The organism is Kitasatospora sp. MMS16-BH015 (genome assembly GCF_002943525.1).
Classification (GTDB): Bacteria; Actinomycetota; Actinomycetes; order Streptomycetales; family Streptomycetaceae; genus Kitasatospora.
In genome coordinates, this window is the sequence record NZ_CP025394.1 from 284,516 (window position 1) to 515,201 (window position 230,686).

Annotated in this window: 196 protein-coding genes and 9 pseudogenes (2 of these 205 cut by a window edge); 97 read left to right on the forward strand and 108 right to left on the reverse strand. The window is 72.8% G+C overall.

Translation table 11 applies throughout. The annotated features are described in order from the left end of the window. The 4 genes from CFP65_RS01315 to CFP65_RS01330 form a co-directional block, all read right to left on the reverse strand. Positions 1–555, reverse strand: the beginning of a protein-coding gene (locus tag CFP65_RS01315; protein WP_104814357.1) for an acyl-CoA dehydrogenase family protein. It extends 609 nt beyond the left edge of the window; 555 of the gene's 1,164 nt are visible here — the first part of the coding sequence; the start codon lies at positions 553–555; its stop codon lies off the left edge, out of view. A 74-nt stretch (positions 556–629) separates the two neighbouring features. Next, positions 630–2,540, reverse strand: a complete 1,911-nt coding sequence (locus CFP65_RS01320) for a biotin carboxylase N-terminal domain-containing protein (protein ID WP_104814358.1) — start codon at positions 2,538–2,540, stop codon at positions 630–632. A gap of 120 nt (positions 2,541–2,660) precedes the next feature. Further along, positions 2,661–4,256 (reverse strand): acyl-CoA carboxylase subunit beta, encoded by a 1,596-nt coding sequence (locus CFP65_RS01325; protein WP_104814359.1) that lies wholly within the window; start codon positions 4,254–4,256, stop codon positions 2,661–2,663. After that, on the reverse strand, positions 4,253–6,025 hold the full coding sequence (locus CFP65_RS01330) for an acyclic terpene utilization AtuA family protein (RefSeq protein WP_371682513.1): 1,773 nt from the start codon (positions 6,023–6,025) through the stop codon (positions 4,253–4,255). Before CFP65_RS01330 ends, CFP65_RS01325 begins: the two co-directional genes overlap by 4 nt. Before the next feature lie 314 nt (positions 6,026–6,339). Here CFP65_RS01330 and CFP65_RS01335 point away from each other — a divergent pair, with 314 nt between their 5' ends. After that, positions 6,340–6,855 (forward strand): DUF3291 domain-containing protein, encoded by a 516-nt coding sequence (locus CFP65_RS01335; protein WP_104814361.1) that lies wholly within the window; start codon positions 6,340–6,342, stop codon positions 6,853–6,855. Between the two features lie 70 nt (positions 6,856–6,925). Here CFP65_RS01335 and CFP65_RS01340 read toward each other — a convergent pair whose 3' ends face one another. Further along, the gene (locus tag CFP65_RS01340; protein ID WP_217368119.1) at positions 6,926–7,420 is read right to left on the reverse strand and encodes a hypothetical protein; all 495 of its coding nucleotides are present in this window, start codon (positions 7,418–7,420) and stop codon (positions 6,926–6,928) included. 431 nt (positions 7,421–7,851) lie between these two features. Between CFP65_RS01340 and CFP65_RS01345 the strand changes: the two genes are divergently transcribed. Further along, positions 7,852–8,364 carry a hypothetical protein gene (locus CFP65_RS01345; RefSeq protein ID WP_104814363.1) on the forward strand — a complete coding sequence of 171 codons (513 nt, stop codon included), beginning with the start codon at positions 7,852–7,854 and terminating at the stop codon, positions 8,362–8,364. Here CFP65_RS01345 and CFP65_RS01350 read toward each other — a convergent pair. Next, complete coding sequence (locus CFP65_RS01350) at positions 8,357–9,226, reverse strand: IS5 family transposase (RefSeq protein WP_254552159.1); 870 nt, start codon at positions 9,224–9,226, stop codon at positions 8,357–8,359. The genes CFP65_RS01345 and CFP65_RS01350 overlap by 8 nt on opposite strands. Positions 9,227–9,643: 417 nt before the next feature. Between CFP65_RS01350 and CFP65_RS01355 the strand changes: the two are divergent. The 5 genes and pseudogenes from CFP65_RS01355 (at position 9,644) to CFP65_RS01375 (ending at position 13,493) form a co-directional block, all read left to right on the forward strand. Then, positions 9,644–10,647 (forward strand): annotated as a pseudogene (locus CFP65_RS01355) (IS5 family transposase). 10 nt (positions 10,648–10,657) lie between these two features. Continuing rightward, positions 10,658–11,454 (forward strand): annotated as a pseudogene (locus CFP65_RS01360) (IS5 family transposase). 219 nt (positions 11,455–11,673) lie between these two features. Beyond that, a pseudogene (locus CFP65_RS01365) lies at positions 11,674–12,072 on the forward strand (ABC transporter permease); the annotation flags it as partial. A gap of 70 nt (positions 12,073–12,142) precedes the next feature. Further along, positions 12,143–12,955, forward strand: coding sequence for an ABC transporter permease (locus CFP65_RS01370; RefSeq protein WP_104814366.1), 813 nt, complete (start codon positions 12,143–12,145; stop codon positions 12,953–12,955). A gap of 52 nt (positions 12,956–13,007) precedes the next feature. Then, complete coding sequence (locus CFP65_RS01375) at positions 13,008–13,493, forward strand: patatin-like phospholipase family protein (RefSeq protein ID WP_104814367.1); 486 nt, start codon at positions 13,008–13,010, stop codon at positions 13,491–13,493. A 25-nt stretch (positions 13,494–13,518) separates the two neighbouring features. On the opposite strand, the gene CFP65_RS01380 is transcribed toward CFP65_RS01375, so the two are convergent. Then, positions 13,519–15,081, reverse strand: coding sequence for an APC family permease (locus tag CFP65_RS01380; RefSeq protein ID WP_174805490.1), 1,563 nt, complete (start codon positions 15,079–15,081; stop codon positions 13,519–13,521). 278 nt (positions 15,082–15,359) lie between these two features. On the opposite strand from CFP65_RS01380, the gene CFP65_RS01385 reads away from it, so the two are divergent. From CFP65_RS01385 to CFP65_RS01400, 3 genes are all read left to right on the forward strand, one after another. Next, positions 15,360–15,599, forward strand: coding sequence for a chaplin (locus CFP65_RS01385; RefSeq protein WP_104814368.1), 240 nt, complete (start codon positions 15,360–15,362; stop codon positions 15,597–15,599). Positions 15,600–15,843: 244 nt separating this feature from the next. Next, positions 15,844–16,869: a phosphatase PAP2 family protein gene (locus CFP65_RS01390; RefSeq protein WP_158701960.1), complete on the forward strand. Its 1,026-nt coding sequence runs from the start codon at positions 15,844–15,846 to the stop codon at positions 16,867–16,869. 632 nt (positions 16,870–17,501) lie between these two features. Further along, the gene (locus tag CFP65_RS01400; protein ID WP_104814370.1) at positions 17,502–18,491 is read left to right on the forward strand and encodes a helix-turn-helix transcriptional regulator; all 990 of its coding nucleotides are present in this window, start codon (positions 17,502–17,504) and stop codon (positions 18,489–18,491) included. Positions 18,492–18,519: 28 nt separating this feature from the next. On the opposite strand, the gene CFP65_RS01405 is transcribed toward CFP65_RS01400, so the two are convergent. The 11 genes from CFP65_RS01405 to fabI form a co-directional block, all read right to left on the reverse strand. Next, positions 18,520–19,419, reverse strand: coding sequence for a Gfo/Idh/MocA family protein (locus CFP65_RS01405; protein WP_104820558.1), 900 nt, complete (start codon positions 19,417–19,419; stop codon positions 18,520–18,522). An 87-nt stretch (positions 19,420–19,506) separates the two neighbouring features. Next, positions 19,507–21,246 (reverse strand): arginine--tRNA ligase, encoded by a 1,740-nt coding sequence (gene argS, locus CFP65_RS01410; RefSeq protein WP_104814371.1) that lies wholly within the window; start codon positions 21,244–21,246, stop codon positions 19,507–19,509. A 3-nt stretch (positions 21,247–21,249) separates the two neighbouring features. Next, a complete protein-coding gene (locus tag CFP65_RS01415) occupies positions 21,250–21,720 on the reverse strand; it encodes a MaoC family dehydratase N-terminal domain-containing protein (RefSeq protein WP_254552160.1) in 471 nt (156 codons plus the stop codon). Then, entirely contained in the window at positions 21,717–22,439 is a 723-nt protein-coding gene (gene gntA / locus CFP65_RS01420) for a guanitoxin biosynthesis heme-dependent pre-guanitoxin N-hydroxylase GntA (protein WP_158701961.1), read from the reverse strand. The genes CFP65_RS01415 and gntA overlap by 4 nt, the downstream gene beginning before the upstream one ends. Before the next feature lie 93 nt (positions 22,440–22,532). Further along, entirely contained in the window at positions 22,533–22,781 is a 249-nt protein-coding gene (locus CFP65_RS01425; protein WP_104814373.1) for an acyl carrier protein, read from the reverse strand. Positions 22,782–22,839: 58 nt separating this feature from the next. Further along, positions 22,840–24,096 carry a beta-ketoacyl-ACP synthase II gene (gene fabF / locus CFP65_RS01430; protein WP_104814374.1) on the reverse strand — a complete coding sequence of 419 codons (1,257 nt, stop codon included), beginning with the start codon at positions 24,094–24,096 and terminating at the stop codon, positions 22,840–22,842. Beyond that, positions 24,093–25,853, reverse strand: coding sequence for a thiamine pyrophosphate-binding protein (locus tag CFP65_RS01435; RefSeq protein WP_217368120.1), 1,761 nt, complete (start codon positions 25,851–25,853; stop codon positions 24,093–24,095). Before CFP65_RS01435 ends, fabF begins: the two co-directional genes overlap by 4 nt. A 2-nt stretch (positions 25,854–25,855) precedes the next feature. Beyond that, positions 25,856–28,510 (reverse strand): aldehyde dehydrogenase family protein, encoded by a 2,655-nt coding sequence (locus CFP65_RS01440; protein WP_104814375.1) that lies wholly within the window; start codon positions 28,508–28,510, stop codon positions 25,856–25,858. 70 nt (positions 28,511–28,580) lie between these two features. Beyond that, complete coding sequence (locus CFP65_RS01445) at positions 28,581–30,746, reverse strand: MMPL family transporter (RefSeq protein ID WP_158701962.1); 2,166 nt, start codon at positions 30,744–30,746, stop codon at positions 28,581–28,583. Between the two features lie 42 nt (positions 30,747–30,788). Further along, positions 30,789–35,252, reverse strand: coding sequence for a type I polyketide synthase (locus CFP65_RS41985; RefSeq protein WP_217368121.1), 4,464 nt, complete (start codon positions 35,250–35,252; stop codon positions 30,789–30,791). Between the two features lie 150 nt (positions 35,253–35,402). Next, complete coding sequence (fabI, locus tag CFP65_RS01455) at positions 35,403–36,167, reverse strand: enoyl-ACP reductase FabI (RefSeq protein WP_104814378.1); 765 nt, start codon at positions 36,165–36,167, stop codon at positions 35,403–35,405. 434 nt (positions 36,168–36,601) lie between these two features. On the opposite strand from fabI, the gene CFP65_RS01460 reads away from it, so the two are divergent. Beyond that, positions 36,602–37,549: an acyl-ACP desaturase gene (locus tag CFP65_RS01460; protein WP_104814379.1), complete on the forward strand. Its 948-nt coding sequence runs from the start codon at positions 36,602–36,604 to the stop codon at positions 37,547–37,549. Between the two features lie 5 nt (positions 37,550–37,554). Continuing rightward, positions 37,555–38,256, forward strand: coding sequence for a 3-oxoacyl-ACP reductase FabG (gene fabG / locus CFP65_RS01465; RefSeq protein ID WP_104820561.1), 702 nt, complete (start codon positions 37,555–37,557; stop codon positions 38,254–38,256). A 33-nt stretch (positions 38,257–38,289) separates the two neighbouring features. On the opposite strand, the gene CFP65_RS01470 is transcribed toward fabG, so the two are convergent. Next, complete coding sequence (locus CFP65_RS01470) at positions 38,290–39,807, reverse strand: FMN-binding glutamate synthase family protein (protein ID WP_104814380.1); 1,518 nt, start codon at positions 39,805–39,807, stop codon at positions 38,290–38,292. A gap of 136 nt (positions 39,808–39,943) precedes the next feature. On the opposite strand from CFP65_RS01470, the gene CFP65_RS01475 reads away from it, so the two are divergent. Both CFP65_RS01475 and CFP65_RS01480 read left to right on the forward strand, forming a co-directional pair. Next, positions 39,944–41,908 (forward strand): lamin tail domain-containing protein, encoded by a 1,965-nt coding sequence (locus tag CFP65_RS01475; RefSeq protein WP_104814381.1) that lies wholly within the window; start codon positions 39,944–39,946, stop codon positions 41,906–41,908. Positions 41,909–42,105: 197 nt separating this feature from the next. After that, positions 42,106–44,634 (forward strand): collagenase, encoded by a 2,529-nt coding sequence (locus tag CFP65_RS01480; protein ID WP_104820562.1) that lies wholly within the window; start codon positions 42,106–42,108, stop codon positions 44,632–44,634. Positions 44,635–44,707: 73 nt separating this feature from the next. Here CFP65_RS01480 and CFP65_RS01485 read toward each other — a convergent pair whose 3' ends face one another. Then, positions 44,708–45,457: a DUF6159 family protein gene (locus CFP65_RS01485; protein WP_104814382.1), complete on the reverse strand. Its 750-nt coding sequence runs from the start codon at positions 45,455–45,457 to the stop codon at positions 44,708–44,710. Between the two features lie 187 nt (positions 45,458–45,644). On the opposite strand from CFP65_RS01485, the gene CFP65_RS01490 reads away from it, so the two are divergent. After that, positions 45,645–46,808: an NAD(P)/FAD-dependent oxidoreductase gene (locus CFP65_RS01490; RefSeq protein ID WP_104814383.1), complete on the forward strand. Its 1,164-nt coding sequence runs from the start codon at positions 45,645–45,647 to the stop codon at positions 46,806–46,808. A 12-nt stretch (positions 46,809–46,820) separates the two neighbouring features. Here CFP65_RS01490 and CFP65_RS01495 read toward each other — a convergent pair whose 3' ends face one another. From CFP65_RS01495 to tdh, 4 genes are all read right to left on the reverse strand, one after another. Next, positions 46,821–47,732, reverse strand: a complete 912-nt coding sequence (locus CFP65_RS01495) for a LysR family transcriptional regulator (RefSeq protein ID WP_104814384.1) — start codon at positions 47,730–47,732, stop codon at positions 46,821–46,823. 70 nt (positions 47,733–47,802) lie between these two features. Next, positions 47,803–48,024: a hypothetical protein gene (locus tag CFP65_RS01500; RefSeq protein WP_104820563.1), complete on the reverse strand. Its 222-nt coding sequence runs from the start codon at positions 48,022–48,024 to the stop codon at positions 47,803–47,805. Between the two features lie 189 nt (positions 48,025–48,213). Continuing rightward, entirely contained in the window at positions 48,214–49,407 is a 1,194-nt protein-coding gene (locus tag CFP65_RS01505; RefSeq protein ID WP_104814385.1) for a glycine C-acetyltransferase, read from the reverse strand. Positions 49,408–49,426: 19 nt separating this feature from the next. Next, positions 49,427–50,455 (reverse strand): L-threonine 3-dehydrogenase, encoded by a 1,029-nt coding sequence (gene tdh / locus CFP65_RS01510; RefSeq protein ID WP_104814386.1) that lies wholly within the window; start codon positions 50,453–50,455, stop codon positions 49,427–49,429. Between the two features lie 323 nt (positions 50,456–50,778). Between tdh and CFP65_RS01515 the strand changes: the two genes are divergently transcribed. Continuing rightward, positions 50,779–51,330, forward strand: a complete 552-nt coding sequence (locus CFP65_RS01515) for a GNAT family N-acetyltransferase (protein ID WP_158701963.1) — start codon at positions 50,779–50,781, stop codon at positions 51,328–51,330. A 7-nt stretch (positions 51,331–51,337) separates the two neighbouring features. Here the strand turns inward: CFP65_RS01515 and CFP65_RS01520 are convergent, their stop codons facing one another. Then, on the reverse strand, positions 51,338–52,402 hold the full coding sequence (locus CFP65_RS01520; protein WP_104814388.1) for an ATP-dependent DNA ligase: 1,065 nt from the start codon (positions 52,400–52,402) through the stop codon (positions 51,338–51,340). A gap of 69 nt (positions 52,403–52,471) precedes the next feature. Here CFP65_RS01520 and ligD point away from each other — a divergent pair, with 69 nt between their 5' ends. The 3 genes from ligD to CFP65_RS01535 all read left to right on the forward strand — a co-directional run bounded on the left by ligD (position 52,472) and on the right by CFP65_RS01535 (position 56,202). Then, complete coding sequence (ligD, locus tag CFP65_RS01525) at positions 52,472–53,479, forward strand: non-homologous end-joining DNA ligase (RefSeq protein ID WP_254552161.1); 1,008 nt, start codon at positions 52,472–52,474, stop codon at positions 53,477–53,479. 13 nt (positions 53,480–53,492) lie between these two features. Continuing rightward, entirely contained in the window at positions 53,493–54,551 is a 1,059-nt protein-coding gene (locus CFP65_RS01530; protein WP_104814389.1) for a PP2C family protein-serine/threonine phosphatase, read from the forward strand. Between the two features lie 172 nt (positions 54,552–54,723). Next, positions 54,724–56,202 (forward strand): FAD-binding oxidoreductase, encoded by a 1,479-nt coding sequence (locus CFP65_RS01535; protein WP_254552162.1) that lies wholly within the window; start codon positions 54,724–54,726, stop codon positions 56,200–56,202. Between the two features lie 201 nt (positions 56,203–56,403). Here the strand turns inward: CFP65_RS01535 and CFP65_RS01540 are convergent, their stop codons facing one another. Beyond that, positions 56,404–57,588 (reverse strand): 8-amino-7-oxononanoate synthase, encoded by a 1,185-nt coding sequence (locus CFP65_RS01540; RefSeq protein ID WP_104814390.1) that lies wholly within the window; start codon positions 57,586–57,588, stop codon positions 56,404–56,406. Between the two features lie 248 nt (positions 57,589–57,836). On the opposite strand from CFP65_RS01540, the gene CFP65_RS01545 reads away from it, so the two are divergent. Next, positions 57,837–58,613, forward strand: coding sequence for a ZIP family metal transporter (locus CFP65_RS01545; protein WP_104814391.1), 777 nt, complete (start codon positions 57,837–57,839; stop codon positions 58,611–58,613). Positions 58,614–58,631: 18 nt separating this feature from the next. Here the strand turns inward: CFP65_RS01545 and CFP65_RS01550 are convergent, their stop codons facing one another. Further along, positions 58,632–59,312 (reverse strand): hypothetical protein, encoded by a 681-nt coding sequence (locus CFP65_RS01550; protein WP_104814392.1) that lies wholly within the window; start codon positions 59,310–59,312, stop codon positions 58,632–58,634. Between the two features lie 291 nt (positions 59,313–59,603). Further along, positions 59,604–61,106 carry a hypothetical protein gene (locus tag CFP65_RS01555; RefSeq protein ID WP_104814393.1) on the reverse strand — a complete coding sequence of 501 codons (1,503 nt, stop codon included), beginning with the start codon at positions 61,104–61,106 and terminating at the stop codon, positions 59,604–59,606. A gap of 331 nt (positions 61,107–61,437) precedes the next feature. On the opposite strand from CFP65_RS01555, the gene CFP65_RS01560 reads away from it, so the two are divergent. Both CFP65_RS01560 and CFP65_RS01565 read left to right on the forward strand, forming a co-directional pair. Then, on the forward strand, positions 61,438–62,658 hold the full coding sequence (locus tag CFP65_RS01560; RefSeq protein WP_104814394.1) for an MFS transporter: 1,221 nt from the start codon (positions 61,438–61,440) through the stop codon (positions 62,656–62,658). A 95-nt stretch (positions 62,659–62,753) separates the two neighbouring features. Next, the gene (locus CFP65_RS01565; RefSeq protein WP_104814395.1) at positions 62,754–63,710 is read left to right on the forward strand and encodes an N-acetyltransferase; all 957 of its coding nucleotides are present in this window, start codon (positions 62,754–62,756) and stop codon (positions 63,708–63,710) included. Between the two features lie 22 nt (positions 63,711–63,732). Here the strand turns inward: CFP65_RS01565 and CFP65_RS01570 are convergent, their stop codons facing one another. After that, complete coding sequence (locus CFP65_RS01570) at positions 63,733–64,572, reverse strand: SDR family oxidoreductase (RefSeq protein WP_104814396.1); 840 nt, start codon at positions 64,570–64,572, stop codon at positions 63,733–63,735. Between the two features lie 92 nt (positions 64,573–64,664). Here CFP65_RS01570 and CFP65_RS01575 point away from each other — a divergent pair, with 92 nt between their 5' ends. Next, positions 64,665–65,057: a helix-turn-helix domain-containing protein gene (locus CFP65_RS01575; RefSeq protein WP_104814397.1), complete on the forward strand. Its 393-nt coding sequence runs from the start codon at positions 64,665–64,667 to the stop codon at positions 65,055–65,057. 120 nt (positions 65,058–65,177) lie between these two features. Here the strand turns inward: CFP65_RS01575 and CFP65_RS01580 are convergent, their stop codons facing one another. Beyond that, complete coding sequence (locus CFP65_RS01580; protein ID WP_217368122.1) at positions 65,178–65,915, reverse strand: TetR/AcrR family transcriptional regulator; 738 nt, start codon at positions 65,913–65,915, stop codon at positions 65,178–65,180. Positions 65,916–66,073: 158 nt separating this feature from the next. On the opposite strand from CFP65_RS01580, the gene CFP65_RS01590 reads away from it, so the two are divergent. Then, complete coding sequence (locus CFP65_RS01590) at positions 66,074–66,976, forward strand: triacylglycerol lipase (protein WP_158701964.1); 903 nt, start codon at positions 66,074–66,076, stop codon at positions 66,974–66,976. Positions 66,977–67,008: 32 nt separating this feature from the next. Next, positions 67,009–68,835, forward strand: coding sequence for an acyl-CoA synthetase (locus tag CFP65_RS01595; RefSeq protein WP_217368123.1), 1,827 nt, complete (start codon positions 67,009–67,011; stop codon positions 68,833–68,835). On the opposite strand, the gene CFP65_RS40090 is transcribed toward CFP65_RS01595, so the two are convergent. Genes CFP65_RS40090 through CFP65_RS41990 form a run of 3 tightly spaced genes read right to left on the reverse strand, consistent with a single transcriptional unit; the run spans position 68,792 to position 74,200 of the window. After that, entirely contained in the window at positions 68,792–71,485 is a 2,694-nt protein-coding gene (locus tag CFP65_RS40090; RefSeq protein ID WP_217368124.1) for a DUF6493 family protein, read from the reverse strand. The two genes, CFP65_RS01595 and CFP65_RS40090, sit on opposite strands and share 44 nt — an antisense overlap. Further along, positions 71,482–72,954 carry an SWIM zinc finger family protein gene (locus tag CFP65_RS01600; RefSeq protein WP_104814398.1) on the reverse strand — a complete coding sequence of 491 codons (1,473 nt, stop codon included), beginning with the start codon at positions 72,952–72,954 and terminating at the stop codon, positions 71,482–71,484. Before CFP65_RS01600 ends, CFP65_RS40090 begins: the two co-directional genes overlap by 4 nt. 10 nt (positions 72,955–72,964) lie before the next feature. Next, on the reverse strand, positions 72,965–74,200 hold the full coding sequence (locus tag CFP65_RS41990; protein ID WP_104820567.1) for an MFS transporter: 1,236 nt from the start codon (positions 74,198–74,200) through the stop codon (positions 72,965–72,967). Positions 74,201–74,321: 121 nt separating this feature from the next. Between CFP65_RS41990 and CFP65_RS01610 the strand changes: the two genes are divergently transcribed. Further along, entirely contained in the window at positions 74,322–74,837 is a 516-nt protein-coding gene (locus CFP65_RS01610) for a winged helix-turn-helix domain-containing protein (protein ID WP_104814399.1), read from the forward strand. A 104-nt stretch (positions 74,838–74,941) separates the two neighbouring features. Here CFP65_RS01610 and CFP65_RS01615 read toward each other — a convergent pair whose 3' ends face one another. From CFP65_RS01615 to CFP65_RS01630, 4 genes are all read right to left on the reverse strand, one after another. Then, the gene (locus CFP65_RS01615) at positions 74,942–75,955 is read right to left on the reverse strand and encodes a TIGR03842 family LLM class F420-dependent oxidoreductase (protein ID WP_104814400.1); all 1,014 of its coding nucleotides are present in this window, start codon (positions 75,953–75,955) and stop codon (positions 74,942–74,944) included. Positions 75,956–75,977: 22 nt separating this feature from the next. After that, a complete protein-coding gene (hydA, locus tag CFP65_RS01620) occupies positions 75,978–77,387 on the reverse strand; it encodes a dihydropyrimidinase (RefSeq protein ID WP_104814401.1) in 1,410 nt (469 codons plus the stop codon). A gap of 11 nt (positions 77,388–77,398) precedes the next feature. Next, a complete protein-coding gene (locus tag CFP65_RS01625; RefSeq protein ID WP_104814402.1) occupies positions 77,399–78,241 on the reverse strand; it encodes a nitrilase-related carbon-nitrogen hydrolase in 843 nt (280 codons plus the stop codon). Between the two features lie 132 nt (positions 78,242–78,373). Then, positions 78,374–79,186, reverse strand: coding sequence for a helix-turn-helix domain-containing protein (locus CFP65_RS01630; RefSeq protein ID WP_104814403.1), 813 nt, complete (start codon positions 79,184–79,186; stop codon positions 78,374–78,376). Positions 79,187–79,322: 136 nt separating this feature from the next. Here CFP65_RS01630 and CFP65_RS01635 point away from each other — a divergent pair, with 136 nt between their 5' ends. After that, positions 79,323–79,916, forward strand: a complete 594-nt coding sequence (locus CFP65_RS01635) for a TIGR03086 family metal-binding protein (protein WP_104814404.1) — start codon at positions 79,323–79,325, stop codon at positions 79,914–79,916. A 34-nt stretch (positions 79,917–79,950) separates the two neighbouring features. On the opposite strand, the gene CFP65_RS01640 is transcribed toward CFP65_RS01635, so the two are convergent. Further along, a complete protein-coding gene (locus CFP65_RS01640; protein WP_104820568.1) occupies positions 79,951–81,069 on the reverse strand; it encodes a sulfite oxidase in 1,119 nt (372 codons plus the stop codon). Between the two features lie 644 nt (positions 81,070–81,713). On the opposite strand from CFP65_RS01640, the gene CFP65_RS01645 reads away from it, so the two are divergent. The 6 genes from CFP65_RS01645 (at position 81,714) to CFP65_RS41995 (ending at position 92,635) form a co-directional block, all read left to right on the forward strand. Next, a complete protein-coding gene (locus tag CFP65_RS01645; RefSeq protein WP_104814405.1) occupies positions 81,714–82,901 on the forward strand; it encodes a calcium:proton antiporter in 1,188 nt (395 codons plus the stop codon). 99 nt (positions 82,902–83,000) lie between these two features. Then, complete coding sequence (locus CFP65_RS38610) at positions 83,001–83,177, forward strand: hypothetical protein (RefSeq protein ID WP_158701965.1); 177 nt, start codon at positions 83,001–83,003, stop codon at positions 83,175–83,177. 77 nt (positions 83,178–83,254) lie between these two features. Next, complete coding sequence (locus tag CFP65_RS01650; protein ID WP_174805614.1) at positions 83,255–85,759, forward strand: DEAD/DEAH box helicase; 2,505 nt, start codon at positions 83,255–83,257, stop codon at positions 85,757–85,759. A gap of 273 nt (positions 85,760–86,032) precedes the next feature. Further along, positions 86,033–86,242: a hypothetical protein gene (locus CFP65_RS38615; RefSeq protein ID WP_158701966.1), complete on the forward strand. Its 210-nt coding sequence runs from the start codon at positions 86,033–86,035 to the stop codon at positions 86,240–86,242. Positions 86,243–86,268: 26 nt separating this feature from the next. After that, positions 86,269–86,772, forward strand: coding sequence for a hypothetical protein (locus CFP65_RS01660; RefSeq protein WP_104814407.1), 504 nt, complete (start codon positions 86,269–86,271; stop codon positions 86,770–86,772). 103 nt (positions 86,773–86,875) lie between these two features. Continuing rightward, positions 86,876–92,635 (forward strand): DUF5979 domain-containing protein, encoded by a 5,760-nt coding sequence (locus CFP65_RS41995; protein ID WP_158701967.1) that lies wholly within the window; start codon positions 86,876–86,878, stop codon positions 92,633–92,635. A 28-nt stretch (positions 92,636–92,663) separates the two neighbouring features. Here CFP65_RS41995 and CFP65_RS01670 read toward each other — a convergent pair whose 3' ends face one another. Next, on the reverse strand, positions 92,664–93,686 hold the full coding sequence (locus tag CFP65_RS01670; protein WP_104814409.1) for a YdcF family protein: 1,023 nt from the start codon (positions 93,684–93,686) through the stop codon (positions 92,664–92,666). Then, positions 93,683–94,729 (reverse strand): YihY/virulence factor BrkB family protein, encoded by a 1,047-nt coding sequence (locus CFP65_RS01675; protein ID WP_158701968.1) that lies wholly within the window; start codon positions 94,727–94,729, stop codon positions 93,683–93,685. Before CFP65_RS01675 ends, CFP65_RS01670 begins: the two co-directional genes overlap by 4 nt. A 381-nt stretch (positions 94,730–95,110) precedes the next feature. Between CFP65_RS01675 and CFP65_RS42365 the strand changes: the two genes are divergently transcribed. After that, positions 95,111–95,521, forward strand: a complete 411-nt coding sequence (locus CFP65_RS42365) for a PP2C family protein-serine/threonine phosphatase (protein WP_371682343.1) — start codon at positions 95,111–95,113, stop codon at positions 95,519–95,521. Beyond that, positions 95,521–95,748 (forward strand): SpoIIE family protein phosphatase, encoded by a 228-nt coding sequence (locus CFP65_RS42370; protein ID WP_371682344.1) that lies wholly within the window; start codon positions 95,521–95,523, stop codon positions 95,746–95,748. Before CFP65_RS42365 ends, CFP65_RS42370 begins: the two co-directional genes overlap by 1 nt. Positions 95,749–95,765: 17 nt before the next feature. Here the strand turns inward: CFP65_RS42370 and CFP65_RS01685 are convergent, their stop codons facing one another. From CFP65_RS01685 to CFP65_RS01725, 9 genes are all read right to left on the reverse strand, one after another. Then, positions 95,766–96,116, reverse strand: coding sequence for an STAS domain-containing protein (locus CFP65_RS01685; RefSeq protein WP_158701969.1), 351 nt, complete (start codon positions 96,114–96,116; stop codon positions 95,766–95,768). A gap of 29 nt (positions 96,117–96,145) precedes the next feature. Next, the gene (locus CFP65_RS01690) at positions 96,146–97,789 is read right to left on the reverse strand and encodes a fused response regulator/phosphatase (protein ID WP_104814410.1); all 1,644 of its coding nucleotides are present in this window, start codon (positions 97,787–97,789) and stop codon (positions 96,146–96,148) included. Continuing rightward, positions 97,786–99,606: an ATP-binding protein gene (locus CFP65_RS01695; protein ID WP_254552163.1), complete on the reverse strand. Its 1,821-nt coding sequence runs from the start codon at positions 99,604–99,606 to the stop codon at positions 97,786–97,788. Before CFP65_RS01695 ends, CFP65_RS01690 begins: the two co-directional genes overlap by 4 nt. Beyond that, positions 99,603–100,814, reverse strand: a complete 1,212-nt coding sequence (locus CFP65_RS01700) for an ATP-binding SpoIIE family protein phosphatase (RefSeq protein ID WP_104814411.1) — start codon at positions 100,812–100,814, stop codon at positions 99,603–99,605. Before CFP65_RS01700 ends, CFP65_RS01695 begins: the two co-directional genes overlap by 4 nt. Further along, the gene (locus CFP65_RS01705; RefSeq protein ID WP_104814412.1) at positions 100,802–101,218 is read right to left on the reverse strand and encodes an anti-sigma regulatory factor; all 417 of its coding nucleotides are present in this window, start codon (positions 101,216–101,218) and stop codon (positions 100,802–100,804) included. Before CFP65_RS01705 ends, CFP65_RS01700 begins: the two co-directional genes overlap by 13 nt. After that, complete coding sequence (locus tag CFP65_RS01710) at positions 101,215–101,592, reverse strand: STAS domain-containing protein (RefSeq protein ID WP_104814413.1); 378 nt, start codon at positions 101,590–101,592, stop codon at positions 101,215–101,217. The genes CFP65_RS01705 and CFP65_RS01710 overlap by 4 nt, the downstream gene beginning before the upstream one ends. Then, positions 101,589–102,431, reverse strand: a complete 843-nt coding sequence (locus CFP65_RS01715) for an STAS domain-containing protein (protein ID WP_104814414.1) — start codon at positions 102,429–102,431, stop codon at positions 101,589–101,591. Before CFP65_RS01715 ends, CFP65_RS01710 begins: the two co-directional genes overlap by 4 nt. Before the next feature lie 200 nt (positions 102,432–102,631). Continuing rightward, entirely contained in the window at positions 102,632–103,027 is a 396-nt protein-coding gene (locus CFP65_RS01720; protein WP_104814415.1) for an ATP-binding protein, read from the reverse strand. 119 nt (positions 103,028–103,146) lie between these two features. Beyond that, positions 103,147–103,536: an STAS domain-containing protein gene (locus CFP65_RS01725; RefSeq protein ID WP_158701970.1), complete on the reverse strand. Its 390-nt coding sequence runs from the start codon at positions 103,534–103,536 to the stop codon at positions 103,147–103,149. Between the two features lie 221 nt (positions 103,537–103,757). Here CFP65_RS01725 and CFP65_RS01730 point away from each other — a divergent pair, with 221 nt between their 5' ends. From CFP65_RS01730 to CFP65_RS01740, 3 genes are read left to right on the forward strand one after another with little or no spacing between them, the layout of a single operon-like run. After that, entirely contained in the window at positions 103,758–105,416 is a 1,659-nt protein-coding gene (locus CFP65_RS01730; protein WP_104814417.1) for a PP2C family protein-serine/threonine phosphatase, read from the forward strand. Between the two features lie 23 nt (positions 105,417–105,439). Continuing rightward, positions 105,440–106,549 (forward strand): B12-binding domain-containing protein, encoded by a 1,110-nt coding sequence (locus tag CFP65_RS01735; RefSeq protein WP_104820572.1) that lies wholly within the window; start codon positions 105,440–105,442, stop codon positions 106,547–106,549. After that, the gene (locus CFP65_RS01740; protein WP_104814418.1) at positions 106,546–106,899 is read left to right on the forward strand and encodes an STAS domain-containing protein; all 354 of its coding nucleotides are present in this window, start codon (positions 106,546–106,548) and stop codon (positions 106,897–106,899) included. The genes CFP65_RS01735 and CFP65_RS01740 overlap by 4 nt, the downstream gene beginning before the upstream one ends. A gap of 244 nt (positions 106,900–107,143) precedes the next feature. Here CFP65_RS01740 and CFP65_RS01745 read toward each other — a convergent pair whose 3' ends face one another. Next, positions 107,144–107,878, reverse strand: coding sequence for a hypothetical protein (locus CFP65_RS01745; protein ID WP_158701971.1), 735 nt, complete (start codon positions 107,876–107,878; stop codon positions 107,144–107,146). Positions 107,879–108,034: 156 nt separating this feature from the next. On the opposite strand from CFP65_RS01745, the gene bioB reads away from it, so the two are divergent. From bioB to CFP65_RS01765, 4 genes are all read left to right on the forward strand, one after another. Beyond that, positions 108,035–109,237 (forward strand): biotin synthase BioB, encoded by a 1,203-nt coding sequence (bioB, locus tag CFP65_RS01750; protein WP_104814420.1) that lies wholly within the window; start codon positions 108,035–108,037, stop codon positions 109,235–109,237. 20 nt (positions 109,238–109,257) lie between these two features. Beyond that, positions 109,258–110,553, forward strand: a complete 1,296-nt coding sequence (locus tag CFP65_RS01755; protein WP_254552164.1) for an adenosylmethionine--8-amino-7-oxononanoate transaminase — start codon at positions 109,258–109,260, stop codon at positions 110,551–110,553. 108 nt (positions 110,554–110,661) lie between these two features. Beyond that, the gene (gene bioD, locus CFP65_RS01760) at positions 110,662–111,390 is read left to right on the forward strand and encodes a dethiobiotin synthase (protein ID WP_104814421.1); all 729 of its coding nucleotides are present in this window, start codon (positions 110,662–110,664) and stop codon (positions 111,388–111,390) included. 296 nt (positions 111,391–111,686) lie between these two features. Then, positions 111,687–113,387 (forward strand): CDP-glycerol glycerophosphotransferase family protein, encoded by a 1,701-nt coding sequence (locus CFP65_RS01765; protein ID WP_174805491.1) that lies wholly within the window; start codon positions 111,687–111,689, stop codon positions 113,385–113,387. Here CFP65_RS01765 and CFP65_RS01770 read toward each other — a convergent pair. From CFP65_RS01770 to CFP65_RS01785, 4 genes are all read right to left on the reverse strand, one after another. Next, the gene (locus CFP65_RS01770; protein WP_104814423.1) at positions 113,374–114,213 is read right to left on the reverse strand and encodes a hypothetical protein; all 840 of its coding nucleotides are present in this window, start codon (positions 114,211–114,213) and stop codon (positions 113,374–113,376) included. The genes CFP65_RS01765 and CFP65_RS01770 overlap by 14 nt on opposite strands. Before the next feature lie 26 nt (positions 114,214–114,239). After that, positions 114,240–116,366 (reverse strand): protein kinase, encoded by a 2,127-nt coding sequence (locus CFP65_RS01775; RefSeq protein ID WP_104814424.1) that lies wholly within the window; start codon positions 116,364–116,366, stop codon positions 114,240–114,242. Beyond that, positions 116,363–118,561, reverse strand: a complete 2,199-nt coding sequence (locus CFP65_RS01780) for a protein kinase (RefSeq protein WP_104814425.1) — start codon at positions 118,559–118,561, stop codon at positions 116,363–116,365. The genes CFP65_RS01775 and CFP65_RS01780 overlap by 4 nt, the downstream gene beginning before the upstream one ends. 198 nt (positions 118,562–118,759) lie before the next feature. Further along, the gene (locus tag CFP65_RS01785) at positions 118,760–121,015 is read right to left on the reverse strand and encodes an NB-ARC domain-containing protein (RefSeq protein WP_104814426.1); all 2,256 of its coding nucleotides are present in this window, start codon (positions 121,013–121,015) and stop codon (positions 118,760–118,762) included. 173 nt (positions 121,016–121,188) lie between these two features. Here CFP65_RS01785 and CFP65_RS01790 point away from each other — a divergent pair, with 173 nt between their 5' ends. Both CFP65_RS01790 and CFP65_RS01795 read left to right on the forward strand, forming a co-directional pair. Then, on the forward strand, positions 121,189–122,064 hold the full coding sequence (locus CFP65_RS01790) for an acyl-CoA thioester hydrolase/BAAT C-terminal domain-containing protein (protein ID WP_104814427.1): 876 nt from the start codon (positions 121,189–121,191) through the stop codon (positions 122,062–122,064). 29 nt (positions 122,065–122,093) lie between these two features. Continuing rightward, on the forward strand, positions 122,094–122,516 hold the full coding sequence (locus tag CFP65_RS01795; RefSeq protein WP_104814428.1) for a GNAT family N-acetyltransferase: 423 nt from the start codon (positions 122,094–122,096) through the stop codon (positions 122,514–122,516). Positions 122,517–122,569: 53 nt separating this feature from the next. Here CFP65_RS01795 and CFP65_RS01800 read toward each other — a convergent pair whose 3' ends face one another. Beyond that, a complete protein-coding gene (locus CFP65_RS01800; RefSeq protein WP_104814429.1) occupies positions 122,570–122,926 on the reverse strand; it encodes a hypothetical protein in 357 nt (118 codons plus the stop codon). 161 nt (positions 122,927–123,087) lie between these two features. After that, the gene (locus CFP65_RS38620; RefSeq protein WP_158701973.1) at positions 123,088–123,234 is read right to left on the reverse strand and encodes a hypothetical protein; all 147 of its coding nucleotides are present in this window, start codon (positions 123,232–123,234) and stop codon (positions 123,088–123,090) included. 265 nt (positions 123,235–123,499) lie between these two features. On the opposite strand from CFP65_RS38620, the gene CFP65_RS38625 reads away from it, so the two are divergent. Next, positions 123,500–124,654 carry a CopD family protein gene (locus CFP65_RS38625; protein ID WP_158701974.1) on the forward strand — a complete coding sequence of 385 codons (1,155 nt, stop codon included), beginning with the start codon at positions 123,500–123,502 and terminating at the stop codon, positions 124,652–124,654. Between the two features lie 4 nt (positions 124,655–124,658). Here the strand turns inward: CFP65_RS38625 and CFP65_RS01810 are convergent, their stop codons facing one another. The 3 genes from CFP65_RS01810 to CFP65_RS38630 form a co-directional block, all read right to left on the reverse strand. Continuing rightward, positions 124,659–125,381 carry a DUF998 domain-containing protein gene (locus CFP65_RS01810; protein WP_158701975.1) on the reverse strand — a complete coding sequence of 241 codons (723 nt, stop codon included), beginning with the start codon at positions 125,379–125,381 and terminating at the stop codon, positions 124,659–124,661. 76 nt (positions 125,382–125,457) lie between these two features. Continuing rightward, positions 125,458–126,294 (reverse strand): hypothetical protein, encoded by an 837-nt coding sequence (locus CFP65_RS01815; RefSeq protein ID WP_104814431.1) that lies wholly within the window; start codon positions 126,292–126,294, stop codon positions 125,458–125,460. 135 nt (positions 126,295–126,429) lie between these two features. Beyond that, positions 126,430–126,576, reverse strand: coding sequence for a hypothetical protein (locus CFP65_RS38630; protein WP_158701976.1), 147 nt, complete (start codon positions 126,574–126,576; stop codon positions 126,430–126,432). A gap of 239 nt (positions 126,577–126,815) precedes the next feature. Here CFP65_RS38630 and CFP65_RS38635 point away from each other — a divergent pair, with 239 nt between their 5' ends. After that, on the forward strand, positions 126,816–127,151 hold the full coding sequence (locus tag CFP65_RS38635; RefSeq protein ID WP_158701977.1) for a hypothetical protein: 336 nt from the start codon (positions 126,816–126,818) through the stop codon (positions 127,149–127,151). A 19-nt stretch (positions 127,152–127,170) separates the two neighbouring features. On the opposite strand, the gene CFP65_RS01825 is transcribed toward CFP65_RS38635, so the two are convergent. The 3 genes from CFP65_RS01825 to CFP65_RS01835 all read right to left on the reverse strand — a co-directional run bounded on the left by CFP65_RS01825 (position 127,171) and on the right by CFP65_RS01835 (position 129,562). Continuing rightward, positions 127,171–127,854, reverse strand: coding sequence for a methyltransferase (locus CFP65_RS01825; RefSeq protein WP_104820575.1), 684 nt, complete (start codon positions 127,852–127,854; stop codon positions 127,171–127,173). Between the two features lie 76 nt (positions 127,855–127,930). Continuing rightward, a complete protein-coding gene (locus tag CFP65_RS01830; protein WP_104814433.1) occupies positions 127,931–128,590 on the reverse strand; it encodes an NAD(P)-dependent oxidoreductase in 660 nt (219 codons plus the stop codon). 3 nt (positions 128,591–128,593) lie between these two features. Further along, positions 128,594–129,562 (reverse strand): EamA family transporter, encoded by a 969-nt coding sequence (locus CFP65_RS01835; protein WP_217368125.1) that lies wholly within the window; start codon positions 129,560–129,562, stop codon positions 128,594–128,596. A 46-nt stretch (positions 129,563–129,608) separates the two neighbouring features. On the opposite strand from CFP65_RS01835, the gene CFP65_RS01840 reads away from it, so the two are divergent. Both CFP65_RS01840 and CFP65_RS01845 read left to right on the forward strand, forming a co-directional pair. Next, on the forward strand, positions 129,609–130,121 hold the full coding sequence (locus CFP65_RS01840) for a MarR family winged helix-turn-helix transcriptional regulator (protein WP_104814435.1): 513 nt from the start codon (positions 129,609–129,611) through the stop codon (positions 130,119–130,121). Between the two features lie 289 nt (positions 130,122–130,410). Next, entirely contained in the window at positions 130,411–131,559 is a 1,149-nt protein-coding gene (locus tag CFP65_RS01845; protein WP_104814436.1) for an ROK family protein, read from the forward strand. Between the two features lie 58 nt (positions 131,560–131,617). Here CFP65_RS01845 and CFP65_RS01850 read toward each other — a convergent pair whose 3' ends face one another. After that, entirely contained in the window at positions 131,618–132,391 is a 774-nt protein-coding gene (locus tag CFP65_RS01850) for a GntR family transcriptional regulator (protein ID WP_104820576.1), read from the reverse strand. A gap of 312 nt (positions 132,392–132,703) precedes the next feature. On the opposite strand from CFP65_RS01850, the gene CFP65_RS01855 reads away from it, so the two are divergent. Continuing rightward, entirely contained in the window at positions 132,704–133,498 is a 795-nt protein-coding gene (locus tag CFP65_RS01855) for an exodeoxyribonuclease III (protein WP_104820577.1), read from the forward strand. A 1,039-nt stretch (positions 133,499–134,537) separates the two neighbouring features. Here CFP65_RS01855 and CFP65_RS01860 read toward each other — a convergent pair. Beyond that, on the reverse strand, positions 134,538–134,819 hold the full coding sequence (locus tag CFP65_RS01860) for a MerR family transcriptional regulator (protein WP_254552800.1): 282 nt from the start codon (positions 134,817–134,819) through the stop codon (positions 134,538–134,540). Between the two features lie 987 nt (positions 134,820–135,806). On the opposite strand from CFP65_RS01860, the gene CFP65_RS01865 reads away from it, so the two are divergent. From CFP65_RS01865 to CFP65_RS39590, 3 genes are all read left to right on the forward strand, one after another. Beyond that, a complete protein-coding gene (locus tag CFP65_RS01865; RefSeq protein ID WP_158701978.1) occupies positions 135,807–135,968 on the forward strand; it encodes a hypothetical protein in 162 nt (53 codons plus the stop codon). 383 nt (positions 135,969–136,351) lie between these two features. Next, positions 136,352–136,708, forward strand: a complete 357-nt coding sequence (locus CFP65_RS01870) for a PRC-barrel domain-containing protein (protein WP_104814439.1) — start codon at positions 136,352–136,354, stop codon at positions 136,706–136,708. 27 nt (positions 136,709–136,735) lie between these two features. Continuing rightward, the gene (locus tag CFP65_RS39590; protein ID WP_168219571.1) at positions 136,736–136,900 is read left to right on the forward strand and encodes a hypothetical protein; all 165 of its coding nucleotides are present in this window, start codon (positions 136,736–136,738) and stop codon (positions 136,898–136,900) included. Between the two features lie 466 nt (positions 136,901–137,366). On the opposite strand, the gene CFP65_RS01875 is transcribed toward CFP65_RS39590, so the two are convergent. Further along, positions 137,367–137,729, reverse strand: coding sequence for a hypothetical protein (locus tag CFP65_RS01875; protein ID WP_104814440.1), 363 nt, complete (start codon positions 137,727–137,729; stop codon positions 137,367–137,369). 562 nt (positions 137,730–138,291) lie between these two features. Then, positions 138,292–138,519 carry a hypothetical protein gene (locus tag CFP65_RS01880; RefSeq protein WP_104814441.1) on the reverse strand — a complete coding sequence of 76 codons (228 nt, stop codon included), beginning with the start codon at positions 138,517–138,519 and terminating at the stop codon, positions 138,292–138,294. 503 nt (positions 138,520–139,022) lie between these two features. Between CFP65_RS01880 and CFP65_RS01885 the strand changes: the two genes are divergently transcribed. The 11 genes and pseudogenes from CFP65_RS01885 (at position 139,023) to CFP65_RS01935 (ending at position 149,716) form a co-directional block, all read left to right on the forward strand. After that, complete coding sequence (locus tag CFP65_RS01885; protein WP_099897249.1) at positions 139,023–139,226, forward strand: cold-shock protein; 204 nt, start codon at positions 139,023–139,025, stop codon at positions 139,224–139,226. A 359-nt stretch (positions 139,227–139,585) separates the two neighbouring features. Next, the gene (locus CFP65_RS01890) at positions 139,586–141,109 is read left to right on the forward strand and encodes a DEAD/DEAH box helicase (protein ID WP_104814442.1); all 1,524 of its coding nucleotides are present in this window, start codon (positions 139,586–139,588) and stop codon (positions 141,107–141,109) included. 100 nt (positions 141,110–141,209) lie between these two features. Next, a complete protein-coding gene (locus CFP65_RS01895; RefSeq protein WP_104814443.1) occupies positions 141,210–141,590 on the forward strand; it encodes a CBS domain-containing protein in 381 nt (126 codons plus the stop codon). A 263-nt stretch (positions 141,591–141,853) separates the two neighbouring features. After that, positions 141,854–142,435, forward strand: coding sequence for a DUF5994 family protein (locus tag CFP65_RS40435; protein WP_254552165.1), 582 nt, complete (start codon positions 141,854–141,856; stop codon positions 142,433–142,435). Positions 142,436–142,553: 118 nt separating this feature from the next. Beyond that, positions 142,554–143,834 (forward strand): annotated as a pseudogene (locus CFP65_RS01905) (molybdopterin-dependent oxidoreductase). Positions 143,835–143,838: 4 nt separating this feature from the next. Further along, positions 143,839–144,444, forward strand: coding sequence for a hypothetical protein (locus CFP65_RS01910; protein WP_371682345.1), 606 nt, complete (start codon positions 143,839–143,841; stop codon positions 144,442–144,444). Then, positions 144,353–145,006, forward strand: coding sequence for an acyl-homoserine-lactone synthase (locus tag CFP65_RS01915; RefSeq protein WP_104814445.1), 654 nt, complete (start codon positions 144,353–144,355; stop codon positions 145,004–145,006). The genes CFP65_RS01910 and CFP65_RS01915 overlap by 92 nt, the downstream gene beginning before the upstream one ends. Before the next feature lie 310 nt (positions 145,007–145,316). Further along, positions 145,317–146,954, forward strand: a complete 1,638-nt coding sequence (locus CFP65_RS01920) for a DUF4331 domain-containing protein (RefSeq protein ID WP_104814446.1) — start codon at positions 145,317–145,319, stop codon at positions 146,952–146,954. Between the two features lie 65 nt (positions 146,955–147,019). Continuing rightward, positions 147,020–147,712, forward strand: a complete 693-nt coding sequence (locus CFP65_RS01925) for a class F sortase (protein ID WP_158701979.1) — start codon at positions 147,020–147,022, stop codon at positions 147,710–147,712. Positions 147,713–147,753: 41 nt separating this feature from the next. Further along, the gene (locus tag CFP65_RS01930; RefSeq protein ID WP_254552166.1) at positions 147,754–149,070 is read left to right on the forward strand and encodes a tetratricopeptide repeat protein; all 1,317 of its coding nucleotides are present in this window, start codon (positions 147,754–147,756) and stop codon (positions 149,068–149,070) included. A 133-nt stretch (positions 149,071–149,203) separates the two neighbouring features. Further along, positions 149,204–149,716: a DinB family protein gene (locus tag CFP65_RS01935; RefSeq protein ID WP_104814448.1), complete on the forward strand. Its 513-nt coding sequence runs from the start codon at positions 149,204–149,206 to the stop codon at positions 149,714–149,716. Positions 149,717–149,849: 133 nt separating this feature from the next. Here the strand turns inward: CFP65_RS01935 and CFP65_RS01940 are convergent, their stop codons facing one another. Together CFP65_RS01940 and CFP65_RS01945 are read right to left on the reverse strand one after the other, a co-directional pair. Beyond that, a complete protein-coding gene (locus CFP65_RS01940) occupies positions 149,850–150,194 on the reverse strand; it encodes a hypothetical protein (protein ID WP_158701980.1) in 345 nt (114 codons plus the stop codon). Positions 150,195–150,223: 29 nt separating this feature from the next. Then, entirely contained in the window at positions 150,224–151,927 is a 1,704-nt protein-coding gene (locus tag CFP65_RS01945) for a high frequency lysogenization protein HflD (RefSeq protein WP_254552167.1), read from the reverse strand. A 395-nt stretch (positions 151,928–152,322) separates the two neighbouring features. Here CFP65_RS01945 and CFP65_RS01950 point away from each other — a divergent pair, with 395 nt between their 5' ends. The 7 genes from CFP65_RS01950 (at position 152,323) to CFP65_RS01980 (ending at position 159,503) form a co-directional block, all read left to right on the forward strand. Next, positions 152,323–153,492 (forward strand): HoxN/HupN/NixA family nickel/cobalt transporter, encoded by a 1,170-nt coding sequence (locus tag CFP65_RS01950; RefSeq protein ID WP_174805492.1) that lies wholly within the window; start codon positions 152,323–152,325, stop codon positions 153,490–153,492. A 279-nt stretch (positions 153,493–153,771) separates the two neighbouring features. Beyond that, on the forward strand, positions 153,772–155,154 hold the full coding sequence (locus CFP65_RS01955; protein WP_254552168.1) for a DUF4331 domain-containing protein: 1,383 nt from the start codon (positions 153,772–153,774) through the stop codon (positions 155,152–155,154). Positions 155,155–155,239: 85 nt separating this feature from the next. Beyond that, entirely contained in the window at positions 155,240–156,556 is a 1,317-nt protein-coding gene (locus CFP65_RS01960; RefSeq protein ID WP_174805493.1) for a lipopolysaccharide assembly protein LapB, read from the forward strand. A gap of 324 nt (positions 156,557–156,880) precedes the next feature. Next, entirely contained in the window at positions 156,881–157,687 is an 807-nt protein-coding gene (locus CFP65_RS01965; RefSeq protein ID WP_104814452.1) for a ferritin-like domain-containing protein, read from the forward strand. Beyond that, entirely contained in the window at positions 157,684–158,496 is an 813-nt protein-coding gene (locus CFP65_RS01970) for a ferritin-like domain-containing protein (RefSeq protein ID WP_254552169.1), read from the forward strand. The genes CFP65_RS01965 and CFP65_RS01970 overlap by 4 nt, the downstream gene beginning before the upstream one ends. Positions 158,497–158,577: 81 nt before the next feature. Further along, positions 158,578–159,036 (forward strand): cupredoxin domain-containing protein, encoded by a 459-nt coding sequence (locus CFP65_RS01975; RefSeq protein WP_104814453.1) that lies wholly within the window; start codon positions 158,578–158,580, stop codon positions 159,034–159,036. Between the two features lie 89 nt (positions 159,037–159,125). Continuing rightward, positions 159,126–159,503, forward strand: a complete 378-nt coding sequence (locus CFP65_RS01980; RefSeq protein WP_254552170.1) for a hypothetical protein — start codon at positions 159,126–159,128, stop codon at positions 159,501–159,503. 42 nt (positions 159,504–159,545) lie between these two features. Here the strand turns inward: CFP65_RS01980 and CFP65_RS39595 are convergent, their stop codons facing one another. Continuing rightward, entirely contained in the window at positions 159,546–159,710 is a 165-nt protein-coding gene (locus CFP65_RS39595; RefSeq protein ID WP_168219572.1) for a hypothetical protein, read from the reverse strand. Between the two features lie 443 nt (positions 159,711–160,153). On the opposite strand from CFP65_RS39595, the gene CFP65_RS01985 reads away from it, so the two are divergent. From CFP65_RS01985 to CFP65_RS01995, 3 genes are read left to right on the forward strand one after another with little or no spacing between them, the layout of a single operon-like run. Next, complete coding sequence (locus CFP65_RS01985; protein ID WP_104814455.1) at positions 160,154–161,326, forward strand: anti-sigma factor antagonist; 1,173 nt, start codon at positions 160,154–160,156, stop codon at positions 161,324–161,326. A 5-nt stretch (positions 161,327–161,331) separates the two neighbouring features. Then, positions 161,332–162,072, forward strand: a complete 741-nt coding sequence (locus tag CFP65_RS01990) for a GAF and ANTAR domain-containing protein (protein ID WP_104814456.1) — start codon at positions 161,332–161,334, stop codon at positions 162,070–162,072. Between the two features lies 1 nt (position 162,073). Beyond that, positions 162,074–162,802 carry a class I SAM-dependent methyltransferase gene (locus tag CFP65_RS01995; RefSeq protein WP_158701981.1) on the forward strand — a complete coding sequence of 243 codons (729 nt, stop codon included), beginning with the start codon at positions 162,074–162,076 and terminating at the stop codon, positions 162,800–162,802. A gap of 46 nt (positions 162,803–162,848) precedes the next feature. On the opposite strand, the gene CFP65_RS02000 is transcribed toward CFP65_RS01995, so the two are convergent. The 4 genes from CFP65_RS02000 to CFP65_RS02015 form a co-directional block, all read right to left on the reverse strand. Next, positions 162,849–163,010: a YqaE/Pmp3 family membrane protein gene (locus CFP65_RS02000; protein ID WP_158701982.1), complete on the reverse strand. Its 162-nt coding sequence runs from the start codon at positions 163,008–163,010 to the stop codon at positions 162,849–162,851. Between the two features lie 105 nt (positions 163,011–163,115). Then, positions 163,116–163,466: a PRC domain containing protein gene (locus tag CFP65_RS02005; RefSeq protein WP_104814459.1), complete on the reverse strand. Its 351-nt coding sequence runs from the start codon at positions 163,464–163,466 to the stop codon at positions 163,116–163,118. A 74-nt stretch (positions 163,467–163,540) separates the two neighbouring features. Beyond that, complete coding sequence (locus tag CFP65_RS02010; protein WP_104814460.1) at positions 163,541–163,714, reverse strand: CsbD family protein; 174 nt, start codon at positions 163,712–163,714, stop codon at positions 163,541–163,543. A gap of 41 nt (positions 163,715–163,755) precedes the next feature. Beyond that, positions 163,756–164,337, reverse strand: a complete 582-nt coding sequence (locus tag CFP65_RS02015) for a hypothetical protein (RefSeq protein WP_104814461.1) — start codon at positions 164,335–164,337, stop codon at positions 163,756–163,758. Positions 164,338–164,480: 143 nt separating this feature from the next. On the opposite strand from CFP65_RS02015, the gene CFP65_RS02020 reads away from it, so the two are divergent. Together CFP65_RS02020 and CFP65_RS02025 are read left to right on the forward strand one after the other, a co-directional pair. Then, positions 164,481–165,185, forward strand: coding sequence for a TetR/AcrR family transcriptional regulator (locus tag CFP65_RS02020; RefSeq protein ID WP_104814462.1), 705 nt, complete (start codon positions 164,481–164,483; stop codon positions 165,183–165,185). A 137-nt stretch (positions 165,186–165,322) separates the two neighbouring features. Next, complete coding sequence (locus CFP65_RS02025; RefSeq protein ID WP_254552802.1) at positions 165,323–165,478, forward strand: DUF6131 family protein; 156 nt, start codon at positions 165,323–165,325, stop codon at positions 165,476–165,478. 206 nt (positions 165,479–165,684) lie between these two features. On the opposite strand, the gene CFP65_RS02030 is transcribed toward CFP65_RS02025, so the two are convergent. Continuing rightward, positions 165,685–165,933: a hypothetical protein gene (locus tag CFP65_RS02030; protein WP_104814464.1), complete on the reverse strand. Its 249-nt coding sequence runs from the start codon at positions 165,931–165,933 to the stop codon at positions 165,685–165,687. Positions 165,934–166,255: 322 nt separating this feature from the next. Beyond that, positions 166,256–166,600: a hypothetical protein gene (locus CFP65_RS02035; RefSeq protein ID WP_104814465.1), complete on the reverse strand. Its 345-nt coding sequence runs from the start codon at positions 166,598–166,600 to the stop codon at positions 166,256–166,258. A 274-nt stretch (positions 166,601–166,874) separates the two neighbouring features. Here CFP65_RS02035 and CFP65_RS02040 point away from each other — a divergent pair, with 274 nt between their 5' ends. Continuing rightward, positions 166,875–168,068 carry a YbdK family carboxylate-amine ligase gene (locus tag CFP65_RS02040; RefSeq protein ID WP_158701983.1) on the forward strand — a complete coding sequence of 398 codons (1,194 nt, stop codon included), beginning with the start codon at positions 166,875–166,877 and terminating at the stop codon, positions 168,066–168,068. A 44-nt stretch (positions 168,069–168,112) separates the two neighbouring features. Here CFP65_RS02040 and CFP65_RS02045 read toward each other — a convergent pair whose 3' ends face one another. Together CFP65_RS02045 and CFP65_RS02050 are read right to left on the reverse strand one after the other, a co-directional pair. Beyond that, on the reverse strand, positions 168,113–168,367 hold the full coding sequence (locus CFP65_RS02045; RefSeq protein ID WP_158701984.1) for a hypothetical protein: 255 nt from the start codon (positions 168,365–168,367) through the stop codon (positions 168,113–168,115). A 288-nt stretch (positions 168,368–168,655) separates the two neighbouring features. Next, the gene (locus tag CFP65_RS02050) at positions 168,656–169,672 is read right to left on the reverse strand and encodes an acyl-CoA desaturase (RefSeq protein WP_104814468.1); all 1,017 of its coding nucleotides are present in this window, start codon (positions 169,670–169,672) and stop codon (positions 168,656–168,658) included. Between the two features lie 379 nt (positions 169,673–170,051). Between CFP65_RS02050 and CFP65_RS02055 the strand changes: the two genes are divergently transcribed. Both CFP65_RS02055 and CFP65_RS38640 read left to right on the forward strand, forming a co-directional pair. Continuing rightward, positions 170,052–170,621, forward strand: a complete 570-nt coding sequence (locus CFP65_RS02055; RefSeq protein ID WP_104814469.1) for a DUF421 domain-containing protein — start codon at positions 170,052–170,054, stop codon at positions 170,619–170,621. A gap of 241 nt (positions 170,622–170,862) precedes the next feature. Beyond that, positions 170,863–171,258 (forward strand): STAS domain-containing protein, encoded by a 396-nt coding sequence (locus tag CFP65_RS38640; protein WP_158701985.1) that lies wholly within the window; start codon positions 170,863–170,865, stop codon positions 171,256–171,258. A gap of 23 nt (positions 171,259–171,281) precedes the next feature. On the opposite strand, the gene CFP65_RS02065 is transcribed toward CFP65_RS38640, so the two are convergent. Then, positions 171,282–172,022 (reverse strand): BBE domain-containing protein, encoded by a 741-nt coding sequence (locus CFP65_RS02065; RefSeq protein ID WP_104820581.1) that lies wholly within the window; start codon positions 172,020–172,022, stop codon positions 171,282–171,284. On the opposite strand from CFP65_RS02065, the gene CFP65_RS02070 reads away from it, so the two are divergent. Further along, complete coding sequence (locus tag CFP65_RS02070) at positions 171,937–172,482, forward strand: hypothetical protein (RefSeq protein WP_104814471.1); 546 nt, start codon at positions 171,937–171,939, stop codon at positions 172,480–172,482. The genes CFP65_RS02065 and CFP65_RS02070 overlap by 86 nt on opposite strands. Here CFP65_RS02070 and CFP65_RS02075 read toward each other — a convergent pair. Both CFP65_RS02075 and CFP65_RS02080 read right to left on the reverse strand, forming a co-directional pair. Further along, positions 172,439–173,230 (reverse strand): IS5 family transposase, encoded by a 792-nt coding sequence (locus CFP65_RS02075; RefSeq protein ID WP_104820582.1) that lies wholly within the window; start codon positions 173,228–173,230, stop codon positions 172,439–172,441. The two genes, CFP65_RS02070 and CFP65_RS02075, sit on opposite strands and share 44 nt — an antisense overlap. 269 nt (positions 173,231–173,499) lie before the next feature. Continuing rightward, complete coding sequence (locus tag CFP65_RS02080; RefSeq protein ID WP_158701986.1) at positions 173,500–175,047, reverse strand: recombinase family protein; 1,548 nt, start codon at positions 175,045–175,047, stop codon at positions 173,500–173,502. An 88-nt stretch (positions 175,048–175,135) separates the two neighbouring features. Between CFP65_RS02080 and CFP65_RS02085 the strand changes: the two are divergent. After that, a pseudogene (locus tag CFP65_RS02085) lies at positions 175,136–175,273 on the forward strand (exodeoxyribonuclease III); the annotation flags it as partial. Positions 175,274–175,432: 159 nt separating this feature from the next. Here CFP65_RS02085 and CFP65_RS02090 read toward each other — a convergent pair. From CFP65_RS02090 to CFP65_RS02110, 5 genes and pseudogenes are all read right to left on the reverse strand, one after another. Next, positions 175,433–176,075: pseudogene (locus CFP65_RS02090) on the reverse strand (LLM class flavin-dependent oxidoreductase); the annotation flags it as partial. A 107-nt stretch (positions 176,076–176,182) separates the two neighbouring features. Further along, on the reverse strand, positions 176,183–177,871 hold the full coding sequence (locus CFP65_RS02095; RefSeq protein WP_104814473.1) for an ABC transporter ATP-binding protein: 1,689 nt from the start codon (positions 177,869–177,871) through the stop codon (positions 176,183–176,185). Beyond that, positions 177,868–178,857, reverse strand: a complete 990-nt coding sequence (locus tag CFP65_RS02100; protein ID WP_104814474.1) for an ABC transporter permease — start codon at positions 178,855–178,857, stop codon at positions 177,868–177,870. The genes CFP65_RS02095 and CFP65_RS02100 overlap by 4 nt, the downstream gene beginning before the upstream one ends. Then, a complete protein-coding gene (locus CFP65_RS02105; protein WP_254552172.1) occupies positions 178,854–179,876 on the reverse strand; it encodes an ABC transporter permease in 1,023 nt (340 codons plus the stop codon). Before CFP65_RS02105 ends, CFP65_RS02100 begins: the two co-directional genes overlap by 4 nt. A 12-nt stretch (positions 179,877–179,888) precedes the next feature. Further along, a complete protein-coding gene (locus CFP65_RS02110; protein WP_104814475.1) occupies positions 179,889–181,598 on the reverse strand; it encodes an ABC transporter substrate-binding protein in 1,710 nt (569 codons plus the stop codon). Between the two features lie 722 nt (positions 181,599–182,320). On the opposite strand from CFP65_RS02110, the gene CFP65_RS02115 reads away from it, so the two are divergent. From CFP65_RS02115 to CFP65_RS02130, 4 genes and pseudogenes are all read left to right on the forward strand, one after another. Then, complete coding sequence (locus CFP65_RS02115; RefSeq protein ID WP_104814476.1) at positions 182,321–183,199, forward strand: ABC transporter substrate-binding protein; 879 nt, start codon at positions 182,321–182,323, stop codon at positions 183,197–183,199. Positions 183,200–183,263: 64 nt separating this feature from the next. Then, positions 183,264–184,058 (forward strand): amino acid ABC transporter permease, encoded by a 795-nt coding sequence (locus CFP65_RS02120; RefSeq protein WP_104814477.1) that lies wholly within the window; start codon positions 183,264–183,266, stop codon positions 184,056–184,058. Beyond that, positions 184,051–184,821: an amino acid ABC transporter ATP-binding protein gene (locus CFP65_RS02125; protein ID WP_104814478.1), complete on the forward strand. Its 771-nt coding sequence runs from the start codon at positions 184,051–184,053 to the stop codon at positions 184,819–184,821. The genes CFP65_RS02120 and CFP65_RS02125 overlap by 8 nt, the downstream gene beginning before the upstream one ends. Before the next feature lie 18 nt (positions 184,822–184,839). Then, positions 184,840–185,723: pseudogene (locus CFP65_RS02130) on the forward strand (isopenicillin N synthase family dioxygenase). Between the two features lie 270 nt (positions 185,724–185,993). On the opposite strand, the gene CFP65_RS02135 reads toward CFP65_RS02130, so the two are convergent. After that, complete coding sequence (locus tag CFP65_RS02135) at positions 185,994–186,335, reverse strand: hypothetical protein (RefSeq protein ID WP_104814480.1); 342 nt, start codon at positions 186,333–186,335, stop codon at positions 185,994–185,996. Between the two features lie 158 nt (positions 186,336–186,493). Between CFP65_RS02135 and CFP65_RS02140 the strand changes: the two genes are divergently transcribed. Next, the gene (locus tag CFP65_RS02140) at positions 186,494–187,411 is read left to right on the forward strand and encodes a glutaminase (protein WP_104814481.1); all 918 of its coding nucleotides are present in this window, start codon (positions 186,494–186,496) and stop codon (positions 187,409–187,411) included. A gap of 87 nt (positions 187,412–187,498) precedes the next feature. Here CFP65_RS02140 and CFP65_RS02145 read toward each other — a convergent pair whose 3' ends face one another. The 7 genes from CFP65_RS02145 to CFP65_RS02175 form a co-directional block, all read right to left on the reverse strand. Then, positions 187,499–188,626: a class I SAM-dependent methyltransferase gene (locus CFP65_RS02145; RefSeq protein WP_104814482.1), complete on the reverse strand. Its 1,128-nt coding sequence runs from the start codon at positions 188,624–188,626 to the stop codon at positions 187,499–187,501. Continuing rightward, a complete protein-coding gene (locus CFP65_RS02150) occupies positions 188,623–189,807 on the reverse strand; it encodes a glycosyltransferase (RefSeq protein WP_104814483.1) in 1,185 nt (394 codons plus the stop codon). The genes CFP65_RS02145 and CFP65_RS02150 overlap by 4 nt, the downstream gene beginning before the upstream one ends. Before the next feature lie 55 nt (positions 189,808–189,862). Then, a complete protein-coding gene (locus CFP65_RS02155) occupies positions 189,863–190,702 on the reverse strand; it encodes an alpha/beta fold hydrolase (protein WP_104814484.1) in 840 nt (279 codons plus the stop codon). Between the two features lies 1 nt (position 190,703). Beyond that, positions 190,704–190,958 carry a phosphopantetheine-binding protein gene (locus CFP65_RS02160; protein WP_254552805.1) on the reverse strand — a complete coding sequence of 85 codons (255 nt, stop codon included), beginning with the start codon at positions 190,956–190,958 and terminating at the stop codon, positions 190,704–190,706. A gap of 68 nt (positions 190,959–191,026) precedes the next feature. After that, positions 191,027–195,772: a type I polyketide synthase gene (locus tag CFP65_RS02165; protein ID WP_104820585.1), complete on the reverse strand. Its 4,746-nt coding sequence runs from the start codon at positions 195,770–195,772 to the stop codon at positions 191,027–191,029. Positions 195,773–195,780: 8 nt separating this feature from the next. Next, complete coding sequence (locus CFP65_RS02170; RefSeq protein WP_104814485.1) at positions 195,781–202,722, reverse strand: type I polyketide synthase; 6,942 nt, start codon at positions 202,720–202,722, stop codon at positions 195,781–195,783. 310 nt (positions 202,723–203,032) lie between these two features. Continuing rightward, on the reverse strand, positions 203,033–204,046 hold the full coding sequence (locus CFP65_RS02175) for a LacI family DNA-binding transcriptional regulator (RefSeq protein ID WP_104814486.1): 1,014 nt from the start codon (positions 204,044–204,046) through the stop codon (positions 203,033–203,035). A 210-nt stretch (positions 204,047–204,256) separates the two neighbouring features. On the opposite strand from CFP65_RS02175, the gene CFP65_RS02180 reads away from it, so the two are divergent. From CFP65_RS02180 to CFP65_RS40450, 3 genes are all read left to right on the forward strand, one after another. After that, on the forward strand, positions 204,257–205,234 hold the full coding sequence (locus CFP65_RS02180; RefSeq protein WP_104814487.1) for a glycoside hydrolase family 6 protein: 978 nt from the start codon (positions 204,257–204,259) through the stop codon (positions 205,232–205,234). Positions 205,235–205,309: 75 nt separating this feature from the next. Then, positions 205,310–206,017, forward strand: a complete 708-nt coding sequence (locus CFP65_RS40445) for a glycoside hydrolase family 6 protein (RefSeq protein ID WP_254552173.1) — start codon at positions 205,310–205,312, stop codon at positions 206,015–206,017. Continuing rightward, positions 205,915–206,601, forward strand: coding sequence for a glycoside hydrolase family 6 protein (locus CFP65_RS40450; protein ID WP_254552174.1), 687 nt, complete (start codon positions 205,915–205,917; stop codon positions 206,599–206,601). The genes CFP65_RS40445 and CFP65_RS40450 overlap by 103 nt, the downstream gene beginning before the upstream one ends. A 137-nt stretch (positions 206,602–206,738) precedes the next feature. Here CFP65_RS40450 and CFP65_RS02190 read toward each other — a convergent pair whose 3' ends face one another. The 7 genes from CFP65_RS02190 to CFP65_RS02220 form a co-directional block, all read right to left on the reverse strand. Further along, the gene (locus CFP65_RS02190; protein WP_104814488.1) at positions 206,739–207,704 is read right to left on the reverse strand and encodes a Gfo/Idh/MocA family oxidoreductase; all 966 of its coding nucleotides are present in this window, start codon (positions 207,702–207,704) and stop codon (positions 206,739–206,741) included. A gap of 1 nt (position 207,705) precedes the next feature. Beyond that, complete coding sequence (gene ligA / locus CFP65_RS02195) at positions 207,706–209,013, reverse strand: protocatechuate 4,5-dioxygenase subunit alpha (RefSeq protein WP_104814489.1); 1,308 nt, start codon at positions 209,011–209,013, stop codon at positions 207,706–207,708. Positions 209,014–209,040: 27 nt separating this feature from the next. Beyond that, entirely contained in the window at positions 209,041–209,961 is a 921-nt protein-coding gene (locus CFP65_RS02200; RefSeq protein WP_104814490.1) for an amidohydrolase family protein, read from the reverse strand. A 2-nt stretch (positions 209,962–209,963) separates the two neighbouring features. Next, entirely contained in the window at positions 209,964–210,653 is a 690-nt protein-coding gene (gene ligK / locus CFP65_RS02205) for a 4-carboxy-4-hydroxy-2-oxoadipate aldolase/oxaloacetate decarboxylase (RefSeq protein ID WP_104814491.1), read from the reverse strand. A gap of 18 nt (positions 210,654–210,671) precedes the next feature. Continuing rightward, on the reverse strand, positions 210,672–211,697 hold the full coding sequence (locus CFP65_RS02210; protein ID WP_104814492.1) for an amidohydrolase family protein: 1,026 nt from the start codon (positions 211,695–211,697) through the stop codon (positions 210,672–210,674). A gap of 35 nt (positions 211,698–211,732) precedes the next feature. Beyond that, positions 211,733–212,944 carry a 4-hydroxybenzoate 3-monooxygenase gene (locus tag CFP65_RS02215; RefSeq protein ID WP_104814493.1) on the reverse strand — a complete coding sequence of 404 codons (1,212 nt, stop codon included), beginning with the start codon at positions 212,942–212,944 and terminating at the stop codon, positions 211,733–211,735. 127 nt (positions 212,945–213,071) lie between these two features. Further along, the gene (locus tag CFP65_RS02220; RefSeq protein ID WP_104814494.1) at positions 213,072–213,839 is read right to left on the reverse strand and encodes an IclR family transcriptional regulator; all 768 of its coding nucleotides are present in this window, start codon (positions 213,837–213,839) and stop codon (positions 213,072–213,074) included. A gap of 75 nt (positions 213,840–213,914) precedes the next feature. On the opposite strand from CFP65_RS02220, the gene CFP65_RS02225 reads away from it, so the two are divergent. Beyond that, positions 213,915–214,619, forward strand: coding sequence for a substrate-binding domain-containing protein (locus CFP65_RS02225; RefSeq protein WP_104814495.1), 705 nt, complete (start codon positions 213,915–213,917; stop codon positions 214,617–214,619). Here the strand turns inward: CFP65_RS02225 and CFP65_RS02230 are convergent. Further along, positions 214,616–215,059: a MarR family winged helix-turn-helix transcriptional regulator gene (locus CFP65_RS02230; protein WP_104814496.1), complete on the reverse strand. Its 444-nt coding sequence runs from the start codon at positions 215,057–215,059 to the stop codon at positions 214,616–214,618. The two genes, CFP65_RS02225 and CFP65_RS02230, sit on opposite strands and share 4 nt — an antisense overlap. A gap of 93 nt (positions 215,060–215,152) precedes the next feature. Between CFP65_RS02230 and CFP65_RS02235 the strand changes: the two genes are divergently transcribed. The 4 genes from CFP65_RS02235 to CFP65_RS02250 are packed head-to-tail and all read left to right on the forward strand — an operon-like array spanning position 215,153 to position 219,718. After that, positions 215,153–216,001, forward strand: a complete 849-nt coding sequence (locus tag CFP65_RS02235; protein ID WP_254552175.1) for a crotonase/enoyl-CoA hydratase family protein — start codon at positions 215,153–215,155, stop codon at positions 215,999–216,001. Further along, complete coding sequence (locus CFP65_RS02240) at positions 215,998–217,968, forward strand: acetoacetate--CoA ligase (protein ID WP_104814498.1); 1,971 nt, start codon at positions 215,998–216,000, stop codon at positions 217,966–217,968. The genes CFP65_RS02235 and CFP65_RS02240 overlap by 4 nt, the downstream gene beginning before the upstream one ends. Then, positions 217,965–218,849 (forward strand): 3-hydroxyacyl-CoA dehydrogenase NAD-binding domain-containing protein, encoded by an 885-nt coding sequence (locus CFP65_RS02245; RefSeq protein WP_104814499.1) that lies wholly within the window; start codon positions 217,965–217,967, stop codon positions 218,847–218,849. Before CFP65_RS02240 ends, CFP65_RS02245 begins: the two co-directional genes overlap by 4 nt. 8 nt (positions 218,850–218,857) lie before the next feature. Then, the gene (locus CFP65_RS02250; RefSeq protein ID WP_104820586.1) at positions 218,858–219,718 is read left to right on the forward strand and encodes an amidohydrolase family protein; all 861 of its coding nucleotides are present in this window, start codon (positions 218,858–218,860) and stop codon (positions 219,716–219,718) included. Between the two features lie 81 nt (positions 219,719–219,799). On the opposite strand, the gene CFP65_RS02255 is transcribed toward CFP65_RS02250, so the two are convergent. The 3 genes from CFP65_RS02255 to CFP65_RS02265 form a co-directional block, all read right to left on the reverse strand. Further along, positions 219,800–220,387 carry an SMI1/KNR4 family protein gene (locus tag CFP65_RS02255; RefSeq protein ID WP_104814500.1) on the reverse strand — a complete coding sequence of 196 codons (588 nt, stop codon included), beginning with the start codon at positions 220,385–220,387 and terminating at the stop codon, positions 219,800–219,802. A gap of 81 nt (positions 220,388–220,468) precedes the next feature. After that, complete coding sequence (locus tag CFP65_RS02260; protein ID WP_104820587.1) at positions 220,469–221,299, reverse strand: barstar family protein; 831 nt, start codon at positions 221,297–221,299, stop codon at positions 220,469–220,471. Positions 221,300–221,417: 118 nt separating this feature from the next. Then, on the reverse strand, positions 221,418–222,635 hold the full coding sequence (locus CFP65_RS02265; protein ID WP_104814501.1) for a CdaR family transcriptional regulator: 1,218 nt from the start codon (positions 222,633–222,635) through the stop codon (positions 221,418–221,420). A gap of 153 nt (positions 222,636–222,788) precedes the next feature. On the opposite strand from CFP65_RS02265, the gene CFP65_RS02270 reads away from it, so the two are divergent. Then, a complete protein-coding gene (locus CFP65_RS02270; protein WP_104814502.1) occupies positions 222,789–224,318 on the forward strand; it encodes an NAD(P)/FAD-dependent oxidoreductase in 1,530 nt (509 codons plus the stop codon). A 128-nt stretch (positions 224,319–224,446) separates the two neighbouring features. Here CFP65_RS02270 and CFP65_RS02275 read toward each other — a convergent pair whose 3' ends face one another. Beyond that, positions 224,447–225,208, reverse strand: a complete 762-nt coding sequence (locus CFP65_RS02275) for a maleylpyruvate isomerase family mycothiol-dependent enzyme (protein ID WP_104814503.1) — start codon at positions 225,206–225,208, stop codon at positions 224,447–224,449. 69 nt (positions 225,209–225,277) lie between these two features. After that, the gene (locus CFP65_RS02280; RefSeq protein WP_104820588.1) at positions 225,278–226,009 is read right to left on the reverse strand and encodes an SDR family NAD(P)-dependent oxidoreductase; all 732 of its coding nucleotides are present in this window, start codon (positions 226,007–226,009) and stop codon (positions 225,278–225,280) included. A 95-nt stretch (positions 226,010–226,104) separates the two neighbouring features. On the opposite strand from CFP65_RS02280, the pseudogene CFP65_RS02285 reads away from it, so the two are divergent. Both CFP65_RS02285 and CFP65_RS02290 read left to right on the forward strand, forming a co-directional pair. Continuing rightward, a pseudogene (locus CFP65_RS02285) lies at positions 226,105–226,950 on the forward strand (LysR family transcriptional regulator); the annotation flags it as partial. Positions 226,951–227,142: 192 nt separating this feature from the next. Beyond that, the gene (locus CFP65_RS02290) at positions 227,143–228,198 is read left to right on the forward strand and encodes an NAD(P)-dependent oxidoreductase (protein ID WP_104814504.1); all 1,056 of its coding nucleotides are present in this window, start codon (positions 227,143–227,145) and stop codon (positions 228,196–228,198) included. Positions 228,199–228,252: 54 nt separating this feature from the next. On the opposite strand, the gene CFP65_RS02295 is transcribed toward CFP65_RS02290, so the two are convergent. Next, on the reverse strand, positions 228,253–229,401 hold the full coding sequence (locus CFP65_RS02295) for a sensor histidine kinase KdpD (protein ID WP_104820589.1): 1,149 nt from the start codon (positions 229,399–229,401) through the stop codon (positions 228,253–228,255). Then, entirely contained in the window at positions 229,398–230,150 is a 753-nt protein-coding gene (locus CFP65_RS02300; RefSeq protein WP_254552176.1) for a response regulator transcription factor, read from the reverse strand. Before CFP65_RS02300 ends, CFP65_RS02295 begins: the two co-directional genes overlap by 4 nt. A 296-nt stretch (positions 230,151–230,446) precedes the next feature. Here CFP65_RS02300 and CFP65_RS40455 point away from each other — a divergent pair. After that, positions 230,447–230,686 (forward strand): annotated as a pseudogene (locus tag CFP65_RS40455) (glycosyltransferase family 2 protein) (its annotated part continues 486 nt past the right edge of the window); the annotation flags it as partial.

A 230,686-nucleotide genomic window follows, 5' to 3' on the forward strand; every position in this document is an offset into this window, starting at 1 on the left:
CAGCGCGGGCTTGAGCTTGCCGGTGGCGGTGTCCGTGGTGCGGCCGACGAACAGGGTGGCGTCGGCCCGGTCCACGCCCGAGATGAACACCTTGCGGCCGTTCAGCACCCACTCCTCGCCCTCGCGGCGCGCGGTGGTGGTGATCTTGTGCGAGTTGGAGCCGGCGTCCGGCTCGGTGATGCCGAAGGCCATCCGACGGCTCCCGTCGGCCAGGCCCGGCAGCCAGGCCCGCTTCTGCTCCTCGGTGCCGAACCGGGCGATCACGGTGCCGCAGATCGCGGGCGAGACGATCATCATCAGCAGCGGGCAGCCGGCCGCACCGAGTTCCTCCAGCACGATGGCGAGTTCGGCTATCCCCGCCCCGCCACCGCCGTACTCGGCGGGGATGTTGACCCCGAGGTATCCCAACTTTCCTGCCTCCGACCAGAGTTCGTCGGTGGCCTCGCCGGTGCGGGCCTTGGCCTGGAAGTAGGCGGGGCCGTACCGGCGGGCGAGGTCACCGACGGCGCGGCGCAGGGCTTGACGTTCCGGGCTCTCGATCAGGGCTGCGGACATGCGCGTGATCCTTTCCGGGCGAGGGGTGCGGAAATGGCGGACGTACGGGTACGGACGTGCAGGAACGAGTGGGCTCAGGCAGGCTGGACGACGGCCAACACCGCGCCGAGGTCGACCTGTTGGCCGGGCTTGACGTGCAGATCGGTGAGGATGCCGTCGGCGGGGGCACAGACCTTGTGCTCCATCTTCATCGCCTCCAGCCAGAGCAGCGGCTGGCCGGCGGAGACGGTGTCGCCGGGGGCGGCGGCCGTCCGCACCACGGTGCCGGGCATCGGGGCGAGCAGGGCGCCGGGCTCGGTCTGCGCCGAGCGGTCGGGGAAGCGGTCCAGCGCGGTCAGGGTGACCGCGCCGAGCGGCGAGTCCACCTCCACCAGGCTGCCGTAGCGGGCGACTCGGAAGCTCCTGGCCAGGCCGGCCTCCCGCAGGGTGACCCGCTCGGCCTCGGCCGCGACCAGCTCCGCCTCGGGGAAGCCTTCGGCCCGCAGGCCGTCCCGGGTGAGCCGGTAGCGCACCTCGTGCTCGGCGCCCTCCGGCGTCCGGTAGCGCTTGACCTGCGACTGCGAGGGCAAGTTGCGCCACCCGGAGGGCAGTTCGGTCCGACGGCTCGCCGCATCGGCCAACGCGGCAGCCAGAGCGGCGAGTTCGATGCCGACCGGCGGCTCCTCCCGGGTGATCTCGGGCAGCAGTGCGGTGTGCACCTCCCCCGCCAGGAAGGCGGGGTGCCGCAGCGCCGCGACGAGTTGCGGCCGGTTGGTGACCAGGCCGTGGATCCGGGCCCGGCTCAGCGCGTCGGCCAGCCGGCGGGCGGCCTCGGCCCGGGTGGGAGCCCAGCTGATCACCTTGGCCAGCATCGCGTCGTAGTGGATGCCGACCGTGCTGCCCGCCGCCACCCCGGAGTCCAGCCGCAGCGTGCGGCCCGGGCTGCTGGTGAACTCCTCCTGCACGCCGGGGATCTCCAGCAGGTGCAGGGTGCCGGTCTGCGGCTGCCCTTGCCGGTCCTCGGCGTACAGCCGGGCCTCGATCGCGTGCCCGGTCAGCGCCGGCTGCTCGGCGGGCAGCGCGGCGCCCTCGGCGATCCGCACCTGCCAGGCGACCAGGTCGAGACCGGTCACGGCCTCGGTGACCGGGTGCTCCACCTGCAGGCGGGTGTTCATCTCCAGGAAGTAGAACCGGCCGTCCGACGCCAGCAGGAACTCGGCCGTCCCGGCGCCCACATAGCCGATCGCCTTGGCGGCGGCCACGGCGGCGGCGTGCAGCTCGGCCCGCACCCGCCCGTCCAGCCCGGGCGCCGGAGCCTCCTCCACCACCTTCTGGTGCCGCCGTTGCAGCGAGCAGTCCCGCTCGCCGAGCGCCCAGACCGTGCCGTGCTCGTCGGCCAGCAGCTGCACCTCGACGTGCCGCCCGGTCTCCAGGTACGGCTCGCAGAAGACCTCGTCCGAGCCGAAGGCCTTCGCCGCCTCGGCCCGCGCCGCCACCAACGCCCCCGGCAGCTCGGCGAGTTCGCGCACCACCCGCATACCGCGGCCGCCACCGCCGGCCGCCGCCTTGACCAGCAGCGGCAGGTCGGCCTCGGTGGGCTCGGCGGGGGCGCTCAGCACCGGCACCCCCGCCGCCGCCATCAGCCGCTTGGCCTCGGTCTTGGAGCCCATCGCGGCGATCGCGGCCGGCGGCGGCCCGACCCAGCGGAGCCCGGCCGCCTGCACGGCAGCGGCGAACTCGGCGTTCTCGGACAGGAATCCGTACCCGGGGTGCACGGCGTCGGCACCGGCCGCGAGCGCGGCGGCCACCAGCGCCTCCACCCGCAGATAGGTCTCGCCGGGCGCCGCCCCGGGCAGCCGGACGGCCGCGTCGGCCTCCCGGACGTACGGTGCGCCCTCGTCCGGGTCGGAGTGCACCGCCACGGTGGCGATGCCGAGTTCGCGACAACTGCGGAACACCCGGCGGGCGATCTCGCCCCGGTTGGCGACGAGCAGTGAGCTGATCATTTCTGGGCCCTTCCGAAATTCGACACTGCCCTACCTCCGCCGGAACCACCTCCGCCGGAACCACCTCCGCCGGAACCACCTCCGCCGGGACTACCTCCGTCGGCGCTACATCCGTCGGTGCTACATCCGGAAGACGCCGTAGCCGCGTGCGCCTTCGACCGGGCCGCTGTGGATCGCGGACAGGCACAGGCCCAGCACGGTACGGGTGTCCCGCGGATCGATCACACCGTCGTCGTAGAGCCGCCCGGAGAGGAAGACCGGCAGCGACTCCGCCTCGATCTGCTGCTCCACCATGGCCCGGATCGCGGCGTCCGCGTCCTCGTCGTACGGCTGCCCCTTGGCCGCCGCCGACTGCCGCGCCACGATCGAGAGCACCCCGGCCAGCTGCTGCGGCCCCATCACCGCCGACTTGGCGCTAGGCCAGGCGAACAGGAACCGCGGGTCGTAGGCCCGCCCGCACATCCCGTAGTGCCCGGCCCCGTAGGAGGCGCCCATCAGCACCGAGAGGTGCGGCACGGTGGAGTTGGCCACCGCGTTGATCATCATCGCGCCGTGCTTGATGATGCCGCCCTGCTCGTACGCCTGCCCCACCATGTAGCCCGTGGTGTTGTGCAGGAAGACCAACGGGATGTCCCGCTGGTTCGCCAACTGGATGAACTGGGCTGCCTTCTGCGACTCGGCGCTGAACAGCACGCCCTGCGCGTTGGCGAGGATCCCCACCGGGTACCCGTGCAGCCGGGCCCAGCCGGTCACCAGGCTCGCGCCGTACCGGGGCTTGAACTCGTCGAAGTCCGAGCCGTCCACCAGTCGGGCGATCACCTCGCGCGGGTCGAACGGCACCTTGAGGTCGCCCGGCACGATGCCGAGCAGCTCCTCCTCCGCGTACTTCGGCGGCTCCGAACTCCACGGCTCCGGGCCGGACTTGTGCCAGTTCAGCCGGTGCACCACCCGGCGGGCGATCCGCAGCGCATCCGGCTCGTCCTCGGCGAAGTGGTCGGCCAGACCGGAGACCCGGGCGTGCATCTCGGCGCCACCCAGCGATTCGTCGTCGGCCTCCTCGCCGGTGGCCATCTTCACCAGCGGCGGGCCGCCGAGGAAGACCTTGGCCCGGTCCTTCACCAGCACGGTGTGGTCCGACATGCCCGGCACGTACGCGCCGCCGGCCGTCGAATTGCCGAACACCACGGCCACGGTGGGGATCCCGGCGGCGGAGAGCCTGGTCAGGTCGCGGAACAGCGCCCCGCCGGGGATGAAGATCTCCTTCTGGCTGGGCAGGTCGGCCCCGCCCGACTCCACCAGGTTGACCAGCGGCAGCCGGTTGCGCAGCGCGATCTCGTTGGCCCGCAGCGCCTTGCGCAGCGTCCACGGGTTGCTCGCCCCGCCGCGCACGGTCGGGTCGTTGGCGGTGATCACACACTCGGTGCCCTCGATCACCCCGATCCCGGTCACCAGCGCGGCGCCCACCGGGTACTCGCTGCCCCAGGCCGCCAGCGGCGACAGCTCCAGGAACGGCGAGTCCTCGTCGATCAGCAGCTCGATCCGCTCACGGGCCAGCAACTTGCCCCGCTTGCGGTGCCGTTCCACGTACTTGGGCCCGCCGCCGGCCAGCGCCTTGGCGTGCTCGGTCTCCAACCCGGCGAGCTTGTCGAGCATCGCGGCCCGGTGCTCCCCGTACTCGGCCCCGCTCGGGTCGAGTTGGCTGGTCAGCCTGGTCACCGCGCCTCCTCCGGTGCTTGCGCGACGGCCTGCTCGGCCGCCGCGAGTACGGTCTCGGGAATCTCCACCTGCCGGGCGCGCAGCCACTCCCCCAGCGCCTTGGCCTGCGGGTCGAACCGCTCCTGCGCGGCCACGCCCCACCCGAGCAGGCCGTGCACGGTGAAGTTCACCGCCCGCAGGTGCGGCAGCAGCTGTCGCTCCACCGCCAACTCCGCTGCCTCCGGCAGCAGTTCCTTCACTCGTTCGACGGTCAGCTCGTGCGCCAACCACCGCCACCCGGTCTCGTTCCGGGCCCAGACCCCGAGGTTCGCGTCCCCGCCCTTGTCCCCGCTGCGCGCCCCGGCCACCAACCCGAGCGGCGCCCGCCGCCTCGGCCCCTCGGCCAACGGCTCGGGCAGCTCCGGCTGTTCGGCCGCCACCAACTCGCGGGTCACCGAAGCCTCCTGGATCACCTTCCGCGTCCCGTCCGGCAGCACCGCCGTATGCTCCACCGCACCGGCCGGCACGTAGGCGGCCTCGAACACCCCGTACGGCGTGCCCGGCCCCGGCAGCCCGGTCAGGTGGAAACCCGGGTAGCTCGCCAGCCCCAGCTCCACGGCGGCCGCGCTCACCGCCTTGCCGACTACCCGCTGGTCCGCGTCCCGCACCGCCAGGTGCAGCAGCGCCGAGGCGGTCTCCTCGGTGGCCGCGTCCGGATGGTCGGTGCGGGCCAGCGTCCACCGCAGCTCCGCCGGAGCCGGGTCCAACGCCGCCGCCACCTGCGTCCGCACCAGTTCGGCCTTGGCCTCGATCTCCAACCCCGTCAGCACGAAGGTCACTTCGTTGCGCCAGCCACCCAGCCGGTTGAGCCCCACCTTGAGCGTGGGCGGCGGGGCCTCGCCCCGCACCCCCGAGATCCGCACCCGGTCGGGCCCTTCCTGACGCAGCCTCACACTGTCCAGCCGCGCCGTGACGTCCGGCCCCGCGTACCGCGCGGGCCCGGTCTCGTACAGGAGTTGGGCCGTCACCGTCTCCGTGGTCACCGCGCCGCCGGTGCCCGGGTGCTTGGTGATCACGCTGCTGCCGTCGGCCTCGATCTCGGCGATCGGGAAGCCGGGCCGCCGCAGGTCGTGCTCGGCGAAGAACGCGTAGTTCCCGCCGGTCGCCTGCGCCCCGCACTCCAGCACGTGCCCGGCCACCACGGCGCCGGCCAGCGCGTCCAAGTCCTTTTCTCCCCAACCGAAGTGCGCGATCGCCGGCCCGACCACCAGCGCGGCATCCGTCACCCGCCCGGTCACCACCACCTGCGCACCACCGCGCAGGCACTCCGCGATCCCGAACGCCCCCAGGTACGCATGAGCCGCCAACAACCCACCCGGCAGGCCCAACTCCTCGGCCCGCCCCAGCAGATCGTCCCCGGCCACGTACCCCACCGGCACCGCGACCCCGGCCTTCGCCGCCAACTCCCCCACGGCCTCGGCCAACCGCCCCGGATTCAACCCCCCGGCATTGACCACCACCCGCAGCCCCCGGTCCACGACCTCCCCCAGGCACTCCTCCAACTGCCCGAGGAACGTCCGCGCATACCCGAGCCCCGGATCCTTCACCCGGTCCCTGGCCAGGATCAACATCGTCAACTCGGCCAGGTAGTCCCCGGTCACCACATCCAGCGGCCCCCCGGTCACCATCTCCCGGAACGCGGCCCGCCGATCCCCGTAGAACCCCGAAGCATTCCCAACCCGCAGCACCCGCCGGCCTCCTGGCCCACCCGTCCGCCCGCTCCGATCCAGCAGCCTGGCAGCGCCCGCCGAAGAAAGCAAGCACGCATGCTTGTTTTCTCGCCGGATGCGACCAGTCCCCATTCGAGACGTACACCTGGTCGCCCCCCAGTCACCGACATCGGGCCGGTCCAGCGGGCATCGAGCCGCTCCGCACAGGGACCACGCCTGCCGCCAGGCGCCTCGCAACGGCACCGGTCAGAACTGCACCGAAGGCCATATGACGAGCCAAAACACAAGATCGACAGTCCCCTCGCGAGTGACTATCGTCACCTGACGTCCGGCGACGCACACCGTCGCACCCGCGCTCCACGAGGGAGAGACGCTTGCCCCACCTTGCCCTGTACACCTTCGGCACATTGAAGGCCCCGCTCTCCGATCCCGCCCCTCTCGTACGGGAGTTCATCGACGGCGCCGGGGGCGTCTACGACCAGATCAGCGGGCACCCGGGGTACCTCGGGCATGCCGAGGCCGTCGACCCCGCTCCCGGTGGGCACTTCGACCTGGACTGGGGTGCCTGGGGCGAGTTCGCCGTCCCGACCTGGTACGAAGGCGGCCGTACGGCGCAGACCATCGCCCTGGCCACCACGCTCTCGCTCTGGACCGCCGCGCAACCCGCCTTCGAGGCCATCTACACCGGCCTGCACCGCACCGCCCTCAACCGCCGCCACGACTGGTTCGCCCGCACCGGCCACCCGAGCCACGTCTGCTGGTGGGTCGCCGAAGGCGCGGTGCCCACCTGGCAGGAGGGCACCGCCAAGCTGGAGCACCTCCACGCCCACGGCCCCACCCCGGCGGCCTTCACCTTCCACCGCTCCTTCGACCGAGCCGACCTCACCTGACGCCGCGCGGCGCATCAGGAGTAATTGTCAGCATCTGTGGACGGAGCCGACCCGGGTGAGGCCTGCCCCGTCAGTCGGCCGTGAGGGTGCTCGGCTTCTCCCCGCGATACGGTATCCATCGGTATCCGGGCTGGAACACGTCATAGTCGGCCTTCGGGTCAAGTTCTGCGTGCAGCTCATCACAGAGCACGAGCCCGTGGAGACGGCCGTCGTTCAGTTCGCCTGACCACTCGTTCCTGAGCTCAGCAGGGTCGAGAAGGCACTCCGGATCCCAGCCGACCCTGGCGGAGACGTATCCGCGAAACTGGGCGAGCAGTTCGTAGAGCTGGTGCCCCAGTTCGGTCAGCTCCGCTGCGGTGAGCTGAAATCTGGGGAGACTGCCGTCCAGGCCGCAACTCCAACTGACGGCCACGGACAGGATCGACAACTCAATGTACGAGCCCACCTTCGCCAGCATCGGCCGATGGAGAGGGATGCGGTGGGCGCCCGCGCGAAGTGCCCATGGCTTTGGGTCAACGAGTGCGGCAGCCTGCGCCGCCTCGGCGTCATCGCCGAAGTTCACCACGAGCTCGAAACAGATCGCCTCGGCCGGCTTCCTCCCTAACCGCACAGCCTCACGCGGCCCGTGCTCCATTACGTTCGCTGAGGGCGCCATTCTCGAACCTCGCGTCCGCGCGCACCAAGGGCACCAGGTGGGACTCCGTGCCCTTCGCCACCGCCTTGGGTCACTTCGTCCCGTAACTGATCGTTTCAGAATGTTGGTGGTGCTCGTGGGGGCCGAGCAGGTGAATCTTGCTGCTCAAGCGGGTGATGGCCGTGCTCACGCATGCATCCAATCCGCGCTGTTCGTGGACGACATGAGCCCTTGGGGCGCACGGCCGACAGGGCCCTCCTGGCATCAGGTCCAGGGGCCTGCAGCCGTCCCGGCACTTTCGCCCGGTGTGATCAGCTTTCACCGGATTCGGGCAACAAGCCCGAAGCACCGAAGGAGAACCGATGCGCCCCGCCCTCCCGACCAAGCGCACCCTCGCCCTCGTCCTGGCCGCCACGGCCGTCGGCACGGCCGTCGTGATCAGCGCGCCGGCCATGGCGACCGACACCCCGCAGAAGAGCAAGAACCGCTCCACCCGGGCTGCCCAGGTGCCGGACTTCACGGCCGACTACACCGGCTCCGAAGCCCTGTCCGGGCTTCCGGTACTCGGCGTCCCCTACGGCAGCCGCGCCAAGCTCAACGACCTCGGCGGCAACCAGTTCGGCACCGCCTACGGCAACTGCGTCAAGGACGAGATCGGCTCGACCCAGGACCAGGTGCTCTGCAGCACTGTGCTCAAGTTCAACGACGGCGCACAGATCGCCCTCACCAGCGTGCGGCCCATCGCCCACCCGGGCGCGGAGGCCCAGCCCTTCGACGCGATCGTCACCGGTGGCACCCTCAAGTACGAGGGCATCACCGGCAGTGCCCGCTTCACCCCCCAAGGCGCCAGCGTCTACGACGTCAGCTTCAGCTGACCCGCCCAGCGGCTGCGGTGGCCCCGACCCCTGGGATGTCCGGGCCACCGCTCGCCGGAGCCCTGCGAAGCCGTCGCAGGCAGATGATGACGCAGGCGAGTTCAAGCAAGCCCTGATGGAGATCAGCTCGACGTTCGTATCGGATGCGCAGGCGCTTGAACTGGTGGAGCCAGGCGAAAGTCCGCTCTACCACCCAGCGGGTTCGCCCCAAGCCAGAGCCGTGGGCGACGCCACGGCGGGCGATGAGCGGCTTGATGCCGCGCTTCCACAGCCGGCGGCGGTACTTGTCGTAGTCGTAGCCACGGTCGGCGAACAGGCGTCTGGGGCGGCTGCGCGGGCGCCCGCGCAGCCCCCGGATTGCTGGGATTGCATCCAGGAGGGGGAACAACTGCGTGACGTCGTGCCGGTTTCCACCGGTCAGCGAGACGGCCAGGGGTGTGCCGTGGCGGTCGACGATCACATGGTGCTTGGACCCGGGACGGCCACGGTCGACGGGTGAGGGTCCGACGTGAGCCCCTCCCCGGAGGGCCCTGATATGAGAACCGTCGATCGCCGCATCGTCCATGTCCAGACGGTCGGTCGCCCGCAACTCCGCGAGTAGCGCCTCGTGAAGGCGGGGCCAGACGCCGGCCTCGGTCCAGTCCCGCAGCCGGCGCCAGCTGGTCACTCCGGAGCAACCCACGACCTGTGCCGGGACATCGCGCCAAGCCACTCCTTTGCGTAGCACGTAGACGATTCCCGCTAGCGCAACCCGATCCGGGACCGGCAGCCGCCCGGCATGACGGCGGCGCCGGACAGGTCGAGGCGGGAGCAGCGGCGTGACGCGCTCCCAAAGGTCGTCAGGAACAAGGTCAGTGGGCATCCACAGACATTGCCAGGCGCGAGCCGAGGCGCAGGCGGATTCTGAAACGATCAGTAACTGGGCGTTTCGCCCGTAAACAGGCTGGTTGATACCAGTTCGGGGGCCGCCTGCTCTGCGGACGTTCCGTGACGGTTGGGGTTCTGGTAACAGGAGTGCCGCTGTTGCGCGAATGTCCGCCGGAATTGCGCAGTTCCTCCCGTCTCATCCCTGGAAGCCAGGACTGAGCGCTTTTGTCCCTCCGGAACCGCGCACCCTGGGCAGAGCGACGATCTCGCAGTATGCCGTCATCATGACGGATCGTCGACCGTATCCGAGCGACCTGTCCGACGCCCGCTGGGCCCTAGGGCACGTATCGGGTTGTGATCACTTTGTGGGTTTCGCCCTCGCGCTCGTGCCTGATCCGGTAGATCGTGTTGTGTGACGCGTGTGCAACTGACCGATGCCGAGTGGGAGTTCATCGAGCCGTACCTGCCGATCGGCGAGTACGGCCCGTACCCCGAGCGGCTGCGCCGCCAGTTCGAGGGCGTGATCTGGCGGTTTCGGACGGGCGGCCAGTGGCGGGAGATGCCGAGCGAGTTCGGCGCCTGGTCGACCGTCCACAACCGCTTCCGGCAGTGGAGGGACGCCAGGGTGTTCGAGGCCCTGCTGGAGGGCGCGATCACGGAAGCCGCCAGACGGGGCGAGGTGGACCTCTCGCTGGTCAGCGTGGATTCCACCACCATCCGGGCCCACCACGACGCCGCCGGGATGCACCTTGACCCCGACACGCTCGCCGACCTGGAGAAGGCCGCCGAGGAGGCGGAGAAGGCCCGGCAAAAAGGGGCGGCCCGCAGGGACAAGACGGACAGGACACCGCACACGACCCGGAACGGGACGAGCTCCGACGCGTCCGACGCAGGCGAAGGCTCCGCCTGAAGGCCGCCCTGCTCGGACGCTCCAGAGGCGGACAGACCAGCAAGGTCCACGTCGCCGGCGAGCGCAGGTGCCGCCCGCTGGCGTTCATTCTGACCGAGGGGCAGGCCGCCGACAGCCCGCAGTTCATCCCCGCCCTGGAGAAGGTGCGGGTCCGCGGGCCCGTCGGCCGCCCCCGCACCCGGCCCGACGCGGTCGCCGGGGACAAGGCCTACTCCTCCCGCGCCAACCGCGCCCACCTGCGCGGTCGCCGTATCAAGGCGGTCATCCCCGAGAAGAAGGACCAGGCCGCCAACCGGAAGAAGAAAGGCAGCAAGGGCGGCCGGCCCGTCAGCCACGACACCGACCTCTACAGGGAGCGGAACACCGTCGAGCGCCTGATCAACAAGCTGAAGGCCTGGCGAGGCATCGCCACGCGATACGACAAGACCCCCGGCAGCTACCTCGCCGGCCTCCACCTCCGCGGCGCGATGATCTGGATCAAAGACCTCACCAAAACCGCCCCGTGATCACAACCGAATACGTGCCCTAGTCGAGCCCACCCTCACCGCCTGGCGCCGGGCCCGGACCGAGCGGGCGCTCGCCTTCGGCCGGCCTCCCGAGCACGACCTTCGAGATCTGCTGGACGCGATCCTCTACGTCGACCGCACCGGCATCCCCTGGCGCTACCTCCCACACGACTACCCACCCTGGGAAACCGTCTATGCCTACTTCGCCCGCTGGCAGAAGGAGAGAGTGTTCGAGCAGCTCAACGGCCTTCTCCGACGCCTGGTCCGCGCCGCCGAAGGCCGCGATCCGGAGCCGACGGCGTGCATCATCGACTCCCAGAGCGTGAAAACCTCCACGAACGTTCCCGCCGCCACGCAGGGCGTCGACGTCGGGAAGAAGATCGTCGGCAGGAAACGCAACATCGTCACCGACACCATCGGCTTGCTGCTAGCGGTCCTGGTCACCGCCGCGAGCGTGCAGGACGGCACCGCCGGCCGACAGTTGCTGACCGCGGTCGCGGCCAAACACCCCGCGATCAGCAAGGCCTGGGCCGACATGGCTACAAGAACGCCGTGGTCGAACACGGAGCCGCAGTGGGCATCGACGTCGAAATTGTCCGCCGCGATCCCACCACCAGAGGCTTCGTCGTCCAGCCACGGCGCTGGGTTGTCGAGCGGACCTTCGGCTGGCTCATGCACCACAGGCGCCTCGCCCGCGACTACGAGGCCCTGCCAGCCCGCTCCGAAGCCATGATCCACGTCGCGATGATCGGCCTCATGACCCGTCGGCTCACCCGCGAGAGCACCCCGACCTGGCGCGGAACATAAACCTCCGAGTCAGGGATGAAACGCCCAGTAAGTCTTCGCGAACGCCTCGATCGCCTCGCGGCGTAGGCGCGATCCTCGGCGTTGTAGATCTCCCGCAGCGCCTTCGTCGCACCCGGCTACGCTGAATTCGGCAGGGCGTTCTAGACATTCCGGGCCTAGCGGCCCCGGCACGTTCGATGCCGGGCGACGGGGAGCACCTCCCGCAGGGCCTTCCACAGCCCGGGCTACGGCACCCCGGCGGTGATCGCCGTGCTCGCCTACCTCTGGCTGCCGTACATGATCCTGCCGATCCACGCCGGCCTGGAACAGCTGCCCGCCAACCTGCTCGACGCCTCGGCCGACCTCGGCGCCCGCTCGCTGCGGACCTTCCGCTCGGTGATCCTGCCGCTGGCGCTGCCCTCGGTCTTCGCCGGGTCGGTCTTCACCTTCTCGCTGAGCCTGGGCGACTACATCGCGGTGCGGATCGTCGGCGGCAAGACCCAGGTGCTCGGCACCGCGATCGCCGACAACGTGACCCTCGACCTGCCGCTGGCCGCCGCGCTCTCCTGCATCCCGGTGCTGCTGATCGTCGGCTACCTGCTCGCCGTCCGCCGCACCGGCGCCCTCGACTCGCTGTGACCCCCCTCTGCCCCCGGACACTGCCCGACACCCCAGCGCCCCAGCGCGCCCGACTCGCTGTGAGGCCCTCATGATCTTCTCCCGCCGCACCCGGATCGCCCTGCGGGTGGCCATGGCCGCCGGCCTGGCCGTCATCTACGTGCCGCTGCTGCTCGTGCTGCTCAACTCCTTCAACCGCGACCGCTCCTTCACCTGGCCGCCGACCGGGCTGACCACCGAGTGGTGGGCCCGGGCCTGGGAGTCCGAGGGCGCCCGCAGCGCGCTGCTCACCTCGCTCCAGGCGGGCGCGGGCGCCACCGCGGTCGCCCTGGTGCTCGGCACCATGGCGGCCTTCGCCGTCCAGCGCCACCGGTTCTTCGGGCGGCAGGCGGTCTCCTTCCTGGTCGTCCTGCCGCTCGCGCTGCCCGGCATCGTCACCGGCATCGCGCTCAACGCGGCCTTCCGCACCGTGCTCGGGCCGGCCGGCATCGGCTTCGGGCTGCTCACCGTGGTCATCGGCCACGCCACCTTCTGCATCGTGGTGGTCTTCAACAACGTGCTGGCCCGCCTGCGCCGCCTGGCCCCCTCCGCGGAGGAGGCCTCGGCGGACCTGGGTGCGCACAGCTTCCAGACCTTCCGGTACGTCACCTTCCCGGCCGTCCGCTCGGCGCTGCTGGCCGGCGCCCTGCTGGCCTTCGCGCTCTCCTTCGACGAGATCGTGGTGACCACGTTCACGGCCGGCCCGGGCGTGCAGACCCTCCCGCTCTGGATCTACACCAACCTCGCCCGTCCCAACCAGGCCCCGGTGGTCAACGTGGTCGCCGCGGTCCTCGTCCTGCTCTCCGTCATCCCGGTCTACCTGGCCCAGCGCCTCTCCGCCGACACCGCGACCAGCCGCCTCTAGAAGATCCACTCCGTGATAGGACTGAGACGTCGACGAGGCCGCCGAGCAGCGGGTGCTCGCCCGCCGGACCCGCCTGATCGGCGCCGACGACTGGCCCGAGGGGCGGCGCCTGCTGATCCCGGCGGTGGACGCGAGCACCGGCGAGCCGGTGGTCTGGGACGCCCGCAGCGGTGTGCCGTTCGTCCACGCGGTGGCGGCGAGCAGCGCCTTCCCCGGCGTCGAGCCCCCGGTCACCGTGCAGGGCCGCCCGCACTTCGACGGCGCGCTGCGGGCCGGTGTCAACGCCGACCTCGCCGCAGGTGCCCGCACCCTGGTGGTGGTCGCACCCCTGGCGCACCGTCACCAGCTCGACACCGGTCAACTCGCCGCGACCGGCGCCGAGTCCGTCATCACGATCACCCCGGACGAGGCCTCGGCCCGCGCCCTCGCCGAGGACCGGCCGACCCCGGCGGCCTGGGCCCTGGCCTACCGCGAGGGCCACCGCCAGGCCACCGAGGCCACCGCCGCCGAGCTCCGCCCCCACTGGCCGTCCACCTGACGGAGCCTCAGGCACGCCGGGAGCGCTACGGCGCGTCAGCCGGGTGCGCGGCGGCCACCGGCACGTCCGGATGCCTGAACCACGAGCCCTGGACGGCCTGTTGGACCAGCATCAGCACCAGGCCCAGCACCAGCGAGCCGATCCCGATCACGGTCACCCCGCCGGTCTCGCCGAAGACCGGCAGGTCGATCGAGGTCGCGCCGTAGTCGGGCTTGGCGTAGACGTCGAAGGCGGCGTAGCAGAAGAAGTAGAGCAGGCTGAGGCCGCCGAGCAGCGGCAGCACGCCCTTGGTGAGGAAGTCGCGCGGGCTGCGGGTGAGCACCTTGCGGTAGTACCAGACGCAGGCGAAGCCGGTCAGGCCGTAGTAGAAGGCGATGCCGAGGCCGACGGAGGCGATCGAGTCGGTGAGCACGTTGCCGCTGATCGCGGTGAGCAGCACGTAGAAGGCGATCGAGGCGATGCCCATCACCACGGTGGACCAGGTGGGGGTGAGGAAGCGGGGGTGGACCCGGCCGAACTGCTCGGGCAGCGCGCGGTGGGTGGCCATCGAGAAGGAGGTGCGGGCGGTCGGCAGGATGGTGGTCTGGGTGGAGGCGGCGGCCGAGGTGAGCACCATGAAGATCAGCAGCTTGGTGAGGAACCAGCCGAACCCGGCCGTGCCGAACACCGCGCCGCCGAGCCCGGAGAGCACGTCCCCGGAGTTGTCCGGGTTGGCCAGACCGATGCCCTCGGTGCCGACGCCGGCGAAGGCCTGGGCGGAGGTGGAGACCAGGGCGTAGATGACCAGGAGCAGCAGGGTGGAGATGACGGCGGCCCGGCCGGGGGTGCGGGCGCTGTCGGCCGTCTCCTCGTTGACCGAGACGGCGGTGTCCCAGCCCCAGTAGATGAAGACGGCGGCCAGGATGCCGGCCGTGAAGGCGCCGCTGGAGGAGACCGCGAAGGGGTTGTACCAGGAGGCGGCGAGGTGGATCGAGCCGGCCGGCGGATGGCTGCCGTAGGTCTTGACCAGGGCCGTCACAGAGAAGACCAGCAGCATGGCGACTTCCAGGCAGAGCAGCCAGCGCTGGAGCGCGGCGGAGATCTCGATGCCGATGTAGCAGATCACCGTCATCACGATGATCCAGACCACCCCGGCCAGCGTGGTCCAGGTCTTGTTGCCGGCCAGCGACTCCAGCCCGACCAGCCGGAAGCCGTAGACGCCGGCGATCTGGGCCAGGTTGGCCATCACGATGATGTCGGCGACGATGATGCCCCAGCCACCCATCCACCCGGTCCGCGGCCCGAAGGCCCGGGCGGCCCAGACGAAGGTGGTGCCGCAGTCCGGATCGGAGGCGTTGAGTTCCTTGTACGCGTAGGCGATCAGCAGCATCGGGATGAACGCCAGGATGGTGACGATCGGCGCCTGCAGCCCGACCCCGGCCACGATCAGGCCGAGGGTGGCGGCCAGGCTGTACGCGGGGGCGGTGGAGGCCAGCCCGATCGAGACCGAGGAGAACAGCCCGAGCGCGCCGGTCTTGAGGCCCTTCTCCCCCGCACCGGAGCTGATCACCGCCGGAGCGGCCGGGACTGACTTGCCGACAGGGGACACGAGACCCACCTCCCAGAGCACACGGGTACGCCCGGGGGCCCGGAGCACTCTCAGCCTACGACTCCCGGCCGCACCCGTCGCCGGTGACGACACCGGCCGCTCGGGTGACGCCGGGGGCGGGCCAGGGGGCCGGGCGGGTGAACCCGCGACATGCTCGGTGCGCCGCGGCGCGCCGAGGCGGTCGGCGTGCCGAGACTGGCGTCCGTGGTCACCTCGCCCTCGGGCGCCGGGTGACCGCCGTGTGATCAGGCACCATCCCCTCAGGAATGGAGAAGACCATGAAGGACATCCGCAAGGCCATTGCTCTCGCGGTGGCCGCCGGAGCCCTCGTCCTCGGCTCGGCCGGCGCCGCGAGCGCCGACTCGACCGCGGAGGCCGTCGTCGCCGGTTCGCCGGGAGTCCTCTCGGGCAACAACATCCAGATCCCGATCCACATCCCGATCAACGTGTGTGGCAACAGCATCGGCGTCATCAGCATCCTGAACCCGGCGTTCGGGAACACCTGCGTCAACGCGTGACGCAGAGGTGATCGGGAGGGGTCGGCGCGGCTGCGCCGGCCCCTCCTGCGTCGGCCGGTTCCCTTAGTTTTTCCTTGAACCCCTGTGCGGCTCGTGTGAAGAGCCGCTGGTCACAGGGGTTTTCGCCCGTTCCGGGCCGATTTCGGGCCGCACATTGCCAGGCATACAAGCAGCTTTTTCTTCGGCGACGTTGCTATCTTGACCCGCACCCCGAGCGTCGTTGCCCCACGAAGGAATCGCCAGCGTGAGCCGTCTGTTCCCCTCGGCCGAGGTCCGCCCCGTCGCGAGCCCTCCGGTGAACCCCGCCACCCGCCTTTCGCCCAGGCCGCCCCACCCGCTGAACCGGCTGCGGCTGCTGGCCTGGCCCGCGTACGCCGCCGCGCTCGTCTGGTACGTCCAGGAGAACGGGCTGCCGTACGCCAACGACGTGGTCTTCTGCTTCCTGATCGGCGCCCTGATCGCCATGGCCGTGCACAGCGGCCAGCGCGGCGGTGCCCTGCGGGTGCTCCGCGACTGGGTGCCGGTGATGGCCGCCGTCTGGACCTACTCGCTGCTGCGCGGCTACGGCGCGCACACCCCCTGGCCGGTCCGCTACCGCCCGCAGATCGCCTTCGACACCTGGCTCGGCGCCGGCCAGGTCTGGACCGTCCGGCTGCAGCACTGGCTCTGGCACCCCGGCTCGCCGCACTGGTACGACTACGCGGCCACCACCGTCTACATGTCGCACTTCTTCGTGGTCTTCGTGCTGCTGGCCGTCTACTGGAAGCGCCGGGACCGCCGCTTCCACCGCCTGCTCGCGCTCTACCTGGCCGTCACCTACCTCGGCTTCGCCACCTACGTGCTCTACCCGGCCGACCCGCCGTGGCTGGCCGCCCTCGACGGCCACCTGTCGCCGGTGGACCGGATCGTCCAGTCGGTCTTCGAGGCCGGCGGGGTGCCCCGGGCCGGCTCGGTCTTCGAGAACGGCAGCCGCTTCGACAACGACGTGGCCGCGATGCCCTCGCTGCACGCGGCCTACCCGATGCTGCTCTGCCGCTTCCTCTGGGCCGGGGCCGGCCCGCGCCTGCGGGTGCTGCTGGCGGCGTACCCGCTCGCGATGGCCTTCACCCTGGTCTACGGCGGCGAGCACTTCGTGATCGACATCCTGGTCGGCTGGCTCTACGCGATCGTGGTGCACCGGCTGCTGACCCGCTACCTGGACCGCCGGGCGGCCGGGCGCGGGCCGCGGCTGCTCGGAGCGGCCGAGCGCTGGCCCAGCAGGAAGTCGTAGACCGCCTGCCGCCCGTCCGCCGAGCGGGTCTGCACCGAGTGCGCGGCGCCGGGGATGACCAGGCCTTGCCCAGCGGGGCCAGCGCGGCCTCCCGGTGCAGGCACTCCAGCGGGGTGGAGAGGTCGCGGTCGCCGCCCAGCAGCAGCACCGGCACCCGGGGCAGCTCCCGGTCGGCGGGCGGCGCCGGCGGCACCGGCTCGCGCGGCCAGGAGAGGCAGCTCAGCAGGGTGCCGAGGCCGGTGGCCGTGGCGGCGTCGTAGGGCCAGGTCTGCTCCGGGGTCAGCCCGGCCTCGGTCCGGGCCACGCCGGACCGCTGCCTGCGGCCACTCCGGCCACCAGCACCGCCGCACCGAGCACCGCCGCGACGCGGCCACGCTTGCTCGCCATCCTGTACTCCTGATTCCCCGTGGGTCGTACGCAGCACGGACGTGGCGCGGCAGCACCCCCGTGCCCGCCGCACCACCGTGGGATCCCCCGCCACCTGCGGCGGCGGGCTCCGGCGAACAGTCTGCTCGGGGCGCTGGCGCGGCGCGAGGTTTCACGGCAGGATTCGAACACCTTCGAAGCCTCGGCCCCGCGCCCCGGCTCCGGGGCGCAGCGCACTGGCCGAGCTGACGAGGGGAACAGCCGCCGTGATCCGACTCCTGGTCGACTCCACCGGGCTCGCCCGCACCCGTTTCGTGGTCTCGCCGCTGCACGAGGCGATCGGCACCCTGATGCCCTCGGGGTTGCGGCCGCGCAGCGGGCCGGACGCCTGGATGGGCCGGGCCCGCCGGGTGCTGCGCCGGGAGGGCCTGGAGCTGCTGGCGGCCTTCGCCCTGGACCAGGCGGGCAGCTACCTGCCGGATTTCCTCACCCCACACCCGAGCGGCCCGGCCCCGGGCATCGCCGAGCAGGTGGAGGCCGTCCGCACCACCCCGCCCGAGCGGGTGCTGGCCGAGCTGGACGCCGTCCGCCACGGCCGCCCGGCGGCCAACCTGGCGGGGCGCGAGCTGCCCGAGGTGGTCGAGCGCACCCTGGCGCAGGGCCCGGCCGAGCTGGCCCGGCGGGCGGCCGAGGAGTTGGAGCGGTACTGGGAGCTGGCGATGGCGCCCTACTGGCCCGAGGCCCGTTCGGTGCTGGACGCCGAGGTGGACCGGCGCGGCCGGGTGCTGGCCCGGCACGGTGCCGCGGCGATGCTCAACTCGCTGACCCCGCAGCTGCGGTGGGCGGACGGACGGATCGAGCTGGAGAGCCGGTACGAGGTCTGCGTGCCCGCCCCCGAGGTGCTGCTGCTGCCCTCGCTGGTCAACCAGGAGACGCTGATCATCCTGGACCCGGTGCCCGGCCTCCAGCGCACCCCGGCCCTGCACTACCCGATCGAACGGCCCTCCGCCGTCTCGGAGTTGCCCGACCCCTCGGTGGCCCAGCTGCTCGGCCCGACCCGGGCCGCGCTGCTCGCCTCGCTCGGCCGGCCCGCCACCACCAGCGCGCTGGCGGCCCGGCACTTCCTCAGCGAGAGCACCGCCTCCTACCACCTGGGCGTGCTGCACCGCTCCGGTCTGGTCAGCCGCAACCGGAGCGGCCGGGAGGTGCTCTACCAGCGCACCGAACGCGCCGAGCACCTCACCCGACAGAGCTGACGAACGGCCGCCTCCGACTGACGGAGCGTCACTTCGCCTGCTGCTCCAGGCACTCGACCACGTACTCGCACAGCTCGTGGGTGCGCAGCGCGTCCCGGGCCGGGAGCACCCGGCCCGCCCGCACCGCGTCCAGGAAGTGCAGCACCACCTGCTCGATGCCGCGCTGGCGGGCCACCGAGACCCAGTCGCCGCGCCGCCGCACGGTGGGCTGGCCACGGTGGTCGATCACCTCGGACAGGTTGACCACCACCCGCTTGGAGTCGCCGCCGGAGACCTCCAGCACCTCCTCGGTCGACCCGCTCATCCGGTTCATCACCCCGATCGCGGTGAAGCCCTCCCCGGCCAGGGTCAGCACCACGTGCTCGACCAGGCCGTCCCGGCTCCGGGAGCGCACGTCGGTGTCGGTCACCTCTCCCGGCACCAGGTGCAGCAGGCTGTCGATCACGTGGATGAAGTCGTCGTAGACCAGGGTGCGGGCCGCCTCCGGCAGGCCCTCACGGTGCTTCTGCATCAGGATCAGGTCGCGCGGGCGCTCCTTGGCCAGCACGTACCCGGGCGCGTAACGGCGGTTGAAGCCGACCAGCAGGCTGCGCTGCGCCCGCTCGGCCAGCTCCACCAGCCGCCGGGAGCCGTCCAGCGTGTAGTCCAGCGGCTTGTCCACGTACACGTCCACCCCGGCGGCCAGCAGCCGCTCGACGATCGGCACGTGCTGGTCGGTCGAGGCGTGCACGAAGGCCGCCTTGATCCCGCTGTCGATCAGCTCGCCCAGATCGGTGTACCGCTCCGTCACCCGGTAGGCGTCGCCGATCCGGTCCAGCTTGGCCCGGTCCCGGGTCATCAGCCGCAGCTCCACCCTCGGCAGCGCGCCCAGCACCGGCAGGTACGCCTTCTGCGCGATGTCCCCGAGCCCGATCACCCCGACCGGCAGCAGGGCGTCGGAGGTGGTGGTCGAAGTCATCGCGGCACTCCAGGGCTCGGGGGTACGTGGCTCTCACCCTATCCGGAAGGAAACCTGCTAGATCTTCTCCGGCGTCTCGATCCCGAGCAGCGAGAGCCCGAGGGTGAGCACCCGCGAGGCGAGCGCCGCGAGCAGCAGCCGCGATGCGCGCAGCTCCGGGGCGCCGGCCGCCAGGATCGGGCAGGCGGCGTAGAAGGCGGAGAAGCTGCGGGCCGTCGCGTAGAGGTGGGTGCAGAGCTTGTGCGGGGCGTGGCCGCGGGTCGCGGCGGAGACGGCGGCGGGGAACTCCAGGACGCGCAGCAACAGGGCCCGCTCGCGCGGGTCGGTGAGCAGCACCGGGGTGCCGGCGGCCGGGGCGGCGCCAGCCGCGCGCAGCACGGAGCGGGCCCGGCAGTTGGCGTACTGGAGGTAGACGGCGGTGTTGCCGTCCATCGCGAGCATCCGGTCCCAGTCGAAGAGGTAGTCGCGGCGGCGGTCGTGGGCCAGGTCGGCATACTTGACCGCGCCGATGCCCACCGCCCGGGCCACCGCCGCCTGCTGCCCCGGCGGGAGCGCGCGGGGCTCGGCGATCTCGGCGGCCCGGTCCACCGCCTCCACCAGGAGGTCGACCAGCTTGACCGAGCCGCCCGCCCGGGTGCGCACGGCCCGGCCGTCGCTGCCCAGGACGGAGCCGAAGCCGATGTGCTCGGCGTGGTGCTCCGCCATCAGCCAGCCGGCCTCGCGCAGCACGGCGAAGACCAGCGCGAAGTGCTGGGCCTGAGGGCTGCCGACCACGTAGAGGAGGTCGGTGGCGCCGCGCTCCTCCAGCCAGTAGCGGGCGGCGGCCAGGTCGGTGGCGGCGTAGCCGTAGCCGCCGCCGCGCTTGCGGACGATCACCGCGAGCGGGTCGCCGTCGCGGTTGGTGAAGCCCTCGGGGAAGGTGCAGACGGCGCCGCCGCTGACCCGGGTGAGCCGCCGGGCGCCGAGCTCCTTGACCAGGTCGGCGAGGAAGGGGTTGTAGAAGCTCTCCCCATACACGTCGGCCGGGGTGAGCTCGATGCCGAGCAGCCGGTAGACCTGCTCGAAGTGGCCGGCCGACTCCTCGACCAGCCGGCGCCACCAGGTGAGGGTCTGGTCGTGGCCGCCCTGCAGCAGCACCACCCGGCGCCGGGCCCGGCTGGCGAACTCCGGCTCGGCGTCGAACTTCTTCCGGGCCTCCTGGTAGAAGCCGTTGAGGTCGCCGATCGAGCCGGCCCCGGCTGCCTCGGTCAGGCCCTCGTCCACCAGGTGCTCGATCAGCATGCCGAACGGCGTGCCCCAGTCGCCGATGTGGTTGTGCGGGATGACCTGGTGACCGGCGAACCGCAGCAGCCGCCCGATCGCGTCGCCCAGCACGGTGGAGCGCAGGTGGCCGACGTGCATCTCCTTGGCCACGTTGGGGCTGGAGTAGTCGAGCGCGATCCGGCGCGGGGCCTCGGTGAGCGGCACGCCGAGCCGCTCCTCGCCCGGCAGGGCGCTCGCCCGGGCGGCCAGCCAGTCGGCCCGGAGCACCAGGTTGAGGAAGCCCTTCCCGCTGACCTCCGGCGGCTCGACCAGGTCGGCCGCGTCCAGCGCGGCCGCGATCTCCTCGGCCACCTCCCGGGCCGCCCGGCCGAGCCGGGCGGCCAGCGCCATCGCCACCCCGGTCTGGTAGTCCACCCCCGCGCGCCGGGAGGGCCGGATCACCGCCTGCTCCGGGTCGAGCTCCAGGCCCAGGGCCTCCCCCACCGCCCGGGCCACCCGTCGGCCCAACTCCACGCTCACGTCCGTGTGCACCACGCCTCAGCCCTCCCGCTCCGCCGGCCCGGCCGTCCGGACCACCAGCGTCGACCACTCCGTCAGCACCTGCTCACCGTCGGCCCCGCAGACCTCGGTGCGCAGGGTGAGTGCGAGGTTGCCCGCCAGGCTCTTGGCCTCCTCGATCACCACCACGCAGCTCAGCCGGTCGCCGGCCCGGATCGGCCGCTGGTAGACGAAGCGCTGCGCGCCGTGCACCAGGTGGTCGAAGTCGATGCCCAACTCGGGGTCGCCGGTGACCTGTTCGGCGGCCTCCTGGGTGAAGACCACGGGGTAGGTGGGCGGGGCCAGCACGTCCGGGTGGCCCATCGCCCGGGCGGTGGCCACGTCCCGGTAGATCAGCGAGTCGTCGCCGATCGCCCGGGCGAAGCTGCGGATGTGCTCCCGCCCGACCTCGTACGGCGGGGTCGGCGGGTAGCTGCGGCCCACCGCCTTCAGGATGGCCGGCTCGCTCAACGCTCCGTCACCGCCCGGGGCGCGATGTGCACCGGGCACTTCCAGCCCTCCTCGGGGAGCCGGCCGGAGTACATCACCGTCTCGGGGTGGTCGCCGTCGAACAGCGCCAGCGCCGGGTTCTCGCTGCCCTGGAGCCTGCGGTCGCGGGCCCGGATGGTGGTGGTCATCCGGGTGATCGCGCCGGTCTCGCGCAGGATGTCGAACTGCTCGTGCGCGTTGAACACCAGGGTCGGGCGCTCCGGCCGCCGGGCCAGCCGGGAGGAGCCGGGGTGCATGCCGACGATGAAGAACGGCCGCCCGGCGAAGCTGAAGGAGAAGCCCTTGGTGTTGGGGTCGGTGCCCACCAGCGGGCTCCAGTCGTGGTGTTCGCGGTCCAGGTCGTGGAGCGACTGGAGCTGCTGCCACATCAGGTGCTCGAACTCCGCCTCGCTCAGCCCGGCCGGCCCGGCGAAGCTGGCCACGAAGGAGGCGAAGGCCTCCGCCCGGATCGGGTAGTCCTGGATGTACTGCCACAGCTCGGCGGCCAGCGCCCGCGCGCTCTCCGGCGAGCCCAACTCGCCGTAGCTGCGGAACCGGTAGTCGCCCCGGCGCAGCAGGCCCTTGCCCACCAGACAGGGGTACGGCTCGCTCATCACCATCGCCCGGAACGACTGGTGGGCCTCCTCCCCCGCCGGGCCGGGCTCGGCGGGCGGGAACGGGTTGTGCGCTGCTGCGTTCACTGCGATCCCCTGCGGCTGTGGCGGGTTGAGGGCTGGTACGGGGGTCGGGGGCATCCGGGGTGGTGCCCCCGACCGGTCTCGAGCCTCGGTGTGTCAGACGCCGGCGAGCACACCCTGGATGCTGCGCACCAGGTCGCCCACGGTGCTGTTCTCCTTCAGGTCGTCCTCGGAGATGCTGACGCCGAACCGCTCCTCGGCGGCGACCACGATCTCGACCAGCAGCAGCGAGTCGACGTCCAGGTCGTTGACGAAGGACTTGTCGAGCTCCACCTCGGCCGGGTCGGTGCCGGCCACCTCCTGGAGGATCGCGGTCAGGCCCTCGTGGATCATTTCCTCGGTCATGGCTGTTCCTCTCGATGCGGAGAATGAAGGGGTTGAACTAGCCTGTGAAAGAACGGACTTACGGCTTCCAGGCGCGGAGGACGGCTACCGCGTTGTGCCCGGCGAAGCCGAAGGAGTTGCTGACCGCGATGTCGACCTCGTGCTGCTGCGCGGTGTGCGGCACGTAGTTGACCTCGGTGTCCTCCGGGTCGAAGCAGTTGACGGTCGGCGGCACCACGTTGTCGCGGATGGCCTGCACCAGCGCGATCGCCTCCACCGCGCCGGCCGCGCCGATCATGTGGCCGGTCATCGACTTGGTGGAGCTGATCGGCATCCGCAGGGCGTGCTCGCCGAAGACCTGACGGATCGCCAGGGTCTCGATCTTGTCGTTCAGCTTGGTGCTGGTGCCGTGCGCGTTGACGTAGTCCACCTCCGTGGGGTCGATCCGGGCGTCGGCCAGCGCGGCACACAGCGCCTGCTGGGCGCCCGCGCCCTCGGGGTGCGGGGCGGTCGGGTGGTAAGCGTCGGTGGAGGCGCCGTAGCCGACCAGCTCGGCCAGGATCGGCGCGCCGCGCCGCATCGCCCGCTCGGCCTCCTCCAGCACCAGCACTCCGGCGCCGGAGGCCATGATGAAGCCGTCCCGCTCCTTGTCGAACGGGCGGCAGGCCTGCTCGGGGTCCTCGTTGCGGCGCGAGAGCGCCCGGGCCGAGCAGGCCGAGGCGATGTCCGAGCGGGTCACCGACTCGTCGGCGCCGCCGGCCAGCACCACGTCGCAGGCGCCGTACTGGATCCACCGCATCGCCTCGCCGATCGCCGAGGTGCCGCTGGCGCAGGCGGTGCTGATCGCCCCGGAGGGGCCCTTGGCGCCGAACCGGATGGCGATCTCGCCGGCCGCGTTGTCGATCGCCGAGGCGGCCGAGGTGAACGGGCCGATGCTGCGGGCGCCCTTCTCCTTGAGCCCGAGGGTGACCTGCGACTGGATGGTGCTGGGCCCGTAGCCGGAGCCGATCTGCACACCGACCCGGGGGGCCAGCTCCTCGTCGATCTCCAGCTTCGCCCCCTCCACCGCCTCCACGGCCGCCGCCAGCGCGTACTGGGCGAACGGGTCGATCCGGCGCCAGACCTTGCGCGGCATGTACTGCTCGGGGTCGAAGTCCCGTACCTGGGCGGCGATCCGGGTCGGCAGGTCGGCGACGTCGAAGGACTCGATCCGGCGGATGCCGCTGCGGCCCGCCAGCAGCGATTCCCAGAACGCCGCGGTGCTCAAGCCGATCGGCGAGATGACGCCGGTGCCGGTGACGACCACCCGGCGCGGCGATCCGTACGGACTGCTCATGCGTGCTGCTCCGTTCCAACGGGCGTGCTGACAGGGTTGGTTGCTTCCTGGGCGGCGCCGGGGAAGTCGCCGTCCAGCTCGGTGATCCCCGGCGGGGCGTCGTCGATGGTCACCGGTACTTCGAGGACGGCGACCCGTCCCTTGGCGCTCTCCCGCAGCGCCTCGCCGAGCAGCTCGCCCAGCGCGGCCTTCTCCCGCACCACCGCGTGCCAGGCCGCCGGGTGCACGGGCAGGCTGCTCTCCTGCCCCTCCTCCGGGCCCCGCTCGTCCAGGCCCCGCTCGTCCAAGAACCGGAACCGGCCGCCCGCCGTGCCGTGCTGGTCGAGCTGGCACTGCAGCCAGCCGTAGCCCCGGTTGCGCAGCACCACGTAGGTGACGCCGACGCCCTCCCGGGCCAGCGTGGACACGTCGTTGGCCACCATCGCGAAGGCGCCGTCGCCGACGAAGGCGACCACCGGCCGCTCGGGCGCGGCGAGCTTGACCCCGCCGGCCGCGGCGGCGCCGAAGCCCAGCGTGGTCTGCTCGGAGGGCACGATCGAACCGGCCTCGGCGCCGCAGACCCAGTGCGGGAAGAAGTAGGACCACATGTCCTGCAGGCCGTTCTCCTGCACCAGGATCCGGTCGGCGGGGGCGAGTCGCTCCAGGACGGCGAGCACCTCGGCCACGTGCAGGGTGGCCGAGCCGGCCATCTCGGCCAGCCGGGCCGTCACGGCCGCCCGGGCCTCGGCCCGACAGCGGGCCACGGTGGCCGTCCACTCCGGCTGGCCCGCGCCGCTGCCCAGCGCCTCCAGCCAGTGGGCCACCACGGCCCCGCCCTCGCCGAGCACGCTCGGGCCCGGGTACTCGGTGGAGAGACCGCCCGCGTCCAGGTTGACCTGGAGCACCGGCACGCCCTCGCCGACGAACCCGCTGTAGGTGGCGGTCTCCTCCAGCCGGCTGCCCAGGGTCACCAGCAGGTCGGCGCCCTCCCAGACCGGCTGCAGCTCGGCCGGGGAGTAGAGCCCGGCCAGCCCGCCGAAGGCCGGGTGGCGCTCGTCCACCACCCCGCGCCCGGAGGCGGTGGCGAACACCGCGGCGCCGATCCGCTCGGCCAGCGCCTCGATCCGGCCCTCCTCGTTCCGTCCGCGCATCCCGCCGCCGACCAGGACCACCGGCCGCCGCGCGCCGGCGAGCAGCTCCAGCGCCGCCGGGGCGGCCCCGGCCGCCCCGGCCAGGATCGGCTCCTGCGCCCAGGGGCGGGTGCGGACCACCTCCTGGTCGAGCAGGTCGTCCGGCAGCTCCACGTAGACCGGCCCGGGCGCGCCGGAGGCGGCCAGCAGGAAGGCCCGGTCAAGCACCGGCACCAGCCGGCTCGGGTGATCCACCCGGGCCGCCCACTTCACCAGCGGTCGCACCAGCGGGAGTTGGTCCAGCTCCTGGAAGGCGCCGGAGTCCCGCCGCTTGGCGGCGGTGCCGCCGGCCAGCACCACCAGCGGCACCCCGGAGCTCTGCGCCTCCAGCAGGCCGGTGACGGCGTTGGCCACCGCCGGGCCCTTGCCGACCACGCAGACGGCCGTCCGGCCGGCTTGCATCGCGTAGCCGGTGGCCATGAACAGCGCGCTACGCTGGTCGCGGCAGAGCAGCATCCGCACCGGTGCCTCCTGGAGCGCGTGCAGCGCGCCGAGGTCGTCGCCGGGCAGGCCGAACACGGTGCTCACCCCTCGGTGCACCAGGGCGTCCACCACGGCGTGCCAGGGAGTGGGGTAGCTGATCTCCACGGTCAGACTCCGATTCCGTACTGGGCGACGGCCTTGGAGAGCAGCAACGGCTCGGCGTTGCGCTTCCCTTGGTACGCCGCGTAGTTGGCCATCACGCCCCGGCCGCCGAACGCGTGGTTGCCGTTGTCCACGTCCAGCAGCGTGCGGTTGACGGCGACGGTGTGCCGCTCGCGCAGCTTGGCCACCAGGGCCTCCTCGCTGCCGTAGACCATCGCGCCCATCGACCGCTCGGCGAAGTACGGCGAGAACAGCAGCTTCTCCAGCTGCTCGGCGTCCTCGTAGACCACCACGTTGAACAGCGGGGAGAAGAACTCGCTGATGTCCAGCGGGTCGTCGATGTCGCGCAGGAACACGGTCGGGGTGACCAGACCGGTCCGGAAGTCCACCTCGCCGCCGTGCACCACGTACTCCCGGTTGCGCAGCAGGAACTCGGCGGTGGCGCGCAGCGCGGAGTCGTAGTGCAGGGCGCCGTAGTCGGCGTCCGGGTCGCGGTAGGCGCCGTGGCGCTGCTCGGCGAGGCGCTTGGTGAGGCCGTGGACGAAGCGGTCCTGGACGGCGGCGTGCACGAAGAACACGTCCGGGCCGAAGCAGTCCTGCCCGGAGTTGTGCAGCCGGATCCGGATCGCGTCCTCCACGGCCCGCTCGCCGTCGGCCTCGGGGCCGACCACGAAGGGGTTGATGCCCTGGCCGAAGAAGAGCATCAGCTGGTCGCGGCGGAGCTTGCGGCGCAGGTCCTCGGCGTTGTTGTACGCGCCGGTGAAGACCACCACGTCGGCCTCGGCGGCCGGGCCGCTGACGAACTGGCGCTGGTTGAGCGTGGAGAGCTCGATCGGCAGGCCGTGCACGGGGGCGAAGAGCTCGTGCAGCCGGTGGGTCTGGGCGGCGACCTGGCTGGAGGCGCGCAGTGAGATCCGCTCGGTGAAGAGCGCGGGCACCACGGCGTGCAGCACGTAGGTGTAGAGGATGATGTTGGAGGACATGAAGCCGGCCAGCCGGCCGACCCGCTTGGGGCGGTTGCGGATCAGCTCGTCCACCACCCCCTCCAGGGTGGCGATGGAGGCCTCGATCTCCTCGTCCACGGCCTTGCGGACGGAGATCTCGGTGAGGATCCCGGCCACCTCCTCGGGCTGCTCCTTGAGGAAGGCGATCATGTCGTGCACGGCCCGCACCCGGTCGGGCAGCGGCACCCCGGCCGAGACCAGCGCGGAGACCGGCACCACCGGCCGGGCGGCCCGGTCGCCGCTGGCCTCGCCGGCCAGGCGGCGCAGCTCCACCATGTCGGGCTTGCCGTTGGCATTCAGCGGGAACTGCTCGACCACCAGCACCTTGTTGGGCTGCTCGTAGGAGGGCAGCAGCGCGTCGATCTCGCGGCGCCACTGCTGGGCCCCGGCGCCGTCCGGGTCGGCCACCACGAAGACCAGCTGGCAGCCGCGCCGCTCGTCGTCCAGCGCGACGATCTTCACCGGCCGGCCGCAGGCCTCGGCCCGGCGCTCGATCGACTCGGGGTAGAGGGTGTGGCCCAGGCGGTGCACCGCGTACTTGCGGCCCACCACGTAGAGGTTGCCCTTGGTGTCCCAGTAGCCGAGGTCCTGGGTGCGGTAGGCGCCGTCCCCGGAGCGGGCGATGCTGCCGTCCTCGGCCAGGTAGCCGACCATCATCGCGGGGCTGCGCACGATGATCTCGCCGGTGTTGCCGATCGGCACCGGGCGCCCGTCGGCGTCGACGATGGTCACCTCCACGCCCGCCAGTGGCTGCCCGCAGCCGTCCGGGTTCTCCGGGCTGGCCAGCGCGATGTTGCCGGCCTCGTTGCTGCCGTAGCCGTCCAGCACCGGCAGGCCGAAGGTGGTGGCGAACCTGGCCGCGAAGGTGCTGCTCAGCGGCGCGCCGCCGACGCACCACAGGCGCACGGTGGTCAGCTCGACCAGCAGCTGCGGGCGGCGCTCGGTGAGGTTGAGGATGCTGTGCAGGGTGGACGGGGTGGCGTCCACCACCGTCGCGCCGTTCTCGAAGCCCAGCTTGAGCGCCTGGTCGAGCCGGTTGGTCGGGGTGACGATCAGCGTGCAGCCCAGTCGCCACCAGGTCAGCACCAGGGTGAGGCCGTAGAAGTGCGAGAACGGCACCAGCGGCAGCATCACGTCGCTCGCTTGGTAGCCCATCCGCTCCCGGGAGCGCTCCAGGTCGTCGAGCAGCGCCCGGCCGGAGCGGACGATGCCCTTGGGCAGCCCGGTGGAGCCGGACGACCAGGTGATCAGGGCGTCGGTGCGGCCCTCCCACGCCGTGAAGTCGAGCTTCTCGTCGACGAGTTCGGGCTGCCTCGACTGCTCGGGGCCGAGCTCGATCGGCAGGGTCCGGGTGTGCGGGGCCACCGTCTCCGGCTCGCGGGAGACGGCCCACGGTGCCTTGGTCAGGGTGGCGGCCCGGGCGCACTCGACGCCGGTCTGCCGGTCGTCGAGCAGCACGATCGACACGTCGAGGTGCATCAGCGCGAGCAGGGCGGTCACCATGGACGGCGAGTTGTCGGTCTTGAGCAGCACGCGCTCGCCGGCTCTGACGCCGGTCTCGCGCAGCACGGCCGCGAGTCTGAGCGCGTCGGCGGTCAGCTCCTGCGCCGTCCGCACGCCGGTGGCGGTGACCAGACTCGCCTGGGGAAGTTCCACGATCTCTCCTCGGTCGTCGTTCTGAGCACGTCGTTACTGAGGGTTGTCGTTCCTGTTGCCGTTACCGGGGTCAGTGCTCTCCCACGGCTCCCGAGATCCGCTCGGTGAGGCGCTTCACCGGCCCCGGCGCCCACCAGGCGGCGGCACCGAAGACCTGGAGGAAGGCGGGCACCAGCACCCCGCGCACCAGCACCGCGTCGAGGATCACCGCGAGCCCGGTGCCGAGGCCGAACAGCTTGGCCAGCGAGACGCCGGAGATGGCGGTCGAGAAGAACGAGACCGCGAGGATCGCGGCGGCGGCGGTGATGATCGGCCCGCTGCCGCCGAGGCCCTCCCGCACGCTGAGGTACGGGTCTCCGCTCGCCCGGTAGCGTTCCTTGATCCGCGAGAGCACGAACATCTCGTAGTCCATCGAGAGCGCGTACGCGATGCAGAGCAGCAGCACCGGGATGGTCACCGCGATGGGCGCCGGGGTGACGCCGAACAGGCTCGCCAGGTGCCCGGACTGGAACACCCAGACCATCGCCCCGAGCACCGCGCCGAGCCCCAGCGTGTTGAACACCACGGCCTTGAGCGGCAGCAGCACGCTGCCCGTGGCCAGGCAGAGCAGCACCAGGGTGAGCAGGGTGGCCAGGCCGATGCCGAGCGGCAACCGGTCGCCGATCGAGGCTGTCACGTCGAGGTACTGCGCGGGCAGCCCGCCGGCGAACACCCGGTGACCACCGGGCACCGCGACCGCGCGCACCTGCTTGACCAGCTGCTCGCCGGCCGGGGAGTACGGCACCACGTCGTGGTCGACCACCAGCAGGGTGGCCGCACCGGCCGTCAGGTCCGGGCCCGCCGGGGCGGTCCGGCTGCCGTGCTCGTACCGCCCGGCGGCGCTGGTCACCGCCGTCACGTGCGGCACGGCGGAGAGCCGGGCCGCGTACTCGGCCAGCCCCTCGCCGCCCGGCCAGTCCGGGCCGACCAGCGAGAGCGTGCCGGCCACGTCGCCGGGGAAGTGGCCGCGTGCCTGCTCGGCCACCACCCTGCTCTCCGAGCCCTGGGGCAGCGCCCGCTCGTCCGGCACCCCGAACTGCGCCTTGGCCAGCGGCCAGGCCATCGCCAGCAGCAGCGCCACCACCAGCCCGCCGGTCAGCCAGGACCGCCGCATGGTGGCCCCCGCGATCCGGCCCCAGCGGCGGTCCGCCACCTCCGGCTGCTCCTTGGCCCGCCCGGCCAGGCTCCACCTGTCGATCCGGTCGCCGACCAGCAGCAGCGCGGCCGGCAGCGGGAGCAGCGCGCAGAGCACCGTGATGACCACCACGGCCACGCCGGTGTAGGCGAAGGAGCTCAGGAAGTACTGCTTGAACACCAGCAGGGTGCTGAGCACCGCCGCCACGATCGCCCCGCTGAAGACCACGGTGCGCCCGGCCGTGCGCAGCGTGGCGGTCAGCGCCTGCGGCCCCGGCAGCCCGCCGGCCCGTTCCTCCCGGTAGCGCGAGACGATCAGCAGGCTGTAGTCCACCGCCAGGCCGAGGCCGAGCGCCGAGGTCAGGTTGACCGCGAAGACCGAGACGGAGGTGAGCCGGCCCAGTCCGTGGAGCACGGCCAGCGAGCCGGAGATCGACAGCAGGCCGATGAACAGCGGCAGCAGCGCGGCCAGTACGCCCCGGAAGACGAAGAACAGCAGGATCAGGGTCAGTGGCAGGGCGACCGCCTCGGAGAGCGCGAGGTCGTTGTCGGTCTGGTCGGTGAGGTCGTTGGTCACCTGGGCCACCCCGCCGAACCTCACCGTCAACGGCCCGCTCTCCTCGGCCAGTCGCTCGTGCAGGCGGGTGGTGGCCTTGGCCACGGCGTCCTCGTCACCGTTCACGTTCACGGTGGTCAGCGCGCTGTGGCCGTCCGCCGAGCGCAGGCTCGGGTCGGCCGCGGTGAAGTAGCTGGCCACCAGATGGACCCCCGGCTCGCCGGCCAAGGTGGCCAGCAGGTGCTTGCCGGCCTCAGCGGCCTGCGGGTCGTCCACCGTGCCCTGCTGGTTCTGCACCAGCAGCACCAAGTTCGCCTGCCCGGACGGGAATTCGGCCGCCAGCAGCCGGGCCGCCTGGGCCGAATCCGAGGCCGGGTCGTCGAACCCGCCGCTCTTCATCGCCCCGGAGGCCCCGCCCGCCAGCACTCCGCTCAGCACCAGCAGCACCAGGCTGACCCAGAGCACCAGGCGCGACCTGCGCAGCGCCAACGGCGGTTTCGAACCCACGGCAACCAGCTCCCTCTTCCTCGTGGCGGTCTTAATCCAGCGTCAGTTGGCGGCGCGCAGGCGCCGCAGCTCCTCGGCGACCACCGCCACCGAGGTGCGGATCTGCTCCTCGGTGTGCTCGGAGGTGATGAAGAAGCGCAGCCGCGCCTCGGCCTCCGGCACGGCGGGGTACATGATCGGGTTCACACTGATCCCCCGGTCGAACAGCGCCTCGGCCAGCTTCAGCGTCAGCACCGAATCGCCGACCACACAGGGCACCACGGGCGAGCCGGAGCTCGGCCCGGTGTCCAGGCCGGCCGCCCGGGCCTCGGCCAGGAAGAGCTCGGCGTTGGCCCGCAGCCGCTCCAGCCGCTCGGGCTCGTCCCGCATCAGCCGGATGGCGGCCAGCGCGGCGGCGGTGTTCGGCGGCGTCATGCCGACGCTGTAGACGAACCCCGGCACGCTGTACTTCAGGTAGCGCACCACGGCCTCCGAGCCGCCGACGTAACCGCCGCAGCTGGAGAGCGACTTGGAGAGCGTGCCGGCCCAGAGGTCGACCTTGGAGCGGTCCACCCCGAAGTGGTCGCCGACCCCGCCGCCGTTCTTGCCGATGGTGCCGATGCTGTGCGCCTCGTCCACCAGCACCAGCGCGCCGTGTCTCTCCTTGACCTCGATCAGCTTCGGCAGGTCGACCAGGTCGCCGTCCATGCTGTACACGCCCTCGACCACGATCAGCGCCCGGCGGCACTGCGCCCGGGCCCGGGTGAGCAGCTCGTCCAGGGCCCGCATGTCGTTGTGCGGGAAGGGCAGTCGGCGGGCACCCGAGAGCTTGCAGCCCTGCAGGATGCTGTCGTGCGCGAGCTCGTCGTGCACCACCAGGTCGCCCGGCCCGAGCAGGTGCCCGATCACCGAGACGTTGGTCGCGTGCCCGCTCACCATGACGATCGCGTCCTCGGTGCCCAGCAGCGTGGCGAGCTCCCCCTCCAACTCCCGGTGCACCGGCCGGTCCCCGGAGAGGAACCGGCTGGCCGACACCGAACTCCCGTACGCGTCCAGCGCCTTGGTGACGGCCTCCTTGACCGCCGGGTGCCCGGACAGACCCAGGTAGTTGTAGCTGGAGAAGCAGACCAGCTCGCGCCCCTCGATCCGGGTGTTGGCCGTCGCCGTGCCCTCGTGCAGCAGGAAGTACGGGTTCCGGGTGCCGGGTTCGTCTATCTGCGCGGCCAGCGCCCGCGCCTCGGGGAAGTCCTCGATCCGGCTCTCCTGCACCACCGCCCCGGCCGCAGCCGCGGTCGGCACCTCCACCGGCGCCACCTCGACGCCCAGCAGCTTCGCGAGGGTGTCCACCATCTCCCGCACGGTCGGCCTCGGCGCGATCGTGCCGGGCACCAGCTTGCCCGCGAGCTGCGGCCAGCTCCGCTGCACCGACCCCAGCAGCTCGGTCAGCATCAGCGAGTCGAAGCCGAGCTCCTGGACCACCAGGCTGTCCTCGTGCAGCTGCTCCACCGGGAAGGCGCTGATCCGCGCGATGTGGCCGAGCACGGCACTGCGGATGGCAGCCCGCTCACCGGCCCCCGGCACAGCGGAGGCCGGCGGCGCAGCCGGTGCCGGCGCGCCACCAGCCGGCGCCACTACGGCCGTCTGCCCGGTGGCCGCCGGCGCGGCAGCGCCCGGCACCGCCGCCACGGCCGTGGCCGGTATCGCGCCCGCCGGCGCCGCCTCGGCCACGCCGAGGCTCCGCAGGATCGCGAGCTGCTCGCGCATCAGGGATACGACCTCGTTCACGGCTTGCTCCTTCACGTGCACGGGGGTTTGCGGCAGCTCGGGCGCGGGCTCGACCACCGGGCCGGGTGCAGCCCGCACCACCTGCGGGTCGACCCAGTACCGGCGGGTCCGCAGCGGCGACGGCGGCAGCGAGAGCAGCCGGGGCCGGGTCTCGTACAGCGGGGTCAGGTCCACCGGCAGGCCGAGCACCGCAAGCTGCCCGAGGCCGGCCAGGAAGGTCCGGGCCTCGTCGGGGGCATCGCCGGAGAGGGCGACGTAGTGGGCGCCCTCCACCTCCCGCAGGTTCTGCCGGGTGTTGGAGAGCAGGCCACGCCCACCGGCCAGTTGGACGAAGATCCGGGCCCCCGCCGCACCGGCGGCCGCTGCCGCCTCGGCGTACCGCACCGGCGCCAGCGCGTGCTCGGCCCACAGCTCCCGGATCCGCTCCGGGTCACTGCACTCGGCGCCGCTGACCGAGGAGACGAAGGTCAAGGAGGGGGCGGTCAGCGGAGTGCCGGCCAGGTCGGCGGTGATGCCGGCCCGGGTGCCGGCGAGCAGCGGCGAGTGGAAGGCGTTGGAGACTTCCAGGCGCAGGGTGCCGATGCCCTCGGCGGCGCAGCGGCGGGCGGTCTCGGCGAGCCCGCCGGGAGTGCCGCTGACCACCGTCTGGCCCGCGTGGTTCCAGCAGCTGGCCCAGGCGCCCTCGACGCCACCGAGCAGCGCCTCGACCCGCTCGGCCCCGGCCCGGACGGCCAGCATGCCGCCGTGGCCCTCGGATTCGGCGACCCGCATCCGGCGGCCCCGGGTGGCCAGCAGCGCGACGGCCGCCCGGTCCTCGATCGCCCCGGCCACGGCGGCGGCCGGGAACTCGCCCACGCTGTGGCCGAGGGTCAGATCGGCCCGCACCCCGCACTCCTCGACCAGCCGGGCCACCGAGAGCCCGAGCAGGCCGAGCGCGGGCTGGCAGACGTCGGTGCCGGTCAGCCGGGCCCGGCCCGCCTCGGTCGCCGCCTCGGGGCCGTACACCGCCTCCAGCGCGGAGAAGCCGGCCTGCTCGCGCAGCACCCCGTCCAGCGCCTCGGCCCGCTCGCGCAGCGGGGCGAACCGCTCGTACAGGTCGCCCAGCATGCCGGGCCGCTGGCTGCCCTGGCCGGGGAAGAGGAAGGCCACCGACCGCTTCTTGACCGGCAGCGGCGCCTTGCCCGCGTACCCGGCCGCGCCCAACACACCCAACTTACGCTCAGCCAGCAGCATTTGAGCCTGCCTCAGCTTCTCCCGCAGCTCGTCGAACCCGGCCGCCACCACCGCCAGCCGGGCCGGCAGCGGCGCACGCTGCGCCAGCGTCCAGGCCAACTCCTGGAGTGTCGCCTCGGGTTGGCGCTCCAGCTCGGCGAGCACCTGCCCGAGGTGCTCGGCCAGCAGCGCGGGCGTACCGGCCGACAGCAGGAACAGCTCCGGCCGCACCACCTCCGCCACCGGCGCCACCGGCGGCGCGTCCTCCAGCACCACGTGCACATTGGTGCCGCCGAAGCCGAAGCTGTTCACCCCGGCCCGACGAGGCGCCCCCTCGGCGGGCCAGGGCACCGGGGTCTCGGCGATCCGCAGCCCGGCCTCGGCCAGGCCGACCGCCGGGTCCACCTCGGTCTCGGGCTGGGGCACGACGGTGCCGTGGTGCAGCACCAGGGCGGCCTTGATCAGCCCGGCCATCCCGGCCGCGCTCAGCCCGTGCCCGATCATGCTCTTGACGGAGGACAGATACGCCTCGCCCCGGTCCTCCCCGGTGCTCCGGACGGCCTTGATCGCCTCCAGCTCGGTCCGGTCGCCGACCACCGTCGCCGTGCCGTGCGCCTCGAGGAAGCCGACCGACCCGAGCGTGCAGTCGGCATCGGCGTAGGCCCGCCGCAGCGCCACCTCCTGGCCCTCCTGACGGGGCGTCATCGGCCCGTCGGTAGTGCCGTCGTTGGAGGCGCCGACCCCGCGCACCACGGCGTAGATCCGGTCACCGGCGGCCAGCGCCTCCTCCAGCGGCCGGAGCACCACGACCCCGACGCCCTCGCCGAGCACGAACCCGTCGGCCCGCCGGTCGAAGGGCCGGCAGACGCCGGCCTGGGAGAGCGCGCCGACCTTGGCGAAGCCGACCAGGCCGTTGGGTGCGAGCGCCAGGTAGGCGCCGCCGACCACGGCCTCCCGGCAGTGGCCGGCCCGCAGGTGGGTGACGGCCTCGTAGAGCGCGACCAGGCTGGAGGAGCAGGCGGCGTCCACGGTGAAGCTGGGCCCGCCGAGGTCGTAGTACTGGCTGACCGTGGCGGCGGCCATGTTGAGCAGGGTGCCGGGCACCGCGAAGGGCTGGATCTGCTTGAGGTCGGGGGTGAACTCGGCGTACTCGGCGCTGCTCATCGCGAAGAAGACGCCGGTGGTCGCGCGGTCGAACGGACGGCGCTCCCAGCCGGCGTCCTGCAGGGCCTCGCGGGAGACCTGGAGCAGCAGCCGGTGCTGCGGGTCCATGTTCTGCACCCGGCGCGGGGACATCCGGAAGTGCGCGGCGTCGAACTGGTCGACGCCCTCGATCACCGCGATCCGGTCGGTGTAGGAGCCTTTGGCGCCCCGCAAGTCGGTCGGGTCAAAGTACTCGGCGTGGTCCCACCGCTCCGGGGGCACCGAGCGGAACTGCCGTTGCCCGCCGAGCAGCAACCGCCAGTACTCCTGGGGGTTCTGCGCACCGGGGAAGCGGCAGCCCATTCCTACGATCGCGATGTCGCGCACCGGATTCCTCACCGTCGAGTGTCGAACTTCGGGTCGATGGAGTCGATGGAACGGCGAATCAGCGCCTCTGGCATCATGACGAATTCCCTTACCAGCGAGCACAGTTGACGAGAACGTGCAGATGCTGTTCGGACGCCGGTCACCTACCGGTCAGTCACCCATCGCGTGGAAACCACCGTCGGCGTGCACGATCTCGCCGGTGGTCGCGGGGAACCAGTCGGAGAGCAGGCCGACGGCCGTCCGGGCGGTTGGCTCGATCTCCGCGGCCTTCCAGCCCAGCGGCGCGCGCTCGTCCCAGGTCGACTCGAACTCCTCGAAGCCGGGGATGCCCTTGGCTGCGATGGTGCGCAGCGGGCCCGCCGCGACCAGGTTGACCCGGATGCCCTGCGGGCCCAGGTGCCGGGCCAGGTACCGCGAGCAGGACTCCAGGCCGGCCTTCGCCACGCCCATCCAGTCGTAGGAGGACCAGGCCACGGTGGCGTCGAAGTCCAGGCCGACGATCGAGCCGCCCTCGCGCAGCAGCGGCAGGGTGGCCATGGCCAGCGCCTTGAGCGAGTAGGTGGAGACGTGCAGCGCGGTGGACACGTCCTTCCACTCGGTGTGCAGGAAGTTGCCGCCCAGCGCCTCGATCGGCGCGAAACCGATCGCGTGCACCACCCCGTCCAGCCCGTCCACGTGCTCGCGCACCCGGTCGGCCAGCGAGTCCAGGTGCTCCTGGTCGGTCACGTCCAGTTCGAGCACCGGCGCCGGGGTCGGCAGCCGCTTGGCGATCCGCTCCACCAGGCTGAGGCGGCCGAACCCGGTGAGCACCACCTCCGCCCCCTGCTCCTGCGCGAGCCGCGCCACGTGGAAGGCGATCGAGTCACTGGTCAGCACACCGGTGACCAGTATTCGTTTTCCGGCCAGGATTCCCATGAGATCTCGCTTTCCCACCATCGCCGACGGAGTCGATCGACCCAGTCGTGTACGAATCCATTTCTCCGGACGATCCACGGCACGGCGAAGACGCGCAGGGCTCGGGGATGAATCGGAGCGGCGCATTCCCCCTGGCGGGGAGCGCCTGATGGATCGGCAGTCAGCAGCGTGGAACGGGACTCGCCCTCAGCTCGGGCAGTTCTCGTGCGATCTCGGATCGCTTGCCAATCCCAAGTCGGCTGCAAGCTAGCAGCATGATCCGGCGTCAGGCAAGCCGTCCATTTCCGATGCTCATGCAACCCCCGGTGTACGCAGTGCGAACAGCAGACCACGATCGGCGACCATCCCTTGAGATCGTCCGACGATTCGATTGAATGTCCACCACTGCGAGCGCTCGAATCGTTCGGCAGCGCTCTCCATCGACCGGAGGCACCATGATCCCGGACGCGCTCGATCTGCGTGACCTGGAACTCCTTCACGAACTCGAATCGGTGGTCGAGACCAATCTCGAACGCCATCTGACCGCCGCCAAGGACTGGATGCCCCACGACTACGTGCCGTGGAGCGAGGGCCGGGACTTCGCCTTACTGGGCGGTGCGGACTGGCGGCCGGAGGACTCCCGGCTGGACCCGGTCGCCAAGGCCGCGATGATCATCAACCTGCTGACCGAGGACAACCTGCCCTCCTACCACCGCGAGATCGCCGCCGTCTTCGGCACGGCCGGCGCCTGGGGCGAGTGGGTGCACCGCTGGACGGCGGAGGAGGCCCGGCACGGGATCGCCCTGCGCGACTACCTGGTGGTCACCCGGGGCGTCGACCCGGTGGAGCTGGAGCACCGCCGGATGGCCCACATGCGGGCCGGCTACACCAAGCGCGGCGACACCGCCGTCCACGACCTCGCCTACGTCTCCTTCCAGGAGTTGGCCACCCGGGTCTCGCACCGCAACACGGGCCGGGCCACCGGCTGTCCGGTCGCCGACCGGCTGCTCACCCGGATCTCCACCGACGAGAACCTGCACATGGTCTTCTACCGCAACCTGCTGAACGCCGCCCTGGAGCTGCGCCCGAACCAGACCGTGCAGGCCATCCGGGACGAGGTGCTCGGCTTCGAGATGCCGGGCAGCGGCGAGGCCGACTTCGCCCGCAGCTCGGTGGCCATCGCCAAGGCCGGCATCTACGACCTGCGGCTGCACCACGACGAGGTGATCATGCCGGTGCTCCGGTTCTGGAAGGTCTTCGACCGCACCGACCTCTCCGGCGACGGCGAGCGGGCCCGCGAGGAACTCGCGGACTTCATGGCCCTGTTGGACACCAAGGCCGCCCGGTTCGTCGAGCAGCGCGAGCGGCTGCTGGCCCGCCGCGCCGCGCCGCAGGCGGGGTGACGGCGGTGCCGAGATCCGTCCTGGTCACCGGCGGCAACCGGGGCATCGGGCTGGCCATCGCCCGCTCGCTCGCCGAGGCGGGCGACACGGTCGCCGTCACCTGCCGCACCGACCCGCCCGAGGGGCTGCTCGCGGTGCGCTGCGACGTGACCGACCCGGCCCAGGTGGACGAGGCGGTCACCGAGGTCGAGCGGGTGCAGGGCCCGGTGGAAGTCCTGGTCGCCAACGCCGGCATGACGAAGGATCAACTCCTGCTGCGGATGACCGAGGAGGACTTCACCTCCGTCCTGGACACCAACCTGACCGGGGTCTTCCGGGTGGTGAAGCGGGCCGCCCGGGGCATGGTCCGGGCGCGCGGCGGACGGATCGTGCTGATCTCCTCGGCGGTCGCGCTGCGCGGCGAGACCGGGCAGGCCAACTACGCCGCCGCCAAGGCGGGGTTGATCGGGTTCGCCCGCTCGCTGGCCCGGGAGCTGGGCCCCCGGGCCGTCACCGTCAACGTGGTCTCCCCCGGCCTCACCCACACCGCGATGATCGCCGGCCTGAGCCAGGGCCGGCAGGCCGCCATCCTGGCGGACACCCCCCTCGGCCGGCTCGCCCGGCCCGAGGAGGTGGCCGCCGCCGTCCGCTTCCTGGCCTCGCCCGAGGCCGGCTTCATCACCGGCGCCGTCCTCCCGGTGGACGGCGGCGCGGCGATGGGCCACTGAACGCGCGGGCCGCCCACGAGCAGCGGGCGGGGCTCAGCCCTCGGTCATCAGGGCCGTGATCTCCTTGGCCAGCTGCGTGCTGAGCTCGCCCCAGCCCGCCTGGTAGCCGTACACCTCGGCCAGCGGACGGGCCTCGTAGTCCCCGTTCAGCATCTCCACGTCGGCCGGGGTGATCAGCCCGGGGTGGGCGACCCCCACGGCCGAGGAGACCTTGAGCAGCTCCTTGCGCAGCGTGCGCAGGTAGTTGGCGGCCCGGTCGGCCTTGGAGGCCGGGTCGAGACCGCGGGCCAGCCACGGGTTCTGGGTGGCGATGCCGGTCGGGCACTTGTCGGTGTGGCACTTCTGCGCCTGGATGCAGCCGATCGACAGCATCGCCTCCCGGGCTACGTTGATCATGTCGGCGCCCAGCGCGAAGGCCACCGCCGCGTTCTCGGGCAGGCCGAGCTTGCCCGAGCCGATGAAGGTCAGCTCGTCGGTGAGCCCGAGCTCGGCGAAGGTGCCGTAGACCCGGGAGAAGCCCATCCGGAACGGCAGTGCCACCGAGTCGGCGAACATCCGCGGCGCCGCGCCGGTGCCGCCCTCGCCGCCGTCCACCGTCACGAAGTCCACGCCCCGGTCGCGGCGCGCCATCAGGGTGGCCAGCTCCTGCCAGAAGCCCTGCTCGCCGACCGCGCTCTTCACCCCGACCGGCAGCCCGGTCTCGGTGGCCAGCAGCTCGACGAAGTCCAGCATCGAGTCCACATCCCAGAACGCGGTGTGCCGGGACGGCGAGGCGCAGTCCTTGCCCACCGGGATGCCGCGGATGTCGGCGATCTCCTGGGTCACCTTGGCGCCGGGCAGCATGCCGCCCAGGCCCGGCTTGGCGCCCTGCGAGAGCTTGATCTCGATCGCCTTGACCGGCGCGCCGGCCACCACGTCCTTGAGCTTGCTGAGGTTGAAGCTGCCGTCCTCGTTCCGGCAGCCGAAGTACGCGGTGCCCAGCTGGAGCACCAGGTCGCCGCCGCTGCGGTGGTACGGGGAGAGGCCGCCCTCACCGGTGTTGTGCATGCTGCCGGCCTGCGCCGCGCCCTTGTTGAGCGCGGTGATCGCGGCCCCCGAGAGCGAGCCGAAGCTCATCGCCGAGACGTTGACCACGCTGGTCGGCCGGAACGCCCCGGCCCGCCCGCGCGGCCCGCCGAGCACCTTGGCCGAGGGCAGCGCGGCCTGCGGGTCGTGCAGGTCGGGCAGCGCGTCGGCGAAGGTGCGCTGCTTGAGGTAGGCGTGGCCCTGGACGTGCTCCACGTCCACTTCGGTGCCGAAGCCGAAGTAGTTGTTCTCCTCCTTGGCGGAGGCGTAGATCCAGCTGCGCTGGTCCCGGCTGAACGGGCGCTCCTCCTCGTTGGAGGTCACGATGTACTGCCGCAGCTCCGGCCCGATCGTCTCCAACAGGTACCGGGCGTGGCCGACCACGGGGAAGTTCCGGAGCAGCGCGTGCCGCTTCTGGAGGAGATCGCGGGCTGCCAGTGCCGCCACCGCTGTCGCGGCGACCGCGCCGATCTTCCGGGCTTGCATGGAGGTGCCTCCTCAGCGCACGGCACCGTCGCCGCGCAGTGGGTTCGTCGTATCGTGCGACATGCTACGTGGGCTTCGGCGAGCCGTTCCGCGCCGTACACCCCGCCTCCACGTTGGGTCAGCAGAGTTCGGGCCCATGCCTACCTCTCGCTCGCAAGCCGGCCTCGCCTCGGTCTGCGCCACGGCCCTGGCCTTCTCCGGCCTCCTCGCCACCGGCCTCCTCGCGGCCCAGCCGGCGGCGGCCGCCGACCCGGCCGGCTACCAGAACGTCCGGATCAACGAGGTCACCTCGTCGAACAGCGACACCGTGGAGCTGTACAACGCCGGCTCGACCGCGGTGAGCATCAGTGGCTGGAAGATGTCCGACGACAGCTTCTCACCCCAGTCCTTCAGCCCCTCTTCAGCCAGCATCCCGGCCGGCGGCTATGTCACCTTCAACTCGCCCAAGGGGTTGGGCGACACCGACAAGGTGGTGCTCTACACCGCCGGCGGCACCGTGGTCGACCGGGTCGACTGGGCCACCGGCCAGGCCAAGCCGGCCATCGCCCGCTGCGGCGGCGACGGCACCGGCGGCTGGGTCACCGCCACCGCCACCACCTTCGGCGCCGCCAACGCCGTCGGCTGCCCGGCCGGTTCGCGCAGCGTCCGGATCAACGAGGTCACCTCGGACGGCACCGACACCGTCGAGCTCTACAACGCGGGCCCCGGCGCGGTGGACCTCGGCTCCTGGACGTACGTGGACAACGACACCACGCACTCCCCGGCCTCGGTCGCCGCCTCCGCCCCGAGCGCGACCGTCATCCCGGCCGGCGGGTACGTCACCTTCGACTCGGCCCTGGGCCTGGGCAGCGCCGACTCCCTCTTCCTCCGCGACGGCAACGGCACCACCGTCGACTCCGTCACCTGGGCCACCGGCGGCGCCTCCCCCTCGACCGAGCGCTGCGGCACCGGCAGCGGCTCCTTCCGGACCGCCACCACCGCCACCCTCGGTGCGGTCAACTCGTGTTCCGGCAGCGGCGGCGGTGGCGGCGGCACCCCGACCGGCCACCTGCTCGGCGGCGGCGGCGCGCTCACCGGCGGCTGCACCCCGGAGGCCCCCTCCGGCACCGGCTCCGCCCCGGCCGGCACCCTGCCCTGGCCCGGCGGCCTCGATGTCACCATCGCCGACGACGTCTGCGCCTTCACCACCTCCACCGGCCCCGAGGGCCGCGACCTGAGCGGTCTGGCCTTCGACCCGGCCAACCCCTCGGTGCTCTGGGCCGCCAAGAACAAGAACTGGCTCTTCAAGCTGGTCAAGAGCAACGGCAAGTGGATCCCGGACGCCTCCTGGAGCGCCACCGGCAAGCAGATCCGCTTCGCGGGCGGCACCGGCCAGCCCGACTCCGAGGGCCTGACCGTGGGCCCGGGCGGCCACCTCTACGTGACCTCCGAGCGTGACAACGCCAACAACACCGTGCCGAAGGACACCGTCATGGAGTTCGACCCGGCGGCCACCGGCTCGGTGCTCACCCCGGTCCACCAGTGGGACATGACGGCGCAGTTCCCGCAGCTGAACACCGGCAGCAAGGACGACGCCAACCTCGGCTTCGAGGGCGTCGGTTACGTGCCGGACAGCTGGCTGACCGCCAACGGCTGGGTCGACCCGCTGACCCACGCCGCCTACAACCCGGCGAACTACCCGCTGCACGGCTCCGGCCTCTACTTCGCCGGCCTGGAGTGGGACGGCACCCTGCACGTCTACGGCCTCAACTCGGACGGCGGCTTCACCACCTTCGGCACCATCGCCACCGGCGAGGCCTCGGTGATGGACGTGACCTTCGACGCCGGCACCCAGCGGATCGTCGCCACCTGCGACAACACCTGCGGCGAGACCCACACCTTCCTGAAGGTCGACGCGAACGGCGCGATCGTGCCGGACGTGGCCTACACCAACCCCGCCGTGATGCCGGTGGACAACCTGGAGGGATTCGCCCTCGCGCCCGCCTCCACCTGTGTGAACGGCTCCCGCGAGGCCGTCTGGTCGGACGACGGCAGCTACGGCTTCGGCTCCGGCAGCTCCTCCTCGGGCCACGCCCTGTACAGCGGCACCTTCCCCTGCTGACACCTGCTCAGCCACAGGGCGGCCGGCACCCCTCGGGTGCCGGCCGCCCCGCGTTGCGCCTCGGATGGTATGGCCTCATCCCGTCATATGGCATGTCACACGGTATTGAACAGCCACCGACAGCGTGAGACCGTGCATCTCGCGCCTGCTTTTCCCCCACCTCGGCGCAACTCGACGACGCCCTCCTAGGAGTGATGATGCGTCAGCGCATTCGCGCGCCCAGATTCCAGACGGCCCTGGCCGTGCTCAGCACCGCCCTGGTCACCCTGTTCGCCACCCCGGCGCTCGCCACCCCCACGGCGCAGCCCGGCTCCCACCCCCAACCGGCCGCCGTGGCAGGCCTGTTGCCCCCGAGCGGGGCCCGCACCACCGCCACCACCAGCCCGGCCCCGGCCCAGCAGCACCGGCTCACCCCGGCCCAGCTGCCGCCGCACCGCTCGGTGGCCCCGGCCACCCTGAGCACCCCCCTGGCCGCCGCCCGCGCGGCGGCGGCCTCCTGCACCCCGGCCGACTTCAGCAGCCGGACGGGCTCCGCGCTGGCCTCCTTCGTCGAGGCCTCCACCACCGACTGCGTCAACACCCTGTTCTCCGTCACGGGTTCGAACGCGGGCGGGGTCTTCCGCGAGAGCCAGATGCTGGCCGTGGCGAACGCCTTCCAGGGCCTGGCCTCCCGCTACACCGGCGACGACTCGGCCGGCATCCTGCAGCTCGTGCTCTTCCTCCGCGCCGGCTACTACGTGCAGTTCTACGACTCGGCCGACGTGGGCGCCTACGACGCCACCCTCGCCAACGCGGTGGCGGCCGGCCTGGACGCCTTCGTGGCGAGCGCGCACTTCTCCGACGTGACCGACGCCAACGGCCAGATCGCCGGCGAGGCCACCGTGCTCACCGACAGCGCCAACCTCCAGGGCCGGTACCTCAAGACCTACCAGCAGGTGCTGAACGCCTACACCCCGGCCACCTACAACGGCTCCTGGTACCTGGTGAACTTCGTCAACGACGTCTTCACCCCGCTCTACCGAGGCCACCAGAACCCGGACTTCGTGACGGCGGTGACGGCCGACCCGAGCATCGTCAACACGCTCGACTCCTTCGCGCTGAACCACCGCGACCTGCTCGGCACCGCCAACTCCTTCCTGGATTCCAACGCCGGCCTGGAGACCGCCCGCTTCCTGGAGCACACCACCTTCCAGACCACCGTCCGCCCGCTCGCCAAGGGCCTGCTGAACGCCTCGGCGATGACCGGCCCGACGGCCCCGCTCTGGGTCGGGGTGGCCAACCTGGCCAACTACTACGACCAGGCCCAGTGCTCCTACTACGGCGTCTGCAACCTGGCCCAGCAACTCACGGCCGCGGTGCTCACCGTCAACCGCAACTGCGACGCCACCCACAGCCTGCTGGCCCAGGACCTCACCGCCGCCGACCTGGGCGCGGTCTGCGCCAGCCTCCAGCAGCAGGACCCGTTCTTCCACAACCTGGTCAAGGACAACGGCCCGATCCCCGGCCAGTACGAGTCCTCGCTGCAGCTGGTGACCTTCGCCAGCAGCGCCGACTACCAGACCTACGCCGGCGCCATCTACGACGTGGACACCAACAACGGCGGCATCACGCTCACCGGTGACCCCACCGTACCGGGCAACCAGCCGATCTCGATCACCTACCGGGACTCCTCCGACGACGGCTTCACCGCCCGGATCTGGAACCTCAACCACGAGTACACCCACGCCCTGGACGCCCGCTACGACACCAAGGGCACCTTCTCCCAGGAGATCGCCGTCCCGGACGTCTGGTGGATCGAGGGGGTGGCCGAGTACGTCTCGTACACCTACCGGGGCGTCACGGACACCGGCGCCGTCAACGCGGCGGCCGCCCACACCTACCGGCTGAGCACGCTGTTCCAGAACACCTACGACAACAGCGACGTCACCCGGATCTACTACTGGGGCTACCTGGCCGTCCGGTACATGGTCGAGCGCCACCCGGCCGACATCGCCGCGATGCTCTCGCACTTCCGCACCGGCGACTACACCGGCGGCTACGCGGTCTACAACTCCCTCGGCACCTCCTACGACGCCGACTTCGACTCCTGGCTGACCGCCTGCGCGGCCGGCGCCTGCAACGCCGGCGGCTCCACCACCGGCACCCCGACGGCCGCCTTCGACGCCGCCGTCTCCGGCCTGAGCGTCCAACTCACCGACCGCTCCACCGAGTCGGGCACCGGCACCATCACCGGCCGGTCCTGGGCCTTCGGCGACGGCACCTCCTCCACGGCCACCTCGCCGAGCAAGACCTACGCCGCGGCCGGCACCTACACCGTGACCCTCACCGTGACCGACAGCAACGGCAAGACCGCCACCGCCACCAAGCCGGTCACCGTCAGCTCCGCCGGGACCGCCACCCCCTGCACCGCCGCCGACACCCGCGTGATGGACCGCAACTGCTACCGCGCCAACCAGAGCGCCACGGCCGGCAACCTCGACTACCTCTACCTCTACCTCCCCGCCGGCACCACCACCCTCTCCATCACCACCACCGGCGGCACCGGCACCGCCTACCTCTTCTACAACCCCTCCAACTGGGCGACCCCCAGCGCCTACACCGCCTCCTCCACCAAGCCCGGCACCACCCAGTCCCTCACCGTCACCAACACCACGGCGGGCTACCGCTACCTCAGCCTCTACGCTCAGACCGACTTCAGCGGCGTCACCGTGACCACCCGCTACTGACCCCACGCCGCCCCACCTCACCCCACGCCCGCCCGTCGGTCCTCGACGGGCGGGTGTGCGGCCGTTCGGCGCCTCAGGCGGCCTGCGCGGCGTCCCGGTAGAGCACGGTGCGGAAGATCGTGGAGACCGTGGCTCCCACCAGCAGCGCGCCCGCCAGCACCAGCGCCGCGACCACCCCGCCCGCCACGGCGGGCCCGAGCCGGTTCGACGCCAGCCCGACCATGAACGCCGCGAAGCCGAGGAAGACCGCGAAGATCAGGGGAAGCGCGATCCAGAGCGAGCCATACACCTGCCGGGTGAAGGTCTCGCGCAGCATCCGCGCCGACCGACGAGTGCCCTCCGCCACCCCGAGGCCGTCGATCATCATGGCCGGCAGCGCCAGGTAGGTGGCGGCGGCCCAGGCGGCGCTGAACAGCGCGTCCAGGATCCAGCCGACCACCGGGACCCGCTCCAGCTGACGGATCAGCAGCAGCACCGTCGTGCTCAGCAGGCTCCACCCCAGCAGCGGCCACCAGCGCCGCGCGGCCCGCGCGTAGCTCGCGCCGATCCTGGCCGGCTCACCCCGCAGCACGTCGTCGACGGCACAGATCATCGCGGCCCCGGAGAGGGTGAACAGGAACCCGAGCAGCAGGTAGCCGAGGCCCACCACGACCGCCTCGACGGCTTGCGAGGACGAGCCGGCCCGCTCCCGCAGGAAGACCGGCACCGCCACGGCACCCGATATCACCACGAGCGCGGCTGCGCTGAGCAGCGGGAAGACCACCAGGCGGCGATGGTCACGCAGCATCCGGAAGGCCAACTGGACGGGCTTGACGGTACTCAAGAAGGACTCTCCGATGCGCGATCTTGCTGGAACGACGCGCCACAGAGTACGGCACCCATCGCCCCGCCCTGACCAGCGAGTTCCGGACGATTCGCACCTCACCCACCGTCGACCACCCGTCACCGCCCCGCCGCTCTGCGAGGATGGGGCCCGTCGGCGATGGTGCGGATACGACCAGGGGTGGCAGATGGCGCGGATCGTGATCGTCGGGGGCGGGATCGCCGGTACGGCGGCGGCGTTGGCACTGCACAAGGCCGGGCACGAACCCGTGGTGTACGAGGCGCATCCGCAGAGCGGCGAGGACATCGGGGCGTTCATGACCCTGGCCAGCAACGGGATGCTCGCGCTGGCCGGGTTCGACGCGGCCGAGGCGGTGGCCGGCATCGGCTTCGACGTGACCGGGCTGAGCCTGCTGGACGAGGGCGGCAGCGAACTGGCCGCCATGCCGCTCGGGGAGCACGGGCACCCGCTCACCCGCTACCGCTGCCTGCGCCGGGCCGAGCTCGGGGCCGTCCTCCAGGCGGAGGTGGCCCGGCAGGGGATCCCGCTGCACCACGCCGCCCGCCTCACCTCCTTCACCGAGACCGCCGACACGGTGACCGCGCACTTCGCCGACGGCACCAGCGCCACCGGCGAGCTCCTGGTCGGCGCCGACGGCCTGCACTCCGCCGTACGCAGTCACCTCTCCCCCACCGGCCCGGGGCCGGAGTACGCCGGTCAGCAGGTCTTCTACGGGTACAGCACGGCCACCCCGCCGCCCGTCACCGCCGAGGGCCTGATCACCATGGTCCGGGGCAGCCGGGTGGCCTTCGGCTACCTGGTCTCCCCCGCCGACGAGACCTTCTGGTTCGCCCGCGTGCCCGGCCCGCCCGCCGAGGCGGCGGAGCGCGCCGCCACCACCCCTGCCCACTCCCGCGACCGCCTCGTACCGCTGCTGCGCCCCGACGCCACCCCCTGCGCCGAGATCGTCGCGGGCACCGGCGAGGAGCTGATGGTCACCAACGCCCTGCACCTGCCGCCCGGCACCCGCTGGCGCGGCCGCCGCACCGTGCTGATCGGCGACGCCGCCCACGCCGCCTCCCCGGCCACCGGCCAGGGCGCCTCGATGGCCCTGGAGGACGCCCTCGTGCTCGCCAAGGCCCTGCGCGACACGCCCGAGATCGACACGGCCCTGGCCCGCTACGAGCACCACCGCCGCCCCCGCGCCGAACAGAACATGGCCGCCAGCGCCCGCCTCACCGCCAGCCGCAACAGCAACAATCCCGCCCCACAGGACTCCCAGCAGCCCCCGACCCGCGTGGACGAGGACCTCCGCCGCCTGCTCGACTGGGACACCCCGCTGCCGGCCTGACCGGATGGCGGCTCAGACGACCCCCGCCGCCACCGTCGTGAGCGCCTCCAGCACCGGCCGGATCAGCGGGTGCTCCTCCGCCCCGCTGCGCACCGCCGCGAACACCCGCCGCATCGCCAACTCGCTGTCCACCGGCCGCACCGCGACCCGCTCCAGCTCAACCCCGCGCAGCGCGGAGCGCGGCACCAGCGCCACCCCGGCCCCGGCCGAGGCGAGCGCGACCACGGCGCGGAAGTCGTCGGAGGAGTGCACCAGGCGCGGCTGGAACCCGGCGTGCTCGCAGGCCAGCAGCACCACGTCGTGGCAGGGGTTGCCGGGGTAGGGCCCGATCCAGGGTTCGGCCGCCAGGTCGGCCACGGCCACCGGGCCAGTGCCGCCGGCCAGGCGGTGGCCGAGCGGGAGGACGGCCTCGAAGGGTTCGGCGTAGAGCGGCACCCGGGTCAGCCGCCGGTCGTCGGCGCGCGGCGCGCCGCGGTACTCCACGGCCACCGCGATGTCGGCCCGGCTGTCCAGCAGCATGGGCAGGCTGGCGTCGCCCTCGGCGTCGAGCACCTTGAGCCGCAGGCCGGGCGCGGCGGAGCCGAGCGCGGCTATCGCGGGGGCGAGCACCAGGGTGATGCCGGTGGCGAAGGCCGCCACCGTCACCTCGCCGGCCGCCCCGGCTCCGTACGCGGCGAGGTCGGCCTCGGCCCGCTCCAGTTGGGCGAGCACGGCGTCGGCGTGGACCAGCAGGATCTCCCCGGCCGCGGTCAGCCGGACGCCCCGCCCGTCGCGGGCGAGCAGGTGGTGGCCGGTCTCCTGTTCGAGGGCGGCCAACTGCTGCGAGACCGCCGAGGGCGTCAGGTAGAGCGCGGCCGCGGCGGCCGTCACGGTGCGGTGGTCGGCCACGGCGCGAAGCGTCCGCAGCCGTCTAGCGTCGATCACCCACTCATTCTGCCAGCCGCCGGGACCGTTCCCGACGGCCTCGGCAGCCCGAGGGGCGGCCCCGGGGGGATCAGAGCTTGACGAGCTTGCTGAACGGGCTGGCGCAGCGCAGGCGCTGCTCGCCGAAGGAGACGATCACCGCGGCGGTGCCGTCCACGGAGACGATCCGCCCGAGTCCGTGCCGGTCATGGCTGACGCGGTCACCGACCTCGTAGGTTTCGATCGCGGCCACGGGCTGGGCCTTGAAGGGACTGGTGGGCAGTGAGTGCCGGGCTGCGGCTGTCCTGGTCATCTCGATCAGTATGGGCCCCATAAAGACTTCGGGGGCCGGTCGTTCCCATACCGACTTCGCATCGGAACGGTATCGACCGGCCCCCGGCCCCCGGCATATGCCGCCGCAGACTGCCCGAAGGCCCTGCTCAGGGCCCTGTTCGGAGCCTTTTCCCAGTCCTGCCCGCCGAGCGCGGCGCGCCCGGAAGTCCTACTCGCCGAGCGCGGCCCGCGCGTCGACGAAGGCCGCCACGGCCCGCTCCACGTCCTCGGTGGAGTGCGCGGCCGAGAGCTGGACGCGGATCCGCGCCGCGCCGTGCGGCACCACCGGGAAGGAGAAGCCGATCACGTAGACGCCGCGCTCGAGCAGCAGCTCGGCCAGGCGGCCGGCCTTCGCCGCGTCGCCGATCATGACCGGGGCGATCGGGTGCTCGCCCGGCAGGATCTCGAAGCCGGCCTCGGTCATCTTGGTGCGGAACAGCGCGGTGTTGGCCGCCAGCTTCTCCCGCAGCTCGGTGGACTGCTCGACCAGGTCGAGCACCTTGAGCGAGGCGGCGGCGATCACCGGCGCCAGCGAGTTGGAGAACAGGTACGGGCGCGAGCGCTGGCGCAGCAGGGCGACGATCTCGCGGCGGGCGGCCACGTAGCCGCCGGAGGCGCCGCCGAGGGCCTTGCCCAGGGTGCCGGTGATGATGTCCACCCGGTCCATCACGCCGTGCAGCTCGGGGGTGCCGCGCCCGCCGGGGCCGACGAAGCCCACCGCGTGCGAGTCGTCCACCATGACCATCGCGTCGTAGCGGTCGGCCAGGTCGCAGATCTCGCGCAGCGGGGCGATGTAGCCGTCCATCGAGAACACGCCGTCGGTGACGATGAGCCGGCGGCGGGCGTCCTGGGTGTCCTGGAGCTGCTTCTCCAGGTCGGCCAGGTCGCGGTTGGCGTAGCGGTGGCGGCGGGCCTTGCTGAGCCGGATGCCGTCGATGATCGAGGCGTGGTTGAGCGCGTCGGAGATGACGGCGTCGCGCTCGTCGAGCAGGGTCTCGAAGACGCCGCCGTTGGCGTCGAAGCAGGAGGAGTAGAGGATGGTGTCCTCCTGGCCCAGGAAGGCCGAGAGGCGCTGCTCCAGGTCCTTGTGCACGTCCTGGGTGCCGCAGATGAAGCGGACCGAGGCCATGCCGTAGCCCCAGCGGTCCAGCGCGTCCTTGGCGGCGGCCAGCACCTCGGGGTGGTCGGCCAGGCCGAGGTAGTTGTTGGCGCAGAAGTTGAGCACCTCACCCGGACGGCCGCCCGCCGTCACGGTGACGGCGGCGCTCTGCGGGGTGCCGATCACCCGCTCGGGCTTGAACAGCCCGGCCTCGGTGATCTCGGCGAGGGTGGCGGCGACGTCCTCGCGGACAGAGTCGAACATCGTTCTCCTTAAAGGGGGTTCAGACGGTCCAGTCGAGGATGATCTTGCCGCACTGGCCGCTGGCGGCCTCGTCGAACGCGGCGTCGAACTCTGCTGCGGGGTACCGGCCGGTGATCACCGGGCTGAGGTCGAGGCCGCCCTCCAGGAGCACCGACATCGCGTACCAGGTCTCGAACATCTCGCGGCCGTAGATGCCCTTGATGGTGATCATCGAGGTCACGATCCGGGCCCAGTCCACCGCGAAGTCGTCCGCGGGCAGGCCGAGCATGGCGATCTTGCCGCCGTGGGTCATGTTGGCGATCATCGACTGCATCGCCTCGGGGCGCCCCGACATCTCCAGGCCCACGTCGAAGCCCTCGCGCATGCCGAGCTTCTGCTGGCCCTCCTCGATGGAGTGCTTGGAGACGTCCACGGCCAGCGAGACGCCGACCTTGCGGGCCAGGTCGAGGCGGTAGTCGCTGACGTCGGTGATCATCACGTGCCGGGCGCCGGCGTGCTTGGCCACGGCGGCGGCCATGATGCCGATCGGGCCCGCGCCGGTGACCAGCACGTCCTCGCCGACCATCGGGAAGGAGAGCGCGGTGTGCACGGCGTTGCCGAACGGGTCGAAGATCGCGGCCACGTCCAGGTCGACCGGCACCCGGTGCACCCAGACGTTGGAGGCGGGCAGCGCCACGTACTCGGCGAAGGCGCCGTCGCGGTTCACGCCCAGGCCGATCGTGTTGCGGCACAGGTGGCGACGGCCGGCCAGGCAGTTGCGGCACTTGCCGCAGACCAGGTGGCCCTCGCCGCTGACCAGGTCGCCCACCGCGATGTCGGTGACGCCGGCGCCGAGCTCGGCCACCTCGCCGACGAACTCGTGACCGAGCGTCAGCGGCGTCTTGATGGTCTGCTGGGCCCAGCCGTCCCACTTGCGGATGTGCAGGTCGGTGCCGCAGATGCCGGTGCGCAGCACCTTGATCAGCACCTCGCCGGGGCCGATCTCGGGCATCGGGACATCGGTCAGCCAGAGCCCGGGCTCGGCCTTCTGCTTGACGAGTGCCTTCACGGCGGGGGCTCCTGACGCAAGACGGGGCCGCGCCCCGGTATGGGTCGGGAGCGGCCTGCAAGGGGGCTGGCATCCCGGCCGTACGACTCGGGCCGCACGGCCGGGGCACTGTGCAATCTGCCTGGTGGGAGGGGGTGCGGTCCATCGAGGAATTCTTAACGGCCGCCACAGCAATGCTTCACGATCCTGCCCGAGCTGCGGCCCGGCCGGGCGGCAGACGTGCCGACCCTCACCCGGACGGCGGACGCGCGGCGGCACTCCGTCAGCTCGGCTCCGCCGAAATGCCCTTGCACCACCCCCGCGCGCCCCACCAGGATCCCGTCATGGAACAACTTCCTCCCGACCTCGTCGACCTCGGCGACCTGACCCTGCGCCGCTGGGTGCCCGAGCGGGACCTCGACAGCCTGATCGAGCTGATCGACGGCTCCCTGGAGCACCTGCGCCCCTGGATGCCCTGGGTCGAGCAGCACAGCCGGGAGGCGACCATCGCCTACCTGGACCGCGCCGAGACCGGCTGGCGGGAGGGCACCGCCTTCAACTACGCGGTGGTCGCCGGCGGCCGCCTGATCGGCAACTCCTCCTTCTTCCGCCGCGCGCCCGAGGACGACCCGGCCGGCCTGGAGGTCGGCTACTGGCTGCACCCCGCCGCCACCGGCCACGGCTACATGACCCGCGCGGCCCGTGCCCTCACCGAGCTGGCCCTGGCCCGCCCGGGCGTGCGCTACACCACGATCGTGACCGACGAGGCCAACACCCGCAGCGGCGCGGTGGCCCGCCGCCTCGGCTACGTCGTCCACGAGCGCAACCCGGTCGAGCCGACCACCTCGGGCGAGATCGGCATCGACCTCGTCTGGCGCTACACCCCGCCCGCCTGACGCTCCGTCAGCTCCCGGGCAGCAGCTCGGCCAGGTCGTAGCCCACCGGCTCCTCAAGCTGCTCGTACGTGCAACTCTCCGGCGTCCGGTCCGGCCGCCAGCGGCGGAACTGCGTGGTGTGCCGGAACCGGGTGCCCTCCATGTGGTCGTACGCCACCTCGCAGACCAGCTCAGGCCGCAGCGGCACCCAGGACAGGTCCTTCCCGCCCGTCCACCTGCTCTGCGCCCCGGGCAGCCGGGCGCTCTCGTGCGCGCTCTCCTCGGCCCAGGCGGCCCACGGGTGCCCAGAGAGGTCGTCGAGCCGCAACACCTGGAGCTGCTCGGCCAGTTCGCGCCGCTTGGCCATCGGGAAGGAGGCGCTGACCCCGACGTGCTGGAGCTGCCCGGCCCCGTCGTACAGCCCGAGCAGCAGCGAGCCGACCACCGGCCCGCTCTTGTGCTCCCGGTACCCGGCGAGCACGCAGTCGGCCGTCCGGGCGTGCTTGATCTTGTACATGGTCCGCGCCCCGGGCCGGTACGGCTGGTCCGGCGGCTTGGCCACCACCCCGTCCAGACCCGCCCCCTCGAACTGCGCGAACCAGACCTTCGCCAGCTCCAGGTCCGTGGTCGCGGGCGCGGTGAACACCGGCGGCCTGGCCCCGGCCAGCGCCTCGACCAGCGCGGCCCGCCGCTCGGCCAGCGGTCGGTCGGCGTACTTCTCCGCCCCCAGCGCCAGCAGGTCGAAGGCCACGTAGCTCGCCGGGGTGCGCTCGGCCAGCGTCCGCACCCGGGAGGCCGCCGGGTGGATCCGCTCCAGTAGCTCCTCGAAGTGCAGCCGCCCGTCGTGGGCGATCACGATCTCCCCGTCCAGCACGCACCGCTGAGGCAGCTCCCGCCGGAAGGCCGCCACCAGCTCGGGGAAGTACCTGGTCAGCGGCTTCCCCGTCCGGCTCCCGACCTCCACCTCCTCGCCGTCCCGGAACACCACGGCCCGGAAGCCGTCCCACTTCGCCTCGTAGTGCAGGCCCGGCGGGATCTCGGGCACGGCCTTCGCCAGCATCGGGTCGACCGGCGGCATCACGGGGAGGTCCATGCTCCGATGGTGCGAGCCCTCGCCCCGCCGCGCGCGCCGTGCGGGCGCGTCCGGCCTAGCGTGGGGAGCATGGCAGGTGCGATCGAACTCGACGTGGCCGGGCGCGCGGTGCGGCTCTCCAACCCGGACAAGGTGTACTTCCCCGAGGCCGGGGTGACCAAGCGGGAGCTGGCCGAGTACTACCTGGCCGTCGCCCCCGGGGTGCTGCGCGGGCTGCGCGAGCGGCCGACCACGCTCCAGCGCTTCCCGGACGGCATCGAGGGCGAGTGGTTCTACCAGAAGCGGGCGCCCAAGAGCCTGCCCGACTGGCTCCCCACCGCCCGGATCGCCTTCCCCAGCGGCCGCACCGCCGACGAGATCTGCCCCACCGAGCCCGCCGCCGTGCTCTGGGCCGTCAACCTCGGCACCGTGACCTTCCACCCCTGGCCGGTGCGCCGCGCCGACACCGAGCACCCGGACGAGCTGCGGATCGACCTCGACCCGCAGCCCGGCACCGACTTCCACGACGCCGTCCGGGCCGCCCACGAGCTGCACGACCTGCTCGACTCCCACGGCCTGCGCGGCTGGCCCAAGACCTCCGGCGGCCGCGGCCTGCACGTCTACGTACCGCTCGAACCGCGCTGGACCTTCACCGACTGCCGCCACGCCGTGATCGCGCTCGGCCGCGAGCTCACCAAGCGCCTGCCCGGCAAGGTCACCACCGCCTGGTGGAAGGAGGAGCGCGGCGAGACCATCTTCGTCGACTACAACCAGATGGCCCGCGACCGCACCATCGCCTCCCCCTACTCCGTCCGGGCCCGCCCCGAGGCCACCGTCTCCGCCCCGCTGCACTGGGCCGAGCTGAACGAGGTGAACCCGGCCGACTTCACCGTCCGCACCATGCCGGCCCGGTTCGCCGAGTGCGGCGACCTGCACGCCGGGATGGACGAGCACGCCTTCGCCCTCGACCCGCTGCTCGAACTCTACGAACGCCAGGTCCGCGACGAGGGCGCCGGCGACCTCCCGTACCCGCCGGACCACCCCAAGATGCCCGGCGAACCCGCCCGGGTGCAGCCCAGCCGGGCGAAGAAGGCCTGACGGGGGCGGGCCGGTGGAGCAGCTGAGCCGCCGCTCACGCGGACTGCTGGCCGGGGCGTACCTGCTCCTGGTGCTGGCCGTGGTCACCGACCTGCTCACCGGCCCGACCACCACCGTCTCCCCCGTGCTGGCCAGCGTCCCCGTGCTCGCCGCCTCCGGCACCCGCCGGGTGCACGTCCCGCTGATCGCCGGCGCGATCGCGCTCGCCACCGCCTCCCTGCTCTGGGCCCAGAACGGCAGCCTCCCCTCCTCCGTCCACCTCGCCGCCATCGCGGCCATCGCCGCCACCACGCTGGCCAGCGGCGCCCACGTCGCCGTGGTCACCGCCCGCGAACAGGAGCTCCGCCAGGTCCGCTCGGTGGCCGAGGCCGCCCAACTCGCCCTGCTGCGCCCCGTCCCCGCCCGCCTCGGCCCGCTCCGGATCGCCGTCCGCTACCAGGCCGCCGCCCCCGAGGCCCAGATCGGCGGAGACCTGTACGAGGCGCTGGACACCCCGTTCGGCGTACGGGTGCTGCTCGGCGACGTGGAGGGCAAGGGCCTGGGCGCCGTGGAGACCGCCGCCGACGTGCTCGGCGCCTTCCGCGAGGCGGCCGTGGCCGAACCCGACCTGGCCACGGTGGCCGAACGGCTGGACGCCGCAGTCGCCCGCCGGGCCGGCGAGGAACGCTTCGTGACCGCCGTCCTGCTCGCCGTCCCACCCGCCCCGCACCCGGCCCTCCTGGTCACCTGCGGCCACCCCCCGCCCCTCCTGCTCACCCGCACCGGCCAGGCCCGCGAACTCCTCCCCACCGCCCCGTCCCCACCGCTGGGCCTCCTCGCCCTCACCGGCGGCCACTACACCGCCGAACCCTTCGACCTACGCCGCGGCGAACTCCTCCTCCTCTACACCGACGGCCTCTCCGAATCCCGCGACACCACCGGCACCTTCTACCCCCTCGCCACCCGCCTCACCGACCTCCCCGTCCCCAACCCCGAAGCCCTCCTCGACCACCTGATCACCGACGTCACCCGCTACACCGGCGGCCTCCCGACGGACGACTCCGCCCTGATCGCCATTCGACGAGACGGTTAGCTGCACTATCCAGGGGCGCGGGGAACTGCGCGAACTCGGAAGAAGCCCACCCGCAGCTGCGGCCGAGAGCCAGTTGCACCAGCATCGGACAGTGCAAGTGAGCACCCGCGTAAGACAGCAGCGCCTGCCCGCTGATCCGCGCCGTTCCCCGCGCCCCTGGATGGTGCAACCCATGCCGATGCCGATCGACCGCCGCCAGTTCCTGGCCACCCTCAGCGGCGTGGCCCTGACCACCGCCTTCCACCCCTGGCCCAGCCGCCACCGCACCACCGCACCACCCGACTGGCAAGAGCTCGACCGCCGTCTCGACGGCCGCCTCCTCCTCCGCGGCTCCCCCGGCTACGCCGACCACCGCCTCGGCTACAACCAGCTCGACGACGACCAGTACCCCGCCGCCGTGGCCCTCTGCACCTCCCCCTCCGACGTGCAGCACTGCCTCGACCTGGCCCGGGGCCACGGCCTCCCGATCGCCGCCCGCAGCGGCGGCCACAGCTACCTCGGGTACAGCGTCCCGGACGGCGGCCTGGTCGTCGATCTCCGTTCGATGGCCCAGGTGGACGTCCGCCCGGACGGCACCACAGCAATAGGCCCCGGCGCCCGGCTGATCGAGGTCTACACGGCCCTCGCCCGGGCGGGTCGGCTGCTGCCGGCCGGTGCCTGCCCGACCGTCGGGATCGGCGGCCTCGCCCTCGGCGGCGGGATCGGCGTGCTGGCCCGCGCCTACGGCCTGACCTGCGACCGCCTCACCGCCGCCCAGGTGGTCACCGCCGACGGCACGCTGCGCGAGGCCTCCCCCGACTCCGAGCCCGATCTCCACTGGGCGCTGCGCGGCGGTGGCGGCGGCAACTTCGGCGTGGTCACCGCCCTCGAGTTCCGCACCGAACCGGCCCAAGACCTGACCGTCTTCTCGCTCGGCTTCCCGGCCGGCTCCGCCGCCGACCTGCTCGGCGCCTGGCTGAGCTGGACGCCGGGCACCCCGCGCGCGTTCTGGTCCTCCCTGCTGATCAACGGCGGCACCCCGCCGGACCCGCACCTGGTCGGCTGCCACGTCGGCCCGCAGAGCGCCGCCGACCAGCTCCTCGACAGCCTGATCGCGACCGCGGGCGTGCGCCCCGACAGCCGCAGCGTCCAGACCAAGGACTACCTGGGCGCGATGACGTACATGGCCGGCTGCTCCGCCAAGACCCTCGCCCAGTGCCGTCCGACCGCCGAGGGCGGCACCCTCTCCCGCGACGCCTTCCTCGCGGGCTCCCGGCTGGTCGGCCCGACCCCGCCCGACGCCGGCCGGGTGACCGACCTGCTGCTCGGCCGGGACGGCAGCTACCTGCTCTTCGACGCCCTCGGCGGCGCCGTCGCCGACCTCGCCCCGGACGCCACCGCCTTCCCCCACCGCGCCGCACCGGCCAGCATCCAGATCTTCACCGAGACCACCCCGGCCGGCCGCACCGGCGCCCGCGACACCGTCGCCGCACTCCGCGACGGCCTGACCCGCCTCGGCACCGAGGGCTCCTACGTCAACTACCTCGACGCCACCCTCCCCGACTGGGGCCACGCCTACTACGGCACCAACCTCGACCGCCTCCGCGCCACCGCGCTCCGCTACGACCCGGACGCCGTCTTCGCCTTCCCCCAGTCCGTCCTGAACGCCTAGCTCCGCCCAGGGCCTCTCTTACGGATCACGTCGGATCAGCGGGCGTCGTTGGAGGGCCCCTCCTGCCCGTTGGCGGGCAAGGAGGGCGCGTGCATCGGCGGCGCCGAGGAGGGAGTCCATGCGGAGCATCGGCGACTGACGAGAAGCCGGCGAGGTGCGTGGCCCGGCGGCGGCCGCCCGGCGTGATCCGTAAGAGAGGCCCTAGCTCACGGGGGCCGTGGCCACCACGATCCGGACCGCCTCGGCGATCTGGGCCTCGGTGAGGTCGCCCCGCGCGGTGAGCCGCAGCCGCGAGATGCCGTCCGGCACCGACGGCGGACGGAAGCAGCCCACGGCCAGGCCGGCCGTACGGCAGTCGGCGGCCCACTGCACGGCCGCCTCAGGCGTGGGGGCCTGGACGGAGACCACGGCGGCGTCCGGGTGGCTCGCGGTCAGACCGGCCGCACGCAGTGAGCCGGAGAGGGTGCGGGCGACCTCGCGGGTGCGGTCGGCGCGCTGCGGTTCGGCCCGCAGCAGGCGCAGCGCGCCGAGTGCGGCGCCGACGGCCGCCGGGGCGAGACCGGTGTCGAAGATGAAGGTGCGGGCAGTCTCGGTGAGGTGCCGGATCACCCGGGCGGGCCCGAGCACGGCCCCGCCCTGGGAGCCGAGCGACTTGGAGAGCGTCACGGTGGCGACGGTGTCCGGCTGCCCGGCCAGCCCGGCGGCGGCGAGGGCGCCCCGGCCGCCGGGGCCGAGCACGCCGAGCCCGTGCGCGTCGTCCACCAGCAGCGCCGCGCCGTGCGCGCGGGCGGCGGCGGAGAGTTCGGGCAGCCGGGCCGCGTTGCCGTCCACCGAGAAGACGGTGTCGCTGACCACCAGCGCCCGGCGGTGGCTGCGGGCGGCGAGCGCGGCGGCCACCTCCTCGGGGTCGTCGTGCGGAGCGCGGTGCACCTCGCTGCGGGAGAGCCGGCAGCCGTCGATCAGCGAGGCGTGGTTGTACGCGTCGGAGACGATCAGGGTGTCCGGGTCGGTCAGCGCGGTGAGCGCGGCGAGGTTGGCCGCGTAGCCGGAGGAGAAGACCAGCGCCGCCTCCACCCCGCAGAACTCGGCCAGCTCGCGCTCCAGCTCGGTGTGCAGCGCGGTGGTACCGGTGACCAGCCGGGAGCCGGTCGCGCCGCCGCCCCAGCGCAGCGCCGCCTCGGCGGCGGCCCCGGTCACGGCGGGGTGGTGCACCAGCCCGAGGTAGTCGTTGCTCGCCAGGTCCAGCACCGGGTCCTCGGCCGGCCGACTCCGCAGCGTCCGGGTGAGCCCGGCCCGGGAGCGGAGTTCGGCCGCCTCGTCGAGCCAGTCGAAGACGGCGGCGGGGGCGAGGGTCTGCTCGGCGCGGAGCACGGGGGGCTGGACCATGACCGCACTCTGTCACCCCGGCCCCACGCCGGGCAATGTGCGCCGCGGCACACCCCGGCCGACCCACCCGCAGCGGCTCGTACACGATCCACCGCCCACCGGAACTCCGTCTCGCCAAGCGGCACTTGCCACTCCCTCCCCTGACGGTCCGAAAGGTTGTTAGGCAAGCCTCACTTGCCCTAGTCTCTGCGCCGCCGCCCTCACCGACGGCCCCCTCCGGCTCATCCACCCCATCCCCTGGAGCAGTCATGTCCGGTACCCAGATCACCCTCCTGGGCGCCATCGCCGGCTTCACCATCTACCTCGGTCTGCCGATCGGCCGGCTCCGCAGACCCGCGCCCCGGCTGAAGGCGGGACTGAACGCCGTCGCCATCGGCATCCTGACCTTCCTGCTCTGGGACGTGCTCACCCACGCCTGGGAGCCGACCGACGCGGCCCTCTCCGACCACCACTGGGGCACCGCGCTCGGCGGCGGCGCCGTCCTCTTCCTCGGCCTCGCCCTCGGCCTGGCCGGGTTGGTCCACTACGACCGGCACAACGCCCGGCGCCTGGCCACGGCCGGCGGCTCGCCCTCCCGGCAGCTGGCCTGGATGATCGCCGTCGGCATCGGCCTGCACAACTTCGCCGAGGGCCTGGCCATCGGCAACTCGGCGGCCAAGGGCGAGCTCTCGCTGGCCGTCCTGCTCATCGTCGGCTTCGGGCTGCACAACGCGACCGAGGGCTTCGGCATCGTCGCCCCGCTCACCGGCGAGGAGCAGCGTCCGTCCTGGGGCCTGCTCGGTCTGCTCGGCCTGGTCGGCGGCGGCCCGACCTTCGCCGGCACCCTGGTCGGCCAGCACCTGGTGAACGACACCCTCAGCATCGCCTTCCTCGGCCTGGCCGCCGGGTCGATCCTCTACGTGGTGATCGAGCTGCTCGCCGTGGCCCGCAAGGCAGCCCTCAAGGAGCTGACCACCTGGGGCATCCTGGGCGGCCTGCTGCTCGGCTTCGCCACCGACGCGATCGTCACCGCCGCCGGCGCCTGAGCCGCCCCCAGGGGGCACTTACCGCCCGCTCCGCGGCGAGAGCCGGCGCTGCGAGCGCGAGGTGTCGGCGAGCTTCGCGGTCTTCTTCCACTCCGGGTAGAGCGCGCCGAAGTGCTGCTGCTCCTTGCCCTCGGTGCGGATCACCACGTAGCCACCCTTGGTCATCTGGAACGGCGCGGTGACCTTGCCCAGGTGGTCGAAGCCGTCCGAGCTGCTCGCCTGCGGGTCGAACCAGGCCGGGGTCACGAAGTTGGACACCGACACCGGGCCGGCGCCCGACACGGTGATCTCGTACGAGTCGGATTCGACCGGGTCGCCGATCTCGTAGGCGTAGGCGGCGCCCTTCAGGTCGTCGGCCCAGAGGTTGACGTGCTCGTCCACGAAGGTCTCCAGCACCTCGTGGCTCAGCACCGCAGAGACCGACAGCCGGCCGCTCAGCGCCGTCCCGCCGTGGTCCAGCACCGGGGCGGCGAAGACCCGGCCGAAGATCAGGTCACCCTCCGACTCGGTGTGCCAGCCGAGCGCGTCGGCCTGGTCCGAGTCGTCGAGGATCGCGATCACCCAGGCCCCGGGAGGCGCCTCCTCCTCGCTCGCGGCCCACACCACCGGGATCGGCACCTTGCGCCAGACCGGGGCGGCGTCCCGCTGCACCTGCGTCGCACAGGCCCGGGTCATCGTCCGCACGTCCTGGTCGGTCACCCGTGTCGATTTGTTGACAACCGTGATCACTGCTCTCACTTCCCTCACGCGTCCGGGCGGCAGGCGCCGTACCCGACGGCGCCGCACCGCACCACGGCGACCCGGGGAAAGCCTGCGTCGGGGTGTCGGGAGTCCTGGCCGAACCACAACGGGCCACCGCGCACCCCCATCATCGCGCGCCACCCCCCACCACGCACGTGTTGATCCGTCAACTTGACCACCCCGAACGCCCTGTCACCCCACCCACCCCTGCGGAAGGACCACCCGGGCCTACGTCAATCGGCCGACCGCTCACCCGAAGGACCCGATGCTGACGCAACCGGTCAGATAGAGCACCACGGCAAGACACCAGAGCGCCCCGAGCGACACCATCAACGACACCTGCGCCACCCGCTTGACGTGCATCGCGAGCGTGCTGGTGTCCCGCGCCAGCAGCAACGAGGCCGACACCGTCACCGGGATCAGGATCGTCACCACGTCCGCGCTGCTCAGCCCCGGCTTCCCCCCGGACGGAAACACCCCGAACCTCACCAGCACCGCAATGGCCATCAGCGTCGCAATGACCACCCCACGACAGGTCAGCCGCCGCAGGTACGGCTGCCGCAGCCGGCACTCGATGCCGATCACGTCGGCCCGCGCCTCGTGCGCGTCGTACCTGGTGTACTGCTCCGCCGTCCGGTGCTCGGCATCGGGTTCGTCGACCGCACCGATCTCCCCGTCCGGGACCACCCTCGTCTTGCGCGCGTGCAGCTCGACGCCGTTGTCGGCCACCGAGACCGAGAAGTGATTGGTCCTGGCGTCGTGGAAGGTGATGTTCGTACTGGCGGTCGGCCAGATCCACTTCCGGCAGAGCGAGGAGGCCGCGTGCTCCCGGACGGCACCGAAGTGGATCTCCCGCCGTTCCTTCGCCCTCATCAGGAACGGCTCGTCCAGCGGCACCCGGCAGCGCGCCATCATCTCCCACCGCGAGCCGTACCTGAAGTAACGCCGAAGCAGCCGCTCCGACTCCGGGGTCCGGACCAGGGCGATCTCCTGGAGCAGCACACCCAGTCGCCGCATCACCGCACCGGCCTCAGCCCCCGAACACTGCCCGTCCCGGATGTAGTTCGCCAGCACGAGCAGCGGGTTCTGCGCCGAACTGGTCTCGTCGACGTGCACCCGCCCGTGCACCAGTGCCTTGATCCGCACCCTGCACTCCCTGGCCCCCGCGACAGCCTCTGATCCGCAGTCGGCGATGGACTTCCGGACGTACTTCGCCGTGCAGCAGGCGACCCGCCAGTCCCCGTCGAACAGGAACGAGCACTTCCTGAGCTGCTCCTTGAGCTCCACCGGATTGAACAGGAAGATCGTGGCCAGCAGCCGCTCCAGCTCCTCGTCGAGCAGCCCGCCGAGGTTCAGTTGCTCCGCCCGGTACCGGAAGTGCCGGGCCTGCATCCGGCAGATCTCGCCGCGCGGCAGCCGGTGGCCGGGCTTCCCCGCCGCCTCGATGGAGAAGTTCACCGAGGTGACCTTCGGCATGTCGACCACCGGCAGCACCAGCATCGCCTTGCGCGGGGCGTCCTTGAGAAACTCCGCGGCCGGCCCCTCCCGGAGCGGCGGCTCCACCAGGATCTCCCGCTCCCGTTCCGACCAGAGCGCACTCGACAGCGAGATCCGCGCCGCCGACCGAGCCCGCCACCCCGGCAGATCGTCCAGCAGCGCGAACACCAGCCGGTCGGCCTCACCGACCGGCTGCCAATGCCGGGACCACACCACCGGCTCGATCTGCTCGATCTGCTCGATCTGCTCAGTCATGGGAATCACCTGACCTCACCCGACCCACCGGGCCCGGTTCGACCCGGTGTCCCCCTGTAGTTCCACCCTCCTCTCCTCGGTGCCGCACCGCACCCCGCCCCCGCAAATCCGATGGCCCGTCAGCCCCTGCACCCACTACCCTCCGGGCAGCATCGGTACCCGGAGAGGAGTGGGCATGCGTTTCGAGGTGGACACGGTCACCGGCTCGCCCCGAGGGCGTCGGGTGCACTGACGGCACCCGCCGGACCACTGCGAACTCCTTCGCAGCTCCCTCGGCGAGACGGACCCGGACGACGTACTCCGACCGTTCTCTCCCACCGAGGAGCCACTCTTGCCTGCCCGAAAGAACTCCACGCCGTTCGGCGCGGACTTCCACAAGCTCTGGGCCGCGTCCGCGATCTCCACGCTCGGCGACGGCATCACCATGGCAGCCGGCCCGCTGCTCGTCGCCTCGCTCACCCACGACCCCGCTCCGGTGGCCCTGGCCGTCTTCTTCCAGCAGCTGCCCTGGCTGCTGTTCGGCCTGGTAAGCGGGGTGTACGTGGACCGCCTGGACCGCCGCCGGCTGGTCGTCGCGGTCAACCTCGTCCGCGCGACGGCCCTTGCCGCGCTCGCCACCGCGGCAGCGCTGCAGGCCGTGCACCTGCCGTTCCTCTACGCGGTGCTCTTCCTGCTCGGCACCGCCGACACCCTCGCCGACACCGCGAGCTCGGCCCTCCTCCCGTCCGTGGTCGCTCGCGGCGACCTGGCCGAGGCCAACGCCCGACTCTCCCTCACCTTCAGCGTCGGCAACCAGTTCCTGGCCAAGCCCCTCGGCGCCTGGCTCTTCGCCCTCGCCGCCGCAGCCCCGTTCGCCACCGACGCCCTCACCTTCGCCGCCGCAGCGGCCCTGACGGCCGCCCTCCGCCCGCGGACCACCCCCGCCCCACCATCGGTCACCGCGCCACGGGAGCGGATACGCACTGACCTCACCACCGGCGTACGCTGGCTCGCGCGTCAGCCGCTCCTGCGCGCCCTCACCCTCACCATGGCCGTCGGCAACCTCTTCTTCTGCGCGGCCTTCGCCACCTTCGTCCTCTACGCCCACCGCCGCCTCGGCCTCTCCGGCCCCGGTTACGGGCTGCTCCTCACCACCTTCGCCCTGGGCGGCACCCTCGGCACGCTCACCGTCCGCCGTCTCCGCCACCGCTGGCGCGCGGCGACCCTGCTCCGCGCCGGCCTCCTGGTCGAGACGGCCACCCACGCCGCCCTGGCCGCCACCACCCGGGTCTGGCTCGCGGCGCCCGTGCTGGTGCTGTTCGGCGTCCACACCATGGTCTGGGGCTCGATCGCCGCCACCCTCCACCAACGCGCCACCCCCGACCAGCTACGCGGCCGGGTCGGCAGCGTCCGCACCCTCGCCGACCTCGGCAGCGCCGCCCTGGGCTCCCTGTTCGGCGCCCTGCTCACCCGCCACCTGGCCCTGACCACCCCGTTCTGGCTCGCCGCCGCAGCCATGCTGCTGACCACCGCCTGCGCCTGGCGCCCCCTCAGCCGAGCCGCCCTCGACTGACTCCCGGCCAGTCCCCTACCCGGCGAGCAGCAGCGCGGCGACCGCCTCCGGAAATCGTTCGACGGCGATAGGCCCTGCTGGCACAGTGACCGACCATGACCGACTTCGAGATCCTGACCGCCGCCGACATCCCGCTCATGCAGGGCCTGGCCCAGCGCGTCACCGCCGCTCGCCCGGACCTGATCAGCGCCGGTGCCTCGTACGGCGAGCTGGCCTGGGTCTGGGGCAAGGGGCGCGCCGCCCACGGCCAGACCTGGCGGCGGCGGTTCTGGACGGCCGACGGCGTGCTGGTCGCCTGGGGCTGGGCCTTCCTGCCGCACCGGATCGAGCGCAACGACGGGTCGGCCACCGAGGTGAAGGACGCCTTCCTGAGCTACCAGGTGCACCCCGACCACCTCCACCTGGTCGACGAGGTCATCGGGTGGTACGAGGAGGTCGCGGCCGGTCTCGACCGGATGGCGCTGCCGACCACCGCCGAGGAGTACGCGCTGACCCGCTGGGCGGCCCACGGGTACGAGACCGACCGGGCCGCCCTCGGCGAGGACGGCGACTGGACTCAGCTCAACCGGCGTGACCTGGCCGAGCTCGACCCACCGGCGCTGCCGGCGGGCTACCGCTTCCGCACGGCCGCCGAAGCCGGACCGGAGGCGGCCGTCCAGGCCCACCTCAACGCCTGGAACCCCTCCCCGTACACGGCCCGCAGCTACCAGGGCGTCCGCGAGACGGCCGCCTACCGCGGCGACCTGCACGTGCTGGTCGAGGCCCCGGACGGCGCCTGGGCCGCCTCGGCGATCATGTGGCTGGACGAGGTCAACCGGACGGTCGAGTTCGAGCCCGTCGGCACCCACCCCGACCACCGCCGCCGCGGCCTGGCCCACGCGATGATGCTCCACGGCATGCACCTGGCCCGCGCGGCCGGCGCCACCCACGCCACCGTCGTCTGCCTCGGCGCCCCCGGCCACCCCAAGGCCCGCGGGCTCTACCACGGCCTCGGCTTCCGCGAGATCTCCCGCGACGCCCCGCTCCTCAAGACCGCCCCCGAGCCCGCCTGACGCCCGGGTTCGAAGCCAGGCCCTACCGGAAGGCCGCGACGTTGCGGGCGGCCCAGGCGGCGAAGGGGTGCGGGGCACGGCCGAGCACCCGCTGGACGTCCGGGCTGATGCGCAGTTCGGCCGGGTTCGGGGCGCCGAGGATGTCCAGGGTGTCCTCGGCGAGCTCGGCCGGCATGGCCCGCCTCATGGCGGCCCCGGCCTCGGCGCGGGTGAGCTCGTGGAACCGCACCGGCGAGCCCAGCGCCCCGGCGATCGCGGCCGCCTGCCCGCGCGGCGTGATCACCTCGGGGCCGGTCAACTGGTAGACGCTGCCGGCGTGCCGGTCGTCCAGCAGGCAGGCCGCCGCGACCGCCGCGATGTCGGCCGGGTCGACGATCGGCACGCCGACCTCGCCGAAGGGCGCGGCGACCAGCCCCTGGGTGCGGACGGACTCGGCCCACCAGAGCGCGTTGGAGGCGAAGCCGCCCGGCTGCAGGATCACCCACTCCAGGCCGGATCCCCGCAGGGCGTCCTCGAGTTCGCGCATCGCGATCCGGGTCGGCCCGAACGGCCTGGTCACCACGCCCTGACTGGAGAGCAGCACCACCCGCCGGACCCCGGCCGCCGCGGCCTCGCCGATCAACTCGGCGGGCCGCCCCGCCGGGCCGTGCAACTCACCGGAGAGCAGCAGGAAGAGCGCCGACGCCCCGGCCAGCGCGGGCCGCAGCTCGGCCGGCCTGCCCAAGTCGGCCGCCAGATGCCGCACTCCGTCCGGCACCGCCGCCGCGCGGCGCGACACCGCCGTCACCTGCTGCCCCGCCTCGGCCAGCGCCCGGGTCAGCGGTCGGCCGATGTTCCCGGTCGCTCCGGTCACCACGATCATGTTCGACTCCTCGTCAGTTCGCTTCGGTGGACGTGACGTTAGGAGGACGGGCTCACTGTTGGTAAGGGCATACCTGGAGGTAAGCTCATGACATGGTGGGAGGGTTGCAGTTCAAGGGAGCCGAGCCGGGCGACCGGTATGACGTGTTTCACACCGACTGCCCCGCGCGTGACATGGTCGACCACGTCACCAGCAGGTGGGGCGTCTGGGTGCTGATCTCCCTGCGGCGCAACGACCTCCGCTTCTTCGAGTTGCGCGAGAGCATCCACGGCATCAGCGAGAAGATGCTCGCCCAGACCCTCCGGGTCCTGGTCCAGGACGCCCTGGTCTGGCGGAAGGTCGAACCGACCACCCCACCCCAAGTCACCTACGGCCTGACCGAGTTCGGCCGCGAGGTCAGCGAACCCCTGACGGACCTGTTCGACCTGATCACCCGCCGGCTCCCCCCGGCCGACGCCCCGCACCGGTCCCGCGCCGACGATTGACCGTGGGACCTGGCGCGCGGGAGCGAGCCCTGGGCACCACCACCCCGGACAGTTCCGCGCCGTCCGGACCTGCCCCCGGACCGCGCGTCACCACGAGGCGAGCATTGTCTGATGGGGTCCCTAGTCGGTGCTGACGCCCGCGCGGACGGCCTCGTAGAAGCCCTGCACGTCGCGGACCAGGGTGGCGACCTGGGCGGGGTCGCGCGGGTCGGCGTCCAGGAGCCAGTCCGAGACCAGGTCGAACATGCCGCCGACCAGGCCGATCGCGATGGGGTGGGGGTCGATGTTCCGGCGGAGCGGGCGGCCGGCGTACTGGCGCCAGGTGCGTTCGACGAAGGCGGCGGCCCAGCGGCGATTGGCGCGGCGCTGGCGCTCGACCGCCGGGGAGACGGCGCCGCCCTGGCCGAAGGTGACCTGGGCCAGCCGGGGGTCGGCGACCAAGGCGTGGGCGAAGGCGGTGACCAGCTGCCACTCGCCCTTGTACGGGTCGGGCGGGGCGGCGGCCAACTCCTGGGTCAGCCTGGCCTCCAGGCGGGTGGTCACCTCGCGCAGCAGGGCGACGTAGCAGGCCTCGCGGCTCTCGAAGATCTCGTAGAAGCCCTTGGTGCCGACGAAGGCCTGCTGGCACAGCTGCTCGATCGAGGTGTTGGCGTAACCCTGGGCGGCGAACAACTCCAGTGCCGCTTCGAGGAGTTGATGGCGTCGCTGGGCACGCCGCTGTTCGGCGTCCATGCCGCGGATCCGGCGGCCGGTGGCCACCGGTCCGGCCGCGACCCGAGCTTCGGAATCGGTCGCGGCGGCGTTGGCATTGGCGGTGGTACTGGCGCTGGCGCTGGCGGCGGGGCTCTCTGCAGGCACCCGACCAGGTTAGCGGCTTGACGACTCCTCAGTCGCGCTCCCGACAAGTCCGGCGACTCCCAACACGGCAACCTTTTACCAACAAGCCGCCTTGTTGGAAGTTGGCGCCCGTGCTGTACTGACCGCATCCCACCCCCTCGCCCGCCGGGAGGCCCCCGATGCGCCGACCGCTCCGCCGCACGCTGCTCGCCCTCGCGACCACCCTGCTCGCCGCCACCGCCGCGACCACCACGGCCACCCCGAGCCAGGCAGCCACCACCACGGCCGCCACTCCCACCCTCACCACCAACTCCGGCTTCAACGACTGGAGTTGCCGCCCCTCCCCCGCCCACCCCGAGCCGGTGCTGCTGCTCCACGGCCTCGGTGGCAACGGCCCCGGCAACATGGCCTTCCTCGGCCCGGCCCTCGCCGCCGCCGGCTACTGCGCCTACGCCCCCACCTACGGCGAGCCGCTTCCCGGCCTGCCGGTCGGCGGGCTCAAGGCCGTGGACGACTCCGCCCACGAGATCGCCGGCACGATCGACCGCATCCTCGCCACCACCGGGGCAACCCGGCTCGACCTCGTCGGCCACTCCGAGGGCGCGTTCGAATCGCTCTACCTGCCGAAGGCCCTGCCCGGGTACGCCGCGAAGACCGCGAAGGTGGTCGCCATCGCCCCGCCGACCCACGGCACCACCTTCGCGAACCTGATCACCCTCGCCGAGACCCTCGGCATCCGCCCCGCCGTCGACACCGTGCTCGCCACCGCCGGCTGCGTGGCCTGCACCGAACTCACCACCGGCGGCCCAGCGGTGGCCCGCCTCAACGACGGCCCGATCACCCGACCCGGCATCGACTACACCGTGGTCGCCTCCACCGCCGACGCCCTGGTCACCCCGTACGGCACCGAGTACGTGGCGGAGCCCGGCGTCACCAACGAGAGCGTCCAGCAGTACTGCCCGCTCGACCCGGTCGGCCACATCGGCCTCGCCTACGACGGCGACGTGGCCCAGCTGGTCCTCAACGCCCTCGACCCCGCCCACCCCGGCCCGGTGCTCTGCACCCTCGGCCCCCTGTTCTGATCCCCCGAGTCAACCCCTCCGGGAGCCCCGCCATGACCGGCGAAGCAGACCTCTGGCCGCCCTGCCGCACCCCGGCGGAGCTGGCCGCCGTGGAGTCCGTGCCGCTCAGCCGGCGCGGGCTCCCGCCCACCACGTACGCCTTGCTCGAACGGGCTGCCACCCGGTGGCCCGACCAGCCCGCCCTCACCCTCCTGCCCGGCGCCGCCCGCGCCGACGAAGCCACCACCCTCAGCTACGCCGAACTGGCCAGTGCCGTACGAAGGTTCGCGAACGCCCTCACCGCCCTCGGGGTCCGCCGCCCGGAGGCCGTCGCGCTCTACTCCCCCAACTGCGGTGACCTGCTGATCGGTTACCTCGCCGCCCAGGCCGTCGGCCTGGCCGCACCGATCAACCCCGCGCTCACCGTCGACAGCGCCGAGGCACTGCTGCGCCGCAGCGGGGCCCGGGTCATGCTCGCCGCCGGCCCCGCCCTCGACCCCGCCGTCTGGCAACGCGCCACCGAACTCGCCGCCCGCACCGGCGCTCACCTGCTCGCCCTCCGCCCGGACGGCCGCCCCACCGCGAACCAAGCGCAACAGGTCTGCCACGCGGCAGAGTTGGCGGCAGCACAGCCGGGCGACCGGCTACTCGCACCACCACCCACCGCTGAGGACCTCGCGGCCTGCCTGCACACCGGCGGCACCACCGGCACCCCCAAACTCGCCGCCCACACCCACGCGAACCAGACCGTCATGGCCTGGGCCCTCGCAGCGGGCAGCCCACTGGACCCTGGCGCCACCGTGCTCGGGGCGCTGCCGCTGTTCCATGCCAACGCGCTGGTGGTGACCGGGCTGACGCCGCTCTTCCACGGACACCACGTGGTGTGGACCGGGCCATTGGGGTACCGGGATCCGGAACTCTACCCGCGCTTCTGGCAGTTGGTGGAGCGCTACCGAGTGGCGGCGATGTCGGCCGTGCCCACGGTGTACGCGGTGCTCGCCGGGGTGCCGGTGGACGCGGACATCAGCAGCCTCCGACTGCCGGCCGTCGGCGCCGCCCCACTCCCCGCCGCCACCCGAGCGGCGTTCCTGGCCCGGACCGGGCTCGAACTCTGCGAGGGGTACGGGCTCACCGAGGCCACCTGCGCCTGCGCGCGGACGGTACCGGAGCACCACCGGCCCGGCACGGTCGGCCTCCGGCTGCCATACCACCGGGTCAGGGCCGTCCGAGTGGATCCGGAGAGCGGCCGGCAGGTGGATCAACCACCGGGAATCACAGGACAGTTGCTGGTCTCCGGGCCCGGGGTGTTCGCCGGGTACCTCCGCACCACCCCGGACGGCCGTCCGGTGCCCGACCCCTCCGGGGTGGTCCGGGACGGCTGGCTCGACACCGGCGACCTGGGGTCGGTGGACGCCGACGGCTACCTGAAGGTGAGCGGGCGGGCCAAGGACCTGATCATCCGGGGCGGCCACAACATCGACCCCGCCCTCATCGAGGAGGCCCTGCTCAGCCACCCCGCCGTCGCCGAGGCCGCGGCCGTCGGCCGCCCCGACCCGCACGCCGGCGAGGTCCCGGTCGCCTTCGTCAGCCTCCACCCCAGCGACCACCCCAGCGACCACCCCCACCCCTACGCCCCCACCGCCACCGGCCGGCCCGTCACCCCGGAGCAGCTCCGCGCCTGGGCGGCGGCCCACGTCCCCGAGCCTGCCGCCGCCCCGGTGGCCGTCCACGTGCTCGACGCACTCCCGCACACCGAGGTCGGCAAGGTCTTCAAGCCCCGGCTGCGGGAAGCAGCAGCAACGGAGTACGAACGCTCGGAGACCGCTCAGGGACCGCTCAGGCCACTGCCAGCAGGTCCCGAAGGGCCCGTGACTCCTTGACCAGCCGGCTCGATCCGGTCCTCCCGGCGACCGCCGTCACCTCGGCGATCGAGCCCCGGGCGCCGCTGCGACGGGCGCAGTCGGCGGCGACCACCAGCAGGTCGCCCGCGCCGTGGGCCGGGTCGGGGGTGAGCAGGCCGGGCAGGGCGGCGGCCAGCACCGACCAGACGGTGGCGTGGGCGCCGGTGGCGGCGGCCGTGCGGAGGGAGTCGGTGAGGCGGTTGGACTTCACCGCCCGGTCCCGCACCAGCTCGGCGAGGGAGCGGCCGAGCAGCTCGCGGTCCAAGGCGCCTTGGGCCGCCAGGACCAGCAGGGCGTCCACGGCGGCGGCACGGGCCTCGGGGTGGCGGGCGCCGAGACCGTAGGCGACGGCCAGGTGGACGGCGGGGCCGGCCGGGCCGCCGGCCTCGGCGATGAGCGGGAGCAGGTCGGTGCCGGAGGCGCTGTCGGTGTTCGAGAAGACCTCGAGCAGCCGGGCGGCCAGCTCCTCCCGGTGGTGGGGCAGCGCGGTGGTCCAGTGCCGGACGGGGGCGGCGGACCAGTACCGGGCGGCGCGCTGGAGCGAGGGTGCGACCGCCGCGAGCAGGCCGGCCGCGTCGGGGGCGAGCGGTACGGGCGAGTCCCACTCCGGCTGGTCCACGCAGGTCAGCACCGTGCCGTGGAAGGTGTACCAGGCCCAGTGGTTGGAGGCGGCCTCGTCGGCGGGCGAGACCTTCACGGCGGTGGCGGGCCGGGGCACTGGCCCGCCGGTGCGGAGCCAGCGGGCGAGTTGCGCGCCCGCCGCCGAGGTCAGCCGCTCAGCGGCGGCCAGGATCTCCTCGGACCGGGTGGGCAGCACCCGGAGCAGCGCCTGGGAGAGGTCGGCGGGGCCGGGTTCGACTCCGGCGGCCTCGTAGGCGGCGATCCGCTCGACCAGGGTGGCCGCGTCCACCGCACCGGTGCTGAGGGTCGGGGCAGCGAGCAGCAACGGCGCTTGGGCGGTGCGGAGTTGGCGGGCCGCCTCCTCCATCCGACCGGCCAGCAGGTTGCCGAACTCGGTGTACCAGTCGGTGCTGTGCAGGTCCTCCGGGGTGTCCTGCCGGGCCGCCACCAGGGCGACGTGCAGCACGGCGCGCGGCGAGCAGTCGCCCCAACGGCTGCTCGGCCAGGAGCCCGTCCGCAGCACCGGTTCGAGCGCGGCGGTCAGGCCGGGGCGGTCCAGGTGGGCATGGCGGACCAGGCCGTCCAGCACGCGCTCGAAGGCGATCGGGTCCGGGTCGCCGGCGATGACGGCGCCGAGCTCCTCGGCCACCTCGGCCGCGGTGGCGAGCGGGCCGGGCACGGGGGTGGGCCGGGGCACCGGTGGCAGCAACTCCCGGTACTCCTGCTCCGGCGCCGCCGGCAGGCCGAACAGCTCGCGCGCCAGGGCCGCGTGGGCCGGGTCGAGCACCTCGGCGGCGGCGCGCAGCGGCTCGAGCACCGCACTGCCGGCCGACCGGAGATGACGGGCGATCAACTTGAGGGCGCGGCCTTGGATCTCGGCGTCCGGGTGGCCGAAGGCTCCGGCGGCGGCGAGCAGCACCTCGCCCGCACGGGCGGGCTCGCGGCGTGCCGTCCGGTCCAGCCAGGCCAGTTGGGTGCGGACCAGCTTCTTCTCGGTGCGGAACAGCACCATGGTCGACGCCTCGCCGAGCAGGCCGGGGGCCAGCAGACCGGCCTCGTCCAGCTCGGCGAGCACCTGCTGGGCGTGGGTGGCCACGGTGTTGAGCGCGTCGAGCAGGGCGAGGTAGGAGCGGACCCGGCCGGCGTTCTCCTCGGCCGTCGGGGCCAGCGTGACCAGCACCTTGAGGAACCCGCGCTGGTCGCTCGGCCGGCCGCCGCGGACCAGCCGGGCCAGGCAGCGGTCGAGCAACTCGCCCCGGTCCAGCACCTTCTCCTCGGCCAGCCGGGTCAGGCAGTACGGCCACCAGTTCGCCGGGGCCTGCTGGTGCCACGGGCCGTCCAACTCGGAGCCGATGCCATCGAGGTCGAAGATCAGCGGAGCGAGCACCGGGGCGAACGGGTCACCCTGCAACCGCGCGAGCAGCGTCCCGCCGGGTGCGCCGCCGAGCAGGTGGGCGGGCCGCTGGTACGGCCGGCCCCGGTCCAGCCGCCAGAGTCGGACGAACCCCTCGGTGGTCGGCACGGCGCGGCCGGTGGTCCGCACCAGGTGCTCGAGCACCCGGAACTGACCGACCCACCAGTTCGCCGCCCGCCGTTCGGCCAGCCGGTCGAGCACGGCCGTCCGCCACTCCACGGGGTGGCTCTCGAGGGCCCGCAGCAGCGCGGGCTGCTCCCAGCCGTCGGCCCCGCCGAACTGCGTCGCCCCGAGCCAACTCGCCGCCGCCGAGGGCGCGGTGAGGCAGCTCGCGCCCGCGACCATCAGCGCGTGGGTGAACTCCCGCTTGCGCCACCAGTCCTCCCGCAGCTCCCGCCGGAGGATCTTCAGCTCGGGGGCGAAGGAGCGGCGTTGCTCCGCACTCCAGCCGGCCAGCAGCTCGACCACCCCGGCCGAATCCCCCGCTCGCAGCAGCTCGACCAGCCGCCCGGCCGACTGCCCACCCGTGATCCCGCCCGCCATCCCGTCCGTCATGCCGTCCGTCATGCCGTCCGTCATCCCGTGCCCACTCACAGCTCCCCCTCCACCCCTGCCGCGTCCCGCCCCTGCACCGAACCCACCCCGGCCGGACGGCCACCCGCCGTCAGACCCGTCTCGTCCCGGGCCGCCGTCAGACCCGTCTCGTCCCGGCCCGCCGTCAGACTCACCGCGAGCGCGTGCTTGCACGGCCCGCGCCCGCCCCGGTACTTGGCCCACCAGAGGCAGGTGCAACTCAGCCGGCCGGCCGCGCCGATCCGTACCCGCTGCACGTGCCCGTCCACCGTCACCAGCGCGCCACCCTGCTCGAGCCGCACCGCACCGGCCGCGACCAGCGCGCGGGCCGCCCGCAGCCGGGGGTTGCGGTCCTCGGCGCGGGCCGCCTCGTAGGGCAACTGCCGGTGGAAGTAGGCGGCTTCGGCGGTGTCGTAGCCGATCTGCCCGGCCGTGCCGAGCCGGGTCAGCGCGGCCCGTACCCGGTCGATCGGGAGGCCCGCCTGCTCGGCCAGTTCGGCCGGGTCGATCCGGGGCTCCCAGGCCAGCAGCACCGCGACCAGCTCCGCGTCGGCCGCCGAGCTCTCGGCGGCCAGTGCGTCGAGCACCCCGCCCTCGCCGGAGAAGCCGCGCGCGGCGTCCGGCGAGAGGGTGAGGGTCAGCCGCATGCCCGGCAGCACCACCTCCCAGGCCGAGGCCGTCGGCCCGGGGCCGGCCGGCGGGCCGTACACCCGCAGCGCGAGCGCGTGCCGCAGCACCCGCTGGAGCGCGGCCAGCCGCTCGGGGCCGGGCAGGCAGACCGCGCCGGGCACGGCCCGGCTGGTCGGGCGCAGCGTCGGCCCGGCGGCGACCACCCACTGGGTGGCGCCGCGGCCGGTGCGCGGCAGCGAGCGCAGGAAGCGGACGGCCTCGGCGGCAGGCGCCTCGGCCCGCAGGTCGAAGCCGGCCGCGAGCACCTGGGTCTCGGCGAACCCGCGCAGCCAGCGCTCGGGCAGCGGCACCTTCTTCTCCACCAACGGGCCGTCCAGCGTGGTGACTTCCAGCGCCTCGGGGCCGACGGCCAGGTGCAGCGGCTCGGCCCCGCCGAGCACCCCGAGCGCGTCCCGCAGCGGGGAGTTGACGTCCACGTTGGTGGTGCCGTGCCCGATCTCGCCGCCGTCCAGACCGGCGCCGAGCACGTCCAGCCGGGCGTAGACCCCGCAGCAGCCGGAGAACGACTCGAACCGCAGCCGGTCCCCGTTGGCCGTGACCACCGGGTCGAGCGAGGCCCGCAGCAGCGGCCGGTAGTACCGGGCGGCGGCCACGTCGGCCACCGCGAGCAGCGCGGCGGCCGCCGGCACCGGAGTGGTCAGGAAGCCGCTGAAGAACTGCGGATTGGCCACGGCCCCGGCGGGGGTCGCGCCCCCGGAGGTCTCCAGGTCCAGGCTGCGGCCGGCCGCACCGCTCTGCACAGCGGAGTCACGGATCGCGGAGGAGCGGAGATAGGCGTACGTCTGTACGGCTTGCGTCATACCGAGGACGCTAGGCCCCACCACCGACAGCCCTCGAGGGCTCCTCGGCCGGCCTGGCCGCCGCCCGCCTCACCCGCACCAGCAACCCGCCGGCCGTCAGCGCCAGCACCCCCGCCGCGACCGTCTGGACGCGGTAGTCGAGGCTCGCCACCAGCCCGGTCCCGGCCAGCATGGCGAGCCCGGTCGGGGCGAAGACCAGCGTCCCGGCGGTGCCGGCCGCCCGGCCGAGCAACTCGCCCGGCGTCTCCCGCTGGACGGCGGTGAACGCCGCGATCAGCGGCCAGGGCAGGCCGACGCCGATCGCCAGACTGCCCGTCAGCACCAGCGGCAGGTACGGGGTGGCGCGGGCCAGCACGCCGAGGGCGAAGAGCGTCATCCCGGCTGCCACGAAGGCGCGTTCAGGCATTCTCCGCATCAGCGCACCCGCCGCCAGGCCGCCGAGCATCGATCCTGCGCCCTGCACCGTGGTCAGCACGGCGGCGAAGGCCGCCGCCCGGTGCAGCCCGGTGTCGAGCAGGGCGTACGTGGCGGTGCTGCTCAGGCCCGAGGCCACCATCGCGGTGGCGGCGGTGAGCACCAGTGGGCGCAGCACCGGGTGCTGCCAGAGGTACCTGGCTCCCTCGGCGGTCTCGGCCCGCCAGTCCGGCCGGGCCGAGCGCTCGGGGCGGGTCTCGCGAACGCGGAGCAGGCGGAAGGCGAGCGCCGCGAGCAGGAAGCTCCCCGTGTCCAGCACGGCCACCGCCCGGCCCCCGAAGGCGGTGAACAGGGCCGCGCCGGCCAGTGGGGCGACGAGTTTGGTGCTCTCGATCGCGGTACGGACCAGTCCGTTGAAGTCGCCGCGCAGCTCCTCCCGGACGGCCGCGGCCACCAGCGCGGTCTCGGCGGTGTCGGTGAGCACGGTGCCCACCCCGACCACCGTCAGCACCCCGAACAGCAGCCCCACCACCGCCGGTCGGGGTGCCAGCGCGGGTGCGAGCAGGACGGCGGCCAGCCCCAGGTTGACCCCGACCAGCAACGGCCGTCGGCGGACCCGGTCGGCCAGTGCGCCGACCACCGGGCCGGCCAGCGTGGGCAGCCAGATGCAGAACCCGGCCAGCGCGGCCAGGCTGTCCGACCCCGTCACGGTCTTGATCCAGACTCCGGCGGCCACCGCCATCGCGGAGTCACCGAATCCGGAGACCACCACCCCGCCCAGGTAGAGCGCCGTGTTGCGCTCCCGGACCACCTTGACCAACTGCCAACCCACCGTCGCCCCCATACCGGCCCTGCCGTGCTTCCCGCTCCTGCCGTGGAGCGTCACCCTACCCCCAATCATTTGCTTGGGGGTAGGGCAGCAGGAATCCACGGCCCTGCGGTTTACTGATCGGGTGACCGAAACCGATCCAGTGCTGCGCGCGCTCGCCCACCCGCTGCGGCTCCGGATGCTCACCCTCATCTGGCCCGCCCCGATGTCCGCCGCCGAACTCGCCCGCGAGCTGGACGTCTCGCACGCCCTCGCCAGCCAGCACCTGCGGCGCCTGGACGCCGTCGGGCTGGTCGAGTTGGCCGAGGAACGGGTGGTCCGGGGCGGGCGCGAGCGCCGCTACCGGGCGGTGCGCGGCACCCCGCTCTCCGACCAGGCCCAGGGCTCACAGCTGCTCGCCGAGACCATGGCGCACACGCTGCGCGAACGCGTCGCCCGCCGCGCCCCGGAGGCCGCCGGCGTGACGGTGGACGCCGAGCTCTGGCTCGACCCCGAGCTCTGGGAGAGCGCCCGACAGCGGCTCGCGGCCCTGGCCGTCGAGCTCCACGAGGCCGCCCGGCCGGTCCGCACCCCGGGCACCACCCCGGTCAGCCTCAGCCTGATGGCCTTTCCGCTCCGCGAGCAGGCCCCGGGCGACTGACCCAACCCTGGCAGCGCACACCTCACGGGCAGCGGATGCGACACGGGCGGGTGGCTCGAACCGGCACCGGTTCGAGCCACCCGCCCGTCACTACTGCGAACCGCTCAGACCCGGCCGATCACCTCGCTGCCGTACGCGTCGATGGTGGGCTCGATCGCGTCGTGCATCGCGTAGATCGCGAACTGGTCCACGCCCAGGGCCTTCAGCTCGGCCAGCCGCTCCCGGTGGGCGGCCGCCGGGCCGATCAGGCAGAACCGGTCGACGATCTCGTCCGGCACGAAGGCGGTGGACGGGTTGTCGGCCCGGCCGTGGTGTGAGTAGTCGTAACCCTCGCGGTCCTTGATGTAGGCGGTCAGCGCCTCGGGGATCACCTCGGAGTGCTCCCCGTAGCGGGCCACCAGGTCGGCCACGTGGTTGCCGACCATCCCGCCGAACCAGCGGCACTGCTCCCGGGCGTGGGCCAGCGCGGCGGGCGAGTCGTCGGCCGTGACGTAGGCCGGGGCGGCCACGCAGACGGTGACCGAGGCCGGGTCACGCCCGGCCTCGACGGCGGCCTGCCGGACGGCCTTGACCATCCACTCGGTGAGGAACGGGTCGGCCAGCTGGAGGATGAACCCGTCCGCCTGCCGTCCGGTGAGCGCGAGCGCCTTGGGGCCGTACGCGCCCATCCAGATGGGCAGTCGGGCACCGGGGGTGATCCACGGGATCCGCATGGCGGTGCCGTCCACCTCGGCCTCCCGCCCCTCGGCCAGCTCCTTGATGGCGTGCATCGCGGCCGAGAGCCGGTCCAGGGTGGCCGGGCGGCGGCCGGCCACCCGCATCGCCGAATCCCCCCGGCCGATCCCGCAGACCGTCCGGTTGCCGAACATGTCGTTCAGCGTGGCGAAGAGCGAGGCGGTGACCTCCCAGGTCCGGGTGCCCGGGTTGGTCACCATCGGCCCGACCGTCAACCGCTCGGTCTGGCTCAGGATCTGACTGTAGATCACGAACGGCTCCTGCCAGAGCACCGCCGAGTCGAAGGTCCACCCATGGGTGAACCCGGCGGCTTCCGCCCGCCGCATCCGCTCGACGAGCAGCCGGGCCGGCGGGTCGGTCTGGAGGACGAGGCCGATGTCCAAGTGGACTCCTAGTCAAGGGGGTTCAGTCCAGGTACTGACAGGTGGCGCGGGGCTGGAACCGGCCGTGGCCGGCCCGGCCGAGGTACGCACCGTCCTCGATCACGACCGTACCCCGGGAGAGCACCGTGCGGGCCCGGCCCGTGATGCGGCGTCCCTCGTACGCGGAGTAGTCCACGTTCATGTGGTGGGTGGCGGCCGAGAGGGTCTGCACCGCCTGCGGGTCGTAGACCACCAGGTCGGCGTCGGAGCCGGGCGCGATGGTGCCCTTGCGCGGGTAGAGGCCGAACATCCGGGCCGGGGTGGCGCAGGCGATCTCGATCCACCGGCGGCGGCTCACGTGGCCGTCCACCACGGCCTGGTGGAGCAGGTCCATCCGGTTCTCCACCCCGGGCAGGCCGTTCGGGATCTTCGAGAAGTCGCCCCGGCCGAGCTCCTTCTGCCCGGTGAAGCAGAACGGGCAGTGGTCGGTGGAGACCACCTGCAGGTCGTTGGTGCGCAGCCCTCGCCAGAGCGCGGCCTGGTGCTCGCGCGGGCGCAGCGGCGTCGAGCAGACGTACTTGGCGCCTTCGAAGCCGTCGGCCCCCTCCTCGGCGAGGTTGTCGGTGGAGAGGAAGAGGTACTGCGGGCAGGTCTCGCCGAACACCGGCAGGCCGAGGTCGCGGGCGGCGGCCAGCTCGGCCACGGCCGACTCGGCCGAGACGTGCACCACGTAGAGCGGTGCCCCGGCCACCTGGGCCAGCTTGATCGCCCGGTGGGTGGCCTCCGCCTCCAGCAACTCCCGCCGCACCTCGCCGTGGTAGCGCGGCGCGGTCTTGCCCGCGGCGAGCGCCTGCTCGACCAGCACGTCGATCGCGATGCCGTTCTCGGCGTGCATCATGATCAACCCGCCGTTCTCGGCGCCGCGTTGCATCGCCCGCAGGATCCGGCCGTCGTCGCTGTAGAACACCCCGGGGTAGGCCATGAACAGCTTGAACGAGGTGATCCCCTCGCCCACCAGCAGGTCCATCTCCTTGAGGCTGTCCTCGGTGACGTCGGAGAGGATCATGTGGAAGGCGTAGTCGATCGCGCAGTTGCCCTCGGCCTTGGCGTGCCAACTGTCCAGCCCGGCCCGCAGACTGGCCCCCACCGACTGCACCGCGAAGTCCACGATGGTGGTGGTCCCGCCCCAGGCGGCGGCCCGGGTGCCGGTCTCGAAGGTATCGGAGGCGGCGGTGCCGCCGAACGGCAGCTCCATGTGGGTGTGCGCGTCCACCCCGCCCGGGATGACGTAGCACCCGGTGGCGTCGATCACGCGCTCGGCCGTCCAACTCCCCGCCACCGCACTGCCGGTGGCGGCGAGCGCGACCACTTGCTCGCCCTCCACCAGCACGTCGGCGGCCACTTCCTCGGCGGCGGTGATCACCAGGCCGCCCCGGATCAGCGTACGAGTCAACTCGCCCTCCCTCAGGCCTCGGTGAGCGGCCCGTAGGCCTCGGGGCGGCGGTCGCGGTAGAAGGCCCACTGCTGGCGGACCTGCTCGATCAGCCCGAGGTCGAGGTCGCGGACCACCAGCTCCTCGTCCTTGTCGGAGGCCGGCTCGCCGACGAACTGCCCGCGCGGGTCGACGAAGTAGCTCGTCCCGTAGAAGTCGTTGTCGCCGTACTCCTCCACCCCGACCCGGTTGATCGCGGCCACGAAGTACTCGTTCGCCACGGCGGCGGCGGGCTGCTCCAACTGCCACAGGTAGGCCGACAGGCCCCGGCTGGTGGCGGAGGGGTTGTAGACGATCTCGGCCCCGGCCAGGCCCAACGCCCGCCAGCCCTCCGGGAAGTGGCGGTCGTAGCAGATGTACACCCCGACCTTGCCGACGGCCGTGTCGAAGACCGGCCAGCCGAGGTTGCCGGGCTTGAAGTAGTACTTCTCCCAGAAGCCCTTGACCTGCGGGATGTGGTGCTTGCGGTACTTGCCGAGGTAGCTGCCGTCGGCGTCGATCACGGCGGCGGTGTTGTAGTAGAACCCGCTCTGCTCGACCTCGTACACCGGCACCACGATCACCAGGTGCAGCTCCCGGGCCAGCTCCTGCATCCGCCGCACGGTGGGCCCGTCCGGCACCGGCTCGGCCCAGCCGTAATGCTCCGGCTCCTGGACCTGGCAGAAGTACGGGGCATTGAACACCTCCTGGAAGCCGATCACCTGTGCCCCCTGCGCGGCGGCCTCCCGCGCGGCCCGCTCGTGGGCCGCGATCATCGTCTCCTTGTCGCCCGTCCACGCGGTCTGGAACAGGGCGGCGCGCACCACTCGGCCCATGGTCTTCTCCTCGGGTGAAGACGGTTCAGACCGTTGAGGGTAGGAGCTATCGGACGAAAGGAGTAGTGCTACGCGCGGATAACGCAGGCTCAGTTCCGTTTCACGCCAAACCATGACGAGCAGGTTTACCGACTATCCGCCGTCGATCGGGGCCTGGGCCGCGTACCGGGCCGGCGAGGTGCCCACGGCCGCCGTGAAGTCCCGGGTCAGATGGGCTTGATCGGCGTAGCCGAGGTCGGCCGCGAGTTCGGCCCAGTCGACGGCCCGGCCCCCGTGCGCCCGCTCGGCGGCCTCGTGCAGCCGGGCCCGGCGGAGCACCCACTTGGGGCTCGCCCCGACGTACTCGGCGAACAGCCGCTGCAGCCGGCGTACGGTGAGGCCGGCTTCGGCGGCCAGCTGGTCGACCCGGCGCAGGTCCGACCCACCGGTGATCCGCGCCACCAGGCCGGCCACCTGCTCCGCCACCGGATCCGGCTCCGGCACCCGCGCGAGCAGGAACTCCTCGGCGACCGCCGCGAGTTCGCCGACCTCCCCCTCGCTCGCGAGCACCGCCTCGTTGACCGCCGCCACCCCGGCTCCGAACACCTCCTCGGCCGGCACCGACCGGTCCGCCAGCTCCGCCACCGCCCGCCCCAGGAACGGACGGAACCCACCGGGCCGGAACTTCACGCCCAGCACCTGCCCGCGCCCCGACAGCCGCCGCACGAACACCGACCGGTCCACCCCGTACACCCGCGCCACCGGCGCCTCGAAGACCAGGTGCACATGGGGGTGCGCCAGCACCTTCTGCTCGTGCTCCGGCCGCCCCCGCCGGTCCCACCGCACCAGCCAGTGGAACTCCACGAACGGCGCCAGCCCGGCCGCCGGCGCCTGCTGGGCCACGCTGATCACGGCCGCGGCCCGGTGCGGGTGCAGCACTCCACGCCCCAGGTCCGGAGAGCTCATGCCGCCAGCCTAGGGAGTGCGGGTGGCCCGGTCGAACGGGGCCCGTGAGCCTCGGCCTCCTCGCCCCTGACGCCCCGCCCCTCGGCCCGTCGCTTTTGTTCAAGACACGGCCGGGCCGCCCGGCCAGGATCGGGGCATGAACGAGCACGCACTCCACCCCCTGATGGCCCGCGCCGCGGCGGAGGCCGCCCGGATCGCACGCGGGGTCCGCCCCGAACAGCTGGCCGGGCCGACGCCCTGTGCCGAGTACGACACCAAGGCCCTGGTCAACCACTGGGTGCTCTACACCTCGCACGGCCTGGAGCGCCGCGCCCGCCGCGAACCGCTGCCGCCCGAGCTGACCGCCACCGACTTCACCGCCACCCCCGACTGGGCCGCGGCCTACGCGGCGCAGCTCGACCGCGCGGTGGCGGCCTGGGCCGAACCGGCCGCCTGGGACGGCGAGATCGACCTCGGCGGGATGTCCGTACCGGCGGTCACCATCGCCCAGCTGGTGGTGAAGGAGATGGTCCTGCACGGCTGGGACGTCGCCAAGGCCACCGGCCAACAGCTGGAGATCGACGAGGAACTCGCCGGCCTGATCCTCGCGGTGGTCGAGGAGCACGCCGAGACCTACCGCCGGTACGAGGGCTTCGCCGACCCGCTCCCGACGCCGGCCACCGCCGGCCCGCTCGACCGCGCCCTGGCCGCCTCGGGCCGCGACCCGCGGTGGAGCGCACCCACCGCCTGAGGCCGCCAGGCCGGCCGTACGCCCCCATGGCCGGCTACCGCACCACCACGTCCACCACCTGCACCCCGTTGTTCCCCATCCCCTGCCGGTTCCAGTCCGGCCCCGCCGGCTGGGCCCGGCCGCTCGCGTCGCTCGCCCGCACCATCAGGCGGTACGTGCCAGGGACCTCGGGGTGCCAGGGGTGGTGCCAGGGCCGCCAGGCGTAGGTGTCGGCGGCCGGGCCGAGCGCGGCGGGCTGCCAGCTGAGCCCGCCGTCGGTGCTCACCTCCACGGCGGTGACCGGCGGGCGGCCGGACCAGGCGCGGCCGGTCAGCAGCTGGGCGGTGCGCTCGCAGACCCGGACCCGGCTCATGAAGTCGGGGAAGCCGGGCGGCACCATCAGGGCGCGCGGGCCGATCCGGGTGACGGGCTCGCCCGGGTCCTCGGCCTCCTGCTTGAAGCGGTAGGCGACCACCTGCTGGAAGCCGGTGAACGGCTCGGTGAGCACGGTGACCTCGGTCAGCCACTTGACCTGCGCCATCCCGTACCAGCCGGGCACCACCAGGCGCAGCGGCGCGCCGTGCTGCGGGGGCAGCGGCGCGCCGTTCATGGTGTCGGCCAGCAGCGCGTCCTCGCGCAGCGCCTCGGCCAGCGGCAGGCTGCGGGCGTAGGTCTGCTCGACGCCGCGCTCCACCCCGTGGTCGGCGCCGGTGAAGCAGACCTCCACGGCCGCCGGGTCGAGCCCGGCCTCGCGCAGCAGCGGGGCCAGCGGGGTGCCCGTCCACTCGGCGGTGCCGACCCCGCCGTCCAGCCAGGGCTGGCTGAGCGGCCGGGGGTCGAGCAGGGCCCGGCCGTTGCCGGCGCACTCCAGGGTGACGGTGTGGGTCACCCTCGGCCGGGCCCGCAGCTCGGCCAGGCTCAGCTCCACCGGCCGGTCGACGGCCCCGCCGAGGCGCAGCCGCCAGTGTCCTGGCTCGGCCTCGGGGATGTCGTAGTGGATCAGCAGGTAGTGCAGCCCGGCCGGGGTCAGCTCGTGCCGCAACGCCTCCAACGGCATCGCATGGTTGCGGGAGGCGAGCCGCAGCTCGTCCATGGTGATCGCCTCACCGGGCTCCGCGATCCGAGCCGGCAGGCTCGGGAGGCCGAGCCCGGGTTCGGCCCGGGTGGCGCTCATACCTCCAGTGTGGTCATCCCCCATCGGCGCCGCACCCCCGCCCGGACGGGCTCGCCAGGCGTCGTCGTCCGGCTTGGCCCAGGTGTGGTCGGTGGTGCGACGGATCTCGATCGTGCCCACGCCGGGCGCCTGGAGGATGCCACTGCAGTTGCCCTGGTGGTCCTCCGCCAAGGCGATCGTCCCGCTGTTGCGCGCGTCACCGGCCTCACCCTGCACGTGGAACGAGCCGGCCCGCTCCGCCGCTTCGGTGCACCGGAGCAGCCGGCGGTGGGGAGGGCCGGCAGCAGACCGGCCGTCAGGAAGGAAAGGGATCACGAGACATTCCGGAGCCTTCTTCTCGGTGAATTCAGCAGACGAATCACAATGATCCAGCCCGCCGAATTCGCCGAAACGCCACCCCCACCTGATCTGCCGTCATTGCCGCAACTCCGCAGATCCGGCGTCCGGAAATGTGGGATATCTCATGGATCGACCGTGCCGGACGCCACTCGCGACGCCCCGAAGGGCCTCCCGTCCGATCGCCGAAACCGCCACGACCCCACTCCCACCACAGGGCTGATCCCCCGTCGGCCGGACGAAGGCGGCGACTCACCGTCAACCGGAAAAAACGGTCCGGCGCGGCGCCGCCTGCGAGACTCGGAGACATGATCGCCGAGCTCCGCAAGTGGACCACCCTCGTACCCGTGCTCGCCTTCGTCCTGTTGGCGCTGACCTGGGGCAGATCCCTGCCCGGCGGGCTGGTCGCCCTGGTCGCGGTCTTCCTGGCGGGGGCCGTGCTGGCGGCCGTGCACCACGCGGAGGTGATCGCCCATCGGGTCGGCGAGCCGTTCGGCTCGCTGGTGCTCGCGGTGGCGGTGACGATCATCGAGGTCGCGCTGATCGTCACGCTGATGGCGGACGGCAGCGAGAAGAACGCCACCCTGGCCCGGGACACCGTCTTCGCCGCGGTGATGATCACCTGCAACGGGATCGTCGGCATCTCGATCCTGGTCACCGCACTCAAGCACCGGGTGGCGGTCTTCAATTCCGAGGGCACCGGCGCCGCGTTCGGCGCGATCGCCACCCTCGCCGTGCTCAGCCTGGTGCTGCCGACCTTCACCACCAGCACGCCGGGCCCGCAGTTCTCCCCCACCCAACTGGTCTTCGCCGCCACGGCCTCGCTGATCGTCTACCTGCTGTTCGTCGCGACCCTGACGGTGCGGCACCGCGACTACTTCCTCGCCCCGAGCCGCCAACCGGCCCGGGCCACCGCCGACGCCACCGCCACCGCCGTCCCGGCCGTCTCCCCGGGCAGCCCGACCCCGACCCAGACCCCCACGCCCGCTCCGGCTCCGGCTCCGGCACCCGCCGACGAGGAGCACGCCGCCCCGCCCACCAGCCGCGAGGCCTGGCTGAGCCTGAGCCTGCTGGGCGTCGCCCTGGTCTCGGTGGTCGGCCTGGCCAAGGGCGTCTCCCCGACGATCGAGCGGACGGTGGCCGACGCCGGCCTGCCCGCCTCGGTGGTCGGCGTGGTGATCGCCATGCTGGTGCTGCTGCCCGAGACCATCTCCGCCATCCGCTCGGCCGCTCGCGACCGGATGCAGACCAGCCTCAACCTGGCCCACGGCTCGGCCCTGGCCTCGATCGGCCTCACCATCCCCGCCGTGGCCGTCGCCTCCACCTGGCTCTCCGGCCCGCTCGTCCTCGGGCTCGACCCGACCCACATGGTGCTGCTCGCCCTCTCCATCGCCGTCGGCACCCTCACCGTGATGCCGGGCCGCGCCACCCCCCTCCAGGGCGGTGTCCACCTCGCCGTGATGGCGGCCTACCTGGTCCTCGCGGTCAGCCCCTGACCTTCGCCCACCCCTTCACCCGACCGGCCGATCGTCACGACGCGTAGTCGCCTGGTAGACAGAGTGGTACCGACCGGCCCCGCCCGAGGGAGGCACAGCGTGGCACGACCCGTCAGATGGCTGGGCGTCATCAGCGCCACCGTCCTGCTGCTCGGCGCGGCCGTCGCCGCTCCCGCCACCACCGCTGACCGGCCCGGACCGATCGGCTGGTTCGCCTACGCTCCGCTGCCCGCACCCGGGGCGGGCGTACCCGGGCCGGCGCCGCAGTCGCGGTAGCCCGCTCCGCTCCGCCCCGGGCTTTGCCCGCGCCGGTCCCGAGCAGGCAAGATAGCCCGGTGACCCTCCTGGACCTGATGCCGAAGCCCGCCACGCCCGACTCGCTGTTCGAGACCTTCGCCGAGTGGGCGATGGAGCGTGGGATCTCGCTGTACCCAGCCCAGGAGGAGGCGCTGATCGAGCTGGTCTCCGGCAACAACGTCATCCTGGCCACGCCCACCGGGTCGGGGAAGAGCCTGGTCGCGGCCGGGGCGCACTTCGCCGCCCTCGCCGAGGGCAAGCGCACCTTCTACACCGCCCCGATCAAGGCCCTGGTCTCGGAGAAGTTCTTCGACCTGGTGAAGATCTTCGGCACCGAGCAGGTCGGCATGATGACGGGTGACGCGAGCGTCAACCCGACCGCGCCGATCATCTGCTGCACCGCCGAGGTGCTGGCCAACATCGCGCTGCGCGACGGCGACCGGGCCGACATCGGCCAGGTGGTCATGGACGAGTTCCACTTCTACGCCGAGCCCGACCGCGGCTGGGCCTGGCAGATCCCGATCCTGGAGCTGCCGCAGGTGCAGTTCCTGCTGATGTCGGCCACCCTCGGCGACGTCCGCCGCTTCGAGGAGGACCTGACCCGCCGCACCGGCCGCCCGACCACCGTGGTCCGCTCGGCCACCCGGCCCGTCCCCCTCTTCTACGAGTACCGCCGCACCACCCTGCACGACACTCTGGAGGAGCTGCTGAAGACCGGTCAGGCACCGGTCTACGTCGTGCACTTCACCCAGAAGGAAGCCGTCGAGCGCGCGCAGTCGCTGATGAGCATCAACATGTGCTCCAAGGAGGAGAAGGAGGCGATCGCCGACCTGATCGGCCGCTTCCGCTTCACCACCAAGTTCGGCCGCAACCTCTCCCGGTACGTCCGCCACGGCATCGGCGTGCACCACGCGGGCATGCTGCCCAAGTACCGCCGCCTGGTCGAGCGCCTGGCCCAGGCCGGTCTGCTCAAGGTGATCTGCGGTACCGACACCCTGGGCGTGGGCGTCAACGTGCCGATCCGCACCGTGCTGTTCACCGCGCTCTCCAAGTACGACGGCATCCGGGTGCGCACCCTGCGCGCCCGTGAGTTCCACCAGATCGCCGGGCGGGCCGGCCGGGCCGGGTTCGACACCGTGGGCCAGGTGGTCGCCCAGGCGCCCGAGCACGTGATCGAGAACGAGAAGGCCGTCGCCAAGGCGGGTGACGACCCGAAGAAGAAGCGCAAGGTCGTCCGCAAGAAGGCGCCGGAAGGTTTCGTCGGCTGGACGGAGGAGGGCTTCGAGAAGCTCATCGCCGCCGACCCCGAGCCGCTGGTCTCCCGGTTCAAGGTGAGCCACGCGATGCTGCTCTCCGTCATCGGCCGCCCGGGCAACGCCTTCGAGGCGATGCGCAAGCTGCTGACCGACAACCACGAGGACAGGAACGCGCAGCGCCGCCACATCCGCAGCGCGATCGCCATCTACCGCTCGCTGCTGGCCGGCGGCGTGGTCGAGCGCCTGGCCGAGCCCGACGCCGAGGGCCGGATCGTCCGGCTCACCGTCGACCTCCAGGAGAACTTCGCGCTCAACCAGCCGCTCTCCACCTTCGCGCTGGCCGCCTTCGAGCTGCTCGACCGCGAGTCCCCCTCCTACGCGATGGATGTGGTCTCGGTGGTCGAGGCCACCCTCGACGACCCGCGCCAGATCCTCGCCTCCCAGCAGAACAAGGCCCGCGGCGAGGCCATCGGCGAGATGAAGCGGGACGGCATCGAGTACGAGGAGCGGATGGAGCGGCTCCAGGAGATCACCTACCCGAAGCCGTTGGAAGAGCTGCTGAACCACGCGTACGAGGTCTACCGCCAGGCCCACCCCTGGATCGGCGACCACGCGCTCGCGCCCAAGTCGGTGGTCCGCGACCTCTACGAGCGGGCGATGACCTTCTCGGACTACGTCGGCCACTACGACCTGGCCCGCACCGAGGGCATCGTGCTCCGCTACCTGGCCGGCGCGTTCAAGGCGCTGGAGCAGACCGTCCCCGACGACATGAAGACCGACGACCTCAAGGACGTCATCGCCTGGCTCGGCGAGCTGGTCCGCCAGGTCGACTCCAGCCTGCTCGACGAGTGGGAGCAGCTGGCCAACCCGACAGACGACCAGGCCCCCGAGATCTCGCTGGACGAGCGCCCGGCGCCGGTCACCGCGAACGAGCGGGCCTTCCGGGTGTTGGTGCGCAACGAGATGTTCCGCCGAGTGGAGCTCGCGGCGCTGGAGCACTACGGCACCCTGGGCGAGCTGGACGGCGAGTACGGCTGGGACGCCGACCGCTGGGCGGACGCGATGGACGCCTACTGGGACGAGCACGACGACCTGGGCACCGGCCCGGACGCGCGCGGGCCCAAGATGCTGCTGATCGACACCTCGGACGCCGAGGAGGAGTACTCCTGGCGGGTGCGGCAGATCTTCGACGACCCGGCGGGCGACCACGACTGGGGCATCTCGGCCGAGGTCGACCTGGTCGGCTCGAACGAGGAGGGCCGGGCCATGCTCCGGGTCACCGCCGTGGACCGGCTCGACGGCTGACCGTCCGAGCCGGCCGTCCGAGTCGGCCGTCCGACACCCCGGACGTAGCTCCGTAACCTGACGCATCCTCCGCCCCGGCGGGGTTTCGGCGGCAGGTTCCGGCCAGGTCTGTTCCGTCCGCAGGCCTGGGCAGGACCGCGGGGCGGCGGAATGATGAGCGGGCGCACCGCCGTGGGCTGTGACCACGGCGGTGCGCCCGTTCCCGTCTCCGGCGCCGTCTTCGGCTCCCGGGGGCGCGGAGCGGTCCCACTCATCGACCCTCGGGAGGACCCCATGATCTCCGCTCGCCGTCTCACCGCCACCGCAGTGGTGGCCGCCGGCCTCGTCGCCGCCGGTGCCGCCACCGCCTCCGCCGCCACCCCGAAGCCCGCCCGCATCGTGACCGCGGCCGACTTCCGGGCGCACCTGGCCAAGGCCGTCGCCGTGGAGGCCGCCAACGAGGGCAACACCTTCGACGCGCAGACCCCCGGCAAGCCCGCCTAACCGGCCCAGTCCGGTCGGAGGACCACATGGACGTCGAGGACGTGCTCGACACCCCTGCCGAGGCGGCACCCCTGTGGTGCCCGAGCGGCCACGGTCGCGAGGCCGAGTCGGTCGTCCTCGGCGTGCGCTCCCAGGACGACGGGGGACTGACCTACCTGGCCGAGCCGATGCCGGCCGCCGAGGCGCTGGCGCTGGTCCCGGCGGGCATCGAACCGACCCGGGTGCTGCGGTTCGCCTCGCACTGCGAGAGCGGCTGCGCCCACCGCGCCGGCCCCGAGTGCACCCTGATCACCAAGCTCCGCACCCTGCCGCCCAAGGCGGCCGACGCGCCGCTGCCGCACTGCCACCTGCGCCACCACTGCAAGTGGTGGAACCAGGCCGGGGCGGACGCCTGCGGCCGCTGCCCGGCGGTGGCCACCACCATCCTCTCCACCGAGACCACCGTCAGCCGGGCGGCAGACCCGTCCGTCACCCCGGAGCAGCTCCGGGCCTGGATCGAGGCCAACCCGACCGGCCCGCCGGGCTGCTGAGCCGAAGAACTCCGGCGGGCCCGCCGGCGGGCTGACCCGCCGTTAGGCCGTCCGGGCAGGACCGTGCGCGCCCTCCCCGACCGCGACCGAGCTGTCACCTAATGTGACGATCACTCAGGTCGACTGGATCGGACGGGCGCCCATGGTCTCCAGCCTCACCCCCCACCGGACCGTCCGAGCGGCGGCCGTCACCGCTGTGCTCGCGCTGGCCGCGACCCTGCTGGGCGTGCCCCCGGCCGCCGCGGCCGGGCCGGTGATGTCCCTCACCAAGGCGGTCGAGGGCGCCCCGAACCCGCTGGTGCCGGGCTCCACCTTCTCGTACAAGCTGACCCTCTCCTGCTCCTCGCTGAGCGTCTCCTGCGTCAACGCCGTGCTGGAGGACGTCCTCCCGGCCGAGTTCGACCAGACCTCGCTGCCGCCCACCACCCCCAACCAGCTGGTGGCCTACGACCCGGCCACCCGGAAGCTGCGGGTGGAGTTCCGCAGCCCGCTGGCCTCCCCGCCCAACCCGGCGGGCTCGGTGGGGCTGCCCGCCGGGACGACGGCCGACGTGTCGATCGGCATGCGGGTGCCCGAGAACGGGCCGCTCGAGGACGGCGACTCCGTCACCAACACGGCCGTGGCCAAGGCCGACAACGCGACCGAGGTGCTCGGCACCGTCACCCAGACCGTCACCGTGCCGAAGAACCTGGACGCCAAGGCGACCAAGAGCTGGCAGCCCGGCAGCGACGTGGCGCAGAGCGACGGCGAGTCCACCGTCACCCTGGGCACCGCCAACACCTCGGCGGCCGTGGCGGGCGTGAGCCTGCTGCGGATCGAGGACGACACCGCGGCGGTGTACGAGAACTTCGACCTGGTCTCGCTCGGCCCGGTCGGCCGGATGCCCAAGGGCGCCGACCAGGTCACGGTGCGGGTCTGCACCAAGCCGCCGGCCAGCCCCCACCCCTGCGCGGAGGGCGACTGGGTGAACGCCCCGGCCACCCCCGGCCCGGACCTCACCCTGCCGCCCGGGGTGACGGCCGGTCAGGTCACGGGGGTGCGCTTCGAGTTCTCCAACTCCACCGGCGCCGCCCTGCCCTACGACGCCGAGGGCGCCACCGTGCCGGTCAAGCTCAAACTGCGCCGTACCGAGCGCACCAGCGGCGCGGCGATCAACCCGGCCACCCGCAAGACCGTGCACAACTGCGCCGAGCCGAGTGTCAAGGACGCCGCCAGCCGGTTCACCATCATCGGCCTCCAGGCCTGCGCCGACCACGACATCCTGCCGAACATCGCCACCGTCGACCTGGACAAGCGGTTCTTCCCCGACAACCGGGGTGACTTCACCCAGAACGGCACCGCCGTGCGCGGCGAGAACTCCGGCGTCACCGCCCAGCTCAACGCCACCAACAGCTCCCCCTTCGCGGTCTCCGAGCTGACCATCACCGAGCCCTCGGACTCGGCCTCGGCCGCCCACGAGTTCGACAAGGTGGACGCCGCCAAGCTCAAGCTCGACTTCCCCGCCGGGGCCACCACCGCCGTGCTCACCGTGACCTGCCGGGACGGCTCCACCGTCGCTCCCGTCACCCTCGCCAACCCGCCCGCCTCGCAGACCCGGCCCAGCACCGGCTGCCCGGCCGGCAGCCCGCCCAAGCGGATCTCGGTCACCTACCGGGGCGAGCAGAACGGCGCCGGCACCATCAAGCCCGGCGCCACCGGAAAGCTCAGCGTCAACGGCACGCTCAACTCCAAGGTGACCGCCCAGGACACCAAGGACGGCGTCCGCGACTGCGCCGACGCGAGCGCCGCCAACCCGGCCAACGGCTCCGGCTCGGCGGCCATCACGGCCTGCGCCGACCTCAAGGTGCAGGAGCGCAACCCGGACGGCAACGGCTTCAAGTCCGCCTCCTGGACGGAGATCCCGCCCGGCCAGAACCTCGACTTCAGCCTCGGCTACACCAACACCGGCAACGTCACCCAGCCCAACGTCCGGGTCACCGACCCGGCCGACCCGCTGGCCCCCGGCAACCCCTTCGACCAGCTGGAGATCGTCGGCGTCCAGACCGACGGCAGCCCGCGCTCGCTCCACATCGGCCTCGAACTCTACGACCCCACCGTCAAGACCTGGGTGGCCTACGTGCCGCCGGACTCCGCGCTGCTCGCCCGGGCCAAGGGCGTGCGGATCACCGAACCGGACGGCATCCCGCCGCAGGGCTTCATGCGGGCCACCGTGACGGTGCGGCTGCGCCCGGGCGTCACCTCCGGCACCCTGCGCAACTGCGCCGTGGTCAGCGTCAACGGGGTCGAGAACGGCAACCCCAGCTGCTCCCCCGCCCTGGAGGTCAAGCCGCCCAAGGCCGCCGCCTCGCTCCAGAAGACCCTCGTCCCGGCCACCGTGCTGCGCCCGGTCACCGGCGTCTCCCCGCAGGACGTCACGGTGCGGCTGACCGCCGTGAACACCGGCAACCTGGGCCTCAAGCGGCTGGTGGTCACCGACCTCGACCCGGGCTTCTTCGACGCCGTCACCGTCTCCGCCCTGAGCGGCGTGACCTTCCCGAACGGCGCCGACCGCGTCCAGGTGGACGTCTGCACCACCGGCTGCCGCTCGGTGCCGCCGGTCTTCGTCAACGGCACGCCGACCGGCAGCACCAAGCCCGGCTTCCCGGCCGGGGTCGCCCCCGCCGACATCCAAGGCCTGCGCGTCACCTTCACCTCGGCCAAGGGCGGCTACGACATCCTGCCCGCCACCGGCGCCCCGAACTGGGGCGACTGCCCGAACAGCAGCGTCTGCCTGACGGTCCGTCCGCGCACCGGCCTGCGCTCGGCGCCGGGCACCCCGATCCCCGACACCGTCCCGGACACCGCCCAGGCCGCCGGTGAGAGCACCCTGCAGAACCCCGGCACCACCTTCCCGATCCCCGACGCCACCGCGACGCTGAGCGTGCGGGAGGGCACCAACAAGATCCGGGTGGAGAAGGAGCCGGCCCAGACCGTGCTCAGCCCGGGCGCGGTCGCCCCGTTCAACCTGCACGTCAAGAACACCGGCACCGCCCCGGTGCCCGATCTGGTGGTGGTCGACGAGGTGCCCGCCGGGCTCCGCTTCGACGACGCCTTCCAGGGCGACCAGGGCCGCCCGTACACCATCCGCTACCAGCTGCCGACCGGCGCCACCCAGCCCGCCCAGGTCACCTTCGAGCCGGACCGGGACGCGAGCGGGCGGATCACCAAGCTGCGCTGGCGGTTCACCGGCTGGACCTTCTACCCGGGCAGCGAGGTGACCCTCGGCTACCAGGTCAAGCTCAACGGCGGCGTGGCCGCCGGCACCACCATCACCAACGAGTTCGGCGCCGGCTCGGACACCGTCTCCAAGCTCAACTGCGACCCGTCCTCGCCCCGCCTCGGCACCCGCCAGGACGACCCCCGGTACGGCACGGGCACCTTCTGCACCTCCACCGCGCAGATCACCACCCGCTCGGGCGTCTCCTTCGACGCCGCCAAGTGGGTGACCGGTGACCGCGGTCTGGGGTACCTGGACGCCACCGGCAAACCCGTCCCGGCCGGCGACCCGCGCTGCCCCGAACTGACCGTCGCAGGCACCACCTACACCCGCTACCCCTGCGTCGCGCTCACCCTGGCCGGCCAGGACTTCTCCTACCTGATCCGAGTGGAGAACTCGGGCACCGAGCCCGCCCGTTCGCTCCAGCTCCTCGACGTGCTGCCCGCGCCCAAGGACACCGGCGTGCTGCTCGGCGACGAGCAGCGCGGCACCCAGTGGGACACCGTGCCCGCGCTCAGCGGCCCGGTCGGCTACGACGGGCCGGGCAGCGCCGCGCTGACCTACACCACCACCGGCAACCCGTGCGGCCGCAAGGTGGAGACGCCCAAGCGCAAGTGCGCCACCGCCTCCTGGAACGGCGCCACCGACCGGGCCACCGCCTTCGAGGCCGACGTCACCTTCCCCGCCGGCCTGGCCCCGGGCGCGGCCGTCACCTTCACCGTGCCGCTCCAGGCCCCGACCGACCTGACCATGGCGGAGTACCCCTCCGTGGCCTGGAACTCCTTCGCCCACACCGAGACGGTCAGCGTCAACGGCTCGCTGACCAGGCTGCCGGTGACCGAGCCGCCCAAGGCGGGCATCGGCCTGCTCTTCGGCAACATCCGGATCGTCAAGACCGTGCTCGACCCGCCGCCGGGCGTCCCGGTCGGCCCGTTCAAGCTGGCCTACTCCTGCCTGGTCACCACCGGCTCCGGCGCGGTCGTCGAAGTCCGCTCCGGCGAGGCGGAGTTCGGCCGCGACCGGCCGTTCGACCTGACCGGTGTGCCGGTCGGTGCCGTCTGCCGGTTCTGGGAGACCGAATCGGCCGGTGCCCAGAGCAGCAACCAGGGCCCGGGCCGGGCGATCGTGCTGACCGTCGTGCCCGCCCCCGACCGCGCCACCCACCAGACCGGCGACATCAGCAACCAGTACCCGCGCAAGGACCTGGTGATCGCCAAGCGCGTCACCGGCGAGGCCGGCCAGGCCGTCGGCCAGGGCCCGTTCAAGATCACCGTGGACTGCTCCTTCAACGGCACCCGGCTGCCGGACTTCCCCCAGCAGTTGGTCTTCACCGGGGACGACTCCCAGGCCCTCACCGACCTGCCCGAGGGCGCCAGGTGCCAGGTGGACGAGACCGACAACGGCGGCGCCACCCAGGTCCACTACCAGCTGGTCAGCTCGGCCCGCATCGACGCCACGACCGGGCGCGGCACCCTCGACAGCGTCGCCTCGGTCGGCCCGGTGGCCACCGTGATCGTCACCAACGAGTTCGCCACCGGCTCGCTCCGGATCGCCAAGAAGCTCACCGGCCCCGGCGGGGCGCTGGCCACCGGCCCGTTCCGCTTCGCGGTCGACTGCGAGTTCAACGGCCGCACCGGCGTGGTCACCCACACCCTGGACCTCACCGGGCCCGACCACCTCACCGGACAGCTGGACGGCCTCCCGGTCGGCGCCCTCTGCACCGTCACCGAGACCGAGGCCGGCGGCGCCGACCAGCCCGCCCCGCCGGTCCGGTCCGTGCTGATCAAGGAGGGCCTGACCGACCTCGCCACCGCCGAGCTGACCAACGGCTTCCACGCCGCCCGGCTCACCCTGGCCAAGCAGCTCACCGGCCCGCTGGCCCAGGCCGGGTACCTGCGCGAGGCCGTCTTCCAGCTGCACGTGATCTGCCGCCGGGACGGCCTCGGGGTGCTCGACCGCACCGTCACCCTCCGGCCCGGGCAGCCGGTCACCCTGCCCGAGCTGCTGCTCACCGGCACCCGCTGCTGGGCCGCCGAACTCCCGGGCGGGGCCACCACGGTGACGGTCTCCCACCCGGACGAGCAGCACGCCGCCGAGGTCACCGCCGACTCCACCGGCCTGACCATCACCGCCACCAACGACTACCGCCCCACCACCCTGGCCCTGCTCAAGCACCTGGCCGGGCCGGGCGCGGCGGCGGTCGGCGACCGCGAGTTCACCGTCGAGCTCAGCTGCACCCTGACCACCGCCCCCGGCACCCAGCCGCTCGTCCTGGTCGACCGCCGCCGCTACCAGCTGCGGGCCGGCGCCCCGCGCCAGGTGGACGACCTGCCCGCCCCGCTGCCCGCCGGCTCCCGCTGCTGGCTCACCGAGCCCGACCCGGCCGGGGCCGACGCCACCACCATCGAGCACGACTCCCCCGCCAACGCCCTCACTCTGGCCCTCGACCCGGCCACCCTCGACCTCACCAACCGCTACGACCGCACCAACCCCCCGCCCCTCCCCGAGACCGGCACCGACCCCCACCCCTGGCTCACCACCTCCCTCGCCCTCCTCCTGCTCGGCGCCGTCGCCCGCACCGCCGCCGCCGCCCGGCGCCGCCGCTGAAGCCCCTGACGGCCAGTCATCGGGGCCCTCACCATCCGGCGAGGGCCCCGGTGGCGGCGAGCACTCCGCAGACCACCGAGTTGGTGACGGGGTAGGCGACCAGGATGGCCGCATACTCCCGCAGGGTGGCGCTGGGCCAGTAGTACGCCGCGGTGGGCGCGGCAGCCGCTTCGCCGCGCACGCCGACCCGGCGGGCAGTGATGGCCGCCCGCAGGGCGTGGAAGTCGTTGGTGACGATCACACACCGGCCGCCGGGCCGAAGCCGCTCCATCAGGTCGCGGCTGAACCTCAGGTTCTCCTCGGTGTTCGTCGAGTGTGGCTCCTGCACGACCTTCGCCGCCGGCACCCCGCGCGCCGTCAGGTACCGGGCCATCGCCTCGGCCTCCGACACCTGCTCGTCGTCCCCCTTGCCGCCGGAGACCAGCAGCAGCGGGTCCCGTCCGCGCGCCCTCTGGTGCCGGTGGAGCGACAGGGCCCGGTCCAGTCGCGAGGCCAGCACCGGCGGCACGGTGGAGCCTTCGATCAGCCCGGCTCCGAGCACCACCACGAAGTCGACCGGCCGCCGCACGGCCACCCGCTGGTAGAGCAGTGCGTACCCGGCGAAGCAGACCAGCAGGAACGACAGGTACCCCGCCACCAGCAGCACGCCACCCGCACAGGCCCGCATCGGGCCCCCGCCCGCACGGGCAGCGACCGCCAGGAGAACGAGCAGCAGTAGGATCCCGGCCCCGGCCAGCAGCGACAGCAGGTTGGCCGGGTTGCGGTGCCCCTCCCGACGGACCATCCGGACGCCGTTCACCAGCAGGAAGCCGGCGGCCACCACGGCGGTCAGCACCGCCCCGGCGAGGACGGCGCCCGCCACCACCCCGGCCGCCGGACGGAACAGGCGGTGGAATTCGAGGAGCGCGCCACCCGCCAGGCACAGCGCGCCCAGGCCCAGCAGGACACCGTTGCCGAGCCGGCGCCGATCGCCCAGGAACCGTCGGAGGAAGGCAACCGACAGCACCACCACGGCCGCGGCGAGCAGGTACCGCAGGTGGAGGAAGGTCATCGTGCTTCCCCCACGGGTGCCGACGACGGCCGGGGCACGGCCGGGTCGACGTCGAGGCTGACCGACCGGAACACCACCGTGACCTCCGCCCTGCGCGTGCACGCGGCGGCGCTCACGTAGGAGGCCTGGGCACGCTCGTCCGCGCCGGTCATCGGGGCATCCTCGGCGAAGAGCGATCTCAGTGACCGGGGCCACAGCCGCCGGAGCCGCACGGCCCCGCTCTCCGCGCAGGCGACCAGGGTGAGGGCGGCGAGGTAGATCCAGGCCAGCAGGCCGAGCACCACGCCGAACAACCCGTACGCCGTCGCTCCGCGCAGCGCGTGGCCCACGTAGTAGGTGCCCACCGAGAGCAGCAGCTGCCAGGCCACGGCCGCCCCGAGCGCCTCCGGCCACAGCAGCCGCATCCGCAGCTCACGGTCGGTCAACAGCTTCAGCGCGGCCAGCAGCAGGGCCCCGTTCACGGCGATCGAAACAGGCACGGCCGCGGCACCGACGGTCCACCCCACCCAGCCGGGCTCGCCGTGCAACCGGGCCGAGACCGCCGCCGGCAGGCTGGACACACCGGCCGCGGCGCCCAGCAGCCCGAGCAGCGGAAGTCCGCGCAGCCGGGCGGCCACCGCGCTGCGGCGGCGGTGCCGGGGGACGGCCCAGACCGTGTCGAAGGCGTTCTGGACGGCCTGCGCCACGCCGAGCGCACCGTAGAGCGTGCCCGCGATGCCGACGGCCAGTGCGAGCCCGCTGCCCTGGAAGGTGCGGATGTCGTGGGCGACCTGATCCCCGACCACCGGGAACTGACGCAGCGCCGAATGCAGCACCTCCTCCTGGAGGTGGGGGTTGCCGTGCAGGGCGAAACCCAGGGCCGTCACCAGGAGCAGCAGCATCGGGAAGAGCGAGAGGAAGCCGTAGTAGGTGATCAGCGCGGCCAGGTAGCCGCCCTGGTCGTCGAGGAACTTGTGGGCCACCGCGACCGCGAGGCCCAGCGGGCGGTGTCGCCGCTGGTAGTCGTCGATCCGCCCGATCAGGCCGAAGGCCCTGGCGGGCACCTCCTCCCACCCCGGACCGGTCAACGCGACCGCCCGACGCCGACCCGGGTGGCGGCCGTCTGCCACCGAGCACGAGAACCGGCGCCCGCCCCGATGAGGACCACGGCGAGCAGCAGGACGATGAGGAGTGGGAGCATGGCGACCCTTCCGTCGGCGACGGCCCTCGTCTGCCCCGCCCCGCCCGGTCCACACCGGCGAGCGGACGCCGGCCCTGGCGCTACGCCGCGCGGTTCCGGCACCGGCAGACCCAGCCGGCAAGTCGGTGACCACGTCAGCCGCTGTCACCGCGAGGTACGGCGTTCTCCGGAAGTGGGGGGCACCGAACATGAGCGACACCTCCGACAAGATCCAGCACAGGGCGCAGGTGACCTGCTGCAACGGGTGCTGCGGTACGCGGTGCACCGCAAGCAGGCCGAGCTGGCCGGTGCGGAGCTGCGCGAGAACCGGATCCGCGAGCAGGAGAACGCCCGGCTGGAGCGCGGTCTGCTGCCGACCGCCCTGCTGACCTCGGATCGGGTCACCGCGACCACGCGGTACCTGCCGGGCCGCGAACGGACCCAGCTCGGTGGGGACTTCCTCGATGTGGTGGAGACCCCCGACGGCATCGTGCACGCCGTCATCGGCGACGTGAGCGGCCACGGGCCGGACGAGGCGGCGATCGGTGTCTGCCTCCGGATCGCCTGGCGCGCGCTGGTGCTCGCCGGGCACCGGGGCGTCGAACTGCTGGCATGGCACCCGGTCTTCGCCTCTGGCAGGCCAGTCCGGTCTCCCTCCCGACCTCCGGAGCGCTGATGCTGTACACCGACGGGCTGGTGGAGGGTCACCGGGGGCCCGGGAGCGCGCACCTGGGCACGGACGGGATGCTGGAGCGGCTGGCCGCCGGCCGCGCCGACGGCACCTCGGCGGTGCTGGACGAGCTGATCGGCACCGCGCGGCGGCTCAACGCCGGGCGGCACGCGGACGATCTCGCCATCCTCCACCTGGCCTGGAACAGGGCCGGGGACGGCTCGGCACTCTGAGAGCCGGCGCCTTGGCCTCAGGGCGCCGAGGCGTCCACGGCCCGGTCGACGTCCTCGTGGTGGGAGAGCAGGCTCTCCACACCGGTGAGGGCGAGCAGGTGCCGGAGGTCGGCCGGCGCACCGACCACCGGGAGCCGTGCACCGGGCACCGGGGTCCGCCGGGAGGCGAAGACGAGCTCCGCGATGCCGATCGAGTCGCAGAAGCGCAGCTCGGTGAGGTCGAGCACCAGGAGGAGGCCGGCCGGGGTCCGTTCGAGGGTCCGCCGCAGCCGCGGGGCGGTGTAGTGGTCGAGTTCGCCGGAGAGCACGACGACGGTCGCACCCGTCTCGTGGGTGCGGACGTCGATGGTGAGGGTGTAGTCGGGCACGTGGGCTCCGGGGTGCTGGGGCGGGCCGGTCAGTGGAGTCGGGCGAGCAGCAGGGCGACGTCGTCCGCCTGGCCGGAGGAGAAGGCGTGCAGCAGCAGGTCGCCGGCCTCGTCGAGGTCGGCCGGCCCCTGGGCGAAGGAGGATCTGAGAGCCTCCAGGCCGGTCTCGAGGTTCTCGCCCGGGACCTCGACCAGACCGTCGGTGACCAGCAGGAGCGTGCTGCCCGGCGGGGTGTCGTACGTGGTCGCGGGCGGCTGCGGGAGGTTGAGGCCGAGCAGGATGCCGTGTTCGGTCAGGAAGCGGGTGGTCCCGCCGGGCATCCGCAACAACGGGGGCAGGTGGCCCGCGTTGGCCAGGTGGATGCGGCGGCGGCCGGGCTCGATCAGCACCAGGCAGACGGTGGCCGTACTGCCCGGGCGGAGCTGGACGAGCAGGGCGTCCAGCCGCTCCAGCAGGGTGTGCGGGTGGTGCCCCTCGATCGCGTAGGCCCGGAGGGCGTGGCGCAGCTCGCCCATCACCATGGCGGCTTCCAGCGAGTGGCCGGCCACGTCGCCGATCGCCAGCAGCAGGCCGGCCGGGGTCTCGATCGCCTCGTAGAAGTCTCCGCCGATCTCGCTCTGCTCGGAGGCGGGCTCGTACCGGACGGCGAGGTCGACGCCGTGCGGGGCGGGCAGGCGGTCCGGGAGGAAGCTGCGCTGAAGGGTGAGGGTCAGGGCGTGTTCCTCGGCCTGACTGCGCAGGGCCTCGAGGGCCAGGGCGGTGGCCTGGGTGAGTTGGGAGAGCAGGCGGCGCTCGTCCAGGGCCGCCGAGGCCGGCGGGTCGACGACCAGGGCCACCAGCGGGCGTCCCGGCTTGGTCCGGGCGACCACCAGGGTGACGTCCTCCCGTGGCAGGCCGTGTCCCGGGGGGACGTTCTCCGCCAGTGCGGCCTGCCACTGCCCGGCGTCCAGCCGCACCGTGTCGATGCCCGTGGCGTCGCCGAGGGTGTGGTGGGCGAGGGCGTCCAGCAGCGCGGGCGAACCGGTCACGAGGCGGACCGCCGGGCCGGGCTCGGCCGCCGGGTGCGGGTGGCAGTGGGCGAGGTGGAGCGTCTCCCGGTGCGGCCCGAGGAGGACGGCCGTGGCGGTCGTGGCGCCCAGCTCGATCGCACCCAGCGCCGCAGCCGTCACCATGGTCTCCGCGTCGGTGGCGCCGTAGAGCGCGAGCGTGCTGCGGTGCAGCGCGGCGACCCGGTCGGCCAGCAGCTCCGCACGGCGGCGGGCGCGGGTGTAGCGCAGCACGGCGGTGACGGTGGCTTGCAGCTCGGCCGGGTCGATGGGCTCGGTGAGGTAGGCGTCCGCGCCGCGGTGCAGGCCCTGGGTGCGGTCGCTGGCCTCGATCGCGGTGGCGGAGATGTGGACCACCGGCAGGTCAGCGGTGTGCGGCTGCTTCTTGATCCGCTCGCACACCTCGAAACCGGTCATGTCGGGGAGCCGCACGTCCACCAGGGCGAGCTCGGGCAGGCGGTGCGCCGGTGCTTCGGCCAGCAGCGCCAGCGCCTCGGCCCCGTCGACGGCCTCGACGACCTGGTGACCGGCCCGGCGCAGCCAGCTGCCGACGATGTACCGCGTGGTGGGGTTGTCGTCGAGCACCAGGACGGTGGCCGGTCCGGCATCGGGAACGGCTCCGGTCATGGATGCTCCTGGGGTGGGACGGCTGAGGCCGGCGGCGTGGGGGTGGCTGAACCGCCGGCCGTGGCCGGGTGGTCGGCGAAGAGTGCGGTCGCCAGGCGCCCGCTGGTCAAGGCCGTCTTGGGCAGCACGGCCCTGGCGTGGGTGAGCAGGTCTCGGCGCAGGGAGGCGGGCGCGGCGGAGGTGAGGACGACGACGGGCAGGCGGCGCAGATCCGGGTCGGCGCTCAGCTGGGCCAGCACCTGGTAGCCGTCGAGTCCGGCCATCTGCAGGTCGAGGAGGACCCCGTCGGGGCGTTCGCGCCGGATGGTGTCCACCGCCCCGCTGCTCTCGGCGACCTCCACCACGCGCTCGGCCACCCCCGCCAGCAGCGGTCGCAACAGGGCCCGGAAAGCGGCGTCGTCGTCCACCACGACCAGGGCCGCCGACCGGGCCGGGAGCCCGGGGTCGGCGGCCCGGCCGGTCGGCAGCCGCACGGTGATGGTGGTCCCGGCCTCCGGGGCGCTCTCCAACTCCATCGTCCCGCCCAGGATCTCGACCAGGCGCCGCGCATAGGGCAGCCCCAGCCCGGTGCCGTGGCGACCGCGCTGGTGCGGGCCGCGGACCTGGTAGAACTCCTCGAAGACGCGTCCGTGCTGGTCGGCCGGTATGCCGATGCCGGTGTCGGCCACGGTCAGCACCAGGTGCTCGGGAGCCCCGACGCCGGACGGGCGGTCGAGGCGGGCATCCAGTCGGACGGAACCGGTCTCGGTGAACTTCAGGGCGTTGGACAGCAGGTTCCGCAGGATTCGGGCGAGCATGGTCTCGTCCCCGACGATCGGGCCGGGGTCCTCCGGCGGGGCGACGGTGAGCACCACGCCCGGCCGGGCGAGTCCGCGCAGCGTGCCGTCCAGGTGGGCCAGGACGGCCCGCAGGTCCAGCGGCGCCCAGGTGGGTTCGAGGGTCCCGGACTCGGCCTTCGCGACGTCCAGGAGTTCGTCGACCAGGGCGAGCAGGGTGCGTCCGGAGTCGGCGATCAGCGAGAGCTGCTGCTCGCGCTCGGCCGGTGCGGCCCCGGTGTCGGTGAGCAGGAGTTCGGCCAGCCCGACCACGGCGTTGACCGGCGTGCGCAGCTCGTGGCTGACGTTGGCCCAGAACCGGGTCTTGGCCTCGCTGGCCTCGCGCAACTGCTGGGACTTCTCCTCCAGCTCGGCGTAGAGCGCGACCACACCCCGGTTGGTCTCCTCCAACTCCTCGGACAGCTCGGCGTAGAGCGCGACCACGCCCCGGTTGGTCTCCGCCAACTCCTCGTTGAGGCGCTTGAGCTCCTCGCCCTGGGCTCGGGTCCGCTCGAGTGCGGCGATCAGGTCGCGGGTCTGCTCGCGCCCGTCGTCCGACTCGGTCGAGCCGGCGTGGGAGCCCAGCAGCAGCCGTGCCTCGGCCACGCCGGCCGCGTCGGCTTCGAGTGGGGTCGGCAGCTGCTGTTCCAGGCGGACCCACCCGCCGTCGACAGAGTCTCCGTGACTGGTGGGGAGCATGCGCGCGCACGCCTCCAAGGCGTCGGAGGAAGGGGGGTGCCCGCCGTGGTACTCCAAGGTGACACCGAGAGCGGGGCGCGGGCCGTGGTGGATGTCGAAGTGCGTGGCGAGCCGGTTGGTGCCCAGGAGGTCCCGGCCGAGCTCGCTCAGGGCGGTCGCCAGGCGGACGGCGTCCTGGCCGTCCGCCCCCAGCAGCTCGGCGACCGCCTTGCCGAGGCGGCGCAGGGCGAAGCCGTCCTGCGCCGAGCTGGTCGGCACGGTCCCCAGCCGGACGGGCTGGCGGTCCGGCGGCAGGGTACTCACCACAGGCCCTTGGCCACGAGGACGCCGGCGTCGTCCCGCCGGACCCCGGCCTCCCGCAGCAGCAGCGCGGCGGCCGTGACCGGCAGCTGGGCGCACATGCCCGGCAGCGCGGCGGCCTGCCACCGATCGGTCAGACCGTCCGAGTGCATCACCACCGCACTGCCGGGGGCGAGTTGCTGACGGACCGTGCGCAGCGCGGGCAGCTGGTGGCCGACGATCCCCGGCGCGGACGGCAGCGAGCGGCGGGCGCCGGTGGCGGGGTCCACTGTGAAGGTGCTGATGTTGCCGACTCCGCACACGCCGACCCGCCGCTCGGCCGGCTCCACGAGACCGACCGCGACCGCTCCGCCGCGTCCCGAGCGCAGGGCGTGGTGGATGTCGGCGAGCACCCCGTCCGGAGTGGTCGCCGTGGTGTGCCGGAACGCCGCGACCGCGTCGAGCGCGGCCTTGGCCGCCAGCGGACCGTGGCCCAGGCCGTCGCAGAACATGACCAGGAAGGCACCGGACTCCTCCGGCGGCGGCGCGGTGGACGCCCCGGCGGGGACCGGCGCCCACCGGTCGGAGCGGGTCGGTCCGGGGCGCCCGGCGGTGCCGGTCAGCACCGACCAGTCCAGGGTGCCGGGAGACCGGTACGGTCGGCTGGGCACCGGTGCGGGCGGGTGGCTGCTCGGCAGTGTCCGGGCGGCCCAGGCGTCCCCGCAGAGCTCCTGACCGCTCATCGGCCTGGTGATGCCGGTGACCACCGCTTCACCGCCTGCGGCGGCGAGGCGGCCACCGGGCGTGCGGTTCCAGAACCGGGCCGTCATCACCGTGCCGCGCCCCGGGAGGGAGTGCACGTCGAAGGTGTCGGCCAGCCGGGAGATCGCGCCCAGGCCGATGCCGAGCGTGCCTCCGGACGAGACGCCGTCGGTGAGCGCGCGGGCGATGTCGGGCATCCCGGGGCCGTGGTCCAGCGTGACGCACTCCAGGGCCGCTTCGGAGTCCGTCCGCACGACCCGCAGCAGGAGCGACCCGTCCTTGGCGTGCCGCCGCAGGTTGGTGGCCGCCTCGCTGACCGCCAGCGCGACCTCGGCGACCCGTTCGGGCAGCAGGGCGGCGCGCTGGGCGAGGCTGCGGGCACCGCTGCGGGCGGCAGCCGCCAGCGACTCGGAGTCCCGGAACCAGGCCGCGTCCTCGCACTCCATCAGCGGTACGGTCAGCGTGCCCATTTGGTCACCGACACCTTGGTGCCGATGCCGGTCCGGCTCTCCAGCTCGAAGTCGTCCACCAGGCGCCGTGCGCCGCTCAGGCCGAGGCCCAGTCCGCCGCCGGAGGTCCAGCCGTCGGTCAGAGCCAGGTCCAGGTCGGGAATGCCCGGTCCGGTGTCCTCGAAGACCGCGTGGACGCCCCGGCGGCCGTCCCGCTGCACGGTGGCGCAGCGCATCGCCCCGCCACCGCCGTAGACGAGGGTGTTGCGGGCCAGTTCGCTGGCGGCCGTGACAAGCTTGGTCTGGTCCACCAGGGAGAGCCCGCACTGCTGGGCGAGGGTCCGGACCAGCTGCCGGGCCCGGACCACGTCGTCGTTGGACACGATCGGGACGGTCTGCGCCACGTCCTCGGCCGACCTGGTCATCCGCGGTCCGCGCCCGCGACGCGGTCGCGCTCCAGGAGCGCGAGGCCCTTCTCCAGCGTCAGCGCGGTGCGCACGCCGCCCAGGGACAGGCCCAGTTCGACCAGGGTGATGGCCACCGCCGGTCGCATGCCCACCACCACGGTCTCGGCGTCGAGCATGCGCGAGATCGCGGCGGTGTTGGCGAGCATCCGGCCCACGAAGGAGTCGACGATCTCCAGGGCGGTGATGTCGATCACCACGCCGATCGCCCCGGTGGCCACGATCCGCTCGGCGAGGTCGTCCTGCAGGTCCAGGACGGTCTGGTCCTCCAGATCGATCTGGATCGACACCAGGAGGACATTACCCAGCTTGAGGACGGGGACGCGGTCGGTCACTTGAGACCGCCCGTCAGGGCGGCCGCGGTGCCGATCCGCTGCAACACGTACCGCAGGGCGTCGGCCAGGCTCGCCTTGGTCACGATGTCGCCGAACTGCACGCCGAGCGCCACCAGGGTCTGGGCGATCTGCGGCCGGATGCCGGAGATCGTGCACTCCGCACCCATCAGCCGGGCCGCGACCACCGTCTTGAGCAGGTGCTGCGCGACCTCGGTGTCCACCGCCGGGACACCCGTGATGTCGATGATGGCATGCTCGGACTCCGAGTCCACCAGGCTCTGGAGCAGCTTCTCCATGACGATCTGGGTCCGCGCCGAGTCCAGCGTGCCGACCAGCGGCACCGCGACCACGCCCTCCCACAGCTTCACCACCGGGGTGGAGAGCTCCAGGAGTTGCTCGGCCTGCGCGCTGATGATCTCCTCGCGGGTCCGGGCGTACGCCTCGATGGTGAACAGACCCAGGGCGTCCAGCAGACGGGCGAGCTGGAGGTAGGCCGCGATGTCCTCGGCGGAGGTGGCGGTCGTCGGCTCCAGCACGTCCTTGCAGGCGAAGACGCTGGTCGCCGTCTCGGTGGGGGTGAACCCGTGCTGGGCACGGTTGCGCGACAGTTCGACCAGCAGCGCGCGGACCTCGGAGTAGCCCTCGGCCCGCCAGTCCGGGCCGCCGTCCCGCAGGGCCTGGACCAGCGCCTGGTAGAGGTCCGTCAACTCCCGCTCCAGCTCGGCCCGGCTGATCCGGCCCCGCAGGATGGCCGCCACCGCCTCGACCCACCGGTCCAGCACCTCGCCGTCACGCGTCAGGAGCTCGACGAGCCGATCGGACGATTCCTCTGCCGCCATCAGGCGTTCTCCTCCACTGTGGGCGCGATCCCGGGAGGCCGAGGCCATCCCTGATCAGCTGAACAGCCCGCCGACCTGATGATCGGACAGGCGTCGGTCCGCGCCGGCACCGGAGCGGACCGGCGGTCGTCTACCCACTGCTCCGGATCTCACTCCGCCTGATCCGGATCTCACTCCGGCCGTCCGCCCGCGTACCCGACCTAGCGGACGGGCAGCGTGACGGCGATGCACTTGCCCCTTGCGGGCAGCGGTCGGACGACACAGGTCGCGGCCAGGCTCAGGACGATGGTCCACCCCCGCCCGCCCAGGCGGTCCGGGCCGCGGTCCTCCGGGGCCGGCTCCTGCGGACGGCGGTCCGCCGCGTCCTGGACCTCGATGCACAGGACCGTGGCGTCCGCCGTCAGCCAGGTGCGGAAGCCGGTGACTCCGCCACCGTGACGCAGCGCGTTGGTGACGAGTTCGGTCGCCACCAGGTGCGCGTCCACCCGGACGGCCCTGGTGTCACCGGGGACTCGGTCGAGCAGCGTGGTGATGGCCGACCGGGCCTGTCCGGCCGTGGTCACCGGGAGGTCGAAGCGGGTGGATGGTTCCGGCATGCGAGGACCTCGAAGGGGTGATTCCGCAGCGCACCACGCGGTGTGCGGAGCAGCGGGGTGGGCGGCCTTCTCCTGCCCGGCGGGCCGTGCCGCACGCCGCACAGCCAGGCCCGGCGGCCTCATCGGCCGTTGCTCGTCGATGGTGTCTTCCCCGCCGGTGCGTCCGCCGCCTGTTCGACCGGCGGCGCGAAGTGGAAGTGGCCGATGGTGGCGGAGACCTCGAACAGCCGCTGCACCGAGGGATGCAGCGGGCCCGCGATGAGGAGCCGCCCGCCCGTCGCGGCGAGCTGCCGGTGCGCCTCGAACAGGGTGTGCAGCACCGAGGAGTCGGCGAAGGTCACGGCGGACAGGTCGACGGTCAGCAGCCGCGGGCTCCGCCCGCAGGCGGCGCGGATGCGCCGGGCGAACTCGTCCGCGTTCTCCCAGTCGAGTTCACCCCGGGCGAGCACGCTCGGGTGGTCGTCCGCTGCGCGGGCTCCGTGGCCGTTCGGGTCGGTGGTCTCCGTCACGCTTGGGATGCTAGGGCATCAGCTCGCCGTCCGGAGAGCCTGGTTCACGGTCGGAAGGGTACGGGTACCATCGGTCGCTACCCGGGCGTACTGTGGGGCCTGTCGGCTTTGCGCTGGTATCGGGCGGTCGGCGCGGTTCGTCTCCCCGAGCCGCATCCGCGGTGGTCCTCGGCCGCTGCCCGAGAAGAGTGACGAGGTGACGGCCTGTCAGGGCCGACAAGATGACCTTCCCCCAGACGGAGACCTCCATCGCACCGGGCGAGACCGAGCCGTCCTTCCTCGCCGCGGCACCCTATCCGGTCCTGGTGCTGGCGACCGACGGCACGGTCCGGGACGCCAGCGACGCCGCCTGGGAGTTGCTCGGCCGTCCGGCCGGACGGGACGCCGCCGCCGTGCCGTGGCTGCTCGAGGCCCACCTGCGCCTGCTCGCCACCGCGAGCGGTCGGGCCGACGGGGCAGCGCCGGCCGCCACCGTGCACGGCCGGGTCGCCGGCGGTGAGGTGGAGGCCCATCCCTCGGTACGGCCTGACGGGAGCGTGGTGTGGTGGCTGGTGGACCGCGCCGACCACCGACTGACAGCCGAGCAGGATCGGTGGGAACTGCTGGCCGAGCTCTCGGGCCTGCTGCTCTCCTCGCTGAACGTCGACCGCTGCCTGGAGACCACCGCGCAGCAGGCCGCCGCCCACCTCGCGGACGCGGCCGTGGTCGTCTCCCCCACCGGGGGCCGGGTGCTCCGCTTCGTCTCGTGCGTGCGCGGCGGCCGGCCGCAGCACGGCCGGGCCCGGGTCGACCCGGCGGACGTGCCCGGGCTGGCGGAGGCCCTGCGGGGTTTCCCGCCGGTGCCGTCCCGGTGGATCGACCCGGCCACGGCCCCGGACTGGCTCAGACCGGAGGGCATGACGGCCGTCGGGGCGGTGTCCGTCACGCCGCTGCCGGGTCACGGCGTACCGGCCGGGGCGCTGGTGCTGCTGCGCGGCCCCGGCGAGGGCGCCTTCACGCAGGCGGAAGAGGTCTTCGCCAGGCTGTTCGCCGCCCGCGCGGGCGCCGCGGTGTCGGCGGCCGTGATGTACTCGGAGCAGGCCGCCGTCACCGACCTGCTGATGCGTGACCTCCTGCCGCCGCGGCTCGAACACCTCGACGGGGCCGATTTCGCCGGCGGCTACCGGGCCTCGGAGGACCGGGCTCGGATCGGCGGCGACTTCTACGACGTCCACCCCGCGGCCGACCCCGGGGGCGAGACCCTGGCGGTGCTCGGAGACGTCTGCGGCAAGGGGCTCGAGGCCGCCGTGCTCACCGGCAAGATCCGCAACACGCTGCACGCACTGCTGCCGCTGGCGGACGACCACCCGCGACTGCTGGCCATGCTCAACCGTGCGCTGCTGACCTCGCACCACACCCGCTTCGCCACCATGGTGCTGGCCTCGGTGCGCCGCCGGTCGGACCGGGTGACGGTGCGGCTGTCGGCGGCCGGCCACCCGGCACCCCTGATCGTCCGGGCGGACGGCAGGGTGGAGGCCTCTCCCACCTGCGGCAGCCTGGTGGGCGTGCTGCCGGAGACCACGGTCGAGTCGGACACCGTGGAGCTGGCCCCGGGCGAGGCGTGCGTCCTGTACAGCGACGGCGTCACCGAGGCCCGCGGCGGCCCGCTGGGCGAGGCGATGTTCGGCGAGGAGCGCCTGCGCAGGGAGCTCGGCCAGTGCGCGCGGATGCCTGCCGAAGCCATCGTCGAACGCGTCCTGATGCTCGCCTCGCAGTGGGTCGGCGGCGGCCGTCACGACGACATGGCCGTCCTCGTCGTCGCCGCGCCGCAGGAGGGCCGGCTGACGCCGTCCGACGGGCACCGGGCTGCGGTCACCGGGCCGCAGGGGTGCGCCGCGTGAGGGCGGCCGAGCCGGTCACCGGCGTGTCCGTGAGCGCGGCCGGAGCGACGGACCCGACCGAGTGGGCCGAGCAGCTGTGGGAGGCGGTCGAGACCGGCCGGGAAGCGGCCGCGGCCGCCGTGGTCTTCGGGGCGCTGACCGCCGGGGTGGACCCCGAGGCCGTGCTCCTGGACGTGATCGCCACCGTCCAGGCCCGGATCGGTCACGCTTGGGCGGCGGACCGGATGACGGTGGCTCAGGAACACGCTGCCACGGCGGTCAACGACCGGGTGGTGGCCGCACTGGCCCACCACCCCGCCGTCCTCGACGCCACACCCCGCACCACCCGGGGGCGCGTCACGGTGTCCTGCGTGGACGGTGAGTGGCACGCCTTCCCCGCCCGGTTGCTGAGCCAGGTGCTGACGCTGCGCGGCTGGGAGGTGGACCACCTCGGCGCGCAGGTGCCCACCCCGCACCTGATCACCTGGCTGCACCGCACCGGGCCGGCCGCCGTGGCCCTCTCCGCCTCCCTGGCCCCGCGGCTGCCCGCCGCGCACGCGGCGATCACGGCCGCCCAGGCCGCCGGCTTCCCGGTGCTGGCCGGAGGCGCGGCCTTCGGCCCGGGCGGCCGGTACGCCCGGCTGCTCGACGCCGACGCGTGGGCCGGGGACGCCCGGGGCGCGGCCGACCGGCTGGCCGAGGGGCTGTCCGCCCCCGCGCCGGTGCACCAGCCCGTCGACGATCTGCCGCACCTGGCCGACCAGGAGTACACCCTGGTCCGCCAGAGCGCCCAGCGCCTGGTCCGCGCGGTCGTGTCGGGCTTGACCGAACGCTCACCCGTGGTCCGCGCCTACACGGAGCTGCAGGTGCAGCACACGGCCGAGGACGTCGCCCATCTCGTCGACTTCCTCGCCGCAGCGCTCTACGTCGACGATCCCGACCTGTTCGGGGGCTTCCTGGCCTGGACCGCGGACGTCCTCGACGCCCGCGCGGTCCCGGCCGCCTCCCTGGTCCCGACCCTGGACATCCTGCGCCGCGAACTACGCGACCTGCCCCGCGCCGTCGCCCAGCTGGACCACGGCCGCGACGTCCTCGAACGCCGGCCGGGGCCGCCCCCCACCGTTCCGCACCAGCACTTCCGAGCCAGGACATGACCGCACCCCGCGACCCCTCAGCCATCCCCGCCCCGGACGCCCCGGGCCCGCAGTCCTCGACCGTCACCGTGCGGGTCGAGGGCGACCTCGACTACGAGACCTGCGACGCCCTTCTGGCGGCCGTCGCCGAGGCCGTGGCGGCCCGGCCGACCGCCACGGCCCTCCGCCTCGACTGCGCCGCCATGACCCTGTGCGACTCCATGGGCCTGTCGGCCCTGCTCCAGCTCCGGCGCCAGACCGAAGGCACAGGCCAGCGGCTCCTGATCGACCGTCGCCCGCCGCACCTGGACCGGCTCCTCCAGCTGACCGGCACCCACGACTACCTGCTCGGCCCCTCCGACCCCAGCTGAGGCCCCCTCCGGCAGGGCACGCCCGGCCCCAGGCCCGGGGGCCGGGCGTGCCATCCCGCATCCGGTCCATACGGGGTCCGGTCAGCCGCCGGCTGCCCACCGAGCGCACCGAGGCGGCGCAACGCCCACCGCGTGCAGTCACGCCGCCCCTCCCGGCCGTGCGGCAGAACCGCCGTCGGCCCGACGACCAGCGCCGACATCGCCCTCTGGCGCCTGACGTGGCGGGCTCGGACGGGCCGGAGGTTCACATCCAGCCGAAGGAGGCGCCCGCCGTGTAGGAGAGGGCGCGGGCCGCCGCGTCCAGGTCGGGGCGGGCCGCGTGGGTGTCGGTGGAGCGGACGGTGGTGACGGTGACGTACTGGCCGACGGCCTCGATGCGGGTGCTGGGGCGACCGGCCGGGACGGGGAGCTCGGGCTCGGTGGTGAAGGCGAAGGCGGCGGCGTCCAGGGTCTGGCTCATCTTGGCCGCGGCGCCGGCGTCGCCGAAGCGCAGCACGGTCACGCTGCCGAGCAGCTGCTGGTCGGTGCGGGCGAAGCCGACGCTCACGTAGCCCTGGCAGCCGGTGTTGACGAACAGGTTGTGCGCCCGGTCGGCGAGCGATTCGGCGCAGTCCCCGCCCTGCCGGCCGGCGGTGCGGCGGCCCTTGAAGTCGTCCAGGTCGACCGCGCGGGCCGCCGGGAAGTACCGGTCGGCGGTGAAGGACTCCGGGGTGAAGACGGAGGTCTGGGTGGGGGCGGCCACCGCCGCCGCGGTGGGGGCGGACTTGGCGGATTCGGCACTGGTCGGCCCGAGCCCGGGGATCCAGTCGCCGGGGTGCGGCCGGGTGACGATCCAGCCGGCCCCGGCGGCCAGCACGGCGAGCACGGCCCCGACCAGGATCCGACGCGAGGGGGTGCGACGGCTGCGGTGGACGGTTGCGGGTACGGGGGCCTCGGGCCCACCCGCCGGGCGCGGTGCGCGCTCCCCCTGGATGGTCATGGCGCAGATTGTAAGCCCATCAGTTGATCATCCTTAATCCGGTGGCACTCGAAGGACGGCCGAATCGCCCGCTGTGACAACTCGCACACCCGCACACCGATCTTCTGGCGGGTTCCCTCTAGCGAGGGCAGTCGTCGCCCGGGCAGGATCAGGGACATGGATCTGCTTGACACCCTCACCGCCAAGGGCCTGCGCCGGGAACTCCCCACCCGCGAAGAAGCCCTCGCCGTACTCGCCACCACCGACGACGAGCTGCTGGACGTGGTCGCGGCCGCCGGGCGGGTCCGGCGGCAGTGGTTCGGCCGCCGGGTCAAGCTCAACTACCTGGTGAACCTCAAGAGCGGGCTCTGCCCGGAGGACTGCAACTACTGCTCGCAGCGCCTCGGTTCCAAGGCCGAGATCCTCAAGTACACCTGGCTCAAGCCGGAGCAGGCGGCCGAGGCCGCCGTCGCCGGCGTCGCGGGCGGCGCCAAGCGGGTCTGCCTGGTGGCCAGCGGCCGCGGCCCGACGGACCGGGACATCGAGCGGGTCGCCGACACCATCTCGGCGATCAAGGAGGCCAACGAGCAGGTCGAGATCTGCGCCTGCCTCGGCCTGCTCTCCGACAACCAGGCCGAGCGCCTCAAGGCCGTGGGCGTGGACGCCTACAACCACAACCTCAACACCTCAGAGGCCACCTACGGCGACATCACCTCCACCCACACCTACGCGGACCGGGTGGACACCGTGCAGAAGGCGCACGGCGCGGGCCTCTCCGCCTGCTCCGGCCTGATCGCGGGCATGGGCGAGAGCGACGAGGACCTGGTCGACGTGGTCTACGCCCTGCGCGAGCTGGGCTCGGACTCGGTGCCGGTCAACTTCCTGATCCCCTTCGAGGGCACCCCGCTGGCCAAGGAGTGGAACCTCACCCCGCAGCGCGCCCTGCGCATCCTGGCGATGGTCCGCTTCGTCTGCCCGGACATCGAGGTCCGGATCGCCGGCGGCCGCGAGGTGCACCTGCGCTCGCTGCAGCCGCTCGGCCTGCACATCGCCAACTCGATCTTCCTCGGCGACTACCTGACCAGCGAGGGCCAGGCCGGCCAGGCCGACCTCGACATGATCAAGGACGCCGGCTTCGAGGTGGAGGGCGCGGGCGAGCCCACCCTGCCCCGCCACCGCTCCGAGGTCGCCGCCACCGGCGGTGGCTGCGGCGGCGGCTCCTGCGGCCCGTGCGGCGACGGCCACCAGGCCGCGGCCGAGCCCGCCGCCGAGGCGCCCGCCGACACTCCGGTCGGGACTCCGGTCGAGGACGAGCTCCGCAGCGACCTGGTGAAGGTCCGCCGCCGCGGCGCCGGCACCGAGCTGGCCCCCAACGCCTGACTAGTCGAGATAGGCCGCACGTGTACTCCCCGCAGACCCTGCTCTCGCTCGACCAGGCCCACGTCTGGCACCCGTACGGGCCGATGCCCGGCAAGGTGGCGCCGTACCTGGTCGAGTCCGCCTCCGGCGTACGGCTCCGGCTTGCCGAACCCGTCGGCGGGCAGCGGGAGTTGATCGACGGCATGTCCTCCTGGTGGGCGGCCGTACACGGCTACCGGCACCCGGTCCTGGACGCCGCCGTCCAGGACCAGCTCGGCCGGATGAGCCACGTGATGTTCGGCGGGCTCACCCACGAGCCCGCCGTCCGGCTGGCCGCGAAGCTGGTGGAGATCACCCCCGAGCCGCTGCAGCACGTCTTCCTCGCCGACTCCGGCTCGGTCGCGGTCGAGGTCGCGATGAAGATGTGCCTGCAGTACTGGCAGTCGCTCGGCCGCCCGGCCAAGCGCCGCCTGCTCACCTGGCGCGGCGGCTACCACGGCGACACCTTCCACCCGATGTCGGTCTGCGACCCCGAGGGCGGGATGCACCAGCTCTGGGGCGGGGTGCTGCCCCGGCAGCTCTTCGCCGCCGAGCCCCCGGCCGGCTTCGACGCCGGGCTGGACGAGGCCTACGCCGACTCGCTGCGCGCGCTGATCGCCGAGCACGCCGAGGAGTTGGCCGCCGTGATCGTCGAGCCGGTGGTGCAGGGCGCGGGCGGGATGCGCTTCCACTCCCCCGCCTACCTGCGGCTGCTCCGCGAACTCTGCGACGAGCACGACGTATTGCTGGTCTTCGACGAGATCGCCACCGGCTTCGGCCGCAGCGGCGAGCTGTTCGCGGCCGACCACGCACAGCTCTCCCCCGACGTGATGTGCCTGGGCAAGGCCCTGACCGGCGGCTACCTCACCATGGCCGCCACCCTCTGCACCCCCCGCGTCGCCGAGGGCATCAGCCGCGGCGAGGTCCCGGTGCTCGCCCACGGCCCGACCTTCATGGGCAACCCGCTGGCCGCCGCCGTCGCCAACGCCTCGATCGACCTCCTCCTCTCCCAGGACTGGCAGACGGAGGTCAAGCGGATCGAGACCGCCCTGCGGGCCCATCTCGCCCCCGCCGCCGAGGTGCCCGGCGTGGCCGAGGTCCGCACCCTCGGCGCGATCGGCGTGGTCCAACTCCACCACCCCGTCGACGTGGTGGCCGCCACCGAGGCCGCCGCCCGCGAGGGGGTCTGGCTCCGGCCGTTCCGCGACCTGATCTACACCATGCCGCCGTACGTGACCGATGACGCCGACCTGGCCCGGATCGGCGCCGCCGTGACCGCCGCGGCGGCGGCCGGATGAGCCGCACCGCTCCGCCCCTTGCCCCCTCCCCCGACGGCCGGCCGAGCCGCCGCCCCTATCCCTTGCTGGTGAACTTCCATGCTGGTGAACTCCCTTGCTGCTGAACCGATGAGCACCGTCCTCTTCGTGACCGGCACCGGCACCGAGGTCGGCAAGACCGTGGTCACAGCCGCCGTCGCCGCCCTCGCCCCGGGCCGCCTCGCCGTGGTCAAGCCCGGCCAGACCGGCATCGCCCCGGACGAGCCGGGTGACCTCGCCGAGATCGCGCGACTGACAGGGCGTCAGTTCACCTCGGTCGAACTCGCCCGCTACCCGGAGCCGTTGGCCCCGGACACCGCCGCCCGCCGCGCCGGCCTGCCCACCCTCGCGCCCGTCACGGTGGCCGCCGCCGTCGCCGAACTCGCCGCCTCGCACGACCTCGTGCTGGTCGAGGGCGCGGGCGGCCTGCTGGTCCGCTACGACGAGGCCGGCCACACCCTGGCCGATATGGCGCTGGCCACCGCCGCCCTCGGCATCCAGGTCTCCTTCCTCCTCGTCACCACGGCCGGCCTGGGCACCCTCAACACCACCGCCCTCACCGCCGAGGCCCTGGCCGCCCGCGGCCTCCCCCTCGCCGGCCTGGTCATCGGCGCCTGGCCCGCCGCCCCCGACCTCGCCTCCCACTGCAACCTCACCGACCTCCCCACCGTCGCCTCGGCCCCTCTCCTCGGCGCCCTCCCCACCAGCGCCACCGCGACCCCCGGCCCGGCCTTCCACGCCCTGGCCACCACCGCCCTCGCCCCGGCCCTCGGCGGCACCTGGGACGCCACCGCCTTCACCACCGCCACCCGCCCCTGACCCACCGCCACCCGCCCCTCCGGGCGGGGACCACCTGCGGACCGCCGCCGGCCACCGGGTAACCTGCTCCGGAGAGAAGGAGGGTGAAGCGGTTGCCCGGCACGCCCCTACGTGCTATCAGTCTCGCCGCGAGCCGCGAGCCGCGAGCCGCGAGCCGCGAGCCGCGAGCCGCGAGCCGCGAGCCGCGAGCCGCGAGCCGCGAGCCGCGAGCCGCGAGCCGCGAGCCGCGAGCCGCGAGCCGCGAGCCGTCTGCCTGACAGGTTGTATGCGATCCTGCTGGCGGGCGGAGGTGTTCGATGGACCTGAGCAGGCGCATTCTCGTCCCGGTCGGGCCTGAGCCACAGCGGTGGCGGACCTTCGGGAGCGAGCGGACGCTCGTGGTGGCCGCGCGGACGGTCACCTCGCTCGTCAGGGTCCTGGACGTGCTGCCCGCCCTGCTCCACGACGACCCCCGGGTGGCCGTGGTCTTCGCCTACGACCCGGGCTCGGCCTTCAACGCGGGCGTGCTCGAACTCCTCGGCGCCCTCGGCTGCCGCACCCTCCCCTGGGCCCAGCTCCCCGACCTCGAACCCGACCTGCTGCTCTCCGCCAGTGAGAACCTCGGGCCCCTCCCCGGCGACTACCCCGTCCTGGTGCTCCCGCACGGCATCGGCTTCCAGAAGCTCGTTCCCGACTCGGCGAGCTCCGGCGCCCGCCTCTCCGGCGTGGTCACCGAGGAGCTGCTGACGGCCGGCCGGGCCTGGCTCGCCGTCTCCCACCCGGAGCAGGCCCGTCAACTGGCCGCCTCCCACCCCCGCACCGCCGGCCGCACCGTCCTGGTCGGCGACCCCTGCTACGACCGCCTGCGGGCCAGCACCCGCTGGCGCGACCGCTACCGCGCCGCCCTCGGGGTGGCGCCCGAGCAGCGGCTGGTGCTGCTCTCCTCCACCTGGGGCACCGAGAGCCTGATCGGCCGCCACCCCGACCTGCCCACCGACCTGCTGGCCCAACTGCCGGTGGACGAGTACCGGGTCGCCCTGGTCCTGCACCCGAACGTCCGGGCCGGCCACGGCGGCTGGCAGGTCGAGCTGATGCTGCGCTCAGCCCTCGACGCCGGGCTGACCCTGATCGACCCCGCCGACGGCTGGCAGCAAGCCCTCACCGCCGCCGACCTGCTGATCGGCGACCACGGCTCGGTGACCCTGTACGGCGCGGCCCTCGGCCGCCCGGTCCTGCTGGCCGCGTACGGTCCCGAGGCCGTACCGGGCACGGCCGGCCACACCCTCAGCCGCACCGCCCACCGCCTGGCCCCGGCCGCGCCCCTGCTCGACCAGGTGGCCACGGCCCTCCACGCCCACCGGCCGGACCGCTTCGCCCACATCGCCGACCTGGCCTTCGCCGAACCGGGCGAGGCGCTGCCCAGGCTCCGCCACCTGGTCTACCGGCTCCTGGGCCTCCAGCCACCCAAGAGCCCCGACCGCGGCCCCCGGGCTTTCCCCCTGCCGCCCGCCCCGACCACTGCGGTCACCTCCCACCTGGTCACCACCACGGCCGTCCGCACCGCCGAGGGCCGTCTCGCCGTCACCGTCCGCCGCCTCCCGGCCGTGCTGGCCCCCGACCACCAGGAGCACGGCAGCACCTACTGCCACCTCAGCTCCGACCTGGCCGAACCCGACACCCGCCTGAGCGAGAGCGCCAGCGTCATCACCGACAGCGCCACCCCGCACGCCCGTCAGGACGGCCCGGCCCGCCTCACCCGCCTCCTCGCCGACTTCCCCGGAGCCCTCCTCGCCGGCCTGGCCACCCCGGACGGCTGCCTGGTCGCCACCCGCGACGCCCGCGCCATCACCGTCCGGGCCGCACCCGACACGGCCCTCGACCCGTCCCTGGCCGCCACCGCCGTCTACGCCTGCCTCCGCGTCGCCCACCCTCTCGAACCCACCACCGAGGTCCTCCTCCACCTCGGCCCCCGCACCCAGCTCCTCCGCCTGAGCAGTGCCGGACCTACGAACTGGTGAGCGTGCCCAGCGCGTCCCTGGCACCGGCGATGGCGGCGGCTTCCGCAGTGGCGACGGGGACATCCTTCGGGGGGAAGCCGGAGCCCGTGAGCGCTTCGTACCTGATGGTGACGAGCGCATTGCGCTGGAGTACGACCAGGTCCACGTGACCGAAGCCGGATACGACGGTGTAGAGCAGGGTCGCCTTGTCACCGAGGCCGGGGACGACCCGATCGTCGGTGATCTTCATGCCCGCCGTGGTCGCCATCGTCCGATCGCCGGTCAGCGTGGTCTGGTAGACGCTCTCTGCCAACGGATTCAGCATGACGATGACCTGCAGGTTGGTGTAGCCGGAGCCGGTGCGCGTCCAACTCCCGTCCGCCATGGTGACCGCCTCGCTCACCGGCTTCTGCTCGGTGCAGGTGGTCCCCTTCGCGTACCGGTCGACGGTTTCGGAGCGCAGCAGGGAGCAGCCGCCGACCAGAGTGGTGTAGACCGCCGCGCTGGGGCTTGTCGACGCGGACGACGGCCCGGAGGACGGCCCGGAGGACGACGGCGTGGCCGGCACCGTCGACGAGGCAGTCGACGTGGCGGTCGCTGCGTTGGCCTGCGTGGCGGCCGGCGCCGGGGTGACCAGGTTGGCCACCAGGCTCAGCGCGAGCGCTGCGGTGCCTGCACCGGCCGTGATGCCGCCGATCAGCCAGGTCCACCGCCGGGCGGGGCCGGCCGGGCGCAGGTCCGCCGGGTCGGGGAGGGTGGCCGGAGTGGCCTCCGGCGGCAGCGGGCGGGTGACCGGGGTGGGCGGCAGGGGCTCTGTTGCGGGTGGGGTGTCCTCGATCTCGGCCATCTCGTGGTGAACCTTTCGAAGGCTGGTCAGTTGTCGGGCAGGTGATAGGCGGTCAGCGTGGTCCCGTAGCTGACCAGAAGGGCTGAGTCCTGGGCGAGCACTTGGGGCTCCCCCGGCTGCCGGGCGAAGATCTGGTGCCACTGCGGGGTGCCGCCGGTGGCGGTGAGCGCCTGCAGGGCGATCCCACCGGTGTCGGTGGGTGTGGTGGCGAGGATCAGCTTTCCGGCGGCGGCCCGTACGGTGACGGGGCCTTGGGCCGACGGCCAGGTCCAGGCGGTGCGCCCCGTTCGCAGGTCGGCGCCGGAGGCGCCTTGTGGCTCACCCGTCACGAGTACCCCTGCCGCGTCCGCGCTCCCGGTGATCGGGTCACTGCGCGAACCGCTCCAGAGCCGGGTGCCCTGAGCGGAGTCGAAAGCCGCCGTGAAGATCCTCGTGCTTGCGGTCGCCGCCATGACGGGCGGCAGGCAGGTGACCACTCCCTGACGGAGCGCCAGCGAGCCTTGGTAGGAGCCGATGGCCATGGTGGCGGAGGCTGAGGGAAGGCCGGTGGGCCGACTCCAGATGGTGGTCCCGTCCTGGCCGTTCACCGCGGTGAGGGCGAGATCAGCGGTCAGGGCGTACAGCCGGCTGCCGGTCGGTGGCGCGTACAGGTCCTGGGCTTCGAGCGACCAGCGCTGGCGCCCGGTCGCGCTGTCGAGCGCCGTGAAGCGGAAGGCGCCGTTCGCGGCCTGGTCGCCGAGGAGCATCACGACCAGGAGCCCCGCCGAGGCCATGCCCTGGAGGCGGTAGGAGGTGCCGAGTGCGGGTCCGGTCCACAGCCGGTTCCCGTCGGCTGCGTCGTAGGCGTGCAGCGCTCCTTCCTTCCCGGTGACCAGCAGCAGGCCGGGTATCGGCAGGGCGACGGACTGTGCACCAGGAACGGTGTCGGCCGAGCGCCAGAGTGTGGTGCCGGTGCGTGCGTCGCGTGCCTGCAGCGAGCCGCCGGAGTCCACGGTCCACACGCGGCTGCCGTCGCCGACCGGGAGCAGCCCCATCTGGGCCGTACTGCTCCAGAGCGTCCCCCCGTCGGAGCGGGCGTAGCCGACCAGGCCGGTGCGGTCGGCGCACACCACTGCGGCCGGTCCGCAGCCGATCGGGGCCATGCCGGCCCGGGGAATGGTGACCGACCAGGCCGTCGGGGGGCTGCCCCCGGCATCGTCGGGCCACAGCGCCCGGATGGCACCGCCCACGGCTGCCGTGGCGAGCAGGGAGCCGCCGAGGAGGACCAGTCGGCGCCGGGTGCCGTTCGGATCGTTCAGCACCCGGGCCAGTTCGCGCTCGCGTCGGCGTACGGTCCGCTCAGCTCCGCCCATCCAGCCGGTGCCGACCGCCGGCCCGTACCGGAAGGCCTCGGCAAGCTCCGCCGGTGCGGGCCGCCGGGCCGGGTCCCGGTCCAGACAGCGCACCAGCAGGCCCGTCAGCTCCGGTGGCACTCCGTCCAGGTCCGGAGGCTCCTCGGCCGCCCGGTAGACCAGGACCGCCGGCGGTCCCTCCCCGAAAGGCGCGCGGCCGGTCGCGGCGAATGCCAGGACCGCGCCGAACGAGAACAGGTCGCTGGCCGGCGTGAGGTCCTCGCCCGCCGCGTGTTCGGGAGACATGAAGCCGGGTGTGCCGATGATCTCGCCGCTCGCGGTGGGCAGCGCCTCTGCCGTCGGTTTGCTGATCCCGAAGTCGATGACCCTCGGACCGTCCCGGGTGACCAGGATGTTCGAGGGCTTGAGGTCCCGGTGGATGATCCGGGCGCGGTGGATCGCGCCGAGTGCCTCCACCAGCCCTGCCCCGAGGGCCTGCAGCGCGGGCCCGGTGAGTGCGCCGTGCCGTGCCACGGCTTCGTGCAACGAGGGACCGGCGACGAACTCGGTGGCCAGCCACGGAGTCTCGGCCTCAGTGTCGGCATCCACCACGGCCACGGTGTAGGCCCCGTTGACCGCCCTGGCCGCCGCCACCTCCTGGGTGAACCTGCGCCGGAACTCGGCGTCGGCCGCGTACTGCTCCTGCACGGTCTTCACCGCGACCGGGCGCCCGCCGTCGGTGGCGGCCAGGTAGACGGCGCCCATGCCCCCTGCGCCGAGCCGTCGCAGAATGCGGTACGGACCGATGCTCTGCGCGCTCACGCACCACCCGCCCGGAAGGCGCGCAGGGTGGTGGCGGAGGCGCAGTACAGCGTGCCGCCCTTGGCTGCGGTGGTCCACCGGCCCTCGTCGGAGGCCGAGTTCACCACCCAGCGGATCGCGCCGTCGGCGGCGTCCAGCACGGCCACCCCGGACGGCCGGCTCGGCAGCGGGACGCCGAAGAAGCCCTCGCCGGCGGACGGTGCCTGGTAGTCCGCTCCCCTGTCCGCGGCGGTGGTCACCCCCACTGTGGTGTGCCAGCTGCCTCTGCCGGTCGTGACGTCCAGACAGTAGGCGGTGCCCATGGCTCCGGACAGCAACAGCCTGCCCGCGCCGAGCGCGCAGCCGAAGATCGGTTGCGGGGTGGCGGGGGCCGCCCAGCGCTGCTGCCCGGTGGCGGGGTCCAGCGCCACGACCGCGAGGCCGTGGACGACCAGCAGCAAGCCCCCCGTCCGTAACAGCCGCGACGGCACCCCGGCGGAGGTGACGCCGGTGGCCTGCCACCGGGATGCGCCGGTGCGCAGGTCCACCGCATGGATGACGCCGCTGTCCTCGAAGTAGCAGCGGCCGTCGGCGACCAGACCCATCGAGCTGCCGGAACCGCTCAGCATGGAGTCCTGATGGCGGGCCAGGGACACCGCCAGGTTCTCGGTGATCTCCTGCTGCCACAGCACTGCCCCACTGCCCAGATCGGCCCCGGCCACGATCCCGCCACCGGTGAGCGAAGTCTCACGGGCGAGCACCACCGTCCGGCTGTCCGCGCCGAAGACCCGCAGGCTCATCGCCGCCTCGTCGCGCTGTGCGGCGGGCACGACGAGCGGGCTCCGGTGGCTCTCGGCCTTGTCGTTCAGCCAGACCAGGCCGGCGAAGTCCAGGGATGTCCCGTAGATCAGGTCGTTCTGCACCTGGAAGAACTGGGCGTCCTCCCGGGACCATGCCTGACGCCCTGTCGTACCGTCGTAGCCGACCGCGCCCATCCCCTCGTTCCACCACACCGGGGTGGCGCCGAGGAGGGACAGCTGGTGATCCACCGTCATACCGGTGATCGGCTTGCTCCACAGCGGCTCCGGGCCGGCGGGCGGCGAACCGGTACCGGCGGCGTCGACTCCCCAGGCGTCCACGGGCTTTCCTACCGTCGCCGCGCTACCGGTCGGCCGAGTGCGCCGGGTGAGCAGGAGCGGGACGCCGACTGCTGCTGCCGCGCCCGCGCCGAGCCCGGCTCCGAGGCCGAACAGGCCACGGCGGCTGAGCGACTGCCAGGTCCGCACCGGCAGCGCGGGCGGATCGGCCTGCGGCGCGGCCAGATCGGCCTCGGCCTGCCGCTCCCGGGCGTCGAGCTCGGCCAGCAGCCCTGGGCTGAGCAGCGCCCCTGGATCGACCGGGGCCAGTGCGCCCAGCAGGGTCGTGGCCGTGGACCGCCGGGCGGGATCCTTGTCCAGACAGGAGGCAACCAGGGGGCGCAGCGTGCCTGGCACTCCGGAGAGGTCCGGCTCCTCGTACACGACCCGCCGGTTGATCTGCGCGGGCTCGCCGCTGCCGAACGGAGTGCGGCCGGTGAGCGCGTACACCAGCAGGCAGCCGAGCGAGAACACGTCAGCCGCAGCGGAGGTGACGGAGGCGGAGACGATGCACTCAGGGGCGATGTATCCGGGCGTGCCGCAGACCATGCCGGTTCGGGTCAGGTGCGTGGCGTCGAAGGCCCGGCTGATGCCGAAGTCGATGACGCGCGGCCCGTCCCGCGCGATGAGCACATTGCCCGGCTTGAGGTCGCGGTGCACCACTCCCGCCGCGTGGATCGCCGCCAATGCCTCGGCGAGCGCAGCCCCCAATGCCCGTACCCCTGCCTCGCTGAAGGTGCCGAACCGCAGGATCACCTCGCCGAGGGCCGGCGCGGGTAAGTAAGCAGTGGCCATCCAGGGCCTGCGGCCGCGTGGTTCCGCATCCACCACGGGCGGCGTGTGGAAGCCGGTCACCCGCCTGGCCGCCTCGACCTCCTGCTGGAATCGCCGCTGGAACTGAGGGTCCTCCGCGTACTCGGGCCGGATCACCTTCACCGCGAGCAGTCGCAGCCCAGGCGAGCGAGCAAGGTACACCTGCCCCATCCCGCCCTCCCCCAACGGCCGCAGCAACTGATGCGGGCCCACGAACACAGCCTTCTGCCCGCGTATGCCCCCGGCGTTCCTGTCCGCAGCCACCATGCCTCCCCGAGTGTGTCGCCGTCATCACAGACAGACACAGTGACACGTACAACTCACCCGGTGGTTCCCTTCCGCACAATGGTTTGCCGTCCCGCCGAGGGCAGCCACCGCCCTAGTGGTCACCGGAACCTCACCGAGGGGCGTTTCGGCGGCCAGGGCAGCTCCCCGCCGCCGCACGGCAGACTCAGCGCCCCTCGTTCACTCCGCCTCCGCCGCCAGCCGGGCCGTCAGCTCGGCGGCCCGGGGGCTGCCGCCCGCCTCGTGAATGGCCAGGGCGCGCCGCAGGCAGTCGGCCGCCTCCGAACGGTCCGTCAGCAGTGCGGCCAAGTCCTCGAGCGCCAGCGCCTCGTAGTGGCCGGCTCGCTGGTCGTGCAGCTCGGCTGCCGCCTCGCGCAGCTCCATCACGGCCGCCTCCAGATCGCCAAGGTCCGCGTGGACGCGGCCGAGTTCGGCCAGCGCGCGGGCGGCCATCCGGGTGTCCTCAATGCCGAGGAGTTCGTCCCGGGCCTCCCGCAGCGTGACCAGCGCTTCCTGGTCCCGGCCCGCGGCCCGCTCGGCACAGCCGAGGAAGTAGCGGGCCAGCGCCGCGCCCCTCCGGGCCGCCTCCCGAGTGCCGAACACCGAGGCCTCGCCCGGCTGTTCGGCCGCCCGGAGGTTGAGCGCCAGCGCAGCACGGTAGGCGGCCATCGCACGCTCCGGGTCGTGCCGCTCCCAGTACCGGCCGGTGAACTCCTGCACCGAGGCCGCCAGCACCAGGTCGCCCGCCTCGTCGGCCCGCTGAGCGGCGGTCTCCAGCTCGATCAGCGCCTGCTCGTCCCGCCCGAGGTCGAGCAACGGCCGGGACAGCAGGCTCCGCAGCCGGGCCTCGGCAGCCGCTGCCCGCTGCGCCGCCGCCGAATCACCCGTCTGCGCGGCCTGCTCGGCCGCTCGCCCGGCGGCTCCGGCACCCAGCTCCAGCGACTCCCGCCAGTCCGCGAGGTGCCGGTGGTGCAGGAACAGAACGGTGAACACCTCAGCCAACTGCCAGACCTGCCGGTCGAATCCGTGCGCCACCGCCGCCCGCAGCACCGCCATCACATTGGCCCGCTCGGCCTCCAGCCAGGCGACGGCCGCCCGACCCGAGCCTTCCGGCACCTCCCGGGCCTCCGTGCCGAGCAGCCCGGCGAGGTCCAGGATCCGCAGCCGGTCGGCCCTGATCGCCAGGTCGGCACGGGCGATCCACACCAGGTAGTACCCGACCGCCCGCTCCACCACCAGCCGTTCGATGTTCGGCGCCTCAGTGGTGCGGGCGCTCTCCCGAGCGTGCAGCCGCACCAGCCCGTGCAGCCGGTACCGTTCCCCGTCAGCCACCCAGGGCTCCTCCGCCTGGACGACGAGCATGCCGGCTGATTCCAACTCGGCCAGCAGGTCCAGGGTTTCCGACTCCGGGGTACCGCTCGCGGCACCGGCCAGCGCAGCGTCGAAGGTGAGCACCGGCAGCAGCCCGAGCAGCCGGTAGAGCCGCCCGGCCGCTTCGGAGAGCTCACGGTAGGAGAGTTCGAGTGCTGCCGCCACAGTGCGCTCCTCCGGGGAACCGGTCACCGAGATCCGCTTCAACCTGCTCTGTTCATCAGCGAGTTCGGCCGCCAGGGCGGCGAGCGTGAGCCGCTGGCGGACTGCCAGCCGGGCACCCACGATGCTCAGCGCGATCGGCAGGCCGTCGCACAGCTCGACGAGCGCGGCGGCGGCCTCCGGTTCCGCCTCGATCCGCGCTCGGCCGCAACGGGCAGCCAGCAGTTCGATGGCGCTCTCCTGGTCGAGGGGGTCGACCAGGAACAACCGCACGCCGTCGACGGCGAGTTCGTCGAGCCGCCGGGCACTGGTGACCAGCAGCGCGCTGCCCTTGCCCTGTGGCACCAGAGCCCTGACCTGTGCGGGCTGGGTGACGTCGTCCAGCACGACCAGCAACCGGCGGCCGCTGGAGTGGCTCCGATAGAGCATGGTCCGCTCGGCCAGCCCGGCCGGCAGGTACTCCTCCCGGACGCCGAGCGACCGCAGGCACATGGCCAGCGCCTCCGACACGTCGCCACCGGGATTGCCGCCGCGCAGCGCCGCGAAGTCGATGTACACCTGACCGTCGGGGAACTGCTCCTGGTGGTCGTGCGCCCACCGGCAGGCGGTCGAGGTCTTGCCGATCCCGGAGAGCCCGCTCAGCGCGGCGATCGGGTAGCCGCCGGAGTCACCGGCCAGCTGCGCGGTGAGATCCCCACGCACCCGCACCTGGTTGACGAATGCCCTTGGCGGCAGCGGAACTTGGTCCGGACGCGGCCAATCCATCCGGCCTGCCTGGTAGTTGAGGGTGACGTTGCCGTGCACCACGCCCGCCTGGACGACCCCGCCGTGGACGGTGCCACCTGACAGCTGGTTGGTGCTCGTCGCCTCCGGGCGCGTGCCCTCGCCGTCCGCCACACCCATCGGTCTGTCTCCCCTCGCCGGCCGAGCCGAGAGCCACCGTACTGGATCTCACGCCCTGCGGCAGCAGACTGGCCGGACATCCTCCGTATCCGTCTCACCCCACGGCTCCGGCCTGCTGTGACACCATCAGCTCGGCCCCCACCCGAGCCCGCCACGAGCGAGGAGACCGCCCCGTGACCATCGTCGAACACGCCCTGACCACGCCCTGGGAGGGTGTGCTGCTCGAGCCGGCCGCCGGGAACGGCGCCGGGGTGCTGGTCCTGGCCGGGTCGAGCGGGCGGATCCACCGGGAGCGGGCCCGCCTGCTGGCCGAAGAGGGCTTCCTCACCCTGGCAGTGCGCTGGTTCGGCGGGCCGGGGCAGCCGCCGGGGATCTGCGAGGTGCCGCTGGAGACCTTCGTCGCCGGGGTCGATCTGCTGCGCGCGCACGGGGCGAGCCGGATCGGCCTGGTGGGCTGGTCGAAGGGCGCGGAGGCCGCGATGCTGACGGCCGTCCGCGACCCGCGGATCGACGCGGTGGCCGCCCTCTCCCCGACCGCCGTCACCTGGGCCAACGTGGGGCCGGGCCACGACGGCCGGGACCGCCCGTACCGGTCCTCCTGGACCTGGCGAGGGCGGCCGCTGCCCTTCGTCCCGTACGACGACGACTGGCTCGCCGAACCGCGCCCGGCGGGCCCGGCCGCCGTGCTCGGCTGGTACGAGCGCAGCGAACGCACCTACGCCGACCGCCTCCCCGCCGCCGCCATCCCGGTCGAGCGGGCCGCGGCCGAGCTGCTCCTGGTCGCGGGCGGCGACGATCGGATGTGGGCCTCGCTCCGGTACGCGGAGCAGCTGACCGCCCGTCGGCCCTCGGCCCGGCTGCTCGCCGCCCCCGCCGCCGGCCACCGCCTCGTCCTCCCCGGCGAGACCGCGCCCGCCCCCTCCCCGCACTACGACTACGGCGGCTCCGACCAGGCCGACGCCCGCTTCGGCGCCGCCGTCCGGCCCGTGCTGCTCGACCTGCTCCGGGGCACGCCGCCCGTGTCCCAGTCCGTGGACGACGGTTCCTGAACGACCGTCCCTGCTGCTAGGAAGACCCCATGAACGATCTTCAGCTGCGCGCCGCTCGGACGGACGAGATCCCCGCCGTACTCGCCTTCTGGGCCCGGGCAGCCGAGGGCACCAGCATCACCGACGACGCGGCCGGCGTGGCCCGCCTGCTGGAGCGCGACCCCGAGGCCCTGATCCTCGCCGAACGCGACGGCACCCTCCTCGGCACGGTGATCGCCGGCTGGGACGGCTGGCGCGCCTCCCTCTACCGCCTGGCCGTCGCCCCCGACGCCCGCCGCCAGGGCGTCTCCAAGGCCCTCCTCACCGCCGCCGAAGCCCGCTTCCGCACCCTCGGCGGCCGCCGCGGCGACGCCATGGTCCTGGTCGACAACGCACAGGCCCAACTCGCCTGGTCCGCCGCCGGCTACGGCCCGGAGGAGCAGTGGCGCCGCTGGACCAAGCCCCTGATCTGATCCCCCGGCCGGGGGCCGACGGGCTTCGGCTTCGGCTTCGGCTTCGGCGAGCGTCAGTGCGAGGGGCTGCGCGCGCCGATCACCAGGACGGCCGCGCCGAGCAGAGCCCCCACCGTCACCAGGCACCACCGCAGGGTCCGCAGCCGCCGCCGGTGCGGCAGTAGCCAGGCGGTGAGCGCCGTGACGGCGGCCCCACCCAGCAGCAGGGCCACGGTGAGCTGGGTGCCGTGCCCCGGCCCCATGCAGCCCGACGAGCCGTCATCACAGCCGGTGTCGCCGAACTTCAGCAGCGTGGCGGCCGCACTCAGGATCACGAAACCGACGAGCCAGACCGGCAGCAGGACCGTCCCGACCAGGCCCGGCACCCACCAGCTCTCGTCCCGTTCCGCCGGCACCTGCAGCTCCGCCACCGTTCCCCCGCTCCGGCTCCGACCCTCGGACGCCCACATTCCGCCCGGAGCCTACCGCCCGCATCGCCCGCACCGCCCGGCCGGTGCCCCCGCCGATCGGATCCTCGGAAAGCCGAACGGGCCGTCACCGAAATCTCGGTGACGGCCCGTCGCGGTGGTGCTCACGCGGTGGTGCTGGTCTGGAACCTGCTCTTGATCGTGCGGCGCTGTCGATTACTGCGGCGGATGGCCCGGGCCATCCGGTACTGCTCGGCCTCCCGCAGGCGCTCGTCGATCGTGGCCCGCGCGGTGTCGAACTGGTACGTCATGATCTTCGCCCCCTGTTTCGGGCGACCGTCGACACCGCTGCGGTGTCGACCCTGGAGCCGCCCTGACACCTACGATTCTAGCACCACCACCAGCTGGTCGCCTTTCAATTATTGCCAACTGCAAGAAGATGCCGCGCTATCGAAGGCCAGGTGTCCGCTTGGGGTCGATTCGACCCCGGTGCTTCACTTCCCCGCGCCGCCATCCCGCACCCCGCCCCCACTCCACCCCTGGTCAGGGCCCTGCCATTTAGGTTAGCCTCACCTAATGAACAGTCTGCTGGTGGCCGCGAACACGGCCGGATACGCCCTGCCCCCGGCCTGGCGAGTGCTGAGCAAGGCCGGATACTTCCTCGGCCTCAGCGGCGCGATCGGCACCACGGTGACCTACGCCACCACCGTCCGGCCCGCCCTCCGGGCCACCCCCGCCTCGGGCCTGACCGCCCGTTCGGCCACCCACCTCGCCTGGTCGGGCGTCCTCCTGCTGGTCACCGGCTACGCACAACTCGCCGCCCGGGTGGCCCGCGCGGGCCACGGCACCTCCTTCGGCGCCGCCCTCGCCCCAGGACGGATCCTCGACTTCCTCCGCGCCCCCGCCGCCAAGGGCGCCTGGATCGCCCAGGGCACCGTCTACGCGATCCAGAACCTGATCCTGCTCGTCACCGCCGCCACCCTGATCGCCCTCTTCCTCCCGGCCGCCCGCCGCCACACCGACCGCATCGCCCTGGCCGCCCTCCCCCTGGCGCTGGCCGTCACCCTGACCGCCGCCGTCCCCACCACGGCTCCCGCCGACCTCGACCGCTGGCTCGACCTCCTGCTCGACCAGGCACACATCGTCTCGGGCACCGTCTGGCTCGGCGGCCTCGCCCTGCTCGCCGTGCTGGCCACCACCCGCCGCGACCTCGGCCCGGCCACCGGCCCGCTCTGGGCCGACCTCTGGCGCCGCTTCAGCCTGGTCGCCCTGGTCTGCGTCGGCACGGTGCTCGCCTCCGGCCTCTGGCTCAGCTGGAAGCACGTCGGCGCCCTCTCCCAGCTCTGGACCACCGGCTACGGCCTGGCCCTGCTGGTCAAGCTCCTCCTGGTGCTCGGCCTGGTCGCGGCCGGCGCGGTCAACCAGTTCTGGCTGATGCCCCGCATCACCCAAGCCCGCCGCGCCGAGGACACCACCACCCTGCGCCGCCTGACCCTCCACCACTTCCCCAAGGTCGTCTGGGCCGAAGTCGCCCTCGGCCTCGCCGTCCTCCTCGCCATGCCCTTCCTCGCCGGCTCCGCCCGCACCGAGGCCGGCAGCCCCAAGGCCGTCTCCTCCGGCAGCATCTACGCCGCCGGCATCCTCCTCGTCCTCACCCTGGCCGCCTCCCTCTACGCCACGGCCAAGACCTCCGACGCCCTCTCCCGCCGCCCGGCCCCGACCCTCCCCTGACCCGTCAGCCCTCTCGGGTGCCCGTGCTCGGTGAGGGTTCGTCCGCCGAGGAGGCCAGGAGGCTTCGGGGGCGGCGGAGTAGCCGGACAGCCAGTGCGACCGTCCAGGTGGAGGCGAGGAGGGCGGCGGCCCGTTGGACGTACCCGCCGCCGCCGTGCCCGGTGAGGGCGAGGGAGGCCATCACCAGGAGGAGTTGGACCGAGCCGACCGCCTGCGAGGCGTGCGCGAACCCCGACCAGCCGGGCAGGTGGCGGAACGCGATGGTCAGCACGAGCGGGGCCATCGCCAGCAGGAGAACGGTGACGCCTGCGACTTCGTGGACGGTGCCGTGCCAGGACGCGGTCCGGTGGGCGGTGTCGCAGCCGTCGGCCGCGCGGCAGTCGAGCCGGAAGAAGGTGTCGGAGAGGTTGCCCAGGCCGAGCCCGGACAGGGCCAGCAACCAGGCACCAACCCGGCCCGGGCGGCTGCCGCGGACGACGAAGTGCAGCGCCAGGAGGGCGAACACGACCGTGGCGGCGCCGCCGACGGCCTGTCCGGTGAGGACGACCCACGGATACCGGGCGGTCAAGGCGCCGAGGTCGCTGATGTCGTCGCGGCCCGGGTCGTAGCGCCCCTCCTGGAGCAGCTGGCCGAGGCCCCACCCCACGGTGAACACCACCGGACCGACCACCCCCAGCAGGGCCGCGAGGCGGCGCAGTCGTACCGAGCCCAGGTCGTCCACGTGCACGGGTCCCCCCACAGGAGCGGTCGTGTCGGCATGGCCCGTGAACCGGGCTTGAGCCCCGACGAACAGGATGCCCGAGTCAGCCCTGGGACTCGTAGGCGGTGACGGTCCTCTCGACCTCGGCCTGCAGCGGGCGCAGCCGGTCGACCAGTGCCTGACGGTCGGTGGAACGGCCGTCGGACCACTGGCCGAGGCCGACGATCATCGCCCGACCGGAGCCGGCGAAGGCCTGCACCATGCCGCTGTCCGGGGGCAGGGTACGCAGACCGGCGGTCGGCGGCGGGGCCTGCGCTCCGACCTCGAAGTCGTCGAAGGCCATGGTGAGCCCGGTGACCAGGTGGGCCGTGCCCGCCGGATCCTTCATGGTGAAGACGGCCAGGTTGAACTGGTCGTTCTCGGCGTCCTTGTAGAGCGCGACCTGCTCGCCCACACAGCCGCCGCCCTCCTTGATCAGCGCGATCAGCCGGGGACCGACCGAGTCCGGCTCGGTGCACGAGGGCAGGGTGGCCGCAGCCACCTTCGTGTACCGGGCACCGGAGGCCGACTTCACCTCGGCGGGGAAGGCCTGACCCAGCGGGACCTGCGGACGGCCCGCCGTCGCGGCGGTGGCGGAAGCCGTGGGAGTGGCCGAGCGCGCGGCGGACGCCGACGCGGAAGCCGCCGGGACGGGCCGAGCGGTCGCCCTGTCCGAGGAGGGCCACGTCAGCTCGAACGCCACGAACGCCAGCGCGGCAGCCCCGAGCGCCAGCGCGAGATTGCGCGGCCGGACCCGCTTCCGCGGACGGTCGGCGGCCGGGCGGCGGAGGTTCGCCTCCTTGATGGTCGCCGCCTTCACGAAGTCGTCGTCGAGCGTGACGTTCCACCGCGCGTCGTCGTCCGCCCTGTCCTGCCCCGAGGCCGGGTCACCGTTCTGCATACGGACGTACGGTAGTGATCACGCCGCAAGAGGTGAAGATCTCCCGGTCACATCTCGATCACCTTTGCAGGCCGCAGCCCGGAACGCCGAACGGGCCGCCACCGATCTCTCGGTGACGGCCCGTCCTCACACCCCTCACGCGTTCCCACCGCTCAGCAGCCGCCGCACGACAGCCCGTCGCACCCGCCCGCCCTGACGCGCGGCCCGCGCCCGCCGGTACTCCTCGGCCACCCGCAGCCGCTCGTCGATCGCGGCCCGCGCAGTGTCGAACTGGTACCCCATGATCTTCGCCCCCTGGTGAATCGGGCGACCGCCGACACCACTTCGATGTCGACCCTGGAGTCGCCCTGGCACCTAAGATTCTAGCACCATCATGAGGTGATCGCCTTTCAATTATTGGCCCTGCTCAGAGTTTGTCATAGCTATCGAAGGCCATCTGCCCGCTTTGCCACTGTTTATCCCGAGAGAACGGCTCAGTCACCGGCGTAGCGTGGAGTACAAGCCGCCCGCCGGAGGCCCTCATGGCAGAGCAGACCACACCCAAGGCAGGCCGCCGCAGCTACTTCGGCGCACTCACCGTCGCCGCGGTCACGGTCGGACTCCTCGTCGGCTGCTCGGACGACAGCAAGCAGCCGAGCCTGCCGACCCCCTCGCCACCGTCTTCAACCGTGCCGAGCACAGTTCCCTCGACGCCGGTCGTCCCCATCACGCCGACCGCAGTGACACCCCCATCGCCACCGACTCCGACTCCGGAGAGCACGCCAACGGACCTGCCCACGCTGAACATCCCGAACCCGGACCTGCCCAACCACGTCCCCGACCTGCCGCACATCCCGCACCCGCACGTCCACCTGTGAGCCGGTGCAGCCCGGTGGATCAGCCGGTCTTCGGCTTGAGTTCCCAGACCGTGGTGGGCTTGTAGGTGGCGTCCTCGAGGTCGGCAACGACCTCGACGGTGTAGCGGGCGAGCGAGGTGAAGCGGTCGCGCGGGAGGTAGGCCCGGCCCGGGTCGCCGACGATGACGTGGGCGCCGCGGGCCTGGGCGCGTTCGAGGAAGGGGAGGAAGCGGGCGGCCATCTCGCGCTCGTAGAAGACGTCGCCGGCCAGGACCACCTCGGCCGGGGCGCCGTCGCCGTCGAGGAGGTCGGCCATCGCGGCGGAGACGGAGACCGCGTTGGCGGCGGCGTTGATCTCGATGGCGGCCACCGCGTAGGCGTCGATCTCGGCGGCCCGCACCTCGGCCGCTCCCCGCAGCGCCGCCGCGACTCCGACCAGCCCGGAGCCGGCCGCGAGGTCGAGGACGGTCCGGCCGGCCACCACCTCGGGGTGGTCGAGCACGTACCGCGCCACCGCCACCCCACCCGCCCAGGCGAAGGCCCAGAACGGCGGCGGCAGCCCGATCTCGCCGCGCTCCCGCTCGGTGGTCTCCCAGAGCTCGATGGCGTCCTCCGCCATGTGCAGCCGCACCTCCGGCAGCGAGGGCACCGGCCGGAGCTCGGTGTGCGCCCGCACGAACGCGGCGTCGGCGGCAAAACTGACGGCTTCGAGACTGTTCGGCATGCCCCGCAGCATAGGGCCCCGGCCGCACCACCCCTGACCGCCCGCCAGCCCCCGGCGGCCCCGAGACGCGCCGAGCTCAGTACGCGACGGTGAACCGGGCCCGCCCGTGCCGAGGCCGCTCGGCCTCGTCCAGCAGGGCCACCGCGAGGTCCTCCATCGAAATGGCTGACCGACCCGCCGCGTCGGTGAGCAGCTCGTCCCGCCCCAGCCGGTACCGCCCGGTCCTGGCCCCCGGGGCGAGCTCGGCGGGCGGGGCGAGATAGGTCCAGTCGGCCGCCGCGCCGGTGTCCCGGCAGGCCTCCCACTGCGTCCGGCAGGCCGCCGCGATCGGGCGGAGTTCGGGCGGGAAGTCGGCGGTGTCCATCAGCTCGGTGCCGTCCACCAGGAGGGAGGCGGCCCCGCCGACCAGCAGCAGCCTGCCACCGGTACGGGCGACGGCCGTAAGCATCGCCCCGGTGACGGCGGCCAGTTCCGGCTCGCGCCCCGGAGCCGGGCGGGTCGCGCTCACCACCACGTCCTGGCCCGCCGTCAGCTCGGCCACCGCCGCCGCGTCGGCGGCGTCGCCCAACCGGCCGACCACTCCCGCCGGCAGCGCGGCCAGGCTCCCGGGCGAACGGACCACGGCGGTGACGGCATGCCCACGGGCGAGCGCCTCGGCGACCACCCGACTCCCGACGGCCCCGGCCGCCCCGAACACGGTCAGGCGGAGCGGGCTGGGCTGGAGGTTGCTCTGCACGGTTCAGGCTCCTTCGGTGAACGACTTCGCGGACGCGACCCTCGTGGACGCACCGCTCATGGACGCAGTGGACGTGGCGGACCCGGCGGCCCCGGCGGCCCCGGCGGACGCCGCAGGGGTACGGGCACCCAACTGCGCGGCCGCGAGCGAGCCGAGGATGATCAGGCCGCCGAGCAGCTGGGCGGGGGTGAGCTCCTGGCCGAGGGCCAGCCAGCCGGCCAGGGTGGCCACCAGGGGGCTGAGCAGACCGAGGAAGCTGACCTGGGTCGGAACGAGCCGGCTCAGGCCGCGGAACCAGAGACCGTAGGAGAGGGCGGCGCCCACCAGGGTGAGGTAGCCGTAGCCGAGCAGGTTGGCACCGGTCAGGTGGGCCGGCGGCGGGCCCTCGACCAGCCACATCACCGGGAGCAGCAGCAGCCCGCCCGCGACGAGCTGCCAGCCGGTGGTGGCGAGCAGCGGGGCCGGGGAGCCCCAGCGCTTGCCGAGCACCACACCGGTGGCCATCACCAGGGCGCTGCCGAGCGCGGCGGCCACCCCGAGGCCGTCCAGTCGGGCGCCAGCCCGCAGGACCAGCAGGCTCACCCCGGCCACGCCGGCCAGGCCGGTGAGCACGGTGCGCAGGGTCAGCCGCTGGCCGAGCAGTCCGCTGGAGAGCACGGCGACCAGCAGGGGTTGGACGGCGCCGATGGTGGCGGCCACTCCCCCGGGCAGCCGGTAGGCGGCGACGAAGAGCAGGGCGAAGAAGCCGCCGATGTTGAGCGCGCCGAGCACGAAGGCCCGCCACCACCAGTGGCCCTTGGGCAGTTGCCGGGTGAAGGCGATCAGGAGCAGCCCGGCCGGCAGCGCGCGCAGCACGCCGGCGAGCAACGGCCGCCCCGGCGGCAGGAGTTCGGTGGTGACGAGGTAGGTGGTGCCCCAGATGGCAGGGGCGAGGGCAGTCAGCAGGATGACCCCGAGTCGATTTCTTAGCACTAAGATAAAGTATCTCACTGCTAAGAGATTCGCTAGCCTTGACGGCATGGACGACCAGACCGGCACCGCAGACCACGTGGACCACCTCCTTGCGCAGTGGGGCAGGCAGCGCCCCGATCTCGACGTCTCCCCGATGGGCGTGATCGGCCGGCTCAAGCGCCTCGCCCGGCTGATCGACGCCGAGATCGGCCGCACCTTCGCCCAGCACGGCCTCGACCGCGCCTCCTTCGACGTGCTCGCCACCCTGCGCCGCAGCGACCCGCCGCACCGGCTGACCCCGGCTCAGCTGATGCAGTCGACGATGGTCACCTCGGGCGCCGTCTCCCAGCGGCTCGACCGGCTTCAGGCGGCCAGCCTGGTCTCCCGCACGCCCAGCCCGACCGACGGCCGGGTGGTCCACGTGGCCCTCACCCCCACCGGCCGGGAACTGATCGACCGTGCCCTCCCGGACCACCTGGCCACCGAGCGCCGCCTGCTCTCCGCCCTCGACCCCGAGCAGCAGACGGCCCTCGCCGACGCCCTGCGCACCGTCCTGCTCTCCCTCGACGACACCCACTAGCCCGCCGTCAGCTGCCCGCCCCCCACGGCCCCGCGCCCCGGCCTGGTCCGGACCACCGGGTACCGTTTCGATACCGAAACCGTTTTGAGCTGGGGAAACGCTCGCGGGTCGGGGTGGCCCCGAGTACGATCCGGCTCATCGCCCTCCGGCGCGGCACGCCCGTGCCACGACTCGCCGGCACGCCCGTGCCGGGGGTTCCCGGTGGGCGCCTTCGCGGGGCAACGGAGAGGTGGCCGCGCACTCGGCACCGCGCGCCAGGGCTGTCGCGCGATCGCGGAAGGGCAGCGTCTTGGCGGATCGGCTCACCGGAGGGGACTCCTCCCTGCTGCGGCGGATCAACGCGGCGGTCACGCTGCGCGCGCTGCGCGACGGCGAAGCCCTCACGCTCACCCAACTGGTCGGCGACACCGGGCTCTCCCGGCCGACAGTCGAGGGCGTGATCGAGGGGCTGATGGAGTCCGGGCTGGTCGCCGAGGTCGAGCAGAGCCAGGAGACCGGCCGTCAGCGCGGCCGCCCGGCCCGCTGGTTCCGCTTCCGCGCCGAGGCCGGGCACATCCTCGGCATCGAGATCGGCGTGCACGAGATCCGGCTGGTGCTGGCCGACCTGACCGGGCGAGTGCTCGGCGGCGACGCCAAGCCGGTGGACGAGACCCTGGACGCCGAGGCCCGGCTGGGCTGCGTCCGGACCGCCGTGGCGGAGGTGCTGCGCAAGGCCGGGGTCTCCCGCGACAGCCTCTGGGCGGTGGCCGTCGGCACCCCGGGCATCGTCGACCGGGAGGGCACCGTCCGGCTCGGCACCGCGATGCCCGGCTGGACCGGCCTCGACCTGGGCGCCCGGCTGCGCCGCTCCTTCCGCTGCCCGGTGGTGATCGAGAACGACGCCAACCTGGCCGCGATCGCCGAGCACTGGCAGGGCGCGGCCGTCGGCAAGGGCGACGTGGTCTTCGTGATGGCCGGGCTCAGCCCGGGCGCGGGCTCGCTGATCAACGGCAGGCTGCACCGGGGCTTCGGCGGCGCGGCCGGCGAGATCGGCGCCCTCCACCTGCTCGGCCAGGAGGCCACCCCCGAACGCCTGCTCTCCACCACCGGCAAGCCGCTTGACCCGCTGGACGAGGCCGCCGTGGCCCGGGTGCTCCGGCTGGCCCGCGAGGGCGACGCGGTCGCCCAAGGCGCGACCGACCGGTTCCTGCGCCGCCTGGTGCACGACGTCGCCGCCCTCGTCCTCGCCCTCGACCCCGAACTGGTCGTGATCGGCGGCTGGGCCCCCGGCCTGGAGGGCGTCCTCGGGCCGCTGCGCGAGCAGTTGGCGCAGTTCTGCCTCCGCGCGCCGGAGGTGGCGCTCGCCGCGCTCGGCGAGGAGGTCGTGGCGATGGGCGCGCTGCGGGTGGCCCTGGACCACGTCGAGGAACAGCTCTTCGCGGTCGACCCGCGCAGCTGATCCGGAGTGGGGCGTAAAGCATGGAGAAGGGGCGCGGGGCGCCCCTGTCTTGGTACAGCTACGCGGTCTTCGCCACCGGGGTGACCTCGACCAGGCCGGTCTCGCCGAAGGTGAGCTTGCAGGTGTCGGCGCGGTAGGTGGAGACGGCCAGGGCGACCAGTCGGCCGGCCGCGGCGTACTGGCTGGTGACCACCAGCACCGGCGTACCCGGCGGGCGCTCCAGCAGGGCGGCCTCCTCGGCCTCGGCCACACCGAGCTCCACCGCGCGGGACTCGCCGTCCACGCCCAGGCGCTCCAGCTGGCGAAGCACCGAACGGGAACGGTCGGGCTCGGCGGCGCCGCCGATCAGCTGCGGGACGGCGGGCAGGTGCGGCACGGCGGAGTCGGGCACGTGCAGCGACTCCACGGCCATGGTCAGACCCTCCACCAGCCGCAGCCGGCGCACCGTGTGCACCGTCTCGCCCTCGGGGATGCCGAGCGCCGCCGCGAGCCGGGCGGACGCGGGGGCACTCACGCAGTCCACCGAGCGCCAGGCCTGGTTGCGCGCGCTGCCCGGCCAGCCCTCGTCCCGGCGCCCGACCGGCACGCCGACCCGGGGCGCCGCGATCAGGGTGCCGATGCCCCGGCGGCGCACCAACCTGCCCTCGAGCTCCAGCTGGTCCAGGGCCTGGCGCAGCGTCGCCCGGGCCACGCCGAAGCGGGCCGCGAGCTCACGCTCGTTGGGCAGCACCTGGCCGGTGGAGAACTCCCGGTCGATGGTGCGGACCAGCACCGTGCGCAGGTGCCAGTACTTCGGCTCCTGAACGCCCTGAGCGCTCTGCGTGCCCTGCACGCTCGCCGCACCGGTCAAGCCCGTCGTCGGCGGCAGCGCCGTCAGCTGTCCCTGTCCCACCGGGTCCTCCGCCCTGAAGGACTGCGGGCCGGCCCCGTACCCAGGTCTTGCGGCAGGTGGGAGGGGCGGGCTTTATCCGTCCTTCTTTATTAAAGGTCTTTGCAGTAACGGACACTAGGGGGTGCCGCCGGAGATGGTCAAGACCAATGACGGCCGGTCGATCGCCTCCGGACGGCATTCATCAACCCTTCACGAAGTGGGCGCGGTCGGTCGCCCGGCTCCGGCCAGGGCCGATAGGCTGCCCCGGTGATCGTGACGACTGTGAATGTGAACGGCATCCGGGCCGCCGCCAAGAAGGGCTTCCTGGAGTGGCTGGCCGCCACCGAGGCGGACGTGGTCTGCCTGCAAGAGGTGCGCTCGGAGACCGCCCAGCTCCCGGTCGAGCTCCGCGAACTCGACGGCTGGCACGCCGTCTGGGCCCCGGCCGCCGCCAAGGGCCGGGCCGGCGTGGCCGTGCTCTCCCGGGTCGCCCCCTCCCGCACCCGGATCGGTTTCGGCTCGGCCGAATTCGACAATTCGGGCAGGTACGCCGAAATCGACCTCCCGGGCGTCACGATCGCCAGCCTCTACCTCCCCTCCGGCGAAGTCGGCACCGAACGGCAGGAGGAGAAGGAGCGCTTCATGGCCGAATTCCTCGTCCACCTCGTCGAGCTGCGCGCCCGCGCCGCCGCCGAGGGCCGCGAGGTGATCGTCTGCGGCGACTGGAACATCTGCCACCAGCAGATCGACCTCAAGAACTGGAAGGCCAACCAGAAGTCCGCCGGCTTCCTCCCCGAGGAGCGCGCCTGGCTCACCAAGGTCTACGACGAGGCCGGCTACGTCGACGTGGTCCGCGCCCTCCACCCCGACCAGGAGGGCCCCTACTCCTGGTGGTCCTACCGCGGCCGCGCCTTCGACAACGACTCGGGCTGGAGGATCGACCTAAGTGTTTGTACAAAAGGCCTGGCCGAGAAGGCAGTCAAGGCGTACGTCGAACGAGCCGCCACCCACGCCGAACGCTGGAGCGACCACGCGCCCGTCACCGTGGTGTTCGACGTGGACAACTGACTGACGTGTGGTCTCCCCAATGCAGGCGAGTTCGATCTCTACCACGACCTCTATTAGGACCCCCTCTGACCTGCGGAAAGGCGCAGAGAGGGGTCGGCTGCAGTACCTCTGGGGCTCGTGATGTGAAATGAGTGTGAAATGAGCAGGGGCAGATCGAACTCACGATGATGACTCCTTGCCCTTGCCAGCACTGGGCAGTACGCCATCTCGCTACTCTCAGTAGCCATCACTCGGGGCTCCCGACTCAACGGGTTCGATCTCTCAGCGGCACTGCGCCACCTCAGGCGAAGTGCCACTCGTGCTCGTCAAGCAGCGGAGCCTGCCGTCATCGGGCCGCGCCGGCATGAGGGACGTGTAGTAGAACGCTTCCCGGCAGGTGGTCTGGGCCAGCCACAGGGCGGACAGCACGGGCGCGGGGCCGCGACTGGACGAGCAGTTCGGTGACGACCCCACTGGACGCGAGGGTCGTCGCCGCAGGGTCGGGACTCGCGCGCAGCACCTGGGCCGCCCGAGCACGCGGACGCCTGACCTGACAGCCCGCGTGCGGGGGCGCAGTCCCGCCGTAGCGGGCCGAGCGCTCTGGCGGAGCACCCGCACGCCCCGGCGCACTGCCGGCAGGCGGGCGCGGCCAGGTCAAGAGCAAGGTGGGACGGCGCAGTTGCGCGCTTGGCGCGCGGCTTGTGCGGTCCGGCCCACAAGGAGCTGTCGTCGACAGGAGCACGGACCTTGACAGGGTTGTTCGGCGTCCACGGATACGGCGCTCATGGCGCGGGCGGTCGCGGAGCGAGGGCGGGCACGCCCGCTGTGGGGGGCATAAGCACGGTCCGGCCAAGGAGAAGCATGCCTGGCCCATGGCGCCGCCGCGGGGCACGCGTCATGACCGGGCAGAACGGTTGCAGCCACCCCGGGCGTGAACTCCGGGGATGGCTGCGGGCGGCATTTCCGGGCGTCCCCGCACTGGTCCCCGCCAGTGCGGCAGACCAGCGATCGGGGCGGCGTGCGGTGAGCGCCTGGCACTCACCGCAGGGCGGCAGGTGGGTCAGGTGTCGGCGGCAGGTTCCTGGCCGTGCTGGGAGCGGCGGAGTTGTTCGTTGATGCGCAGGGCTTCTTCGAGTTGGTCTTCGAGGATGACGATGCGACAGGCGGCCTCGATGGCGGTGCCTTGGTCGACGAGGTCTCGGGCGCGCATCGCGATGCGCAGCTGGTAGCGGGAGTAGCGGCGGTGGCCGCCCTCGGAGCGCAGTGGGGTGATGAGGCCCTGCTCGCCCAGGGCGCGCAGGAAGCCGGGGGTGGTGCCGGTCATCTCGGCGGCGCGCCCCATTGTGTAGGCGGGGTAGTCGTCGTCGTCGAGGTTGTCTGGGGTGTGGGGCCTGTCGGTCGTCGTAGTCACTGCACCTCTCTTGGTTCCTGGGGAACGCGTCGAGGGGCCCCGGCGCCATTGCGGCTCCGGGGCCCCGAAGGGGAACAACACCATCTACCGGCCTGGGCCGGGTTCCTTGTTCCGCAACTCCCCCAGGGTGGGGGTGTGCGGGGATCGCGTATGCGTGACCGGAAACCACCGTCCTCGTGCTCAAAAGGGGGTCTGCGGTGTCCGCCCGGGTGAATACCTCACGGGCCGGGCGATCCTGATGGCGCTCTGTCCCTCCGTTCATCCTCTGTACTGACTGATTGGCGAACTGCTCGGTACTGCTGAACTTCAACTGCCTGGTCCGACAGCCAGCCCCGTCGCCCGTCCTGCTCACCTGCTCGGCTTGGAACCCCACTGCCGGACTCCCAGCACGCGCGCCCGCAGCCTGGCGCCTTCACTGGGATACCGCGTACCGCGACTGCTGGTACCGCTCAACTCAACTTCACTTGCTGGTACTGCACCTGCATCTACCGCGGTACCGCTCGTTGGCGGGCCCCTGATCACTGCGGGCCGCCCGGCCCGGCCGCCGATCCTGTCGCCTTACTGCACCATCCTGGCTTCAGGACCCTGCCACCGTGCCGACCTGCGAACTTCCGTACTACTGCCCGCCAGTTCGTGTCTGGCGGGTACCGCTTGACCGCATCTACGAGAGAAACACTAGCCACGACACCGGGCAATGTCTACTCCAGCGAGCACAGATTTTTCCGTGTCCGCCAGGGAGGTATTCTCCGTCCCGCGCGGGGGCCGGACGGACCGGACCCGCAGTCGCAGCCCCATGACGGAGGAAGCCGCGTTGAGCGGCTCAGGACCACGAACGGAACGAACGGGAGGCGAGCGATGGAAGAGCGGCAGACAGCGCCACACGGGCGCACCTCCGACCCGCATACCAAGGCGTCGCTGGTGGCCGCCATCGGCGAAGCCGTCCGCGACCGGGACGAACGGGTCCTGCGCCGGCTGCTGGCCCGCTTCGCCGAACAGGCCGCCATCGCCGACCTGCCCGCCCTGCGCGACGCCATCGACACCGCCCGGTGCCACGGCGACCGTCCGCCGGTACCCCGGTAGCCGGCCCGGTACCGCCGCGCCCCGGATCAAGACCAGCGAGCCAGGACGGCCCGAGCCGGGTGGACGCCGTCATCACCGCGATCGTGGTGGCGGTACGCACCGGCGACGACGATCGCATCCGGGAGCTTCTGCCGGACCTGGCGGAGTGCGCGGACGCCGCGGCGCTGTACGCACTGCGCGACGCGTCGGCCAGCGACCTGCCAGCTGCAGCGCGACCAGGTCCGCCAGCCCGGTCCGGCGCGGAGGAGGGGTGCCGACTGCTGGTGTGGCCGGAACGGGCGCGGGAGTTGGTGTCCGCCCACAGACGGGGGCACCCTGGGAGATGCAGATCACCGGCCACGGGCCCGGCCCGCAACCGGCACAACGGCGTGAAGGGAGCCTCGATGATCCAGGTAGGGGACATCCGCGAGTGGCGCACCCACGACGTCGTGGACGCGGGGGGCCACAAGATCGGCACGCTGGAGGCGATCTACGTGGACACCAGCACCGACGAGGCGGCCATGGCCACTGTGCAGGTCGGACTGCCCACCCGCCACCGCCTGGTCTTCGTACCCCTCGACGGAGCAACGGTGGGTCCGGGATACGTCAAGGTCGTCTACGACAAGGCCCTGGTGAAGGACTGCCCCGCGATCGGCACGGACGACGTCCTGCCCGCCGAGGACGAGGAAGCGGTCTTCCGGCACTACAACCTCGCCTACCAGAGCGGCGCCGCAGGCGAGCGCCAGCTCGCCCGGCGCTGACCGATCACCCGGCCAAGGAGGCATGTCATGGCCCTGTTCCTCCTCGTGGTCCTCATCGCCATCGTGCTCGGCCTCGTCGGCGCCGTCGTCCACGGGCTGATCTACCTGCTCGCCATCGGCATCGTGCTCCTCGTCGCCGACGTGGCCTTCCTCGCCGTGCGCTCGACCAGGCACCGACGCGCCCTGCGCTGACAGGCTGCCCCGCAACACTCGGCCCCGCCGCGGTCTCGGACGCACTCCGACGTGCACCCGAGACCGCCTTCGCCTCGCAGATCCCCCTCCCCCCAGCCCCTGGACACCACCACCGAAGCCACCCGCCGGCACACCGGCGCCGCCCTCACCAGCCTCGACGGCGAGCCCTGACGTGCTGTGCTCTGGCCCAACTCCCCCATGACTACGCACCCCTGTACGGCTGCGCCGACCTGACCGCCGCCGCCTGGCGAAGCGAACTCCGGCAGGTCGCACCGCGAGGTCCGCCGGCAAGGCTCAGCGCCCCCGGCTCGACCTGGAGCCGGGGTGACGCTCCAGCGGCTTCCAGACCGCAGGTTGGCGCGGCCCGACTCCTCACTCCGCTCACAGCCTGGCGATCGGACTCACGACCAGCCCGCCTCACCCGGCTCCAGCCTCGAAGCGGGCACTTGGCCTCCTGCTCACCGTCTCAGGTGTCGGAGTAACCGAGGTCCCCGATTGTCCAGCTGCTGATGTCCTCGATGGCGATGCGGTACATGCCGCCGGTGTGGGGGAGGGCGAAGTTGCCCTGCAGGATTTTCGCGCGGTGGAGGTGGAGGTGCGTGGGCCGCGCGGGCGGGCCTTCGGCGGGCGGCGCGAAGAGTGCGGCGAACGGCTTCAGGTGCTCAGAGGCCTGGAGGACCTCCGCCACCCGCTCCCACCACAGGGACACCGGCGCGAGCCTGCCGGTGATCACCGCACCGGGGACCACCACGGTCAAGGACATCTGGTTGCTGTGCTCGGACTCGACCATCGCGGCGATGTCGACGAGCAGCCCGTCAGGGTTCGACACGCGTCCCAGAGTAGGACACGGCGGTCGGTGTCCGGGAGTCCGCCTCAAGGCGGTGACTGCGGCGCGTGCGGGGTGTCGCCGGCCTACGCGGCCGGGCTTCGACGGGTGCCCGCTGCCGCGGAGGCAGGCCGGCTGCTGCGCGGCGCACGGCATGACGGCCCGTGAGGGCCGGGGTGGTGCCGGAATCGCGCTGGCCCACAGTGACGAACAGCTCGGTTCCACGGGTGGCGACGGTGAAGCCCGCGGAGTTGAGAACCTCCGACAAGGCCAGGGTGAGCGCACTGCGGATGCCGCGGAACTCGGTGCGTCCGGCGGCGTCGACGGGATGCGGGGAGGCGTGGAGCGTCGGCCTGATCAGGTCCTCGCCCGGCCGCCATCATGTTCCGTTCCGGCTACCGCCGGGGCAGGGACCGGCGAGGCCCGTTCGACCTGGCCATCGGGATCAACGGCCGGGGCAGGAGCCCCCGGATGATGCCGAGGCGACGGTGCACCGTCGCCTCGGCGCAGGGACCACCCGCGAGCGGTGCGGCACGATCGGCCAAGAAGCGCGGGTCGCCCGGGGTCAGAGTTTGAACATCGCGGCGTACGGCTGGGTGATGCGTTCCTGCCGCGATCCGAAGTCGACGAGTACGGCGATGTCGCCGTCGCCTTCGACGCCGATGGCCCGGCCGAGGCCATAGCGGTCGTGGGTGACTCGGTCGCCGACGGCGAACCGCTTGAGCGGCGCCTGGACCCGGACTTTGAAGGGGCTGGTGGGCAGGGGCCGGCGGACTGCTGCTGATTTCGTCATTCCTTGCAGTATGCACCGGAAATCGCGGGAGCGGGGCATTTCGGTGGAACTCGAATGTGGACGGGCCGGAATTCGAATCGTGCCGTCCCTTGCCTCCACCGGAACCGGAGGCGGGGCCGGCCCGGGCCCGCAGCGGCGAGAGTCCACGCGGCGCACCTCGGGGCTCACCCATGTCGCGCTGCCAGTGGAGCCGCCGCCCCGGACAAGCGCCATGCCGTCAACCACCCTGCCCACAGCGAGCGTTGGCATCCCTGGCAACTCGGGGGCGGCGGGCCCGAGGGGAGGCCCCTGCAAAACCGGGAGTGAAATAATCCACCACGGAAGGCCGGAGCCTGCTAGAGTCGTCTTAGTTGCAGTAGTGGTTCCCATGAACTTTGTGTGCGCCTGCTGATGTTTCGCAGGCGCATTTTTCTTTCCCGGCACTTCCCGGGTGGGTCATCATCGCGGCGACTCGAAGCCCGCACTGTGCGCGCTTCGGACAGCCCCCTGAAGGAGAATTTTTTATGGCTAATGGCACCGTGAAGTGGTTCAACGCGGAAAAGGGCTTCGGCTTCATCGAGCAGGACGGTGGCGGCGCTGACGTCTTCGCCCACTACTCGAACATCAACGCCAACGGCTTCCGTGAGCTGCTCGAGGGCCAGAAGGTCGAGTTCGACGTCACGCAGGGCCAGAAGGGCCCGCAGGCCGAGAACATTCGTCCGCTGTAGTTTTTCTGCCGAGGCACCCGCCTGGCAGCGAGGGGCCCGCACCGCGTACACGCTCGGTGCGGGCCCCTCCGCATTGCACACCCCCGGCCGTTCAGGCCCCCTGGCTTCGCCACTGGCGGCCATCCCCACGCGAGACGCCCGGCGCCGCGTCCGGATCGGCGCCCTGCCGTGAGATCCCACGGTTCGAGGTTCGCGCTCCCGACCCTTTCGGTGAGCGTCGACCCCAGGTGACGTGCCGCATGGTTCTTCCGTCCACGCTTCGCCCGTCACACGTTCTGGCCCGTTTACTTGCGGTCTCCGCCGGCGCCCCGCGCTGCGGAGCCTTCCTCGTGACGTGCCGCCCTGAGGAAGGTCTCCACATGAACCGCTCCCGTCGCTCCTCCTACCAGAGCTCCAACTCCCGCTCCGGCGCCGCCGCCTACGGATCCCGCTCCGGCGGCAGTTCCTTCTACGGTGACCGGCCGGCCGGCGGCCGCAGCTCCTCCGGGCGGGGTGGCCGTCAGAACTCCTCCCCGCAGGGCGAGTTCGCGATGCCGGTCAGCACCACCCCGGCGCTGCCGGCCGTCGAGTCGTTCGACGAACTGGAGATGCCGAAGGCGCTGCTGGCGGTGCTGACCCGCCAGGGCGTCACCACTCCGTTCCCGATCCAGGCCGCGACCCTGCCGAACTCGCTTGCCGGGCGTGACGTCCTCGGACGAGGCCGCACCGGCTCCGGCAAGACCATCGCGTTCGGTCTCGCCGTGCTGGCCCGCATCGCCGGGCAGCGGGCCGAGCCGCGACGCCCGCTGGCGCTCGTACTGGTCCCCACCCGCGAGCTCGCCCAGCAGGTGACCGACGCGCTCACCCCCTTCGCCCACGCGGTACGCCTGAGGATGGCCGCCGTGGTGGGCGGCATGTCGATCGGGCGCCAGGCCCAGGCGCTGAACCGTGGCGCGGAGGTCGTGGTGGCCACCCCCGGCCGGCTCAAAGACCTGATCCAGCGCGGCGACTGCCAGCTCGACGGCGTCGGCATCACGGTGCTCGACGAGGCCGACCAGATGGCCGACATGGGCTTCCTGCCGCAGGTCACCGAACTCCTCGACCAGGTCGCCGAAGGCGGCCAGACGATGCTGTTCTCCGCGACCCTGGACCGCAACGTCGACCGCCTGGTGCGCCGCTTCCTCAAGGACCCGGTGACCCACTCGGTGGACCCGTCCGCCGGAGCGGTCAGCACGATGGAGCACCACGTGCTGCACGTGCAGAACTTCGACAAGAACGCCACGATCGCCCACATCGCCTCCCGTGACGGCGGCGTGATCATGTTCACCGACACCAAGCACGGCGCGGACCGCCTCGTGGAGGACCTGCTCGCCAACGGCGTGAAGGCCGCCGCCCTGCACGGCGGCAAGTCCCAGCCGCAGCGCACCCGCACGCTGGAGCAGTTCCGCACCGGCCAGGTCACCGCACTGATCGCCACCAACGTCGCCGCCCGCGGCATCCACGTCGACGGGCTCGACCTGGTCGTCAACCTCGACCCCCCGGCCGACCACAAGGACTACCTGCACCGCGGCGGGCGCACGGCCCGTGCGGGCGAGTCCGGCACCGTCGTCACCCTGGTGCTGCCCAACCAGCGCCGCGGGATGGCCCGCATGCTGGCCACGGCCGCCATCACCCCCGTCACCACCAGGGTCAGCGCCGGCGACGAGGACCTGGCCCGCATCACCGGCGCCCGCGTGCCCACCGGCATCCCCACCGTGATCGCCGACCCCGTCACCGAACGCTCCCGCCGCGGCTCGGCCACGACCCGCGGCCGCCGCGGCCGCCCCACCCAGGCCGGCCGCACCCCGCGGACCGCCGCCGGCTCGCGCAGCGCGGCACCGAAGCGCGTCGTCCTCGCCGCCTAGCACACCGCACGGGTCCGGACCGCAGTACGGCCGGCCCACCCCCACTGCAGCACCCGGACCGCCGCCACCACCGGCGGGAGCGACGCGAAGGAGTCCGCCCATGACCACCACCCTCGAACGCCCCACCGCCACCACCACGGTCAGCGACCTCATGACCACCCCTGACCTGCAGATCAGCGACGACGTCACCGCCGACACCGCGACGGACATCCTGAACGGCTCCGGCGCCGACCACGTCCTGGTCCGCGACGACGACGGCCGCTGCGCCGGGCTGCTCACCCGCCTGCACCTCGCGCCGTTCCAGGCACGGTCCTGGTACACCGAACGCACCGCCGTACGCGACATCGCCCTCGACCGCGCCCCGTTCGCCACCCCCGACATGCCGGCCGCCGCCGCGGCCACCGCCATGCGCGCCCGCGGCCTGACCACCTGGCCCGTGGTCGACCACGACGGCCACGCCATCGGCCTCCTCAGCCTCTAGGAGCAGCGGTCGGCGCCGACGTGCCGGCTTCCACTCTGCTGTGGGCACCTGCCGCGCCGGCTCGGCCGAGGAAGGTGACGCCGGCCTCGCCGTCGACATGTTCTCCGGCCGTGCCCCGGCTCCTGCCATAGTGGGTCTGACACCGTGTCGGAGTAGGCTGGACCTACCGAAGGCACTTCGTGAACTGGCCCCGATACTGGTTTCGTCTCCGGCGACCACCAATCCCGGGCCCACGTGAGTGGGCTCGGAGACGGGTCCATGACATGACTGTCACCCTCGACCGCTTGCAACCCGCTGAGGTACCCGCACAGCCGGGTGCTGCACCGGCCCTCCGGCTCTCACTCACCCCCGACGGCGCCTCCCGCGGCCGCCTGGACGGAGCCTGGTGGCCACGCTCGCACGATCTCCTCACCGAACTACCCCCACTGGCGGCTGAGTTGGATGCGCGGTGGGGGCGTGTCACGCGCGTCGTGCTGAACCCCACCCACTGGCCCGTGATCCCCCACCTGATCCCCGTCGCCGGCCACGTGGTCCACGGCGGCTGGTTCCTCCAGGAGCAGGACGAGAACGAGGTCATGGTGCGCTCCTACACACCTCGGCGCCTGGATCTGCTGGTCGTCCCGCCGCACACCGGCGAGGCCGAGGCAGCCGACCTGATGACCGCCGCGGCCGATCCCGCGAACACCCGCACGGCGAGCGAACTGCTCGGGGGGTGGGCGGCGGTAGGCGGCATGGCGGCCGCCGAACCGGACGGGCCGAAGCGCGTCTTAGGCGTTCGGCAGCAAGCCCGACGGTCTCCCGAATCCGGGAAATCCTGGCGGGGCGTCACGAAGGACGGAATGTGATGGCACACGACGGTGACCCCGGCGCGGCCTCGCACGGCTGTTCGGCCGCCGCCCGCGGGAAGTCGGTACGCCGCCTGCTCGCGGTGCGTCTCACCCGCTTGGCCGAGGGGTGGAGGAGCTGAACACGCGGGTTGCCGACAACCCTCCGCCGGGGCCGTTCCGTCGCGGGTTCTGGCGAAGTCCGCTGCGGGGACCGTGGTTGACCGCGGTGTTCGGTGCAGTGCTGCTCCTTGGGATCACGGTGCTGGCCGCCACAGGGCTACTGTCCTACGCCTCCTACAGCCCCCGGTACGCGGTCAACGACCAGACACCGGACCACGGCGTCCTCGGGTTCTACCTGTTCACGTGGCCGACCGACCCGCACTGGCTGTACCGGCTGAACCAGGGCGTGCACGTAACGCTGGGGGTGGCGCTCGTCCCCATCCTGCTGGCCAAGCTCTGGTCGGTGCTGCCCAAGCTGTTCGACTGGCCGCCGGTGCGCTCGATCGCCCAGGCACTGGAGCGGCTGTCGCTGCTGCTGCTGGTGGGCGGCGCCATCTTCGAGTTCGTCACCGGCGTGCTGAACGTCCAGCTGTACTACGTCTTCCCCGGCTCGTTCTACACGGTCCACTTCTACGGTGCGTGGGTGTTCCTGGGCGCGTTCGTCGTCCACGTGGCGCTGAAGTTGCCGAGGATGGTCGCGGCCCTGCGCTCGCGCCGGCTGCGCACGGTGCTGGCCACCGGCACCGCCCAAACCCTCCCCGAGGAGGCGGACGCCGACGGGCTGGTCGCCGAACGCCCTGCCGCGGCGACGATCTCGCGGCGCGGCGCGCTGGCCCTGACCGCAGGGGGCTCGTTGACGTTGCTGGTGCTGACCGCAGGTCAGAGCATCGGCGGAGCCTGGCGGCGCACCGCTCTGCTGGCGCCGCGCGGCCAGGATCCGGGCAGCGGCCCCAACGGCTTCCAGATCAACAAGACCGCCCGAGGGGTCGGTGTGACAGCCGACCAGATCGGCTCGGCGTGGCGCCTTCGACTCTCGGGCGGTCCGGCAGCCCTGGTGCTGACCCGAGAGGACCTGCTGGCCTTGGAGCAGCGCACCTCCGCGTTGCCGATCGCCTGTGTGGAGGGGTGGTCCACCGACGACCAGTTGTGGACCGGTGTGCCGCTGGCGGTCCTGGCGGCCAGGCCGGCGTGCCGGACGCTGCCGAGGTGCTGGTGGAGTCGGTGCAGCGCGAGGGATCGTTCCGCAGTGCGGTGCTGGCCCGCAACCAGGTCCACGATCCGCGTTCGCTGCTCGCCCTGCGTGTGAACGGCGCCGATCTGTCGGCGGACCACGGCTTTCCGGCCCACACCATCGTTCCCGCTGCCCCCCGGGGTTCACAACACCAAGTGGGTGTCCTCTCTGGCCTTCCGGAGGTGACGCGGTGAGACGCTTCCGTCGCTGGTACGGCTCCAGCCCGCTGCACCTGCTGGCCCTGGCGGGCTGCTTCGCCCTGGCCTGGTACGCCGGCAGCCGGTTGCTCGACCAGGAGGCACTGCGGGTGGCGCTCTGGTTCGCCGGCGCCGCCGTCGTCCACGACCTGCTGCTCTTCCCGCTGTACTCGGCCGTGGACCGCGGTGCGCAGGCAGTGCTCCCGGCCACCACCACGGACGCGCCTTCGCGGCCCGCGTACATCAACTACCTGCGCTTCCCCGCGTTCGGCTCGGCGGTGCTGTTTCTGGTGTGGCTGCCGCTGATCCTGGGCCTGGTCGACGGGTTCGCAGCGACCACCGGGCTGGACGAGTCGGTGTTCCTGCCGCGTTGGCTGCTGGTGACTGCCATTCTGTTCGCCCTGTCCGCCCTGGTCCTGGGCATCCGGCTGCTGCGGGACCGACTGGCCCTCAGGCGGCGGGAGGGGCAGGGCGGCGCCGGGGCGCGGCCGAGGGCGGAGCCGGGCGGTGAGACGCGCCCCGCTGGGCGCACCCGCCGCGGACGGCAGGTCGCGGGACGCCTCGGGCGGGTACCGGGTCGTGGTGGGGCGGGCGGGTGAGCCGGAGCTGGCGGAGGTGCTGGTGGACGCGATGTTCCGCCTGCGGCACCGGGTCTTCCAGGAACGGCTGCACTGGCAGGTCCGCAGCCGCGACGGGCGCGAGCGGGATGTGTTCGACGATGCGGCTCCTGTCTACGCCATCGCCTACCACGAGCTGTCCGGCAGGGTATCGGGCTGCGTGCGGATGCTGCCGACCACCGGCCCTTACATGCTGCGCGACGTCTTCCCGCAGACCCTGCGCGGAGCGCCCGCCCCGTGCGACGAGCGGATCTGGGAGCTCAGCCGGCTGTGCACGGTCCGCGACAGCACTACGGCGGGCCTGGCTCTGCGGCTCCTGGGGGCCGTCTCCGACCACGCCGCCCGGGAGGAGGCCCGGCAGTTCGTCGCCGTCGCCCAGAGCGCCGTGGAGCGTGCGGCCGCCCGCGCCGGGATCATCACCCACCGCTTCGGTGACCAGCGGAGCACCAGGCTGGGCGCACTGGACTGCGCGGCGTTGCACCTGCGGGTCGACGCTCTCACCACGTCCCGGACGGACCGGGAGTCTGGTGCCGTGGAGAGCTGACGTTCAATCAGCAGAAGAGGCGACCCGCCCACGAATGGCTTCATTAAGTAGTCATGAGATTGCTCTGAGTGTTGTCGTGGTGAGCGGGCCGCACGGCCCGTGAGGACCTGACAGCTGTCGAGGGCACGGCGCGAGCCGCCGGGCGCTCGGCCGACACGTTTAGGCGAGCGCACACGCCGTCACCGTTGCGCCTCTGCCTTGCCATGGCGCCTGTGTCTGTTCACACCGGTGCTCCACGCCGGCCGCGATCGCGCGGGCGCCGCCTGATGCGGTGGCCTCGCGGAGCCGCCGCTGCCACGAAAGACGGATCATGCAGCTTCCTCGTTCGTCCCGCCTGCCGGCCATCGCCCGGCACGCCGAGCGCCCGCTCGCGGGCATGGGTGTCCTGGCCCTAATGGCCGCCGCCGGCTTCGCCGGCCTCGCGCCCGGCGTCAGCTCCGCCTCCAGCCACCGCGAGGCACCGCTGATCGCGGGCGACCCGCGCGCCGACAACACCGACGTGTACGCCTTCGTCAGCCCGGACAAGCCCGACACGGTGACACTCGTGGCGAACTGGATCCCGTTCGAGGAACCCAACGGCGGACCGAACTTCTACCCGTTCGCCGACGACGCGCACTACAACATCAAGATCGACAGCGACGGCGACGGCAAGCCCGACACCACCTACACCTGGACGTTCACCAACCACTACAAGGACGACGCCAACCAGTTCCTCTACAACACCGGCGTGGTGAACAACCTCAGCGACCCGACGCTGAACTTCACCCAGACGTACTGCCTCACCGTCACCGGGCCGGACGGCTCGGCCAGGACCCTGCTCAAGGACGTCCCGGCCGCCCCGTCCAACGTCGGCAAGGCCTCGATGCCCGACTACGAGCGGCTGCGCAAGCAGGCGACCCTCGACCTCCCCGGCGGCGGCCAGACCTACGCGGGCCAGGCCGCGGACCCGTTCTTCCTCGACCTGCGGGTCTTCGACCTGCTCTACGGCGGGAACCTCAAGGAGAGCGGCCACAACACGCTCGCGGGCTACAACGTCAACACCATCGCCCTCCAGGTGCCGAAGAAGGACCTCGCACTCAAGGGCGACGCGGAACGAAACCCGGTGATCGGCGTCTGGTCCACCACCGACCGCAAGGGCGCCCAGGTCACCGGCAGCGCCGACAAGGGCGGCGAAGGGAGGAAGGACGAGGCCGCAGGCTGGCACCAGGTCTCCCGCCTGGGCAACCCGCTGGTCAACGAGGTCGTCGTCCCGCTCAAGTACAAGGACGCCTTCAACGCGCTGGCCCCGGTGAACGACCACACCGTCACCCCGGTGGTCGACAAGGTCAAGGACCCGATTGTCCCCAAGCTCATCCAGAGCATCTACGGCATCGCCGCCCCCGCCACCCCGCGCACCGACCTGGTCGAGATCTTCCTCACCGGGATCTCGAAGAACTCCGGCGGCCCGATCCAGGCCGACCTCAACTCCCAGCTCCTCAACGCCGACGTCAGCAAGGCCAACTTCACCCCGGCCGAGGAACTGCGCCTCAACATGGCCGTACCGCCCGCCGACGCCCCCAACCGCCTCGGCGTCCTCGCCCAGGACTTCGCCGGCTTCCCCAACGGCCGCCGGCTCGCCGACGACGTGGTCGACATCGAGCTGCAGGCCCTGGAGGGCGCGGCCCAGACCGGCAAGATCGTGCCCGCGCTGGCGGCCGGTGACGGCGTGAACGCCGCCGACCACGCCTTCGGCAAGCACTTCCCCTACGTCGCACTGCCCAACACCGCCGCCGTCAACCAGGCCGACACCGACAACCCCGGCGGCGGCGTCGCCGCGGGCCTCGGCGGCCTGGCCGGCCTCGGCCACGGCGACAAGTTCCCGGTCGCGGCCGCATCCGCCCTCGCCGGCGGCGTCCTGCTGAGCAGCGCCGGATTCCTGGCGCTGCGCCGCCGGCGCAACGCCGACTAGTGGCCCGCTTCCTACGCCTCGGCCGCCCGCCCCTCCCCGGGGGCGGGCGGCCGAGGCACGCCACCGTGTCGACCCAGCGCCGGCTGGCTGTCCTGGCGGTGGCTGGTGGGATCGCGCTGGCCGGTGCGGGAGCCGCAGGACTGCTCGAGCACCCGACGACCGCTGCGGTCGCGGCCCCCGACATCGGCACCCTGCCGGCCCCTTCCCACCCGCCCGCGCCGGTGCCCGGCCACGGCACCGCAGGGCCACTGTCCGGCGACCCGGCGCCCGACCGGCACGCGCCGCCGGTCCGGCTCCGTATTCCCCGCATCGGCGTCGATACCGCGGTGACAGACCTTCAGGTCGAGGCCGACGGGCACCTCGCCGCCCCCGCGACCCCCGACGTGGCCGGCTGGTGGAGCAACGGACCCGCCCCCGGCGGGCCGGGCAACGCCGTCCTCGTCGGCCACGTCGACTCCCTGACCGGCCCCGCCGTGTTCGCCGGCCTGTCCGACCTACGGCCGGGCGACGGCATCGACGTCGCCGAGGCCGACGGCACCACCGTCCCCTTCACCGTCCGGGCGCTGCGCGGCTTCACCAAGGACAACTTCCCCGACGACCTCGTCTACGGCACCACCGCCACCCCCGGCCTGCGGCTGATCACCTGCGGCGGCGCCTACGACCACGACACCCACGAGTACCTGTCCAACCTCGTCGTCTTCGCCGAACCCACGCCGCCCGCCCCGTCCACGTCCTCGCCCCAGCGGAGAACCTCGTGACCCGTTTCCGACCCAGCCCACGCCGCCGCAGACTCCTGCCCGTGGCGGCCGTCGGCGTCCTGGGCGTGGGCATGTTCCTCGCCGGCGGCCTCGGACTGGCGCCGCCGTCCCAGCACGGCCGGTCCACTGCTGCTCCGGCCACCCGAGCGGCGGGGAGCCTGGACGAGACGAACGCTTCCTCCGACGCCCTGGCCGGCCACATCGCCGCGCTCCAACGGCACCTGCGCGAGCAACCTGACGACGCCACGGCCCTGGGCACCCTGGGCCTGGACTACGTCCAGCAGGCCAAGATCACCGTGGACCCGTCGTACTACCCCAAGGCCGAGGAGGTGCTGAAGCGATCGCTCGCCCTGGAGACGGCGGAGAACTTCACGGCCATGGCGGGCATGGCCGCCCTTGAGGCGGCCCGGCACAACTTCACCTCGGCACTGGACTGGTCCCGGCGGGCCGTCACGGTCAACCCCGACAACGCCACCCTCTACGGGATCCTCGCCGACGCCTGCACCCAACTCGGCCGCTACCCCGAATCCTTCGACGCCGTGCAGCACATGGTCGACCTGCGCCCCGGCACCCCGTCCCTCGCCCGCGCCTCCTACACCTGGGAACTGCGCGGCGACGTGGCAGCCGCCACCGAGAACATGAAACGCGCCCTGAACGACGCCAACACCCCGGCCGACCGCGCGTTCACCCTCTACCACCTCGCCCAACTCGCCTTCGACAACGGCGACCCGAAGACCGCCCTGGCCCACACCGCCGCCGGCCTGCGCGCGGCCCCCGGCTCCGCCGAACTGCTGGCGGGCCGCGCCAAGGCCGAAGCGGCGCTCGGCGACACCGACGCCGCACTCGCCGACTACGCCGGCGCCGTCGCCAAAGTGCCCCAGCCCGCCTACGTCCTCGAACTCGGCGAACTGCTCCAGTCCTTGGGCCGCACCAAGGACGCCGAGCAGCAGTACCAGGTCTTCCGCGGCGAGGAGAAGCTCTTCGCCGACAACGGCGTCGCCCCAGACAGCGACCAGACCCTCTTCGAAGCCGACCACGGCGACCCCGTCAAAGCCATGGCCCTGGGCGAGAACGGGCTCCGCAGCCGCCCGTTCATCGAAATGCACGACGCCTACGCCTGGGCCCTGCACCTGGGCGGCCGCGACACCGAGGCCCTGGACCAGTCCCGCCAAGCCACCGCGCTCGGCACTCGCAACGCCCTGTTCCACTACCACCAGGGCATGATCGAGAAGGCGCTCGGCCACTCCCAGGAGGCCCGCACCGAACTCGGACAAGCCCTCGCCATCAACGAGCACTTCAACCCGCTCCAGGCCGCCACAGCCCGGGCCGCCCTCCAGGAGCTCGGCGCAGTCGCCTGAGGCTCTCACAGCCGGCCGTCCTCGCACCTCATGACCGGGCGTGCTGGGCACCGGATGGGAGCGGCCAAGTCGCGTCCGGCCCTGTCGGAGGTCCTGCCTGCCGATGGTTTCGGGCGCTGGCGATAATCGACCGATGAGTGCCATCGAACGCCCTTTGCCGCCCCTGAACGCCGACGAGCGCACCACGCTCGAAACCTGGCTTAACTTCCACCGCGCCACCCTCGCCAAGAAGTGCGAGGGCCTGGACGATGCGCAGGCCGCCGTCGCGCCCGTGCCACCGTCCGGCTTCACCCTGGCCGGCCTCGTCCAGCACATGGCGGAGGTGGAGCGAAACTGGTTCCGCCGAGTGTTCGCAGGAGAACAGGCCACGCCGATCTACGACCCGCAGGCCGACCCGTCTGCCCCTGACGGCGGCTTCGAACTGGCCGAAGGCGCCACCCTGCGCGACGCCCTCGCCACCTGGCACACGGAGATCGCCCGCGCCTGCGAGCTCTGCGCCGACCGCGCTCTGACCGACACCGGCCGCTTCATGGGGCAGGACGTCAACCTCCGCTGGATCTACGTCCACATGATCGAGGAATACGCCCGCCACAATGGCCACGCGGACCTACTCCGGGAGCGCCTCGACGGCGCCACCGGCGTATGACACCGAATCAGGTGGTGCGCCGGACAGCTCGTGGGCGATCGGGCCTCACCAGCGAGCCCGGCACATTCGTCCCGCCGGCCCATCGAACGGCGGGCCTGTTGGGCCGTGTCACAGATGCCTCGGGCGAGGGAGCTCAGGACGGAGCGGCCACGTGCGAGGGGTCTCCGCCCAGGCTGCGGTACAGCTGCGTCCAGCGCAGGTCCGTCTCCGTCGCGGGTTTGCCGTCGCAGTACGCCTTGGTGCCGTTGGCCGTGTAGAAGCGCATCATCGTCAGGACCGATGTCGGGTCGGCCTTCTGACCGGCCGTATAGCGGATTCCCGGTTCCTGCTGCTGGTGCTGCAGGCAGCTGGGCGACGGTGTCCCCGGCTGTGCGTCGAAGCTGCCGTTCTCGTTCCCGCCGCACGCGGCAGCGAGGGGGCCGAGGGCCAGAACGAGGACGAGAATGGGGAGCGTGCGGCGGATTCGGACGGTGGGCACGAGCTGGACCTCCTGCTGCGGGGGCGGGTTCACAGAGTGGGCGGCAGACTGCGGACCACGAGTCCGATGCCGACGGTGACGACGAGCAAGGCGGTCAGCAGCGCGGTGTACGGGGTGATCCGGCTGACCGCGCACAGGAAGGGCCGGTCGGCGGCTCCCGCGATCGAGTCGCCGAGCCGGACGAAGAGCAGCCCCGCGGCCGTGAGGGTACCGGCCATGCCCAGCCCGTAGGCGAGCACCAGGCCCGCGCCGAAGAGGGTACGGCCCAGCGCCACCGCACCGAGCAGCACCACCAGGGCGGAGGGGCTCGGCACCAGACCGCCCGCGATGCCCAGCCCGATCAGGCCGCGCCTGCCCAGCGGCCGGTCGGGCTCGCCGTGGTGATGATGATGGCCGAACAGGCCATGGCGGTGGCCGTGACCGTGGTCATGGTGGTGGTCGCGGTCGTGGTCATGATGATGTCCGTGCGGGTGCGGGTGCGGGTGCTCGTGACCGTGCTCGTGGGGATGGCCTTGGGGGTGATCGTGGCTGTGGTGACTTGGGCCGTCACCGTGGTCGTGGTCGTGGTCGTGGTGTCCGGTCTGGTCGGCTGGTGCACCGGCGAGTACCGGGACAGGGGCGTCGACAGGCCGGGCCGTGGTAGCCGGGGCGTGGTCGTGGGTGCGGCTGCGGGCACGGCGGAACGCGTCGAGCAGCAGCCCTGCGCCGACCAGGGTGACCAGCGCGCCGCTCGTGACGCCGAGCCAGCCGAGGACGAGGTCGCCGGCCAGCGAGGAGAAGGCGGTCAGACACAGCCCGAGGACGAGAACGCCCGCGGTGTGGGTCACGGTGACGGTCGCACCGACTGTGAGGGCGTCGCGGGTGCTGCCGCGCCGCCCGGCCAGGTACGCCGCCATGATCGTCTTGCCGTGCCCGGGGAGCAGTGCGTGTCCGGCGCCCAACACGATGGACAGGAGTACGGCGAGCAGGCCGACCGGCAGGGTCAGGTTGTGTGTCGCGCCCAGCCCGGCGAGCTTGGCGTCCAGTCGGGCGAGCCAGGCGGTGGGCCCGCTGCCCTGCGCGCCGCCGGCGGCGCCGGCGAGCGCGGAGCTGGTTCCGTCGCCGGGCACTGCGGTGAACTCGGCGGTCACGACGCCGCTGGGGCTGTCCAGCAGATCCCGTGGGTAGTCCCGCAACTGCCGGGAGATCGACTGCTCGGGAACGCTGCTGTCCTGGAGGTGGGCGCCTTCGGCTGCGGCCGTGATCTCGTTCCACCCCACCCGGGTTGCGTCGCTCCCGGTGGCCACCCGCAGCCGGGCCCCGGCCGGGCCGAGGTCCAGCGGTGCCTGGAGGCGGCACTCCAGGCGGCTGGTCTCCAGGCCGGCTGAGCCGGGCGCGTACTGGAACGAGGCCGAACTCACCGTCCAGTGCAGGGTGCCGCCGTCCGCCGTGACGGTGAGCCGGTCGGCGCTCTGGCGGCACTGCTGGTCGGCCCAGGCTGCCAGTTCGCCGTCGTCCGCTGTGCCGTTGCCGTCGCGGTCCACCTCCGGCTTCTGCTGCAGGGTGGGGATCTCGGCAGTGTCGGTGACGGACAGGGCTTCGAGACGGTCGGGGTGCACGGTCAGGCCGGTGTAACGGTTGACGGAGAAGTTGCCGAGCGGGTGGGCTCCGGCTGGGGGCGTGACGGCTGCGGTCAGCCATACAGTGCCGACCAGCAGGACACCGGCTCGGGCAACGGAACGGGGGACGGCCACGTACTGCCTCCGGCGGATGGGCCAGGGGCCGCTCCTGGTGGGGCACCTGGCGGGTCGGTGCCGGACACCGTGACCGGCTCTGACACCTTCGCCGCACAACGCCGACCGCCCCGCCCGCGACACGGCCGACCCGCGACAGTCACCCGGACGGATGCAGCACCTTCGTGCCCACGCACGTACGACGGTTCCAGTGACGGCAGTTGGGCGATCTTCGCATCTCCGAAGAAGACGATCCTGCGCTCCTCGATGCACGTCGGGGCGTGCGATCCGCGCTCCACATCCACCGGATGCCTCAGCGCGCCCCATGACAGACCTGAGCAGTTGCCAGCATTATGCAACTACTAGAGCAAGGCTTCCCGCTGTGCCTTCCGTGCCCCAGGTGAGGAAGTACGCCCATGACGACCACCGCACCCGTCCGCGCACTGAGCGACAACATCAGGTCATCGTGGCGGCGCACCGCCGCGACGATGACCCGTCAGGAATGGTCCCGGCTGGCCGCGATGGCGGCCTTCATCACCGCGCTGCACGTCGTCGGCTGGTTCACCCTGGTCGTGATCGTTGCGCCGGGCCACTACAGCGTCGGCACGAGGAGCTTCGGGGTCGGAATCGGCGTGACCGCCTATACCCTGGGCATGCGGCACGCCTTCGACGCCGACCACATCGCCGCCATCGACAACACCACCCGCAAGCTCATGCAGGAGGGCAAGCGGCCGCTGTCGGTGGGGTTCTGGTTCTCGCTCGGCCACTCCAGCATCGTCTTCGCCCTGGCGTTCCTGCTCTCGCTGGGCGTCAAGGCGCTCGCCGGCCCGGTGCAGGACGACGGATCGAGGCTGCACCAGGTCACCAGCCTGGTCGGCACCGCCGTGTCCGGCACCTTCCTCTACCTGATCGCGGCCATCAACCTGGTTGTCCTGGCCGGTATCTGGCGGATCTTCAGGCGGATGCGCTCCGGGCACTTCGACGAAGCGGCGCTGGAGGAGCAGCTCGACAAGCGCGGCCCGATGAACAGGCTGCTCGGCCGAGTGACCCGGTCGGTCGGCAAGCCGTGGCACATGTATCCGCTGGGGCTGCTGTTCGGCCTCGGCTTCGACACCGCCACGGAGATCGCCCTGCTCGTCCTGGCCGGGTCGGGGGCGGCGTCCGGTCTGCCCTGGTACGCCATCCTGTGTATGCCCGTCCTGTTCGCGGCCGGCATGTGCCTGCTCGACACGATCGACGGGTCGTTCATGAACTTCGCCTACGGCTGGGCGTTCTCCAAGCCGGTCCGCAAGATCTACTACAACCTCACCATCACCGGCCTGTCGGTCGCCGTCGCGCTGATCATCGGCACTGTCGAACTGCTCGGCCTGCTCGCCCAGCAGCTCGACCTCCACGGCGTCCTCTGGGACCGGATGGCCGCCCTGGACCTCAACCTCGTCGGGTTCGTCATCGTCGGCCTGTTCTTCGCCACCTGGATCATCGCCCTGACCGTCTGGAAGCTCGGCCGGATCGAGGAGAAGTGGACCGTCGGTCTGCACACCTCGGCGGTAGAGGTGGTCCCCGGACCGGCTGCGGTAGAGAGCTGACCGTCCGGGGTCACGGGCCCTGGCCGAGGTTCGGCTGTCCGGGTGCAGTTGCTCAACCACGCGGGTGACCCGAGCGGTCCGGGCCGCGCGCTTCCACGAATCCGTGTCGGGATCCGGCTCAAGTGCCAGTGCGGCTGTTCAGCCGGAGCCGCCCCGCGGGCACCACTGAGCCCGGCGGACACCCACCCGTCACGGAAGCGAGAACTCCACCGTATGAACGTCACACGCCGACCTGCCCGAACGAGCTCCACCGCCCGCACCGCGGCGATCCTCACCACCATGAGCCTCGCCCTCGCCAGCACCGCCCTGCTCGGCGCCGGCGCCGGCGTCAGCACCGCCTCCAGCCACCGCGAGGCGCCGCTCATCGCCGCCGACCCGCAGGTCGACAACACCGACGTCTACGCCTTCACCAGCCCCGACAACCAGGACACCGTCACCCTGGTCGCCAACTGGCTGCCGTTCCAGGAGCCCAACGGCGGCCCCAACTTCTACCCCTGGGCCGACGGCGCCCACTACGACATCAACATCGACTCCCAGGGCACCGGCCACCCCGACATCACCTACCGCTGGACCTTCCACACCGAGGACCAGCGCGGCACCAACACCTTCCTCTACAACAACGGCGTCGTGAACAACCTCACCGACCCCACCCTGCTGTTCCACCAGTACTACACCCTCCAGGAGCTGCGCCCCGGCTGCAAGCCCAAGACCCTGGTCGCGCACGGCACCGCCGCCCCCTCCGACACCGGCAAGGCCTCGATGCCCGACTACGGCAAGCTGCGCGACCAGGCCACCGTCCAACTCCCCGGCGGCGGACAGACCGTGGCCACGCAGGCCGCCGACCCGTTCTTCCTCGACCTGCGGGTCTTCGACCTGCTCTACGGCGGCAACCTCTCCGAGGTCGGCCAGAACACCCTCGCCGGATACAACGTCAACACGCTCTCCATCCAGGTCCCCAAGAGCGACCTCGCCTACAAGGGCGACGCGACCCGCAACCCGGTGATCGGGGTGTGGTCCAGCACCGAGAAGCAGAGCATGAAGCTCTCCCCTGGCAAGGAGGAGCCGGTGGGCAAGTACGTCCAGGTCTCGCGCCTGGGCAACCCGCTGGTCAACGAGGTCGTCGTCCCGGCCGGCCTGAAGGACGCGTTCAACGCGCTGCCGCCCTCGGAGGACCACAACCAGCCAGCCGTCGTCGCCAAGGTCCTCGACCCGGAGGTCCCGCACCTCGTCCAGGCCGTCTACGGCCTGCCCGCCCCGGCCACGCCGCGCACCGATCTCCAGGAGATCTTCCTCACCGGCATCGCCAAGGCGGCCAACGGCCCGCTCGCCGTCGACCTCAACTCCCAGCTCATGAACCAGGACATCGACCCCAACGCGTTCGTCCCGGCCGAGGAGCTGCGCCTGAACATGTCGACGCCGGTCACCGCCGAGCCGGACCGCCTCGGTGTCCTCAACGGGGACTTCCAGGGCTTCCCGAACGGGCGCCGCCTGACCGACGACGTCGTGGACATCGCCCTGCAGGTCGTCGAGGGCGCCACCCCCGGCCACCTGATCCCGGCGCTGGCCGCCGGCGACAAGGTCGACCACGCCGACAAGCCGTTCGGCACCACCTTCCCCTACGTCGCTCTGCCCTACGCCAAGGCCGTCAACCAGGCCCACTGACGGTAGATCGGGGCGGGTGCGGCGGAGGATCCCCCGCGCACCCGCCCCGCCCCACGTGACCCTTCGGCTCAACCGGGACCGGGACATGCGACGACTTCCGCTCGTGCTCACCACCACCATCATGTGCGGCGCGCTGGCCGCCGTCGGCCTGTGGCAGGAACGCCCGGTCGATCGGTCGTCCTCGTCGGACAACGTCCGGCGCGACAACCGACAGCTCGCCACCGGCTCCCTGCCCCAGGCCATCACCACCGACCAGCAGCGGCTTCGCGCCGCACCTACCGACGCAGCAGGCTGGGCACGCCTGGGCGCGGAGTACGTGGAACAGGCCCGGCTGACCGCCGACCCCTCCTACTACCCGAAGGCCGACGACGCGCTGCAACGCTCACTCACCCTCGCACCGAAGGACAACATCGACGCGCTCACCGGACTGGGGGCGCTCGCCAACGCCCGCCATCAGTTCGCCCAGGCCCGCGACCTCGCCGGCCAGGCGATCGCGATCGCGCCGCTGCACTGGCCGGCCTACGCCGTCCTCGCCGACGCCCGCACCCAGCTCGGCGACGACACCGGCGCCACCGAAGCGGTGCAGCAACTGCTGGACCGCCAACCGGGCACCGCCTCCTTCACCCGCGCCGCCTACGACCTCGAACAGCACGGCCGCACCGACGACGCCAAGCAAGCACTCCAGCAAGCCCTGACCGACGCCTTCGACCCCGCCGACAAGGCGTTCTGCCAATACCAGACCGCCGAACTTGACCGCAACGCCGGCCACCCCGACCAGGCCCTGGCCGGATACCGGCAGGCGCTTGCCGACGACCCCGACTACACCCCGGCCCTCGCCGGCCAGGCCCGGGCCGAAGCCTCCCTCGGCAACACCGACAGCGCCGTACGGGACTACGCCAAGGCCATCGCCAAGGTGCCGCTGCCGCAGTACCTGCTGGAAATGGGCGAACTGCAGCAAGCCCTCGGCCACCCCGCCCAGGCCGAGGAACAGTACCGGCTGCTGGACGCCGAACAGCGCCTCGCCGCGGCCAACGGCGTCGTCGACGACCTGACCATGGGCCAGTACCAGGCCGACCACGGCGACCCAGCCAAGGCGGTACGCCTGCTTAGGGCCGAATGGGACCGGAGGCACAACGTCCTGGTCGCCGACGCCCTCGCCTGGGCCCTGCACCGCCAAGGCGCCGACACCGAGGCCCTCGAACTCGCCCGCCAGGCCCAGCACACTGGCTGGCACAACGCCCTGTTCGCCTACCACCGCGGCGAGATCGAACACGCCCTCGGCCAGGATGCCGCCGCCCACGACGACCTCGCCCAAGCCCTCCGTGAGGACCCCTACTTCAGTCCGCTCCAGGCACCCCTCGCCCGAGCAGACCTGGCCGCCCTCACCGGCAGCACGCCCTGACAGCGAACCCGTCCCCGACACGGGCAGCTCGGCTCGCAGTGACCCACTACCCAGAAGCCACCGAGCCAGCTACACCGACTGCGGAACCGCTGCCACCGGAGGCCACCCCCCAGTTCTCGCAGGTCGCGAGAACGTCATGCGAAGAGACCACATCAAAGTGCGCGAAAGCCAGGTGGAGTGACGCCATAAGGCGCAACCCCGCTCACTCCCCCGGGTGAAGAACGGCGCACTCGCCGAACAAGGACCAATCCGCCGCACCACGCGTGACGAACCATGCCGGTAGGAGCCCGCCACTAGTGGGCCCACGGGATGAGACGGGGCACGATGGCCACAGAACACATCGACACCCGGCTGCTCGAAGGACTCACCGAGCAGTCGGAAGACCTGAACAGCGACGCTCTGCGGATCACCCGCGAGGCGCTGACCGACTTCGGGCAGGTGGTCGAGTCCGAGCAGCGTCGCTGGTGGCAGCGCGGCGGCCTGATCGCCGGCGCCGGCGGCCTGGCCGCCCTGTGGGGTGCCTCGCGCGCCTTCGCCGACACCGCCTCGCCCTCGGGTTCGATGGCGGACGACATCATGGCGCTGCAGACCGCCGCCTCGATCGAGAACCTGGCGGTGAGCGTCTACCAGACCGCTGCCACCCTGCCGTTCATCAAGGACGGCAACAAGACGGTGGCCGCGTTCATCGCGAAGACCACCACCCAGCACCAGGCCCACGCACAGGCGTTCAACGCCGCCGCCACGAAGGCGGGCGGGAAGGCCCAGAACGACCCGGACCCGAAGTACAAGGCGGTCGTCGACCAGACACTGCCGACCATCAAGACCCCCGCCGACGTGGTCAAACTGGCCATCACCCTGGAGGACGTGGCAGCCCAGACCTACACCAAGAACGTCTCCCAGGTCTCCACCGCCGACCTGCGCAAGCTGTTCGCCTCGGTCGCCCCGGTGGAGGCCCAGCACCGCGCCACCCTGCTCGCCGTCCAAGCGCTACTCGCAGGCAACGCCGCCGACCTGATCACCATCCCCGTCGACCCGGCCAAGCTCCCCGCCGCGGCCGGCAGCGTCGGCTTCCCCGACGCCTTCTACAAGACCGACAGCGCTTCCCCGATCAGCGAAGGGGCCGTCAAGTGACCACCACCGAGGGCGGCTGGGAACTCCCCGTCAGCGAGCGCGAACTCACCATCCTGACCAGGGAGATGGACGAGGCACACCGGCAGACGCTGCCCGCGATGCGAGCGAGCGCCGTCGACCTCACCGAGGAGATCCGCGCCCGGCAGGACCACGGGCCGCGCGATGCGAGCCGGCGCCGGTTTCTGCTGGGCGCGGGCGGAGCAGCGGCCGCGCTGACCCTCGCGGCCTGCTCCAGCGGCAAGTCCTCCTCCTCGTCCTCCGGCAGCCCGTCGGCGGCGGCCTCCGGCTCGACGGCCGCTGGGCAGTACACGGGCGACCTGAAGGTCGTGGCGTTGGCGACCGCGCTGGAGAACCAGGCCGTCGGTGCCTACCAGGCCGCGCTGGACGCGGCGAAGGCCGGTAAGCTCGGCACCGTGCTGCCGGCGGTGGCCACCTTCATCACCACCGCGATGGGCCAGCACGCCGACCACGCCAAGGCCTGGAACGCCGTACTGACCGGTGCGGGCAAGGCCGCCATCACCGACGTGCCGCTCTCCAACCAGCCGGCCACCCTCCAGGCCCTGGGGGCGGCCACCGACGTGGGCACGGTCGCCAAGCTCGCCCTCTCCCTGGAGGACCAGGCCGCGCAGACCTACCTCTTCGCGACCTACAACGTCACCAGCCCGGCTGGCATCGCCACCGCCGCGACCATCGCCCCCGTCGAGGCCATGCACGCCGCCATCCTCAACTACGTCCTCGGCCAGTACCCCGTCCCCGACGACTTCCTCCCCGTCGACAAGGCCGCCAGCCCCACCCTGCTCACCGTCTGAGCACCCAGCAGACCCCTGGCGGGCCGGGCGGGCATCCCCCCTCCTCACCGGTCCGCCAGGCCCGACGACCGAGAGGCTGCCATGCCGATCATCTCCAGCCGCCCTCGCCGCTCCATGCTCGCCGTCGGCACCGTGTTCGCGCTGGTCGCCCTGACAGGCTGCTCCAGCAGTAGCGGCTCCTCGACTAGCTCCCCCACCGCAGCCGCCTCCTCGGCGCCGAGTGCGCCCAGTGCTGCCTCAACCACCGGACCGGGGTCCTCCGGGCCCAGTTCCACCGCGGCAACGGTCACGATCAAGGACTTCAAGTTCAGCCCGGACACCCTCACCGTCGCGCCCGGCACCGTCATCACCGTCACCAACCAGGACTCCACCGCACACACCCTGACCGCCACCGGCGCCAAGGCCTTCGACACCGGCACCATCGCCCCCGGCAAGTCCGCCACGATCACCGCCCCAAGCACAGCAGGCAGCTACCCCTACATCTGCACCATCCACCAGTTCATGACCGGCACCCTCACCGTCAGCCAGCCCAAGCCGTGACCGACCCCTCCGGAGGAGCCATGGCAACCGCGGCAACAGACCCTCGCCGACCGGCCGCTGCCCGTGTCGTACACGGGCTGCTGCGTGTGGTGGCCGCTGTTGGCCTGGCCGTCGACGCGGGCGTGCACACGCACCTGGCCCACCGGTACGACGCCGTCAGCGCGAGCATCAGCCAGGGCGCCCTGTTCAGCATCGAAGCGGGCGCGGCCGCCCTGGCGGTCGTGCTGGTCCTTGCCTGGCGCCGCCGCATCGGCGACCTGTTCGCGTGGCTGGTCGCCGTCGGCGGGCTGGCCGCCCTCCTTCTCTACCGCTACGTCGACGTGGGTGCGCACGGCCCGCTCCCCGACATGTACGAGCCGATCTGGTTCACCGACAAATCGCTCACCGCCTGGGCCCAGGGTGCCGCCGCACTGGCACTAACCGTCCTGCTCGTCCTGCCACGCCGACGACGGGTACCGGCAAACTGAGCAACGTCAGCCCGCCCCCTGACCCTCGCCATGGGCGGGGTGTCACCGCGGGGCGCGACGGCCGCGAGCCGAGCGCACGGCCAGGAAGACGACGTCGGCGAGGAGGAGAAGAACACCGATGGCGAGCAGGTACAGCAGCCCGTGCACGACGACACCGACGATGCCCAACACGATCGCCACAATGACGACCAGGAGGAACAGAGCCATCACACGCCTCCCTGTGGACCCAGCGGATTGCGGCCCACTTCCAGTCTGCACTCCGGCAGCCCCTGTTCACGAGCGTCACCGACTGCGCACCTGTGCTCGCGGCGGTCCGCCTAGGGTTCTGGAAGCCCCGTAGAGCCACGATCTGGTCATCGAAGGCCGCGATCCGCCCACCGCCGTCGCTCGCGGACGCCTGCGGCACGGCCACGGGACGACCGTCGCCGCCCTAAGTCTCCTGTGACTCGTCCGGTCCTGGGCCGCGTATCCGGACTACTCTGATGACGTACGGTCCTCCGTGCCCACCAGGCCGATCGGCCTGGGCGGCGTCCGGGAGCCGGAGCCCCCACCCCGAGGGTTCGAGTGCCCGTTGCTGAGGACCGGACGAGCTGTTGCTCGCGCTGCCCCCGACCCCGGCTGCGTCACCGACGTCGGCTGAGGAGGCCGCGATGGGCCGCGTACACAAGACCGACACCCTCCGGCCGCCCGGCGTGCTGCCGCTCTCCCCCGCGTTTCGTGCGCGACGGCGCGACGGCGCACACGCTACGGTGATCACACTGGTCGGGGAGCTCGACATGGCCACGAAGGCCCGCCTGCTGGACACGGTGGGAAGATGCCTGGAGACGGGGGCGAGCACGATCGTCGTCGACCTGTCATCCCTCACCTTCTGCGATGTCAGCGGCCTGAACGCCCTCCTCGCCGCCAGCCGGTCCACCGTCGCAGCGGGGGGAAGCCTGCGCCTGGTGAACCCTAGCCGCTCGGTGACGCGCCTGATCAACCTGACCGGCACGGGTGGCGTTCTTCTCCCAGGTAGGGGATCATCCGGCGAGCAGCCGCACGGCAGCGCCCCAGGGTCGCCCGGAACAGGACAACTGGTGATCAGTGACCGAATGGCCCAGGTCTTGCGCCTGCTCCAGCTCGACGACGGGTACGACACCGCGGCACGGGTCGCCGCGAAGGCCGCCGAGACCCTGGGGGTGGACGGGCTCACGGTCTCCCTGGCGACCGGTGGCGAGCGGGCGGAGCTGATGTGGTGCACCGACCGGGCCGCCGGACGCTTCGAGGATCTGCAGTTCACCCTCGGCGAAGGCCCGGGCCCCGAGGCGGTGCGAACCGGCGCGATGGTCCTGATCCCGGACCTGGCGCAGGTCCGGGCGGACCGCTGGCCGGCCCTGAGCATGGAGGCCGCGGGTCTGGACGCCCGGGCCGTGTTCTGCTTCCCGATGGGGATCGGGGCGATCCGGGTCGGCGTGCTGACCGTGGTGCGCAGGCTTCCCGGGCTGCTGAGCGACGGCCAGGTCCGTGACGCGCAGGTCCTCGCGCACGCCCTGACCGGACGCGCCCTGGGGAGTGTGGTCCCGGACGCGAACGGCGCGGTCGTTCCGGCCGACACGCCGGACTCCCTGCTCCACGCGGTCGTCCACCAGGCCACCGGCATGGTCAGCGTCCAACTCGCCGTACCGCTGGCCCAGGCCCTGCTCAGGCTGCGCGCGCACGCCTACAGCAGCGGCCGCCCCCTCACCGACATCTCCCGGGACGTCGTCGCACGACGGCTGCGCCTGGACCACAACGGCAACGGCAACGGCGACGACACGCCGCTGCCCGTCCCAGACAAGGACTGATCGCCATGGCCCGCGAACAGCAACTCACCAAGGTCTTCGTGGAGGTCGCCGACTCCCTGATCGACGACTTCGACCTGATCGACTTCCTCCAGCGGCTGTCCGAGCGCTGTGTGGAGCTGCTGGACGTCGCCGCGTGCGGGGTGCTGCTGGCCGACGAGCACGCCGTGCTGCAGGTGCTCGCCGCCTCGGACGAGAACACCCGGCTGCTGGAACTCTTCGCACTGCAGCACGCCCAGGGCCCCTGTGTGGACTGCTACCGCAGCGGCCGGCCACGCACCAACGTCAAGCTCGAAGACCCGGTCGCCGCTCAGGCATGGCCGCAGTTCACCCCGGCCGCCCTGCGGTCCGGGTTCGTGGCCACCAACGCGATCCCAATGCGGCTGCGTGGAAAGGTCATCGGCGCCCTCGGCCTGTTCCAGACCACCGACCACGCCCTGACCGAGGAGGACACCGCCCTCGCCCAGGCACTCGCGGACCTGGCCACCATCGCCATCCTGCAACAACGCACCGCAGCGCACAGCGAGACCGAACGCAGCCAGCTCCAGCACGCACTCACCAGCCGGATCGTCCTGGAACAGGTCAAGGGCATCCTCGCCGAGCGCTGGCAGGTCACCACCGACGAAGCGTTCACCGCCCTGCGCGCCTATGCCCGCGCCCACCACCACCAGCTCTCCGTCCTGGCCCGGTCGATCGCCGACGGCGAGTTCGACACCGACCGGATCCCCCGCACAGTCCCGCACCACTGACATGAGCGACACGGGCGGTTACACGGTCTCGGCGGAGTTCTACGACATCCTGCAGGCCGAGACCGACCGCCACCTGGCCGAGCAGCGCTTCACCGAGGCCGCCGTGCGCGCCCGGCACGCGATCCTCGACGTCGGCGCGGGCACCGGGATCGTCACCGAGGTCCTGCTGCGTGCCTCCAGCGTGCCCGTCCACGCCGTCGAACCGGCCCCGGCCATGCGCGCCGCCCTGCTGTCGCGGCTGGCCCACCTCGGCGCCGACCGGCGCGCCCGCGTCACCGTGCACACCGAACCCGTCAGCACGGCAGGCCTGGCCGCAGTCGCGGACCTGGCAGTCGCCTCAAACATGATCGCCTGCCTGGAGCCCGCCACCAGGCGCGCCACCTGGAAGGCGCTCGCGGCGGCCCTCATGCCCGGCGGCCTGCTCCTGTTCGATCCGCCCCCGGCCGCCCTGCCCGCCGGGGCCGAGACCGTGGGCAGGCTCGGCCCGGTACGGGTCGGTCCGGACCTGTACAGCGCCGAGGTCACCCGCCGGCCCGACCGTGGCATCCTGCGCACCGTCTTCACCTACCGCGTCGAACGGGAACAGGAGGTGCTGCGCGAAGCACAGGAGGCGTTCGACATGTGGCCGACCCCGCCCGGGCAGCTCGCGGAGGAGCTCCAAGCCCACGGCCTGCAGCTCGTGCGGGCCCCCAGCTCCGATCTCATGGCAGCACGCCGCCCCGCCGCGTGACACCGGCAGGGAGCCGAGCGGGGAGTTGTCCGGCTGCGGGCTCCGGTCAGTCCTTGACCACCTGGTAGATGCCGTACACGACGCCGGGTACGTGGCCGCACAGCTGGAGGAGGAACGCCCAGAGCACCTTGATGCTCGGGCCGTCCTTGATCAGCACCGCGAGGAACGGCAGCACCAGGCACAGCAGGACGAGCAGGACCTTCACCATGATCGTTCCTCGATCCATGACAGCGGACCCAACTCCTCGGGGGAGTTGAGTCCGTGGGTGGAACCGGGCATCGTCCCCTCCGGCCCTGCGGCGGGCCGGGTGGACTCAGCGTCCCTGGGATCCGTAGTACCTGCCGACGCTCTCCCGGTAGCCGGCGTCGCCCTTGTGGACGTCGGGGTCGTACTCGGGGCCAGCCTTGATCTGTTCCTTGGTGCGGTTGACGAAGATCGTCTCGTCGTCGTGGTCGACGCGGGTGATGGTGCCGGCGGGCAGCATCACGTGCTTGCCGATCAGCCACGGCTTGCAGTTGACGACGATGTAGGCGGCGCCGACCTCGTCGGTGGCGTCGTCGACCTTGCCGATGTGGCCGTCGGTCGCCTCGACCTTGTAGCCGGTCAGGCTGGTGCCGGGGGTGTACTTCGCATCGGGGCCGTAGCCCCACATGGTGCTGGTCATGGCTGTCCCTGTCCTTGTCTCGATGTTCCCGTCTCGATCGGTCCGGCTGCGGCGTCCGACGCTGCGGCCGGTGCTCAGTGCTTGAACGCGTCCTTGACCTTGGCGCCGGCCTGCTTGATGTTGCCCTTCGCCTGGTCGACGCGGCCCTCCGCTTCAAGGGCTCGGTCGCCGGTGGCGCGACCGATGGTCTTCTTCGCACCGCCCTTGACGGCTTCGGCCTTGTGGGCGGCCTTCTTGCCGATACCCATGGCTGACTTCCTCTCTGTCTGCGAGTACCTCCTGGGGCCGTCTACCGTCGGCCGGCGGCACGCCCGCCAAGGAGGTGCGGTCTGCGGTGCCCGTGCCGGGGCACCGAATCGCCGTAGTCCGTCGGCATCGGAGCGACGCGCGTACCGGCCGTCTGTTCGCCCGCGCCGCCCTGCCGGCCGGCCAGCTCGTCGCGCTCCTCGGCGAGGTCGTCCCGCTGCCGGGCGAGATCGTCGCGCTGCTCGGCCAGTGCGTCGCGCTCCTGAGCGAGGCCGTCGCGGTCATCGGCCGCCGAGGCCGCCCGCGCGCGGGCCGTGTCGCGCTGTTCGACCACCTCATCGCGGCGCTTGCTGACGGCCGCCGTCTCGCGGCGGGAGTGCCGTAGCCCGCGTCGGGCGACGGCGCCGCGCCGCGCACTGGCCAGCAGCATTCCGAGCCCCAGCATGCCCACAGCCCCGACGATGATCCCGAAGAGGAACAGGGTTCCGGTGGAGCCGGTCATGTGGTGCCCGAACACGGCGAACGCGTTGCCGACCGCATGCCCGCTGCCGGTGTTGCTGAAGATGCCGGCCACCGCGACAACGGCTGCCACCACCAGGAGGATGAGTCCGAGGACAATGATCATGACGTGTGCTCCAATCGGATCTACGTCGTATGCCTACAGTGAACTCCGGGGCTACACTGGTGTCTACAGTGTAGGTATACGAACTTTCAGTCTCCCGGCGCTCACCCCGAGTGAGGAGAAGCGAAGTGAGTGAAGGTACCGACATGGCCACTACTCAGGTCGACCCGGCCCTCCGGGACTGCGACCCGCCGACGGGCGGCAAGCTGAGCCGCGAGCGGATGCTGGCCTGCGCCCTGGAGATCATCGACCGCGAGGGCATCGAGAAGCTGTCCATGCGCCGCCTGGCCCGCGCCCTCGGCCACGACCCGATGAGCCTGTACCGCTACGCACCCAACAAGGCGGCCCTGCTCGACGGCGTCGCCGAGACCGTCCTCAACGAACTCACCGTGGACCCCACCGACCCCGACTGGGTCGCCCAGCTACGCGCCGTCGCCCGCCGCTACCGCCGGATAGCCCTCAGGCACCCCCACGTCGTACCGCTCCTGGTCACCCGACCCCTGGCCACCCCGCTAGCCCTACGCCCCCGCGGCACCCTGCGCCCCCTCGAAGCCGTCCTCGCCCTGCTCACCAGGGCCGGCTTCAGCGGGGCCGACGCCCTGCACATCTACCGCGCCCTCTTCGGGCTCCTGCACGGCCACGTCCTCAACGAACTGCAGGAACTCGTCGACAACCCCGAGGAGACCGACGACCTGCTGCGCCTGGGCCTGCACCGGCTGCCCATCGGCGAGTTCCCGCTCCTTCGCAGCCTCGCCTCGGCCCTGGCCACCTACGACGGCGCCGCCGAACTCGAACGCGGCCTCGACATCCTCCTCACCGGCCTGGCCACCACTCCCATCCAACTCGCCTGACACCGACGGCAGGAAACCAGTCGGTCCACCGCCCTTGACCCCAGCGCCAAAGGAAATGGCAGAAAGGACCGGTGACGGATTTTCTCCGCTTCGGCGGAGGCATCTACCCACAGGGGGAGCAAGAATCGCAGGCCACCATGATCATCCTTGGAGTCATCCTCCTCATCATCGGATTCGTCACCGGAATCGCCATCCTGTGGACCATCGGCATCGTCCTGGTCCTCGTCGGGATCGTGCTGTGGACCATGGGCGCCGTCGGGCACCAGGTCGCCGGCCGCCGCCACTACTGGTAGGCACCAACCGATACTCGATCAAGGCCGCGAGGCCCGCTCGATGACAACGCCGACCACCCACCACGCCGACCATGGATCACGGCAACCGGCCGGCAGGCCCCAGCGCCCCCGTAGCCGGACCGCCCAGGGCGGGCGTCCGGCTCGGGCAGACGCCCTGTGCGACCGGCGAGTTGCGCCCCGGCCCGTCGCCGGCCTGGTAACGCCGACTACGTCCGCCCAGCCGGTCCCCAGATCACGCACGCGGGCTCATGCAGATACAGGTACATCACCGTTCCCCCGGCCGCGACGCGCCGCTCGGTCACCACCTGGCAGCACACCGCCTCCGGCTTCTGCACGGACCGCAGCCACCGTTGGTCAGGCACCAGCGCGGCCCGAGCATCCAGCGAGGCCAGGCTCGCACCGATCGCCCTGGCGCGAAATCGGCGCCGACCTCGGCGCACCTGCGTGGGCTTCACCTGCCCAAGAATGCCGCGCCCTCCGTTCCGGCGGGCGGAGCGACACGGCACGGTCGCCCGCCCAGGGGCCGAGCACAGCACCGAACGAGGAGAGGGCCGCGCACTCTGGCGAGCGGTCGCCGATCGGCCGCGCCCCGACCGGCAGGGTGACTGCTACAAGCCCTGTCCCTCCAGGCTTTCCGGGGCCGGGCGGGTGTGCGGTGCGGGGGTCACCGACGCGGGGGCTGCCCGCCGCCGTGGCCGTCCGTCTTCGCCTGCCGTGCGGCGGCGGTGCTGCGCAGCACGACTTGGGGCAGGACGAGCCAGGTGGTGGTGAATCAGGTCATGGCCGGTCGTCGTGGCGGCCGCAGAGCCAGGCCAGCGCCTGGTAGGCGCCCAGGGCCGACGCGGCGTCCGCCTGAGTGTCCGGGGCGTGGCGCAGGCGCACCTCGGCTGCTTGGCATTCGGCCTGCAGCTGGGCGCGGCACGGCCCGATGGGTCCGAGCGCGGCGGCGGCGGTGACCGGTGCCGCGATCTGGGCTCCGGTGGCCCACTGGTAGGTGCCCAGTACGGCGTGGTCGAACCCGGTCCAGGGCTGCGGGCGCCGGTTGGCGGAGTCGATCGCGTCGAGCACTTCGTCCAGCGAGCGGACTCCCACCGCCGGGATCGTCGTCTCTTCACTGGTCATGCCCGAAACCTACGACAGCTCGCCGCAGTCCGCCGCCGGGAGGGAGGGCTGGGCGGCCCCGGGGAAGGGGGCAGGGTCGGAGCGCCGCTCGCAGCGGTGGGAGCGCGGACTCGGTTTCCGGCGGCTCGCGCGGGACATACGCAGGGGCGAGACCCCCGTCCCAGGAGCGCAGCTTCATGATGCAGATTCCTTTCGCACGTGGTGGTGCCCGGTCCGGCACTGGGTGGCGCGAACTTCTCGTCCGGCGGTCGGGCGACGACTCGGAACCGCCGAGATGACCGGCCGCGCTGGCGCTCTCAGGTTCGGCGTCGAGGAGGAGTTCCTGCTGGTCGACAAGGCCACCCGGGTGACCGTGCCCCGTGCCCACCTCGTGGTTCCGCAGGCCGCCCTGACCTTGGGCCCCAGAGCCCAGCACGAGTTCTTGGCCAGCCAGGTAGAGACGTGCAGCCGCCCCGTCTCCACTGCCGCAGAGCTCCGCGCGGAGCTGGCGTCCGCGCGCCGGGCCATGGCCGCAGCGGTCGAGAGCGCCGGGGGCCTACTGGTGGCCTCCGGCACCGCTGTCCTGGCCAGCCGCCACCCGCTGCCGCTGACCCCGTCCGACCGCTACCGGCGGGTGGCCGCCCATGTGGGCCCTGTCGCCGACCAGACCGGTGGCGAGATCTCCGGGTGCCACGTCCACCTGGGCGACCTCACCCGCGCCGACGCCCTCGCGATCAGCGCGCACCTGCGCCCCTGGCTGCCCGTCCTGCAGGCGCTTTGCGTCAACTCGCCGTTCTGCGAAGGGCGGGACCTCGGCGCCGCGAGCACCCGCGCCGGCCGCTACCTGGCCTGGCCCACCTGCGGGCCCGCCCCGGTCCTGAACCCGGCCGAGTACGAGCGGACGGTACGGCGGTTGATCGCCCGACGGGTGATCCTCGACCGGAGGATGCTGTACTGGTACGCCCGGCCGTCCGAACACCTGCCCACCCTGGAGGTGAGGATCGCCGACACCAACGCGGACCTGGACGTCCCGGTCCTGCTGGCTGTCCTGCTGCGCGCCCTCGCCCACACCTTCCTCGCTGCCCACCGCGCGGGCACCCCGCCCCCGCGCACACCTTCGACGGTCGTCCTGCGCGAGGCTCACCGCCAGGCCGCGCTCGGCGGCCTGGCCGGCGTCGGCACGGACCCGTCCACCGGGCGCCGCCTGCCGATGCGCCGCCTCGTCGCCGACCTGGCCGAACTGGCCGCCCCTGCCCTGGCGGGGACAGGAGACCTGGAGACCGCCCTGCTGCTCCTTCACCGCCGCCTGACCCGCGGTACGGGCGCCGACCGGCAACGCGCCGTATTCGCCCGCCGACACTCGCTCACCGATGTCGTCGACGACCTCGCCCGCCGGACCACCGCCTCGGCAGCTCTCGCGGCGCCCGTCCTCTCTCTGAGCACCAGCAGCCCTTCCGACCGCCTCACCAGCGCTGCGGTCTCGTCCTGACGGGTGGTCCGCAGCAGGCGGCGGGCTCTCCTTCGGCGGCCCGCTCAGTCTTGCGCTGCGGGCAGGGCGATCCGGTGCACCACTGCGGCGTCCAGCTCGACATCGACCGGCAGCGCCGGATGCAGCCAGCGCACCAGCGACCGGGCTCCGGAATGCGGCGGGCGCAGACGTTCGGCGACCGGAGTCCACAGCTGCCCGAACTCCTGCTCGGGCAGCTCACGAGTCACCACTCGCCGTCCGTCGGCGAGCAGCACCAGCAGGCGGTGATCGCGGCCGGGTCCGGCGGCGACGCCGATCACCCAGCCCCTCACCACGGGCCGCCCGGACTCAGTTCCGGTGGAAGCGGCAGGAGCATGGGCGGTCTCCCTCCGTATACGAGGCACAACCCTCCGAGCATGCCAGCAGGCATTCGATACGACCAGGCGGGCGGACCGGAGTTCCCCGTCTGTGACCTCGATCCCTCCGTCCTCCGGTCCTCCCCAAGGGTGCGTTCCGAGAAGCTGTTCAGGCGTGGGAGCAGTCGGCGGGCAGCCCGGTCGCGTTCCTGGCCGCGGCCGAGGGCTCAGGTACGGCATGCCTTCGGGGGGTCACGTCTGCCGACGGGGGTCGAGGCGCGCGGGGACCGGCCAGCGCACGTCGCGGACCCACCCCAGGCGTTCGAGGAACCGGATGGCTGCGGCTGACGGGTCGATCTGGCCGCGGTCTACTCCGTGGCGGGCGCAGGTGGGTTCGGCGTGATGGAGGTTGTGCCAGCTCTCGCCGAAGGAAAGGAGGGCCAGCGGCCACAGGTTGGTGGCGCGGTCGTGCCGACGAGTGCGGAACGGGCGTCGTCCGATCATGTGGCAGAGCGAGTTGACGCTCCAGGTCACGTGCTGGAGCAGGGCCACGCGCAGCAGGCCCGCCCAGAGCAGGGCGGTCAGGGCATCGTGCCAGGTGCCGCCGATCGTCCAGCCCGCTGCGAAGGGCAGTGCGAGGGAGAGGACGCACAGGGCGGGGAAGGCGCGGGAGACCGCGCGCAGATCCGGGTCGGCGAGGAGGTCGGGGGCGTAGCGGGCCGGCGGTGTCACGTCGGCCGTGAACAGCCAGCCGACGTGGGCGTGGACCAGGCCCCGCAGTTCGCCTCGCATGCTGGTGCCGTAGCGGAACGGTGAGTGCGGATCGCCAGGGCGGTCGGTGAAGGCGTGGTGGCGGCGGTGGGTGGCGACCCAGCCGATCACGGCGCCTTGAAAGCTCATCGATCCGGCCACCGCCATGGCGATCTTCAGCGCGCGGGCCGGGACGAAGCTGTGGTGGGTGAGTCCGCGGTGGAATCCCACCGTCACCCCCAGACCCGTGACGGTGTAGAACAGCAAGGCCAGGGCGATGTCGGTGGGGCCGATGAGCCGCCCCCAGAGCACCCAGCCCGCGAGCACCAGGGCCACGAACGGGAACATAACCACCAACGCCGTCACTGCCAACTGCCAACGCGGCACTTCCACCCGATGGACCGATGGGTCATGAGGGAAAGGCTCGGTGCCGTCGTACGGTATCCGCGGTGGGCCTTCGCGTGGTTGCGACGCCGCCGGCCGGACCGGTGATCCGGTGGCCTGCCCCGGAATGGACATCCCGGCTCCTTCGCCGTTTCGTCTGCGGCGCGGCCGGGGTCTGGGGCAGCTTCTGCTCGGGCCGCCGGAGCAGCCGGCCCGCCAAGACCGACTCCGAGCGGACCTCGGCCACACTGCGAGTGTTTCGCGCGCGCCGACAGCACTGTCCACCATAGTCCCGGCACAGCCTCAGGTGGAGCTCTGGCCTCGATCAACCGGCTCACCAGGCGCACCCCGGCGGAACGCCCTGCGGCTGGACGTGGCGCGACTGCTCCGGTTCGGAGCCTCCGAGCGCGACCGGAAGGGTGACACGCGCTGCCGCCGACCACCACCTGGGACACCGTCACATCCGGGTCGGTGATGATCGGCACAGGCGCAGCCCGATCATACGGAGTCCCCCATGTGGCATGACCTGTCGTCGGTTCAGATCCCCATCGCCGAGAAGATCCTGCGGACCGTGGCGGTCTACGTGCTGATCGTGGTGCTGTTCCGCCTCAGTGGCAAGCGGGGACTGGCGAACCTGAACACCTTCGACTTCGTGGTGATCTTCCTGCTGTCCAACGTCGTGCAGAACGCCGTCATCGGGAACGACAACAGCCTGCTCGGTGGTGTGATCGGCGCGGTCACCCTGGTGACGGTCAACGCGCTGCTGAACCGGTGGCTGGCCCGCGACCGGCGCGCCGCACGCATCGTGGAGGGGAGGCCGACCACCGTCATCGAGGACGGCCGGCTGATCCCCGCCGCCCTCAGCCATCTCGCGCTTCGCCCCTCGGAGGTCGAGCACGCGGTGCGGCTCCAGAACGGTGACGCGGTCGAGGATGTCGCACTCGGCCGCCTGGACCCGGACGGGCAGCTGATCGTGATCCTCAAGCATGAGCGGCAGAGCGCCACGCGCGCGGACATCGCGCGGCTGGAAGACCGCCTCGCCGCCATCCAACTGCTCCTGGCCGCCGGACCGCCACGTACCTGACGCCGACGGCCGGCTCGGGGCGCTCCAGGCAGCTGGGCAGCGTGCTGCCGCGGCACGGAGATCCTCGATCGCCACGCACCCTCACCTGCAGCGTGTGGAAACCCGCCTTGCGGGTAGGCGCCCAGCCGTAACGCAGAGTCGGCGGCCACAGAACAACAGGCAGCTTGCGCGCCCACTCGGCAACCACCCGGGCATCTCCCGAAGACCTGCCCGACCGCATGTCCCAGCAAGGGAGCCGATCATGCACGACACCTCGGTAGCGCAGCCGGAGCTCGACCGATCGGGCAGCCCGCTGACGGTCAGCAGCAACTCGGCGGCGGTGCCGACCCAGGTGTGCCGCCTCGACGGAGAGCCCGACCGCTCGACCCGATGCCTGCTCCGAGCCGCCTTAGCGGAGGCCGTCGCCGACGTGCCGGCCATGCTTGTCGTCGAGCTGTCAGGACTTACCGGCTGCGACTCCGCTTGCCTGAACGCCCTCCTCGACGCCCACCACGCTGCCGAAGCCGCCGGAACCTGGCTGGTCCTTTCCGGCGCCGGACCGCAGCTGCTGCATCTGCTCGCCATCACCGGAACCGACGAGGTCTTCACCGTCCGGGCCCACGTCCGTACCAGCGCGCCGCAACTCCCGGTCCGGTAGGAACCCGACTGGCCGTCAGCCGGTCAGCCCTCTCGTCTTCGGCCCAAGCGTTGATCAAGATCCAGGAAGGTCCCGCCGCAGACGGCATTGCACAGCTCAACATCAATGCCGGGACCGAACGGTGGAGCTCGGCCGTCTCGCCCAGCACGGCGGACCTGCGCTCGGCGACTGCCAACGGCGTGAATGCGATGGCGCGTCCGGCGCAGGAGACCGCGAGACGTGACAGTCGCACGCGGTCGAGCCGGGCAGTCCCGAAGTGCTGCTGTCCTGAGGTCGTCAGGTCTGCATATGTGTGGCCCCTCAGGATTCTGGGGTCGTGACGGCCTGGGGGTAGCGGAAGAAACCGTGGGATCGTAATGGCGCTTGACCTCGGTGAGGCGCTCGTAGTTGTCGCCGTAGTAGGCGTGCTGCCAGCCTGACAGGTCGGGGAAGTTGACGTAGGCGGGGTCAGCGCCCAGGCGACGGCGCAGGCCTGTTCTGGCGATCAGACATGCAGAGCCTGCGTAGTCGGGGATCTCGGGTCTGCCACGACCCCGGTGAACCGACCTACGCCGTGCGGCCGGCTCAGTGGCTGTTGTCTTTCCTGACTTGAGAGCTGTGTTTCCGCTGGTCAGGCATAGGGGCGGTGGTCTCGGGGAGTGGTGACGTGTCGTGTCGTCGCTCTGGTGGAGGTCAAGGATGCCGTCGGTCGTGGGGCTGCTGGAACAGCGTGAGCTGACCGCTCGCCGTCGTGTGGATGAGCTGCGGGAGGAGGCGGACCGTATCCAGGCCGAGCTGGTCGCGGCCGAGCGGGAGTGGAGCGAGTGGGTCATCGCCCGTTCACGCGTCGGCGAGGTGCTGTCCCCGGGCGAAGGAGACATCGCCGGCCCGGACGCCGTCGAGAAGCCGTCGGATCGCGGTGAACCGCCGGCGCTGCCTGCATCTTCGGCAGCGGCGAAGCCGAAGTCGGTGGTGCCGATGTGGCGTGCGGGTCTGGCCCGGTCGGCACTGTCGGCGGACTACCAGCGCATCGTGCAGGCTCTCGCGGACCGAGGCCGTCTCGGTCAAGGCCCGCTGACCTGCCAGGAGATGGCCGCCTGCTTCGGCCTGGACCCGGTGCCCGCGAAGATCGAGGCGTTGCGGTCGAAGGCGAAGCGGCTGACAGCGCGCGGGTGGCTGGTCGAGCCGGAGCCGGGCCGGTTCACGCTCGCGATGGCCTTGGCCGGGCCAGGCGGCGGGTCATGAGCATCGTCGCCGACCAGTAGACCATCGCCTCCGCGCTGCCGGTGGACCGTTCGAAGTCCCGCACGAGGCGGCGGCTTCGCATCAGGTGGGCGAAGAACCGCTCCACGATCCACCGCTTGGGCAGCACGACGAAGCCGCGCATGTCGTCACTGCGTTTGACGATGGCCAGGACCAGGGCGAGGACGGTGAAGCCGTACTCGACGAGGCTGCCCGTGTAGCCGCCGTCGGCCCAGACCAGCGCCAGCCGGTGGTGTGCGGCGGCCACCTGGGCGAGCAGAACCTGCGCGGCGGCGCGGTCGCCGATGTCCGCTGCGGTGACCATCACCGCGAGGAGCAGGCCGAGGGTGTCGACCACGGCGTGCCGCTTGCGGCCATTGATCAGCTTGCCGCCGTCGAAGCCGCGGCTGTCACGGCCGACGACGGCGTCCGCCTTGACCGACTGGGAGTCGATCACGCCCGCGCTCGGCTCCGGGTCCCGCCCGGCCTGCTCGCGGGCCTTACGGCGGAGCCGGTCGTGCAACTCCCGGACCAGACCGTGGTCACGCCAGCGCCGGAAGAACGCGTAGACCCGGTCCCACGGCGGGAAGTCAGCCGGCATGGCCCGCCACTTCGTTCCGTTGTCGACGAGGTAGCGGATCGCGTCCAGTATCGTGCGGTGGCAGTACGCCTCCGGCTGCCCGCCCCGCCCGCGCAGCCAGCCCGGCACCGGCAGCAGCGGCCGCACCACCGCCCACTCCGCATCGGACATGTCGGTGGGGTAGCGGCGCACACGGACCCCGTGGTCGACGGCGTTCCCGAACCGGTGTGCCAGGCAGTCACACGCGAGAGTGACCGAAGTGGACCCCGGTCCCGCGATGCCGTAGAAGTGGGACAACAGGGCCTCCTGGACCGCTCTTTGGCGTAGACACCCTTCGAGCTACCAAGAGGCCCTGCTTTCATGCGCGGCGGCCGCTGCGCTCACCCGATCGAGACCCCCGTTCGACCCGCGCCCCTCAAGATCGAAACGACAACAGCCACTCATGCCAGCCGTCCAACACGCGCTTCGAGTTCGGCAGGCAGGTACCAGCCCTCGATGTCGGGTGTCATGTAGAGGCGGGCCTTGAGGCCAAGCAGGAGCTGGCGGCGGTGCTCTTGGTCGGCCTGGGTCCAGGCGTCGGCGAAGGTCTGGCCGGTCTCGACCTCGACCCAGGCGGATGGGCGTTGTGGAAGGGCGGCGAGGCGGCGGCGTTCGTCGACGAGGACTTCGAGGGCTTCGGAGTACTCGTCGTCCCCGCCGGGGTAGTCGAACAGGTTGCGGCGCTTCTCCTCCCGAAGATCCTTCATCGCCACGGTGACGTGGTTGAGCTGCTCGGTGTGATCCTCACCGGGGATGAACCTGCGCACCGTCATCGCCAGCCCAGCCAAGCGCTCCACCAACGCGGTGATCGCGGCGGTGACGCGCTCGCCCTTGACGGACTGGCCCTTGCAGGCCGGCTTCCCCGCGGTCTTCGCGCAGCGGTAGTACTCGTAGACCTTCCCGTTCTTCGCGAGGTTCACCTGCCGGTAGAACCGGTCCCCGCAGCGGTCGCAGTGCGGCACACCCAGCCACGGCGAGGCGCCGTTCGAGCGCTCCTTCGTGATCCCGCGATCGTCCATCACCGCCTGGACCGCCGCCCACTCCTCCTCCGTGAACAGCGGCTTGGCCATCCGGATCGGCAGACCCTTCGCGTCGCGCGCAAGCTTTCGCGTCTTCACGGAGCGGCCTGTCAGCTTCAGGCCCATCGTCGCCGGCGAGCGCAGGATCTTGCCCACGCTGGTGGGGTTCCAGTGGTTCGACGGCGGCGTCCTGCGCTTGCTCGTGTAAGTGTCGCCCTGGTTCTTGTACGCGTGGGTCGCCGGGGTGTCGAAGCCGGCGGCCTCCAGGGCCGTGGCGATCATCCACTGGCTCTGCCCCTCCAGCAGCAGCTTGCCCATGTACCGGACGGCTTCGGAGGAGACCGGGTCCGGCTCGAGCGTCCGCCCGCCGCCGGGCCTGTCGACGATCCGGTACCCGTACGGCGGCTGGCCCCCGGCCCACCGGTCCGTCTTCCGCAGATGCCTGTGCGCAGCCGTCACCCGCGCCTTGATCCGCTTGAGCTCCATCTCCGCGAAGATCGACGCCAACATCAGGAAGACCTTGGCAAGCTCGTTCCCGAAGGACGACTCCCTCCCCTGCCGGTAGTCCAGGGTGATGCCGTCGTCCGTGAAGACCAGGACCTTGTGGTTCTCCTCCGCCCAGTGCGCCACGTCCGCGCAGTCCTTCGCGGATCGGAACGCCCGGTCGACCTTGGCCCACACCAACGCGTCCCACTCGTCCTGCCGCTCGGTCAGCCACGGCCCCAGGTCCGGGCGCTTCCACGGCGTAATCTCAGCGGAGACATCGAGGTCCTCGAAGGACCCGACGATCTCCCACTCCTTCGCCAACGCGTGCCGGGTCGCTGTCTCCGCCTGGATCAGGTGCGAGACCTTGCCCTCGTTGCCGTGCGTGTCCGAGACACGCGAACCCACCACTGCCCGAACCGGCGCCGAAGCCGTCATGATGCCCATGGGCATCCCCCTACCGCCCAGGCCAGCAGGAACCCCCGAACAGGCCGCACTCGAACGGGTGGACCTTTTGGAAAAGGCGTCGTTCCGCTGGCGCATCGACCTCCTGACCGTCAGCCCGAAGCTCGCAGCCACCTGCACCGCCGCCCACGTCGAACGCGCCGCCACCCACGCCGAGCGCTGGTCCGACCACGCTCCCGTCACGGCGCACTTCGACCACCAGCTGTAAGCACGTGGTGCCCCGGCATCAGCCGGGGCACCGTCGCGACTGCCCGGGATCCTCGGCCAGGCTGTGCAGGATCGCCCGTGCTGCCGCATCGTTCTGACGGAACGCCGGACCGCCCTCCTCACCGGCCGGTAGTGCACGGAGCGGGCCGGCGGTCCCCCCTCAGACGGCCGGTCGCCAGCCGAGGGCCGAGCCCAGCTCGGTGGCCAGGTCGGTGAGGATCTGCACGTAGTCCTCGGGCTCGAAGCTGGACGGGAGGGCAAAGGCGACCTCGTCCACCTCGCGGAGAGCGGGGTGGCCGTAGAGCTGCTCGGCGAGTTCGGCGGAGCTGCCGACCAGGTCGGGGGCGAAGACCAGGCGGGCCGGGCCCTGCGGGGCGGTGTACGCGGCGTGCGGCGGCGAGCGTACTCGGCGTACTTCGCGCGCTGGACGGGAGTGGCGCTGTCGGTGGGGATGACGACCAAGCCCTGGGGGACCCGGGCGCGCTCGCCGTCGGGGTGGTGGGCGCGGGAGGTGCGGATCTGCGCGAGCTGGACCTCGGCGAACTGGTCGGACTCCTCCACCTTGACCACGCTGCTGGTCAGCAGGTTCATCCCGCTCTCCCCGACCCAGCGCGCGGAACGCAGGCTGCCGCCGCACCCGCGCACAGCCGAAGTCATCGACCCCGGCAGTGGCCGGGTAGAGCGCCGCCTTGACCTGCTCGTAGTGGATCGGCGGGCCCACGCTGACCGGGGTTGAGTCGCCCACCGGACAGCAGATCGACGGTCGCCCGGTCCTCGGCCAGCCGCAGCGGGTTCTCCCGCCCGCATCACCCGACCCGGCGGCTGACACCCTTCACCGCTTCGATCCCACGAAGCCCCAGCTCGCTCCGTCAGCAGCAAATCTGTCAGCCCATCAGCATCTGCCGCCGCCTCAGGATGCCACGACCGGTGCCGCCTTCTCCCGCCACCGAAGTTCGGTGCGGGCCGCGCGGCGCTCGGCGGCCGCTGCGGGATCCGGCACCGGCACGGCGGCCAGCAGCCGCCGGGTGTAGCGGTCCTGAGGAGCCGCGAAGACGTCGTCCACCGGGCCCAGTTCCACGATCCGGCCGCAGCGCATCACAGCGACGCGGTCGCTGACCTGCCGGACCACGGCGAGGTCGTGGGCGATGAACACCAGGGTCAGCCCGAACTCCGCCTGGAGCTCGGCGAGCAGGCGGACCACCTGGGCCTGGGTGGAGACGTCCAGCGCGGAGACCGGTTCGTCGCACACGACCAGTTTCGGCCGCAGCGCCAACGCCCGTGCGATGCCGACTCGTTGCCGCTGGCCACCGGAGAGCTCGTGCGGGTACCGGGAGTACCACTGCGGCTGCAGGCCGACCCGTTCCAGCAGGTCGGCGACCTCCCGGCGGACCTGCGCGTCGTCGGATCCGCCCTGTACCCGCAGCGGGTCGGCGACCGACTCGCCGACCGTGCGGCGCGGGTTGAGCGAGGAGACCGGGTCCTGGAAGACCATCTGCAGGTCCCGTCGCACCGGCCTGAGCCGCCGTTCACCGGCACGTGCGAGGTCGGTTCCCTCGAACCGGATCGTGCCGGAGGTCGGCTCGGCCAGCCGCACCAGCAGCCGCCCGAGCGTGGTCTTCCCGCTGCCGCTCTCCCCCACGATGCCGAGGGTTTCACCCCGGCGGATGTCCAGGCTCACACCGTCAACCGCGCGCACGACCTCGCGCCGCCTGCCGAACCCGGCCGGGACCGGGTAGTGGCAGTGCAGATCGGTGACGCTCAGCAGGACCTCGTCGGCCGTGACGGCCGTCCGCTCGCGCGGGCTGTCCAGCCGGGGCACGGCCTCGATCAGCTCCCGGGTGCGGGGCGCGGCGGGCGCGCCCAACACCCGAGCCACCGGGCCCTGTTCGACGACCCGCCCGTCCTGGAGCACCAGGACCCGGTCAGTGTTGCCGGCCACCACCCCGAGGTCGTGGGTAACCAGCAGCAGCGCCATGCCCTCCTCGGTGCGCAACTCGTGCAGCAGGTCGAGGATCTGCGCCTGCACGGTGACGTCCAGGGCGGTCGTGGGCTCGTCCGCGATCAGCAGTTTCGGCGAGCAGGCCAGGGCCATCGCGATCAGCGCGCGCTGCCGCATGCCGCCGGAGAACTCGTGCGGGTGGGCGCGGGCCCGCCGGGCGGCGTCCGGGATGCCGACCCGGTCGAGCACCTCGACCGCCCGCCTGCGCGCTTCGGACCGGGCGGAGCCGGTGTGCACCCGGTGGACCTCCGCGATCTGGTCGCCGATCGTCCAGTACGGGTCGAGCGCGGAGAGCGGGTCCTGGAAGACCATGGCGGCGCGGGCTCCGCGCAGGGCGCGCAACTGCTCCTCGGTGGCGGCGAGGACGTCGGTGCCGTCCACCCGGACGGTACCGGTGATCTCGGCTCCGCTCCCCCGGTGCAGGCCGAGCAGGGCGAACGCGGCGGTGCTCTTGCCGGAGCCGGACTCGCCCACCAGGCCGAGCGCCTCGCCGGCCCCGAGGGTGAAGGAGAGCCCGTCCACGGCCGTGAACGGCCGGCCATCCGCCGCGAAAGTGACGCGCAGGTCCCGGACCTCCACAAGTTCCTGACGGTCCGTCATGCCAAGCTCACTCTCGGGTCGGCCAGCGCGTACAGCACGTCCGCGGCGGCGTTCGCTGCCACGGTGAAGAAGCCCGCGAACAGGGTGACGCCGACCACCACGGGCAGGTCGGTCTGGCCGACCGCAGTGACCAGCAGGCGGCCCAGACCGTCGAAGCCGAAGACGGACTCGGTGAGCATGGCGCCGCCCAGGAGCCCGCCGACGTCGATGGCGAGCATCGTGACCACCGGCACCAGCGCGCCGCGCAGCGCGTGGCCCAGGACGATCCGGCGCTCGGTCAGCCCGTAGGCGCGGTTGGTCCTGATGTGGTCCTCCGCCATCGTCTCCAGCAGGCTGGTCCGGGTCATCCGCGCGTACGCGGCGGACAGGACGAGGGCGAGGGAGACCCAGGGCAGCACCAGGTTGGCGGCCCACTGCGCCGGGTCGGCGGTGAAGGCGGTGTAGCTGGGGAACGGCAGCCACTGGAGGGTGGAGCAGAACAGCATGATCGCCATCAGGCCGACCAGGAACACCGGAGTGGACTGGCCCGCCAGGGTGAGTGTGGTCAGCGCGCGTTCCGAGAACCGGCCGCGCCGCAGGGCCGAGAGCAGCCCGGTGCCGACGCCGAGCACCAGCCAGACGACCATCGCGCCGAGGGTGAGCGAGAAGTCGACGGGCACCCGCTGGGTGATCAGCTCCAGGACGGGCTGGTCACTCTGGAAGGAGTAGCCCAGGCAGGGGGCCGCGCACCGGACGGTCCCGGTACCCGTGTCGAAGCTCCGGCCGGCCACGAGGGCCCGGAGGAACTGCCCGTACTGCTCCCAGAGCGGGCGGTCGGTGCCGAGCTTGTGCCGGACGACCGCGAGGCGGGTGCCGTCGCAGCCCTTGCCGCAGACGAGGACGGCCGGGTCGTGGGGAGCCGCGTAGAAGATCACGTAAACGACGGCCGACATCGCGAGCAGCACCAGCGCGGTGTCGGCGGTGCGGCGCAGCAGGAATCGGATCACGACGCCGCCTCCCGCGGTCCGGCCTTCCCGCGCCGCGGGTCGATCCCGGCGCGCAGCCGCGAGCGGGCCCGCGGGTCGAGTGCGGTGCGGACGCCGTCGCCGAGGACGGTGAAGGAGAGAATGGTGACGAAGAGCAGTCCGGCGGGCAGCAGGACGTAGGCCGGGTCGGCCTGGAACCAGTCGGTGGCGCTGGAGAGCATCTGTCCCCACGAGGAGGTCGGCGGGCGTACCCCGACGCCGAGGAACGAGAGCCCGGCTTCGAGCGAGACGTTGACTGGCAGTTGCAGCACCCCGTAGGTGATGACGGGTCCGGCGAGGGCGGGCAGGATCTCCCGGCGGGCGACGCGCCACCGGGTCGAGCCGGCCAGCCGGGCCGCCGAGACGTAGTCGAGCCCGCGCAGGGTGAGCACCTGCCCGCGCACGATGCGGGCGGTCGTTCCCCAGCCGAGCACGCCGATCACCAGCATCAGCAGCAGCGGCCGCGGGAAGCCGCTCGGCACGACGGCCATCAGGGCGACGGCGAAGACCAGCGAGGGGAAGGCGATCGCGAGGTCCATCGTCCGGCTCAGCACGGTGTCGGCCGCGCGGTTGCCGAGGCCGGCGGCCAGGCCGATCAGCACGCCCAGGGTGAGCTGGACGGCCGTCGCGCCGATCGAGACGGCGAGCGAGATCTGCGCGCCGTAGACCAGGCGGGCGAGCACGTCGCGGCCGGTGCCGGGCTCCACGCCGAGCCAGTGTTGGGCGCCCGCTCCGCCGAAGGAGCCGATCGGCACGCCGCCGGTGGCGGAGTCGACCAGGTCGTTGTGGTACGTGGTGGGGTCCTGCCCCTCCGCCGCGGAGATCAGCGGTGCCGCGACCGCCGTCAGGACGAGCAGGGTGACCGCCACCAGGGCGACGGTCGCGGCGCGGTCGGCGCGCAGGCGCCGCCAGGTCTGGTGTCGTTCGGGCCGGCTCCGCCCGGCGCCCTGCTGTTCGGGGGCGCCGACCGGAAGCTGAGGACCCGTCAGGTCCTTGGGCAACGTGCCGGTTCCTTACTTGACCGAGATGCGTGAGAGGTCGTAAACGCCGTTCCACTGGCTGACATAGGCGTTCTTCACGCCCTTGCCGAACAGCCGCTCGTAGACCGGGTGGTAGAGCGGCACCAGGTACGCCTGCTTGCCGAGCTCGGCGTCGAGCGCGCCCCAGGCCTTCGCCGCCTGCGCCGGGTCGGTGAGCTTGTTGGCGGCGTCGATCTCGGCGTTGACCTGCGGGTCGTTCAGCTGGAAGGAGTTGTAGTTGCCGCCGTCTGCCAGGATCTGCCGTCCGTCGAACACCGGGGCCAGGAACGGCCCGCCGGAGGGCCAGTCGGCACCCCAGCTGGTGAGGAAGAGTCCCGGTTCGGTGGCCGGCTTCTGGTACTTGGTCTGGTAGTCGTCGTCCGCCGTGCCCTCCAGCTTGACGGTGATCCCCGCCTTGCCGAGGGCCTGCTGGACGGCCGCCGCCACCTCGGGGCCGCTGCCGTCGCCGGTCACGGTCGAGTGGTCGAGGGTGATGGTCAGCCCGCCCGCGTAACCGGCTTGCGCCAGCAGCTCCTTGGCCTTGGCCGGGTCACCGCTCTGGCCGGCCGGAAAGTAGTCGTACGGGGTGTGGCCGAAGGCGGCCTGGTCCGGCAGGAAGGTGGTGGCGGGCTTGGCGACCGCGCTGCCGCCGACCGCGTTGACAACCGACTGCCGGTCGATCGCGTACGCGATCGCCTGGCGCACCCGGACGTCGTCGAACGGCTTCACCTTCGGGTTGAAGGCGAGGTACTGGGTCTCGCCGAAGTAGCCCGTGACGACTCGGCTCTTGAGCGCGCTGTCGCTGTTCAGCTTCGCCAGCACCGAGGCGTCGACGTTGCTGTCGGTGGTCACCGCATGGGCGTCGTCGCCCGTTCCCGCCGCCAGGCGCTGGTTGATGACCGACTTGTCGAGGCCCGAGAGCACCTGGATCCGGTCCGGGCAGGCGAGGCGCTGGTCGTCGACGGAGCGCGACCAGCTGGGGTTGCGGTCGAGCGTGATGGTCTTGCCGCCGTCGTTGCTCACCACCTTGTAGGGCCCGGAGGAGACCGGGTGCTTCTGGTAGTCCGTGCCGGTGTCCTTGGACTTGGGCACGGGTGCGAACTGCGTGGCCGTCGCGAGGAACGGGAAGTCGCCCTCGGGCTTGCGCAGCTTGAAGACGATGGTGCTGTCGTCCGGCGTCTCGATGGAGGCCAGGTCGCCGCCCTTGTACGGGCCCTGGTAGGTCTCGCCGCCGACCAGCCAGTCCCGCAGGTACGGCGGGCCGCCGGGCAGCTCGGGCGCGAATGAGCGCTCCAGTCCGTACTTGATGTCGGCGGACCTGATCGGCGTGCCGTCCTCGAACTTCAGTCCGGGCCTGAGGTGGTAGGTCCACACGGTGGCGTCCTGGTTGGGCTCGCCGGTGTTCGTGGCCAGGTCGGGCACCACCTTGGCGCTGTCGGGGCCGTCGGTGATGTGGTTGCGCGTGGTCAGGGTCCGGAAGGTCAGCGTCGGCACCTTGCCGCCGCCGGAGGTGTAGAGCTCGGCAGGGTCGAAGTTGCCCTGCCCGCGGTGGTTGAGCACGGTCAGGGTGCCGCCCTGGCAGGCGTTCGGGTCGAAGGCAGCGCCCGCCGTCGCGCCCTGACCGCCGCCAGCACCGCAGGCAGCGGTCAGGCCGGTCAACAGTGCGATGGCCACAGCCGCTACGGCAGCCCTGCTCTTGATCATCTTTTACCTCAGGGGAGTTGCGTCGCAGACCGCCGCAACCGGCAGCCTGTCGGGGAGAGGGGAGACACTGCGGAATCGCCCGCGACCGGAGTCCGGCCCCCGCCCGGGAAGCCCTGATCAGCCCTCTCCTTGCGAGAGGGCGCGGGACAGCGGGGGTCGGGCCGGGGCTGCGAGGGGGGAGGACGCCGAACCAGCACGGCCCCGCCAGGGACCGACCGCCTCAGCGCCCGGACGTCACCGACATCGACAGGCGACGTGGTCCGCGAACGCGACGGGCACACCGAGTCGCGCGGCCACCGTGGCGGCGCGGAAGCAGGTGGACCTGGTCGCAGACATGAGGAGAACTTTGAGGTCCTATAAGAAGATAGTCAAGTCCGACTGACTCTCGGGCTCCCTCCTCATGGCCTCTCAGCTGCTGTCTTCACCGCCGGGGCCGGGATTTGACTCCGCCGCTGGTCGGCACGCATAGTGCCCGCATGGCTGGATACCTCGTTTCGCGCAGGCACATCGACCTGCGCCGTGTGACGGCGATGAGCTGTCGCCCCAGCTGCTGACCCGCGCCCTCATTCGGCACTGACGCCGAGCGCCGGTCCCCCTCTTCCGGTCTTTCTCATCCGCACCCCATCCGTGCGGTTTCACTGCTGCGCGCTGCCCCGGTCCCGCACGACGACGGGACGGGCTGCGGCACGCGTTCGTCTGCCACCACCACGCCTGGAGCCTCCATGCGCCCGCGTCGCGTCCTCGTCACCGCCCTCACCACCCTCGTCTCCCTGGCGTCGCTCACCGCTTGCAGCAGCACGTCCTCGGGGAGCAAGGCCTCGGACAACCCGTACCAGCTCGCCGAGCCCGGGACCATACACGTCGGCACGCTCTCCGACGCGCCTCCGAACGTGTACCTCAAGGACGGGAGGTTCACCGGTTTCGACAACGACCTGTTCACCGCCGTGGCCGCCAAGGCCGGCCTCAAGGTGCAGTTCGCCGCGACGGACTTCTCGTCCCTGCTGTCCCAGGTCGCCAACCACAAGTTCGACGTGGGCAGTTCGTCCATCACGATCACCGAGGCCCGCAAGAAGACCGTGGCCTTCAGCAACGGCTACGACTTCGGCTACTTCGGCCTCGACGTCCCGGCCGGCTCACCGGTCAAGACTTTCGACGACTTGACGGGCAAGCGCGTCGTCGTCGTCCAGGGGACCGTGCAGGACGACTACGCGACCAAGCACCACCTCGATCCGGTTCGGGTGCCCGACTACAACAGTGCGCTCAACCAGCTGAAGACCGGTACCGCCCAGGCCTGGATCTCGCCCGCGGAGATCGGCGAGAAGAGCGCCGCCGACAGCGGCGGCAAGGTGGTCCTCGCGCAGAAGCAGCTCAGCCCCGCCCCGACCGCCTTCGCCGTCGCGCAGGACCGCCCGCAGCTGCTCGCCGCGCTCGACAAGGCACTTGACGAGGTGATCGCGGACGGGACCTGGACCCGCCTGCAGGAGCAGTACTACCCGGGCCGGGCCGTGCCGGAAGGCTTCAAGCCCGGCGGCGGGTCCGTCAGCTACCCGCCGGTGACGGCCGGCGGCGGTTCGCCGACGGCGGCGAGCGCGACTCCCTGATCCGCTCCCTGATCTGATCTCTGATCAGCGAACGTTCCCGCGACATACCGGACAGGAGGCTGGCGTGGACCAGTTCAGCACACTGGTGGACACGTTCTTCAACTGGGGATCGATGCGCTCGGCGGTCTCCGACCTGCTGACGACCGGCGTGCCCAACACGCTGCTCCTCTCCGTGACCTCGGCGGCGATCGGCACCGTGCTCGGTCTGCTGCTGGCGGTCGCCGGGATCGCCAGGGCCCGCTGGCTCCGCTGGCCGGCCCGCGTCTACACCGATGTGTTCCGCGGCCTCCCGGCCGCGGTGACCATCCTGCTGATCGGCGTCGGGCTGGCCCCCGAGGGGCTGACGCTCTGGGGGCCGGACCCCTTCCCGCTGGGAATTCTCGCGCTCTCGCTGATCGCGGCCGCCTACTTCGGCGAGATCTTCCGCTCCGGCATCCAGAGCGTGGAACCGGGCCAACTCGAGGCGGCGCGGGCGCTCGGCTTCTCGTACGCCTCCGCCATGCGCCTGGTCATCGTCCCGCTGGGGGTGCGGCGGGTCCTGCCGGCCTGGGTCAACCAGCTGATCGCCCTGATCAAGGACTCCAGCCTGATCTACTTCCTCGGGCTCACCGCCGGGCAGCGAGACCTGTTCCGGATCGGCCAGGACTCCGCCGCCAACACCGGCAACGAGTCGGCGCTGGTGCTCGCCGGGCTGTTCTACCTGGTCCTGACCGTACCGCTGACGCACCTGGTCAATGTGATTGACCGTCAACTCCGAGACGGCCGAAGGGTTGTCGAGCAGAGCACCGCCCCGGCCGAAGCCGAACCCCGACCGGAACCCGTACCCCGTACCGCGTCCGAGGGACCGACCCATGTCTGACGAACGACCCGCCGACATCCCCGCGAGCGCAGCGTTCGCCCCGGTAAGCCTGGCGACCCGCGATCTCCACCTGTCCCTGGGCGGCAACCCGGTGCTGCGCGGGGTGGACCTCGATGTCCCACGGGGCGAAACCCTCTGCGTGATCGGGCCTTCCGGCTCCGGAAAGTCGACGCTGCTGCGAACGATCAACCGGCTCCTCGAGCCCGACCGCGGTGACGTGCTGCTGGACGGTGAGAGCGTGCTGCACCGCGATCCCGACCTCTTGCGCCGGCAGGTCGGGATGGTCTTCCAGCAGTTCAACCTCTTCCCGCACATGAGCGTCCTGCACAATCTCACGCTGCCGCTGCGTAAACTGCGTGGGCTCTCCCGCGAGGAGGCGGAGGAGGCCGCCCACCACCAGCTCGACCAGGTCGGGCTGCGGCACAAGGCCGGCGAACGGCCGGGACGGCTCTCCGGCGGGCAGCAGCAGCGGGTGGCCATCGCCCGCGCGTTGGTGATGGCACCTCAGGTCATACTCTTCGACGAAGCGACCTCCGCACTCGACCCGGAACTGGTCAAGGGCGTGCTGACCCTGATGGCCGACCTGGGCCGGGCAGGCATGACCATGGTGGTGGTCACCCACGAGATGGGCTTCGCTCGCGAGGTCGCCGACCGCGTCGCCTTCATGGACCGCGGAGCCGTCGTCGAGTCCGGCGCGCCCGACAGCCTCTTCGGCGCTCCGCAGAGCCCGCGGCTGCGGCAGTTCCTCTCGGACGTGCTCTGAGCTGGAGGGACGCCATCCATGTCGCAGCCCACCTCCATTCCAGTGATCGACCTTCCGCCCTCGACCGCCACGCGCTCCACCGCGCGGCCCGCGACGTCGGCTTCATCGACAACCTCAACTCACCGCACTTCCGCGGCTACACGCGGATCGGCAACGAGCGGACCCAGGGCCTCCGGGACTGGCGCGACCAGCTCGACATCAGCAACGAGCGGCCCGCCCACGTACCCGGTCCCGACGAGCCGCCGTACTGGTGGCTGGAAGGCCCGAACCAATGGCCCGACGCCCTCCCCGAGCTGCGCGGGATCACGCTCGCCTGGATGAACAGTCTCAGTGCGGTCGCCCACCGGCTGCTGCACGAACTGCTCACCGCGATCGGCGGCCCCGAGGACTTCTACGACGACGCCTTCGTCGGCAAGGCGCGCAACCACCTGAAGCTGGTGCGCTACCCAGGGCGCGCTCGGGAGGGAGAGGACCAGGGCGTGGGCGTGCACAAGGATTACGGCTTCCTCACCCTGCTGCTGACCGACGAGGTCCCCGGCCTACAGGTCGAGGCGCCCGGTGGAGCCGGGTACATCGACGTGCCCCATCTGCCGGGCGCCTTCGTGGTGAACCTTGGCGAACTGCTGGAGGTGGCCACCAACGGCTACCTCAAGGCCACCAACCACCGCGTGGTCTCCCCGCTGGGCGCGCGCGAGCGCTTCTCCGCGCCCTTCTTCTACAACCCCCGGCTGGATGCCCGCGTCGCCCCGCTGCCGTTCCCCGGCGCGGCGGAGGCGACGGGCGTCACCAGGGACCCGGACAACCCGCTGTTCGCGGAGTTCGGCTGGAACGAACTCAAGGGCTGGGCCCGCGCCCACCCGGAGGTCGTGAAGAAGCACCACCGCGAACTGCGGTTCGGGTAGTCGCGGGCGGGACATGCCGTTGGGCCTTGCTACCGGCTCCCTGCTCGCTCGTAGGGGATCTTCCCGGCCAGCATGCCGCGGGCGGCGTGCAGTTCCGCGGTGGCCGCAAGAGCGACGCGTCCGCGGAGGCCCTGTTCGGCCTCGCGGCTCGCGCTGCTCGGAAGCCGTTCGCTCCGCGGTCCGCCGCGCGTGGCGGGACGGCATGGCTTCTTCGGTAGCGGGCCGTTGGCCGGCCGGGATCGGGCAGCAGTCGCCTGGTGGAACAGCGCGTCAGCTGGGCCCCTGCGGCCACAGGGGGCGGGTCGGCCAGGCGATTTCGTGCAGCAGGGCGATGGCGTCCGCCAGGTCTCGCGCCGGGGTGCGGCAGCTGCGGCGTGCGGTGCGGACCTGCCAGGTGCCGGCACCGTCCGGGTGGGCGGTGCCGAGGCGAACGGGGCGGGTGATGTCGGTGACGTCCGTGATGGTCAGCGTTCCATCGGCCCCGGTGGCCCGGTAGCGGCGGCCCATGCACTTGATGTCGACGGGTCTCGGCGTCACCTCGATGGAGCTGCTCGCCGGGCCGGGTGATGGTGCGCCGGCGGGCTCCCGGGCCGGGAGGAGGTGCTTCAGCATCCGAGGGTTCGTCACTTTCCGGTTGTGCTTCGTGCCTGAACGTCACGATAGCGCGACCGGCAGTGTCCCGTGCCACGTTCGGGCGCTCTTCCCCGATCCAGCGACCCGGCGCATGCTGGTCCCCGGCAGGACAACGGCGTCCCGGCCATGGGGGGCACATGGATGATCGGGACCTGTTCGAGTGCATCACCCGCGCCGTCCAGCCGGTGCTGGCGCAGGGGCGGGTCGCAAGCTACATCCCGGCGCTGGCGGCGGTGGACCCGCACCGGTTCGGCCTGGCGATCGCGGACACCGACTCACGGACAGTGCCACGCGGGACCGGGGACTGGCAGGTGCCGTTCTCCATCCAGTCGCTGTCCAAGGTCTTCACCCTCGCCCTGGTCCTGGCCGCCGACGGCGAGACGCTGTGGAGCCGGGTGGGCAAGGAGCCCTCGGGCGCGGCGTTCAACTCCCTGGCACAGCTCGAGCGTGAGCAGGGGATCCCGCGCAACCCGTTCGTCAACGCCGGGGCACTGGTGGTCACCGACCGGCTGCTGACCCTGACCGGCGACGCCCGGGGCACCCTGCGCAACTTCCTGCGCGCGGAGAGCGGCAACCCCCGCATCGACTTCGACGCCGAAGTGGCCTGGAGCGAGAGCCGCCACGGACACCGCAACGCCGCCCTGGCCCACCTGCTCGCCGACCACGGCCGGCTCGACAACCCCGTCCCCGACGTCCTCGACCACTACTTCTGGCAGTGCTCCCTCGCCATGAACTGCCGCGACCTGGCCCTGGCCGCCGGCTTTCTGGCCCGGCACGGCCTGCGCGCGGACAGCAGCCGCCTGCTCACCGGCAGCGAGGCCAAGCGCGTCAACGCCGTCATGCTGATCGGCGGCACCTACGACGCCGCCGGCGAGTTCGCCCACCGCGTGGGCCTGCCCGCCAAGAGCGGCGTGGGCGGCGGCATCATCGCCGTCATCCCCGGCCGCTGCACCCTGTGCACCTGGGGCCCCGCGCTGGACGCCCACGGCAACTCCATCGCCGGCATAACCGCCCTCGACACCCTGACCACCGTCACCGGTTGGTCCATCTTCTGAAGGACAGTTCCCCCAGGTGGGCGCCACGGCGTCCGAGCAGGACCCCTGCCCGGGCCGGCGGTCGACCCGGTGCCGTGGGGGCTCGGATCACTCCCGGCGGGCCAGCAGCCGGTAGGCGTTCGACAGGCCGGTGCGGCCGGCGGAGCGGGCGGCCAGCCGGTCGAGCAGGGACGCGAGCAGCAGGACGGGTGCACCGGCCAGGAACACCGCCCCGCGCAGCGTCCGCCGCAGGCGGCCCGGCGGGGTGCCCGGCAGCCAGGGGGCGTCCTCGCGCGGCGCGGCCGCGTCGAGCAGCAGCCAGCAGGCGGCCAGCAGGTCCACCGGGTCATGCGGTTCGCGGTGCTGCTCCAGCACGACGGAGAAGCCGAGTTCGCCGAGCCGGCGGCGCAGGTTGGCGGCCGGCATCAGGTTCAGGTGCTGCGGCTGCAGCCAGGGCAGCCACCAGCGGCCCAGCAGGCGGGCGTAGCGGCTCTGCGGGTCCGGGACTTCGATCAGCAGCAGCCCGCCGGGGCGCAGCACCCGGTGGGCGGCGGCCAGCTCGCGGACCGGGTCGGTGCTGTGCTCCAGGTAGTGGAACATGCTCACCACCTCGTACCGGCCGGCCAGCCCGGGTGCGAGTTCGGGCAGGGAGCCCCGGAAGCCGTGCGCCAACCGGCCGCTGTGCTCGGCGAGTTCGGCGCCCTCGCTGAGGTCCAGGCCGTCGAAGGCGGTGTCGGGGAAGACCTCCCGGGCGGTCTCGCAGAAGTGGCCGTGCCCGGTGCCGACGTCGAGCCAGCTGACGGGCGCGGCGGCGAAGGGGGCCACCGAGCGGGCGCGGCCGCGGTAGGCCGCGGTGCGGGTGCCGAAGACCCCGCCGAGCCGCTGCTCGCCCAGGCCGTCGTAGAAGTCGCGGTAGTAGAACTCCAGCCCCTCGCCGGTCAGTCGGGGGTTCTGGAAGACGTGCGCGCAGTCCTGGCACTCGTCCAGGACGAACCGGCCCGGCTTGTGCTGCAGCAGGTCGGTGGTGCGCAGCCGGATCCGTAGCCGGTCGGAGCCGCACCACGGGCAGTCGGCGCGCCGCGCTTCGAAGAACCGCTCGGTGCCGTCGGCCAGTTCGGCCCGGTAGGCGGGTCGGCGGGCGGCGACCTGGCGAGCGCGGAGCGCGGCCTTGCCGGCCGCGGCCGGCGCCGGGGCCGGGCCTGAGGCGGGGGCTGACGGTGGTTCGGTGGTGGTCACGGGACCCTCCGGTCGGACAGGGCTTCGAGGTGGTCGGCGGCCCGGGCGGCGCCGCCGGCCGCGCGGAACGAGGCGCCGACCCGGCGTGCGGCGGCCCGGTGGGCCGGGTCGTCGAGGACGGCGTCCAGGGCCTGGCCGAGCCGGACCGCGCTGGTGCGGCCGAACCGCACCCGGACGCCCGCCCCGGCCGCCACCACCTGCCCGGCCACCACCGGCTGGTCGTCGCGGATCGGGGCGACCACCAGCGGGACGCCGTGCCAGAGGGCCTCGCAGACCGTGTTGTGCCCGGCGTGGCAGATCACGGCGGCGGCCCGCTCCAGCAGTTCCAGCTGCGGTACCGAGGGCAGGACCAGGATGTCCGGGTCCGGCGCCGGGGCGCCCAGGACCTCGCCGGGGTCGACGATCACGGCCTGCAGCCGCCCGGATCGGGCGCGCAGGGCCTCCCGGCAGGCCGTCAGGAAGGCCGCTCCGGTGTCGGTGTTGGCGGTGCCGAGGGTGACCAGCACCGTGGCACGGTCCGGGTCCAGCCACTGCCACGGGAAGGCCGGCCCCGTGCGGCGGGCCGCCACGGCCGGGCCGACGCAGCGGATCGGTCCGGCCGGGTCGGCGATCGGCCCGGTCAGCTCGGGGGTGGTGAAGGCGAGGGTCAGGTGCGGGGAGAAGCGCGGGTCGCCGGTGCGCTCCGGGTCGCCGATCCGTTTGCGCAGGTCGGTCAGCAGGTCGGAGATCCAGGCGTCCACCAGCGGCATGCCGTCCAGCGCTCCGGTGAACTCCGCCGAGGTGGTCGCGCTGGTGGCCCACGGCAGGCCGAACCGCTCGGCCACCAGCGCACCGGCCACCGCCTGCTGGTCCACCACCAGCACGTCCGGCCGGAACTGCTCCACCGCAGCTTCCACGCCGGGGGCCATCGCCTCGGCGAGCGGGATCAGGAAGTCCTCCCAGAGGAACTTCAGGGCTGCCGGGCCGCGCAGCTCCGGCGGCCGCTGCGCCGTGCCGCCGGGGCCGAACTCGGGTACGCCGCACGGGAAGACCACCGCCTCCGGCCCCGCGAGCGGGCCGAGCAGCTCCGGCAGACCGGCCCAGGCGGTCGGGTGTCCGCGCGCGGCCAGCTCGGCGGCGACGCCCACAGCCGGGTTGATGTGGCCGACCAGCGGCGGGACGACGAACAGATAACCGGTCACCGGACGCTCCACTCGAAGTGGCCGGCCAGGGACGGGACGAGGGACAGGTACCCGGTCACCGGACGCTCCACTCGACCTCGCGCTGCGGGAGGACGCCCCCGCGCAGCCGGATACCGTGCTCGCGCAGCCAGGACAGCGTGAGCTCGCGGACGGTCTCGGGGGCCTCGACCAGGACGGAGTGCTCCTGGCCGGGGACGAAGGTGCTCCGGCAGTCCGCCAACAGCCCGTCCAGCCAGTCGGCCTGGGGCGCGAGGTCGGACTCCGTCCCGTAGACGGCCAGCACCGGGCAGCGGATCGCGCGCAGTTCGGCCTCGGTGGGCAGCAGGCTGGCGGGGATGTCCCGGGCCAGCGAGGTGCCGGCCAGCAGGGCGCCGGCCGAGCGGGCCAGCCTGGCGGTGTGCGAGCCCCGCTGCCGCGCGACCCAGGCCAGCGTCTCCTCCTCCACCAGGTGGTGTTCGGCCTTCCGCAGGATGCCGTCCAGCTTCACCGACCAGGCGCGCGAGGCGGGTTCGGACTCGATCGCCAGGATGCCCGCGACCTGCGCCGGGCGCCGGGCGGCGAGGCCGAACGCCACGGTGCCGCCGAAGGAGTTGCCGACCAGGTGCACCGGGCCGGTCACGTCCAACCGGTCCAGCAGCGCCTCCAGGTCGTCGACGAAGTGCTCCAGGCGGTAGCCGCTCGGCGGCCGGGCGGTGCGGCCGTGGCCCCGGTGGTCGTACATCAGCACGTCCAGCCCGGCGGCGGCCAGCGCGGGGGCGAGCGTGAAGTAGTAGCTGGCGAGGCTGTCGGTCAGCAGCCCGTGCAGCAGGACGACCGTCGCGGCGGGCGGGCGGCCGTCCTGCGGGCCGAGCCGCTGCACGTGGCAGCGGAGCCCGCCGAGGTCGAGGAAGGCCATCTCAGCTCCGCCCGGCGGTCTGCAGGCGGTCCACCACGTGCCGGACCAGTCGGCCGACCGTCAGGCCGATGATCTCGTCGAGCTCCATGCCCGCGAGGAACTCGGCGAAGTTGATCCGGTCGCCCCAGCGCTCCTGGAGCTGCCCGGCCAGCGTGACCAGGTCGATGCTCTCCAGCTCCAGGTCCTCGGTGAACCGGGACTCCATGGTGACCTCGGCGTCGTCGAGGCCGTACTCCTCCAGCACGGCGGCCAGCATGGCGGTGATCTCGGTGAGGACCTCCTGCTCGGTGGGCGGTTGCAGGTCCACGGTCTGCTCGCTGACGGTCACTTGGCTGCTGTCCTCTCGTCGCGGTCGCGGCCGCTCTCGCTGTGGTCGCTGTGGTCGCTGTGGTCGCGGTCAGGGCCATCGGGGCCGTCGTCGGCCGGGGTCCAGGCGACGACGTAGCTGCGCTCCGGCAGGCCGGCCGGGCTGTCGACGCCGGTGCACCGCAGCCGGTGGGTGCGCGGTCCGGCCGGCCCGGCGGCCAGCACCGTCAGCACGGACGGTTCGGCCGCGACCACGGCGAAGTCGCGCGGCCGGCCCTGCAGGCCGGTGCCCGCGCTCTTGGCCGCCGCCTCCTTGGCCGCCCAGAACCGGGCGAACCAGAGCGCCTCGGAGCCGCCGTGGGCCCGTCGGCACTGCGCCAGGAGGGCCAGCTCCGCCTCACCGAGGGCGACCCGCAGGGTCTCCGCCGGGCGCTCCACGACCTCCTCCAGGTCGATGCCCGCGCCCGGCCCGCCGCCGGGACGGCGCGGGCGGACCAGTGCGACGGCCGCCTCGGCCCGGTGGGCGAGCGAGACCTCCAGCTCGGGCAGCGTCCGGCCGTGCACTCCGGCCAGCCGGGGGCGGCCGGAGTCCTCGTTGAGCACTTCGATCTCGGCCGGGAACACCGCCGCCTCGCCCTGCTGCCAGAGCAGGCGCCGCACCGCGTCCTTGGCCGCGATCCGGCCGAGCAGCCAGGCCCGACGCCCGCGCGGCGGCTGCCGCTCGTACCGGGCCCGCTCGGCGGTGCCGAGGTGGTTGCGCATGATCAGGTCGCGGGAGGCGAGGTCGGGCCAGCGCTCGTGCAGCAGCACCCAACCGCCGGGCTGCGGGCTGGAGAGGGTGTTGCGCTCGACGAACCGTTCGACGGGCCTGGTCTCGGGGTGGCTGTCGAAGCGGCGGTCCTGCCAGCCCTGCACCTCCGCCCAGACGGTGCCGCCGGACAGCAGCTGCACGTCGGCTTCCAGGACGGTGTCGGTGAGGCCGGTGATCCGGATGTGGCACTGCAGCTCGGCACCCGGCCGCGGCGGCGGGCCGTAGAAGCGCAACTGCCTGATGCCGACCGGGAAGACCACCGTCCGCTCGGTGTGGGTCGCCATGATCCAGTAGCCGAGCAGCTGGCCGACGTTGTCCAGCAGCGCGCCGGGCGCGGCCGGTGCGGTGATCACGCCGCGTACATGCGACGGCCCGAGGGCGGTCAGCTCGGTGAGGCCCTGGAACGCGGGGCCGTGGAACATCCACCGCTGCTCGTAGAGCCCGGCGGCGGTCAGCTCCGGCGCCCGCTCGGCCGAGGGGTCGACCGGCCAGGGGGCGGGTGGCAAAGCGTGATGGTCAGTCAGTTCGACCACGCCCCGGGCGAATCCGCCGAAGGCGGCGGCGAGGCGGCCGGAGCCGGCGTGCTCCAGAGTGATGTCGACCTCCAGCGGGTTCGCGGCCGGCACCCACTGCCCGAAGCGCAACTCGCTCAACCCGGTGGCCAGTCGGCCGGGGACCGCCCGCTCGGCGGCATCCGCCAGGTGCTGCACGATCGTGGTGGCCGGTACGACGGGCCAGCGGTCCAGCGGGTCGGGCCAGCCGGGGCGCTGGCGGAAGAAGCAGTGGTCGAGCAGGTAGGGCATGGTGTCGAGGGAGACGCGGAGTCTGCTGACGAGCGCTTGGCGGGGTGCGGCAGCTGCGGCGGGCGCGGCAGGTGCGGTGGCTACGGTCGGCACGGCAGGCGCAGCGGGCCCGACCGCCACGGCAGGCGCGGTCGGCACGACGGGCGCGGCGGGTGCGACCGACCCAGCGAGTGCGGCCGCAGCACCGCCCGGTACGACGGGCACGGCCGACGGCCGCCCCGCGCCGATCAGTTCGGCCGCTGCCCGCTCGGTCTCACGCAGCAGTGCGTTCAGTTCGGCGGCGACCGGCGAGCGGTCGGCGAGCGAGGCGAGGTCGGGCCCGGTCCGGCGGGCGGACGCCAGGTCGGCACGGAGCGCACCGAGGGCGACCGGGTCCAGCGAGACGAGCGCGCCGCCGAGGTCCAGCGGTACCGCCGGGTGGGGACGCTGCCCGGAGCCGTCGACCGGAGCCGGGGAGCCGGGGAGCGGTACCGCAGGGTGCGAGCGCAGCGGCGCAGCGGCTCGGACGGCAGCGGGCCGCAGGGCAGCCGGGTCCGGTTCGGCGCCGTCCACCCAGAGCGCGGCCGCCACCCGGCGCAGCTGCGCCAGCCCGTCGCGGTGCGGGGAGTTGGCCGGGATCGCCAGGTGGGCCCGCTCGCCGAGGGTGTCCCCCACCAGCGAGGCCAGCTGCCCGGTCCCCACCTGGACGAACGCCCGGAACCCGGCCGCGTACATCGCCTCGATCAGCGGCCGGAACCGTACCGGCTCAAGCAGGTGCCGCACGAACAGCGCGCGGACGGCCGCCTCGGTCGGCGGGAAGGGCGAGGCGGTCGTGCCGGACCAGACCGGCACAGTGGGCCGGTGCAGCTCGAACAGGTCGGCGGCCTGCCGGATCGGGTCGAGGTAGGGGGCCAGCATCGGGGTGTGGAAGCCGGACTGGAACGGCAGGACCTGCCCGAGCACGCCGCGTGCGCGGAACCAGTGCACCAGTTCGGTGACCGGCTGCTCCGGACCGCAGACGATCGACTGCTGCGGCGCGTTGTCGTGCGAGAGGACCACCTCGGACATGCCCTCGACCGTCGCCAGTGCGTCGAGCACCCGGTCGGCGGGGGCGCCGAGCGCGGCGAAGGCCAGCCCTGGGACGCGCAGCGAATCCGGGTCGAAGGCCGTCAGGAAGCTGTCCACCGAGGCGCCGGAGTACAGGCCGCCCGCGATCATGGCGGTCCACTCGCCCACGCTGTGCCCGGCCACGGCGTCCGGCCGGACGCCGATCCGGCGCAGCGCGGTGTCGAGCAGCCGCCCGACGGCGACCACGCCGACGCCGTGCCGCCCGATGTCGCCGACCTGGGCGGCATCCGCCGGGAGCGGGCGGGGCAGGCCGAAGTGGTCGGCGACCTCGTCCACCCGAGGGGTGAACTCGCCCTCCAGGCCGGGGAAGAGGAACGCGATCCGGCCGCCGGCGGCCAGCAGCGGCTGCGGCGTGAACCAGACGTCGCCGCGCCCGCGCCAGGCCCGCCCTCGGGCCACCGCCCGGCGGGCCAGCGCCAGCCGCTTCGGCGTCGGGTCGGCGATCGCCAACCGGCAGCTCGGCGCGCCGGCTCCCGGCTCCGCCGCCGCTGCGGCCAGCAGTGCCGAGTCCTCGGCCGCCAGCTGGTCGGCGAGCCGTTCGGGCCCGTCGGCGGCCAGTCGCAGCACGCGTTCGGGTTCGGCGACGGACAGGGCGGCGCGGCGGACGGCCCGGGTGGGGCCGGTGCGGCCCGGGGCCTGCTCCAGCACCACGTGGGCGTTGATGCCGCCGAAGCCGAAGGCGTTCACCCCGGCCCGGCGGGGCGGCCCGGCGGGGTCGGTCTCCCAGGGCTGCGCGGCGGAGATGGTGCGGAACCGGGTACCGGCCAGCGCCGGGTGCGGGTCCTCGCAGTGCAGGGTGGGCAGCAGTACGCCGTGGTGCACGGCCAGCGCCGCCTTCACCAGACCGGCCACGCCGGCGGCCGGCATGGTGTGGCCGATCATGGACTTCACCGAGCCGAGCACGGCCCGCTCCGCTCCGTCTGCGGGGCCGAATACCTCGGCCAGGGTGGCGAGTTCGGCGGCATCACCGGCCGGCGTGGCGGTGCCGTGGGCCTCCAGGAGGCCGAGCACGCCGGGCGCCGCCGGGTCGAGCCCGGCGGCCCGCCAGGCCGCCCGGACGGCTCGGGTCTGGCCGCCCGGGTCGGGGCTGGCCAGGGCCGCCGTCCGGCCGTCGCTCGCCACCCCGGTGCCCCGGATCACCGCGTACACCCGGTCCCCGTCCCGCTCGGCGTCGGCGAGCCGCTTGAGTGCGACCACGCCGGTGCCCTCGCCGACCAGCAGGCCGTCGGCGCCCCGGTGGAACGGTCGGATCCGCTGGCTCGGCGAGAGCGCCCGCAGCTGCGCGAACACGCTCCACAGGGTGACGTCGTGGCAGTGGTGCACCCCGCCCGCCAGCACCAGGTCGCAGCGCCCGCCGGCCAGTTCGCCGACCGCCTGGTCGACGGCGACCAGCGAGGACGCGCAGGCGGCGTCCACCGTGTAGGCGGGGCCGCGCAGGTCGAGCCGGTTGGCCAGCCGGGAGGCGGCCAGGTTGGGGACCAAGCCGATCGCCGACTCGGGCTGATCGGGGCCGAGCCGGTCGGTGAACGCGGCTCGGACTTTCTCCAGTTGACTATCCGTCAGATCAGGCAGCAGCTCCGCGAGGGTGCGCACCACCTGGTGCGCGCTGCGCACCCGCTGGTCGAGCCGGACCAGGCCCGGCGTCAGGTACCCGCCCCGGCCGAGCACCACCCCGATCCGGTCGCGGTCCGGCAGCCGCTCCGGGCCGCCCGCGTCGGCGATGGCCGCGGCGGCCACCTGGAGCGCGATCAACTGGTCGGGCTCGGTGGCCGCGACCGAGCTCGGCATCAGGCCGAACCGGGTCGGCTGCACCTCGGCCAGGCCGTCCACGAAGCCGCCGCGTCGGCAGTAGATCCGGTCCGGCGCGGCCGTTCCGGTGGCGCCGCCGGGGTCGTAGTAGTCCGTGTCCCAGCGCCCGGCCGGGACGTCGGTGACGGCGTCGACCCCGTCGACCAGGTTCCGCCAGTAGGCCGCCAGGTCGGGGGCTCCCGGCAGCAGGACCGCCATGCCCACCACGGCCACCGGGGTGGCTGCCCGCTGCATCAGGGCGCTCACCAGCCCGAGGCGGTGTAGACCACGGCCCGCTCCGACCGCTCGCCCCAGGCGAGTTCGCGCAGCAGCGCCAGGGTGCCGGCCTCCGGGTCGATCAGCTTGACTCCGCGCCGGACGTAGTCCCGGGCCAGCTCCTCGGAGACCATGCCGCCGTGCGCGCCGGCCGGTGCCCAGGGGCCCCAGTGCACCGTCAGCGCCCGGCGTCCGGTCTGGTCCGACCAGCGGGCCGCCAGCTCCTCCAGCGCGTCGTTGGCCGCCGCGTAGTCTGCCTGGCCCCGGTTGCCCAGGGCGGCCGCGATGCTGCCGAAGAGCACCGTGAAGCCCGGCCCGGCGGGCAGTTCGGCGAGCGCGTCAAGCAGCGCCCTGGCCCCGTCCGCCTTGGTGGCGAAGACCCGCCGGAAGGACTCCGGATCCTTCTCGGCGAGCACCCTGTCCTCGATCACGCCGGCCGCGTAGACCACGCCGTCCAGCCGGCCGTACTCGGCGTACACCTCCTTGACCGCCTGGCGCAGGGCCGCCGGGTCGGCCGCGTCCACCGCGCGGTAGCGGGCCTGCGAGCCGAGCGCGGACAGTTCGTCGAGGGTCGCCGCGACCTCGCGCCCGGCCAGCAGCCGGGAGGCGGCGGCGTCGACCTCGGGCAGCGGCACGCCCTGGCGGGCGAGCGCGGCCCGCAGGGCGGACCGGTCGCGGGCGGCGGCCGTCGCCGGGTCCTCCAGGCCCTCGGGCGGTGCGGTGCGGCCCAGCAGCTCCAGCCGGCAGCGGCTCGCCGAGGCGAGCGTGGCCGCGAACCGCGCGGTGATCCCGCGCGCCCCGCCGACCAGCAGCACCACGGCCTCCTGGTCCAGCCTCAGCGCTGCGGCCTCCGCCACGCCTTCGCCGGCCGGCCCGGCCCCCGTGCTGCCGAGCAGGCCGAGGCCGCGCTCCACCAGCGCCAGGCCCTGGCGTCCGGCCGGGCCGTGCAGCACGACCGGCTCACGGTCCTCGGCGACCAGGTCGGCGAGCAGCAGGTCGGCGGCCCGCGCCGGGTCCGCCGGGTCGAGTTCGACCAGCCGCACCGAGCTGTCCGGGTACTCCCGCGCCAGCGTGCGGAACAGCCCGCGCAGCCCGTCCGCCCGGCCGGGGCCCGGTCGGGACGCCGGACGGACGGCGTACAGCCATCTGGGGGCAAGGGCCAGCGCGGCCTGCAGTACGGGAACGGTACCGGGCAGCACCGGTGCGCCGTGCTCGGCGAGCGGGTCGAGGAGCAGGACGCCGTCCAAGGGGCCGTCCGCCGAGGAGAGTTCATGCCCGGTGGGAAGGACCGTCAGCTGTGCACCGGCGGCGGCCAGCCGGGCGGCGAGAGCCGGGCCGACGCCGTGGCCGTCCTCCCCCAGCAGGGCGAAGCGCCGGCCCAGCAGGGACTCGGGCGTGCGGGCCGGCTCGGCGAGCGGTACGGCTTCGAAGACCAGCCGCACCGGCTCGTGGCCCGTGACGGGCGGCTCGGTCACGGGGGTGCCGGCATCGAGGTGGCGGGCTTCGGGGGCGGCGATCGGCACCGAAGCAGCAAGCGGCTCAGGCGCGGGTACGGGCGCGGACGCGGGCTCAGGTGCGGGGGCGCCGAGCCGGGTGGTGAGCCAGGCGGTGATGTCGGCGGCGGTGCGGGCCCGGGAGAGCTCCTCCACCTGCTCGTCGGCAAGCCCGCCGAGGGCGCCGAGCCCCTGCGCGTCGCCGAGGCGGCGGGCGAGTTGGCCGATGATCTCGGTGCGCTTGATGGAGTCGATGCTGAGGTCGGCTTCGAGGTCCAGACCGGGCTCGATCATGTCGGCCGGGTAGCCGGTGCGTTCGCCGATCACCTCGACCACCGCGCGCAGCACGTCCTCCTCGCCGACCGGCCCGGCCACGGCCGCCACGGGCACCACAGCCGTCACGGGCGCCACGACCACCGGCTCCGGCCGGGCGGCTATGGCGGGCAGCTCGGGCACCGGCACCGCCGTCGCCACCGGCAGCTGCACGGCGACCGGGGGGACCGAGGCGATCGGGGCGAGCGCCTGACCGGTGCCACCGAGGTAGGTCATCAGCACGTCGCGCTGGGCCGCGATCAGCTCCCGGCTGCTGCGCAGGAACTCGGAGACCAGCGCGTCGCCGTTCGGGTTCGGTGCCTGGGCTGTCATCAGCGCCTCCGGTACAGGTCGGGCCGGTGCGAGCGCACCGGGCAGCAGTTCTCCGGCAGCGGTGCGCACCAGCTGCCCGTCCACCGTCCAGCCGGGCGGGCGCGGCGGGCGCGCCCGGCCGGCGTCCACCGCGTCCCGGCCGCGGTACAGCCGGTCGGTCCGCACCGGGACGCCCGCGACGGCGAGCGCGGCCAGCGCGTCGAGGAAGCCGGGCAGACCGCGCCGGCGGCCTTCGAGCGGCACGGCCCGGTGCGACCGGTCGCCGAGCACCGCCGACACCAGCCGGGTCAGCACCGACCCCGGGCCCGCCTCGACGAACACCCGGGCGCCCGCCTCGTACATCGCCTCGACCTGCGCCACGAACCGCACCGGTGCGCCGATCTGCGCCTCCAGCTCGGCCCGCACCCCGGCCGGGTCGGCCGGGTAGGCGGCCGCCGTCCGGTTCGCGAAGACCGGGAACTCCGGCGCCCGTACCGTCCGGGCCGCCAGCGCCTCGGCGAAGCACTCGCCCGCGCCCGCCACCAGCGGGCTGTGGAAGGCGCAGGCGACCGGCAGCTTCTTGACGCCGTACCCGGCTTCGCGCAGCAGCCCGATCGCGGTGGCCAGCTCCGGCGTCGCACCGGAGACCACCGTCTGCCGGGGGGCGTTGTGGTTGGCCGCCACCACCCGGCCCGCGAGGCCGCCGGCCGCCAGCACCCGCTCGACCTCCTCGGCCCCGGCCGCCACCGCGGCCATCGAGCCCGGGTCACCGCCCGCGCCGACCGCACCCAGGATCGCCCGCGCCCGGTCGGCGCCGAGCGAGGGCAGGTCCTCGGCGGCCAGCGCGCCCGCCGCGCAGAGCGCGACCAGCTCGCCGTAGCTGTGGCCGCCCGCGAGCTGCGGGCTCACCCCGGCCAGGGCCAGCAGTTCGAACGCCGCCAGCCCGGCCATGCCCAGCACGGGCTGGGCCACTCTGGTGTCGGTGATGGCGGTGCGCTGGGCCTCCCGCGCCTCGGGGGTGAAGGCCAGCGGCGGGTACAGCGTGTCCGCGTAGGCCGCGCCGAGCCGCAGGTGGCGCTGCACCCCGGGGAAGGCCGCGAACAGCTCGGCGAACATCCCGGGGCGCTGACTGCCCTGCCCGGGAAAGAGGAAGGCCACCTCGCCCGGCTGCTCATCCGCCTCCTCCGCGAGGTACAGCCCGTCCACGTCCGCTCCGGCCTCGGCAGCGCGCAGCAGCCGGACCAGCTCGGCGACGTCCGAGGCCACCACCGCGATCTGGACCGGCCCTCGTCCGGACTCCGCCCGCCGGGAGGCGGCCAGCGCGAGGTCGCGCAGCCGCCAGGGCGAGCCGTCGGCGTCCGCCCACCGCAACAGGTCCGCGACACCGCGCAGCGCCCGCTCCCGGTCGGTGCCCCGGAAGAGGAACAGCTCGGCCGGCCACTCCTGGAGCCCGTGCACCGGCGTCGGTCCGTCGTAACCGCGCAGCACTGCATGGAAGTTGGTGCCGCCGAAGCCGAACGCGCTGACGCCGGCCACCCGTTCGGCCGGTGCGGCGGCCCACGGGCAGGCCTCGGCGTGGAAGACGAACGGGCTGCCGCCGGCCTCCCAGGCCGCGTTCGGCCGCTCCAGGTGCAGGGTGGGGGGCTTGATCCCGGTGTGCAGCGCCAGCGAGGCCTTGATCAGACCGGCCAGCCCGGCCGCGCACTTGGTGTGCCCGATCTGCGACTTGACCGACCCCAGTGCGCAACTCCCGGGCGTGGCGCCGTCCTCGGCGAACACCTCGGTCAGGACGGCGAGTTCGGTACGGTCGCCGACCACCGTGCCGGTGCCGTGCGCCTCGACCAGCCCGACCCGGGCCGGGCTCGTGCCGGCGCTGCGGTACGCGCGCTCCAGCGCCAGCCGCTGCCCTTCGGGGCGGGGCGCCGTCAGGCCGAGCGAGCGGCCGTCGCTCGCGCTGCCGACCCCCTGGACCACCGCGTACACCCGGTCGCCGTCGCGCTCCGCGTCCGCCAGCCGCTTCAGCACCAGGCAGCCGACCCCCTCGCCCAGCGCGATGCCGTCCGCCGACGCGTCGAACGGACGGGAGCGGCCGGTCGGCGAGAGCGCGTGCACCGAGGCGAAGAGCAGGAAGTCGTTGATCCCGTTGTGCAGGTCGGCGCCGCCGCACAGGGCCAGGTCGCTCGCGCCGGAGGCCAGTTCCTTGCAGGCCACGTCCAGGGCCGCCAGCGAGGAGGCGCAGGCCGCGTCCACCGTGAAGTTGGCGCCGCCCAGGTCGAGGCGGTTGGCGATCCGGCCGGAGATGACGTTGGAGAGCATGCCGGGGAAGGAGTCCTCGGTGAGCTTGGGCAGCTGCTCGGCGATCGCGTCCGGCACCTTGCCCAGGTAGGCCGGGAGCACCGCGCCCAGCACGCCCGCGTTCGACAGGTCGCTGCCCGCCTCCGCGCCGAACACCACGCTGGTGCGGGAGCGGTCGAACTCCCGGCCGCCCTCCGCTCCCCCGCCGTCGTACCCGGCGTCGAGCAGCGCCCGCCGCGCCGCCTCCAGTGCGAGCAGCTGCACCGGCTCGATGCTGCCGAGCGCGGTCGGCGGGATGCCGTAGGCCAGCGGGTCGAACGGGATCCGCGGCAGGAATCCGCCCCACTTGGAGGGCGTCGTGCCGGGGCCGCCGTCGGCCGAGTGGTAGAGCGCCGGGTCCCAGCGCTCGGCCGGCACCTCCGTCACCGCGTCCACCCCGCCGACCACGTTCGCCCAGAAGGCGGGCAGGTCGGGGGCGCCCGGGAACATGCCGGCCATGCCGATCACGGCGATCTCGAGCGGAGCCGACTCGGGCTCAGCCGCAGGCTCCGGCGCCGGGCCGAGCCGCTCCACCAGGTCGGCGGCCCGCGCGGCCAGGAATCCGGCCGCGCCGGTGCCGACGGCGATGTGCAGTCCGGCCAGCGTCGTGGTGGCCGAGCGCAGCACGGCGACCTGCCCGGCCATGAACATGCCCCGCTCCAACTGACCCTGCTCGTCCACCTCTTCGAGTGCCCCGGCCACCCGGTCGAGGCCCTTGCTGGCGATCCGCAGCCGGCCGACGTTCAGCCGCTCCAACTGCTCCCAGACCTCGCGCTCGGGCACACCCTCCGCCCGCAGCCGCTCCCGGGCCTGCTCGAACTCGGCCGTGAACGGGCTCGCGACGCACCGGGTGGCGTGCCCGGGAGCCGTCTGCAGCAGCTCCGTCCCGCGCGCCGCCAGCACCTGCCGCTGGAACTGCGGCTGGACGGCGCCGTGGGCCACCGCCTCCTCGGTGAACAGGTACGCCGTACCCATCAGGACGCCCGCCGCCACGCCCCGGTCGGCCAGCGGCGCGGCCAGCGCCGCGACCATGGCCGCCGAGCGCTCGTCGTGCACGCCGCCGGCGAACAGCAGCTCCAGCTGCGGGCTGTCCCGAGCGGCGGCCAGGAAGTCCTCGACCACCGCCAACTGCGCCTCCCACAGCGGGAAGCTGTGCCGGGGCCCGACGTGTCCGCCGCATTCCGAGCCCTCGAAGACGAACCGGCGGGCCCCGTCCTCCAGGAACTGCTTCAGCAGACCCGGGGAGGGCACGTGCAGGAAGGTCCGGATCCCCGCCTCCTCCAGCACCCGGGCCTGCGAGGGCCGCCCGCCCGCGATCACCGCGTGGCTGGGCCGCGCCGCCAGCACCTCGGCCAGCTGGGCGCTGCGCACCTCCTCCGGCGCGAAGCCCAATACCCCGACGCCCCAGGGCCGTTTGCCGAGGGCAGCGCCGGTCTGCGCCAGCAGCTCGCGGGTCTGCCCGGCGCCGGCCAGTGCGAGGGCCACCACCGGCAGGCCGTCCGCCTCGGCCACCGCGGCCGCGAACGCCGGCTGGTCGCTGACCCTGGTCATCGGGCCCTGGACCACGGGCAGTCCGGTGCCCAGCGCCCGGCTCATCGGCGCACCGGGGCCGAGCAGCGCCGAGGCCGCGCCCGGCTCGGCGGCCGCCCGCAGCACGTCCAGTACCGCGTCCCGCACCGCGCGGACGGCGGCCCCGACCGTTCTCCAACGCTCGGCGAACCGAGCCGCCAGGAAACCGTCCTGACCGACCATCAGCTCCTGCCCCGGCGAGCCGCCGGAGGCCCGCTGCAGCACCCGCCGCCCGTCGACCACCGCCGTCTCGGAGCCGTCCATGCCGCGCACGGCCGCCGCGATCTCCTGCGGGGCCGCCGACTCGGCGAGCAGCGCGAGCTGGCTGTCCAGCACCACTCCGGCCGCGCCGCCGGCCACCGCCGCCGCGGCGGTGTGCAGGCCGATGCCGCCGCAGGCCCAGACCGGCACCTCGATCTCCGGTACGGCCAGCAGGTGTTGGAGCAGCACGAAGGTGCTCAACTCGCCGACCGGGCCCCCGCTCTCGCTGCCGCGCGCGATCAGCCCGTGCGCCCCGGCGCGGACCGCCGCCAGCGCCTGCGCGAGATCGGTGACCTCGACCAGCAGGCGGTACCCACCGGCCAGTTCGGCCGCGTCCCAGCCCGGGGCGCCCTCGGCCAGCACGACGGTGTCCGGCCCCGCACCGCCGGGCGAGCGCAGCTCGGCGGGGTCGAGCCGGCAGTCAGGGCCGACTCTGACGCCGAAACGGCCGGTGAACCGGCCTCGCAGAGTGGCGAGTTCCTCGCGGGCCCGGCGGTCCCCCACCCCGAGGTCCAGCACGCCCAGCGCGCCCGCGCGGCACACGGCCTCGGCAAGCCCCGCATCCGGCTGCTGGAAGGGCGTCAGGCCGATGACGAGGTCGGTCAGCAGTGCGGTCGGTGCGATGGTCGACTGTGCGGCGGACCTCATGGGCTCTCCGGGTGTGAGTCTGACGGCGCAGCTGGGGGGCACGAACGACTCTCGGTGCGGCGCATCGCGATGCGGCCCCTGCGGCATTGCCGGAGGCACTCTCGCGCGATTCGCCGACCGCTTGTAGGTTGACACTACTGTCGGGTAGTGCCGGACAGGTTAAGGTCATATTGCGCGTACATGTCAACCCCAGCGACAGCCCCTCGCCTCACATCCGAAGGACCACCGGTACCCCATCTGCAGCTGCGAGCAATGGATTTGACGACCATTCAGACGATGGCGAGGGCCCGTCAGCCGCGCCGACGGCCGATCAGGCCGATTCGCGCCGCACGAGTGTGGTGGGCAGGATCAGCGGGCTGGGCCGTTCGCCCGCGATGAGCGCGAGCAGCATGCGGGTCATCTCCCGGCCGATGTTCAGTATCGGCTGGTGGACCGTGGTCAGCGGCGGCTCGGTGATCTCGGAGATCGCCAGGCCGTCGAAGCCGACCACGGCGACCTCGGCGGGCACGGCCCGCCCCGCGCGGGCCAGCACCCGTAGCGCGCCGGCCGCCATGTTGTCGTTGGCGGCGAACACGGCGTCCAGGTCCGGATGGCGGGCCAGCAGTGCCTCCATCGCGGCGATGCCGCCGCGCTCGGTGAAGTCGCCGGCCTCCTCCGCCCGCCAGGGCAGGCCCGCCAGGGTCAGCGCCTCCAGGTAGCCGCGGCGGCGGGCCAGGCCGACGTCGGTGTCCAGCGGTCCGGTGAGGGTGGCGATCCGGGTCCGGTCGAGGGAGATCAGGTGGTCCGTGGCCTGCCGGGCGCCGTGCGCGTTGTCCACGTCCACGTAGAACGGGACCTGCCCGTGCAGCGGCTTTCCGCCGAACACGACGGGGACGTCCGCCTCCAGGGCGAGCCGGGCGAGCGGATCGTCCCCGCGCAGGGACATCAGCATCACCCCGTCCACCGCCCGGGCCTGCAGCAGCTGCTTCACCCGGACCTGCCCGCGGGCCGAAGTGGCCAGGCACAGCATCAGGTGCAGGTCGGTCTCCTCGAGCACCGTCGAGGCACCGGCGATCACCTGCCCGTAGAACGGGTCGGCGAGCACCGCCGGGTCCTCCCCGGAGATGATCAGGGCGACCGCCCCCGCCTGCTGCGTCGCCAGGGCGCGCGCCGTCGGGTTGGGGACGTACCCGAGCTCCTTGATCGCCCGCAGCACGGCCTCGCGTTTGGCGCGGCTCACGTTCGGGCCGTTGTTGAGCGCCCGGGAGGCCGCGCTGCGGGACACGCCGGCACGCTCGGCGACCTCGTCCAAGGTCGGCCTTCGGCGCGTCGGTTCGTCCGTCATGGTGGTCCACCTAGGTAGTGCTGCCGCTGCCGAGCGTACCGCGTCTCCGGTCGGACGACTGGAAGCGCTTCCAGCTCTGGACTGTACATCGGCCCGCCGTCAAGGGGAAGGCGTGTTACATCTCTTGACATCGGGATCGGTGAACCCTCAACATCTGGCAACTGGAAGCGCTTCCACCTCCCCCACCCCCACCCCACCGGAGGAAGCCCCATGCGTCGCTCCCGCCGCAGCACGGCCCTGCTCATCGCACCGGCGCTGACCGCCCTCCTGGTCGCGGTCCACCCCGGGACGGCGTACGCGGCCGACCCGACCACCATGACCAACGGCTTCTACACCGACCCGAACTCCACTCCCCAGCAGTGGGTCAACGCCAACCGCGGGGACGGCCGCGCCGCCGCCGTCCAGGCCTCGATCGCCAACGTGCCGGCCGCCCGCTGGTTCGGGAACTGGAGCGGCACCATCGGCACGGCGACCGGCGCCTACGTCGGCGCCGCCGCAGCCTCCGGGAAGCTGCCGATCCTGGTGGCGTACGACATCCCCAGCCGGGACATCTGCGCCGGACAGTCCGGTGGCGGCGCGGGCTCCGTCGCCGACTACAACACCTGGATCGCCGCCTTCGCCAGTGGCATCGGCAACCGGCCCGCGCTGGTCGTCCTCGAACCCGACGCACTCGGGCACGAGAGCTGCATGACGCCCGCCCAGATCTCCGACCGCAACGGCATGCTGCGTAACGCCGTCGCCCAGTTCACCGCCAAGGCCCCGAACACCTGGGTCTACCTGGACGCCGGCAACCCCGGCTGGCTGAGCGCCACCGCCATGGCGAAGCTGCTGGCCGACGCCGGAGTCGCCGGAGCCCACGGGTTCTCGACCAACGTGTCCAACTTCTTCACCACCGCTCAGAACACCACCTACGGCAACGCCGTCAGCGCGGCGCTGAAGTCCTCGTACGGCTACGCCAAGCCGTACGTGGTCGACAGCAGCCGCAACGGCAACGGCTCCGACGGCACCTGGTGCAACCCGGCGGGCCGCCGGCTCGGCACGCCCACCAGCCGGGCCGGCGGCGGCCCCGAGATGCTGCTGTGGATCAAGACCCCCGGCGAGTCGGACGGCAACTGCGGCACCGGCGCCGGGACGACCGCCGGGCAGTTCGTGCCCGAGATCGCCTACAAGCTGATCTACGGCTACTGACCACCGATCACCACCGATCCCCGTCCGGGGCCGGCCCCGCATGCCGGCCCCGGGCGGCCCACCCGAGGAACCCCGATGAGACCGCGCATCCCCCGCCCGTTGGTCCCGTTCGCGCTCGCCGCCCTGCTGACCGGGCTCGCCGTACCGGCCCAGGCCCAGGCCCAGGAGCCGCCCGCCACCGGCCACAGGCTGCCCGCCGGCACCCGCTTCTACGTCGACCCGGAGAGCGACGCCGCCGGGCAGGCCGTCCGCGACCTGCTGCACCACGACTTCACCGGCGCCGCCGCGATGGCGAAGCTGGCCGCCTGGCCGGAGGCCGACTGGTTCACCGACGGCACCCCCGACCAGGTGGAGGCCCGGGCCCGCACGCTGGCGCGCCGCGCCGCCCGCACCGGCACCGTCCCGGTCATCGTGGCCTACGACGTCCCGCTGCGGGACTGCTCCCAGTACTCCAGCGGCGGTGCGCAGTCCGACGCCGACTACCAGGCCTGGATCTCGGCGCTCGCCCGGGGCATCGGCCGGCAGCGGGCCGTGATCGTCCTCGAGCCGGACGCCCTGGCCAACCTGCCCGCCGACTGCTCCCCGACCACCGACCCCACCGGCGCGCTCACGGCCGGCCGGCTGGCCGGCTGGCCGACCTGCGCCACGGGATCGACGCCCTGGAGCAGCAGCCCAACACGGTGGTCTACCTCGACGCCGGGAACAGCCACTGGCAGAGCGTCGGCAACGCGGCGAAGCGGCTGCTGGATGCTGGCGTCGAGCACGCCCAGGGCTTCTCGCTGAACGTCTCGAACTTCTTCGCCACCGGCCCGTCCGACCGCTACGGCACCTGGGTCTCCGACTGCCTCTGGTTCGCCACCAAGGGCCCGGACTACGCGCGCGGCCACACCGACTACTGCGCGAGCCAGTACTACTCCCCGGCCGCCCCGAACGACGGGCAGCCCGGCGACTCGGTCGACGCCGACGACCCGAGCACCTGGCACTGGACCGACGACTGGTTCCGCCAGAACGTCGGCACCCCGCCGCTCGACCAGCTCACCCACTTCGTGGTCGACACCGGCCGCAACGGGCAGGGCGCCTGGACGCCGCCGCCCGGCAAGTACGGCGGCGACCCCCAGATCTGGTGCAACCCGCCGGGCCGCGGCATCGGCGACCGGCCCACCGCCGCCACCGGCGTCCCGCTGGTCGACGCGTACCTGTGGATCAAGACCGTCGGCCAGTCCGACGGCGCCTGCAACCGCAACATCCCCGGCGGCACGGTCGACCCCGAGTACGGTACCGTCGACCCGGCGGCCGGCACCTGGTGGCCCGCGCAGGCCATGACCCTGGTGCAGAACGCCAACCCGCCGCTGACCCCGCCCCACTGAGCCCCACCCCGCCGGCCGGGCGCGGGCTCGGGGCGGCGACGTTCTGCAGGCTGAGCGCGGTACCGAGAGGATCAGCGCGGGGACGGCGGGGCCAGCCGCAACCGCGGACCGGCACCGCCACCGCTCACACCACGACCCTACGCCGTGGCGAGCTGCGCCTCCAGGCTCGCCAGTGTCCGGTAGCAGGAGATCACCTGGGCGATGGAGGAGTTCGGCTCCCGGCCCTCGCGGATCGCGGCGACGAACTCGCGGTCCTGCAGCTCGATGCCGTCCATCGAGACGTCGACCCCGCTCACGTCGATCGGCTCGTCCTTGCCGGTGAACAGGTCGTCGTAGCGCGCGAGGTAGGTGCCGGTGTCGCCGATGTAGCGGAAGAAGGTGCCGAGCGGCCCGTCGTTGTTGAAGGAGAGCGACAGGGTGCAGATCGCCCCGCTCGAAGCGCGCAGCTGGATCGACATGTCCATCGCGATGCCGAGCTCGGGGTGGATCGGCCCCTGGATCGCGTGGGCCTGCACGATCGGCGAGCCGGTCTGGTGGGCGAAGAGGTCGACGGTGTGCGCGGCGTGGTGCCAGAGCAGGTGGTCGGTCCAGGAGCGCTGCTGTCCGAGGGCGTTGAGGTTCTCCCGGCGGAAGAAGTACGTCTGCACGTCCATCTGCTGGATCCGGAACTGCTCGGCCTCGATCCGCCGGCGCACCCACTGGTGGCTGGGGTTGAAGCGCCGGGTGTGCCCGACCATCGCGACCAGCCCGGTGCGCTGCTGCGCGGCCAGGCAGGCCTCGGCGTCGCCGAGCGAGGCGGCCAGCGGGATCTCGACCTGCACGTGCTTGCCCGCCTCCAGGCAGGCCAGCGTCTGCGCGGCGTGCATCGGCGTGGGCGTGGCGAGGATGACGGCGTCCACCTCCTCCAGCGCCAGCGCCTCCTCCAGCGTCGCGACGCCCCGGCCGACGCCCTGCTCGGCGGCGAACTTCCGCGCGCTGTCGAGCGAGCTGCTCACCACGGCGGTCACCTCGACGCCCTCGATCCGCCTGAGCGCGGCCGCGTGCTTGGCACCGAAGGCGCCGCCTCCGGCGAGGGCGATCCGGACGGTCCGGTCCTTGGTCATGTCACTCCTTCGCGGCGGGCACCGCGGCCCGCGGGTGGTTCTCCAGGATCAGGTGTCCGACGGCGGTGTTGGACGCCGGGACGTGGTAGAAGCGGTGCTTGAGCTCGGTCTCGCCGCTGCCGTCGATGTCGCTCATCGCCCCGCGGGCGATCAGCCACATGACCAGTTCGATGCCCTCCGAGCCCGCCTCCTCGACGTACTCCAGGTGCGGCACCCGCGCCAGGCCGGCCGGGTCCTCGACCAGCCGGTCCAGGAAGGCGTTGTCCCAGGCGCGGTTGATCAGGCCGGCCCGGGGGCCCTGCAGCTGGTGGCTCATGCCGCCGGTGCCCCAGACCTGCACGTTCAGCGGCCGGTCGTAGGACTCGATGGCCCGGCGCAGCGCCTGGCCGAGCCGGAAGCACCTGTCCCCCGAGGGCACGGGGTACTGCACCACGTTGACGTGGAACGGGATCACCCGGCACGGCCAGGCCTCGACCTCCCCGAACATCAGGGACAGCGGGACGGTCAGGCCGTGGTCGACGCTCATCTCGTTGACCAGGGTGAGGTCGAAGTCGTCCCTGATCAGCGAGTGCGCGATGTGCGCGGCGAGCTCGGGGTGGCCTTGGACGCCCGGGACGGGCCGGGGCCCGTAGCCCTCGTCGGCGGTCGGGTAGACCGCGCCGGTGCCGAGCACGAAGGTCGGGACCACCGACTGGTCGAAGGCGGTGGCGTGGTCGTTGTAGACCAGGACCACCACGTCGGGCGGGTTGTCCCGCACCCACTGCCGGGAGTACGCGTAGCCGCCGAAGACGGGCTGCCAGTACGGCTCCTCGGTCTTGTGGTGGTCCATCGCCGCGCCGATCGCGGGCACGTGCGAGGTGAAGACGGCGCCGGTGATGGTGGCGTGCTCGGCCGGCGGCGTGCGGTCGGCGTGGGCCGCTTCGAGGACGGCGTGGTCGATCCGGTTGCCGGTGATGGAGCGGCCGCCGGCGACCATCATCTCGCGGTAGTCCTGCTCGGTCATGCCGGTCATCGAGCCGGCCATCTGCTGGAACGAGAGCCCCAGCGTCGCACCCCACTTGGCGAGGAAGTAGATGTTGCCGCCCTCGCGGATCGCGGCGTTGAGGTCGCGGTCGAGCAGGGCCTGCTTCTGCTCCTCCCGCAGGGGCCAGGCGTCCAGGTAGGCGCGCTCGTCGGCGAGGTAGCTCTGCCGGTTCTCGGCCGTCATCAGCGACATGCAGAACTGGTTGAGGTGGTAGCCCTTGGCCGACTGCTCGGCGTCGAAGACGGTCGTCCCCGGGACCAGCTTGTAGCTCTTGTCCAGCGACATGGGTGGGTCCTTGGTTCGTGGGACGGTTCAGTGCGGGTCGGGCCAGTACAGGCGCATCGGGTTGTCGACCAGGAGCCGCTGCCGCAGCTGGGGCGTCGGCGCGATCCGCGGCAGGAAGTCGACCAGCAGGCCGTCGTCGGGCATGTGGTCGGTGAGGTTGGGGTGCGGCCAGTCGGTGCCCCAGAGCACCCGGTCGGGGAACTCCTCGACCACCCGCCGGGCGAACGGGACCACGTCGCGGTAGGCCGCCCGCTCCCCGTCGAGGGCCGGCGGGCCGCTCACCGACAGCCGCTCGGGGCAGGTGACCTTGCACCAGATGTCCGGCCGGGCCCGCAGGAAGCTCAGGAACGCCTCGAACTCCGGGCCGTCCGGGTCCTTCGCCACATCGGGCCGGCCCATGTGGTCGACCACCAGCGGCACCGGTATCGAGAGCAGGAACTCCCGCAGCCCGGCGAGGTCGGCGGCCTCGAAGTAGACGACCACGTGCCAGCCGTACGGCCTGATCCGCTCGACCACCTCCCGCAGGTCCTGCCGCGGCGCGGCGTCGACCAGCCGCTTGACGAAGTTGAACCGCACCCCGCGCACCCCGGCCTCGTGCAGCTCGCGCAGCTGGGCGTCGGTGACCTCGGGACGCACCGTCGCGACCCCGCGGGCCAGGCCGCCCGAGGCGCGCAGCGCGTCGACCATGGCGCTGTTGTCGGCGCCGTGGCAGGTCGCCTGGACCACGACCGTGCGGGCGAAGCCCAGGTGGTCGCGGAGGGCGAAGAGCTGCTCCTTCGAGGCGTCGCACGGGGTGTACTTGCGCTCGGGGGCGTACGGGAACTCCGCGCCGGGCCCGAAGACGTGGCAGTGGGCGTCGACCGCGCCCGGGGGCAGCTGGTAGGCCGGGCGGCTCGGGCCGGCGTACCAGTCCAGCCAGCCGGGGGTCTTCTCGAAGCTCGTGGTCATCCTCAGTCCTCGTACCGCAGCCCGAGCGCGCCCAGCGGGCCGCGCATGTCGTAGATGTCCAGGCCGAGTTCGCCCGCGTGGAACCTCGCGCGCTTGCCGGCCTCGGCCGCCTCGCGCGCGGCGGCGGCCGCGGCGACCTCGGCGGCCCGCTCGCGCGGCACCACCACCACGCCGTCGGCGTCCGCGACGACCACGTCGCCGGGCCGCACCAGCGCGTTGCCGCAGACCACCGGCACGTTGACCGAGCCGAGGGTGGCCTTCACCGTGCCCCTGGCGTTGACCGCCCGGGCGAAGACCGGGAAGTCCATCTCCGCCAGGTCGGCCACGTCGCGCACGCCGCCGTCGATGACCAGGCCCCGGCAGCCCCGCGAGCGGAAGGAGGTGGCGAGCAGATCGCCGAAGAACCCGTCCTCGCTCTCGGTCGTACAGGCGGCGACGACCACGTCGCCCTCGCGGATCTGCTCCGCGGCCACGTGCAGCATCCAGTTGTCCCCGGGTTGCAGCAGGACGGTCACCGCCGTGCCGCACAGCCGGGCCGTGGGGTAGACCGGGCGCAGGTAGGGGCGCATCAGCCCGACCCGGCCCATCGCCTCGTGGATCGTGGCCACCCCGAACGCCGACAAAGCGGCGACCGCCTCGGGGGCGGCCCGGGTGACCGAGGTGTGCACGACGCCGATCTCGGTGTGCTCCATGCGTGCGTTCTCCTGGGTTCAGCGGCCGGCCGCGGCGAGGCGGGCGGCGAGGCGGGGGTAGACGCGCAGGGCGTTGCCCGAGTAGACGGCGGCCCGCTCCTCGGCCGAGAGGTGCGGCGTGGCGTCGACGTACCGCTTGGTGTCGTCGAAGTGGTGGCCGGTGCGCGGGTCGATGTCGCGGACGGCGCCGATCATCTCGCTGGCGAAGAGCACCGACCGGCTGGGGATGACCTGCGTCAGCAGGTCGACGCCGGGCTGGTGGTAGACGCAGGTGTCGAAGAAGACGTTGTCCAGCAGCGCCTCCGGGTCCGGCCGGCCGAGCGCCATCGCCAGGCCGCGGAACCGTCCCCAGTGGTAGGGCACCGCGCCGCCGCCGTGCGGTATCACGAACCGCAGCGTCGGGAAGTCGGCGAACAGGTCGCCCTGGATCAGCTGCATGAACGCCGTGGTGTCGGCGTTGAGGTAGTGCGCCCCGGTGGTGTGGAAGGCCGGGTTGCACGAGGTGCTGACGTGGATCATGGCCGGGATGTCGTACTCGGTCATCGCCTCGTAGAGCGGGTACCAGCTGCGGTCGGTCAGCGGCGGGGCGGTCCACCTGCCGCCCGAGGGGTCGGGGTTGAGGTTGACCGTCACCGCGCCGAGCTCCTCGACCGCGCGGCGCAGCTCGGGCAGGCAGGTGGCGGGGTCGACGCCGGGCGACTGCGGGAGCATCGCGCCCATCGCGAACCGGTCGGGGTAGAGCGTGCTGACCCGGTGGACCAGGTCGTTGCAGATCCGCGCCCACACCGAGGAGACCTCGAAGTCGCCGATGTGGTGGGCCATGAAGCTGGCCCGCGGCGAGAAGATCGTCAGGTCGCTGCCGCGCTCGTCCATGAGCCGCAGCTGGTTGCCCTCGATCGCCTGGCGCAGGTCCTCGTCGGTGATCCGGAGGCTGCCGGGGTCGGGTGCCTCGCCGGCGGAGCCGGCCGCGGCCACCTGCTGGTCCCGCCAGTGGGCCAACTGCGGTGGTGCGGTGGTGAAGTGGCCGTGACAGTCGATGATCATGGGTGCTCTCCTGAGGGGGTCCGGGGCAGTCCTGGTCAGTCCTGGGCGGCGGTGGGCCAGCCGGTGTACTGCTCGGCGAGGAAGGCCCGCCCGGCCCGGGTGCCCACCACGTTGTCCAGCTCGCCGAGTTGGCGCCGCAGGTCGAACGGTGTGGCGCCGGGCGCGGTGTGCAGCAGCCGGGTCATCCAGTACGAGAAGTTCTGTGCCCGCCAGACGCGTTGGAGGGCGCGCGGCTGGTAGTCGTCCAGCGCGGCGGCGCCCTGGCTGCCGAGTGCCCGCAGCAGGGCCTCGGCGAGGATCTTCACGTCGTGCAGCGCCAGGTTCAGCCCGCGGGCGCCGGTCGGCGGCACGGTGTGCGCGGCGTCGCCCGCCAGCGCCATCGAACCCCAGCGCATCGGCTCCTGGACGAAGGAGCGGAACCGCAGCACCGTCTTATCCAGGACCGGCCCCTCCTTGAGCCGGAAGCCGTCCTCACCGGCCACCCGGGCCTGGAGCGTCTCCCAGATGCGCTCGTCCGGCCAGGCGTCCACGTCTTCGTCGGGGGCGCACTGGAAGTACATCCGCTGCACGGTCTCGGTGCGCTGGCTGATCAGCGCGAACCCGTGCTCGGAGTGGGCGTAGACCAGCTCGGGTGCGCTCGCCGGGGCCTCGGCCATGATGCCGAACCACGCGAAGGGGTACTCCTGGCCGTAGCGCGTCCGCCGGGCCTCGGGCACCAGCTCTCGGCAGGCGCTGCGCGAGCCGTCGGCGCCGACCACGTACCGGGCCCGGACTTCGTGGCGGGTGCCGTCGGGCGCGGTCCAGCGGACCCGGGGGGTGTCGGTCGTGACGTCGAGGACCTCCGTGTCCCGGACGCCGAAGTGGACGGTGCCGCCGTCCCGTTCCCTGGCGTCGGCCAGGTCGATGAACACGTCGGTCTGCGGGTAGAGCCAGACCGAGGCGCCGACCAGCTCCTTGAAGTCGACGCGGTACGGCCGGCCGCCGAACCGCAGCTCCACGCCCTCGTGTTCGTGGCCCTCGCGCAGGATCCGATCACAGACTCCGGTCTCGACCAGGTCCCGGGCCGCACCGGCCTCGAGGATGCCGGCCCGGTGCGTGGTCTCGATCTCCTGCCGGGTGCGGGTGTCGAGCACGACCGTCTCCACCCCGGCCCGCCCCAGCAGATGAGCCAGCATCAGCCCGGCCGGGCCGGCGCCGACCACGGCGACGGGGGCCGAGACGACGGTGTCGACGATGGCATCGGCCATGGCATCTCCTGAACGGTGGTGCGGGGTCGGGAACACCCCGAACGCTGACAGCCGGCCCCCCGCGCCGTCGCCACTCTTTCCGTCAGGCGGAAGCCGCCCTCGCTCAGGCCGTCGTCCGGGCCCTCGCTCAGGCCGTCGTCCGGGCCCGCCGGCCGAGCTCCTCGGAGATGCCCCGCACCGCCCGCAGCAGCGGCTCGCGCAGCCCGTGCGCACGGCTCGCGCCCCGCGCCGCGATGACGATCCCCAGCGCCGCGCTCACCGGCCCGGTCCGGCCGATCCGCACCGGCGCGGCCACCGCGACCGAGCGTTCCGAGAGCTGCCGGTCACTGACGAAGACCTGCTCCCGGCGGATCCGGTCCAACTGCGCCCGCAGCGCCTTCGGGTCGGTGACGGTGTGCGCGGTCCAGGCCCGGAGCGGCGATTCCAGCACCTCCTCCTGGATCTCCCGGGGCGCGTGCGCCAGCAGCACCCGGCCCATCCCGGTGGAGCAGACGGGGAAGCGCGAGCCGACCATCGTGACCACCTCGACCGACCCGTGCCCCGCGATCCGCTCCACGAAGACCAGCTCCGTGCCCTCGCGCACCGCGAGCTGGACGTTCTCGTGGGTCGCCTCGTAGAGGTCCTGCATGAACGGCAGGGCGGCGTCGCGCAGGATCTGGGTCCGCGGACACCCCGAGGCGATCTCCCACAGGCGCAGCCCGACGTGCCAGGATCCGTCCTCCGCCCGTTCGAGCGCTCCCCAGCCGGCCAGTTCGGTGACCACGCGGTGCGTGGTGCTCAGGGCCAAGCCCGTACGCTGTGCGATCTCCGACAGTGTCTGCGACGGGTGCTCACGGTCGAAGGCCGCGAGGATCTCAAGGACCTTTCCGGCCGCCGTGCTCCGGGGTGTGATCATCCGGCCAGTCTCGCAGACCGGCGCCCAGCCCCTTCGGCGCGCGTCGTACCGGCTGCCGGATCCCAAGGAGTCGATGTGAACCAAGAGATCTCCGGCCTGTCCTCGATGGCGACCCGGCCGGTCCTGGCCGACCTCTCCGAGCACCTGCGGCACAGCTGCGGCATCCCGGTGCGCTTCGAGTCGGCGGGCGGCGTCGAGGTGGCCCGGCGGGTGCGCGAGGGCACCGAGGCCGATCTGCTCGTCCTCGCCGCAGGAGCACTGGCCGAACTGGCGGAGGAAGGGCTCGTGCTGACGGACACGGCGCGTCCGCTCTGGGTCTCCCAGGTGGTCGCCGCGGTGCCGGACGGGGCGCCGGCGCCGGCGCTCGACTCGGAAGCCGACCTGCGGGCCGCGCTGCTGTCCGCGACGGCGGTCGCGTACTCCACCGGCCCGAGCGGGACGGCCCTGCTCGCGCTGATCACCCGCCTGGGGCTCGCCTCCACGCTCGCCGATCGGCTCGTCCAGGCGCCGCCGGGGGTGCCCGCCGGCAGCCTGCTCTCCGCCGGCCGGGCCGACCTGGCCTTCCAGCAGCGCAGCGAACTGACCGGTCTGCCGGGCGTCCTCGTCCTCGGCCCGCTGCCGGGCGACACCGCGATCGACTCGGTCTTCAGCGCGGGCGTGCTCGCCTCCTCCGGGCAGCCGGGCCGGGCCCGCGAGGTCCTCGACCTCCTCGGGTCCGACGCTGCCTCGGAGATCGCCCGCGCCAAGGGCATGCGGGCGATCGGCCCGGAGAACCTCTAACCGAGTGCCTCGCGGGCGCGGTTGAGGTAGCCGCGGAAGGCGGTGCGCTCGCGGGCCGTGAAGCCCGTGAGCATCTCCTCCTCCAGCGCCCCGACGGCCGGGGCGTAGTCGGCCAGCAGGGTGCGGCCCTCCGCCGTCAGGCTGATCACGTGGCGGCGCCTGCTGGCCGGGTCCGGGGACCGGACGATCAGGCCCCGCCGCTCCAGCGCGCCCACCAGGTCGGACATGGACTGCGGCCTGACGAAGGAGTTGCGGGCGAGCTCGGCCGAGGACATGCCGTCCCGGCGTTCGAGCACGGTCAGGGCGGTGTACTGCAGGGCGGTGACACCCGCGGGCTTGAGCAGTTCGTCGAGCCGGGCCCGGGTGACCAGCTCGACCTGCTTCACCGAGTACAGCAACGACGGCGGAGCGATGTCCGTCACGAGCCCTCCCCCATTCATCAGGAAACCTGTCAAAAATTCTAGCCCGACCCCCTTGCCTACCGGCGAGGCACTCTCCGATACTCAGGATTCCTGATGATTGAGGAGCCCTTCTTGACCACGCTTTCCATCGACCGCCGCGACGGGGTGGCGGTCCTGACGCTCCGTCGCCCGGCCAAGCGCAACGCCCTCGACGACGCCACCGTGCTGAGCCTCGAGGAGTTCTTCCGGAAGCCGGGCGCCGACGTGCGGGCCGTCGTCCTGGACGCCGAGGGCGATCACTTCTCGGCCGGGCTCGACCTCGGCGAGCTGACCGAGCGGTCCACCGAGGAGGCGCTGGAGCACTCGCTCATGTGGCACCGCGTCTTCGACACCATCGAGGGCGGCCGCGTCCCCGTGGTCGCCGCGCTCAAGGGCGCGGTGATCGGCGGCGGCCTGGAGCTGGCCGCCGCCGCACACATCCGGGTGGCCGAGCCCTCCACCTTCTACGCGCTGCCCGAGGGCCGGCGCGGACTCTTCGTCGGCGGTGGCGGCTCGGTCCGGATCCCCCGGCTGATCGGCGCCCACCGGATGGCCGACATGATGCTCACCGGCCGCGTGCTGAACGCCGCCGAGGGCCAGGCCGCCGGCCTCTCGCAGTACCTGACCGAGGAGGGCGGCGCGCGCGCCCGGGCCCTGGAGCTCGCCGAGCGGATCGCGGCCAACGCCCCGCTGACCAACTTCGCCGTCCTCCAGGTGCTCCCCCGGATCGCCGAGGCCTCCCCCGCCGGCGGCCTGCTGCTCGAATCCCTCATGTCGGCCGTCGCGGCCGGCAGCCAGGACGCCCAGGACCGGATGCGGGCGTTCCTCGACGGCCGCGCCGCCAAGGTCGCCGCAGCAGTCGGCTCGCACGCCGCGAACGGCTCCCCCGGCTCGCACGCCACGCACGGCTCGCACGCCTCGCCCGGAAAGGACGCCCGATGAGCGAGATCCTCAGCACCCCCGGCCCCTCCGTCCGGGCGGACTCGGAGATCGGCCGCTACCTCAGCTGGCTGGAGTCCCGGCGGCAGCTGAGCTTCCCGGACTACGACAGCCTCTGGCAGTGGTCGGTCACCGATCTGGACGGCTTCTGGTCCTCGATCTGGGAGTTCTTCGAGGTCCGCCCGCAGACCCCGCCCACCGCCGCCCTGGGCCGCCGGTCGATGCCGGACACCGAGTGGTTCCCCGGCGCGGCCCTCAACTACGCCGAGCACGCGCTCGGCCGCGAGGAGGACCTCGACGCCGTCGCGGTGCTCGCCCGCTCCCAGACCCGGGCGCCGATCGAGCTGACCTTCGGCGAGCTCCGCGACCAGGTCGCCCGGGCCCGCGCCGGGCTGCTGCGCCTCGGGGTCCGCAAGGGCGACCGGGTCGTCGCCTACCTGCCGAACATCCCCGAGACGCTGGTGGCCTTCCTCGCCACCGCGAGCATCGGCGCCGTCTGGGCGGCCTGCGCCCCGGAGTTCGGCGCGCGCAGCGTGGTCGACCGGTTCGCCCAGCTCGAACCGAAGGTGCTGCTGACCGTCGCCGGCTACCGCTACGGGGAGCGGGAGGTCGACCGCCGCGCCGAGGTGGCGGAGATCGCCGCCCGGCTGCCCACCCTCGAGCGGGTCGTCCACATCCCCTACGGGCCGAACGCCCTCCCCGACGCGCTGGCCTGGCCGGAGCTGCTGGCCGCACCGGCCGAACTCGCCTTCGAGCCCGTGCCGTTCGACCACCCGCTGTTCGTGCTCTTCTCCTCCGGCACCACCGGCATCCCCAAGGCGATCGTCCACCGGCACGGCGGGATCCTGCTGGAGCACCTGAAGAACAACGCGCTGAGCTGGGACCTCAAGCCCGGCGACCGGATGCTCTGGTTCAGCACGACGGCCTGGATGCTGTGGAACACCCTGATCTCGGCACTGCTCGTCCGCGCCTCGATCGTCATGATCGACGGCAATCCGGTCCACCCCGACCTGCGGGAGCAGTGGCGGATCGCGCAGGAGACCGGGACGACGCTGATGGGCGTGAGCCCCGGCTACCTGATGGCCTGTCGCAAGGCCGGCATCCGGCCCGCCGAGGAGTTCGACCTCTCAAGGCTGCGGCAGCTCGGCGCGGCGGGCAGCCCGCTGGCCGCCGACGGATTCCGCTGGGTGGCCGAGCAGTTCGGCGACCAGGTGCTGCTCAACGTCGGCTGCGGCGGCACCGACGTCTGCACCGGCATCCTCCAGGGCAGCCCGCTCCAGACCGTGCGGGCCGGAGAGATCTCCGGCCCCTGTCTCGGGGTCGCCGCCTACGCCTACGACGGCGAGGGCCGCCGGGTCGTCGGCGAGCTGGGCGAGCTGGTGATCACCGAGCCGATGCCCTCGATGCCGGTCGGCTTCTGGGGCGACACCGACGGTTCGCGCTACCGGGCCGCGTACTTCGAGGAGTACCCGGGCGTCTGGCGCCACGGCGACTGGGTCCGGTTCGCGCCCGAGGGCCACTGCATCGTCGCCGGCCGCTCCGACGCCACCCTCAACCGGGGCGGGGTCCGGCTCGGCACCGCCGAGTTCTACGCCGTGGTCGAGGACCTGCCCGAGATCGAGGACAGCCTCGTCGTCCACCTGGAGGACCCCGAGGGCGGCAACGGGGAGCTGCTGCTCTTCGTCTCCGGCCCCGCGGAGCTGGACGACGCCCTCCGGACGAAGATCGCCCGCGCGCTGCGCTCGGCGCTGTCGCCGCGGCACGTCCCGGACGTGATCGAGCGGGTGCCGGCCGTCCCGCGCAACCGCACCGGCAAGAAGCTGGAGGTGCCGGTCAAGCGGATCCTGCTCGGCGCGCCGGCCGAGTCCGTGGCCGGCGCCGACGTCCTGGCCGACCCGCGCTCCCTCGACGCCTTCCTCGCGTACGCCGCCGGACGGGCCGCCGGTGCCGCGCACGGGAGCGCGTCGTGAAGGTCGCCGTTGTCGGCACCGGGGTCATCGGGGCCTCCTGGACCACGCTCTTCCTGCTGCACGGGCACGAGGTGGTCGCCAGTGATCCCGCGCCCGGCGCGGAACAGCGGCTCCGAGCCGCCGTCGCCGCCGACCAGCGCCGGCTGTCGTTCACCTCCGACCTCGCCGAGGCCGTCGCGGGCGCCGACTTCGTCCAGGAGAACGGCCCGGAGCGTCCCCACCTGAAGGACGAGCTCTTCGCCGTCCTCGACGCCGCCGCCCCGCCGGGGACGGTCCTGGCGAGCAGCTCCTCCGGGCTGCTGCCCTCGCGGATCCAGCAGGCCTGCGCGGCCCATCCCGAACGGGTCCTGGTGGGGCACCCGTTCAACCCGCCCCACCTGATCCCGCTGGTCGAGGTCGTCCCGGGCGAGCGGACCGACGAGGCCGCCGTCGAGGCGGCCATGGCCTTCTACCGCAGCCTGGGCCGCCGCCCGATCCGGCTGCGCCAGGAGATCCCCGGCCACGTCGCGAACCGGCTCCAGGCCGCACTCTGGCGGGAGGCCTACTCCCTGATCGAGCGCGGCGCGGCGAGCGTCGCCGACATCGACGCGGCCATCGCCCACGGCCCCGGCCTGCGCTGGGCGCTGCTCGGGCCCTTCCTCAACCAGCACCTCTCCGGCGGCCCGGGCGGCATCACGCACGTCCTGGAGCACCTCGGCCCGCCCATGGAGGAGTGGTGGGCCGACCTCGGCACCCCGCGCCTCACCCCCGAGCTGACCCGAGCGATTGCCTCAGGCGTCGCCGAGGAGCTGGCCGGCACCGCCGAGGCCGACCTCCTCGCCGAACGCGACGCCCTCCTCTCCCTCCTCCTCGACGCCAAGAACCGGACCGACCACCTGTGAGCACCCCGATGACCCCCGCCGATTCGATCGCCATCGACTTCCACGTCCACGTGGAGCAGGACGCCCACGGCCACCTAGCGCTCGACGCGGAGCTGATGGACGCCTCGGCCGCCTACTTCAAGTCCGGCCAGGACCGCACCCCGACCGTGGAGCAGCTGGCCGCCTACTACCGCGAGCGCCGGATGGCCGCCGTGATCTTCACGGTGGACGCCACCACGGGCCTGGGCCATCCCGCCCTCTCCAGCGAGGAGATCGCCGCCGCGGCGGCCGCCCACCCCGACGTCCTCATCCCCTTCGGCTCGGTCGACCCGCACCGCCCGGACGCCGTCGCCCGGGCCCGCTCGCTCGTCCTCGACCACGGCGTCCGGGGCTTCAAGTTCCACCCCAGCCTCCAGGCGTTCGCCCCGAACGCCCGCGAGCACTACCCCCTCTACGAGGCGATCCAAGACCTCGGCGTCCCCGCCCTCTTCCACACCGGCCAGACCGGCATAGGCGCCGGCCTGCCCGGCGGCCGCGGCATCAAGCTGCGCTGGTCCGACCCCATGCTCCTCGACGACGTCGCCGCCGACTTCCCCGCCCTGACCATCGTCCTGGCGCACCCCTCCGTCCCCTGGCAGGACGAGGCGATCTCCGTCGCCACCCACAAGTCCAACGTCTACATCGACCTCTCCGGCTGGTCCCCCAAGTACTTCCCGCCCCAACTCGTCAAGGCCGCCGGCTCCTTCCTCCGCCACAAGGTCCTCTTCGGCTCCGACTTCCCCGTCATCACCCCCGACCGCTGGCTGGCCGACTTCGAATCCCTCCCCCTCAACCCTGAGGTCCACCCCCTGATCCTCAAGCAGAACGCCGCCCGCATCCTCGGCCTCTGACACCCTCGCTGAGGGGGCCGAACAGTCGCCGCTCGTGAGATCCGGCAGACGGCTCAACTTCCGGGTTGCCGCTACGGATAGTCAGATCCTCGGGGCCGTGGGATGGCGGTTCGGATGAGCACGGAGCCGAGGTGAGGTGAGTTCCAGGGCTCGGTCGTCGCGTCCGGCCCTCATGTGATCGAGCCAGCGTTCGTACCAGTCGAGGAAATCAGCGGCGGAGGAGACGTCAGGGCCCCAGTATCCGTCGCTGTTACCGATGAGGACACGACCGGTGAGGGGGCCAGTCACCGCGATGACACACACGTCGGCGCAACCCATTTCGACGATGTGGAGGAAGAGGTCGCGTTCGTGCGCCCCGGGTTCTGCACCATCGAATCCGCGAGGTTCCCCCGGTTCTCCTCGCGGATTCATGACCAGCAGGGAGCAGCGCTCCAGCGGCATGACGCCGTAGAACGGTGCAGCGCCTGAGCCGCCGATGCGCGTGAGGAACTGTCGGTAGGCGCCGGGCAGGACGATCTCGTGTTCGGCCTCGAATGCAGCCACACGCGCTTCCGCCACCTTCGGACCGAGGCGGAATTTGTGCTGCTCCTCCCCGAAGGAATGGCTGCGCAGTGGTTGGGACGGGATCGCGGCCAGCTTGCGGCGCAGGCGGGGTATGCGGGGATCCATGGTGCATCTTCTCGGTTCAGGGCGACGGCAGCTGCGCAGTCACCGGCCTTCCTCCCGGAGTCTCGTCCTCGTGTCCAACCGCTATCGGAGGACGACGCTGACGTTCCCCTGGTCGAAGATCTCGAGAATCACGTCGAACAAGGCCACGCCGCCGTCTCCGGTGGGCAATCGCTCCGTCAACCGGGCTCTGGCCTCAGCCGAGTAGTCCCAGCGGAGAGTGAACGGAGTGCTGGCGCCCCAACCGCCCCGCAAGCAGTCGATCAGGGCGTCAAGGTTCCAACCGAAGTATCCGCCGGGCCCATTGATGGCTTCGCCGAGCGCACAGTAGAAGCTGTCCTGGTCGACGATGCGCCGACCGTCCAGCGTGTACACCTGCCCGGAGGGACGATCGGACTTCCCCCGGCGCCGGTACTCCCGGGACCAGAGGGCCACCGACAGCCACGCTTGTCTGTCCTCGGGACCGATTTCATGCCACAAGCCGACCCGGCTCAGGTGACCGTTGCGGATCAGGTCCCACACCCTGTCTGCACCGGCCATGGCGTCGTCACACCACAGCGTCACCGTGAGGTCTACGAGGCCCGCTCCGCGGGTGGACGGCTTGGTGTCGACAACAGTGACCCCTCCTACGAAGTAGGACCCCATGGTGGCGCCGTTGCCGTCGAGGAGATCGAGCATGGCGTTCCCGGCCAAGGCCCTCCGGTTACCGATCTGGCCGGCACTCTTCAGCAGGCCGCCCTGCAGGCAACAGCCCACGAGGTGCACTCGGCGCGGCCCCTCGTCGTCCGGCAACGGAGTGAAGAACCCCTCGGCCTCGTGGGCGAAACCCCAGAAGTCGGCGTCGTTCTGTTCCGAGGTCAGCGCGTACCGCTGTCCCCCGCTTCCCTGCCGCTGCGTTCGCGTCACGTTCCCCATCAGGGCGCCGATCCTACCGACACCCCGCGATCCGCCCGCCGACACGGGCGCTCCAGCGGAAAGTCTCGTCGCCGACGTGGAGCGGGTGGCCCCGCTGCGGGCGGGGTCGAGGGTCGGGTCAGGGGCGGCCGCGCCATTGGAGGATCTGGAGGGCGGTGCCGACCTCGATGGTGTGGTGGGCGAGGGGGCGTGGGAGGAGTTGTTCGGCGCGGGCCAGGCGGCGGAGGAGGGTGTTGCGGTGGGTGAAGAGCCGGGCGGCGGCCCTGGTGGCGTTGCACTGCTCGGTGATGAAGACGCGCAGCGCCTCGGTGACCTCGGGCGGCGCGGTCTCCAGCTCACCGAGGGTGCGGCGGAGGAACCGGTCGGCGCGTTCGGGGTCGGCGGTGAGCAGGGCGACGAGCTCCACCTCGTGGTGGAAGGCCAGGCGGGTGGGTGAGGTGAGGCGGGCGAGCATCTGCTGGGTGGTCAGGGCGTCGAGGTGGCTGCGGCGGAAGCCGTCCAGGCCCGGCCCGGTGGAGCCGACCGCGACCCGGACCTCGGGCAGCTGGTCCAGTGCGGCGCGCGCCCGATCGGCCTCGGGCCGGCCGTGCATCCAGAGCCAGCGGGTGGCGGCGCCGGCGATGACGCTCAACGGGCTCGGCTCACCGGCGGCCTCGGCCAGCGCGTAGGCGGCCCGGTCGAGCCGACCGAGGTCGGCCTCGGGGGCGTCGGTCCAGAGGATCGCGGCGGTGTGCACCGGCTGCAGCCGGTAGCCGAGCCGGCTCTCGGCGCGCTCCTGGGTGATCGGCGCGCCCTCCAGCAGCAGGGCGACGGTCTCGCGGCGTTCGGCGTGGGTGCCATGGGTGAGCTCGGCCCGCTCGGCCCGCATCCGGGCCGAGATCGCGGTCAGGGTGCCGTCCACGAAGGCGGCGATGGAGCGCAGGGAGACGTCGAGGAGTTCGGCCAGCTCCTGCGGATCGTCGGTGAGCGTGCAGGCGATCTGCGTCCACATCCGTACGGCGACGCTCTCGCCGACCCGGTAGGCGTCGAGGGCGGACTCGTCCAGGCCGCGCCGGACGATGTCCCGGGCGACGGCCAGCGAGGCCTCCGTATCGTTGGCCGGGACCGGCTCACCGGGCGCGCGGACGTTGGAGGCCGCCCAGAACAGCAGGTTGGAGTGGTTGGTGCGGCGCGCGCCGGCGGCCAGCACCGGATCGGCGGCGATCTGCCGCCTGGCCTCGCCGGCCAGGGTGGCCGTGTCCAGCTCGGCGAGCCAGTCGGCCGTGGGGTTGAGCGCGATCTCGGCACCCCGGCGGATCAGCTCCCGCACCCGGGGCGAGGGTGGCGGCCACGACATGCGCCCATCCTAGCGGTGTAGATTGCCCCACCTGCCGATCCATTCGGTGCAGTCTGCACATTGTCGGCGCGCCTCTCCCACCGCCACGATGGGCCCGTCCACCCCTCGTACCCACCCCACGCATCCACCCCACGCCACCGCCGGGAGCCGCCCGTGTCCTCCTCCCCCGCCGACTCCGCCACCCCCGCGACCCCCGACGGCTCCGACGCCGAACACCTCGATGTCCTGATCGTCGGCGCCGGGATATCCGGCATCGGTGCCGCGCGGTACCTGAAGGCCGAGCTGCCCGGACGGAGCTTCGCGATCCTCGAAGGCCGCGAGGCCTCCGGCGGGACCTGGGACCTGTTCCGCTACCCGGGCGTGCGCTCCGACTCGGACCTGCACACCCTGGGCTACGCGTTCAAGCCGTGGCGCGACCGGCATGCCATCGCCGACGCGCCGCGGATCCTGTCCTACCTGCGGGAGACGGCCACCGAGAACGGTCTGGACCCGCACATCCGCTACCGCCACCGGGTGCTCGGTGCGTCCTGGTCGAGCGACGAGGCGCGGTGGACGGTCGAGGTCGAGCGCACCGACACCGGCAGCCGCACCACGCTGACCTGCGGCTGGCTGTTCAGCGCGGGCGGCTACTACCGCTACGACGAGGGCTTCACGCCCCGGTTCGAGGGCCGCGAGGAGTTCCGGGGCACGATCGTGCACCCCCAGCACTGGCCGGAGCAGCTCGACTACGCCGGCCGGCGCGTGGTGGTGATCGGCAGCGGGGCGACCGCCGTCACCCTCGTGCCGGCGATGGCCCGCACCACCGCGCACGTCACCATGCTGCAGCGCACGCCGACCTACGTCGTGCCGGTGCCGCGCTCCGACCTGCTCGCCAACACGCTGAAGACCTTCCTCGGCCAGGAGCGCGGCTACGCGCTGACGCGGCGCAAGAACATCGCCCAGCAGCGCCTGGTCTGGCGCTTCTGCCGGAAGTACCCGCAGGCGGCCCGGCGCCTGATCCGCTGGGTCAACTCCCGGCAGCTGCCGCCCGGTTATCCCGTCGACCTGCACTTCAACCCCCCGTACGACCCGTGGGACCAGCGGCTCTGCGCCGTCCCCGACGGCGACCTGTTCCGGGCGATCCGCGAGGGCCGGGCCTCGGTGGTCACCGACCGGATCGCCCGGTTCACCGAGCAGGGCCTCCTGCTCGAATCCGGCCGGGAGCTGGCAGCGGACGTCGTCGTCACCGCCACCGGGCTCAACGTGCAGGCCTTCGGGGGCATCCGGCTCACCGTCGACGGCCGTGAGGTGCGACTGCCGGACACCGTCGCCTACAAGGGCATGATGCTCTCCGGCGTGCCGAACTTCGCCTTCGCGATCGGCTACACCAACTCCTCCTGGACGCTGAAGGTCGGCCTGCTCTGCGAGCACTTCTGCCGGCTGCTGGCCCACCTGGACGCCCACGGGTACGACACCTGCCGGCCGCAGCCGGCCGACCCCGGCATGCCGACCCGTCCGTTCCTGGACTTCGGCGCCGGCTACGTCCGGCGGGCCGTCGACTCGCTGCCCCGCCAGGGCGACCGGAAGCCGTGGCTGACCTCGACGGACTACCGCGAGGACCTCGAGCTGCTCCGCTCCGGCGGGGTCGTCGACCCCGAACTGCGCTTCTCCCGGTCCACCGACCGGACCCGGGTGACGGCCTGACGGCCCGAGGTGCCGGAGCGGGCCGCCTCGGCGCCGGGCATGCCGAGGCGGCCTGCGGTAGGTCCGGCCTGCGGTAGGTCTGGCCTGCGGCACGTCCGGCGTGCGGCACGTCCGACCCGGCCGGGCTGCTACGCCTCGGGGTCCCAGGCGATGATCTGCTCGAAGACCTCCGGGTTGCCGTCCACCTTCAGGTCGTGCACCGTGCGGCGGCCCCAGACGAAGAGGAGCAGCTCCTCGGCCGTGGCCGTGCCCGCGACGGAGGCGGGCGCACCGTCCGCCGGGACGGGTACGGGCCAGGCGCCGGTGCCGTCCAGGGCGAGGCGCCAGGAGCGGCCCTCGGTGGCGTTGTACTGGATGGTGGCGGGCTCATGCGGCCACGCCACCGGGGTGGAGTTGCAGGTGTCGAGGAACTCGGCCACGCCGTCGAGCGCGACCTCCGTCGGCATCGGCTGCACGGCGTCGGCGGCGAGCTGGGCGTCGTAGGTGTGCACCAGCAGCTCGTGCACCCGGCGCCGGGCCACTCCCCGGGAGTTGGCCGGCGACACGCCGGAGGCCCACCAGGTCCAGCATTCGCGCTCCGGGCCGGCCTCGCGCAGCGCGCTCAGCAGCAGCTCGTTCGACTCCTCGAACCAGGCCAGCAGCGCCTCGAGCTCGCGCGGCGCCACCGAGGGGTCCTTGGCCGGCGGAGCCTCGGCCGCGCCGGTGGTGACGATGGTGGCCCACCAGCGCTGGCCCGTCCCCAGGTGCTGCACCAGGTCGAACACCGTCCACTCGGGGCAGGAGGGCACCGGCGCGTCGACGCCGGGCGCGGCGGCCACCGCGCTCCGGAACGCGGCGGACCGCTCGTCGATCAGCTGCAGCAGGGTGGCGTACTCGAAGCTCTCAGTCACAGCGCGTGTCTATCACTCCGGCTCAGCCTCCCGCACCAGGTTTTCCGGCCGCGATCCCGACTGCCCCGGTCACCACGGCACCTCACCCCCCTCCTCGAAGAACCCGCCGGTCGGGCCGCCGTCGGGCAGGGTGGCGAGGCGGATGGCGATCGCCGCGCCCTGCGCGGGGGTGCGGTGGCCGCGGAAGCCGTTCAGGTCGGTGGCCACGTAGCCGGGGCAGGCGGCGTTGATCAGGATGCCGGTGCCGGCGAGCTCGCGGGCGTACTGGAGGGTGACGGCGTTCAGGAAGGTCTTCGAGGGCGCGTAGGCCACCGCCACCGGGCCCACCGTCTCTTCGGTGGTGGCAGACGACTGCCGGGTGAGGGAGCCCACGCTGCTGGACATGTTGACGATCCGTGGTGCGGCGGAGCGGCGCAGCAGCGGCAGCATGGCGTTGGTGACGCGGACGGCGCCGAGCACGTTGGTCTCCACCACCGCCCGGAGGACGGCGGGGTCGGCCTGGCTGGGCTGCTGCGGCATGGCGCCGGCGATGGCGGCGTTGTTGACGAGCACATCCAGCCGCCCGGCCCGCTCCTCGATCAGCCGGGCGGCGCCGGCCACGCTCGCCTCCTCGGTCACCTCCAGCGGGACGCCGTACGCGTCCACCCCGGCCGCCCGCAGGCGCTCCACCGCGGCCTCCCGGCGCCGCTCCTCGCGGGCGCCCACCCCGATGCTCCAGCCGAGGGCTCCGAGGCCCTCGGCGATCGCGTATCCGATGCCCTTGTTCGCGCCGGTGACCAGCGCGATCCTCTGTTCGCTCATGGGGACGATGCTGCCGGGCACCCGACCGGCGGGTCCAACACCGATCGGGTGGGCAGCGATACCTTCCGGGTATGGATCCGGCGTACCCTGGCGTCGTGGAGACCCGGGAGTTGCGTTACTTCGTCGCCGTCGCCGAGGAGTTGCACTTCGGGCGCGCCGCCCTGCGGCTCGGCATCGCCCAGCCGCCGCTCTCCCGGGCCATCCGGCAGCTCGAACGGCGGCTCGGGGCAACGCTGTTGGACCGCACCAGCCGGTCCGTCCGGCTGACCGAGGCCGGTGCGGTGCTGCTGACGGAGGGTCGGGCCGCGCTGGACGCGGTCGAGGCCGCCGAGCGCCGGACTCGCCGCGCGGCCCTGGCCGCGTCCGGCCGCCCCGGCCTGACCCTGGTCACCAAGGCCAGCGCCTCCCGCGCGCTGCTGGCGGATCTGCTCGCCGCGTACGCCGCCGCACCCGGCGCGGTGCCGGTCGAGGTGATCCTCTGCGGCCCGGGTGAGCAGGGCCGGCTGCTGCGCGAGGGCCGGGCCGACGTGGCGCTGCTGCACCGACCGTTCGACTCCACGGCCGGGCTCGACTGCGAGGCACTCGCCTCGGAGGGCCAGGTGGCGGTCCTGCCGGCCGGGCATCCGCTCGCCGCCCGGGCCGCGCTGCGGCTGGCCGAGCTCACCGACCTGCCCGGTCTGCCCCTGCCGCGCTGGCCCCGCCCGGACGGCAGCCACCCGCCCGGCCCCGGCCCCCAAGTCCGGGACCAGACCCAGCTGTTGCAACTCGTCTCGCTCGGCCGGGCCTGCGCGGTCTTCCCGGAGTCCTGCCGGGCCCAACTGCCCGCCGACCTCGCCGCCGTACCGGTGCCGGACGCCCCGACCGTCACCACCGTGATCGCCTGGCCGCCGCACAGCCGCGCCAAGGCCGTCGCCGACCTGGTCCGGACGGCGACGGCCCTCCGACCCGGATCGCATCCCGAGCCGCGTCCCGAGCCGCATCCCGCCGGGCATCCCGAGCCGCGCCCCGAGCTGCATCCCGCCGGGCATTCCGCCGGGCATCCCGAGTGGCGTCCCGCCGAGCAGCTTACGGATCGCTGACGCCACCCCGCGCCGGGGCTCCGGCGGGCCGAACGGCCGGTAGCGTGCCGGGACATGAGGATTCTGGTCACCGGCGGCGCCGGGTTCATCGGTTCGACGGTCGTGCGGGCGCTGGCCGCCGCCGACCACGAGGTCGTGGCGCTGGACGCCCTGCTGCCCGCCGTCCATCCCTCCGGAGCCGCGCCCGAGTTGCCGGACGGCGTCGAGTTCCGGCACGGCGACGTACGGGACGCCGCCACGGTGGCGGGGGCGCTGGCCGGGGTGGACGCGGTCTGCCACCAGGCGGCGATGGTCGGCCACGGTCTCGACCTGGCCGACGCGCCGGCGTACGTGGGCTGCAACGACCTGGGGACGGCGGTGCTGCTGGCCGGGATGGCCCGGGCCGGGGTGCGGCAGCTCGTGCTGGCCGGCTCGATGGTGGTCTACGGCGAGGGCGGCTACGCCTGCCCGGAGCACGGGCGGGTGGCGCCGGGGCCCCGGCTCCCGGCGGATCTCGACGCCGGCCGGTTCGAGCCGCCCTGCCCGGTCTGCGGCGCCGCGCTGCGGCCCGAGGCGGTCACCGAGGAGGCACCGGGCGACCCCCGCAGCGTCTACGCCGCGACCAAGCTCGCCCAGGAGCACCTGGCCGCCGCCTGGGCCCGGGCGGCCGGCGGATCCGTGCTGGCCCTCCGCTACCACAACGTCTACGGCCCGGGCATGCCGCGCGACACCCCGTACGCGGGGGTCGCCTCGCTGTTCCGCTCCGCACTCGCCCGGGGGGAGGCGCCCCAGGTGTACGAGGACGGCGGCCAGCGCCGCGACTTCGTCCACGTCGAGGACGTGGCGGCGGCCAACCTCGCCGCCCTGGCGGCGGTCGGGGGCCGGCCGCCGGGCGGCGCGCGGGCCTACAACGTCGGCAGCGGCGAGGTGCACACGATCGGCGAACTGGCCGGGGCGCTGGCCGAGGCCCACGGTGGGCCGGCCCCGGTGGTGACGGGCCGGTACCGCCTCGGGGACGTCCGGCACATCACCGCCGACTCCTCGCGGCTGCGGGCGGAGCTGGGCTGGCGGGCCCGGGTGCCGTTCGCCTCTGGGATGACCGCCTTCGCCACCGCACCGCTACGGGCCTGAAGCGACGGCGCTACGGGCCTGACGCGACGGCGCTCCAAGCCTGACGCGACACCGCTACGAGCCGGAAGGCCCGGGTGCGGCCGGGAGGGCGATCTCGAAGCAGCAGCCCCCGGCCACGTTGCGCACCCGGGCCCGGCCGGAGTGGGCCTCGACGATGCCCCGGACGATGGCCAGGCCGAGCCCGGCGCCGGTGTCCCCGCCCTCGCCGGGGTCCTGCCGCGGGGTGCGGGCCGCGCTGCCGCGCCAACCGGTCTCGAACACCCGGGAGAGGTCCTGCTCCGGGATGCCCCCGCAGCTGTCGGTGACGGAGAGCACCACCTCCTCGGCCTCCCGGCGGGCCGAGACCGCCACCACGCCGTCCTCGGGGGTCGAGCGGATCGCGTTGGCCAGCAGGTTGCCCAGCACCCGGGTGATCTCCCGGCTGTCCACCTCCACCGGTTCGGCGGCCACCTGACCGCCCATCAGCCGCACGCCCCGCTGCCGGGCCAGCGGATCCGCCCCGGCCAACGCCTCGTCGACCAGGTCGTACACCGAGACCCGGGCGAGCGTGAGGGCGAGCGCCCCGGCCTGGATCCGGGAGAGTTCGAAGAGGTCGTCGACCATCCCGGTGAGCCGCTCCACCTCGGTGCGGATCCGCTGGAGGTAGCGGGCGGGCTCGTCCACCACGCCGTCCTCCAGCGCCTCCGCCATGGCCCGCAGTCCGGCCAGCGGAGTGCGCAGGTCGTGCGAGATCCAGGCGATCAGTTCGCGCCGGGAGGCCTCCAACGCTTGGGCCCGGGTGCGGGCTTCGGAGAGCCGGGCGCTGGTGGCGGCCAACTCCCGGCTGAGCTCGGCCAGTTCGAGGCCCAGCGGCGGCTCCGGCGCGGTGAACCCGGTCTCGCTGCCCACCGTGCGGGCGGCGGCCGTCAGCGCCCGGCTGCCGGCCACCACCTGGCGGCCGAGCAGCGCGGCCGTCAGCAGCGAGACCACGGCGGCCATCCCGAGCACGGTGATCACCACACCGAGGTCGTGCCGGGAGAGGAACATCGCCTGGGCCACGGCGAAGGTGCCGGAGGTGACGGCGAGCACGGTGACCGCGGCCACACAGAAGAGCGAGAGCGCCAGCGAGCGGCGGCGCAGCAGCCGCACGGCCGGCCAGCCGAGCAGTCCGGCCCCGGCCGCGCCGAGCCCGGCGTACACCGCGATGAGCAGCAGGTCCTTCACGCCCACCCCTCCTTCCGGTCCGTCGCGGGGTCGTAGCGGTAGCCGGCGCCCCAGACCGTGCTGATCAGCACGGGCGTGGCGGGGTCGTCCTCGATCTTCTCGCGCAGCCGCCGGACGTGGACGGTGACGGTGGACAGGTCGCCGAAGTCCCAACCCCAGACCCGCTGCATCAGCTCCTGCCGGGAGAAGACCGTGTGCGGATGCCGGAGCAGGAACGCCAGCAGGTCGAACTCTCGCAGCGTGAGGAGGAGTTCGCGATCGCCGCGGTGGGCCCGGCGGGCCTGCGGGTCCAGCGTGACGTCTCCGGAGACCAGCGGTGCGGCGGCCTGGGCCGGCGCGGAGCTGCGGGAGCGGCGCAGCACGGACTGGATCCGCAGCACCAGCTCCCGGGGGCTGAACGGCTTGGTCACGTAGTCGTCGGCGCCCAGTTCGAGGCCGAGGATCCGGTCGGCCTCGTCGCCCTTGGCCGTGAGCAGCACGACGGGGAGGTCGGCACCCGGGCCGGAGGCGCGCAGCGTGCGCAGGATCTCCAGGCCGTCGATGCCGGGCAGCATCAGGTCCAGCACCAGCAGGTCGGGCCGGTGGCTGCGGGCCAGCTCCAGTCCCTCCCGGCCGTCGCAGGCCCGGTCGACCCGGTGCCCGGCCCGGGTCAGGTAGCCGGCGACGACCTCGCCGACGGTGAGGTCGTCGTCGACCACCAGGATGAGGGCGGGCTCGGGTGGTGCGGCGGGTGCGGGGCTCTCGGTCACCTGGCCGAGGATACGAGCCGCACCGGTGGCCGTGGCCCCGGCCGGGCCCGACGTCAGCCTTCCGTAACCTGGCCGACCGGGCCGGGGCAGCCGACGCGGGGTTGCCGTGGGCTCGCCGCCCGGGCCGGGCAGGCCGACGCGGGACTGCCGTGGGCTCGCCACCCGGGCCGGGCAGGCCGAGGCGGGGCAGCCGCGAGCTCGCCACCCCGAGCGCGCCGATGCCCCGGGCCGACGTCGGACTTTCGTAAGCACGCGGCTCGGTCACCCTGCGCTCCGCCGCGCCTACCGTGGCCTGCGTGACCCTTCCCGTTCTCCCTCCCCCTCCCCCACGGCCCGGTGCCGACGTGATCCTGCCCTGCCTCGACGAGGCCGAGGCCCTGCCCTGGGTGCTCGGCCGGCTGCCCGCCGGCTGCCGGGCGATCGTGGTCGACAACGGCTCCCGCGACGGCTCGGCCGCCCTGGCCCGCTCCCTGGGCGCGACCGTCGTCGAGGAGCCGCGCCGCGGCTTCGGCGCCGCCTGCCACGCCGGCCTGCTC

Coding starts and splice junctions, on each gene's coding strand:
- CFP65_RS01320 (WP_104814358.1), bottom strand. CDS start 2,540: ATGATCAGCTCACTGCTCGTCGCCAACCGGGGCGAGATCGCCCGCCGG.
- CFP65_RS01345 (WP_104814363.1), top strand. CDS start 7,852: ATGCGCCCCGCCCTCCCGACCAAGCGCACCCTCGCCCTCGTCCTGGCC.
- CFP65_RS01350 (WP_254552159.1), bottom strand. CDS start 9,226: ATGCCCACTGACCTTGTTCCTGACGACCTTTGGGAGCGCGTCACGCCG.
- CFP65_RS01370 (WP_104814366.1), top strand. CDS start 12,143: ATGATCTTCTCCCGCCGCACCCGGATCGCCCTGCGGGTGGCCATGGCC.
- CFP65_RS01385 (WP_104814368.1), top strand. CDS start 15,360: ATGAAGGACATCCGCAAGGCCATTGCTCTCGCGGTGGCCGCCGGAGCC.
- CFP65_RS01425 (WP_104814373.1), bottom strand. CDS start 22,781: ATGACCGAGGAAATGATCCACGAGGGCCTGACCGCGATCCTCCAGGAG.
- fabF (WP_104814374.1), bottom strand. CDS start 24,096: ATGAGCAGTCCGTACGGATCGCCGCGCCGGGTGGTCGTCACCGGCACC.
- fabI (WP_104814378.1), bottom strand. CDS start 36,167: ATGGGAATCCTGGCCGGAAAACGAATACTGGTCACCGGTGTGCTGACC.
- CFP65_RS01460 (WP_104814379.1), top strand. CDS start 36,602: ATGATCCCGGACGCGCTCGATCTGCGTGACCTGGAACTCCTTCACGAA.
- CFP65_RS01470 (WP_104814380.1), bottom strand. CDS start 39,807: ATGCAAGCCCGGAAGATCGGCGCGGTCGCCGCGACAGCGGTGGCGGCA.
- CFP65_RS01475 (WP_104814381.1), top strand. CDS start 39,944: ATGCCTACCTCTCGCTCGCAAGCCGGCCTCGCCTCGGTCTGCGCCACG.
- CFP65_RS01480 (WP_104820562.1), top strand. CDS start 42,106: ATGCGTCAGCGCATTCGCGCGCCCAGATTCCAGACGGCCCTGGCCGTG.
- CFP65_RS01490 (WP_104814383.1), top strand. CDS start 45,645: ATGGCGCGGATCGTGATCGTCGGGGGCGGGATCGCCGGTACGGCGGCG.
- CFP65_RS01500 (WP_104820563.1), bottom strand. CDS start 48,024: ATGACCAGGACAGCCGCAGCCCGGCACTCACTGCCCACCAGTCCCTTC.
- CFP65_RS01505 (WP_104814385.1), bottom strand. CDS start 49,407: ATGTTCGACTCTGTCCGCGAGGACGTCGCCGCCACCCTCGCCGAGATC.
- CFP65_RS01515 (WP_158701963.1), top strand. CDS start 50,779: ATGGAACAACTTCCTCCCGACCTCGTCGACCTCGGCGACCTGACCCTG.
- CFP65_RS01520 (WP_104814388.1), bottom strand. CDS start 52,402: ATGGACCTCCCCGTGATGCCGCCGGTCGACCCGATGCTGGCGAAGGCC.
- ligD (WP_254552161.1), top strand. CDS start 52,472: ATGGCAGGTGCGATCGAACTCGACGTGGCCGGGCGCGCGGTGCGGCTC.
- CFP65_RS01535 (WP_254552162.1), top strand. CDS start 54,724: ATGCCGATGCCGATCGACCGCCGCCAGTTCCTGGCCACCCTCAGCGGC.
- CFP65_RS01540 (WP_104814390.1), bottom strand. CDS start 57,588: ATGGTCCAGCCCCCCGTGCTCCGCGCCGAGCAGACCCTCGCCCCCGCC.
- CFP65_RS01545 (WP_104814391.1), top strand. CDS start 57,837: ATGTCCGGTACCCAGATCACCCTCCTGGGCGCCATCGCCGGCTTCACC.
- CFP65_RS01555 (WP_104814393.1), bottom strand. CDS start 61,106: ATGACTGAGCAGATCGAGCAGATCGAGCAGATCGAGCCGGTGGTGTGG.
- CFP65_RS01565 (WP_104814395.1), top strand. CDS start 62,754: ATGACCGACTTCGAGATCCTGACCGCCGCCGACATCCCGCTCATGCAG.
- CFP65_RS01570 (WP_104814396.1), bottom strand. CDS start 64,572: ATGATCGTGGTGACCGGAGCGACCGGGAACATCGGCCGACCGCTGACC.
- CFP65_RS01575 (WP_104814397.1), top strand. CDS start 64,665: ATGGTGGGAGGGTTGCAGTTCAAGGGAGCCGAGCCGGGCGACCGGTAT.
- CFP65_RS01590 (WP_158701964.1), top strand. CDS start 66,074: ATGCGCCGACCGCTCCGCCGCACGCTGCTCGCCCTCGCGACCACCCTG.
- CFP65_RS01595 (WP_217368123.1), top strand. CDS start 67,009: ATGACCGGCGAAGCAGACCTCTGGCCGCCCTGCCGCACCCCGGCGGAG.
- CFP65_RS01600 (WP_104814398.1), bottom strand. CDS start 72,954: ATGACGCAAGCCGTACAGACGTACGCCTATCTCCGCTCCTCCGCGATC.
- CFP65_RS01625 (WP_104814402.1), bottom strand. CDS start 78,241: ATGGGCCGAGTGGTGCGCGCCGCCCTGTTCCAGACCGCGTGGACGGGC.
- CFP65_RS01630 (WP_104814403.1), bottom strand. CDS start 79,186: ATGAGCTCTCCGGACCTGGGGCGTGGAGTGCTGCACCCGCACCGGGCC.
- CFP65_RS01635 (WP_104814404.1), top strand. CDS start 79,323: ATGAACGAGCACGCACTCCACCCCCTGATGGCCCGCGCCGCGGCGGAG.
- CFP65_RS01640 (WP_104820568.1), bottom strand. CDS start 81,069: ATGAGCGCCACCCGGGCCGAACCCGGGCTCGGCCTCCCGAGCCTGCCG.
- CFP65_RS01645 (WP_104814405.1), top strand. CDS start 81,714: ATGATCGCCGAGCTCCGCAAGTGGACCACCCTCGTACCCGTGCTCGCC.
- CFP65_RS01650 (WP_174805614.1), top strand. CDS start 83,255: ATGCCGAAGCCCGCCACGCCCGACTCGCTGTTCGAGACCTTCGCCGAG.
- CFP65_RS38615 (WP_158701966.1), top strand. CDS start 86,033: ATGATCTCCGCTCGCCGTCTCACCGCCACCGCAGTGGTGGCCGCCGGC.
- CFP65_RS01660 (WP_104814407.1), top strand. CDS start 86,269: ATGGACGTCGAGGACGTGCTCGACACCCCTGCCGAGGCGGCACCCCTG.
- CFP65_RS01670 (WP_104814409.1), bottom strand. CDS start 93,686: ATGACCTTCCTCCACCTGCGGTACCTGCTCGCCGCGGCCGTGGTGGTG.
- CFP65_RS42370 (WP_371682344.1), top strand. CDS start 95,521: ATGCTGTACACCGACGGGCTGGTGGAGGGTCACCGGGGGCCCGGGAGC.
- CFP65_RS01690 (WP_104814410.1), bottom strand. CDS start 97,789: ATGACCGGAGCCGTTCCCGATGCCGGACCGGCCACCGTCCTGGTGCTC.
- CFP65_RS01700 (WP_104814411.1), bottom strand. CDS start 100,814: ATGGGCACGCTGACCGTACCGCTGATGGAGTGCGAGGACGCGGCCTGG.
- CFP65_RS01705 (WP_104814412.1), bottom strand. CDS start 101,218: ATGACCAGGTCGGCCGAGGACGTGGCGCAGACCGTCCCGATCGTGTCC.
- CFP65_RS01715 (WP_104814414.1), bottom strand. CDS start 102,431: ATGGCGGCAGAGGAATCGTCCGATCGGCTCGTCGAGCTCCTGACGCGT.
- CFP65_RS01720 (WP_104814415.1), bottom strand. CDS start 103,027: ATGCCGGAACCATCCACCCGCTTCGACCTCCCGGTGACCACGGCCGGA.
- CFP65_RS01730 (WP_104814417.1), top strand. CDS start 103,758: ATGACCTTCCCCCAGACGGAGACCTCCATCGCACCGGGCGAGACCGAG.
- CFP65_RS01740 (WP_104814418.1), top strand. CDS start 106,546: ATGACCGCACCCCGCGACCCCTCAGCCATCCCCGCCCCGGACGCCCCG.
- CFP65_RS01745 (WP_158701971.1), bottom strand. CDS start 107,878: ATGACCATCCAGGGGGAGCGCGCACCGCGCCCGGCGGGTGGGCCCGAG.
- bioB (WP_104814420.1), top strand. CDS start 108,035: ATGGATCTGCTTGACACCCTCACCGCCAAGGGCCTGCGCCGGGAACTC.
- bioD (WP_104814421.1), top strand. CDS start 110,662: ATGAGCACCGTCCTCTTCGTGACCGGCACCGGCACCGAGGTCGGCAAG.
- CFP65_RS01765 (WP_174805491.1), top strand. CDS start 111,687: ATGGACCTGAGCAGGCGCATTCTCGTCCCGGTCGGGCCTGAGCCACAG.
- CFP65_RS01770 (WP_104814423.1), bottom strand. CDS start 114,213: ATGGCCGAGATCGAGGACACCCCACCCGCAACAGAGCCCCTGCCGCCC.
- CFP65_RS01780 (WP_104814425.1), bottom strand. CDS start 118,561: ATGGTGGCTGCGGACAGGAACGCCGGGGGCATACGCGGGCAGAAGGCT.
- CFP65_RS01785 (WP_104814426.1), bottom strand. CDS start 121,015: ATGGGTGTGGCGGACGGCGAGGGCACGCGCCCGGAGGCGACGAGCACC.
- CFP65_RS01795 (WP_104814428.1), top strand. CDS start 122,094: ATGAACGATCTTCAGCTGCGCGCCGCTCGGACGGACGAGATCCCCGCC.
- CFP65_RS38620 (WP_158701973.1), bottom strand. CDS start 123,234: ATGACGTACCAGTTCGACACCGCGCGGGCCACGATCGACGAGCGCCTG.
- CFP65_RS38625 (WP_158701974.1), top strand. CDS start 123,500: ATGAACAGTCTGCTGGTGGCCGCGAACACGGCCGGATACGCCCTGCCC.
- CFP65_RS01815 (WP_104814431.1), bottom strand. CDS start 126,294: ATGCAGAACGGTGACCCGGCCTCGGGGCAGGACAGGGCGGACGACGAC.
- CFP65_RS38630 (WP_158701976.1), bottom strand. CDS start 126,576: ATGGGGTACCAGTTCGACACTGCGCGGGCCGCGATCGACGAGCGGCTG.
- CFP65_RS38635 (WP_158701977.1), top strand. CDS start 126,816: ATGGCAGAGCAGACCACACCCAAGGCAGGCCGCCGCAGCTACTTCGGC.
- CFP65_RS01825 (WP_104820575.1), bottom strand. CDS start 127,854: ATGCCGAACAGTCTCGAAGCCGTCAGTTTTGCCGCCGACGCCGCGTTC.
- CFP65_RS01840 (WP_104814435.1), top strand. CDS start 129,609: ATGGACGACCAGACCGGCACCGCAGACCACGTGGACCACCTCCTTGCG.
- CFP65_RS01860 (WP_254552800.1), bottom strand. CDS start 134,819: ATGGGGCGCGCCGCCGAGATGACCGGCACCACCCCCGGCTTCCTGCGC.
- CFP65_RS01870 (WP_104814439.1), top strand. CDS start 136,352: ATGATCCAGGTAGGGGACATCCGCGAGTGGCGCACCCACGACGTCGTG.
- CFP65_RS39590 (WP_168219571.1), top strand. CDS start 136,736: ATGGCCCTGTTCCTCCTCGTGGTCCTCATCGCCATCGTGCTCGGCCTC.
- CFP65_RS01880 (WP_104814441.1), bottom strand. CDS start 138,519: ATGACGAAATCAGCAGCAGTCCGCCGGCCCCTGCCCACCAGCCCCTTC.
- CFP65_RS01885 (WP_099897249.1), top strand. CDS start 139,023: ATGGCTAATGGCACCGTGAAGTGGTTCAACGCGGAAAAGGGCTTCGGC.
- CFP65_RS01890 (WP_104814442.1), top strand. CDS start 139,586: ATGAACCGCTCCCGTCGCTCCTCCTACCAGAGCTCCAACTCCCGCTCC.
- CFP65_RS01895 (WP_104814443.1), top strand. CDS start 141,210: ATGACCACCACCCTCGAACGCCCCACCGCCACCACCACGGTCAGCGAC.
- CFP65_RS40435 (WP_254552165.1), top strand. CDS start 141,854: ATGACTGTCACCCTCGACCGCTTGCAACCCGCTGAGGTACCCGCACAG.
- CFP65_RS01920 (WP_104814446.1), top strand. CDS start 145,317: ATGCAGCTTCCTCGTTCGTCCCGCCTGCCGGCCATCGCCCGGCACGCC.
- CFP65_RS01935 (WP_104814448.1), top strand. CDS start 149,204: ATGAGTGCCATCGAACGCCCTTTGCCGCCCCTGAACGCCGACGAGCGC.
- CFP65_RS01950 (WP_174805492.1), top strand. CDS start 152,323: ATGACGACCACCGCACCCGTCCGCGCACTGAGCGACAACATCAGGTCA.
- CFP65_RS01955 (WP_254552168.1), top strand. CDS start 153,772: ATGAGCCTCGCCCTCGCCAGCACCGCCCTGCTCGGCGCCGGCGCCGGC.
- CFP65_RS01960 (WP_174805493.1), top strand. CDS start 155,240: ATGCGACGACTTCCGCTCGTGCTCACCACCACCATCATGTGCGGCGCG.
- CFP65_RS01965 (WP_104814452.1), top strand. CDS start 156,881: ATGGCCACAGAACACATCGACACCCGGCTGCTCGAAGGACTCACCGAG.
- CFP65_RS01975 (WP_104814453.1), top strand. CDS start 158,578: ATGCCGATCATCTCCAGCCGCCCTCGCCGCTCCATGCTCGCCGTCGGC.
- CFP65_RS39595 (WP_168219572.1), bottom strand. CDS start 159,710: ATGGCTCTGTTCCTCCTGGTCGTCATTGTGGCGATCGTGTTGGGCATC.
- CFP65_RS01985 (WP_104814455.1), top strand. CDS start 160,154: ATGGGCCGCGTACACAAGACCGACACCCTCCGGCCGCCCGGCGTGCTG.
- CFP65_RS01990 (WP_104814456.1), top strand. CDS start 161,332: ATGGCCCGCGAACAGCAACTCACCAAGGTCTTCGTGGAGGTCGCCGAC.
- CFP65_RS01995 (WP_158701981.1), top strand. CDS start 162,074: ATGAGCGACACGGGCGGTTACACGGTCTCGGCGGAGTTCTACGACATC.
- CFP65_RS02000 (WP_158701982.1), bottom strand. CDS start 163,010: ATGGTGAAGGTCCTGCTCGTCCTGCTGTGCCTGGTGCTGCCGTTCCTC.
- CFP65_RS02005 (WP_104814459.1), bottom strand. CDS start 163,466: ATGACCAGCACCATGTGGGGCTACGGCCCCGATGCGAAGTACACCCCC.
- CFP65_RS02010 (WP_104814460.1), bottom strand. CDS start 163,714: ATGGGTATCGGCAAGAAGGCCGCCCACAAGGCCGAAGCCGTCAAGGGC.
- CFP65_RS02015 (WP_104814461.1), bottom strand. CDS start 164,337: ATGATCATTGTCCTCGGACTCATCCTCCTGGTGGTGGCAGCCGTTGTC.
- CFP65_RS02020 (WP_104814462.1), top strand. CDS start 164,481: ATGGCCACTACTCAGGTCGACCCGGCCCTCCGGGACTGCGACCCGCCG.
- CFP65_RS02025 (WP_254552802.1), top strand. CDS start 165,323: ATGATCATCCTTGGAGTCATCCTCCTCATCATCGGATTCGTCACCGGA.
- CFP65_RS02035 (WP_104814465.1), bottom strand. CDS start 166,600: ATGACCAGTGAAGAGACGACGATCCCGGCGGTGGGAGTCCGCTCGCTG.
- CFP65_RS02040 (WP_158701983.1), top strand. CDS start 166,875: ATGACCGGCCGCGCTGGCGCTCTCAGGTTCGGCGTCGAGGAGGAGTTC.
- CFP65_RS02050 (WP_104814468.1), bottom strand. CDS start 169,672: ATGTCCATTCCGGGGCAGGCCACCGGATCACCGGTCCGGCCGGCGGCG.
- CFP65_RS02055 (WP_104814469.1), top strand. CDS start 170,052: ATGTGGCATGACCTGTCGTCGGTTCAGATCCCCATCGCCGAGAAGATC.
- CFP65_RS38640 (WP_158701985.1), top strand. CDS start 170,863: ATGCACGACACCTCGGTAGCGCAGCCGGAGCTCGACCGATCGGGCAGC.
- CFP65_RS02070 (WP_104814471.1), top strand. CDS start 171,937: ATGCCGTCGGTCGTGGGGCTGCTGGAACAGCGTGAGCTGACCGCTCGC.
- CFP65_RS02075 (WP_104820582.1), bottom strand. CDS start 173,230: ATGTCCGATGCGGAGTGGGCGGTGGTGCGGCCGCTGCTGCCGGTGCCG.
- CFP65_RS02080 (WP_158701986.1), bottom strand. CDS start 175,047: ATGGGCATCATGACGGCTTCGGCGCCGGTTCGGGCAGTGGTGGGTTCG.
- CFP65_RS02095 (WP_104814473.1), bottom strand. CDS start 177,871: ATGACGGACCGTCAGGAACTTGTGGAGGTCCGGGACCTGCGCGTCACT.
- CFP65_RS02110 (WP_104814475.1), bottom strand. CDS start 181,598: ATGATCAAGAGCAGGGCTGCCGTAGCGGCTGTGGCCATCGCACTGTTG.
- CFP65_RS02115 (WP_104814476.1), top strand. CDS start 182,321: ATGCGCCCGCGTCGCGTCCTCGTCACCGCCCTCACCACCCTCGTCTCC.
- CFP65_RS02125 (WP_104814478.1), top strand. CDS start 184,051: ATGTCTGACGAACGACCCGCCGACATCCCCGCGAGCGCAGCGTTCGCC.
- CFP65_RS02135 (WP_104814480.1), bottom strand. CDS start 186,335: ATGCTGAAGCACCTCCTCCCGGCCCGGGAGCCCGCCGGCGCACCATCA.
- CFP65_RS02140 (WP_104814481.1), top strand. CDS start 186,494: ATGGATGATCGGGACCTGTTCGAGTGCATCACCCGCGCCGTCCAGCCG.
- CFP65_RS02155 (WP_104814484.1), bottom strand. CDS start 190,702: ATGGCCTTCCTCGACCTCGGCGGGCTCCGCTGCCACGTGCAGCGGCTC.
- CFP65_RS02160 (WP_254552805.1), bottom strand. CDS start 190,958: ATGCTGGCCGCCGTGCTGGAGGAGTACGGCCTCGACGACGCCGAGGTC.
- CFP65_RS02165 (WP_104820585.1), bottom strand. CDS start 195,772: ATGCAGCGGGCAGCCACCCCGGTGGCCGTGGTGGGCATGGCGGTCCTG.
- CFP65_RS02170 (WP_104814485.1), bottom strand. CDS start 202,722: ATGAGGTCCGCCGCACAGTCGACCATCGCACCGACCGCACTGCTGACC.
- CFP65_RS02175 (WP_104814486.1), bottom strand. CDS start 204,046: ATGACGGACGAACCGACGCGCCGAAGGCCGACCTTGGACGAGGTCGCC.
- CFP65_RS02180 (WP_104814487.1), top strand. CDS start 204,257: ATGCGTCGCTCCCGCCGCAGCACGGCCCTGCTCATCGCACCGGCGCTG.
- CFP65_RS40445 (WP_254552173.1), top strand. CDS start 205,310: ATGAGACCGCGCATCCCCCGCCCGTTGGTCCCGTTCGCGCTCGCCGCC.
- CFP65_RS02190 (WP_104814488.1), bottom strand. CDS start 207,704: ATGACCAAGGACCGGACCGTCCGGATCGCCCTCGCCGGAGGCGGCGCC.
- ligA (WP_104814489.1), bottom strand. CDS start 209,013: ATGTCGCTGGACAAGAGCTACAAGCTGGTCCCGGGGACGACCGTCTTC.
- CFP65_RS02200 (WP_104814490.1), bottom strand. CDS start 209,961: ATGACCACGAGCTTCGAGAAGACCCCCGGCTGGCTGGACTGGTACGCC.
- ligK (WP_104814491.1), bottom strand. CDS start 210,653: ATGGAGCACACCGAGATCGGCGTCGTGCACACCTCGGTCACCCGGGCC.
- CFP65_RS02210 (WP_104814492.1), bottom strand. CDS start 211,697: ATGATCATCGACTGTCACGGCCACTTCACCACCGCACCACCGCAGTTG.
- CFP65_RS02215 (WP_104814493.1), bottom strand. CDS start 212,944: ATGGCCGATGCCATCGTCGACACCGTCGTCTCGGCCCCCGTCGCCGTG.
- CFP65_RS02220 (WP_104814494.1), bottom strand. CDS start 213,839: ATGATCACACCCCGGAGCACGGCGGCCGGAAAGGTCCTTGAGATCCTC.
- CFP65_RS02230 (WP_104814496.1), bottom strand. CDS start 215,059: ATGAATGGGGGAGGGCTCGTGACGGACATCGCTCCGCCGTCGTTGCTG.
- CFP65_RS02240 (WP_104814498.1), top strand. CDS start 215,998: ATGAGCGAGATCCTCAGCACCCCCGGCCCCTCCGTCCGGGCGGACTCG.
- CFP65_RS02250 (WP_104820586.1), top strand. CDS start 218,858: ATGACCCCCGCCGATTCGATCGCCATCGACTTCCACGTCCACGTGGAG.
- CFP65_RS02255 (WP_104814500.1), bottom strand. CDS start 220,387: ATGGATCCCCGCATACCCCGCCTGCGCCGCAAGCTGGCCGCGATCCCG.
- CFP65_RS02260 (WP_104820587.1), bottom strand. CDS start 221,299: ATGGGGAACGTGACGCGAACGCAGCGGCAGGGAAGCGGGGGACAGCGG.
- CFP65_RS02265 (WP_104814501.1), bottom strand. CDS start 222,635: ATGTCGTGGCCGCCACCCTCGCCCCGGGTGCGGGAGCTGATCCGCCGG.
- CFP65_RS02280 (WP_104820588.1), bottom strand. CDS start 226,009: ATGAGCGAACAGAGGATCGCGCTGGTCACCGGCGCGAACAAGGGCATC.
- CFP65_RS02290 (WP_104814504.1), top strand. CDS start 227,143: ATGAGGATTCTGGTCACCGGCGGCGCCGGGTTCATCGGTTCGACGGTC.